The sequence below is a fragment of the Vibrio sp. 2304 genome (genome assembly GCF_033339475.1).
GTDB lineage: Bacteria > Pseudomonadota > Gammaproteobacteria > Enterobacterales > Vibrionaceae > Vibrio > Vibrio alginolyticus.
On the sequence record NZ_JAWOUQ010000004.1, the window covers coordinates 267,779 to 429,759 of the forward strand.

At 44.1% G+C, this 161,981-nt stretch carries 143 protein-coding genes, 4 tRNA genes and 1 other annotated feature (1 of these 148 cut by a window edge); of the genes, 91 read left to right on the forward strand and 56 right to left on the reverse strand.

The genetic code is table 11. The annotated features are described in order from the left end of the window. The 4 genes in view from R7P64_RS10655 to R7P64_RS10670 are tightly spaced (at most 22 nt apart) and all read left to right on the forward strand, a layout consistent with a single transcriptional unit that may run on beyond the window. Positions 1-800 carry the 3' portion of a TolC family protein gene (locus R7P64_RS10655; RefSeq protein ID WP_005385783.1) on the forward strand. 472 nt of this gene lie to the left of the window's left edge, so the window shows 800 of its 1,272 coding nt (coding positions 473-1,272); the start codon falls outside the window, past its left edge; its stop codon occupies positions 798-800. Beyond that, positions 797-2,011 carry an ABC transporter permease gene (locus tag R7P64_RS10660; protein ID WP_025623335.1) on the forward strand — a complete coding sequence of 405 codons (1,215 nt, stop codon included), beginning with the start codon at positions 797-799 and terminating at the stop codon, positions 2,009-2,011. Before R7P64_RS10655 ends, R7P64_RS10660 begins: the two co-directional genes overlap by 4 nt. Before the next feature lie 2 nt (positions 2,012-2,013). Then, positions 2,014-3,297, forward strand: coding sequence for an ABC transporter permease (locus tag R7P64_RS10665; RefSeq protein ID WP_005385781.1), 1,284 nt, complete (start codon positions 2,014-2,016; stop codon positions 3,295-3,297). A gap of 22 nt (positions 3,298-3,319) precedes the next feature. Continuing rightward, positions 3,320-4,024 carry an ABC transporter ATP-binding protein gene (locus R7P64_RS10670; RefSeq protein WP_318123488.1) on the forward strand — a complete coding sequence of 235 codons (705 nt, stop codon included), beginning with the start codon at positions 3,320-3,322 and terminating at the stop codon, positions 4,022-4,024. Positions 4,025-4,089: 65 nt separating this feature from the next. Here the strand turns inward: R7P64_RS10670 and R7P64_RS10675 are convergent, their stop codons facing one another. Both R7P64_RS10675 and R7P64_RS10680 read right to left on the reverse strand, forming a co-directional pair. Next, the gene (locus R7P64_RS10675) at positions 4,090-4,773 is read right to left on the reverse strand and encodes a topoisomerase I (RefSeq protein ID WP_130545126.1); all 684 of its coding nucleotides are present in this window, start codon (positions 4,771-4,773) and stop codon (positions 4,090-4,092) included. A 75-nt stretch (positions 4,774-4,848) separates the two neighbouring features. Beyond that, positions 4,849-5,766 (reverse strand): leukocidin family pore-forming toxin, encoded by a 918-nt coding sequence (locus R7P64_RS10680; RefSeq protein ID WP_005376731.1) that lies wholly within the window; start codon positions 5,764-5,766, stop codon positions 4,849-4,851. Between the two features lie 1,099 nt (positions 5,767-6,865). On the opposite strand from R7P64_RS10680, the gene R7P64_RS10685 reads away from it, so the two are divergent. Together R7P64_RS10685 and R7P64_RS10690 are read left to right on the forward strand one after the other, a co-directional pair. After that, on the forward strand, positions 6,866-7,840 hold the full coding sequence (locus R7P64_RS10685) for a DUF1852 domain-containing protein (RefSeq protein WP_005376733.1): 975 nt from the start codon (positions 6,866-6,868) through the stop codon (positions 7,838-7,840). A 30-nt stretch (positions 7,841-7,870) separates the two neighbouring features. Next, positions 7,871-8,899, forward strand: coding sequence for a methionine synthase (locus R7P64_RS10690; protein WP_031780992.1), 1,029 nt, complete (start codon positions 7,871-7,873; stop codon positions 8,897-8,899). Between the two features lie 815 nt (positions 8,900-9,714). Here the strand turns inward: R7P64_RS10690 and R7P64_RS10695 are convergent. Then, positions 9,715-10,734 carry a DUF2955 domain-containing protein gene (locus R7P64_RS10695; RefSeq protein WP_005389391.1) on the reverse strand — a complete coding sequence of 340 codons (1,020 nt, stop codon included), beginning with the start codon at positions 10,732-10,734 and terminating at the stop codon, positions 9,715-9,717. A 9-nt stretch (positions 10,735-10,743) separates the two neighbouring features. Continuing rightward, positions 10,744-11,808, reverse strand: coding sequence for an HlyD family secretion protein (locus R7P64_RS10700; RefSeq protein WP_031781331.1), 1,065 nt, complete (start codon positions 11,806-11,808; stop codon positions 10,744-10,746). A 99-nt stretch (positions 11,809-11,907) separates the two neighbouring features. Between R7P64_RS10700 and R7P64_RS10705 the strand changes: the two genes are divergently transcribed. Then, positions 11,908-12,768 carry a LysR family transcriptional regulator gene (locus tag R7P64_RS10705; protein WP_154205168.1) on the forward strand — a complete coding sequence of 287 codons (861 nt, stop codon included), beginning with the start codon at positions 11,908-11,910 and terminating at the stop codon, positions 12,766-12,768. Between the two features lie 150 nt (positions 12,769-12,918). Then, positions 12,919-13,461, forward strand: a complete 543-nt coding sequence (locus R7P64_RS10710) for a hydrolase (protein WP_005457944.1) — start codon at positions 12,919-12,921, stop codon at positions 13,459-13,461. 39 nt (positions 13,462-13,500) lie between these two features. On the opposite strand, the gene R7P64_RS10715 is transcribed toward R7P64_RS10710, so the two are convergent. From R7P64_RS10715 to R7P64_RS10725, 3 genes are all read right to left on the reverse strand, one after another. Then, a complete protein-coding gene (locus R7P64_RS10715) occupies positions 13,501-14,397 on the reverse strand; it encodes a 1-aminocyclopropane-1-carboxylate deaminase/D-cysteine desulfhydrase (RefSeq protein WP_318123534.1) in 897 nt (298 codons plus the stop codon). Between the two features lie 109 nt (positions 14,398-14,506). Next, on the reverse strand, positions 14,507-15,793 hold the full coding sequence (locus tag R7P64_RS10720) for a HAMP domain-containing sensor histidine kinase (protein WP_318123491.1): 1,287 nt from the start codon (positions 15,791-15,793) through the stop codon (positions 14,507-14,509). Beyond that, positions 15,790-16,467 (reverse strand): response regulator transcription factor, encoded by a 678-nt coding sequence (locus tag R7P64_RS10725; RefSeq protein ID WP_005389368.1) that lies wholly within the window; start codon positions 16,465-16,467, stop codon positions 15,790-15,792. Before R7P64_RS10725 ends, R7P64_RS10720 begins: the two co-directional genes overlap by 4 nt. A gap of 152 nt (positions 16,468-16,619) precedes the next feature. Between R7P64_RS10725 and R7P64_RS10730 the strand changes: the two genes are divergently transcribed. Genes R7P64_RS10730 through R7P64_RS10740 form a run of 3 tightly spaced genes read left to right on the forward strand, consistent with a single transcriptional unit; the run spans position 16,620 to position 19,490 of the window. Then, positions 16,620-17,660, forward strand: coding sequence for a glycosyltransferase family 2 protein (locus R7P64_RS10730; protein WP_318123494.1), 1,041 nt, complete (start codon positions 16,620-16,622; stop codon positions 17,658-17,660). Between the two features lie 2 nt (positions 17,661-17,662). Continuing rightward, positions 17,663-19,069 (forward strand): glycosyltransferase family 39 protein, encoded by a 1,407-nt coding sequence (locus R7P64_RS10735; protein WP_318123496.1) that lies wholly within the window; start codon positions 17,663-17,665, stop codon positions 19,067-19,069. Between the two features lie 4 nt (positions 19,070-19,073). Then, entirely contained in the window at positions 19,074-19,490 is a 417-nt protein-coding gene (locus R7P64_RS10740; RefSeq protein WP_318123499.1) for a GtrA family protein, read from the forward strand. A gap of 133 nt (positions 19,491-19,623) precedes the next feature. Here R7P64_RS10740 and R7P64_RS10745 read toward each other — a convergent pair whose 3' ends face one another. From R7P64_RS10745 to R7P64_RS10755, 3 genes are all read right to left on the reverse strand, one after another. Further along, positions 19,624-20,568 (reverse strand): hypothetical protein, encoded by a 945-nt coding sequence (locus R7P64_RS10745; protein ID WP_054574767.1) that lies wholly within the window; start codon positions 20,566-20,568, stop codon positions 19,624-19,626. A 3-nt stretch (positions 20,569-20,571) separates the two neighbouring features. Beyond that, positions 20,572-24,069 (reverse strand): T6SS effector BTH_I2691 family protein, encoded by a 3,498-nt coding sequence (locus R7P64_RS10750; RefSeq protein ID WP_318123501.1) that lies wholly within the window; start codon positions 24,067-24,069, stop codon positions 20,572-20,574. A gap of 262 nt (positions 24,070-24,331) precedes the next feature. Beyond that, positions 24,332-26,665, reverse strand: coding sequence for a YgiQ family radical SAM protein (locus R7P64_RS10755; RefSeq protein ID WP_262644383.1), 2,334 nt, complete (start codon positions 26,663-26,665; stop codon positions 24,332-24,334). 425 nt (positions 26,666-27,090) lie between these two features. Here R7P64_RS10755 and R7P64_RS10760 point away from each other — a divergent pair, with 425 nt between their 5' ends. The 3 genes from R7P64_RS10760 (at position 27,091) to R7P64_RS10770 (ending at position 30,697) form a co-directional block, all read left to right on the forward strand. Further along, positions 27,091-29,547, forward strand: a complete 2,457-nt coding sequence (locus R7P64_RS10760; RefSeq protein WP_206225590.1) for an EAL domain-containing protein — start codon at positions 27,091-27,093, stop codon at positions 29,545-29,547. Between the two features lie 86 nt (positions 29,548-29,633). Further along, positions 29,634-30,344: a hypothetical protein gene (locus R7P64_RS10765; RefSeq protein WP_005376761.1), complete on the forward strand. Its 711-nt coding sequence runs from the start codon at positions 29,634-29,636 to the stop codon at positions 30,342-30,344. 152 nt (positions 30,345-30,496) lie between these two features. Then, a complete protein-coding gene (locus tag R7P64_RS10770) occupies positions 30,497-30,697 on the forward strand; it encodes a DUF4250 domain-containing protein (RefSeq protein ID WP_005376762.1) in 201 nt (66 codons plus the stop codon). 21 nt (positions 30,698-30,718) lie between these two features. Here the strand turns inward: R7P64_RS10770 and metR are convergent, their stop codons facing one another. Further along, positions 30,719-31,630, reverse strand: a complete 912-nt coding sequence (gene metR, locus R7P64_RS10775; RefSeq protein WP_005376763.1) for an HTH-type transcriptional regulator MetR — start codon at positions 31,628-31,630, stop codon at positions 30,719-30,721. 281 nt (positions 31,631-31,911) lie between these two features. Between metR and metE the strand changes: the two genes are divergently transcribed. Further along, positions 31,912-34,194 carry a 5-methyltetrahydropteroyltriglutamate--homocysteine S-methyltransferase gene (metE, locus tag R7P64_RS10780; protein ID WP_318123504.1) on the forward strand — a complete coding sequence of 761 codons (2,283 nt, stop codon included), beginning with the start codon at positions 31,912-31,914 and terminating at the stop codon, positions 34,192-34,194. A gap of 133 nt (positions 34,195-34,327) precedes the next feature. Here metE and R7P64_RS10785 read toward each other — a convergent pair whose 3' ends face one another. The 8 genes from R7P64_RS10785 to R7P64_RS10820 all read right to left on the reverse strand — a co-directional run bounded on the left by R7P64_RS10785 (position 34,328) and on the right by R7P64_RS10820 (position 42,007). After that, positions 34,328-34,720 (reverse strand): GspS/AspS pilotin family protein, encoded by a 393-nt coding sequence (locus R7P64_RS10785; protein WP_005386726.1) that lies wholly within the window; start codon positions 34,718-34,720, stop codon positions 34,328-34,330. 3 nt (positions 34,721-34,723) lie between these two features. Next, positions 34,724-35,020: a YciI family protein gene (locus R7P64_RS10790; protein WP_005376766.1), complete on the reverse strand. Its 297-nt coding sequence runs from the start codon at positions 35,018-35,020 to the stop codon at positions 34,724-34,726. Positions 35,021-35,135: 115 nt separating this feature from the next. Next, a complete protein-coding gene (yciA, locus tag R7P64_RS10795; RefSeq protein ID WP_005376768.1) occupies positions 35,136-35,531 on the reverse strand; it encodes an acyl-CoA thioester hydrolase YciA in 396 nt (131 codons plus the stop codon). 225 nt (positions 35,532-35,756) lie between these two features. Next, entirely contained in the window at positions 35,757-36,320 is a 564-nt protein-coding gene (locus R7P64_RS10800; RefSeq protein ID WP_149192439.1) for a septation protein A, read from the reverse strand. Between the two features lie 199 nt (positions 36,321-36,519). Next, the gene (locus tag R7P64_RS10805) at positions 36,520-36,762 is read right to left on the reverse strand and encodes a hypothetical protein (protein WP_005376770.1); all 243 of its coding nucleotides are present in this window, start codon (positions 36,760-36,762) and stop codon (positions 36,520-36,522) included. A 111-nt stretch (positions 36,763-36,873) separates the two neighbouring features. Then, complete coding sequence (locus tag R7P64_RS10810) at positions 36,874-39,414, reverse strand: hybrid sensor histidine kinase/response regulator (RefSeq protein ID WP_318123506.1); 2,541 nt, start codon at positions 39,412-39,414, stop codon at positions 36,874-36,876. Next, entirely contained in the window at positions 39,407-40,591 is a 1,185-nt protein-coding gene (locus R7P64_RS10815) for an acyl-homoserine-lactone synthase (protein WP_318123508.1), read from the reverse strand. Before R7P64_RS10815 ends, R7P64_RS10810 begins: the two co-directional genes overlap by 8 nt. Before the next feature lie 156 nt (positions 40,592-40,747). Next, positions 40,748-42,007 (reverse strand): dicarboxylate/amino acid:cation symporter, encoded by a 1,260-nt coding sequence (locus tag R7P64_RS10820; RefSeq protein ID WP_005376774.1) that lies wholly within the window; start codon positions 42,005-42,007, stop codon positions 40,748-40,750. A 543-nt stretch (positions 42,008-42,550) separates the two neighbouring features. Between R7P64_RS10820 and R7P64_RS10825 the strand changes: the two genes are divergently transcribed. Continuing rightward, positions 42,551-44,092 (forward strand): long-chain-fatty-acid--CoA ligase, encoded by a 1,542-nt coding sequence (locus tag R7P64_RS10825; protein WP_053304278.1) that lies wholly within the window; start codon positions 42,551-42,553, stop codon positions 44,090-44,092. A 126-nt stretch (positions 44,093-44,218) separates the two neighbouring features. On the opposite strand, the gene R7P64_RS10830 is transcribed toward R7P64_RS10825, so the two are convergent. The 8 genes from R7P64_RS10830 to R7P64_RS10865 form a co-directional block, all read right to left on the reverse strand. Continuing rightward, positions 44,219-44,914, reverse strand: a complete 696-nt coding sequence (locus R7P64_RS10830; RefSeq protein WP_005376777.1) for a Crp/Fnr family transcriptional regulator — start codon at positions 44,912-44,914, stop codon at positions 44,219-44,221. 196 nt (positions 44,915-45,110) lie between these two features. Then, positions 45,111-45,917, reverse strand: a complete 807-nt coding sequence (gene trpA / locus R7P64_RS10835) for a tryptophan synthase subunit alpha (protein ID WP_130545111.1) — start codon at positions 45,915-45,917, stop codon at positions 45,111-45,113. Further along, entirely contained in the window at positions 45,917-47,107 is a 1,191-nt protein-coding gene (trpB, locus tag R7P64_RS10840; protein ID WP_151514973.1) for a tryptophan synthase subunit beta, read from the reverse strand. The genes trpA and trpB overlap by 1 nt, the downstream gene beginning before the upstream one ends. A 64-nt stretch (positions 47,108-47,171) precedes the next feature. Then, positions 47,172-48,611, reverse strand: a complete 1,440-nt coding sequence (gene trpCF / locus R7P64_RS10845) for a bifunctional indole-3-glycerol-phosphate synthase TrpC/phosphoribosylanthranilate isomerase TrpF (protein WP_238969974.1) — start codon at positions 48,609-48,611, stop codon at positions 47,172-47,174. A gap of 13 nt (positions 48,612-48,624) precedes the next feature. Continuing rightward, positions 48,625-49,635 (reverse strand): anthranilate phosphoribosyltransferase, encoded by a 1,011-nt coding sequence (gene trpD / locus R7P64_RS10850; RefSeq protein ID WP_213960494.1) that lies wholly within the window; start codon positions 49,633-49,635, stop codon positions 48,625-48,627. 37 nt (positions 49,636-49,672) lie between these two features. Further along, complete coding sequence (locus R7P64_RS10855; RefSeq protein ID WP_213960495.1) at positions 49,673-50,281, reverse strand: aminodeoxychorismate/anthranilate synthase component II; 609 nt, start codon at positions 50,279-50,281, stop codon at positions 49,673-49,675. 16 nt (positions 50,282-50,297) lie between these two features. Next, on the reverse strand, positions 50,298-51,863 hold the full coding sequence (locus tag R7P64_RS10860; RefSeq protein ID WP_318123510.1) for an anthranilate synthase component 1: 1,566 nt from the start codon (positions 51,861-51,863) through the stop codon (positions 50,298-50,300). 126 nt (positions 51,864-51,989) lie between these two features. Next, positions 51,990-52,093: a sequence feature (Trp leader region), on the reverse strand. Next, entirely contained in the window at positions 52,040-52,165 is a 126-nt protein-coding gene (locus tag R7P64_RS10865; RefSeq protein ID WP_005376787.1) for a trp operon leader peptide, read from the reverse strand. (Overlaps the previous feature by 54 nt.) 95 nt (positions 52,166-52,260) lie before the next feature. On the opposite strand from R7P64_RS10865, the gene rnm reads away from it, so the two are divergent. Next, positions 52,261-53,118, forward strand: coding sequence for an RNase RNM (rnm, locus tag R7P64_RS10870; RefSeq protein WP_005386777.1), 858 nt, complete (start codon positions 52,261-52,263; stop codon positions 53,116-53,118). Between the two features lie 59 nt (positions 53,119-53,177). Beyond that, positions 53,178-53,798 carry an L-threonylcarbamoyladenylate synthase gene (locus R7P64_RS10875; RefSeq protein WP_005376791.1) on the forward strand — a complete coding sequence of 207 codons (621 nt, stop codon included), beginning with the start codon at positions 53,178-53,180 and terminating at the stop codon, positions 53,796-53,798. A gap of 91 nt (positions 53,799-53,889) precedes the next feature. Here the strand turns inward: R7P64_RS10875 and R7P64_RS10880 are convergent, their stop codons facing one another. Next, complete coding sequence (locus tag R7P64_RS10880; RefSeq protein ID WP_031781065.1) at positions 53,890-54,600, reverse strand: calcium-binding protein; 711 nt, start codon at positions 54,598-54,600, stop codon at positions 53,890-53,892. Positions 54,601-55,165: 565 nt separating this feature from the next. Between R7P64_RS10880 and rluB the strand changes: the two genes are divergently transcribed. Beyond that, entirely contained in the window at positions 55,166-56,104 is a 939-nt protein-coding gene (rluB, locus tag R7P64_RS10885; RefSeq protein WP_005376798.1) for a 23S rRNA pseudouridine(2605) synthase RluB, read from the forward strand. 186 nt (positions 56,105-56,290) lie between these two features. Here rluB and R7P64_RS10890 read toward each other — a convergent pair whose 3' ends face one another. Beyond that, complete coding sequence (locus R7P64_RS10890) at positions 56,291-56,611, reverse strand: HI1450 family dsDNA-mimic protein (RefSeq protein WP_005376800.1); 321 nt, start codon at positions 56,609-56,611, stop codon at positions 56,291-56,293. Positions 56,612-56,613: 2 nt separating this feature from the next. Continuing rightward, complete coding sequence (yeiP, locus tag R7P64_RS10895; protein WP_005376801.1) at positions 56,614-57,180, reverse strand: elongation factor P-like protein YeiP; 567 nt, start codon at positions 57,178-57,180, stop codon at positions 56,614-56,616. A 194-nt stretch (positions 57,181-57,374) separates the two neighbouring features. On the opposite strand from yeiP, the gene R7P64_RS10900 reads away from it, so the two are divergent. Next, complete coding sequence (locus R7P64_RS10900) at positions 57,375-58,142, forward strand: hypothetical protein (RefSeq protein WP_005386779.1); 768 nt, start codon at positions 57,375-57,377, stop codon at positions 58,140-58,142. Here the strand turns inward: R7P64_RS10900 and R7P64_RS10905 are convergent. Beyond that, entirely contained in the window at positions 58,139-60,502 is a 2,364-nt protein-coding gene (locus R7P64_RS10905; RefSeq protein WP_150919067.1) for a DNA polymerase II, read from the reverse strand. The two genes, R7P64_RS10900 and R7P64_RS10905, sit on opposite strands and share 4 nt — an antisense overlap. Before the next feature lie 427 nt (positions 60,503-60,929). Here R7P64_RS10905 and uvrY point away from each other — a divergent pair, with 427 nt between their 5' ends. The 10 genes from uvrY to nspC all read left to right on the forward strand — a co-directional run bounded on the left by uvrY (position 60,930) and on the right by nspC (position 71,188). Next, on the forward strand, positions 60,930-61,574 hold the full coding sequence (uvrY, locus tag R7P64_RS10910; protein ID WP_206972367.1) for a UvrY/SirA/GacA family response regulator transcription factor: 645 nt from the start codon (positions 60,930-60,932) through the stop codon (positions 61,572-61,574). A 1-nt stretch (position 61,575) separates the two neighbouring features. Further along, complete coding sequence (gene uvrC, locus R7P64_RS10915) at positions 61,576-63,408, forward strand: excinuclease ABC subunit UvrC (RefSeq protein ID WP_318123512.1); 1,833 nt, start codon at positions 61,576-61,578, stop codon at positions 63,406-63,408. Positions 63,409-63,454: 46 nt separating this feature from the next. After that, the gene (gene pgsA / locus R7P64_RS10920) at positions 63,455-64,012 is read left to right on the forward strand and encodes a CDP-diacylglycerol--glycerol-3-phosphate 3-phosphatidyltransferase (RefSeq protein ID WP_005394805.1); all 558 of its coding nucleotides are present in this window, start codon (positions 63,455-63,457) and stop codon (positions 64,010-64,012) included. Between the two features lie 462 nt (positions 64,013-64,474). Continuing rightward, positions 64,475-64,548 (forward strand) — tRNA-Cys (locus R7P64_RS10925). A 37-nt stretch (positions 64,549-64,585) separates the two neighbouring features. Further along, positions 64,586-64,661 (forward strand) — tRNA-Gly (locus tag R7P64_RS10930). A 77-nt stretch (positions 64,662-64,738) separates the two neighbouring features. Beyond that, positions 64,739-64,825: transfer RNA gene (locus R7P64_RS10935), tRNA-Leu, on the forward strand. 13 nt (positions 64,826-64,838) lie between these two features. Next, positions 64,839-64,914: transfer RNA gene (locus tag R7P64_RS10940), tRNA-Gly, on the forward strand. Positions 64,915-65,811: 897 nt separating this feature from the next. Continuing rightward, a complete protein-coding gene (locus R7P64_RS10945) occupies positions 65,812-68,688 on the forward strand; it encodes a pyridoxal phosphate-dependent class III aminotransferase (protein WP_318118785.1) in 2,877 nt (958 codons plus the stop codon). 18 nt (positions 68,689-68,706) lie between these two features. Continuing rightward, positions 68,707-69,951 carry a carboxynorspermidine synthase gene (locus tag R7P64_RS10950; RefSeq protein ID WP_012841628.1) on the forward strand — a complete coding sequence of 415 codons (1,245 nt, stop codon included), beginning with the start codon at positions 68,707-68,709 and terminating at the stop codon, positions 69,949-69,951. Positions 69,952-70,054: 103 nt separating this feature from the next. Next, the gene (gene nspC, locus R7P64_RS10955) at positions 70,055-71,188 is read left to right on the forward strand and encodes a carboxynorspermidine decarboxylase (protein WP_005386789.1); all 1,134 of its coding nucleotides are present in this window, start codon (positions 70,055-70,057) and stop codon (positions 71,186-71,188) included. Positions 71,189-71,265: 77 nt separating this feature from the next. Here nspC and R7P64_RS10960 read toward each other — a convergent pair whose 3' ends face one another. Together R7P64_RS10960 and R7P64_RS10965 are read right to left on the reverse strand one after the other, a co-directional pair. Then, the gene (locus R7P64_RS10960) at positions 71,266-71,778 is read right to left on the reverse strand and encodes a glycine cleavage system protein R (RefSeq protein ID WP_047103274.1); all 513 of its coding nucleotides are present in this window, start codon (positions 71,776-71,778) and stop codon (positions 71,266-71,268) included. A 221-nt stretch (positions 71,779-71,999) separates the two neighbouring features. After that, on the reverse strand, positions 72,000-72,902 hold the full coding sequence (locus tag R7P64_RS10965) for a DUF3943 domain-containing protein (protein ID WP_149191771.1): 903 nt from the start codon (positions 72,900-72,902) through the stop codon (positions 72,000-72,002). A gap of 191 nt (positions 72,903-73,093) precedes the next feature. Between R7P64_RS10965 and R7P64_RS10970 the strand changes: the two genes are divergently transcribed. Then, on the forward strand, positions 73,094-74,326 hold the full coding sequence (locus tag R7P64_RS10970; RefSeq protein ID WP_031781067.1) for a CinA family nicotinamide mononucleotide deamidase-related protein: 1,233 nt from the start codon (positions 73,094-73,096) through the stop codon (positions 74,324-74,326). A 96-nt stretch (positions 74,327-74,422) separates the two neighbouring features. Here the strand turns inward: R7P64_RS10970 and yfaE are convergent, their stop codons facing one another. From yfaE to ubiG, 4 genes are all read right to left on the reverse strand, one after another. After that, positions 74,423-74,704 carry a class I ribonucleotide reductase maintenance protein YfaE gene (gene yfaE, locus R7P64_RS10975; protein ID WP_005376817.1) on the reverse strand — a complete coding sequence of 94 codons (282 nt, stop codon included), beginning with the start codon at positions 74,702-74,704 and terminating at the stop codon, positions 74,423-74,425. Further along, positions 74,704-75,837 carry a class Ia ribonucleoside-diphosphate reductase subunit beta gene (gene nrdB, locus R7P64_RS10980; RefSeq protein WP_005376818.1) on the reverse strand — a complete coding sequence of 378 codons (1,134 nt, stop codon included), beginning with the start codon at positions 75,835-75,837 and terminating at the stop codon, positions 74,704-74,706. Before nrdB ends, yfaE begins: the two co-directional genes overlap by 1 nt. 83 nt (positions 75,838-75,920) lie before the next feature. Further along, the gene (gene nrdA, locus R7P64_RS10985; protein WP_005376819.1) at positions 75,921-78,203 is read right to left on the reverse strand and encodes a class 1a ribonucleoside-diphosphate reductase subunit alpha; all 2,283 of its coding nucleotides are present in this window, start codon (positions 78,201-78,203) and stop codon (positions 75,921-75,923) included. A 501-nt stretch (positions 78,204-78,704) separates the two neighbouring features. Then, a complete protein-coding gene (gene ubiG, locus R7P64_RS10990) occupies positions 78,705-79,412 on the reverse strand; it encodes a bifunctional 2-polyprenyl-6-hydroxyphenol methylase/3-demethylubiquinol 3-O-methyltransferase UbiG (RefSeq protein ID WP_054577035.1) in 708 nt (235 codons plus the stop codon). A 475-nt stretch (positions 79,413-79,887) separates the two neighbouring features. Here ubiG and gyrA point away from each other — a divergent pair, with 475 nt between their 5' ends. The 3 genes from gyrA to R7P64_RS11005 all read left to right on the forward strand — a co-directional run bounded on the left by gyrA (position 79,888) and on the right by R7P64_RS11005 (position 83,952). After that, complete coding sequence (gene gyrA / locus R7P64_RS10995; RefSeq protein ID WP_213973232.1) at positions 79,888-82,608, forward strand: DNA topoisomerase (ATP-hydrolyzing) subunit A; 2,721 nt, start codon at positions 79,888-79,890, stop codon at positions 82,606-82,608. Positions 82,609-82,731: 123 nt separating this feature from the next. Further along, a complete protein-coding gene (locus R7P64_RS11000; RefSeq protein WP_213973231.1) occupies positions 82,732-83,355 on the forward strand; it encodes a tetratricopeptide repeat protein in 624 nt (207 codons plus the stop codon). Between the two features lie 42 nt (positions 83,356-83,397). Beyond that, positions 83,398-83,952: a hypothetical protein gene (locus R7P64_RS11005; protein WP_213868127.1), complete on the forward strand. Its 555-nt coding sequence runs from the start codon at positions 83,398-83,400 to the stop codon at positions 83,950-83,952. Positions 83,953-84,057: 105 nt separating this feature from the next. Here the strand turns inward: R7P64_RS11005 and nrfA are convergent, their stop codons facing one another. Further along, complete coding sequence (gene nrfA, locus R7P64_RS11010; protein WP_158156655.1) at positions 84,058-85,485, reverse strand: ammonia-forming nitrite reductase cytochrome c552 subunit; 1,428 nt, start codon at positions 85,483-85,485, stop codon at positions 84,058-84,060. A 450-nt stretch (positions 85,486-85,935) separates the two neighbouring features. Here nrfA and nrfB point away from each other — a divergent pair, with 450 nt between their 5' ends. The 15 genes from nrfB (at position 85,936) to R7P64_RS11085 (ending at position 100,430) form a co-directional block, all read left to right on the forward strand. Next, positions 85,936-86,538 carry a cytochrome c nitrite reductase pentaheme subunit gene (gene nrfB / locus R7P64_RS11015; RefSeq protein WP_009706898.1) on the forward strand — a complete coding sequence of 201 codons (603 nt, stop codon included), beginning with the start codon at positions 85,936-85,938 and terminating at the stop codon, positions 86,536-86,538. Between the two features lies 1 nt (position 86,539). Next, the gene (gene nrfC, locus R7P64_RS11020) at positions 86,540-87,226 is read left to right on the forward strand and encodes a cytochrome c nitrite reductase Fe-S protein (RefSeq protein WP_308386754.1); all 687 of its coding nucleotides are present in this window, start codon (positions 86,540-86,542) and stop codon (positions 87,224-87,226) included. Continuing rightward, the gene (gene nrfD / locus R7P64_RS11025) at positions 87,223-88,194 is read left to right on the forward strand and encodes a cytochrome c nitrite reductase subunit NrfD (RefSeq protein ID WP_318118789.1); all 972 of its coding nucleotides are present in this window, start codon (positions 87,223-87,225) and stop codon (positions 88,192-88,194) included. Before nrfC ends, nrfD begins: the two co-directional genes overlap by 4 nt. 9 nt (positions 88,195-88,203) lie before the next feature. Continuing rightward, entirely contained in the window at positions 88,204-90,111 is a 1,908-nt protein-coding gene (locus R7P64_RS11030; RefSeq protein WP_318118790.1) for a heme lyase CcmF/NrfE family subunit, read from the forward strand. After that, complete coding sequence (locus R7P64_RS11035; RefSeq protein WP_005376839.1) at positions 90,089-90,622, forward strand: DsbE family thiol:disulfide interchange protein; 534 nt, start codon at positions 90,089-90,091, stop codon at positions 90,620-90,622. Before R7P64_RS11030 ends, R7P64_RS11035 begins: the two co-directional genes overlap by 23 nt. Continuing rightward, the gene (gene nrfF, locus R7P64_RS11040; protein ID WP_053306573.1) at positions 90,609-91,019 is read left to right on the forward strand and encodes a heme lyase NrfEFG subunit NrfF; all 411 of its coding nucleotides are present in this window, start codon (positions 90,609-90,611) and stop codon (positions 91,017-91,019) included. Before R7P64_RS11035 ends, nrfF begins: the two co-directional genes overlap by 14 nt. Positions 91,020-91,165: 146 nt before the next feature. Next, positions 91,166-91,342: a hypothetical protein gene (locus R7P64_RS11045; protein WP_020480909.1), complete on the forward strand. Its 177-nt coding sequence runs from the start codon at positions 91,166-91,168 to the stop codon at positions 91,340-91,342. A gap of 271 nt (positions 91,343-91,613) precedes the next feature. Next, positions 91,614-92,210, forward strand: a complete 597-nt coding sequence (locus R7P64_RS11050; protein WP_025767283.1) for a GTP cyclohydrolase II — start codon at positions 91,614-91,616, stop codon at positions 92,208-92,210. Between the two features lie 174 nt (positions 92,211-92,384). Then, positions 92,385-93,647, forward strand: a complete 1,263-nt coding sequence (locus R7P64_RS11055) for an imelysin family protein (protein ID WP_318118792.1) — start codon at positions 92,385-92,387, stop codon at positions 93,645-93,647. Positions 93,648-93,739: 92 nt separating this feature from the next. Continuing rightward, positions 93,740-95,122: a di-heme oxidoredictase family protein gene (locus R7P64_RS11060; protein ID WP_318123516.1), complete on the forward strand. Its 1,383-nt coding sequence runs from the start codon at positions 93,740-93,742 to the stop codon at positions 95,120-95,122. 10 nt (positions 95,123-95,132) lie between these two features. After that, entirely contained in the window at positions 95,133-96,170 is a 1,038-nt protein-coding gene (locus R7P64_RS11065; RefSeq protein ID WP_213911110.1) for an imelysin family protein, read from the forward strand. After that, positions 96,151-97,233 (forward strand): DUF1513 domain-containing protein, encoded by a 1,083-nt coding sequence (locus R7P64_RS11070; RefSeq protein ID WP_262646852.1) that lies wholly within the window; start codon positions 96,151-96,153, stop codon positions 97,231-97,233. Before R7P64_RS11065 ends, R7P64_RS11070 begins: the two co-directional genes overlap by 20 nt. Positions 97,234-97,386: 153 nt before the next feature. Continuing rightward, the gene (locus R7P64_RS11075) at positions 97,387-98,928 is read left to right on the forward strand and encodes a L,D-transpeptidase family protein (protein WP_005376852.1); all 1,542 of its coding nucleotides are present in this window, start codon (positions 97,387-97,389) and stop codon (positions 98,926-98,928) included. A 166-nt stretch (positions 98,929-99,094) separates the two neighbouring features. Next, the gene (locus R7P64_RS11080) at positions 99,095-99,643 is read left to right on the forward strand and encodes a DUF882 domain-containing protein (protein ID WP_017820459.1); all 549 of its coding nucleotides are present in this window, start codon (positions 99,095-99,097) and stop codon (positions 99,641-99,643) included. 130 nt (positions 99,644-99,773) lie between these two features. Then, entirely contained in the window at positions 99,774-100,430 is a 657-nt protein-coding gene (locus tag R7P64_RS11085) for an MBL fold metallo-hydrolase (protein ID WP_005376855.1), read from the forward strand. Between the two features lie 18 nt (positions 100,431-100,448). Here the strand turns inward: R7P64_RS11085 and R7P64_RS11090 are convergent, their stop codons facing one another. Next, positions 100,449-101,114: a DUF2982 domain-containing protein gene (locus tag R7P64_RS11090; protein ID WP_005376857.1), complete on the reverse strand. Its 666-nt coding sequence runs from the start codon at positions 101,112-101,114 to the stop codon at positions 100,449-100,451. A 273-nt stretch (positions 101,115-101,387) separates the two neighbouring features. Between R7P64_RS11090 and R7P64_RS11095 the strand changes: the two genes are divergently transcribed. From R7P64_RS11095 to R7P64_RS11120, 6 genes are all read left to right on the forward strand, one after another. Beyond that, entirely contained in the window at positions 101,388-101,792 is a 405-nt protein-coding gene (locus R7P64_RS11095; RefSeq protein WP_005376863.1) for a hypothetical protein, read from the forward strand. Between the two features lie 414 nt (positions 101,793-102,206). Continuing rightward, a complete protein-coding gene (locus tag R7P64_RS11100) occupies positions 102,207-103,298 on the forward strand; it encodes a TRAP transporter substrate-binding protein (RefSeq protein ID WP_308386752.1) in 1,092 nt (363 codons plus the stop codon). Positions 103,299-103,413: 115 nt separating this feature from the next. Then, positions 103,414-103,953 (forward strand): TRAP transporter small permease subunit, encoded by a 540-nt coding sequence (locus R7P64_RS11105; RefSeq protein WP_053306570.1) that lies wholly within the window; start codon positions 103,414-103,416, stop codon positions 103,951-103,953. 12 nt (positions 103,954-103,965) lie between these two features. Then, entirely contained in the window at positions 103,966-105,252 is a 1,287-nt protein-coding gene (locus tag R7P64_RS11110; protein ID WP_005376871.1) for a TRAP transporter large permease, read from the forward strand. Positions 105,253-105,403: 151 nt separating this feature from the next. Then, complete coding sequence (locus tag R7P64_RS11115; RefSeq protein ID WP_315956416.1) at positions 105,404-106,759, forward strand: cache domain-containing protein; 1,356 nt, start codon at positions 105,404-105,406, stop codon at positions 106,757-106,759. Next, entirely contained in the window at positions 106,752-107,390 is a 639-nt protein-coding gene (locus R7P64_RS11120; RefSeq protein WP_005376875.1) for a response regulator, read from the forward strand. Before R7P64_RS11115 ends, R7P64_RS11120 begins: the two co-directional genes overlap by 8 nt. Before the next feature lie 40 nt (positions 107,391-107,430). On the opposite strand, the gene R7P64_RS11125 is transcribed toward R7P64_RS11120, so the two are convergent. Next, the gene (locus tag R7P64_RS11125) at positions 107,431-107,907 is read right to left on the reverse strand and encodes a MarR family winged helix-turn-helix transcriptional regulator (RefSeq protein WP_005376877.1); all 477 of its coding nucleotides are present in this window, start codon (positions 107,905-107,907) and stop codon (positions 107,431-107,433) included. Positions 107,908-108,294: 387 nt separating this feature from the next. Here R7P64_RS11125 and R7P64_RS11130 point away from each other — a divergent pair, with 387 nt between their 5' ends. Together R7P64_RS11130 and R7P64_RS11135 are read left to right on the forward strand one after the other, a co-directional pair. Beyond that, a complete protein-coding gene (locus R7P64_RS11130; protein ID WP_005394723.1) occupies positions 108,295-109,866 on the forward strand; it encodes a BCCT family transporter in 1,572 nt (523 codons plus the stop codon). Between the two features lie 231 nt (positions 109,867-110,097). Then, positions 110,098-111,981, forward strand: a complete 1,884-nt coding sequence (locus R7P64_RS11135) for a methyl-accepting chemotaxis protein (RefSeq protein WP_005376880.1) — start codon at positions 110,098-110,100, stop codon at positions 111,979-111,981. A 72-nt stretch (positions 111,982-112,053) separates the two neighbouring features. On the opposite strand, the gene R7P64_RS11140 is transcribed toward R7P64_RS11135, so the two are convergent. Continuing rightward, positions 112,054-112,773, reverse strand: a complete 720-nt coding sequence (locus R7P64_RS11140; RefSeq protein WP_005376881.1) for a 3'-5' exonuclease — start codon at positions 112,771-112,773, stop codon at positions 112,054-112,056. A gap of 8 nt (positions 112,774-112,781) precedes the next feature. Beyond that, on the reverse strand, positions 112,782-114,671 hold the full coding sequence (locus R7P64_RS11145) for a DUF294 nucleotidyltransferase-like domain-containing protein (RefSeq protein ID WP_033905640.1): 1,890 nt from the start codon (positions 114,669-114,671) through the stop codon (positions 112,782-112,784). Between the two features lie 314 nt (positions 114,672-114,985). Here R7P64_RS11145 and R7P64_RS11150 point away from each other — a divergent pair, with 314 nt between their 5' ends. Then, the gene (locus R7P64_RS11150) at positions 114,986-115,627 is read left to right on the forward strand and encodes an outer membrane beta-barrel protein (RefSeq protein ID WP_042522781.1); all 642 of its coding nucleotides are present in this window, start codon (positions 114,986-114,988) and stop codon (positions 115,625-115,627) included. Between the two features lie 89 nt (positions 115,628-115,716). On the opposite strand, the gene R7P64_RS11155 is transcribed toward R7P64_RS11150, so the two are convergent. The 3 genes from R7P64_RS11155 to R7P64_RS11165 form a co-directional block, all read right to left on the reverse strand. Beyond that, positions 115,717-116,907, reverse strand: a complete 1,191-nt coding sequence (locus R7P64_RS11155; protein WP_017636105.1) for an amino acid aminotransferase — start codon at positions 116,905-116,907, stop codon at positions 115,717-115,719. A 332-nt stretch (positions 116,908-117,239) separates the two neighbouring features. Continuing rightward, positions 117,240-117,539, reverse strand: a complete 300-nt coding sequence (locus R7P64_RS11160) for a hypothetical protein (RefSeq protein WP_005376885.1) — start codon at positions 117,537-117,539, stop codon at positions 117,240-117,242. A 245-nt stretch (positions 117,540-117,784) separates the two neighbouring features. Continuing rightward, complete coding sequence (locus R7P64_RS11165; RefSeq protein WP_017636104.1) at positions 117,785-118,015, reverse strand: hypothetical protein; 231 nt, start codon at positions 118,013-118,015, stop codon at positions 117,785-117,787. 259 nt (positions 118,016-118,274) lie between these two features. Between R7P64_RS11165 and R7P64_RS11170 the strand changes: the two genes are divergently transcribed. Both R7P64_RS11170 and R7P64_RS11175 read left to right on the forward strand, forming a co-directional pair. After that, positions 118,275-119,666: a PLP-dependent aminotransferase family protein gene (locus R7P64_RS11170; protein ID WP_171344301.1), complete on the forward strand. Its 1,392-nt coding sequence runs from the start codon at positions 118,275-118,277 to the stop codon at positions 119,664-119,666. A gap of 98 nt (positions 119,667-119,764) precedes the next feature. Beyond that, entirely contained in the window at positions 119,765-119,989 is a 225-nt protein-coding gene (locus R7P64_RS11175; RefSeq protein ID WP_017636102.1) for a hypothetical protein, read from the forward strand. A 91-nt stretch (positions 119,990-120,080) separates the two neighbouring features. On the opposite strand, the gene asnS is transcribed toward R7P64_RS11175, so the two are convergent. Beyond that, on the reverse strand, positions 120,081-121,481 hold the full coding sequence (gene asnS / locus R7P64_RS11180) for an asparagine--tRNA ligase (RefSeq protein ID WP_017636101.1): 1,401 nt from the start codon (positions 121,479-121,481) through the stop codon (positions 120,081-120,083). Positions 121,482-121,670: 189 nt separating this feature from the next. Beyond that, on the reverse strand, positions 121,671-123,296 hold the full coding sequence (locus tag R7P64_RS11185; protein WP_042522778.1) for a methyl-accepting chemotaxis protein: 1,626 nt from the start codon (positions 123,294-123,296) through the stop codon (positions 121,671-121,673). A gap of 293 nt (positions 123,297-123,589) precedes the next feature. Here R7P64_RS11185 and queD point away from each other — a divergent pair, with 293 nt between their 5' ends. Then, positions 123,590-123,952 (forward strand): 6-carboxytetrahydropterin synthase QueD, encoded by a 363-nt coding sequence (gene queD, locus R7P64_RS11190; protein WP_054577701.1) that lies wholly within the window; start codon positions 123,590-123,592, stop codon positions 123,950-123,952. A gap of 89 nt (positions 123,953-124,041) precedes the next feature. On the opposite strand, the gene R7P64_RS11195 is transcribed toward queD, so the two are convergent. From R7P64_RS11195 to R7P64_RS11215, 5 genes are all read right to left on the reverse strand, one after another. After that, positions 124,042-124,509: a GNAT family N-acetyltransferase gene (locus tag R7P64_RS11195; protein WP_025767296.1), complete on the reverse strand. Its 468-nt coding sequence runs from the start codon at positions 124,507-124,509 to the stop codon at positions 124,042-124,044. 94 nt (positions 124,510-124,603) lie between these two features. After that, positions 124,604-126,319, reverse strand: a complete 1,716-nt coding sequence (locus R7P64_RS11200; RefSeq protein ID WP_054577702.1) for an EAL domain-containing protein — start codon at positions 126,317-126,319, stop codon at positions 124,604-124,606. 211 nt (positions 126,320-126,530) lie between these two features. Next, on the reverse strand, positions 126,531-127,892 hold the full coding sequence (locus tag R7P64_RS11205) for an L-serine ammonia-lyase (RefSeq protein WP_005376899.1): 1,362 nt from the start codon (positions 127,890-127,892) through the stop codon (positions 126,531-126,533). A 97-nt stretch (positions 127,893-127,989) separates the two neighbouring features. Continuing rightward, entirely contained in the window at positions 127,990-129,243 is a 1,254-nt protein-coding gene (locus R7P64_RS11210; RefSeq protein WP_005388284.1) for an aromatic amino acid transport family protein, read from the reverse strand. Between the two features lie 345 nt (positions 129,244-129,588). After that, positions 129,589-130,188, reverse strand: a complete 600-nt coding sequence (locus tag R7P64_RS11215) for a CoA pyrophosphatase (protein ID WP_005376901.1) — start codon at positions 130,186-130,188, stop codon at positions 129,589-129,591. A gap of 231 nt (positions 130,189-130,419) precedes the next feature. Between R7P64_RS11215 and R7P64_RS11220 the strand changes: the two genes are divergently transcribed. Both R7P64_RS11220 and R7P64_RS11225 read left to right on the forward strand, forming a co-directional pair. Further along, positions 130,420-130,959 (forward strand): heme NO-binding domain-containing protein, encoded by a 540-nt coding sequence (locus R7P64_RS11220; protein ID WP_005388282.1) that lies wholly within the window; start codon positions 130,420-130,422, stop codon positions 130,957-130,959. Positions 130,960-130,966: 7 nt separating this feature from the next. Further along, the gene (locus R7P64_RS11225) at positions 130,967-132,667 is read left to right on the forward strand and encodes an ATP-binding protein (RefSeq protein ID WP_005376903.1); all 1,701 of its coding nucleotides are present in this window, start codon (positions 130,967-130,969) and stop codon (positions 132,665-132,667) included. A 365-nt stretch (positions 132,668-133,032) separates the two neighbouring features. On the opposite strand, the gene pabB is transcribed toward R7P64_RS11225, so the two are convergent. Continuing rightward, positions 133,033-134,397 (reverse strand): aminodeoxychorismate synthase component I, encoded by a 1,365-nt coding sequence (gene pabB, locus R7P64_RS11230; protein ID WP_318123519.1) that lies wholly within the window; start codon positions 134,395-134,397, stop codon positions 133,033-133,035. 270 nt (positions 134,398-134,667) lie between these two features. Between pabB and R7P64_RS11235 the strand changes: the two genes are divergently transcribed. From R7P64_RS11235 to R7P64_RS11270, 8 genes are all read left to right on the forward strand, one after another. Further along, complete coding sequence (locus R7P64_RS11235; protein WP_005376905.1) at positions 134,668-136,185, forward strand: fumarate hydratase; 1,518 nt, start codon at positions 134,668-134,670, stop codon at positions 136,183-136,185. Between the two features lie 174 nt (positions 136,186-136,359). Beyond that, positions 136,360-136,545, forward strand: a complete 186-nt coding sequence (locus R7P64_RS11240; protein WP_005376906.1) for a hypothetical protein — start codon at positions 136,360-136,362, stop codon at positions 136,543-136,545. Positions 136,546-136,800: 255 nt separating this feature from the next. After that, a complete protein-coding gene (locus tag R7P64_RS11245) occupies positions 136,801-138,177 on the forward strand; it encodes a YcjX family protein (protein WP_104979480.1) in 1,377 nt (458 codons plus the stop codon). Further along, positions 138,174-139,214: a YcjF family protein gene (locus tag R7P64_RS11250; protein WP_005388274.1), complete on the forward strand. Its 1,041-nt coding sequence runs from the start codon at positions 138,174-138,176 to the stop codon at positions 139,212-139,214. The genes R7P64_RS11245 and R7P64_RS11250 overlap by 4 nt, the downstream gene beginning before the upstream one ends. A 100-nt stretch (positions 139,215-139,314) precedes the next feature. Beyond that, entirely contained in the window at positions 139,315-140,859 is a 1,545-nt protein-coding gene (gene tyrR / locus R7P64_RS11255) for a transcriptional regulator TyrR (protein WP_318123521.1), read from the forward strand. 36 nt (positions 140,860-140,895) lie between these two features. Beyond that, on the forward strand, positions 140,896-141,480 hold the full coding sequence (gene rimJ / locus R7P64_RS11260) for a ribosomal protein S5-alanine N-acetyltransferase (protein WP_005376916.1): 585 nt from the start codon (positions 140,896-140,898) through the stop codon (positions 141,478-141,480). A 1-nt stretch (position 141,481) separates the two neighbouring features. Beyond that, positions 141,482-142,069, forward strand: coding sequence for an HD domain-containing protein (locus tag R7P64_RS11265; protein WP_005376917.1), 588 nt, complete (start codon positions 141,482-141,484; stop codon positions 142,067-142,069). 13 nt (positions 142,070-142,082) lie between these two features. Beyond that, positions 142,083-142,556, forward strand: coding sequence for a DUF2947 domain-containing protein (locus R7P64_RS11270; protein ID WP_064354115.1), 474 nt, complete (start codon positions 142,083-142,085; stop codon positions 142,554-142,556). 43 nt (positions 142,557-142,599) lie between these two features. Here R7P64_RS11270 and R7P64_RS11275 read toward each other — a convergent pair whose 3' ends face one another. Then, positions 142,600-143,562, reverse strand: a complete 963-nt coding sequence (locus R7P64_RS11275; RefSeq protein WP_318123523.1) for an integron integrase — start codon at positions 143,560-143,562, stop codon at positions 142,600-142,602. A 235-nt stretch (positions 143,563-143,797) separates the two neighbouring features. On the opposite strand from R7P64_RS11275, the gene R7P64_RS11280 reads away from it, so the two are divergent. The 14 genes from R7P64_RS11280 to R7P64_RS11360 all read left to right on the forward strand — a co-directional run bounded on the left by R7P64_RS11280 (position 143,798) and on the right by R7P64_RS11360 (position 154,345). Next, positions 143,798-144,433 (forward strand): AbiV family abortive infection protein, encoded by a 636-nt coding sequence (locus R7P64_RS11280; protein ID WP_318123524.1) that lies wholly within the window; start codon positions 143,798-143,800, stop codon positions 144,431-144,433. Between the two features lie 140 nt (positions 144,434-144,573). Beyond that, the gene (locus tag R7P64_RS11290; RefSeq protein WP_140318142.1) at positions 144,574-145,287 is read left to right on the forward strand and encodes a hypothetical protein; all 714 of its coding nucleotides are present in this window, start codon (positions 144,574-144,576) and stop codon (positions 145,285-145,287) included. Between the two features lie 166 nt (positions 145,288-145,453). Beyond that, positions 145,454-146,251, forward strand: coding sequence for a hypothetical protein (locus R7P64_RS11295; RefSeq protein WP_318123528.1), 798 nt, complete (start codon positions 145,454-145,456; stop codon positions 146,249-146,251). Between the two features lie 147 nt (positions 146,252-146,398). Next, entirely contained in the window at positions 146,399-147,049 is a 651-nt protein-coding gene (locus R7P64_RS11300; protein WP_262598270.1) for a hypothetical protein, read from the forward strand. Positions 147,050-147,166: 117 nt separating this feature from the next. Continuing rightward, positions 147,167-147,856 carry a hypothetical protein gene (locus R7P64_RS11305; RefSeq protein WP_047726054.1) on the forward strand — a complete coding sequence of 230 codons (690 nt, stop codon included), beginning with the start codon at positions 147,167-147,169 and terminating at the stop codon, positions 147,854-147,856. 136 nt (positions 147,857-147,992) lie between these two features. Further along, the gene (locus R7P64_RS11310; RefSeq protein WP_318119294.1) at positions 147,993-148,361 is read left to right on the forward strand and encodes a VOC family protein; all 369 of its coding nucleotides are present in this window, start codon (positions 147,993-147,995) and stop codon (positions 148,359-148,361) included. 149 nt (positions 148,362-148,510) lie between these two features. After that, positions 148,511-149,092, forward strand: coding sequence for a hypothetical protein (locus R7P64_RS11315; protein ID WP_318119295.1), 582 nt, complete (start codon positions 148,511-148,513; stop codon positions 149,090-149,092). A 138-nt stretch (positions 149,093-149,230) separates the two neighbouring features. Further along, a complete protein-coding gene (locus tag R7P64_RS11320) occupies positions 149,231-149,446 on the forward strand; it encodes a hypothetical protein (protein ID WP_047517973.1) in 216 nt (71 codons plus the stop codon). 275 nt (positions 149,447-149,721) lie between these two features. Continuing rightward, complete coding sequence (locus R7P64_RS11330; RefSeq protein ID WP_318119296.1) at positions 149,722-150,126, forward strand: hypothetical protein; 405 nt, start codon at positions 149,722-149,724, stop codon at positions 150,124-150,126. Positions 150,127-150,821: 695 nt separating this feature from the next. After that, positions 150,822-151,289 carry a cold shock domain-containing protein gene (locus tag R7P64_RS11335; RefSeq protein WP_038899037.1) on the forward strand — a complete coding sequence of 156 codons (468 nt, stop codon included), beginning with the start codon at positions 150,822-150,824 and terminating at the stop codon, positions 151,287-151,289. 221 nt (positions 151,290-151,510) lie between these two features. Continuing rightward, positions 151,511-152,425: a hypothetical protein gene (locus tag R7P64_RS11340; RefSeq protein ID WP_213892759.1), complete on the forward strand. Its 915-nt coding sequence runs from the start codon at positions 151,511-151,513 to the stop codon at positions 152,423-152,425. 163 nt (positions 152,426-152,588) lie between these two features. After that, complete coding sequence (locus tag R7P64_RS11350) at positions 152,589-153,071, forward strand: MazG-related protein (protein ID WP_318119297.1); 483 nt, start codon at positions 152,589-152,591, stop codon at positions 153,069-153,071. Between the two features lie 139 nt (positions 153,072-153,210). Beyond that, positions 153,211-153,636, forward strand: coding sequence for a GNAT family N-acetyltransferase (locus R7P64_RS11355; RefSeq protein ID WP_318119298.1), 426 nt, complete (start codon positions 153,211-153,213; stop codon positions 153,634-153,636). 139 nt (positions 153,637-153,775) lie between these two features. Beyond that, positions 153,776-154,345, forward strand: coding sequence for a hypothetical protein (locus tag R7P64_RS11360; protein ID WP_318119299.1), 570 nt, complete (start codon positions 153,776-153,778; stop codon positions 154,343-154,345). Positions 154,346-155,577: 1,232 nt separating this feature from the next. Here the strand turns inward: R7P64_RS11360 and R7P64_RS11365 are convergent. Then, on the reverse strand, positions 155,578-155,856 hold the full coding sequence (locus R7P64_RS11365) for a type II toxin-antitoxin system mRNA interferase toxin, RelE/StbE family (protein ID WP_005398411.1): 279 nt from the start codon (positions 155,854-155,856) through the stop codon (positions 155,578-155,580). Further along, positions 155,853-156,137 (reverse strand): type II toxin-antitoxin system RelB/DinJ family antitoxin, encoded by a 285-nt coding sequence (locus tag R7P64_RS11370; RefSeq protein ID WP_005398409.1) that lies wholly within the window; start codon positions 156,135-156,137, stop codon positions 155,853-155,855. Before R7P64_RS11370 ends, R7P64_RS11365 begins: the two co-directional genes overlap by 4 nt. A 200-nt stretch (positions 156,138-156,337) precedes the next feature. Between R7P64_RS11370 and R7P64_RS11375 the strand changes: the two genes are divergently transcribed. The 6 genes from R7P64_RS11375 (at position 156,338) to R7P64_RS11400 (ending at position 161,306) form a co-directional block, all read left to right on the forward strand. After that, positions 156,338-156,832 (forward strand): GNAT family N-acetyltransferase, encoded by a 495-nt coding sequence (locus R7P64_RS11375; protein WP_086485342.1) that lies wholly within the window; start codon positions 156,338-156,340, stop codon positions 156,830-156,832. 138 nt (positions 156,833-156,970) lie between these two features. Next, positions 156,971-157,744 (forward strand): phosphotransferase, encoded by a 774-nt coding sequence (locus R7P64_RS11380; RefSeq protein ID WP_213973592.1) that lies wholly within the window; start codon positions 156,971-156,973, stop codon positions 157,742-157,744. A gap of 105 nt (positions 157,745-157,849) precedes the next feature. Further along, positions 157,850-158,635: an FRG domain-containing protein gene (locus tag R7P64_RS11385; RefSeq protein WP_239939308.1), complete on the forward strand. Its 786-nt coding sequence runs from the start codon at positions 157,850-157,852 to the stop codon at positions 158,633-158,635. Positions 158,636-158,802: 167 nt separating this feature from the next. Next, a complete protein-coding gene (locus R7P64_RS11390; RefSeq protein ID WP_021485044.1) occupies positions 158,803-159,750 on the forward strand; it encodes a hypothetical protein in 948 nt (315 codons plus the stop codon). A 112-nt stretch (positions 159,751-159,862) separates the two neighbouring features. Continuing rightward, complete coding sequence (locus R7P64_RS11395; RefSeq protein WP_213887003.1) at positions 159,863-160,822, forward strand: phosphotransferase; 960 nt, start codon at positions 159,863-159,865, stop codon at positions 160,820-160,822. Between the two features lie 148 nt (positions 160,823-160,970). Then, on the forward strand, positions 160,971-161,306 hold the full coding sequence (locus R7P64_RS11400) for a hypothetical protein (protein WP_193289429.1): 336 nt from the start codon (positions 160,971-160,973) through the stop codon (positions 161,304-161,306). The last annotated feature ends 675 nt before the right edge of the window (positions 161,307-161,981 follow it).

Consider the following 161,981-nt stretch of genomic DNA (forward strand, 5'->3'; position numbering starts at 1 on the left):
AGAAACGCTATCGAGCAGGCAAAGTGAAGTCGGTTGATGTTGAAGAGATGCGAGCGAATCAAGTCTCTGAGCAAGCAAGTATCCTCAATGCAAAAGCCGATCTCGAAGTGAAAAAAGCAGAGCTTGCGGCGTTAATCAATCAAATGCCGGAGAGTGTCGACCAAATTCGAACGGATTCTTTGATTCAGCCACCGATGCTGGTGGACTCTCAGGAGCAATGGCTAAAGCTGGCGAAAGACAGTAGTCCAGAGCTGTTGGTGGCGGCGCAGATGGTGAAAGCGAGCGAGTTCGCGAAAGATTCAGCTAAAGGTGGATACTACCCAACCGTCAAAGGCAGTGTGGGCTACAGCGATGGTGATAGTCGTTCAAACGGCGAGTTTAACGCTGGGATTAGTTTGAGTTTGCCGATTGACCTCAATGGTGCAGTGCGAGCGAAAGTGGACGAAGCATCGTTGAACATTTTAAGTGCCAAGCAAGATATGCGTAGAGTGGAAATTGATATTCAGAAACGAGTTATTCAGCAGTTTACGCAGGTCGATATCAACTGGAATCAAGTTTTGATAGCGAACGAGCTGGTTGAGTCGCGCGCCAGAGTGTTGCAAAGCAAAGAGAAACTTTACGACGCTGGCCTGCTTGAAGTGTCGGAAGTTATCAGCGCACACAACAGCTTGTTTGAGGCGAAAAACAGTCTGCAAACCAACTTGTACAGCTACTGGCGCAAGAGAATCGGCTTACTGCAAACCGCAGGGAAACTCGATGACGATACCATGGCGTTGATCTCTCGAGCTTTTCATTCATGAGCAGTCTATTGCAACAAACTTGGCAAACGTTGATGGCGCACCGCATGAAGAGCGTGCTGGCCATTATCGCGATTGCTTGGGGCGTGATCTCTGTGGTGGTGTTAATCGCACTTGGCGAAGGCTTTTATCGCCATCAGACCCAGTCGTTTTCATTTATGATCAACAATGTGCAAGTGGTGTTTCCGTCGAGTACCAGTAAACCGTGGCAAGGGTTACCTTCAAGACGACAAATTGATATTCCACAAGAAAAAGTCGACATGATCAAACAGTCAGGCTTCGTGCAACAGGCGTCAAGCGTTTACGCCAAATGGGATGCGAATATCACCAATCTCAAAGGACAGAACTTATCGAGTACGGTCAGCGGTATTGATACGTCTTACTTTCCTTTAATACAACGCAAGCTGCAATCCGGTTCGAGAAACCTGTCACCAAGTGATATGAAAAACCACACTCGCGTGGCAGTGTTAGGCGATCAAATTGCGCAAATGGGCGGAATCCAAATCGGGGATAGGCTCAAAGTCAACGGCATTCCGTTTTTGGTGATTGGGATAACCGTTGGTGAGGACACTGGCATTTCATTCGGCGATAGCCGCACGGTTTTCATTCCTCAAACAACGTACCGCGATTTGTGGGATGCGAAACCTTGGATGGTATTGATGAAGCCGAGAGACGGGATGGATGCACCGTCGTTTCGACAAAATATCGTGAACTTTTTCGCCAAGCAGCTTCATTTTGACCCAAGTGATAAAGATGCGGTCGAATTACCCGATTTTAGTGAAGGTGCGGCGGTCATCAGTGGAATTTTGCGTGGCATTCAGATTTTTCTCGGAGCGAGCGGCGCGATGACCATGGCGGTCGGTGCGCTTGGCGTTGCCAACATCATGTTTTTATCTGTCACGGAGCGCACGCGTGAAATCGGTGTGCGTTTGGCGATCGGGGCGACTCAAAAATCCATACTCAGTCAGTTTATTCTTGAAGGGCTTATTTTGGTAGCCGTGGGCACGGCATTAGGTCTGATGTTTTCGTATGCAGTGGTATCTGTCCTAAGCAGCATGGCATTACCGGAATGGATTGGTTTGCCTGTGATCACGCCAGATTCCATTGCTTGGTCTTTACTTGTGACGCTTATCTTGGCATTGATGGCATCGTATTTCCCAGCAAGGCGAGCATCGCGTCTCACGCCAGTCATTGCTTTGAGTGCGAGGGCTTAGTCATGTTGTTACCGATGAGACAAATTTTCCAAGAAATGGCCGCAGAAAAGCTGAGATTGGGTTTGACCATTCTGGCAGTCGCGTGGGCGACCCTCTGTATCGCTGCTATGTTGGCGGTAGGTGAGGGCATTCGTCAGGGCGTATTGAAAACCGCACAAAATGGTAACGGCAACTTGATCTATTTGACCGGAGGGATGGCCACCGTCGACCACGGTGCTTTTCACCAAGGCAAGTTTCTGACATTAAAAATGGACGATTCAGAGGTCGTTCGAGCGTTACCCGATGTAAAAAGCGTTGCGCCAACTGCGAAGTGGAAAGAGCGCATCACCGTTGGTGACAGAAGCTCGTGGCAAGAACCGTTAGCGGTCACGAGCGAGTTTCAATCCATGACCAATTTGGTGCCGATGGCGGGGGGGCGATGGTTAAATCCACTCGATCAAAAAGAGACGCGCAAAGTCGTTGTACTGGGTTATGAACTGGCAGCCGACTTATTCAACCCGAATGAGGACTTTAGTTGGTTTGCGACAGTCACATTGCAAGTCAACCCTGTGGGGCAAAAGGTAAAAATCGGCAATGAGGAGTTCACCGTTGTGGGCGTATTGGAGAAAAACAGCGCTCAAATAGAACTGGGGGATCTTATCAACTATTCCAGCTTTGTGCCGTTAGCGACGTGGAAGCGATTTCATGTCAACGGTGAAATTGGTGGCATCAATGTGCAACCACAAGCCGATGTAGACCGAGAAGCCTTAGCAAAGACGATCAGGCAAGTGATTGCCCGTAAGCACGGGGCAAGTGTCAGTGATGAACAGGTCGTCCAAGTCGATGATATGTTCCTTAAACAAAAGAGTATGCAGCAGTTTCTGATAGGTTTGCAGAGTTTTCTTGGCATTATCGGCTTCGTGACGTTAGCTGTTGCTGGCGTTGGCATCGCCAATGTGATGTACGCCACCGTAAAGCGATCTACGCGTGATATCGGCGTGCGCATGGCAGTCGGTGCAACCCCAACGGCCATTCGCATGCACTATTTAGTGCAGTCTTTATTGACAATGATGATGGGAGGCGCGCTTGGGTTAGCCGTGACGTACGCGCTGGTGTCTGCCATCAGTGGCATTCCTTTAGAGGGCAATGCCTTTTATGAACAACTGGGTAAACCTGTCCCGGAGTTGTCGTGGGTCGTTGTCGCGATAATCATCCTCACCTTAGTGATAATTGGTGTGGCATCTGCATGGTTACCTGCAAACCGAGCCGCAAAAGTCAGCCCGTTGGAGGCGCTACAAAGTGAATAACAACAATAACTCTGGAGAGAACATGTCGAACAAGCCGCTTGTTGAGCTGACCAACATCTGCAAATACTACTCAAGCGGGGAGACGGAAGTTCGCGCGCTAGACGGCGTTGACTTAACCATTAATCAAGGCGAGTTTCTTTCGATTCTTGGCCCGTCCGGTTCGGGTAAGTCAACGTTGATGAACATGCTCGGCTGTTTAGATAAGCCCACCGATGGCGAGTACCAACTTGGCGGCCAAAACGTCGCAAGTTTAAGTGCGAATGAGCTGGCTGGCATTCGTAACCAAAAGATTGGATTTGTCTTCCAAAGCTTTAACTTATTGGAATATGCGACGGCGCTTGATAACGTGACGCTGCCGTTGGTTTACTCTGGTATCAAAGCCAAAGAACGTCGCCAGCGCGCATCTAAATTGCTAGAGCAAGTCGGGCTAGGGGATCGTTTAGACCATAAACCAAACCAGCTTTCTGGTGGTCAAAAGCAGAGAGTCGCGATTGCAAGAGCCTTGGTCAACGATCCGCAAATCATCTTAGCAGATGAACCAACGGGTGCATTGGATTCAAAATCCGGCGCAGAGATTGAAGCCTTGTTCAACCAACTCCACGCCGAAGGTAGAACGCTGATCATCGTGACGCACGATAACGCTCTGGCAGAGCGCACTAAACGCATCATCACCATCAAAGACGGCAAGGTGATTTCGGATAGGGTGCCGGTAAGTAGGGAGAAATGAGCTTTTCTTAATTGAGAACTGAGTTTTAAGGGAAATAGCGATACAGAGGCTATCTCCCTTTACTTTTATTCGCGATGTTCGTTTTGTCTCTCTTTTATCAAGTCATGCTTTTGTTCTTTAAGTAGAGTGATTGCGAGCTTAGTGTCCTCAATCAATTTACTGTTATCGTTGAGATCTTTGCTCTTCAAAGGCAAAACTAGATAATGAATGCTGCCATCTGCATTCTGTACTCCGGTAGCGATGATGACATCACCTTCAGACGCCGTACCAAAATACTCTGATACGACTTTGGTTTCGCTGACACCGTAGCTATCCAAATAGGATGACTCCGTATTGTCAAACAAGATAGGAACCCCTTGCTTAGCTAATGTTCGCAATTGTTTTTGCTTTTGCTCGTCGAATGGATAGTCGGTCGTACTGATGTAACTTACCTGTTCAGCTTCAATAAAATCGTACAGTTCATTGCTCAGTTCATTTAATGGGGCAGATATCCAAGGTGTAGCTGGAATGACGTCGGAAGTATCATCATTGCCACTTTGTGGTGTTGGAGTGGTAACCACCTTTTGAGCAGCATTGCTCTCAGGAGGCGTTACACTTATTGTCGCAGCGTCTTCTGTCTTGATTTGCTCGTCAAGGCTTGCAACAGGTTCGGTCTGGGCATTCTTGTTATTTGAATTAATCAGAAATATGGCGAGTACTGCACCAAGTGCTAGCGCCGATCCAGTCAAGAGTTTTTTGTTACTTGTCATGTGTCATGTCTTACCGTTTATTTCATTAGTAAATACGGCGGCCACTTATTTATTCCGTGGCCGCAGGCTAATAAGTTAGTGGTAGAGATCGTCATTCCAAGAGATAGTTACGGCTCGGCTAGTCTCTGTCCATTGACTGCTATCACGATTTTTCTTCCAGGTATTTTCTGGAGTGGTATACCAACTACACCAGTCGCGACCAAAGTAGTAATTGGTTTTTCGCCAACCAGCAACCAGCTTGACCTCTGATGTATCTAGGCCATCTTGAATGTCATTTTTTCTATATACGACGCCGACTTGTGGTTTAAAGTCTGAACGCATAACGACAGGTAACTCATTGTAATCAATCAAATTACCCATGTCACAACTGGTCCAACGATACAATAACCAGTCTTTAGCTGGCGTATTATGGCGGATAGTCTTGTTTTCAATTAACCAATTAATGCTTTCGTTAGCTTGGTTAAAATCGGCAACCGTTTGAAACTCTGGCTGGTCGTACGTTACACGGTTGCTCCAGGAGATTCCCCCACTAATATTTGGAGAAGTAGAAGCACTGAATCCAAGGTTAAAATCTAGCGACTCACTGACAGATGCCGTTGCAATGGTGTTTTCGGGAGCATGGCTCATGTGGCGTAAAGGGGCGCCATTTAAATAGCTCAGTGCTAGCTTAAAAGCCGTTGGAACGGTGTAACGGTAATCTCCCCCAGTGGCAAAACCATAGATTTGTTCTTTGTTTGGAACATTAGTCATGTCGAAGCCAGAACCGCCATTTAGGATCAACTTGGCTTCTTTAGCGCCATTTGGTAGTAAAGATTGGTTCCAGACATTTTCTAAAGAATAAATTAAGCGGATTTTTTTCGAGCGTGCATCACCATCATCAAGCTGAAGCAACGTCGAAGTGTAAGATTTTAATGTATCTTCAGCATGTGCTGGTGCTAAAGAACCAAGTAAAGCGAGTGCGATAATACTCGCGGAAAGATGCTGTTTTTCCATTATTGTTTCCTATTAGTCAGCCCATAAAGACTTTTGTTTTAAACTGTCTTGATGGGCACTTTATAATTATGGACAGGTTATAAATTCAAGCTCAATAAATGAGCGGTGAAATAGTGCATCTTGTTTTTTATTAAAAAAAGAAAAAGGATAGATTCGTGGGATTAATGTCTCATAGTTTTTAAATTCACCACTCAACTATAATAAATAAGAATTTGGTTATTAAGTCTTGTCTTTTTAAGTTATTGCTTAATTTTAATTTTCTAATGTTATATTGAGCTTTTTTATTGATAAAAGTGAATTTTATAAATGTTAGCCATGTTATTTTTAGGGTTTTTGTTATACCAAACTAAGTAAAGTATCGTTATGTGGTTATCTCGGGTTTATGGTTTTAATTCAAATTAAAACAGTGGCTTATGTTTTTTTTGTTGTTGTTTTTTAGAGCTTAATGTAATAGTTGAGTGATAAAGTCCGTCAATGAAGTTGCCATGTTCGTGTATGAAGTTATATGTGCTTTACAGCAGGAAATTAAACTTTACGTTTAAGATGGTAAAGATAGAAAAAGAAATAAATAAGATAATTAAATAATCATGTTTCCGAGAATATAAATGTAACGTACTTCTAATTAAACGAATGCTTGAATAAACGATGGAGTGTGAAAAGTAATATTTAAGTTACGCTGTCCTATATTCCAGTTGGTGCCTTGTTCATACAATGCGTTTTCTCGGCTTAAACTGGTTTACGTACTGCTAATCTCTTATCCGTTTCTTAATTACACATATTGGCAATATGCTCGCCAAGTTACGTGTATTGGTGTCAATGAAAAACAGTATCTACGATAGCTCTCTCAGGGTTGGAACTGCCACTATGAATTTCCTTCATGTTCAATGTGAAACAATACCAATATTACTCAACTCGTGAAGCAAGTATAAAAAAAGGACTGCTCTGGTGTTAGGCACTGCGACGGTCGTTTTTTGTACGAACCGTTCGTCGTAAGTGCTGTGCAACCTAACGATTGGGAAAACCAAAAAACAAAAAATGTCCCCATGCACAGAGTTAGGAAAAGTCTGCTTTATCTAAGGAAATAGGATACCAACTCACGATGAATAACGATTTCACATTTGCTATCAAAAGCATTCGCTTTGATGAGAATTACCAACCATCAGACAACACGCGAATCACTACCAACTTTGCTAATCTGGCTCGCGGAAACTACCGCCGAGAGAATCTGCGCAATGCGCTCCGAATGATCGACAATCGTTTTAATGCGTTGGCATATTGGGATAACGCGCAAGGTGACCGCTACTCCGTTGAACTTGAAATCATCTCCGTTGATATGGATATCCAAGGTAGTGGAGAAGCCTTCCCATCGATTGAAGTGCTCAAAACTAACATTGTTGACCACAACACTAACGAGCGTATCGAAGGCATTGTGGGCAACAACTTCTCTTCATACGTGCGTGATTACGACTTTAGCGTTTTGCTGTTGGACCACAACAAAAACCAGCCACAGTTCAGTATCCCAGCGAACTTCGGTGATTTGCATGGCAAACTGTTCAAAGCTTTCGTTAATTCTGAGTCTTACAAACAGCATTTCAAAAAGCTGCCAGTGATTTGTCTGAGCGTATCGGACAACAAGGTATATCGACGCACCGAAAACCAACATCCTGTTTTGGGCTTTGAATATCAGCCGAACGAATCTTCGTTGACGGAGCAGTACTTCAAAAAGATGGGCTTACAGGTGCGCTACTTTATGCCGCCAAACAGTGTTGCACCATTGGCATTCTACTTCTTCGGTGACTTGTTGAACGATTATTCAAACCTAGAGCTTATCAGTACGATTAGCACGATGGAGACATTCCAGAAGATTTACCGACCTGAGATTTACAATGCCAACGCGGTTGCCGGTAATTGCTACCAGCCAAACTTAAAAAACCTAGACCACTCGCTAACTCAAATCGTTTACGACCGAGAAGAGCGCAGCCAACTGGCGATTGAACAAGGGAAATTTGCCGAGGAGCATTTCATCAAACCTTATCAATCTGTGCTTGAACAATGGTCTGCAAGCTGCGCGTAATCGATAACGAGAATCTAGAAAGGAATGACGATGAAAACACTATTACCGACTTCAACGGCTGGCAGCTTACCGAAACCTTCTTGGTTGGCCGAACCAGAAAAACTTTGGTCACCGTGGAAACTGCAAGGTGAAGAACTGATTGATGGCAAACGCGATGCGCTACGTGTCGCTTTGCAAGAACAAGAACTGGCAGGCGTTGATATCGTAAGTGATGGCGAGCAAACTCGGCAACATTTTGTGACGACCTTTATTGAGCATTTAAGCGGCGTAGATTTTGAAAACCGCAAAACGGTGACCATTCGCAACCGTTATGAAGCAAGTGTTCCGACTGTGGTTGGCCCAGTAAGCCGCACAAAGCCCGTGTTTGTTGAAGATGCCAAGTTCTTGCGTCAGCAAACTAAGCAACCTATCAAGTGGGCGCTGCCAGGCCCTATGACGATGATCGACACACTTTATGATGATCATTACGGTAGCCGTGAAAAGCTGGCTTGGGAATTTGCAAAGATCCTCAACCAAGAAGCGAAAGAGCTTGAAGCGGCAGGTGTCGATATCATTCAATTCGATGAACCTGCGTTCAATGTGTTCTTCGATGATGTGAACGAGTGGGGCATTGCATGTTTAGAGCGTGCGATTGAAGGGCTGAAATGTGAAACGGCGGTGCATATCTGCTATGGCTACGGCATCAAAGCGAACACAGATTGGAAGCAAACGCTAGGCACTGAATGGCGACAATATGAAGAAGTATTCCCTAAATTGCAGCAGTCAAATATCGATATTATCTCGCTTGAGTGTCATAACTCACGAGTGCCTATTGAGTTACTTGAGTTGATTCGCGGTAAGAAGGTGATGGTTGGTGCGATTGACGTCGCTACCAACGAAATTGAAACGCCAGAAGAAGTAGCGAACACATTGCGAGAGGCGTTGAAGTACGTTGATGCCGACAAGCTTTACCCATGTACCAACTGTGGTATGGCACCTTTGTCTCGTGAAGTATCGACCGCTAAGCTCAATGCGTTAAGTGCGGGTGCGGAGATCATTCGTAAAGAGTTGGTGGGTTGATATTAATACTTAGGCTCCGCACCATGAACTAAAATTAGGGTCAATCTAGCGAGTTTAAACGAGACTAGGAATCTGATTACAGCTCGCTAGGAAATGACGATAACTTTCGCACTTCAAAGCACTCGGTGGGTAGATCCTGAATCACGCTCGTCCCTCGCTGTTCAGGATGACGGATGTTGGGAGATATGTTACTCACATACCCAACTATTTGGCTTGTATTCAAATTTGGGTTATTCCAGCGAGTCTAGACGAGACTAGGAATCTGATTACAACTCGCTGGGAAATAGCGATAACTTTCGCACTTCAAAGCACTCGGTGGGGAGCTCCTGAATCACGCTCGTCCCTCGCTGTTCAGGATGACGGATGTTGGAAGATACATTGCTCGCCATCCACCAGGTATTAGAGCAGCTCCAAGGTAGGGTCATTCCAGCGAGTCTAGACGAGACTAGGAATCGGGTTACAGCTCGCTAGGAAATAGCGATAACTCTCGCACTTCAAAGCACTCGGTGGGTAGATCCTGAATCACGCTCGTCCCTCGCTGTTCTGGATGACGGATGTTGGAAGATACATCGCTCGCCACAACCCTAGGTATTGGATCTGCTCCAAGGCAGGGTCATTCCAGCGAGTCTAGACGAGACTAGGAATCTACTAACAACTCACTGGAAAATGGCGATAACCTTAGAACTTCACAGCACTCGGTGAGCAGATCATGAATCACGCTCGTTCCTCGATGTTCAGGGTGACCGTTTTAAATAAAAATGCCGCTCACAGTAAAGTGAGCGGCATACATTTCCCGCTTCCAGCCTCGGCCAGATTTAATTCAACTCCACGTTCTTAATCTCAGGATGCTTTAGCAACATCACACGAATCCAGTGATGCACCACCCACATCACCATCGCGGTGAGCAGAACCGCAACGAAAATCGAGCTGAAACGGTACAAGATCGAAAAGAACGCGTCTTTTTGTTCTGGCACCAATGAAGTCGTCAGCGGAACCGATAGGGCAGACATGGCAGAAAACGCGATAGCCGCTTTAATTTGCCCCTTGGTGAGCCACAAGCAGAATGGCCCCATCGCAATGGTAAAGGCGAGCCAAAAGAGTAGCCCATGCCCATACCAACTGCCCAATATCAGCTGAACAGCCATCCCTGCGATGCAGCCTAGTGCGGTGCCGATGATGCGAATTTTTGCCATGGCGAGCGAGCCCGCTAAAGTCATTGGGGTTAGGATGATCAAAATGGAAGCTTGTGCGGATAGCGAGTCATATAAGTCTGCTACTTGGAATACGATAAATGCCGCCATCGCCACTACCCAACCCATGGCAACTTGGCTGATGTAGTCAATATCGCTTTTTACGGGGGTCGATATCTCAATGTGTTCGGCGGAGGATTTTGGCTCAGGGAACAACCAATACGCGAATGCGCAAACAAAAATATTGCTGAACGCCATCACCCACATGTTGACATTGAACTCTTCAATATCCATGAAGTTATAGCTGGCAAAATTCAACACAATTGAACCCACTAACAGCCCCATGTAACCAAACAAATAGGTTTTCTGGTTCATCATTGCAATGCACTTGAACAGCATCATGATTCCGACGGCTACGGTCATTAATGTTGGATGAAACTGCAAGTATTCCAGCAAAAATGTGGCTTGTATGGTTGTCCACACCGCAGAGAAAAACACGATCAATAAAGCCGAAAGATTAAAGTTGTCCATTCTGCCCAATATAAACAGCGGCATCATGATGGCAAAAAATCCGTAAGACCAACCGAAGATCATGCTTAGCGCGAGCCCTAAAGAGCAGCCGAACCAAATTCGTAAGGTTTTCATTGTCGCCGCCTAGTAAATGAAGTGGAACCAGCTTGCGAGGTGAATCTGTGCTTGCGCCATCCACTGCCAGAAAATGCTGTTGTCTGGGTACAAAACAATGGTAGCGCGAGAGCCGACAAACAGTGCTGGTGGTAACTCTTCGCTGCTGGTTAGGTTCACTCGTGTACGCTGCGCATCACGTACCCAGCGGTTGTTCACTTCCACTTTGGTTAGTGCGCCATTAGGCGTTTGTTGTGCGGCTGCTACACCGTAATCGCGGCTAGCTAAATCAAAGTCGTACACCGAACCTGGGTTGGCATCAAATGTAACCAAGGCGTGGAAAGTCTTGTCTACGTTCGCGACGGATTTTTCACGAAAATCAGCGGCTACCCAGAGTGATCCTGTTGGTACAAATGTCAGCAATGGCATGTTGGTGTTTGCCATCGTGCCAACTTCTAGTTGCAGGTTGGTCACGACACCATCACTGGGAGCGAGTACCGCGGTATTTGCCAAATCAAGTTGCGCCTTTTCGATGCCGTTTTTGGCAATTCGAACGGCGGTGCTTTGACCTTTTTGATCGCCTAATTGCGCCTCAATGACTTTTAAGTTTTGTCGTTCCGCTTTAAGCGCTGCACGTGATACCTGATTTTGGGCAAAGGCATTATCGAGTGTCGATTGAGAGATGACTTTCTGCTTCGATAGTGTCAGTAAGCGGTTGTACTCGCGGTGTGCATTATCAAATGTCGCTTGTGCGCGGGCAATATTGGCAAGAGCGGCTTCGCGTTGAGAATACAGTGTTGCTTCTTTTTCATAGGCGGATTGCAGAGACAGCTCCGCCTGTTCAAGCGCTATCTTGTATTTACGATCATCAATCGTAAACAACACATCGCCTTTTTGAACGGACTGGTTATTCTCGATGAGAACGTCGGTCACTTTACCAGATACCTCGGGTGCGACTTGGACAACGTATCCTTGCACTCGTCCTTCGGTCGTTAAGGGGGCGTAGCGGTCAGCAATGATAATGTACAAAAATAGTACGATGAACAGGACAATCAAAGTTCGCATCCAGTGTTTGAATTTTTGGTCAGCCGTCATTACAAGTTCCGTTAAACATATTGGATAGCGGATTATAGAGAAGTCACTCACAATTCAGTAGAATGATAATACGAACATAAATGACCTAAAAATAGGACAATGAACGTTAGTTTTGATGATATTTATCTATTCACTCAGACGGTGGTTCACGGCGGTATAAGTGCAGCGGCAGAGGCGAATCAACTACAACGCTCAAAAGTGAGTCGTCGCCTGCAAGAATTAGAGAAATCGCTCGGGGTACAGCTTTTGATCCGCACAACACGCAGCATAGAGTTGACGGAGCACGGGAAACGCTTGTTTGAGTTGGTGGGGCAGCCTATTGACCATATTCAGCAAGGTTTAAATGCCATGAACGAATATCAACAAGAGCTGACGGGCAAGGTGCGTTTAGCCATTCCTTCCGCATTGATGAGCTCTGCCGCGTTTAACGCGATCATCACCGAGTACACAACGCGGTATCCGGAGATTTCGGTCGAGATTGAAAACTATCAAGAGAGTGTCGATCTCAAGCGTCAATCGTTTGATTTACAGCTTCTTCCGAGCGTGGTCAAAGTCACCGATGACAGCTATGTGCAGTTCAGTCTTTTGCCTTATCGTAGTCACTTTGTTGCGTCAAAAGCTTATCTAGAATCGCATCCTCCAGTAAAAACGGTGGAAGATCTTAAGCAGCATCGCCTTTTAACTAATCGTTACAATGCCGATTTGCTCGATTCAGATTTGCATGTCGCGTTGCGATCGGACGATCTCAACTTGCTGCGCTCGATGGCGATAGCAGGAAACGGCATCGCGTTTATTCCACAAATTCATTCCAAGCCTGCATTGCGAGATGGTTTGTTGGTCGAGGTGCTGCCTCAATTCGCGCATCCGAAGCAGCATCTTACTCTGATTTATCCCTCGGCCTTATTTCTGCCCAATAAAGTCAAAGCCTTGATTGAGCTAATTCGAGAGAAATTTAAATAGTCAGTTCAAACCACTCTTAACTAAGAGCAAATGTGTGAGCGAAGGTCATCTTTCTAGGTTTTAGTGCTCTAACATGAAAGGATTCTGATACATTAACTATTGCTCAACTTGTTGAGTATGGTTTGTGGTCGCACAAGATAGGAGATGGAAATGTTATCGAAAGGAAACACGGGCCTGATTGTGGTGGATGTTCAGGGCAAACTCGCTACATTAATGCATGAAAGTGACGCTCTGATTGAAAATATCACGAAACTGGTAAAGGGCGCCAAAGCACTAGATTTGCCTATTCTGTGGCTAGAACAGAATCCAGAAAGGTTGGGCCCAACCGCGGAGCCGATTCGTGAAGTGCTTGAAAGTACGCATTTACCTATTACCAAGTACACGTTTGATGGTTGCAAAGAGGCGACGTTTAAGGTCGCGGTGGAGAACGCGAAAGTTGATACCTGGTTGGTTTGCGGTATTGAATCCCACATTTGCGTCTATCAAACCGCGGTTTCTCTGCGTCAGTCCGGTTATCGCGTTGAATTAGTCACGGATTGTGTATCTTCCCGAACCGCTGCCAATAAAGCGCTTGCTCTTGCGAAGTTAACCGCAAACGGTGTGGTGCTCACTGGGTTAGAAATGTGTTTGTATGAAATGGTCGAAGATTGCCGAGCACCTGAATTCAAAGAAATTCTGGCGCTCATCAAATAGTGGAATCACTGTAATCAGCAACAACTTTATTTGAACACGCTATTCAAATTCTCGTTGATATCTTGGCAACATCGACTCGTTGCCAAGTAACCCGCCTTGGTGAATGTAAATCACCGTTTTATCTGTGTTCTCTTCGAACCAAGGTGTTAGGCATTGCCACATATACGGGTCGTATAACAGGTCAAATTCGAGGTCGGTTTGCTCAAAGAGTGCTTTCCATGTGATGTAATCTTCTTCGTACAAGCGACCAAAATGGTGTTTGTTGCGGATGGTTAAAATGGTTGGGTGGCTATTTTCACCGAGCTGGTTGAACTGCTCAGTTAAGTAATCTGCATCGCCTACGCAAGGGCAAGTTAGCACTTCAATGCCGTGTGGACTTAAATGTTTATGAAGATATAAAGACGTCGTGCCAGTGCCTGATGGCAGGGCGACCGCAAACTGCTCTTTACCTCTCAATCGCGTCCAATCAAGAATTTCTCGTGCTAACTGTTTGATGCCAGCTTCAGCGAGGTGGGAACGTCCACCTTCTGGAATAAGCAATGTCGATTCATCTAATCTTCGTACCTGGTGGATGTATTCACTAGGGTGGAGTTCGCTACCGATGTCTTGCATGGCGGTGATTTTCATACCCAAATCGAGAGCGCCGCGATAGTTTCCGATGGGGGAGCTTTTTAGCCAAGATGGAATGTGATGAACATAAAACTCAAATGCCCAACCTTTAATCTGGGCGAGAGCCGCTAGCGAGTACATGGCATTAGATTGAGCGGAGCCAAAGCTTATTAACGTGGTGATGTCGGGATTTTGCTCTTCCATTAACGTCATAAACTTACGTGCTTTGTTCCCAGAAAAGTGGGAGTGGAGCATGTCGTCACGTTTAAGGAAAAATTTGCGCCCATTAAAGCTATGTTGGGTGATAGGACTTTCTGAGAGTTTCATGTCGATGCTGACGGAATAAACCGTGTCACCTTTGCCATTTAAAAAGGGCGCGTAGTGTAACGCCATTAAACCCAGATAAAAAGTCTGGGTTTCAGTACATCCATTTCGGTTATTCCTGATGTTCTGTTGCGAGGTTAATTTTTGCCTCACAACCACCTTCTGGATGTGTACCAATCTTAAATTGCCAGCCATAGCGTTGGCACAAATCGTCCACAATCATCAAACCTAATCCGTGCCCATCAGAATGTGGAATGGTTGAAAAGCCTTCACCTTCATCGCGCACCGAAATGGTGTTTTCATCCATATTGATATGAATTGATCCCGAAGGTGTTGCGGCGATGCCGTTGCGAATCAGGTTGCCAAGAATAATGGTCAACACGGCATTGGTCGCGCGCGTTCTAGGGTTGCCGTCTATCTGTACATCAAAGCTGAGTGCTTTCTCATCCGCCTGAGCTTGGCTTTGGAAGATGATTTGTTTCAGCTCTTCTTCGGTGATACTGCGCACCGGTGAATCGTCTGCATTGCGTTCATAACGCACTAAGCCGAGTAGGGCATCCACCATGGTCGACATTTGCTGCGTCGCATCCTGAATTCGGTTCACTTGGCGGGTTTGGAAATCCGTGTTCGCACTTCTCGCCAGTAAGCTGCTTGAGCCTTTCATTACGGTTAACGGTGTACGCAGTTCATGGCTTGCGTATCGTGCAAAGGCTTGCTCACGCTTGATGACTTGGTTGATTTTGTGGCGGTACTCATTCAACTCATCCGCAAGGGTTTGGAACTCTTTGGCCGAGCCCTCAGGCACACTAAAAGTCTGCGTAGCATCGCCTTGGTGACGATCGAGTTGAGTTTTAAGCGCATTGACGGGTTCAATTAAGCGCTGTGATAAACGCAGCAGCAGGCTACCAAACAGAAACACCAGCACGGCGACAATGGACAACACCATAGCGACGACGAGAATGAATTCCTCTGAGGTGATCTCGATTTCATCAATCAAGGAAACCAGAATCACAGGATGTTCAACGCCTTTGTAGGTGTAAGTGCTCATGTAAACCATGCGCGAGTATTCACCGTCTTCTACTTCATCAAGAAAGTGCTTTTGACCAATCAGGTATTTTTGGTAGCGCTCGGCAACCAATGAGATGTCGTTGTAAGCGGTGGTGAGCAGGTCAAGCTGAATACTGCCTTGCTCTGGGTGGGACTGGAAATGTTCAATCGCTTCTTTTTTATCGACCATAATACGACGCTCGCCCACGCGGTCTTCAGACCAAAGCAGGGAGCCGGTAATCAACAAAAAGCAGAAGATGCCAATCACGACCGACACAAAAGAGAAAAACAGAGCGAGTCGCCCTGTCATACTTTGTGTGCTTTGCGTGCTGGCAAGTAAGCGATTGATCATGCACCTGTCTCCAAGCGGAAGCCAACTTTCGGCACGGTGATCAGCACATGTTGTTCAAATGGCTTATCAAGTTGGTTACGCAGTTGGTAAATGTGGCTGCGCAGAACATCGTTGTTCGGCTCGTTTTCTTGCCAAAGTTGGAAGGCGATTTCTTCACGTGTCACTACGTCTGGCGCGCTTTTCACAAGCATTTCCAGAATGGTGTAAGTTGTGGGGTTTAGCGCCAGCAGTTTATCTTGGCGGTAAGCTTTACGCGTTTTTTGGTCGATAGACACTTCACCGTATTCCAACTTACTCGATGCGACAGTGCCACGGTAACGGCGGATCAGGGCCATCATGCGCGCTTCAAGAATATCCAGATCGAAAGGCTTGGTCAGATAGTCATCAGCACCGTGTTGGAAGCCTTTGAGCATATCGTCACGGCTATCAAGCGCCGTCAGCATAAGCACTGGTGTGTTGTTGCCCGCGTCGCGAAGTTTATTACACATGGTCAGGCCATCCATGCGTGGCAGCATGAGGTCGAGCAAGATGATGTCGAAGGTGTTTTCCATCGCCAGTTTCAGGCCGAGCTCGCCGTTGTCTGCATAATCGAGTTCCATACCTGCACACTCAAAATAATCGAACAGCATGCCTGCGATTTCTCGATTATCTTCGACTAAAAGTACGCGTTTCATGTATTTCTCTCCAAGTGGGCAGGTGTTCGAAAATAACATTTCGTATTAACCGAACATTATTCACTAAGGACGTGAAAAAGATGTCAATAACATCTCTTTCACATTGATGTTTGTAGACTGGATTCATTCATCGGATTTAGTGGAAGAGTAGCATGTCAACCTTCAACATTCACGCTGTAACCTTTTCAAAGGTGAGCCAACACACTGAGCCTAAAACAGTTTTGTCTGTTGTGGTGCCATTCTTTAACGAGCAAGAAGTCTTGCCTGAATTTCATCGTCGTTTAGCCGCCGTTTTGGATGAAATGCCAGAACGCTGTGAAATCGTCTATGTCGACGACGGCAGCAAAGACGACAGCCTAATGATCGCGCAAAACTTTTCTCAATCTTCTAGCGATGTTCGTTGTATTGCATTAAGCCGTAACTTCGGCAAAGAGTCTGCCATGAGTGCGGGTCTAGAACACTGCCAAGGTGAAGCGGTGATCGTGATTGATGCTGACTTGCAAGACCCGCCGGAGTTGATTCCGCAAATGGTATCAAAATGGCGTGAGGGGTATGACGTGGTGAATATGCAGCGCAGCGAACGCCACGGTGAAACTTGGTTTAAACGCTTCTCGGCCGCTTGCTTTTACAAAGTGCTTAACGGCATGGCGAAATTGGATGTGCCTGAGAACGTGGGCGATTTCCGTCTACTGAGCGCAAAAGTGGTCAAACACATCAATGCGCTGCCAGAACGTAACCGATATATGAAAGGCATTTTTTCTTGGCCGGGTTTCAAGCAAGTGACGGTTCAGTTTGAGCGTGATGCTCGTTTTTGTGGTGAAACCAAATGGAACTACCTCAAGCTAATTGGCCTTGCAATGGACGGCATTACCTCGTTTTCCATTCGTCCTTTGCGCTTAGCGACACTTGCTGGTGCGTTAGTGGCGTTCAGTGCCTTTATCTATGGCGCATTCATAGTGATGAAAACCGTAGTGTTTGGTGAGCCTGTCACTGGCTACCCATCCATGATGGTCGTCCAACTTGCCTTGGGCGGTGTGCAACTGCTGTCGATTGGCCTTTTGGGTGAATACATTGGCCGCATTTTTGTCGAGACCAAGCAACGTCCTCTTTATCTTGTTCAGTCTGTTTACGAGCAGCCTGCAAAACATCAATCCATCCAAACCATGAAGTTTAAACTGGGAGAAACCGCGTAATCATGAGTATTAATAAAACCCATTTGTGGTTGTTGTTGGCGTTTGCTCTTTTACTCCGTCTTATTTCACTTGCCGCTTACCCTTTGATGGACACCACAGAAGCCCGCTACGGCGAAATGGCGCGCTTAATGGTGGAAACCGGCAATTGGCTAACCCCACAGTTTGATTACGGCGTGCCTTTTTGGGGGAAGCCACCCCTGTTCACGTGGATGAGTGCTTATGGCATTGAGCTGTTTGGATTGAATGAATTTGCAGTGCGCGCACCTCATTGGTTGGCGGGGGTTGCGACAATTGTTTTTGTTGCTTTCATGGCGCATCGCGCAGGCTTTAATGCTGTCATCGCAGCGTTGGTACTGGCGACGTGTGGCATCTTTTCAATTGCGGCGGGTGCGGTGATGACAGACATGGCACTGACGTTGGCAATGACGATGGCGATGGTTGGTTTTTACTATTGCTGGCTTGGCAAAGACAAACACAGCCGATTGTGGGGTTACCTCGGTTTCTTTGGCTTGGCTTGCGGGCTGTTAGCGAAAGGTCCAGTGGCGATCGTGATCATGGGCATCGCAGTATTTCCTTGGCTCGTGATTCAGCATGGTTTCTTTGGTGCCTTCAAAGCCTTGTGGCAGCGTTTTCCAATTGTGTCGGGGTTGGCGCTCATGCTGGCGATTGCTCTACCTTGGTACATCATGGCTGAAATGGCGACGCCTGGATTTATTGATTACTTCATTGTTGGCGAGCACTTTAAGCGTTTTGTTGTCAGCGGTTGGGAAGGGGATCTGTATGGTTCTGCTCATGATCAACCACGTGGGATGATCTGGGTATTCTGGCTACAGTCGGCTGCGCCTTGGTCAATTGTATTGCCTATCTTGGCGTGGAAACGTCGTAAGGTACTCAAAGCCATTGAAACCGATCATCAAGGTTTGTTTAGCTTCCTGATGTGTTGGCTGATTTCTCCAATGATCTTGTTCACCATGGCTGGGAATATTTTGCCTGCTTACGTGCTACCGGGTGTGCCTGCGTTGGGTATCTTGATTGCAATGCTGGTGGATAAACACGATTTCAAATGGTTGACCGGAACGGCAGCGGTGTTGCCAGCCCTGCTTATGATTGCGATGTTGGTTTTGAATATGGGCAAAGCAGATAGCCGCAGCGACCGCATAATCTTCGCGCAAATTAATGACAACGCTCCGGTCTTTTATATTGGTAAGCGCCCGTTCTCAGGCCAGTTCTATAGTCATGGTCAGGCGAAAAAGCTTGAAGATAAGAATGACTTAAACAATCTGAAGAAATTCCACCTGATTGGTAAATCGCAGCAAGTGGATAGCGTGATTCATGAAAATGCGTTGAGTTGTACCAACGAGTTCACAGCAAAATCGAAACGCTCACTCTACACCTGTGTGGTTGGATAACGGAATGCGCAAATTACCAAAATTTGCTTCGCTGGAAAGGTTTGCTTCGTTAACAAGGTTTGCTCTAGTAGGTGGTGTCGGCTTTATGGTCGACACCCTTATCTTTTCTGTGTTGTTCCATTGCTTTGGTCTGGAGTTGATGCTGGCTCGTGGGATAGCTTTTTTGTTTGCAGCAACCACGACTTGGCTTGGCAATCGCTGGCTGACTTTCTCTCAAGCAGAAAAAACCAACCCTTTCGCTCAATGGCAAAAGTTTATGGTGAGTGCTTGTATCAGTGCTTTGCCGAACTTTATTGTGTTCAAAGGCGTAGCGCTCGCGCTTGGAACGCAAGGGCTGATGGTCTATTTGGCTTTGATCTTAGGCATATTGGCAGGCATGGTGAGTAACTATTTACTCAGTGTAAAATGGGTGTTTAGTTGAGGATAGAAAGGTTCGGGCTTACTATCCTATCCTCGAGTTAAAAATTCGTTATTTGAACCAATTTTTCTTTTTGTACATCAGAGTAAACCTAAAGCTTTTCATGGGGGATGTAAAAAGGTAAATAAGCCAAGGTTTATACCTTGGCTGCCGTTAGTTCAGATTTTGATTGTTCGATTTCAGACTCGGTTTGCCACTTACCGTTGTAAAGGTATTCACGCTCAGGAAGCGGGGCATTTGACGCTCTTAAATCAAATACCTCATCGGCTTTATATTCTCTATTACAAACAGGAATGTTAAACAGTCTAGCTTCTGGCTTCGATTCAAACAGCTTTTTGTGGTCATCTACCTCTGTACAATCCAGCTTATATTCCGTAGCTAACTGATTTACCATCGATTCTAAGTCCGTTTCAGTTTTGAAAAATACGTAGCAATCAGATCTACTATGTGAACGGACAATAGTGTTGTGTTCCATATCGATATATTCACACTTATCCTGCTTAAAGTAGAACTGGATCACTTTGCGCTTTTTGTTGTAGTCGGCAAACAACCAATCTTCACGCTCTCCAATTCTCACTTCTGTTGGTTCATCGGGCTTGCGTTTTAACATACCAAATGAGAATAAAATAAGAGCGCCCGCTCCAGCTAACGCCATCGGGCCAACTACCGCTACCATCAAAACGCAAACTACCGCACCGATCCAGCCAACGGCTTGTGTGGCGGTATTCGCCCACTTAGGCATGTTGCGACGCTTCTTCATCACAAAGCCTTTGTCAGAAAAGATATAGTCATAGCGATAGTCGAGGCCAATCGTAAGATAAAAGATCCCGGCCATCATTACTGACAAGATAAGGCCAAAAAAGGTCACGACAAGCGTATCACTTGAGTGTGTCAAAAATACAATTACAAATAAGAAGCTCATAAATGGCAAAGCCGTTAACTTGTAATGGTAGCGAAATGGCTCTTCTACATCATACTTATGCCATGTTGTTAAATTGTCCCCTTTGAGAATCTCTTGCTCTTGTGCTTCTTGATAAACCGCCAATTCTTCTGGGGTGATATAAAACGGTGAATATGCCAAGGGTTACTCCTGAAAACCTAGTGTGCCAACAGCGGGGGTGAGTGTTTTTTTAATTATGTCTTGTTTGATATTGTCTGAAATAATGCCATAAGTTGCACTCTGTTTTATGCCGTTTTGGAACCAATACTCACGCTTAGCAGGGGCATCATCTTCCACATCGTAAGCTACTTGCATTGCAAGGTAATGATCTGCTTCTTCAATTGGCAAGGTTACTTTGTACACCAGTGATTCTTTGCTCGCTTGATCTTGAGTTTGTAGCGTGACTAAATCTGCGTTTTGATGCCACGAGCCTGACATCAAATCATCTTCTGTTGCCTTGCTGTTAGTTCTCAACGTAATACCATTCGTTGCAGCACGCCTTGGCAGTTGAATATGCACTTCCAAACCGATTAACTCACGATGTGTGTAACCTGGGTAAGCTTGTACTTTTTCAATAGGTTGATGGTATACCGTAGGCTGTTGAATAATAGATTGTAAGTCAAACAGCGCTTGCTGAACCAATGCTGAATTATGCTTCTCTCTTTCGGGTAAGCTCGAAGATTGGCTCCACTGAGTGCGAGTCGGGTGATAACCCCAAGGCAGTTTATCTAACCATTTTTGGAAATCATCTTGTTTCAGTTTATTCAACTTATAATTGATGGCTAGGTATGCAATCGTGAGAATAACCAGGCCGGCCGTTATAGGCCCGCCAAAGGATAAGTTTAATGCAAATTGTCCAGTTAACCCTCCGTATACTTGGAATATACCGACAGCTGACATTGCTGTTAATACTAGGGAATTTGCTACATGCAGATATTTTTCTTGACCATAAACTTTGTCAGCACTCTGCCAAGAACGGTAAGCCTCAATACCCGAAGCTAACGCACCTAAAGCCCCTGTGATTGCTAGCCATTTATTGAATACCTTTAGGTCATCAAGGTTTAAGTTTTTAAAGGTATCTTCGTTTCTATTCACTAACTTTTTTAAGACATTATATGAATGTGACCTTAACCTAGGTTCACCCTTCACTTTCTCCCATAACTTACCTGTACGAACACCTGTCCAAGCGTTGACTGTGTAAAATAACTTTTGCTGGATATCCAAAAATTCATCTGAGGACATTAACCCAGAGTCTTGGATACTACTCATGGCATCACCAAGCGCGATGCAGTTAAATACTAATGCCATAAAGCCTAGACCACCGGCATTCTCGAACAGTTTATTCAAATCATTGAGCTTATTCATCACGATCCGCGTTCTAAGCTCGATGGTTCTTTGAGGTAGATCATCAGGTAACTCAATGTACTGTGGGTACTCCAATGTAGCTACAGCGAGTGCCTTCTTAATTCTCTTTTTATTTTTTAAAGCTGTTGTGTATTTAGAGTCGGCTTTGCGGTTGTTTTTCTGGAAGTCAGCAATGACCGCATCGTTTTTCTTGAGCTCACTTGGGTAATCATTTACGCGTGTCTTCCATTTTTTAAAATCGCGAGCGTAGCTTTCATTTACAGTAACTGGCATATTGTGTGCCATATGTTCTGCAATAACGGCAAATAAATAATAGCTATGACGGTTCAGAGGTTTAGCGAAAACAGGCATCAGCGAAATTGATACTTGTGAGGTCATGCTAACACCAAACTCTACAACGCCTTTTGCAAGCGCACCTATTGCAGATTTAAAAATAATATCCAGCTCTTGGAAACCTTTGGCGATATCTTTGAGAAAGGCTGTTTCCGCAGTGTTTGGGTTGGAAACAAAGTCCATGATCTTAGAGTACATATTCACGCGGTTGCTGGTATCAGATATCTGGTCCATCAACTGATTATCAGGATCAGGGTTTTCTGAGACGATCGACTGTTCATCAAGCGCCTCTGTAATATTCTTCTCCATCACTTTAAATAAACTACGACTAAACCCAGAGGCATAGAGAGCAAGTAAACTGGTTGGTTTCTCCCATTGGCTTTCAGCCCATTGGCGGTCTTCTTCTTGTATCACCAAAGTAAATGACTCAACCGCTTGCTTGTGCAGTTGATACAAGCTGTACTGCGTGTCTTCGCTGTATAGGTCGAAGGTTCTTTCGAGATGATGCGGCGTTAAGGACTCCATTACTGCGATAAAGTCGCGTTTGACCGAAACCACTTGGGTTAGCATGTTTTCTTTTTGTTCTGACAGCTCTTGCATCTCGCTCAGCATTTGCTTCCAGTTGAGCTGCTGACGCCAGCGTTCAGTCGCTATCCATTGTTCGTATTTACCAAAACGGCTCGCAGAAATTCGATATTTGTCCTGTATCGCTTTAGCAATGTCACTTTGGGTATGTTGGTGTGATTCAATCGCTCCAGCGGAAAATTTAGCAGGATAGCCGGACTGAACTGAGCTTTTGTTCTGCTCTGCCAAATCAAGTTGGTGAGAGGAGTCATAATAGTCAGCCATGTCGGTATAAAACGACAGCTCTTCGCCGTTACGCTTAACGCTAGCTGGCATGTCTATCTCGTCACTTGCACCAAACATACACAGTTGCATGGCGGTCTGCATCAAGTTCCACTGGTTTGAAAACTGGTCAGTGAAAAGGCGGTAAGGGCTTGCGGCACCAACAAAATGCAGTGACATATCTTGAATGTCTGCGGCGTAATCTTTTATCGCGACGAAGTAGCCTGATTCTTCTTCTGGAATCGCAGAGGTTAAATCGCTTTCGACTGCGACAGGTTTAAAAACAGAACCATCTTCATCTGCTTTGGTGGCGATGCCAGAATCCGCAAAGCGACCATCATCGACGGCAGAAGATTCAATATCAGCGACTTGGGTTAACTTATCTATTGGTGCAATGTTGTGCTGATTCTCGTTTGAGGACAGAACAATGGTTTGCATGCGATCGATATGATTACTCGGATTGTTAAGTACGCGCATGAACGTGTGCCATGTCCAGCGGTGCTCAGAGAAGCAAATCGATAGTACGCTTCCGTTGACGTAAGTAAGGAAGGGCTTTGCATCTTGTGGTGTCCCACGCTGTTCTGATTTTGGGCTTTCCGATTCTCCCAACTTATAGAGCGTGAATTGCGTTCCTTTGATTTTGTATTCGTCTAAGCTTTTGTTGATTGCATCATAGACATACAGCCAACCGTCGCGCAGTTGACGCAGGGTGTAACCAACGGTATTGAGTTTGGCTGGGCCTTGGCCTTTCCATTCTTCAGGCAAACCAAAAGGTTGTGTCTCTTCTGTTTCTAGCTGATCGATGGCATAGCGGACTGGGATAAAGTGCGCAGGTGATGCTTCCGTTGCTTCCTTCTCAGTTTTTAAATTGAGAGGCTCTGGTTCAGACGGCGGTGGCGGATCGATTTTTTTTGTTTCTCCCTCCCAAAACATACTGCGCTCTGGGGGTGAGCCAGCAAGATCATCGGATTCCGTGGTTGGAACGATATTCAGCGATTTCAGTGTACCATCGCTTTCAAATGCCTGAACGGCCTCCTCATAGGTATAGCTGTTGTCATACCAGAACATAGAAGTTTTTGGGGGAAGTGGATTATTCATCGTTAGCCCATGTTTAAGAGTTTTATTCTATTACGCAAATATCGCACCAAAATAAAGCAATTAAAAATCAATGAGTTAGATTTTTATGGTTTTTCTTCAATCAAATAATTGTTTGTTTTTCCAATAAGTTGGTTGGTGTTTACCATTTTTTGTATTGATTGAATCAAAGTTTGAGTTGTGAGTGATGCCTCAATGAGCCGACAAAACAAAAGGGCTCCAGAGTTTACTCTGGAGCCCTTTCTAGTATTTAAGCTCTAAATAATTAGTGACGCTTTGGTTTACGTTGACCAGCTGGTTTGCCTTGTCCTTGCGGGCGACCTTGGCCTTGCGGCTTGCTACCTGCCGGGCGGTTTGCACCGTTGCCGCTAGGACGTTGGCCGTTGCTTGCAGGGCGTTGACCACCTGTAGCTTTGCCAGAACCGTTACGGTTACCAGATGGTTTACCATCTTTTGAACCGCCTTCAGAGCGTTTGTTCAAATGACCACCGAAGCCTGGTTGGTTTTTGGTATGTTTGGTTGCAAAGCGGTTTGCCCCGTGACGACCAGATTTACGACGTTGCGCAGGTGTTTGTGCTTCAATGTCTTCTGCAGGAACGAGACAGCCTTGTTTGTCACCAATCAAATGTTTTTTACCCATACTGACTAGGGCTTCACGGATCATTGGCCAGTTTGCTGGATCGTGATAACGCAACAGCGCTTTATGCAGGCGACGTTGACGTTCACCTTTTGCTACAGGTACATCTTCACGTTTTTTGTACTTCACGCGTTTCAGAGGGTTTGTCTCTGAGTAGTACATCGACGTTGCGTTACACATTGGCGAAGGGTAGAAGTTCTGTACTTGGTCACATTCGAAGTTGTTCTTTTTCAGCCACAGAGCAAGGTTCAGCATGTCTTCGTCTTCTGTGCCTGGGTGCGCAGAGATAAAATAAGGGATTAAGTACTGCTTCTTGCCTGCTTCTGCACTGTATTTCTCGAACATCTCTTTAAAGCGATCGTACGTACCCATGCCTGGCTTCATCATTAGATCAAGAGGACCTTTCTCTGTATGTTCCGGTGCAATCTTCAAGTAACCGCCCACGTGGTGAGTCACGAGCTCTTTCACGTATTCTGGTGATTCAATCGCAAGGTCGTAACGTACGCCAGATGCAACCATCACTTTCTTCACGCCTTCAACTTTACGCGCTTCGCGGTATAAATCGATCGTGTGTTTGTGGTCTGTGTTTAGCTTGTTACAGATGCCCGGGAATACACAAGAAGGACGACGACAGTTCGCTTCCGCTTTTGGATCTTTACAGCCCAGGCGGTACATGTTTGCAGTCGGGCCACCAAGATCGGAAATTGTGCCGGTAAAGCCTGGAACTTTGTCGCGAATTTCTTCAATCTCGTTGATGATAGACTCTTTCGAACGGTTTTGAATGATTCGACCTTCATGCTCGGTAATCGAACAGAAAGAACAGCCACCAAAGCAACCACGCATGATGTTTACAGACGTCTTGATCATGTCGTACGCAGGAATTTTTGCTTTCCCGTACATAGGGTGAGGGACACGCGCGTAAGGCAGGCCAAACACAAAGTCCATCTCTTCGGTCGTCAATGGAATTGGAGCTTGGTTTACCCAAAGTTCACGATCACCATGGCTTTGAAGTAACGCTCGACCAGAGTACGGGTTCGTTTCTAAATGCAGTACACGGCTTGCATGCGCATAAAGAATGCGATCGTTTCTTAGCTTTTCAAACGAAGGTAAACGGACCGCAGTCGTCGCAGCATCGTGGCGTGATGGGCGAATTGTGATTGGTTGTGCAACTGGCTCGTCTTTTTTAGTTTCACACTGAGTTTCTACTTCGTATGGGTTCTTTGGTACGAACGCTTCTTTACGAGGTTTTTCAATGCGAGAAGAATCAATAACCGTGTAGCCTTCTGGCGCCGCTGGCAAGTTCACGGCAGTACCACGAATATTGGTCATGGTGCTGATGTCTTCGCCGTTTGCGATGCGATGTGCTACTTCGACAAGTGCGCGCTCTGCGTTACCAAAAAGTAGGATGTCTGCTTTTGCATCAAACAGTACAGAACGGCGAACTTTATCTGACCAGTAATCGTAGTGTGCCACACGGCGTAGGCTAGCTTCGATACCACCTAAAACAATAGGTACTTCTTTGTATGCCTCACGACAACGTTGAGAGTAAACCAACGTTGCTCGGTCTGGGCGTTTACCACCTTCGTTATTCGGTGTGTACGCGTCATCGTGACGAAGCTTTTTATCCGCGGTGTAACGGTTGATCATGGAGTCCATGTTACCCGCAGTGATCCCGAAGAACAGATTTGGCTTACCAAGTTGCATGAACGCATCTTTATTTTGCCATTCTGGTTGAGCAATGATACCGACACGGAAACCTTGTGCTTCTAGCAGGCGGCCAATGATAGCCATACCAAAGCTTGGGTGATCCACATAAGCGTCACCGGTTACAATGATAATGTCACAGCTATCCCATCCTAGGGCATCCATTTCTTTGCGACTGGTCGGCAAGAAAGGTGCCGTACCAAAACACTCTGCCCAGTATTTTTTGTACTCATGAATAGGAGTGATGTTATTGGTCATATTTTGCTCTCTGTTCCAGGGAGCGCGAATTATAGCGATTTGATTATCAGGTATCTATAACAAACTCATCTATTCAAGCTTAGTTCATCGAGTTTTATTTGGTTTGTAAAAATATCAATGCTCTATCGGCGATTTTCTGTCTAATTTCACCTTGAAAGCCTCATGGTTATAGATCGGTTCATGAAAAATGTCGCAATCTTAATACAAAGCATAAGCAATGGTGTGCTTATATGGGGTAAAGCCTATAATCAAATTAGTGCATATTAAATGCAAAAGGCTGAGCTGCTCTGGAAATAGTTCTAAGTCGATAGGCTTATCGTTGACACAATCCATCTATAAAGAGGATCGGCAGGTCCCAACTGGAATGTCGCGAATTGACTGTGAATTTTGAGCCTTGGGCTAATTACAAAAAAAGGGGCTAGGGTATGAGTGAATCTACGACAACAGTGCATCCAAAAATGCAAACGACTTCCAGTCTAACTCCTGTTATAGAGTGGTCTTACGATATTGATACTCGCGAGTTCGAATGTGATCAGCAAGGAATGGCAAAGGCATTTGGGATAAGTACGCCAGTAACCAGCCTAAATAACTTGTTTGATCATATGCTGATGGGGCAACAAGAAACGCTAAAACAACGAATTCTAGAAGTGGAACTCTTTGGCGGACGGGGGCGGTTTTCTTGTTGCATGATGCTAAAAAACGTTAACTTAGTGCACGTTACTATTAGTTTTGAAAGGCTCAATAAGCGCATTATCCAAGGCACTATCATTCCACAATTAACAATCACTGGTTGCGAGGAGTTAGCGAAAATTCTCGAAACGATTTTTGATTTGCCAAATGTAGGCGTTTTAGTTGCCGATGAAGATACGCGCATCTTAGGTTGTAACCGTGCCTTTGAGTTACAAATGGGCTATCAAAACCGAGATCTGGTTGGGCTTAAAACTCATATATTCAGTACCTCTCACCATAGCCAAGCGTTTTATGATCAGCTGTGGCAGCAAATTAATGATGAAGGATGTTGGTGTGGTAACTTGCTGAGCAAAACAGCAAACGGTAGCAACCAAGCTCATCATCTTTGTATTTACCGACTTACGTTTCACTCTGGACGAATTCTTTATCTCGGATTTTCTACGGATATTTCTGCTTCGTTGTTGTGGATGAAAAATCGTTGTGAACAACAGCATGATTGGGCTGCCTTTTTACCGACGAGGAAAGAATTTGAACTCCAATTAGCTACCTTAGCGAATGAAAGCAGAAATAAAGAACTCAACATTGTTATGACACTAAGACCCAAGTTTTCGGAGAGATACTTGCTTGAACAGCAATTAGGTTTTGCAGATTTTATTATGCGAAGTCGCTACACCAGTATTGCGGGGCAGTTATCTCGGGATGTGTTTGTCGTATGCTTGCAGACCCCTCATTGTCAATGGTTGAGCCCGGTTCGTTTGATCCAAATTGCCATGAAAGGATTCTTTAATGAGCTTAGAAATGAAATGGGCACAAAAATGCATGCCACTATCGTTAAAGGCCAAACTGGTGTGTCAATCCTTGGTTATGATACGAACCGACCAAGACAAGCGCTAGCACATGCAGCGCAAGCGATGTTGTCCTCTATTTCCGGTGAAGGCAGCTATTTCAACTTTTACGACAGTGAACTTCACTCTGAATTAGTGAAGCGCCAACATCTCGAGGCGTTTTTGGAGGCGCAAATAGAGAGTGGGCTAGTGGACGTTTACTTTCAACCGATTATCGACGTTCAAACCGGAAGAGTGGTTAAGTTCGAGGCTCTCGCACGCTTCTATGATGAAAATGATGCGTATTGTACGCAAAAGATGATCGCTATTATTGAAGATCTAGAACTCATAGCGGCACTTGATGATGTGGTCTGCCAAGCTGCGTTGAAGCACTTTCCGCGCTTACAAGAAATTTATGGCGAGGAAGTGGGCGTGACCATCAATCGCTCCCTCAATACGAAATTGGATTCTCTTCAGATCCTTCAGCGGTCGCATGATTTGATTAAAGCCAGTGGTGTAGACCCTAAGCGAGTAACTATCGAGCTAACAGAAACCGCGTATTTTGAACAAGATGAGGAGCATACTCGAGCTCTAGAGGAAGTGCGGAAAGAGGGCATTGAGATCGCGATTGATGACTTCGGTACTGGGTATTCTTCTTTTTCTTATCTAGAAAAAGGGCAGTTTGATTTACTGAAAATAGACCGAAAATTCATCAAGAACATTCATAAAGGGAGCACCAGCTATAACATTGTGAAAATGGTCACCGAGCTTGCACAGCAAATGAATGTAAAAGTGGTTGCTGAAGGCGTGGAATCTAAGCAAGAACTTCAAGTATTGGCAGAAATCGGTGTCGATTACATGCAGGGCTTTCTATTTTCTGCTGCCGTGCCTGTCGATTTGATGGATAAAGCGGACAGTTATGAGCATCTGTTCTCTGACATCGCGGTTGAGTCTAAGCAAAGTGATGTGTTGCAATCTGTGAGCCATGAACAAGTCAGGTCTATGGACCCTGGAGAACCGCTCTCCTTGGCAGTGGAGTACATGAATTTGAATCCAAGCTCGCCTTTAGTTGTTCTCAATGAAAATCGTTGTGTTGGGTTAATTACGAAAGAGACGGTGAATTTACACCTAACGCCTTCGATGGGAACAGAGCGAGAAACTGAACGAGAAAGCCGAATTTGGAAACGTCCTGTTAATCAGATAATGAGCACCGAATTTGTGTTGGTTGATGAGGATTTACCTGTCTCTGTTATTCGAGAGTTGGTTAAAACCGGGATTCGTTTCCCTTGGGTACTGTGTAATACCAAAGAAGAGTACCGTGGAGTTTTAACGCAGGAAGACGCGTTGAAGTATCTTGCTTCTCTGTGAATAAAATTGTCTTACCGTTTTAGCTCATTTGGGGGCCGACTTTCGGTGGTTTGGCGATAGTTGATTTGATATTATCGCCCCCCAAAATGACTTTTGAGCGTGCATTCAACATGATTCAACAATTGCTGGTTACTTTCCCTCCGATGCTATTTGGCGCACAAGCGCTACTGACTTTGCTTCTAATCAAGGGCGATATTTGTCCTGGTCAGCGAGGACGTCTTCATAAAATGTTGCCTGCAGTAGCTGTATTGTGGCTCGCTGTTGCGTCACTTCGCATTGAAGCATTTATGATCGTGTTTGCTATTTTCTACTTCTATTCTCAGGTTCAAACCAAGAAAACGCGTGAAAAAGGGCCACTATGGGCGATGCATTTAGCGAATGGTTTGGCCTTTGCGTATGTGAGTATTCAAGTATTTGAGCAATCAAGCTGGCCAGCATCGATAGCGATGGCGCTAATGATATTTTTCCTTGGGGCGTCATTTTCTCAATTGCTGCTTACGATAGCTCGCAGCAGATTACAGGCATTTCACCGTATTTTACCAGTTACGGGCATTGTGTCTGGAATGCTATTAGTCATCGCAACGTTGTTTGCTTCTTACCAGTTAAATGAAGCCACACTAAACGCTGCGACACAGCCGATCTTGCTGTCTTTAGCTATGCTAATTTCTTCAATTATTGTGTGGTGTTGGCATATTTTTACGCATAAGAAACCAGAAAAGGTGCAACTGAGCGTTGCCTTGTTTCTAGCACTCGCGTCGATGACGAGCCTGCAAGGTTTATTCTCTCTCGCGGCTTAACCTCTATTCTAAAGACAAAGCTAGACAGCTTATATCCAAGTGCTTTCTTGGTGCTTGGGTATAAGGTGATCACGTTTTAGATCGCACTCACTTTAAATTCGCGTGATTACTACTACGCTTGTTTATATACCTTGTCGAAGAGGAGAGTCGCGATGGATTTAAGCAATGTAGGTAATCTGGACAGCACTATTTTGCTAGGTATCGTCAACGAAAAGCTACGTTTAGAGTGCGACAGTTTTGACGAGTTAGTATCAGTGTATGAGATGGATGTAGAGTCTGTAGTCGGCAAGCTTGATATGCTCGGTTATCAGTACGATCCATTGACTAACCAATTTAAAGCATATCAACGCTAAGCCTTTCATAACCCAAATCTTTTAAGCCACCTTGATTCCGTCAAGGTGGCTTTTACATTGTAGCCTCGCGGTTGCGAAAAAAGCTTGTAAGTAACGCTTTTCTTTCTCTGAGTGACGCGTTGCAGCAAACAAGCGACGCCATAAGCCTTGGCCGAAAGGTTTACTGGTAATAAGACCTTGGCGAGAAAATTCAGAAATCGCCCAATTGGGTAGTGCCGCCACCCCTAATCCAGCAGAGACCATCTGAACTAACATGAGAGTGTTGTCGGCTTGCTTCCATTTCGCAGGTTCTATTCCTGCTGGCTGAAGAAAGTGCTTTACGACGTCTAGCCTTTGTTTTTGAACCGGATAAGAGAGCATGGTTTGATCTGCGAGATCTTGCGGATCAATAATTTCTTTTTCCGCCAATGGGTGGTTGGTTGCGGTAATTAAACGCATTTCAAAGTCGAATAGAGGCTCGTAGTGGACTTCAGATCGAGGTTGGATATCGGAAGTAATAACGAGATCGAGTTCGCCTGCCAATAGAGCTGGGAGTGGTTCAAAGCCAAAACCAGAGGAAAAGTCCAATGTTACGCTAGGCCAAGCAAGTTGGTACTCCCTAAGTGCAGGCATTAGCCATTGGAAGCAAGAGTGACATTCAATGGCCATATGTAATCGGCCATTGACGTCCTCTTTCAAGCTCGCTAAATCATTTTCTGCTCTTGCGAGTTTCGGAAGGATATCTTCTGCAAGACGCAATAGGATTTCTCCCTCTGAAGTGAACTTCACCGGACGAGTCTTTCTCAGGAACAGTTGCCCTCCAATTCGCGCCTCCAAATCTTTGATCTGATGAGACAGTGCCGACTGAGTGAGATGTAAAGCGGTCGCTGTTGCCGTTAGAGAGCCAGTGTCTCGAAGCGAAGTGAGTGTCCGCAAATGTTTTAGCTCTATCATGAATTCCTTTCATCCTTTGTTGCTCGCTATGAACAGAATAGCAATCGTGTAAATAACTTAACGACAAAAAATGGATATGTAAACGTCTAGACGTCTATTTGTTGTTTTTATTTGCGAATCATGTCGCTTCATGATGAATTTTTTTAATAAACAAGTTGAATAAATGGACGTTGTTCTAATATCAGATGAGAGCGATAGTTTAGCCATCCAGACATCTTATTCTTTACCGAAAGATGCTCTGATCCAAACAAATTGAACAAAATTGAGAAAGGAATAGGGACATGGCGACAACGACTCACATATTAGGTTATCCACGCATCGGTGAAAAACGAGAATTAAAATTCGCTCAGGAAAAATACTGGCGCGGAGAAATTGATCAAGCAGAGCTTAAAAAGGTTGGAGCAGATCTGCGCGCTAAAAACTGGCAAACGCAAACAGATGCTGGCTTGAGTTTTGCCACCGCTGGCGACTTCGCTTGGTACGATCATGTACTGACGACCACGTTGCTATTGGGTCATGTGCCAAAGCGTCACGCTGATGGTTTCCCTAACCTGGATACGTTGTTCAAAGTGGGTCGCGGTCAATCTCAGGCGGGTTGCAGCTGTGCGGGCGCTGCGGCATCGGATATGACCAAATGGTTCAACACAAACTACCATTACATTGTCCCTGAATTCAGCAAGGACGATACGTTTGAAGTGAGCTGGCCGCAACTGTTTGAAGAAGTCAACGAAGCGCTTCAAGCTGGCCACCAAGTGAAGCCTGTTTTGCTTGGTCCAGTCAGTTACCTTTACTTGGGCAAAGAGGTCGAAGAAGGGTTTGACCGTTTAACCCTGCTACCACGCTTACTTACTGCTTACCAAGCTATTTTGGCAAAGCTAGCAAGTCAAGGTGTTGAGTGGGTTCAGATTGATGAGCCAATTTTGTCACTGGAGCTAGAAAGCAAATGGGCTGATTCGTTTAAGCTAGCCTACCAAGTGATTCGAAGCGATGTAAAAGTGCTGCTAACGACGTACTTTGACTCCGTAAGCGATACGCTAGGCAAAATTGTAGAGCTTCCGGTAGATGGTTTGCATATCGATTTATCTACCGTCCCTAAGCAGCTTGACGATGTGGTTGCCAAGTTACCGGAGGGGTGGGTGCTTTCTGCCGGCGTTGTGAATGGTCGTAACGTGTGGCGTTCAGATTTAAGTGCCCAACTCGAGCGTCTACAGCCAGTCAAAGAGAAACTGGGCGACAAACTTTGGGTTGCCAGTTCATGTTCTCTGCTACATAGCCCTGTTGATTTAGCACTGGAAACAGAACTGAGCGAAGAAGTAAAAAGTTGGTTTGCCTTTGCAAAACAAAAAGTGGCAGAAGTCGCCTTGCTTGGCCGAGCGCTCGATGGTGACCAAAATGCGATTCTCGCTTGTGATACCTATAGCCAGCCAATCAAAGCGCGCAAGACAGCAACACATGTGAATAAACCTCAAGTACAAGCGCGTTTAAACAACATTACCGCGTCACTTGCCGAGCGCAGCGCACCTTATGCAGAGCGTGCTGCGCATCAAGCTGAAGTATTGGGCTTGCCTTTGTTGCCAACAACGACAATCGGCTCTTTTCCTCAAACGGGTGAAATCCGGGTGCAGCGCAGCGCTTATCGTGCAGGTCAATTATCTGAGTCTGAATATATCCAAGCACTTAAAGGACATATTGCTGACGCAGTAAAACGTCAAGAGGCGCTCGACCTAGATGTGCTTGTTCACGGCGAAGCAGAGCGTAACGACATGGTGGAATACTTCGCTGAGAACTTGGCGGGTTTTCAAACGACCAAATTTGGTTGGGTACAGAGTTATGGCTCTCGCTGTGTGAAACCTGCCATTGTAGTTGCTGACATTGAACGTGAAAAACCGATCACGGTTGAATGGTCGACGTACGCCCAGTCGCTAACCCGCAAACAGATGAAAGGCATGTTGACTGGACCAGTAACGATTTTATGTTGGACGTTCCCACGTGAAGACATCACACGTCAAGAAATTGCGCAGCAACTTGCTTTGGCACTGCGTGATGAGGTGTCTGACCTGCAAGATGCAGGCATCAATATCATTCAAATTGATGAGCCAGCCATTCGAGAAGGTTTACCACTAAAAAAACGCGATCACAAAGCGTACTTAGAATGGGCCGTAAATGCCTTTAAGGTCTCTGCGGCAAGTGCAAAACCAGAAACTCAGATTCACACTCATATGTGTTACAGCGAGTTCAATGAAATCATTGATTCGGTTGCGGCACTCGATGCGGACGTCATTACCATTGAAACATCTCGCTCAAATATGGAACTGCTGAAAGCATTTGAAGAGTTCAATTACCCGAACGAAATTGGCCCTGGTGTTTATGACATTCACTCACCAAACATTCCTACGGAAGAATGGATTGAAGGTTTAATCAAGAAAGCGGCAGAAAAAATTCCGGCTCAACGTTTGTGGGTAAATCCTGATTGTGGGCTGAAAACACGAAACTGGAAGGAGACAGAAGCCGCATTGGCAAATCTGGTTTCAGCGGCGAAGAAGCTCCGTGCTGAGCTGGCGTAACACATCGTTGCAGCAAATAAAAACGGAGACTGTGATCTCCGTTTTTCTATTCTTAACTGTTAACTTTCGTTTTCAGATTATCCAATAATAGCGAATCATCGTCTCATGCCGAAAGCAACAAAAATTACTGTAGCTACTTCACCTGAGTACAAGTCTGTGCGGAAACCAACTCATCTGCCATCAACTGACCGCGAGAATTACGTACTTTAATACGATACATCAAGCCCATATCAATTTGCTTGCGAACTTCTGGGTTGCTGCAGTAGGTATAGATACTGGTATTCAGTACTTGATTTAACGGCTTTGCACCGAGTGCGCCATCGTTATAAATCATCATCATCTCTACAACATTTTTGTTGGATGAGACACGCATTATTTGCAGTGGACCGTACTCTAAAGGGAGGCCCGCTGACAAGACTCCTGCTCGGTTTGATGCCATAAGCTCAAGTTGGCGCTGATTATCATCGGTTGATGAACAGCCAGCCAGAGCACCAAATACCAAGAAAAGACACAGTAATTTTTTCATAAATTAAAACACTTTTTTGAACGGTTTCACGATTACATTATCGTAAACACCAGCCGCTACGTAAGGATCGGCTTCTGCCCACGCTTTAGCATCCTCTAGAGAGGCGAATTCAGCGATGACAGTTGAGCCCGTAAATCCAGCTTCACCAGGATTGTCAGAATCTATCGCAGGCATCGGACCAGCTGTAAGAAGGCGACCTTCGTCTTGTAGCTTTTGTAAGCGATCCAAGTGTTGTGGGCGAACGCTCATGCGTTTTTCCAACGAGTTCTCAACGTCCTGTGAAAAGATGACATACCACATAGCATAGTTCCTTAATTGGTAGGGTAAAGTGTTAATTTAACGCCTTTTTTGTGTCTCTCACAAGTGAACAACAGAAAATGTGAGATCCTTTCTAACTGTTAGCGTTGTAGGTTGACTAATTCTGAACCGGACGTGGTTTACCTTCACTGTCAATGGCTACGTAGTTGAAGGTCGCATCACAAACCATGAAGCGTTCGCCAACACCGTGAGCTTTGACGGGTTTGACCCATACTTCCAAATCGACACTCATGGATGTGCGGCCGATCTTAGTGCATTCGCCGTAGCAGCATACGACATCGCCCACACCAACAGGTTTTTTGAACGTAATGCTTGATACCGAAACGGTGACAACGCGACCACAAGAGATCTCTTTTGCCAGAATCGCGCCCGCTAAGTCGAGCTGAGACATTATCCAACCGCCAAAAATATCGCCATTGGCGTTTGTATCTGCAGGCATTGCAAGGGTACGAAGCAGCATTTGACCTTTCGGAGAGCTAATTTCTTGACTCATTGTGACATCCTAAATCTTAAAGGCGCTCAAACTAAGCGCCAACATAGTAAATACCTAGAACCAAAGGTCCTTAAAAAACCGCAGATACCGGACCAGAGAAAGTTGGTTTACAGCAGCAAGAATGGTCTGAAAACGGTACGTTGTTTGAGCGGTTTACTGATACATGGAGCAAAACAGCGACCCTAAGGTCGCTGTGAAGTCGAGGATTATAGCAAAACTGAGTTTTTAATCATCAGTGGACACATCGGATGAGTTATTTTTTTGTTCTTTTGGCATGTGTTTATAAATGTAAAAGCCAGTCACAATCATGTAGGCAAATGTCGCGATCAACATTCCAAATACTTTGAAGTTAACCCAAACATCCAACGGCAATTCGTAAGCAATATAAATATTTAGGCCAGCGAAGAATGAGAAGAAGCCAACCCAAGCCCAGTTAATCTTTGCCCAAACAGCGTCAGGTAACGTAATTTCCTTGCCTAGCATACCTTTGATGGCTGATTTTCCCAATGCGTGGCTCACTGCTAAGCCAATCGCCAGAATCGCGTAAATGATGGTGACTTTCCACTTTATAAAATTGTCGTCGTGGAAGAAAAGGGTCATGCCGCCGAAGATAGTGACGATAACGAATGTTATTAGTTGCATCTTTTCGACTTTCTTATACAGCGCGTAGGTGACGACAAGCTGAATGGCTGTTGCTACGATCAGTGCACCTGTCGCCACGTAGATGTCGTACAGCTTGTATAAAGCGAAGAAAATGATGAGTGGTATAAAGTCTAGGATCTGCTTCATGATGGCAAAATCTACCTAATTATTGAATTGAAGACAGTCTAACGGAATCTGACAAGATGTGAATACTGAGGAAGTTAAGGTAAGAATAGTAACGCTTAGTATATCGTATAGACCGCAAGATTCTTCCATGTCGAAACAGCATATGGAAGGAATAAAAATTGCCGCGATGAGGCGGCAATAAAGTTGAGAATTTTAAACCTTAAGCCACACGTTGATATTGGGAAATAAGCGTTTTTACATCTTCCAAATAGCCTTCCCGCAGTAAGTTATCGACCGTTGCTTCTAGCTCTTCGAGAGACATCGTGAAGCAAGTGGATTTACCAGTCATCAAGCTCAGATATTGATGATACTCTTCTTCTGTATAGTGGCCTAAGCGATCAAGTAACAGTGTTTTGATTCCATGATGAATCAAGCCGTAGTATGTATGTCGATGAAGTAACATGGCGATCTCCTTATCAAGCTCATACGCTACTCATTTGCAGCCTGCTTGACCTTCTGGATAATTCGATTTACTCCAATAATGCACATCTAGTGCCAATTCTATATTTGCAAATTAAAAAGTGTTGGAAGGTGCAAAAGTCTCGTTCTGTAACCATCTTTGGATGACGACTTGAAGTGCATTTAACGTGGTGGGCTTTTCGAGTCTGTCATCCATGAGTTTCGAAATTAGCTCCAACTCTCTAGCTCCAGACTCACCAGATAAGGCAATGATTGGAACGGAGGATGTGATTTGCTTAATCCGTTGGCTTGCGTCAAATCCATTCATTACCGGCATTTGGACATCCATAAGAACGAGATCAATCTTGTGAGAGTGGAATAGTTCTACCGCAGAGGCTCCATTATTTGCTTGTAAGCTGTTGACTCCCAATCTTTTTAAATACATCTGTACCAAGGTGCGTTGCACCTCTTTGTCATCTACAATGAGCACTGTTGGTGCATCTTTACATACTTGTACGTGTTGAGCTGAATGATTTTCAGAATGTGATGCAGTTGCTTTCCAGCTATCAAAGTCCGGTGCTCTTAATGTCTCTGGTTTTGGTGCGTTTGGTACGACTGGGAAATACAAGTAGAATTCTGTGAACTCGTTCAATTCAGACTGGCACTCTATTCGTCCTCCGAAGGAGCGCATAACACGTTGGCAATAGCCCAAACCTAAGCCACTGCCTCCGCTTTTTTGATACGAGAAAAAGTCATCAAATATCTTGTGTAAGATACTGCTATCTATACCTGGCCCACTATCTCGGAAGATCAGAATGTTTTCGTAAGCCCCCGTCTGGGTACGAATCTCAATTTGACTGTCGGGATAAGAATCAAAATAGTAGATAGCGTTACGAATCAAATTGAAAATGACAAAGTTAAACAGGGTCTCATTTAACTTCGCGACAAAATCGTGTGCCTGTGGCAGGTTAATTCTCTCTATTATTTGATCGTTTTCAAAACCATAACGGCTTACTGCTTGGTCGATGGCTTTATGTATGGAAGTGAGAGCTAAAGGCTCATGCTCTGGTGAACTGTCGCTAACTTCTCGTAAAATAATATCGATAAGTTGTCTACCGCGTTGTATAGCGGCTTCACCTTTATCAATTTCTCTTTTTAGCGTATCCAGTGAGGCGTTTGACTCTATATGCTGTTTTAAAGCTTCAAATTGTAATTGTACTTGAGCGAGAGGGTTACGCATTTCATGTGCAATGGAGTTAGCCAGCGCACGGCTTTGGCGTACCTTTCTATCGGCTTCAATGGTGCTCTGGATGCGAACTAATAACGTTTGCAGAGCTGAGATTTCTTCATTAGAAAACAGCTTATTATCTATTTTATGTGAAGAAATTAGTAAGTGAGTAACAGACTTTCCACGACCGAAGAGAGGCATAACGAGCGCAGTATTGCTTGAGCGCATGCGCTCGTAGAGCTTTCTCATCGACCCTTTAGAAGAGGAGGCATAATCAATTTCTTCAGACAACTCATCTAGCACGAGAACTGACTTGCTTGACGGCAGGTACTCTTCGTAAAACGTTTCTGTGTAATTGCTAGTGACTAGCTGTAGCTTGTTGTTTGGTATGTTAAGTAACGATGCCAACTGACGCATAGCATCATCTATTGAGCGTTTAAACTCTTCCTCTAACCCAAGGATTTGCTGAACGGGAGTGTGTCGTTTCCCATAAATAAAATACGAAGCGAAACGACTGACTCGCTTAAAAAGCAAGTGCCAAGTGATACCGATAAGCGCACATAAAGGTACCGCAACAAGCCATTGGTTATCTTCAGAGATAGGAATAAATATCGCCCCTAGCGGCAGAACAAAAATGGCGCAGACTAAGAGCGCGCTTACCGTTAAGTACGTGAGATATTTAGCGCTGTAGAAGCGAGAGGTAAGTAGGGCATAGCCCACAAACAACATTTCGCTGATTGAAAGTGCTGGTGGTAACCAAGTTAGGGAGAAGTCGCCAAGGAAATACGTCATTCCAAGGTGTATCACTGCCGTAGATAACATGAATACCAAAATGCCAGCGATCATATAGTTGCTTTTTGCTAGCGTGAGTTTGCTGCTGTTCGCGCGCATGGCAATCAAGTTAAGCAGCGTTAGTACCACGAAAGCTAGCAAACTAATGAAAAAATATGAGGTATGTGGGCCAAATTCAATGACGAACTGGCTTGGACCACTAATGGTGACATTTTCGACAGTAAGATTCGGCACTAAGTTGATGTACAGTGAATACGTTGCTAGTGTGACAAAGACGACTTTTTGCCAGACTTTGACCGCTGTTTTTTTAACATCTGCGGTTAACTGGCAAGAAAAATAGAATGCAAACGCAAAGGCGAAAAAAGACGCTAAGTTCGCTAACTTAGCCATAAAAATGCCACCAACAGAGCCTAATTCTGGCAATAAATCGGTATGGAAATAGGCGTTGCTGCTTATCCAAACAATGATACAGCTGGAATAAGCGATGTAAGGCGCGTGATGCGAGCCTAAGATTGATTCACTCTTCTGTTTTAGGCGATAGCAGTAATACAGTAGCCAAGCGAATACTATTAGTACAGTCGCGTACAATGCCATTGCTTTTGGGTAAAAGAGACCGTGCAAATGAACATCAAGCATGCTCATTCACCTTTTTATCCATTCTTTTTGTTCGTACGCAATGTTTGTAGTCGCGAAATTGTATGTCTTGAAATGCTTCAACCATCATACCTAAATTCCAGAAACCGCGGTATGTCTTGGTACCGTCACCGTTAATGTCGCGGTATCCTGAGTGAAAGTAGGCACTTAAATCAATAGATTGATAGAAATTTAACATAAACACTTGCTCAATAATGGTAAAGCCGAGCTTATAGCCTGCTTTATAGAGCTCGCTCATCATAGTTTTTTGCGCCAGATACAAAAAATACAGCTTTTGTTGAATGTTGCCTCCCACCGTAAGACGCAGTACTTCGCAAACCGCTTCAGTGTTCTTTACATGAGATTGAAACTGAGCATCAAACCCAACAAGAGTGTGCTCAGGAGTTAGAGCACGACACTCCAAAATACCCAGTTGATTGAGAACACTGTACCCATGATTAGGAAAGCAAAACTGCCATTGTTCGTTACTAAACTGTGGTGAGTAACTGAGCCAGTTATTTCGTTGATGCCAGCTTTGCACTAAAGCGGAGGAGACCAAGATTGGTGAAGATGACGATTTGAGCAAGAGCGCAAAGTGCTGCCCTTTTTGCGAGAGTGATAAAAGAGGCAAGATTTCAAACCATTGTTCAGTTTGGACGAAAAGCTCAAGATTACTCAGTGTGATCGCTTCGGAAATCGGCATTAACGCTGCATGATTTGGCAGCATTACCTCAAGATCGCAATCTGCGATATCTTCAATTAACACGCTAGTATAGCTGTGGTCGTCAAACGGAAGCGGAGTAGGAATCGCAGCTTCGTTTGAAGGATATTTTTGCTTGATTGCTTCGATCTCGCATTGACACCAGAAAACCATCCAATTCGGGTAACAATCTGCGGCAAGTTGTTCAAGTAAACGAATCTCTTTGGAGAAACCTGTCGGATACTGTTGCACTAGATCTCGATAATCCATTAACTCAAATAGTGCAGAAAGACTTTTTGATGCGTGTTTAGGAAAGAGAGATTTAAGCAGTTTTATTCGATACAGAGCAACCTGTTGAAAAAGAGCATCTCGTTTTTGTTTCGTTAGGGTAAGAATAACTGAGTCAACCAGTGCCTGCTGCTTTGATTCGATCGGCAAATTTGTTTTGGTGAGATATTCCAAAGATTGCTCAAGACTCATGATATAACCTAGCTCTAACGTTTTGTTATATTTTGTAATGGTTTATATCATTTTGAAAAATTTATGCCATCGGTTTCTATTTGTATAGTTACGTAATGCAAGAAAAGACAAAAAAACCGCTCATTATGAGCGGTTTTTGGTCTATTCAAGAAAGGGTTAGGCTTCTTGCTTTTTTAGCTCAGCTTCTGCCGTTTCTTCTTCAATTAGCGCATCAACGATAACTGCACATGCAGCATCACCTGTGATGTTCAGTGCTGTACGAATCATATCGAAAATACGGTCAAGAGCGAATAGCAGCGGTAGACCTTCAATTGGAATGCCAGCGGCAAGAAGCACGGCAACCACTAGGAAAGAAGGGCCAGGAACACCCGCTTGACCAACCGCACCCAATGTAGACGTTACGATAATTGCAATGTAAGCGCCCATGCCTAGATCGATATTGAACAGTTGAGCAAAGAAGATAGCGACCAAGCCATAGTAAATCGCATTACCTGACATGTTGATCGTTGCGCCTAGAGGCAGAACAAATGATGCAGTTGAATTTTTTACGCCCAGCTCTTTTTCACAGGTGTCCATTGTGACAGGCAGTGTTGCCATAGAAGACGCTGTTGAAAGCGCAACTGCTTGCGGTTTCTTCATTGAAGACAGGAATTTCTTCGCAGATGTCTTCGTGAAAACATGCACCATTGCTGGGTAAACAACGAAACCGAAGATTAGGATGGCAGCAACGTAAACAACGAACAGTTTGAATACCACCATTAGCGCACCAAAACCAAACGTACCGACTGCTTCTGCCATCAGACCAAATACACCGATAGGTGCAATGATCATTACTTTGTTGATCATCCAAACCATTGCGTCAACGATGCAGTTAACACCATTGATGATTGGTTCACGACGTTCTTTTGCTTGCTTAGAAATCGCAATACCAAAGAACATACAGAAAACGAGGATCTGTAGGATGTTTGCTTCATTTAGTGATTGGAAAACGTTGGTTGGGATCATACCAGTGATGGTTGCCCAGAAAGTAGGTAGTTCACCTTTTGAAGCGTATTCTGCTGAGAACATGCCTTCAACGCCAGAGACGTCGATACCCATGCCTGGTTGGAATACTTCACCCATAAATAGTGCAAGCGCAACGGCTAGGGCGGATGTTAAACCAAAATAACCTAGAGTGACGATGCCAACTTTACCTGCTGACTGGCTGTTCCCAAGACCAGCGGCGCCAGAAATCAAGGCTACAGCGACCAAAGGAATAACCAACATTTTGATTAAGTTGATAAAGATAGCACCTAAAGGAGCGAACACTGTCGCATCATGACCCATCATGGCACCAACGGCTGTGCCCACGATCATGGCGATTACGACTTGTACGCCAATGTTGTTTAGCAAACTCTTTTCTTTTAACACTTCCATAACCTCTGTGCTAATAAAATGTAAAATCCTAAAATTACCCACTAACCATAAATGGATTTACGGATAATTATCTCGCCTTGCTTTTTACACTTATCGTTTACAATTGGCAATATGCAGCAAGGTATTATTGATGGATTAATCGATATTTTATTGACGAACGATAAAGTTTTGTTCAATAGCAAACGTTTGCCATTGATTTTTCTTATAAGGGTCGCGCTTAGGATTGTCCAAGTTTATTTTTCTTTATTTGTTTTCTTTTTGTTAATTTTAACCGCTTTTGTATTTGATATTGCAGTCAGAGTTTTTAGTGACTTGGGTTGATATTTATAACAATTCATTTCTTTCAAGCTCACACTTTTATTAATTTACCTTCTGAAATGTTAATTGCTTTACATTCTTAGTCCTGATTGCGTTGTAAACATAATGTTAAATGATAATGACTGGTGAGACTCAAATGCTGACGATCCAGTGTTAGGGGTAACTTGCTTAGTTAATGCTCCTGAGCTGATTAGACGAGAAAGACAAGTAAGAGGTGAAGAGACTATGATGAATCTTGCTGCTGCGTTACAAAGAAATGCTGCGAGTAAACCAGATAAAACGGCGTTGATATGTGGCGCTGAAAAGATAAATTATGCGCAATTTGATGCGATCGCTGGCAAGATCGCAGCGTCTTTAATCAATAAAGGCGTAAAGCCAGGTGACCGCGTTGCGATTTCATGCCCAAACATTCCTTTTTTCGCGTTTGTTTATTATGCAATACAAAAAGCCGGCGCGGTTGCAGTCCCATTAAATGTGCTTTTGAAAGCGCGAGAAATTAAGTATCACTTAGAAGATTCAAAAGCGAAGTTTTATTTCTGCTTTGAAGGGACGAAAGAACTGCCAATGGCAAAAGAGGGTGTCAAAGCCTTTGAACAAGTCGATACATGCGAAGGCATAGTCGTACTGACTCAATCTCAAGATGAAAGCTATTGGAATGGTGTAATAACTCTCAATGCGTTTATAGCCGATGTCCAACCGTTGCCGGATTATATACCGCGTAATGCGGATGATACATGTGTGATTTTGTATACATCAGGGACGACAGGCTTACCAAAAGGCGCTGAACTGACTCAGCAGAACATCATAATGAACGCTCTGGTGGCACAAAACATTATGGGCAGCCAGGCCGATGATATTCACTTAGTAACTTTGCCTTTATTTCATACATTTGGTCAAACCGTCCACTTAAATGCTAGTGTTTTGGGCGGGGCAACATTGGTGTTAGTGCCTAGGTTTGAGCCTAAACATGTTCTTGAGCTGGTGGAAAAACATAGGGTGACGATATTTGCTGGTGTGCCAACGATGTACATCGGTCTGCTTCATGTGCAGCATCAATTTGATACCTCGTCATTGCGTGTTGCAGTAAGCGGTGGTGCGCCATTGCCAACCGAAATCTTTCGAACCTTTGAAGAAACATTTAATGTGCCGATCTTAGAAGGATACGGGTTGTCGGAGACAAGTCCTATTGCATGTTTTAATCATTTAGATCAGGAGCGTATACCAGGCTCGGTAGGTCAACCGGTTCAAGGCGTCGAAGTAAGAGTTATCGACATTGAAGGCAATGCACTACCGATAGGCGAAGAAGGTGAGATTGTTGTGCGTGGTCATAATGTTATGAAGGGATATCTTGACCGTCCAGAAGTTACTGAATCTGCGCTACAAAATGGTTGGTTCCATACTGGTGATGTGGGCCGCTTTGACAGTTCAGGTAATTTATTTATTGTCGATAGAATGAAAGATCTGATCATTCGAGGTGGATTTAATGTTTATCCCAGAGAAATTGAAGAAGTTTTCATGACTCATCCTGCAGTTTCAATGGTCGCGGTGATAGGGATTCCAAATGAAGAGTATGGCGAAGAGATAAAAGCTTACGTTGTACTTAAACCAAAAGAATACATTGACGCCGATTCATTACAAAAGTGGGGTAAAGAGCAATTAGCCTCGTTTAAATATCCTCGTTATGTCGAAATTCGTGAACACCTCCCGATGAGTGCGACAGGAAAGATTTTGAAACGTGAGTTGAAATCTGAATTGAATATAGCTTAGTCAATTCAATGGTTTTTGTGTCACAGCGCCACTTGCCTAAGCGCAAATGGTGTTGTGCTCTTGACCAATTAGATGCATAAGTTTTTTAGCTATCGTCAGACAATACTTACCGTTTGCTGAATGGATCTATTGCTCGAGTTCTTTAAAGTATTCTTCTAAGCGTTTCGGATTGGTAATGGTTACTGAGCCATAGTTTAGCTCTAGCATCCCGATACTTTCTAATCGTTTTAGTATCTTGTGTACGCTCTGACGAGTTAGCCCCATCATGTTAGCGATATGTTCTCTTGTTACCCTGACAACGCATGGTCGAGTATCGATCGCTTGATTAAGTTGGTATTCAGCAAGCAGCAGCAACCTTTTGGCGACTCGTTCTTCAATTCCTCTAATCGCGTCATCTTCGATAACAGAAATAGCAGACCACAAGCGGCGGCTAAGTAAGTCGAGTATAGTGGGGTAACTTTGAGGGTATTTGGCGAGTAATTGGCGAAATTTATCTCCAGGAAGCTCCATTACAGTCACGTCAGAATGAGCGGTCGCACCAAAAATACGAGGCATGCCGGGAGAAAAAACATTGTCTCCAAACCAACCACCAGCTTCGAAAATCATCAGTGTGACTTCTTTGCCTTTTGAACTAATTGAGTTCACTCTCACTGCACCTTGAGCTATGACCATAAGAGAAGATTGAAGCGCACCTTTATTGCAAATCAGTGCTTTTTCGTCGAAGCAGCGAACCTTAGTCATTTGCGCTGCTTCACTAAGCCCTTTATCTGGCAGCCCTGATAGTACAGGACATTTGGCTAGCAGTGTTTTGACTTCTTCCATGTAGCAACCTTACTGCACATTGCTTTATTGAGTTAGTTAAGTTACCCAAGCTTAACACTCTTTGAGTGCTCTGCTTGAGATAGATTTGGAAAGTGCGGGCGTTGAACAAAAAATGACGTGGTATAAACGCGATAGTAAGAAAACGCCCACTAAACATAATGTTAAGCGGGCGTTGTTGTGTCATATCAAACTGAAATTATTTTTGAGTGGCAGCTTTCATTGCAGAAACGAATTCACCTAGCTTGTCGAGCATAATTTGTGGCTGCTCAACGTTCGCTTCAATGATCTTCACGACAGCCGAACCGGAAATAGCCCCCGCCGCACCAGATTCTAGTGCTTGTTTCACCTGTGCTGGCTCTGAGATGCCAAAACCAAGTAGTGCTGGTGGCGCATCAAATTGGTTCAGTCTATCCAGCATATGACCTACAGGCATGTTTGCTTTGGTTTCTGCGCCAGTAACGCCTGCACGAGATAGTAGGTAAGTGTAGCCGCCACCTAACTCTGATACTTGCTTCAGTGTTTCGTCACTTGCCGTTGGTGGTGCGATGAAGATCGGGTGAATACCAAACTTCTCTGCAGCAGCAACGAACTCGGCACTTTCATTAGTTGGTACGTCTGCAATCAAAACAGAATCGATGCCTGCTTTTGCACAACGCTCATAGAAGTTTTCGATACCACGAGAGTAAACAAGGTTCGCGTACATCAGAAGACCAATAGGTAGCTCTGGGTACTTAGCTCGGATCTTACCAATTTGTTCGAAGCAGATATCCGGTGTTGCGCCTGAATCTAGCGCACGAATGTTAGCGCCTTGGATGGTCGGGCCATCCGCAAGAGGATCTGAAAATGGAATACCAAGTTCAAGTGCATCTGCGCCAGACTCGACCAGTGTTTCCATGATTTTGTAAGACTGCTCGGCGTTTGGATCGCAAACCGTTACGAACGGTACAAATGCGCCTTGGTTCTTTTCGTTTAGGCGCGTAAACATCTTCTCATAACGGCTCATTAGATTGCTCCTTTTTCTTCTAAGATGGTGTGTACGGTGAAGATGTCTTTGTCACCACGACCTGATAGGTTAACGACTAATAATTGTTCTTTCTCTGGGTTCTCACGAGCCATACGCAGTGCATGAGCCAGTGCGTGAGAAGATTCAAGAGCAGGGATGATGCCTTCATGGCGTGCAATCTCTTGGAATGCTTCTAGTGCTTCATCGTCTGTCACGTTGTCGTATTCAGCACGGCCAATTGCGTTTAGGTGTGCGTGTTGTGGGCCAACTGAAGGGAAATCAAGGCCAGCAGATACCGAGTAAGACTCTTCTACTTGACCGTTTGGATCTTGCATCAATGGCGCTTTCATACCGAAGAAGATGCCTGTTTTACCATGCTTAAGTGGGGCGCCGTGCTGGTCAGTATCGATACCTTTACCTGCTGGCTCAACACCAATTAGGCGAACGCTTTCTTCTTCGATGAAGTCAGCAAACATACCAATCGCGTTTGAACCACCGCCCACACATGCGATAACCGCATCAGGAAGACGACCTTCACGTGCCAAAATCTGATTCTTCGTTTCTTCACCAATCATGCGTTGGAAGTCACGCACGATGGTTGGGAATGGGTGAGGACCTGCCGCTGTACCTAGTAGGTAGTGCGCGTCTTCATAAGTTGCAGACCAGTCGCGCAGCGCTTCGTTACATGCATCTTTAAGTGTCGCTGAACCCGAGTGGACAGGAATGACTTCTGCGCCCATTAGCTTCATACGGAATACGTTCGGGCTTTGACGCTCAACGTCTTTTGCACCCATGTAAACGCGGCACTTAAGGCCAAGTAGTGCACACGCTAGTGCGGTTGCAACACCGTGTTGGCCTGCACCTGTTTCTGCGATGATTTCGTTTTTACCCATGCGTTTCGCAAGCAGCGCTTGACCTAACACTTGGTTGGTCTTGTGCGCGCCACCGTGAAGTAGGTCTTCACGTTTTAGGTACAGTTTGGTTTTCGTACCTTTGGTTAGGTTACGAGTTAGAGTCAAAGCCGTTGGACGGCCCGCATACTCTTGAAGAAGCGTCATGAATTCGCTGCGGAATTCTGGATCTTCTTGCGCGTCGATAAACGCTTGCTCTAGTTGCTCCAGTGCTGGAACTAGAATTTGCGGAACGTACTGACCGCCGTATTCGCCAAAGTAGGCATTCAGTTTTGCCATCGTTATATTCCTTCTCGTATTTTTCGCTACGAATAGCTTTAAATTTTTTAGCTGATATCCAGCTTTAGTAGTTGCGAATAGCGGTGAATGCCGCGAGCAACTTCTGTGAATCTTTTTTGCCTGGTGCGCTTTCTACACCAGAGTTTAAATCTAATCCCAAGCAACCTAATGTCGCTGCTTGTTGAGCATTTTCTGGCGACAGTCCGCCCGCTAGCATAATTTGACTTGGGTCGCCGATCAGTGACCAGTCGAACACTTGGCCGGTACCGCCGGTTTGAGTGCCAACTTGCGCATCTAATAGATGGCGGTCAATGTTGTCTGCTAGCAGTTCTGGCTTGGCATCAGTCACGCCGTAAGCTTTCCAAATTTCTACTGCTGCTGGCAGTTCGGCTTTTAGCTGCTTAACGTAAGCTTGGTCTTCTTGACCATGCAATTGCACCGCTTTTAAACCCAAAGAGGTCACGACAGAAGCAACAAAATCGATATCGTGATTTTGGAACACGCCTACGTAGTTAAGTGGAGCACCGCTAATGGTTAAGCGCGCACCTTCAAGGTCGACCGCACGCTTCGAATTCTCGACAAAAATCAGACCACCAAATACCGCACCAGCTTGGTACGCTTTCGCTGCGTCATCTGGGTGCGTTAAGCCACAGACTTTGTTTTCGCCTAACGTCACTTTACGTACTGCAAGTTCAAGGTTGTCTTCCGCCATCAGTGAACTACCAATCAAGAAGCCGTCTGTGTATTCCGCTAAATCACGAACTTGTTGATGTGTATAAATGCCAGATTCTGAGATTACTGTTGCGTTAGGAGCCAGTTCACGAATGGTCGGTGCCAGTTCTTTAGTACGATTCAAATCGGTACTTAGGTCGCGAAGGTTACGGTTATTAATGCCGATAACGCGTGCGCCTAGCTTAACTGCACGATGAAGCTCTTCTTCGTTGCTGACTTCGGTCAAGATACCCATGTTCAGGCTGTGTGCTGCTTCCTCTAGCGCTTTATACTCTTCGTCATTCAGGACAGAAAGCATCAGTAGCACGGCATCAGCACTGTAATGACGTGCTAGGTAAACTTGGTAGGTATCTACCATGAAGTCTTTGCACAGAACGGGTTGTTTGACTTGACCACGTACTTGAGGAAGAAAATCAAAGTTACCTTGGAAGTACTTCTCGTCTGTTAGGACTGAAATTGCATCTGCGTGGTTGTTGTAAACCGATGCAATGTAATCCAAGTCGAAGTGATCACGAATCAAACCTTTAGAAGGAGATGCCTTCTTACATTCGGTGATGAAGGCCGTCTTTTCGCCACTCAGAGCATCGTAGAAGCTGCGGTCCGATGGCTGCAAATCAGACTGAAATGTGCTTAGCGGTTGAGACACCTTACGGTCTGCTACCCACTGATATTTGTCGCGGACAATTTTCGCCAGTACTTCTGCCATTTCTGCTTCTTTCTTAGAAACGTGTTCAGACAGGTTGTCAGCTTGCTGAGTGTTGAAGTCAGTCATCTTCTTCAATTCCTTAAGCGTGTGCGGCAAGTTGTTGTACCAAATGGTACGCCTTGCCTGAATTCATTGCCTCAATCGCTTGTTGCGTGTTGGCTTTTAAATCTTCGTGGCCGAATAGACGCATTAGCAGAGCAACGTTCACTGCCACTGCGCCCAATTGTGCGTCTGTACCTTTACCCGTCAGAATGTTGGTAATGATCGCTTTGTTTTCTTCAGGGTCGCCACCTTTGATTGCTTCTAGTGGGTGCGCTTCTAGACCGAAGTCTGCAGGCGTTAATTTGTATTCTGTGATCTTACCGTCTTTGATTTCGGCAACGGTTGTTTCACCGTGAATTGCTACTTCGTCCAAACCACTGCCGTGTACTACAGCGGCGCGCTTCATACCCATTTGTAGCATGGTTTCTGCGATAGGACGAACCAGTTCTTCACTGTAAACGCCCATCAATTCGATGTTAGGACGAGCAGGGTTAATCAGTGGGCCAAGAATGTTAAAGATGGTGCGTGTTTTCATGGTTTGACGCACTGGCATCGCATGGCGCACACCACCGTGGTATTGAGGTGCAAATAGGAAAGCAACACCGATATCGTCTACCGCTTTGCGCGTATCTTCTGCGCTCATAGCTAGGTTGATACCAAATGAATCAAGAAGGTCAGAAGAACCCGATTTGCTTGAAACGCTGCGGTTACCGTGTTTCGCTACTTTTAGACCACATGCTGCAGCAACAAACGCCGCAGTGGTTGAAATGTTGATGGTGTTGTGACCGTCGCCGCCAGTACCTACGATATCCGCGAAATCATAATCTGGACGAGGGAATGGGTTTGCGTTTGCCAGCAGTGCTTTTGCCGCGCCTGCAATTTCGTCTGGCGTTTCGCCTTTGATTTTTAGTGCAGTCAGCGCTGACGCCATCAAAATTGGATTTAGTTCACCACGGATAATGATGTCGAATAGCTGTTGGCTCTCTTCCTGAGTAAGCGATTCTTGCTCGTACAGTTTGGTAATAATAGGGTTGATGATTGCTTCCATATTTCCTCTCCTAAATTTCTTATGTGCCAAGTGCTTTTTAAGCAGTGAGTGGGGTCGCTGAAGTTTGTTCTTCAAGTGCCCATTCAATGGCATTGGCCAACAGTGTTGCTCCGTAGGTCGTCATAATAGATTCCGGGTGGAACTGGAACCCGCAAACTTTATCTTCTTCATGTACAACAGACATTACCAAGTCATCCACTTCTGCTGTGATGGTTAGGCTCTCAGGAACCTTGGTCGCAACTAGCGAGTGGTAACGTGCAATTGCAAGTGGTGATGGTAGGTTTTGGTAAATCGCATGGTTTTGGTGCTCCATCATAGAGACCTTACCGTGAATGATTTCGCCCGCGCCATCAACGGTGCCGCCGTATGCCTCAACAATTGCTTGGTGACCAAGACAAATGCCGATCATCGGCACTTTGCCTTTCATGCGTTGGATAAGCTCAGGCATTGAGCCAGCCTCTGACGGTGCACCAGGGCCTGGTGATAGCAGGACCACTGGGTTTTCAAGCGCGTTTACCGCTTGTTCAATGGTTTCTGCTGGGATGTTGTTTCGGTAAATCTTGACTGAGTGACCTAGCGAGCGGAATTGATCCACAAGGTTGTAGGTGAACGAGTCAAAGTTGTCGATAAAAATGATATTAGCCATCTCTGAACCCTATTCCTTATTGTGACTTATGCGCTGCTTGGATAGCAGAGATTACCGCTTGTGCTTTGCCGCGCGTTTCGTCTGCTTCCGCTTGTGGATCAGAGTCGAACACCACGCCTGCACCAGCTTGAACTTGAGCAATGCCGTTTTCTACGTAAGCTGAGCGAATGACGATACACGTGTCGAGTGTGCCTTCACCAGTTAGGTAACCAACCGCACCGCCGTAGCTACCGCGACGTGCGCCTTCCACATCGCGAATCAACTGCATTGCGCGAATCTTTGGTGCACCAGTGAGCGTGCCCATGTTCATACACGCTTGGTATGCGTGCAGTGCGTCTAGGTCTTCACGCAGTTGACCAACCACGCGTGATACCAAGTGCATTACGTGGCTGTAACGGTCGACTTTTAGTAGGTCAGCTACGTGGCGAGTGCCTGCTTGTGCGATACGGGCAACGTCGTTACGTGCTAAGTCAACCAACATCATGTGTTCTGCGTTTTCTTTCATGTCTGTGCGCAGTTCAAGTTCGATGCGGCTGTCTAGGTCGAAATCGTTCTCTCCATTCGGGCGTTTACCACGGCGACGTGTGCCTGCAATTGGGTAGATTTCAATTTGGTTGGTATCGGTTTCATACTTAAGCGCGCTTTCTGGTGATGCGCCAAACAGAGTGAACAGCTCATCTTGCATGTAGAACATGTAAGGGCTTGGGTTACTTTGTTTCAGTTCTTTATAAGCCGCCAGTGGAGAAGGACAAGGTAGAGTGAATCTACGAGACGGTACAACTTGGAATACATCGCCTTTCACTACGAACTCTTTTAAGTCGCGAACGGTTTGGCAGAAGTCTGCATCAGACACGTTAGGTTCTACCGTTACATCTGTTATTTGCTCTGCACTCGGCAACAGTTTTGGCGCTGCACACTGAGCGCTGATTTCTGCAATACGAGTCTCTAACGCTGTTTTCTCTGAACCATCAACAAACAACGTCGCTTGAAGCTGGCAAGATTCCGTTTGATGGTCGACAACAAGTAGTGTTTCCGCGACGTAGAACACGTAATCTGGACACTGATTTGTTACTTCGGCATTACCAAGCGGCTCAAAGTTTGCGACTAAGTCGTAGGCAAACAGACCACCAAGGAAAATTGCGTGTTTGTCTTGCTGTGAAATATCAAAACTATGCTGAACCAAACGTAGCGCATCGAAAGAAGAGGCTTCACGTAGGCGAGAGTCTTCATCTAACGTGTCGCATGGCTGGTTAAACTGCAAAGTTAGCGTTTCGCCATCGAACTTGCTCTCAACGTCACCACGGATGTTCTGGTTTAGGTGAGACAGTAGGTTTTTACCGTTATTGGTCAAGGCGTGCATGCTAACGGTATGGCCGAAGCAAACAATGCGAACCGCTGAATCTACGATCAGCAGGGATTTTAAATTTTGCTTTGAATCGATCTCAGCAGATTCCAGCAATAGGCTGTCAGTTTTGTTCTCACATAGTGTGTGGAACAAGCGAGTCGGGTCTTGAGTATAAGGGACGGAAGCCGTTAGCACTTCAAGCTGTCCAAGTTTCTTAATTTCAATGGCCTTGTTCACAAGACCTCCTTGTAGCTGTTTAAATCTTCCTGCCGTACATAGTCGCATAAAGCAAACGTTCTCCCAATCTAGAGTTGGCTATATTCGATTAATGTTTAGGCAGTTGAATGTGAAATGAGCAACAAAACAAAAAAGCCCGCTTAAGTAGCGGGCTTTACAACGTTTGGTTCTATAAACTAGAAGTATACGTTTGCCCACCAAGAACTAGTCCAAGTGCGCCACCAAGCAAGATCTGATGAGTTTGCCTTATTAAGACAAACCGCAACTTTCGCTTTTTGGTTTTGGTTAAATTCTTGTAACATGGTGAACCTTAAATTACGTACTTTGTATTTGTGTACTAGTTAACTAGTGCGAGAGTAAAAAGTCAACCCCAAAACGGCATTAAAACGATAAAAATATGAGAATTGATTTACATAGTCACACCACTGCATCGGACGGTCGGTTAGAACCTAAAGATTTAGTGGAAAGGGCGCTGAGTTTTGATATCGAGGTTTTGGCGATCACTGATCACGATACGGTTGACGGTTTGGCGTTAGCTAAGCAATACGTTCAAGATAATAATTTGCCAATAAAAATCATCAATGGCATTGAGATATCGACCGTCTGGCAAAACAAAGACATTCATATTGTCGGCCTGAATATCGATCCGGAAAATGAACAATTATCTGCCCTTATAGAACAGCAGAAGCAGCATCGCATAACACGATCTGAGTTAATTGCAGAGCGACTACAAAAAGCAACTCGAGTAGGTGTGCTTGAAGAGGTAAGGCAAATCGCCGGTGATGCTCCAGTGACAAGAGCGCATTTCGCGAAATGGTTGGTAGATAATGGTTACGCAAAAACCATGCAAATGGTGTTTAAAAAATACCTAACGCGTAATAACCCAGGTTATGTACCACCGAATTGGTGTTCGATGAAGGATGCGGTTGATGCTATCCATGCGGCTGGTGGAATGGCGGTATTAGCGCATCCTGGTAGATATAAGTTGACAGCGAAGTGGATTAAGCGTCTTCTAGCAGCGTTTGTCGAAGCGGGTGGTGATGCGATGGAAGTTGCACAGCCACAGCAAGCGCAACAAGAAAGGCGCAACTTGGCTGATTATGCTATACAATACAAACTATTAGCCTCTCAAGGCAGTGATTTTCACTACCCATCACCGTGGATGGAGCTAGGAAGGAACCTATGGTTGCCTGCTGGCGTCGAACCAGTTTGGAAAGATTGGGGAATAGATCCTTCGTTGAATAATACTCAGTAATACGAAGTCGAGAACCCATAAAAATATAGAGCCGAGAGGCTCGATAATGAGGAATTACAATGAGCCAGTTTTTTTACGTTCACCCAGAAAACCCACAGGCTCGCTTGATTAATCAAGCAGTAGCAATCATTCGTAACGGCGGCGTTGTGGTTTACCCTACTGATTCAGGGTACGCACTTGGCTGTCAGTTGGAGAACAAACAAGCACTGGAACGAATCTGTCAGATTCGTCGTCTGGATGATAAGCATAACTTTACTTTACTGTGTCGTGATTTGTCGGAGCTTTCTCTCTATGCGCGAGTGGATAACTCTGCATTCCGACTGCTGAAAAATAACACACCAGGTCCTTACACCTTCATCTTCAAAGGCACAAAAGAAGTGCCGCGTCGTTTGATGAATGCAAAACGTAAGACCATCGGTATCCGTGTCCCAGACAATCAAATTGCCTTGGACTTGTTGGAAGCATTAGGTGAACCGATGATGTCTACGTCGTTGATTCTACCTGGCAGTGACGTAACAGAATCTGATCCAGAGGATATTCGCGATAAACTAGAACATGCGGTTGATGTGATTCTTAATGGCGGTTACCTAGGTGAACAACCTACGACTGTAATTGACTTTAGCGAAGGTGAACCTGTTGTAGTTCGTTTGGGATCAGGTGACCCTGCACCATTCGAATAGTAGACGCACCACCGCCAAACAAAATAGGAGGCATCGCGCCTCCTATTTTAGTTGTCATATCGAATATCTCATTGAACTTAACTGATTGAGGTTAAGCAAAATCGAAAATGTCGATACCATTTTGTTCTGCATAGTTGATGTATGCAGAGCTCACACCGTTTAGTGTCACTTCAACATTGTATTCATCACTTGAGAATATTGCCCAGCCACATTCATTGTAAGATAAAGTCAGATCATCCGCTGAATCCAAGAACGTATCTCGAATGCCATCGTTATCAGTGTCTCGGCCCATATCAAAGACAAGTTTGTCATGGAAAATATTAAAATCGACAATGTCGGCTTTGACATCAATATCGTTGGAAGATACAGGCTGATCAGGTACACCAATAGCAAGGCGGTTTGTAAGCACGAAGGTGTCGTCTCCACAGCCACCGCTCAGTACTGATTCACCATCACCAACAACGAGCGTGTCGTTACCCCAGCCACCACTCAAGTAGTTGTTGCCTGAATAATCAAAAATTGTGTCGTCGCCACAGCCACCAAAGAGTTTGTCGTTTCCTAATCCGCCGGATAGGAAGTCGTTTCCAAAGCCGCCAGAAACAAAGTCGTTACCTCGGCCACCAAGCAAGGTATCATCTCCCCAGCCACCGAAGACAATATCATTACCTCCGTATCCTACAAACTTATCATCACCACAGAAGCCGAAGAAAATATCGGTTGTTTCAGAGCCTTTTGTGCCTGTCATATCGTCATCTTGAGATGTCCCAAAAATCCAATTTAGGTCGAGATTTAGCATAGACATTGTTCTATTCCTTTTTGTCTGATTTATGCCAATCGCCGAGAGTGCAGAGCGAACCGAGTGAGTCAGAGTACACGATAGCATTAGTGTTATTTTTGATGTGAACTAATGACTTAAAGACAATTTTTGTCTTGTTACCCACGACCTTGCTTTGCTATGAGCGCTCATTGTCTGCGGTGATTGGTATTACTTAGCAGCAAACAGGGACGGCTTATTTTTCGTTGCTTTCTAGCAATACGAACAGTAAACACACCCCAAGTGGTTATTGTTGTAACCCTGACAATTTTATCAGGTACCGCGTGGTTAAAGTGGTTCAGGAAGACCGATATTAGTGGGATTCTCGTTGAGCAATGCCTGCATTAAGTAGTAAAAAAGTTGCAGAATAGGACAAATATTTCGGTCATTTTTGATGTGAATTTTGGTGTGGAGAATGGCGCCGATTTAGCTTACATTAACTAAGAAAGTTACGTATAATGTCCGACCGAAAAATCCCACTGAAATGGGTAAATAGCAAAATGCAGACCAATCCTGGTCTAGACGTCTGTGAAGACGACACATAGGTAGATAAATGAGCGAAAAGTTACAAAAAGTATTAGCACGTGCTGGTCACGGTTCTCGTCGTGAGATTGAATCGTTAATTAAATCTGGTCGCGTTAGCGTGAACGGTGTAGTCGCTAAGCTTGGTGAAAGACTTGAAGACGAGAGCAGCGTAGTTCGTATCGATGGTCACATTGTCTCTGCAAAGATTCAAGAAGAAGTGATTTGTCGTGTACTTGCGTACTACAAACCAGAGGGTGAACTGTGTACTCGTCACGATCCAGAAGGTCGTCGTACTGTTTTTGATCGTCTGCCAAAAATTCGTGGCTCTCGTTGGATTTCAGTTGGTCGTCTGGATGCGAACACTTCTGGTCTTCTACTTTTCACAACGGATGGTGAACTGGCGAACCGCTTAATGCACCCAAGCCGCCAAGTTGAACGTGAATACCTAGTACGTGTGTTCGGTGAAGTAACTGAACAGAAAGTTCGTAATCTAGTCAAAGGTGTTGAACTGGAAGACGGTTTAGCTCGCTTTGAAGATGTTGTTTACGCGGGTGGTGAAGGCATGAACCACACGTTTTACGTTGTTATCAACGAAGGTCGTAACCGCGAAGTTCGTCGACTATGGGAATCGCAAGAGTGTACCGTTAGCCGTCTGAAACGTGTTCGTTACGGCGACATCTTCTTAGACAAGAAACTGCCTCGTGGCGGTTGGATGGAGCTTGACCTGAAAGAAGTAAACTACTTGCGTGAGCTTGTAGAGCTTCGTCCAGAGAAAGAAACCATGCTTGATCTGAACAAAGACAACACGTCACGCAAACGTGAGCGTGCACGCAGCCAAAAAATTCGTCGCGCAGTTAAGCGCCATGAAGAGCGTGTTAACACGCCAAAAGGTCGCAGCAACAACCCTTCTCGTCGTAAGCCGAAGAAGACTGCTGGTGACCAAGGCGCACGCAACAAGCATCGTTAATCGATAGCAAAACATCAGAAAGGCTTGCCAATTCGGCAAGCCTTTTTCTTATCTGTTACATAACAAAAGGATCTAAAGCCTATATAGAGCAGGGTGCTTTGTATAAACAAATATCTCAGCTAGACGAAAACAACAGATAAAAAATACCAGCACTAGGCTGGTATCTTTGTTCATGATGAAGAAACGTTAATCGCGTTTCCAAAGCATATGGCAGAACTTATGTTCAGGGTCTCGGCTGATTAGCATACGAGCAAATACGTCATCAAGAACGTCATTTTCCTCATTTACTAGGCCGATACGAACCTCTGCATATACTTCTTTGTCGATCTCGAAGCCAACATGTTCAACCCAGTCATCACCAGTTTCAACAAGTTCTGCGGCACCACGATCTTCAAATTGCGCAGTAAACAGAATCACGTCAGCAGGCTCTAGGTTATCTGGAGCCATCTCAAGGAAAATGTCGTATGCTGCGTCGATGACGTCGTCGTAAGAAATCAAATCAGACATGCTTATGCTCGGCTCATGTATTTACGTTCAGCTGTGTTAATGATAACTCGGTCACCAGTTGCAATGTACTCAGGAACCTGGATGACAAGACCTGAAGCGAAGCGTGCTGGTTTAGTACGAGCAGATGCAGAAGCACCTTTGATTGAAGGGTCAGTTTCTTCAATCACTAGCTCAACAGAAGATGGTAGTTCAATACCCACTGCAGCACCGTTAACAAGGATAATGTGGATACCTTGTGTATCTTCGTTGATGAACAGCATGTCGTCTTCAACTTCATTGTGCTTGAATGTGTATTGTGAGTAGTCTTCGTTATCCATGAAGATGTGCTCATCGCCGTCAGCGTATGAGTACACAACTGCACGTTTGTTCATTTCTACCGTTTCAACAACGTCATCAGACTTGTAACGCTCATCTACACGTGCGCCCGTGTTTAGATCTGTACAACGCATTTTGTAGATTTTAGCGCCGCCACGACCGCCAGGAGTCGTTACTTCGATGTCTTTAACGAGAAGAGTTTTACCATTAGACTCGATTGCGAAGCCTTTTTTGATTTCACTTGCCTTTGGCATTGTATATTCCTATTCATACTTATTAAGCAAAACTCGGTGATTATAGCGCTAAGTTAGCCGCCTAGCATTAAAATTCATTGCAGAAATTTGTTGTTACTCCCATGACTAAACACCTGAATGGACTTGATTCAGTGAGTCGGCTAAGAGAACATATAGCCCAACTTCTTGAACCATCTGAGAACACGTTTTAAGTCATGTCTCTGCCTGTTATCGATCCTAAACAACCATTTCAACCAGAGTTTGCGCCTTTAATTAGGGAAGTCACCGCTTGTCTCAAAGGTGGACTGGGGCAAAACTTACACAGCGTTTATGTATACGGTAGTGTTGCTCGTAAAACAGCGATCGCAGGGAAGTCGAACTTAGACCTGGTTGTCGTTACTCAATCATCCTTTGAGCACAATCGCGCGACTTTGCTCAACACAATTAAGTGGCGTGCGCAGCAGAGTTACCCTCACGTTAATGGTGTATCGGTCCGTACAGCCTTAGTGAGCGAAGTAGCTAATTTAGATAGTATTTTCACTTGGGGCTTTATGCTTAAGCATTGCTGTGTCTGTGTTTATGGTGATGATCTAGCAGACTGTTTTGGTGATTACGTCCCAAGTTGGGAAATTGCTAAGCACTGGAATATGGATGTGGAAGATTGGATTACGGCTTATCGCAAAAAAATCGTACAAGCGAAGACGATAGAAGAGCAGGTGGCCGCCCAGCGCGTGATTGCTAAAAAGTTACTAAGAGCGTCATACTCTTTGGTGATGTATCGAGATAAACGTTGGTTTGATGACCCCGTAGAGTGTGGCAAGGTATTCTTAACTTATCATCCTGAAAAGCAGCTTGAGATCGAGCGGCTAGAAATTTTACTTTCTGGCCGGGGGATTCCCAAGCGTTCTGTTATCGGGCTAATTGATGCGTTTGGTGATTGGTTAGTCAAACAGTACCAGAAAACAGAGTTTCGTATCGGCTAAAACAACCCCATTTGTGGCGCTGAAAGCCTGTCAAAGTCCGTCCCAATGAAAGGGAGAATCGCATCTGCAACGGGTTTGAGTTGTTTATCAATGTAATGTTGATAATCAATCGGGCTATTGAGGTACTCATAAGGTTCAGGGCCGTTCACGGTAATAATGTATTCAATTCGTCCTTTGTTTTGATACTGTAATGGGCGGCCAAGCTTGGCATTTATCTCATCCGCTAAACGAGCTGCGCGCACTTGTGGCGGGACGTTCTTCTGATACTCATGCAGTTTTCTGCGCAGTCGCTTTTGATACACCAACTGTTCATCAAATTCACCGTTGTTAGTTTTCTCAACCATCTCTCGGACATAGTCGCTTGGATCTTCACCATGGAAAATCATGCTATAGAGTGTATTTTGAAATTTCTGAGCTAACGAGGTCCAGTCAGTTCGGGCACTTTCTAACCCTTTAAATACAATCCGTTCTTGCTCTCCTTCACCGATTAAACCCGCATAGCGCTTTTTCGAGCCAGTTTCTGCGCCACGAATCGTTGGCATAAGGAATCTGCGATAATGGGTTTCATACTCGATTTCCAACATAGATGTTAGGTTGTACTCAGAACGCAGGTGTTCTTGCCACCAAGAGTTGATGTAATCAACTAATTGATTTCCAACAGCGTCAGCTTCTACTTGACTGTATGGTCGATTCAACGACACGAATGTGGAATCCGTATCGCCGTAAATCACTTGATATCCTTGCTCCTCAATCAGCACCTTAGTTTGCTTCATGATTTCATGTCCGCGCATGGTAATACTAGAAGCTAACCGAGTATCAAAGAAACGACATCCCGATGAGCCCAGTACGCCATAAAAGGAGTTCATGATGATTTTGATTGCCTGAGAAAAAGCTTTTTCATTGTTCTTCTTTGCAACATCACGTGCTGCCCAAAGCTTTTCAATCATTTCTGGTAAAAAGTGTTTCGTACGATGGAACTGCCCACCGCGAAAGCCAGGTACAGCCTGATTTTCTTCTTTTCCAATATCGAGCAATAACCCTTCAACTAAACCCATAGGATCAATCAAGAAAGAGCGAATAATCGATGGATATAGACTCTTAAAATCCAATACTAAAACAGAATCATATAGGTTAGGGATGGAGTCCATCACGTAACCGCCTGGGCTAGCAATCCAATTTTCAGGGTGTAGGTTCGGAGCAACGTAGCCTGCTCGGTGTATCTGAGGCATGTATAGGTTTGTGAATGCTGCAACCGAACCGCCGACACGATCCAGTTCGACACCAGTGAGACGAGAGCGCTCTATTGCAAAGTCAAGCAGGTGAGTGTGATTGAAAATCTTATTCACTAACACGCAGTCTTGTAAATTATATTTAGCCAGCGATGGTTTGTCGGAGCGGTACATACGATTGATCTCATCCATGCGGTCATGCACGTTGTGGATTTCTTTACCTTCCCCCAAGAGTTCTTGAGATACAGACTCTAATGACCAAGATCGAAAGTGGTAAGTAGCCGTTTTTAGCGTATCGATACCATCCATCACAACTCGCCCGGGAATGGAGATAAACCCTTGTTGGCTTTGAGATGAACTTCTAAAAAAGCTGGCTTGGTCTGCTCTGCCAAGCATTAGCTTCATGTTGTGCCATTCTGCTCGTTTGTGTAGCAGACGAAAGTCAAAATCAATGACATTCCAACCGACAATGACATCGGGGTCGAATTTTTTAAACCAATCGATGAGTGCTTCTAGAAGCGCTTTTTCATCCTTAGCCCATTGTATCGGTGTCTCCGAAGGTTCTGGTTCTCCGATCATGATAACGCGGGAATCCATGACGCTGTCTAATCCGATTGAGTAAAGAATGCCTTTCTCAGAGCATTCTAGATCTAACGAGACAACGTTTAACTTCGGCTCATATTGCCCCGCACGGCATTTTGCGCTCTGGACGCGTTGGTAGCCATTGGTGCGAGTCACATTGCCTGTAAACTCGATACTGCCTTTGATAAAACGCTCCATTAGGTAGCGATCGGCGAGGCGAATATCACTTTCATACGTAGTGATATCTTTTTGAGCGAATGTGTCTTTGAGTGCGAGAGCGTCTCTGGTTACATTGGTATAGCAGGCAGCAAGAGGCGTATGTTCAAAGGTTTTGAGATCCAAAAGGCGGATGTCGACGAATATGTTTTTTTCTCGTGCGAGTGTCTTTGCTTGCTCTGAGTGTTTCTGAGCGATGAAAAATACTGGCTTCTCACCATTAATAAGTAACTGAGTAGGACCTGCTTCTGTCGAAAGCCACAGCTCGATTTGAGTTTGACCTTTGATGTCTCGTGCCTGTCGAGTTAGCAGGAAGCCTTGTTGAATATTCAAATGTGAGAAACCTTAGAAAACTTGAAGAACGTTAGTTTAACACTAAGAACTGTAAAAATAACCAGTAAAGAAAGCGTCTCAAATTTTTGCTGGAATTAGTGATTACAAGTTAGTCTTTGGTGCAAGAGGGACAGTGTCATTTTAAGTTATAGCGTGTTTCTCTGGGCAATATGAAACCTAGTTACTTGATTTATTGTACTTAATGTTGTTAATTGTCTTTTCTTAGATTTCGGTTCTGCTCATCACGCTCTAAAATAATAGAGTGGTTTATGAATAAGTTCTTGCTAAAGTTTGCGTTTCAGCACATATTCATAGAAAGCAATTTTTTGTCGATTACGTTAGTATATAGGCAGTCATACTGATATCCACATTTAACAAATAATGGTTATGTGGGTGCAGAACCAATACAAAGTGTGGAGATACAAGTTTGATAAATGTTTTCCTTGTAGATGATCACGAGCTGGTTCGCACAGGGATACGACGTATTATTGAAGACGTCCGTGGAATGAACGTAGCAGGAGAAGCTGACAGCGGTGAAGATGCAGTAAAATGGTGTCGCAGTAATCATGCTGACGTCATTTTAATGGACATGAACATGCCAGGAATTGGCGGCTTGGAAGCCACTAAAAAAATTCTTCGCGTGAATCCTGATGTGAAAATCATCGTACTTACCGTTCATACAGAAAACCCGTTTCCAACCAAGGTGATGCAGGCAGGTGCGTCTGGTTATTTAACCAAAGGTGCTGGCCCTGACGAAATGGTGAATGCGATTCGTGTAGTTAATAGTGGGCAGCGTTACATCTCGCCAGAGATTGCGCAGCAGATGGCATTGAGTCAATTTTCTCCAGCCTCTGAGAACCCTTTTAAAGACTTATCCGAACGTGAATTGCAGATCATGCTTATGATCACCAAAGGCCAAAAGGTAACGGATATTTCTGAGCAACTTAATTTAAGTCCAAAGACAGTCAACAGCTATCGCTACCGACTCTTTAGTAAATTGGACATTAATGGTGACGTTGAGTTAACTCACTTAGCGATTCGCCACGGAATGCTGGACACCGAGACCCTTTAGCGTGAATCCTCCTTTCGATTCGGCTTCCTTTCTCAAGACAGTAACTCATCAGCCCGGCGTTTACAGAATGTACAACGCCGAAGCTGTTGTAATCTACGTAGGTAAAGCCAAAGACCTTAAAAAGCGCCTTTCAAGCTACTTTCGAAAAAAAGTAGACAGTGAGAAAACTCGCGCGCTTGTCAGTAATATCGCCAAAATAGACGTCACGGTGACTCACACTGAGACAGAAGCGCTGATCTTAGAGCATAACTACATCAAGCAGTATTTTCCGAAATACAATGTGTTGCTGCGAGATGATAAGTCTTACCCTTATATCTTTATTAGCGGTCATAAGCACCCACGGCTTTCTATCCACCGTGGCGCCAAGAAGCGCAAAGGTGAATATTTTGGCCCCTACCCAGATTCTGGTGCAGTAAGAGAAACATTGCATTTGCTGCAAAAGATATTTCCTGTGCGCCAGTGTGAAGACACTGTCTATTCCAACCGAACGCGCCCATGTTTGATGTACCAAATTGGTCGTTGTGCAGGACCATGCGTTAATACCATCATTTCTGATGAAGAATATGCAGAGTTGGTTGGCTTTGTGCGCATGTTTTTGCAAGGCAAAGATCAGCAAGTACTCAAACAGTTGATTGAGAAAATGGAAGTTGCCAGTCAGCAATTGCGCTTTGAAGATGCCGCTAAATTTCGCGATCAAATCCAAGCGATTAGGCGTGTTCAAGAGCAGCAGTACGTCTCAGAAGACAGCATGGATGATATGGATGTACTCGGGTTTGCTCAGGAGAATGGTATCGCGTGTATCCATATCCTGATGATACGCCAAGGCAAAGTGCTTGGTAGCCGTAGCCATTTTCCGAAAATCCCACAAAATACAAGCCAGCAGGAAGTGTTCGATAGTTTTCTGACTCAATACTATTTGAGCCATAACGAAGCACGTACAATTCCTTCTCGTATTATTTTGAATCAAGAGTTGGCAGAAGATATTGCGCCAATACAGAAAGCGTTAAGTGAAGTGGCAGGCCGTAAGGTTCATTTTCATACGTCGCCAACTGGCTCTCGAGCAAGGTATCTCAAGCTTTCGAACACGAATGCACTAACGGCGATTACCACCAAAATCAATCACAAGATGACGATTAATCAGCGTTTTCATGCGCTTCGCGAAACATTGGAGTTGGAGTCTATAGCTCGAATGGAGTGTTTTGATATCTCCCATACTATGGGGGAAAGTACGATTGCATCTTGTGTGGTGTTCAACAGTGAAGGACCCGTTAAACAGGAATACCGTCGTTACAATATCACAGGCATTACGGGTGGCGATGACTACGCAGCGATGGGTCAGGCATTAGAGCGCCGTTATTCGAAGCAATTGGACGTAGAGAAAATTCCCGACATCATCTTTATCGATGGCGGTAAAGGTCAGTTAAATCGTGCGCATGACATCATTTCGCAGTACTGGGGGGATTGGCCAAAGCGTCCTATCATGATTGGTATTGCAAAAGGCGTTACTCGCAAACCAGGTTTAGAAACGCTGATTACAGTCGATGGGGACGAGTTTCATTTACCAAGCGATGCTCCTGCGCTGCATCTTATCCAACATATTCGTGATGAAAGCCATAACCATGCTATAGCGGGGCACCGTGCTAAGCGAGGTAAAACCAGACGTACGAGTGCACTCGAAGGGATTGAGGGAATCGGCCCTAAACGACGTCAGGCGTTACTCAAGTACATGGGTGGGTTACAAGAACTTAAACGTGCAAGTGTCGAAGAAATCGCCAAAGTACCGGGAATAAGTCACTCTTTAGCAGAAATTATTTTCCAAGCATTGAAACAATAAGGAAAATCGCGCAACATTAAGCCGCAATGTGTAAGAGAATAATAAAATGCGTTTGAATATCCCGAACATTCTGTCTCTTCTTAGACTGTTCCTAATCCCTGTTTTTGTGGTTGTCTTTTATCTACCTTATTCATGGGCACCGTTTGCAGCAGCAATGGTGTTTTGGGTAGCGGGTTTTACTGACTGGCTTGACGGCATGTTGGCCCGTAAACTTGGCCAAACTTCTCGTTTTGGCGCGTTTATTGATCCTGTCGCTGATAAAGTGCTAGTGGCAACGGCATTGATTCTAATCACGGAACATTATCATTCAATTTGGGTGACCATTCCTGCGGTAACGATGATTGCGCGAGAAATCATTATCTCAGCATTGCGAGAATGGATGGCTGAAATCGGTAAGCGAGCAAGTGTTGCGGTATCTTGGGTTGGCAAAGTAAAAACTGTTTCGCAAATGTTCGCCTTATGGGTGTTGATATGGCGTTACGATGAATGGATGGTTTGGCTAGGCTTTGCGGCCTTGTATGTGGCAACTTTCTTGACATATTGGTCAATGATTCAATATTTGGCTGCTGCGAAAGACGATCTGTTGAATGAAGAGCACCATTAAATTCTGATGTTAGAAAGCAGGCTTAGTAGCCTGCTTTTTTGTATCTAAGGCAATCTACAGCATTTTTTGCTTCTCTCGCTTTTCAATGCTTGTTAACGGCCATGCTTGCAATTTGTATCTGGGGCTTTTGCTTCGATAGAGTTCCATTTGTGATCTAAGTCTTGTTTTTGTCCTTGGAGAGTCTTAGAGAGGCGAGTCTTCTGATTATTAATACTTCAATGCACGCAACGCACGGCCAGCAGTGTAAGGCGTAGCCAAAGTTTTATGATAAACAAGTGTATTTAAGCGATTTTTAGTATTAAAACTAAGCAATCCATCGTCTTTCGCACAAATTCTAGTCAAACGATTTAAAAAAATAAAAATAGTGTTGACTCGATCGCTCGAATCCGTAGAATGCATCCCGTACCCAAGAGAGCACGGCTCAAAAGGGTTGTGAAAAAGCTTAGCTTTATTCACAAATGAGGCGCCTTGGCAGAGTGGCTATGCAGCGGATTGCAAATCCGTGGACCTCGGTTCGACTCCGGGAGGCGCCTCCATTATTCTTTTGAGAGTGAATGGCTTTCGAGAATAAATGCGACACTAGCTCAGTTGGTAGAGCGCAACCTTGCCAAGGTTGAGGTCACGAGTTCGAACCTCGTGTGTCGCTCCAAGTTTTATTGATATGGCATTAGCGGTATCAGATGGTGTTTTACTTTTCTGTAAAGGCATCACAAAGAATATTTGTGTGCCCTGGTGGTGGAATTGGTAGACACAAGGGATTTAAAATCCCTCGACGTTCGCGTTGTGCCGGTTCAAGTCCGGCCCGGGGCACCATCTCATATTAAATGCGACACTAGCTCAGTTGGTAGAGCGCAACCTTGCCAAGGTTGAGGTCACGAGTTCGAACCTCGTGTGTCGCTCCAGATTTAAGGCCTAACATGAAAATGTTAGGCCTTTTTCGTATTTTTTGAAAATCTCAAACTTCTTTTCTGTCACAGGCTTCGTTAAGTAACGAACCCTTTGTCTCATTGACTCAAGTGATTGTTCATTCTGCCATTGCAAAGCATCTTAGCCATTCCTACTAGTCTATGTTTAAACCATCACTTGTGGAGAATAACTACTCTTGATCCAGGCAAAGCTGTGACGAGAATGCTATCTTTTTAAATGTTCCGGATATAGAAAGGAATGTTTTACGATTAAGCAGCACAACCTTAAACCTCTGTTAGATGAGGTGATGATATCTCAAGAATATTTGTTTAAATAACAGCTATTTGAGAGAAGCAGAAAAGCATAGCTCATGAATATGAACATGTGAGTTGCAATGGGGTATGTTTTGTTGTGATTTACATCACTGTTACTAATATGAAAAATCGTTGCCAGAAGATTTTATTTTGTGATAAATTCGCGCGCAATCTCGGAGCGTAATTAACAACGTTTGATCTCTGGGGGATACGCGTAGTGACCATTCAAGCTGATTGTGACACTGCGTAGGGTAGGTATCGGCAAAGCCTTTTGTCGATAGACGGGATACTAATGCTGTAAACGCGGCATATTAATGGGAAACCCAACATTGAAACCTTTGAATAAACACACACTAATCAGCTTCATACTGCCGAAATGTCCTGTTTTACAAAACGGGTGCATTACAGAACCTTGATTAATCCCTTTTACATATAAAGCCGCGAGTATCGTGGCGGATGATCTGTATTTGTCATTTATGCACTGACAAATGCGGAGGGGTATTCACACCTCCTGTAATTTCATTCTAATGATTATTAATACAGGATACAGAATTATTATAATTCAAGGGATTATGTAGTATGAGCACTGCCTTTGAAGTCGATAGCAATATCGCAAACATTTTTTCGTCTCAGGTTCCTATCGTTGAGGGAACGTATGACTTAACGCCAGATCAAGTATTGATTGATCAGGCTGAGCATGAATCTGAAGTACGTTCTTATCCACGTCGTTTGCCGATCGCAATTAAACAAGCCTTTGGGTGCTTGGTTGAAGATACGCGTGGACAGATCTTTCTAGACTGCCTTGCGGGGGCAGGCACTCTAGCTTTGGGGTATAACCATCCTGAAATAAACCAAGCGCTGAAAGAACAATTAGATTCAGGACTGCCATATCAGACGCTAGATATTGCAACATCAGCAAAAACGACGTTTATTCAATCCGTTAAGTCTTTTCTTCCTCAAGAGTTAAGCGAGAACAGCGTTATCCAATTTTGTGGCCCGTCTGGAGCTGATGCGGTTGAAGCTGCTATCAAGCTCGCGAAACAGACTACCGGTCGCAACACTATGTTTGCCTTCCGTGGCGCATACCATGGTATGACTAATGGTACGATGGGGATGATGGGTAACTTAGGCACGAAAGTTCGTCGAACTGGTTTGATGTCGGATGTGCACTTTATGCCTTTCCCATACAACCTGCGTTGTCCTTTTGGGCTTGGCGGTGATGAAGGTGCGAAAGCAAGTATTCGCTATATCGATCGTCTTTTAAACGATGATGAGTCAGGCATTATGAAGCCTGCCGCGATTATCGTGGAGCCAGTGCAAGGTGAGGGTGGTGTTGTTCCTGCGCCAGCATTCTGGCTACGAGAGTTACGTCGTATTTGTGATGAACACGGTATCTTACTGATCTTCGATGAGATCCAGTGTGGTGTTGGTAAAACTGGCTACAATTTCGCGTTCGAAGAGTCGGGCATTGTTCCAGATATTCTGTGTTTATCAAAAGCAATTGGTGGTGGCTTACCAATGTCGCTATTGGTTATCAACAAGCAACATGATACATGGAAGCCGGGCGAGCACACAGGTACATTTCGTGGTAACCAGCTAGCTATGGTCTCTGGTGCGAAAGCATTAGAAATTATCCAGCGTGATAATCTTGTTGAGCATGCCAATATTGCGGGTCAGTACTTGCGCTACGGCCTTGAAAGTATTCAAAAGCGTGTGAACTGTATCGCAGAGGTTCGTGGCAAAGGTTTGATGCTAGGCGTGGAGATTAAAAATCCAGACGGTGAGCTCAATAAATTTGGTGAACCTCAAGCGGATAGTGAACTCACACTTTCTATTCAACGCGCAGCACTCGAGCGTGGCTTGATCGTTGAGAAAGGTGGACGCGAAGGCGCAGTAATTCGTTTCCTTCCTCCTCTTATCATCTCGTTTGAGCAAATCGACTTTGCTTTACGTGTATTTGAAGACGCGATTTTAGCCGCTGGCGGTAGTCACATCGAAACTCAGCCACAAGATGAATGGAAGAAGCATTTCATCCACACTGGAGAGATGGGCAGCAATGAATTTGCTTCGGTGATGAATCACACTACTACGGCAATGAAGTCAGTGTTTGAACAAGTGACTGCACCGTATTCAGGTATGGATCCAAAAGCATTGGAAGCAGCGATTCGCGACGTTGATCTTGATAATGGAAATGCGCCTCTTAAAACCGTTATCGACGATGCTGCTGAGCTGGTCGCGAAAAACGCAATTTTTACTCAACATCCAGATTGTATTGCTCACCTACATACTCCACCGTTGATGCCAGCGATTGCGGCAGAGGCAATGATTGCGGCTTTGAACCAGTCGATGGACTCATGGGATCAAGCTTCATCAGCGACTTATGTTGAACAGAAAGTTGTGAACTGGCTATGCGATAAATATGAGTTAGGTGAAAAAGCGGACGGTATCTTCACGAGCGGCGGCACGCAAAGTAACCAAATGGGTTTGATGCTTGCGCGAGATTGGATTGCTGACAAACTCAGTGCACACTCAATTCAAAAGCTTGGCCTTCCTGAATACGCAGACAAGCTACGTATTGTATGTTCGAAAAAATCCCACTTCACGGTTCAAAAATCAGCGTCTTGGATGGGGTTGGGTGAAAAAGCGGTCATGACTGTCGATGCTAATGCCGATGGAACGATGGATGTCACTAAATTAGACGAAGTTCTCAATCAGGCCAAAGCAGAAGGTTTGATCCCATTTGCCATTGTTGGTACAGCGGGTACAACGGACCACGGTGCTATTGATGACTTAGACTTTATCGCCGATATGGCAGCGAGACATGACATGTGGATGCACGTCGACGGTGCATACGGTGGAGCTCTGATTCTAAGTAGCCAAAAAGCGCGTCTGAAAGGTTGTGAGCGTGCACATTCCATCAGCGTAGACTTCCATAAGCTGTTTTACCAAACCATCAGTTGTGGTGCGCTATTGGTAAATGACAAGTCTAACTTTAAATTCCTGCTTCACCATGCAGACTATTTGAACCGCGAACACGACGAACTACCGAACTTGGTGGATAAGTCTATTGCGACAACTAAGCGTTTTGATGCGCTCAAAGTGTTTATGACGATGCAAAGCGTAGGGCCAAAAGCCCTAGGCGATATGTATGATCATTTGCTTGAACAGACGCTTGAAGTGGCGGACATGATTCGAGATAACAAACACTTTGAGTTGTTGGCTGAACCATCACTATCTACGGTTCTGTTCCGCGCGACACATGAATCAGCGGATCTTGATGAACTGAACAAAACGTTGCGCTTAGAAGCGTTAACACGCGGTATCGCGGTATTGGGTGAAACCATTGTCGACGATAAAACTGCATTGAAATTTACGATTTTGAACCCGTGTCTGACGACGGCGGACTTTGAATCTTTGCTCTCAAAAATCAATACGCTAGCGGCAGAGCTAGTTTAACAAAGGTAACGGAAAACTATGGCAATTCTACAGATTGGTGCAGGCGGCGTTGGCTGGGTAGTTGCACATAAAGCAGCACAAAACAACGACGTTCTGGGTGATATCACAATCGCATCACGTACCGTAGGTAAGTGTGAGAAAATCATCGAATCGATTCAGAAGAAAAACAATCTGAAAGATTCAACTAAGAAATTAGAAGCGCGAGCGGTAAACGCGGACGACGTAGATTCTTTAGTTGCTTTAATTAAAGAAGTACAACCTGACTTAGTGATCAACGCAGGTCCTCCTTGGGTGAACATGTCTATTATGGAAGCATGTTACCAAGCTAAAGTGTCATACCTTGATACATCTGTTGCGGTTGATTTGTGCTCTGAAGGCCAACAAGTACCTCAAGCTTACGATTGGCAGTGGGGTTACCGTGAGAAGTTTGAAGAAGCGGGCATTACAGGTATTCTTGGTGCTGGTTTCGATCCGGGCGTAGTATCGGTGTTTGCCGCATACGCAGTGAAGCATCTGTTCGATGAAATCGATACTATCGACGTAATGGATGTAAACGCAGGCGACCACGGTAAGAAGTTCGCAACTAACTTTGATCCAGAAACGAACATGCTTGAGATTCAAGGCGATTCGTTCTACTGGGAAAACGGCGAGTGGAAACAAGTACCTTGTCACTCACGTATGCTTGAGTTTGAATTCCCGAATTGTGGTTCACACAAAGTGTACTCAATGGCGCACGACGAAGTTCGATCTATGCAAGAGTTCATCCCGGCGAAACGCATCGAATTCTGGATGGGCTTTGGTGACCGTTACCTAAACTACTTCAATGTGATGCGCGACATCGGTCTACTCAGCCCAGATCCACTAACGCTTCACGACGGTACGGTTGTTCAACCTTTGCACGTGCTAAAAGCACTACTACCAGATCCAACATCACTCGCGCCAGGCTACACTGGCCTAACGTGTATCGGTACTTGGGTTCAAGGTAAGAAAGATGGTAAAGAGCGCAGTGTATTTATTTACAACAACGCTGATCACGAAGTCGCATACGAAGATGTTGAACACCAAGCTATCTCATACACCACTGGCGTACCTGCGATCACTGCTGCTTTGCAGTTCTTCCGTGGCAAATGGGCAGACAAAGGCGTGTTCAACATGGAGCAGCTAGATCCTGACCCATTCCTAGAAACCATGCCATCTATTGGTCTAGATTGGCATGTTCAAGAACTGGAGCCAGGACAACCTGTTATCCATAAATTGAAGTAAGAATTTAGCGACTCTTATTTGTACGTTTAAGCCGATGCACTTGCGTCGGCTTTGTTCGATTTTATAGTGTCTTTGCTAAGGCGAAGGGACGTAAGGTATCAAAATGCAACAAAACGAACTAAAAACGCCATACTTCATGATCAATGAAGACAAGCTGATTGAGAATCTAGAGAAAGCAAAACAGCTAAAAGACATCTCTGGTGTGAAGCTTGTATTAGCACTGAAGTGCTTCTCAACATGGGGTGTATTCGACATCATCAAGCCTTACCTAGACGGAACAACAAGTTCTGGCCCGTTTGAAGTGAAGCTTGGCTACGAAACGTTCGGTGGTGAGACACACGCATACAGTGTGGGTTACAGCGAAGATGACGTTCGCGATGTGGCGGACATCTGTGACAAGATGATCTTTAACTCTCAGTCACAGCTAGCGGCTTATCGTCATATTGTCGAAGGTAAAGCATCGATTGGCTTGCGCCTAAACCCAGGTGTGAGCTATGCAGGGCAAGACTTAGCAAACCCAGCGCGTCAATTCTCTCGTCTTGGGGTTCAGGCTGATCACATCAAACCGGAAATTTTTGATGGTATTGATGGCGTAATGTTCCACATGAACTGTGAGAACAAAGACGTGGATGCGTTTATCGGCTTACTCGATGCTATTTCAGCTCAGTTTGGCGAGTACCTAGATAAGCTGGACTGGGTAAGCATGGGTGGCGGCGTGTTCTTCACATGGCCGGGGTACGATATCGAGAAGTTGGGGTTAGCACTTAAAGCGTTCTCAGAGAAACACGGCGTACAAATGTATTTAGAGCCGGGTGAAGCGATAATTACTAAGACCACTGATCTCGTTGTAACAGTGGTTGATATTGTAGAGAACGTAAAGAAGACGGCGATTGTCGATTCGGCCACAGAAGCTCACCGCTTAGATACGTTGATCTACAATGAGCCAGCGTCAATCCTTGAAGCATCTGAAAATGGTGAACATGAGTATGTGATCGGCTCGTGCTCTTGTTTGGCTGGTGACCAGTTCTGCGTGGCGAACTTCGAACAGCCTCTAGAGATAGGACAGCGTCTGCATATTCTAGATAGTGCCGGTTACACCATGGTGAAACTAAACTGGTTTAACGGTCTACGTATGCCGTCGGTCTACTGTGAACGCTCGAATGGTGACATTCAAAAACTGAATGAATTTGACTACTCTGATTTCAAACGTTCACTGTCTCAGTGGTCAGTGAAATAAAACGTATTGAGTATTAGAACGACAAAGAGCAGCTGAATTGCTGCTCTTTTTATTGGGGAAGCGTTAAAGGTATGCAGTTAGCTTTCTACAATTACACGAGTGTCTTCACTCAGAGATTCTAACTCATTGGCTATGTCTTCAATTTCTAGCTCGCTAGGTAGTTTTATCGCCATTTTAGCGCTGAATAAGCTAGAGCTTACCCCTCCGCCTCCAGCAATGAATACACGCTGACAATCCATATCTAAAATTGAGATACCTTGATTATCGAGAACGTGAGTAATTTCATTCACAATACCCGCTCTATCGTTGGCATCTAAACGAAGTTGGAAGATAGTGTCTTCACGATATGAATGAGGTTCAGAGTCGACGAACCTAACAACAAGAGTCTGACAAGAAGAGAACGCCTGTTTAACGATGTCGGCATTATCTCTTGGAAGCTCTACTTTGATGACACCTGCAACTTGGTCTTCGATAAAGTTTACTTTGCTGATCAGCCATTTCCCGCCGTTTTCGTGTGTGATTGCAGCGAGCTCTTTAATCGTGGCGGGTGACGCTTGTCCGACAAAATTAACAATAAATACGGTGTTCATAATGTCCCCTCCTGGAATCAAGGTTTGGACGCAGTACGAATAAACGTGCTACTTAAGTTATTGGAATAAATCCTTTTATTTAGTGTAGGTGCTAAGGGCAGGTAATGTTTGATGAAAGTCAATTTTTAACACTAATTCGTGATGGAAATAATTAAAATAATGTTCAGAGCACAAAAAAGCAGCCATCGTAAGGCTGCTTTTTACCGAGTATCAACTTAGGATTAGAACGTTACTTTTAACTCGACACCATAAAATTGACTGTCATAGTTTGCGCCTGCGTCCATGGCGAATTTTGCAACATCTTGGTTTCCAAACCAAGGTGATGAATTGAATTGTAGTTCTGCACTACCGCCCCATGCATCAGTTACCCAATAATGAATATGTCCAACAGGGTTTAAGAAGAAGAGCGAAACATCACCTGCGGTTTCAGAGCCCATAACTTCGCCGCCGTTGGCAATAATGTCTTGCTCAGCCGTTAACATCATTTCACCAACAACAGCACCAAAGAACGGTGTGATAAAAATATCCTGCCAAGATGGTACTTCTGCGAACGCCTCTACGCCATACTCCCAAAAGAACGTCGACATAGTTGCGGAGTACAAAAACGACTGAAATTCATTATAGCCAGCGTGACGTGCTGCCGTGTAGTAAACGCCGCCAAAATATGGGTGCATGATGTAGTTGAGGACATGTTCATCGCGATCCCAAACGGGGCCGTCAGAGACATTATCTTTCCACTTTTGCCCCAACTTACTCATGTCCCGGTCTTCTTCGTCCCATTTGGTGATACTTTCTGGAAGAAAAGTCATCATGCCTACGGTCGCGATACTGAGACCTAGAATGGTGTAGGTTTGACCCATCAGATAATCCCAGTCTTTATCTTGAGGGATGATGAGATGTTTAGGCTGAAGCCCTGCGTCAAGGTTTAGCGAATCATCATTATTCTGTTCATACATAACACCGCGATTTTGAGCCTCGAAGGTGTACAGAGTCGTCGTTTCGCAGTAACCTGACAAGCAATCAGGTGTGTAAGAAAACTCTGTATGACGGCTTAGGTCATAGCGACTTGCGTGCGCAAGCGCTGACGAAGCCAAGCAAAGGCCTGTTAGAGTCGTCTTGAACATGGATGATTTTGACACAAAGGTCTCCGAGTTAATGGTGTATGTTCGGGCTCGTAATTATCCCTCAAAACATCAATCATTTAAACACTTGACCCTTATTTAGTCCCAACAAACCTCGGCGAGATTTGTCCAAATAAAAAGAAAAATAAGCGCTATAACGAAAATAGGATTGTGCTTACGTTCAGGAGTCAGTTGTGAAAATAGCAATGCTTAGTACTGGTGAGGAAGTCCTCCACGGTGATATTGTTGATACTAATGCGGCATGGTTGTCTAGCCTGTTTTATCAACATGGATTTGGCTTAACAAAGCGCTCAACGGTTGGCGATAGCCTATCGAGTTTGGTTGAAGAGTTTTTAATGCTCAGCTTTAACAACGATGTGGTTATTGTTAATGGTGGTTTAGGCCCTACAACGGATGACATGAGTGCTGCCGCCGCCGTGAGAGCCGCCGATTGTAAACTGGTGCTATTCAAAGAGTGGTTGCAGCATCTAGAAAGTTTGTATGCTCGACGTGGCATCCCTATGCCGGACAGTAATTTAAAGCAAGCAATGCTGCCAGAAACGGCAGAGATATTGGACAACCCGATAGGCACTGCTTGCGGTTTCAAAATGCTGATTAATGATGCCATTTTTTATTTCACACCGGGTGTACCAAGTGAATTTAAGCTCATGGCAGAGACGCAAATTCTTCCCGATCTGAGAAGAGTGTTTCCCGATGTGCAAGGTTCATGTTGTAGCCGAATCTACACGTTTGGTCTGTCTGAATCCGGTATTTCAGATAAGCTAGATCAGCTAAAACTTCCTCAAGGCTATGAGCTAGGGTATCGCTCTTACTTGCCTTTTATTGAAGTGAAACTTTTTGGTCCTTCAGATCAGCTTGAACAGCGTTTGAAACTCGTACAGATAATTAATAAACACCTTGAGAGTAATACCGTTAGTATTGATTTGCCTATGGTTGAAAATGTCGGCCAGTTGTTGGTCGATAAAGGACTAACAGTGTCGACCTCCGAAAAAAGTAGCAGGGGATACTTAACGTACTGGCTAAACAGTGATGAAAACGCTGAAAAGCAACTAGGGCATGGTTGGGTACTACCGAGCCTGACTCAGGCGATGGGCAACAGCGGAGATCCATTAGCAGAAACGTTTGCTCTGGCTGGTGCTACGCGAGAGAAGTGTGGGACGGATTTATCACTCGTCACTGGCCATATTGAAGAGGGCGTTTTTTCCGTCGCTTTATCGACACCGTCAGGCGAGTGGGGAGCATTATATAAACTCTCGAAAAAGTATCAGCGCAATGATCAAGTTAAAGTGATCAGCACGGCAGCACTAGACTTGTTGCGTCGCTACCTAGAACGTAAACCGATGTTTGCGCATTATGCATTTTTAGAGAAAGTTAAAGAGATGCACCTCCCGAGCAGTGCTTTATAACCAAAGCTCTCTACAGTAGTCTGAGAGACAAAAAACAGAGACAAAAAAGCCAAGGTGATTACCTTGGCTTTTGCATTTTATACCGTCGAGTCAACGTTATGCGCGCTGCTTTTCTTTCATCGCGTAGTTAACGCCGCTAAGTGACAAATCTGATTTTGCTTTACAGATACAAGGTAATATTTCATCACTTTGTGTGTAAGCCATGGCAAAACCAACATACTCCACTTCACCAGACTCCAATTTGCAGCGACAGGCGCCGCAGTGCCCATCACGGCAGTTGTATTCTGGTAATAGGCCAGCTTGCTCCATTGTTTCCAAAATCGTATTGGAAGGGTTGGATTCAATGCTGATCAGTTTGTTGATTTTGAGTGTTGCCATTACAGCTCGAATCCTTCGAAGTCATCTGCGCGAACTTCATTGTCAATTTGACCCACAAGGTAAGAAGAGATTTCTGCTTCTTGAGGCGCAACTTGAACGTTATCTGAAGACAACCAAGCGTTAATCCATGGAATTGGGTTGGTTGTTGCTTCTGGATACGCTGCTGGTAGACCTACCGCTTGCATACGAATATTTGTGATGTATTCAACGTATTGGCTTAGGATGTCTTTGTTTAGACCGATCATAGAGCCATCTTTGAATAGATACTCTGCCCACTCTTTTTCTTGCTCAGCCGCTTCTTTGAATAGGTCAAAACAGTCCTGTTTTGCCTCTTCTGCGATTTGCATGAAAGTGAAGTCATCTTGACCGTTACGTAGCAGGTTGATCATGTGCTGCGTGCCGTTTAAGTGAAGTGCTTCGTCACGAGCGATCAGCTTGATGATTTTCGCGTTACCTTCCATTAGTTCGCGTTCTGCGAAAGCGAAAGAACATGCGAAACTTACGTAAAAACGAATAGCTTCTAATGCGTTAACAGACATCAGACAGATGTACAGCTTCTTCTTAAGATCGTACAGACTAACCTTAACCGTTTCACCGTTAAGGACATGCTCACCTTCACCGTAGCGATGGTAATCATTCGTCGCTTGAATCAAATCGTCGTAGTAGTGCGCGATGTCTTTTGCACGCTTCAGAATGTGCTCGTTCTCAACGATATCATCAAACACCACCGCAGGGTCGTTCACGATGTTACGAATAATGTGTGTGTAAGAACGAGAGTGAATCGTTTCAGAGAAAGACCAAGTCTCAATCCAAGTCTCTAGTTCTGGTAGAGACACAAGCGGCAGCAGTGCCACGTTAGGGCTGCGGCCTTGGATAGAGTCAAGAAGCGTTTGGTACTTCAAGTTAGAGATGAAGATGTGCTTCTCGTGATCTGGCAGTTTGTTGTAATCGATACGGTCGCTAGATACGTCTACTTCTTCTGGACGCCAGAAGAAAGAAAGTTGTTTCTCGATAAGTTTTTCGAAAATCTCAAACTTTTGTTGGTCGTAACGTGCAACGTTTACTGATTGACCTAGGAACATTGGTTCCTTCAATTGGTCATTCTTTTTTTGGTTAAAAGTACTGTAAGCCATAATGCCTCAATTCCTTTTAAACCTCCCCGTAAGGGGGAGGTTATCGATAGTCTGTCTTTACGGGTTCGCTAGGTACGGGAAGATTAAATCTTACAACCGCCGCCAGCACAATCGTCATCTTGTGGTTGAACAGCGTCTTTCTGTTCATCTTTCGCGCCATCACGAGTGTTGTGGTAGTAAAGCGTTTTCACACCAAACTTATACGCTGTTAGCAGGTCTTGAAGTAGTTTCTTCATTGGAACCTTGCCAGTCTCGTAACGTGACGGGTCGTAGTTAGTATTAGCAGAGATAGCTTGGTCAACAAACTTCTGCATAATACCCACAAGGTGTAGATAACCGTCGTTCGAACCGATATTCCAAAGCAGTTCATAGCTGTCTTTAAGTTCTGTGAACTCTGGTACAACTTGCTTCAGGATACCGTCTTTCGAAGCTTTTACTGAAACGTAACCACGTGGTGGCTCAATACCGTTAGTTGCGTTTGAAATCTGAGAAGAAGTCTCAGAAGGCATTAGTGCAGTCAGTGTTGAGTTACGTAGGCCGTGCTCCATAATTTCTTTACGTAGGCTGTCCCAGTCGTAGTGCAGCGCTTCGTCACAAATTAGATCGATATCTTTCTTATACGTATCAATCGGCAGTAAGCCTTTCGCGTAGTTCGTCTCGTCGAATGAAGGACACTTACCTTGCTCTTTCGCCAGTGCTACAGATGCTTTCAATAGGTAGTACTGCATTGCTTCGAACGTACGGTGAGTTAGGCCGTTCGCGCTACCGTCAGAGTATTTCACGCCATTCTTCGCTAAGTAGTAAGCAAAGTTAATCACACCAACACCTAGCGTACGACGGTTCATAGTCGATTTGTATGCCGCTGGTAGAGGGTAATCTTGGTAATCAAGCAGTGCATCTAACGCACGAACAACAAGATCGGATAGCTCTTCGAAATCATCTAGAGACTTGATAGCACCTAAGTTGAATGCAGAAAGCGTACACAGTGCGATCTCGCCTGAGTCATCTTCAACGTTAGTTAATGGTTTCGTTGGCAGTGCGATTTCTAAACATAGGTTCGACTGACGAACTGGAGCGACTTCAGAATCAAATGGGCTGTGAGTATTACAATGGTCCACGTTCTGGATGTAGATACGACCCGTTGATGCACGCTCTTGCATTAGCAGAGTGAACATTTCAATCGCTTTAACCGTTTCTTTCTTGATTGAAGGATCGTTCTCGTACTTCACGTATAGACGCTCAAACTCTTCTTGGTTTTCGAAGAATGCGTCGTACAGACCAGGTACATCAGATGGTGAGAATAGCGTAATATTGCCGCCTTCAACTAAACGTTGGTACATCAGTTTGTTTAACTGAACACCGTAGTCCATGTGACGAACACGGTTTTCTTCAACACCACGGTTGTTCTTAAGTACCATTAGTGAGCGTGCTTCACCGTGCCACATTGGGTAGAACACAGTAGCTGCGCCACCACGTACACCACCTTGTGAACAACATTTTACTGCTGTTTGGAAGTACTTGTAGAACGGAATACAACCAGTGTGGAATGCTTCACCACCGCGAATCTCTGAGCCTAATGCACGGATACGACCTGCGTTGATACCAATACCAGCGCGCTGAGATACATAACGAACAATTGAGCTTGCTGTTGCGTTAATAGAATCAAGACTGTCTCCACACTCGATCAGAACACATGAGCTGAACTGGCGAGTAGGGGTACGCACGCCAGACATAATTGGCGTAGGTAGAGAAATCTTAAATGTCGATGTCGCATCGTAGAAACGTTTGATGTAATCAAGACGTGTCGCTTTTGGATATTTCGCAAATAAGCACGCTGCTACAAGGATGTACAAGAACTGAGCACTTTCGTAAATTTGGCCCGTAACACGGTTCTGTACGAAGTACTTACCCTCTAGCTGCTTAACTGCCGCGTATGAGAAGTTTAGGTCGCGTTTATGGTCGAGGTACGCATCAAGTTCGTCGAGTTCTGCTTTTGTGTAGTCTTCTAGAATATGTTGATCGTACTTACCCATATCGACGAGGCGAGACACGTGATCATAAAGCGTTGGTGGCTCGTATTGGCCATACGCTTTTTTACGCAGATGGAATACCGCTAGGCGAGCCGCTAGGTATTGGTAATCCGGAGTCTCTTCAGAGATCAGGTCTGCCGCAGACTTGATGATTGTCTCGTGAATATCTGTCGTTGTGATGCCGTCGTAAAACTGGATGTGAGCGCGAAGTTCTACTTGAGAAACCGAAACATTATCTAGACCTTCTGCAGCCCAAGTGATAACGCGGTGGATTTTATCCAGATCGATACTTTCTTTACGGCCATCACGCTTGGTGACGGTAAGTTGTTGGTTCATTCTGCTTTATTTCCCTAAGAAAACTGATAAAAGCCGTATTTTTGTTTGTTTATGTGCAATATGAGTAAAGCTTGCGGCGGCTTTGTGATCAAAGTCTATCTATATATTGTCGCTTAAACACAACATATAGGGGTTCATTTGTTTGCGGGTTACAAGATAGTGCTATTACACTGATTTATCAAGGTACAGATCGGGGATGACTTGTGGATAACTGACAAAATGAAAAAAATCAGTAAGTGAACACTAACCGATGAGAAAAGGGCAGACTTGAATGGTTAAAAGTACGGTTTCGAGATCGGTTTAGAAATAACCGCATGCAAAAATATTTTCCTTGATCTTTGGCCGTTTTTATCTACGAAAAATGGCTTGGTCAAAATGGAATCTAGAGCACGAATTTTAGCCATAAAAAGACAAAAAAAGCGGCAACTTTGTGCTACCGCTTCCGATTCATTTTCTTTAAAAAATGTCAATCACAAAACTCATTTTTTAACTTAATAGCGTTCAGTATTTTTTAGTATGAACGATGTAGTTTACATCTACATTACGACCGAGTTTGTAGCTATCATTTAGAAGGTTGTAATGAAGCCCAGTAATGCCCATTTCCGTCAGGTCAGTTTGGTCTATCATCTTCATCATTTCGGCTGGCTTGATAAACTTATCGTGCTCATGAGTGCCTTCAGGAACAATCTTAAGAAGCTTCTCAGCACCGACAATAGCAAATAAGTACGACTTAATGTTTCGGTTCAAAGTTGAGAAAAACACGTGACCACCGGGTTTGACTAGCGCAGCACAAGAGCGGATAACGGAGAGAGGATCTGGAACGTGTTCAAGCATCTCCATACAAGTCACGACATCGTAAGTTCCTGCGTTTTCTATAGCGTGGTCTTCTATTGTGCTCTGAATGTAGGTCAGTTGAGTGCCTGTTTCTAATGCATGTAGTCGCGCGACTTCTAATGGTTCTTTACCCATATCAAGCCCCGTCACAATAGCGCCTTCTTTTGCCATGCTTTCAGCAAGAATGCCACCACCACAGCCGACATCAAGTGCTCGCTTGCCAAACAAGCCATTTGCTTTTTCAAGTACATAGTTCAAACGAAGTGGGTTAATTTGATGAAGCGGCTTAAACTCGCCTTCTAAATCCCACCATCGAGAAGCCATGTCCTCGAATTTCTTAATTTCACTTGGGTCGACGTTTTGTGCTTTAGTCATAATTGGTTTTATTGCATTCAATCTGAGTCCTTTAGAGGGCGCCAGTATACTCCAACGTTTTACACCCAAACAACCTCGATGTGCTTAGTTAAGGGACAATGACAGAGTTCACTGGCGCGGCAATCGAGACAGGTGCCTGTAATTTGTAAAGCGCTAACTATTGTTTTTGCTTCATCCTTGAACTGGTGCCAGTGACAATAACTCTAAAACCTGCATTTTCGCGTTGTGTGGTTAAAGGAATTTACCTCGCTTTTCCGCGTAAAGGGTCCGATTTTGCTCAATATTGACCGAAATATAACCACTAATCAGAAAGATATGGGATGAGTGTGCAAATTCTCGACATTTGATTCATAACCAAGCTCACAACCTGATAAAAGGAGAGGGAAAGTGATGCCGAAGTGATGAATTGTGTGTTATATTTTTGCACCTTACACGTATCGTAATTACGATCAGATAATAGAGGGATAATGGCTCTATGAGCGATTTAGCTAAAGAGATCACGCCCGTAAACATTGAAGATGAGCTTAGAGGTTCATACCTAGACTATGCGATGTCAGTCATCGTGGGTCGTGCTCTTCCAGATGTGCGTGATGGCCTAAAACCAGTACACCGCCGCGTTTTATTCGCGATGAACGTACTAGGCAACGATTGGAACAAACCATATAAAAAATCAGCCCGTGTTGTCGGCGACGTAATCGGTAAATATCACCCACACGGTGATAGTGCTGTGTACGACACAATCGTACGTATGGCTCAGCCGTTCTCGCTTCGTTACATGCTGGTCGATGGTCAAGGTAACTTTGGCTCGATCGATGGCGACTCTGCTGCGGCAATGCGTTACACCGAAGTTCGAATGGCAAAAATTGCCCATGAACTATTGGCTGACCTAGACAAAGAAACCGTAGACTACGTACCAAACTACGACGGTACTGAGCAGATCCCAGCGGTTCTTCCAACTAAAATTCCAAACCTATTGGTTAACGGTGCTTCTGGTATCGCAGTAGGTATGGCAACCAACATCCCGCCTCATAACCTTGGCGAAGTGATTGATGGCTGTCTTGCATACATCAATAATGAAGAAATCACTATTGATGAACTAATGGATTACATTCCTGGTCCTGATTTCCCAACGGCGGCGCTTATCAGCGGTCGTAAAGGCATTGTAGACGCGTACAAAACAGGTCGTGGCAAAATCTACATGCGTTCGAAAGCGGACATCGAAGTGGAGAAGAATGGTAAAGAGACCATTATCGTCACTGAAATTCCTTACCAGGTGAACAAAGCTCGCTTGATCGAAAAGATCGCTGAGCTAGTTAAAGATAAGAAAGTAGAAGGCATCAGTGCACTGCGCGACGAGTCAGATAAAGACGGTATGCGCATTGTTATTGAGTGTAAGCGCGATGCTGTGGGCGAAGTAGTTCTAAACAACCTTTACGCTCAGACTCAGCTGCAAACCACTTTCGGTATCAACATGGTGGCCCTAAACAATGGCCAGCCACAGCTATTCAACCTAAAAGATATGCTGAAGTGCTTCGTTGATCACCGTCGTGAAGTTGTGACACGTCGTACTATCTTCGAACTGCGTAAAGCGCGTGAACGTGCTCATATCCTTGAAGGTTTAGCTCTAGCGCTTGCTAACATTGATGAAATCATTGAGCTTATCCGTAAGGCACCTACACCGGCTGAAGCAAAAGCGGGTCTTATCGCTCGTGGTTGGGATTTAGGCAACGTTTCAGCAATGCTAGAGCGTGCTGGTACAGATGCTGCGCGCCCTGAATGGCTAGAGCCTGAATACGGTATTCGTGATGGTCAGTACTTCCTGACTGAGCAACAAGCACAAGCTATCCTAGATCTACGTTTACATAAACTAACAGGTCTAGAACACGAGAAGATTCTAGGCGAATACAAAACACTTCTAGAAGAAATCGCTGAACTCATGCATATCCTTGCGAGCACTGAGCGTTTGATGGAAGTTATCCGTGAGGAACTTGAAGCGGTTCGTGACGGCTTTGGTGACGCTCGTCGTACAGAAATCACAGCTGCGAGCCATGATATTGACATGGAAGAGCTGATCGCACGTGAAGACGTTGTTGTTACTCTATCTCACGGTGGTTACGTTAAGTACCAAGTACTGAGCGACTACGAGTCACAGCGCCGTGGTGGTAAAGGTAAGAGTGCGACTAAGATGAAAGATGAAGACCATATCGAGCGTCTTCTAGTGGCGAATACCCACGATAACATCTTGTGTTTCTCTACTCGTGGTAAGACATACCGCCTGAAAGTTTACCAATTGCCTCTAGCGAGCCGTACTGCGCGTGGTAAGCCAATTGTGAACATCCTTCCATTAGAAGAAGGTGAGCGCATTACCGCGATTCTGCGTGTTGATGAATTCTCTGAAGACAAATTCATCTTCATGGCAACAGGTGACGGTACGGTTAAGAAAACGCCGTTGAACCAGTTTGCAAACGTACGTTCAAACGGCCTAATCGCTGTGAACCTACGTGAAGACGATTCGTTAATCGGTGTGGATATCACTAACGGCGAAAACGAAATCATGCTGTTCTCTAAAGCGGGTAAAGTGGTTCGCTTTAAAGAAGCAGAAGAGATTCCAGTACTTGATGAAAATGGTAAACCAGTTCTTGATGAGAATGGTCAGCCAGAGATCAAGTTTAAAGGTGTTCGTCCTATGGGTCGTACCGCCTCTGGTGTTCGTGGTATGAAACTGGCTGAAAATGACCAAGTTGTATCACTTATTGTTCCTTCGCACGAAGGCGACATCCTAACGGTTACAGAAAACGGTTATGGTAAACGTACAGCACTTAGCGAGTACCCGACAAAAGGTCGTGGCACTCAAGGTGTAGTTTCTATCAAAGTTTCTGAGCGAAATGGCCCGGTAGTTGGTGCTATCCAGGTTGTTGAAGGTGATGAAATGATGATGATCACCGACGCTGGCACGTTAGTACGTACTCGTGTGGGTGAAGTTAGCCAGGTTGGTCGTAACACACAAGGTGTAACGCTTATCCGTACTGCGGAAGATGAATCAGTTGTTGGTTTGCAACGTATTGAAGAAGTTGATGATGAAGAGCTGCCTACTGATGAAGATGCAGAAGAGTTAGAGTCAACAGACGAAAATACGCAGCAAGACGCTTCAGAAGCTCCAGCTGCTGATGATGCAGAGGAAGGTAACGAAGAGTAATCTTACATCGTTATCCTGATATGAAAAGCCGAGCCTTAGTTGCTCGGCTTTTTTGTATCTGTATCAACGCATTTAAAGTAAGAAATGCGTACACTGACGTTATCTTTGTTTACAGGACGTGTTATGTCTGTTTGGTTTTTCGTTGCCATCTCTTTGATGGGCTTGTTCATCGTCCTCTTATCACTGAGTGCATCAAAAGTGAAACCTACCCAATGGTTCGGCTTTTGTCTGTTAGTGCTTGTCATAACCAGTGCAAGTTTCTTATTGCTGCATCAAACTCCGCCTAAACCAATACAAGCGGAAATGTCACGAATGATGACTGCTCGTGACATCATGAAAGAGATTCAAGACCAGTTGCGTGAAGATCCGAACAACGCTGAATTGTGGTTCCAACTCGGGCAGGGCTACCTGCTAGAGGGGGAATTTGATGGCGCGCTGATTTGTTTTGATTACGCGATCCAGCTGACTGAGCCAGTCAGTGCCACGCAACTTGCCGCAAAAGCGACGACCTTGTACTACATTCACCAGCAATCAATGACGCAAGAAGTTAGCTTGCTTTTGGAGCAAGCTTTGCAGATAGAACCGCACAATGAAGCCGCTTTGTCTTTGATCGCAAATGATCATTTTCTGTCATTCCGATTTCAGGAAGCGATTGATGCCTGGGTACTATTATTAGATTCTGATGATCCAAATTTAGATAGGGTGCAAATCATTAACTCTATTAACAAAGCAAAAGAGCTGTTGTAAGCGTACAATTTAACAAGCAATAGAGGGAAAGGTGGGCAACGAATGAAAAATAAAGCACTAAGCATATTGGTTTTGCTGTGCGGCTCTGTGCTGGCGGGTTGTAGCTCTTCCGATCATTCTGGCTCTTCCTCTACGGTTTATTATTCATCGGGTTACTACGACCCGTGGTGGTACGATCATGACGACTACTGGATTTATTACTATCCGGGCTGTTGCGATAACGACGATGAATACAAAGAGAAACTGGAAGAGTGGTGGAATGGTTTAGATGAAGACCAACAGCAATCCATCAAAGACAAAGTCGAAGATTGGAAAGACGATGATATGTCCGCCAATATCGATAACATGAAACGCCAACTCGACGATCATTGGCAATCACTGCCAGACGAGCAAAAGCAAGAGATTCAAACCAAGTGGGAGAATCGTCCGGAGCGTATTGAGCCAGCGGCTTTACAAGACAAAGCGGTAAAAGAAAAGGTTCAACAAAGAAAAGCACTGCCGGAAACGAAGATCCAGCGCCCAGTTGCTCGCCCAAATGTGCAGATGCCTAAAGCACGTCCAAATATTCAACCTAGACCTAGACTTCCTCGTCGCTAGTACATTCGATTTTTACTCTCGATAAAATCGAGGATGAAGAAATAAAGAAAAGGGGCGTTCAGTACGCCCCTTGTTGTATATATAGATTAACCTCTGCCAGTTAGACTAATACGTGGCTTCACGCTCAGCCGCTGCTTTATCCCATTCTGGTGCCACCGTTTCTAGGAAGTGTTTCTTATCTGCGTTCATCTTTTCCATATCCATGCCCAGTGCTTGTTGTGCTTTCGCTTTGGTCGAGATATCTGGAATTTGAACAGGATCAGTAATGCCTTTGGTTGCCAGTAAACGAACCAATTTGGTACGGGCGTCAGCAGCGCGATCAACTGCAGTACCTAGTACTTCAAGTGCTATCTCAGGAGCATGCATGTGGACACCGTGAGAAGCAATCGCGTAGTCCCAACGCCATTGTGCATGGCGAATATCTTGTAGGATAGGTTCCATCTCTGCTTCTGTTGCACCTGCTTTCCACGCTGCGCCTGCTTCAAAGTGTGCCGCTACGATTTGCTTCTCGGCGGTTAGCTTCATGTTCAGTACTTGCGCTTTGCGAGTCGAGACGATGCCTTGTAGCTGCTCTTTAGTTTGGGTATGGCATTGCGCACAGGTGTCTTCAAAACGATCAAATGGGTTACCCACTTTGTGGTCTGTGTACACCGTACCGTCTTCTTTGGTCACTTTAGGCATGTGGCAGTCCACACACACCACTTTGTTTTTACCATGAATACCCGCTCTCCAAGTTTCGAAACCCGGGTGTTGTGCTTTTAGCATCGGCGCTTTAGATACGGCATGCGTCCAATCTTTGAAATTCAACGCGTCGTAGTATTTCTCCATGTCATTAACGGTGGTGCCCATATCCCATGGGAATTTAACCGCTTTAGTTGGGCCGGTGAAGTAGTATTCAACGTGACATTGAGCGCAGACCGATGCTTGCTTATCTAGGCGAGACTGTTCATCAAAGTTTTTACCAATAGTATCAAAAGCACGCTCGACGTATGGGCGAGTCAGTGCTAGCGCAGGTTCGCCTTTCTTGAAGGCTTCAGAGCCTGTGTTGTGGCAATCGGAACAACCGATAGGGTTGACGATTTCTGAGCCTAAGCGTGCCCATTTACCTTCGAAATAACCATCTTCACCACGTTCATCAATCACGCGAGCAACGTCTGGGCTTTTACAGCTCCAGCACGCCATCGGCATAGGCCCGGACTTCTCGTCGGTTGGTGCGCCGGTACGTAAGGTTTGGCGAACATCATCAAGTGCGTAAAAGTGACCGCGCGCTTTGTTGTAGTCTTTCGCGAAGCCATAACCTGCCCACAGGATAACCATGTTTGGGTCTTCACTTAGAGCATCTTCAATGTGCTCACTTTCGGATGTTGCTTTCCAAGAATGGTATTGATCAGGGTGGTTCTGTTCAAAGACATCGTTACGAGGATCGATAAAATCCTTCTCTTCTGCCGCTAACGGAGCGTCAACCAAAAATAATTGGCTGGCGAATAAGGTCGCAACCGCAATAGGTGCGCTCATCCAGTGTTTTATGCTCACAGTGTTATCTCCATATTCGTTTTTATTAGCAGCGTTGTGAGGAGCTATTCCAAATAAGAACTGGAGATCTACGATTAATAATATTGCTTAATTGGATAGATGAAATAGTGAGTGAATCTTGTCTTGTTTTAGATCAATTTACACCAGTGATCTCAGTCATGTTTGAATTCATATACCTCTAAAGTGGTAGTTGTTAAGTCATTGTTCTGCAATGCTTTGGGTTTTTAACCTTTTTAAAAATAGGGTGATTTAGTTCGCTTTTTGAGCAGGCGTTTCTACCCCTTATGAATAATAGAGGTATTATAAATATAGGTTTAGCGTTGTGGCTTTCCGAGATAAGAATTGATGTCATTTGAAGATCTAAAAAATATCTTCAGAGGAAATTAATTGTCGCTCAAATAAATAATTGAGAATAGTTATCAATTATTATCGAGCTAAGGAAAGAACAATATGGGCAATATAAAATTGACCATAGAGACAATGCTGAAACTTCTCTTCGTCTTTGCCATCTATGGTTTCTCCATCGCCGCCCATGCGACTTCTTCAGAGCCGATTGAAGGTGCTCAAGCTGAGCGTCATCAAGTCGAGTTGATCCGTGACCGAGACTACAAGTGTCTGCAATGTCATAAGGATGCCAAAGAGACTCTGAACCTTTCGCATGACCCGCAAGCTCTACTCAGCCAAGGGAAGCAACTTAATTGCACCAATTGCCATAGCAACATTGGTCCCGACCATCGTGAGGGCGCGCCTGATGTAATTAAGTTTTCTGCCGCGCAATCGAAAGAGGTACACGACAAAGTGTTCCTTGATCCAAGCATGATTCTTAAAGCCAACAGCCAATGTGTGGATTGCCATGCACCGACACAACTGAGAGAAAGCCACTGGACGCACGATGTGCACGCCAAAAACCTCACTTGTTCAAATTGCCACGATGTACACGCAGCGAAAACCAAAGCGTTGTCGTACGACAGAAAACAACTGATCAAGCAGTGTGTGGATTGTCACTCTGAATTTGCCGTCGAACCTGAACTTGCCAAAGAAGAGGAGAGATAGCATGAAATGTTCGAGAAGAAACTTTTTAGCCGGCAGCGGCGCGTTGATTTTAACTACAGGCGTTGCAGGCACTTCCGTTGTTAGCTCCTCTCTTTATGCCAGCAACAGTGAACAAGCGAAACGCATGGGTATGGTTCATGATGAAAATGCCTGTATTGGCTGTACCGCCTGTACTGATGCTTGTCGCGAAGTAAATAAAGTCCCTGAAGGCGTGACGCGACTTAAAATTCATCGCAGTGAACCGATTGGCGAATTTCCAGATGTGGAATACCAGTTTACTCGCGAATCCTGTCAGCACTGTGATAACCCTCCATGTGTATACGTTTGTCCAACAGGCGCTGCATACAAAGATGAAGCGACCGGCATCGTGGATGTACACAAAGAGAAATGTGTCGGATGTGGTTATTGCCTTGCTGCTTGCCCTTACCAAGTGCGCTTCTTTAATCCAGTCGATCACTCTGCGGATAAATGTAACTTCTGCCGTGATACCAACCTGGCGCAAGGTAAGCAGCCAGCTTGCGTGGAATCTTGCCCAACAAAAGCACTCATCTTTGGTGATTTAAATGATCCAACTAGCGAGGCGAGCAAAGCTATCGAAAGCCATGTTGTCTATCGCGATAAATCGCACTTAGGTACCCAACCTAAACTGTACAAAATTCCGCATAGCAAAGGGGAGGTGTCATCATGAACGGCTTCGAAAGTGCATTCCACTTTGACTCGTTAGTCTGGGATTGGATCATCGCGATTTACTTATTCCTTGCTGGGATGTCAGCGGGTGCGGTGATGATTTCAATCTATTTGAAACGCAAAGTGATTGAAGGTGATCCCGCAAAAAACGGCATCATGAAAGCGATGGCTTGGCTCGCACCATTTGGCATCATTGCTGGGTTGGTAATTTTGATTTTCCATTTAACCAAGCCTTTAGAGTTTTGGAAGATCATGATCTACTACAACCCAACGTCTGTGATGTCGATGGGCGTGATCTTGTTCCAAGTGTACATGATCGTGTTGTTTGTTTGGATTGGCGTTATCTTCCGCCATCAAATCATCAGCTTCTGTGAAGGGAAGTTACCAAGCAAACTGCTGGATTTTGCCGATGGCATTTTGATTAAGGCGGGGAAAGCCAACAACGCAATTGAATTGTTCTTGGGCTTCTTAGCCATCGTGCTTGCAGCGTACACTGGCTTTCTATTGTCTGCGTTGAAGACTTACCCAATGCTAAACAATCCAGTACTGCCAATCTTGTTCCTGTTCTCTAGTTTGTCCTCGGGCGCAGCAGCATGCTTGATGTTCGGCATCTTGGTGTTTAAAGAGTCGACCTGCAGCCCAAGTGTGTCTTGGGTGCACGGATTTGAACGCCCAGTAGTGTTGTTTGAGTTGTTTGTCTTAGTGACCTTCTTTACTGGATTGATCTTCAGCGGTGGTCAGAACGAAGTCGCGGCTTGGAATGCAATTTCGAGTGGATTCTGGGCTCAATGGTTCTGGGTTGGCGTAGTGTTCATCGGCATGATTACGCCTTTGACTCTCAATTGGTTAACGCCTTCAGAAGTGCGCCACAAAGGCAGTTACGTTTTTGTGGTCACGACGTTGAGCTTGGTTGGCGTACTTATGCTACGTACTTTCATTCTCTATGCCGGTCAAATGACCATAGTGTAAGGGGGAAAAATGGAGGCTGAGCTAGGGTTCTTCTTACTGATATTGGTGGCTGTAACATCGACTTGTGCATCGTTGCTGCATTGGCTACGTCGTGCTATGGGTAAGAAGGCGACATTGCCGCATCAAGTCGCGATGTCCCACATCATTAGCTTAGCTTCCATCATTTGTTTAGCACTTCTGATCGTCTGCTTCGTGCAAGACAACTTCGCGTTGGAATATGTTGTTACGCATTCCAACAGTCAACTTCCCGTGGCGTTCAAAATTGCTGCCGCTTGGGGTGGGCACCAAGGCTCCATGTTGTTTTGGGTCGTCACCTTGAGTTTATGGGCGTCGTTTATTGCATTTAAGTCACCGCTCAACGCCCAATATACTTGTGACTGTTTAGGAATCATGAACGTTCTTATTGCGACATTTGCTTGGTTCACGTTAATGACCTCTAACCCGTTCGAGTATGCCCAAGTATTGGCGTCGGAAGGACGAGATCTAAACCCAATGTTGCAAGATGTTGGGCTTATCATTCATCCACCATTGCTTTATCTCGGTTATGTCGGTTACGCAGCAATATTAGCTTTTGCATTAGCAGCGCTATTGGGTAAACAACCGATGAGCGATTGGTATGTGGTTGCTCGAAGCGCAGCGTTTTTTGCATGGGGAACGCTCACGTTGGGTATCTTGGTGGGATCATGGTGGGCGTACAATGAGCTAGGGTGGGGCGGCTGGTGGTTTTGGGACCCTGTGGAGAACGCTTCTCTACTCCCTTGGCTTACTGGTACTGCTTTGTTGCACAGCGGTGTTGTCGCAACACGTAACAGAGGCGCAATTTGGAGCACCTATGCACTGGCGTTTGCTACGTTCAGCCTAAGCATTTTAGGGACATTCGTGGTGCGCTCTGGCGTGCTGACTTCAGTGCATGCTTTTGCGGTGGACCCAACTAAGGGTTTAGTGCTGCTTGGTGTATTGAGCTTGCTTATCATCATCACTTTTGGCGTATTGATTTTGCGAGGAGAACAACTCCCTCGTTTCAAACTTCAATCTCTAGCGAGCCAAGCTTACACTGCTTATATCGCCAAAGGGCTGCTGGTTATTGCGACTGCCATCGTTTTTCTTGGCACTTTTTATCCGATGGTTTATCAACTGCTCGGCTTAGGGAACATTTCGGTTGGCGCACCTTACTTTAATAGTCTGACCTTTCCATTAAGCATACTGGCTCTGATTGCCTTAGCATTCATGCCAGTGCTGAAATGGACAAAAGGCGCAGTTCCGAGTGGAAGCACTGATATCGCGATTAGTATTGCGTTATCTATAGTCTCTGGGATCGGGTTTATGTTCTCAGTGAACGTACTGCATTTCGAAGTATTGCTAACCATAATATTGGCTACTTGGGTGATTGTGGCGCATCTCGTTATGCTGTTTCGTTGTTCCAATAAGCGCAAACTCATGCCAATCGTGATGGCACATATCGGTTTTGCGCTGGCGGTGAGTGGAGCTGTATTCAACAGTCACTACTCATATGAACACAATTTACGTGTCGAACCCGGCAGTTCTCAACAAAGGGCGGGGATCACTATCGATTATCATGGTATCGAATGGCTGGTGGGGCCAAACTACACCGCGGAACAAGGACAGATCACCTTGCACTTGGAAGATGGCCGCATGCTCAATTTCAACCCGCAAAAGCGTCATTACCCTGTGCGAGTGATGAATATGACCGAGCCTGCGATTCGTTCACTATGGCATGGCGATTATTACGTGACATTGGGTGACAAAGTCGATACTCATGCTTATGCGATTAAAGTTCAGTACCGCGCAGGTATTTGGTGGATATGGTCTGGCGGGCTACTAGCTGTGTTTGGTGCGCTATTAACCGGCCTAAAGAAAAGGAGAGAGGCTATCAATGCGATCGAGAAATACGCTTAAACTCGCAGGTCTGTTTGTGGCTGTTGCCGTGTTTGCTGTAGTAACTGCGGTGGCTTTGTCTGAGCGACCACATGTTGAATTGTCCCCACAACGAAATTTAGATGCACCTAATTTTCGCTCTACTTCTCTGATCTCTGATGACATGGTTTCTGAGCAGTTGTTCAAAAGCGACGGATATAAATTATTGAATGTTTGGGCATCTTGGTGCGGAGTATGCAAACGAGAGCATGAAGAATTATTGCAGTTAGCAGAACTCGGTGTGCCTATTATTGGGCTGAATTATAGAGATCAAAAACAAGCCGCTCGTGAATATTTGAGCTCTAAACGAAATCCATATATTGAAGTAATTAGTGACCCTAATGGAAAGCTCGCTGTGGAGCTAGGTGTTATCGGAACGCCGGAAACTTACTTGATTGATCCAAATGGTCGTATATTGATCAAATATCGTGGAGAGCTAACGGCAGATAAATGGAACGATATATTTTCAGGATACTTGAATGTTTCGATTTAATAATCTTCTCCTCACTTTAATCCTATTTATACTATTTTCTCCTTTCACGAGAAGTGCGGATATAGAACAGAATGTTGATCTGTTTGAATTTCATTCCGTTGAAGTGCAACAGCGTGCAACCTCGTTAGCCAAGGCATTACGCTGCCCGCAGTGTCAAAACCAAAACCTTGTCGAGTCTAATGCACAAGCGGCTAAAGACCTGAGGTTGAAAGTGTATACGATGGCCAATGAAGGCAGCTCAGATCAAGAAATAAAGGACTATCTAGTTGCTCGTTATGGGAATATTGTTCTGTACCAACCACCATTAAATTATTCCACGGCGCTGTTGTGGATCTTTCCTGTGCTATTTTTGATCTTTTTTGTCTTATATTCGATCCGAATGGTGAAGCGTAATTAATGTGACCGTTATTCCACTATTAAAAATAAATTGTGCACTTAACAAGCAGAATGTTATCATTTTTCCGAATTTATGAAGTTTCCAGTATAAAGAAAATAAAAATTTTGAGCTGGATAAGTAATAAAAGAACGAAATAGGTGCACGCAGTGGATTCAGTTATATTACAACTTAAAAAAGACTTCTATTCGCAGATTCGTGCATTGCAATCACCGAACCTGCCTCAAGTTACTTCAACGCTCGCCGTGTTGACCGACGAGGAAATCCAAGAACTCGAAGCAGTTTGGATTGAACTCGCCGTTTGGAAGCGCAGTCAGACCCATTAAAAGATAGACCAAACGACCTTCTTGAAACCCCAGACAAAATTTGTCTGGGGTTTTTTATTGTAGTTTTTTTAAATTGTTATAATATAACAATTGTTCAGTTGGAGAGTGTTTCTCTTTTGCTGTCTTGAGTGGATAACTGCCCTCAATTGTGATCTCTATATTGCAAAATGCGGTATCAGTCCCCATAGTTGAAGAGCAACGAGTAAATCCCATGAATGCAATAACGAAAACGCATCAAGCGCATCAAGCAATAAATCGAGTGAGTATAGATATGGCGGAAGTACGTGCCAGAGTAGATTTTAAAGTCGGGGCAAAAAGTAACATTGATGCCGAAATTCTGTCTTTCCATGGTCTGAAGACAGACAAAGAGCATGTTGCTATTATCTTTAAACAAGCGGACCAAACTCAGGACATGCCTTTAGTTCGTATGCACTCTGAGTGTTTGACAGGCGATGTGTTTCACTCTTCACGCTGTGACTGTGGTGAGCAACTAGAAGAGACGATCAATCGCATGGGCGAGTCCGGTGGTATCATCTTGTATCTCCGTCAGGAAGGTCGTGGTATTGGTTTGTACAATAAGATCGATGCATACCGCTTACAAAGCCAAGGCATGAACACGTACGAAGCTAACAACCATTTGGGCTTTGATGATGACCTGCGTGATTTCACAGAAGCAGCACAAATGCTAGAAGCTTTAGGCGTGAATAAGATCCGCCTCGTGACGAACAACCCTAAGAAAATTCGTGAGTTATCTGAGTACGGAATTGAAATTGGCGAGGTTGTCAATACCTCTGCACATATCAAAGATGGCAACGAAAATTATCTGAAGGCAAAAGTCTCTCACGGAAAACATGACCTAAAGGTTTAATCCTAAAGATAAAACTGACAATAAAGTCTGTGAAAAACCTCATTTTTATGAGGTTTTTTTGTATCTGGAGTTGCAAATAAATTGTAAATTTGTATTATCTCGAGACTAAAGTGCAAATAAGAATAATTAGCACTACCAATACGATAATTGAAAAGCTCAACAAGGATGCTTCAGATGAATGCAAAAAAAGTTTTAGTCCAATCTATTGCTGCATCACTCCTCATTGCCAGTGGTTCTACCGTTGCTGCCACTGTAACTAAACAACAAGTAGTCGAACATTACGCGGACGTTGCCCATGCTGTGTTTGCTGATTCAGTAACAACAGCGAAGGCGCTTGACGTAAAAATCGACGAATTTCTAAAATCACCATCAGCGAAAAAGCTTGAAGAAGTAAAACAAGCTTGGCTAGATTCTCGCGTGCCTTACCAACAGTCTGAAGTTTTCCGTTTTGGTAACGCGATTGTTGACGATTGGGAAGGTCAGCTGAACGCATGGCCACTTGATGAAGGTCTGATTGACTACGTAGCAGCTGATTACCAATACGAATTGGGTAACGAGGGCGCGGCTGCCAACATCATCGCAAACACAAGTCTGCAGATTGGCGCTTCTAAACTGGACGTTTCAAAAATTACGCCAGAATTACTAGCAGATTTAAACGAAGTAGGCGGTTCTGAGGCAAACGTTGCATCAGGTTACCACGCGATTGAATTCTTGCTTTGGGGTCAAGACCTAAACGGCACTAACGCGGGTGCAGGTCAACGTGCTTACACTGATTTCGTTGTCGGTTCTGAGTGTACGAATGGTCATTGTGACCGTCGTGGTGAGTACCTAAAAGCAGCCGCTGATCTACTGGTTCAAGACCTTGAGTGGATGGAAAAGCAGTGGTCTGCTGAAGTGAAAGGTAACTACCGTGAAGAGCTACTAAACGAATCTGCTGATAATGGTCTTCGTAAGATGCTATTCGGCATGGGTTCTCTTTCTCTAGGTGAGCTAGCGGGTGAGCGCATGAAGGTGGCACTAGAAGCGAACTCAACTGAAGACGAGCACGATTGTTTCTCAGACAACACGCATAATTCTCACTACTACAATGAGCAAGGCATCTACAACGTTTACACAGGTACATACAAAAGTGTAAACGGCAAAGAGTTATCTGGTCCAAGTATTGCTGATCTTGTTGCTCAAAAAGATAAGAAAGCGGCGAGCGAAATTCAAAAACAGTTTGATACAACACTTAGCCAAGTTGGTGAGCTAGTGACTTCTGCAGAGAAGAACAACCAGCACTTTGACCAACTTATTGCAGCGGGTAACGCACAAGGCAACGCGCTAGTAAACGACACCATCATGTCGTTGGTAGCACAAACCGGTGCGATTGAGCGCGCGGCAAGCATTGTCGGCATCGACAGCCTAAGCCCTGATACTGCTGACCACGAGTTTTAATAAGAAAACCATAATAAATAAGGGCTCTTTGTGAGCCCTTTTGACGTTTGAGCTCGTTGTTATCACCCTTGTTGTCTATGTAGAGCAATGATATGAAGCCATACCTAATTTCTGCGCTAGCCGCGATCCTTTCTTCTTCTGCCATGGCTTATGATGTTAAGTCTGGTGGCAAAACCAGTGTTAAAAAAGACGGCGCGAATGCCTATTCTCTTCCTGCTGCTAACTTGCCAATGAGCAAACGCCTCGATTTTAGCGTCGGTAACAGCTTTTTCCGCAACCCTTGGGTACAAGCGCCAGCGTCAACAGACGCTCGTGATGGCTTAGGCCCGCTTTTTAACACCAATGGTTGTCAGAATTGTCACATCAAAGACGGTCGTGGTCATCCGCCAGAGAAAGATGATTTACATGCCGTGTCTATGTTAGTGCGCTTAAGCATTCCTGCGATGACGCCAGAACAAAAGAAAGCTTACATCAAAGATGGCGGCATACCTGAGCCGACTTATGGTGGCCAGCTTCAAGATTTCGCCCTGCAAGATCAAACGCCAGAAGGCAAAATCGAAATCACTTACACCGATGTCCCAGTGAAATTTAAAGACGGTACGACGGTGACGCTAAGAAAACCTCATTTGAACGTTACCGATCTGGGTTACGGCGATATGCACCCTGATACCGAGTTCTCAGCACGCGTGGCACCGCCAATGATCGGCCTTGGTTTGTTAGAGAGTATTCCCGACGAAACGCTACTTGCTTGGGCTGATGAACAAGATGCCGACAAAGACGGTATCTCAGGCAAAGTCAATAAGGTGTGGGATATTGAGAAGGACGACTTCTCGATTGGTCGTTTTGGCTGGAAAGCAGGACAACCGACGCTAATGCAGCAAAATGCAGCAGCATTTAATGGTGATGTGGGTCTTACGAGCCATTTATTCCCAAATGAAAACTGTACCTCGAAACAAAGCATTTGTGACGACATGCCAAATGGCGGCAAACCAGAAGTGAGTGAAAATATTCTCGACTTCGTAGAGTTTTACAGCCAGCACTTAGCTGTACCTATTCGCCGTAATGTCAATGATCCTAACGTGAAACTTGGTCAGCAAATCTTTGCTGCGTCTGGCTGTGAAAGCTGCCACAAGACCAGTGTTAAAACGGCGAAACGACCAGAGTTACCAGCGCTTTCTGAGCAGCTTATCCACCCATACACCGACATGCTTTTGCATGACATGGGTAAAGGCTTAGCCGATAACCGTCCGGAATACTTAGCAAACGGCCGTGAATGGCGAACGGCACCGCTATGGGGCATTGGTTATACCGAAGAAGTAAACGGACACACTTACTTTCTACATGATGGCCGCGCTCGTAACCTGATGGAAGCGGTGTTGTGGCACGGCGGCGAAGCTGAAACGGCGAAACAAAATGTTTTAGCTCTGAACAAAAAAGAACGTGATGCTCTCATTGCGTTTCTGAACTCTCTATAAGGAAGCAACCATGAAAAAAACACTGTTAGTGAGTGCGATTGCCGCAACGTTAAGTTTGGTTGGTTGCCAATCGACCATCGGTTCGAGCTCAGCCAAGCCTGAGAGTACAAGTCATATTTCTCAAAGCGTGTACGAGGTTGAGTTTCAATCAGCTCAGACGTTTTTAGCGCAAACCACAGAACTTGAACAGCGCTTCGCGGATTACTGCGCATCAGAGTCGAAAGATGATGCACAAGTAAAACAGCAATGGCATCAAACGATGCTTGCGTGGATGGCATTACAAGGTCAAGAACGTGGCCCTGCTACGGCGTTGGAGCAAAGCTGGAATGTTCAGTTTTGGCCAGATAAAAAGAACACCACTGGTCGTAAAATGTCTGTACTGACGAAATCTGATCAAGCTTGGAGTGCAGAAGATATCTCCACCCAAAGTGTCACCGTGCAAGGTTTAGGTGCATTGGAATGGCTGCTTTACGATAAAGCGTCGACCTTATCTAGCAACGGCAATACTTGTGCGACAGGCGTTTCGATTGCTGAAAACCTTGATGACAAAGCGCAGATCATCGCGGATTCTTGGGCAGAAAACCCTTGGAAATCGCTAGAGATGACAGAATGGGAATCTGAGTACATTTCACTGCTATCGAATCAGCTTGAATACAGCATGAAGAAGTTGAGCCGACCGCTAGCGAAGATTGGTAAGCCTCGCCCGTATTTCTCAGAATCGTGGCGTTCCGAGACCTCGCTTTCAAACTTAAAAGCCAACCTTCAAGGGATGGAAGCGTTGTACTTTGCTAACGGGAATGGTTTAGATGCGCTACTTAGAGAGCAAGGCCATGCAGATCTCGCAGACCGTGTCGTTCATCAGTTTGAAATGGCGTTAGAAACTTGGCCAGAAGATAAGAGCTTGTTTGCTGCACTACAAACAAAAGAAGGCTATCGCATGGTGCTCTCTCAATACAATAAGCTAGAGCAATTGAAGTACCTGATTCACGAAGAAGTGGCGATCGAGCTTGGCGTAGTTATAGGATTTAATGCAACCGATGGTGACTGATCAAACCCGCCGAACCTTGCTGAAAGCCGCTCTATTCGGGGCGGCTATACCTATGATGCCATTTGGTTGTGCTTCAACAAGCTCACGTGAACCTGCGTTGATCGGCTGTTCTATCATTGGTCGAGATAAATTCGCAGCGGTGGTGGCGGATGAGCATGGTATGCCGCTATCTTCATTGCCGATTCCTGAGCGTGGTCACGGTGTAGCAACCAACCAACAAGGCCACGCCGTAGTTTTTGGTCGTCGACCAGGTACTTTCTTCATGGTGTTTGATTATCGCTCAGAGCAGATGATCAAACTGCAACTAGCAACGCCAAATCGTCATTTTTACGGACATGGTGTTTACTCCCATGACGGCACGTTGCTATTTGCCACAGAAGGGGAGAGGGGGACAAGCCGCGGGATCATTGGTGTTTATGATGTGCAGAAGCAATATCAAAAGATTGATGAGTTAACGGGTTTTGGCCTTGGTCCTCATGAAGTGATCATGATGCCTGATGGTGTATTGGCGATTGGCGTCGGTGGCGTACACACTAACGGTCGTGAACCTCTCAATCTTGATAGCATGAAACCCAGCCTGAGTTACCTTTCACAGAAGGGTGAGCTACTGGATCAAGTGTCTTTACCGGATCATAAGTTGAGTATTCGCCATTTAGCTCATGATGGTGCGGAAACCGTGCTTTGTGGGCAGCAATATCGTGGTGAGCCGGACGAGTATCCAGCCTTGATCGCCATGCACACGCGTGGTGGTGAAATGCAAGATCTTCAAGCTGAGCCTGAAGAGTGGGCGCGTTTCAATCATTACGTTGCGAGTATTGCAGCAACCGATGAATGGATCTTAGCCACTTCGCCTCCGGGCAGTTGTTATGGTATATGGTCTAAATCTACGGGCAAATTGGTCGAGCTAAGTGCGTTACCAGATGCCTCTGGTGTTGTGGTCTATGGCGATGAGTTCCGAGTCAGCTCTGGGGCGGGAAAAGTGGTAGAGCAAAGGCCTGAAGAGTCAAAAAATACCTTCGCAAGCGGTGTGCAATGGGATAACCATTGGTCGAGAATTATCTAGAAAGATCATTGAGTAATTACTTATAGAGAGTTTTGTTGTCGTTTTCGGCATCAGATTCTTAATTTTAAACCTGCAAGCTGTGAGATATTTGCCATACTTTTTATTATGGCAAGTAGCGCAAGGATCATTTCAGTGTTTGCTAGGGTTTTAATCATGACGGCACTTCTGGTGCCGTTTTGCAGCTTTTCCACCGTCGTTTCTCTCGAAGCTTCAGCGCAAGTCGAGCAAGAGGGAGCGGTACAAAAGCTGTCTGTAGAAAAAATGATCCATTATCCAGAGGTGATTGATCAACTGTATCAAAGCACCAATTACCGTTTGAACTGGGAAAATGAAAGCGATATTGAGCAGTTTCTTTTTCAAGTAAACCTGGTTGCACTTGCGGATGTCACCGATGAATTCGAAAATCAACTTCACCGGATAAACCAAGTAAGGTGGCAGGGAGATAATCTCGACTTCGATTTAGTGATGACAGATTCACTCTTGATGTACCTTAGTTATCTTGAGCAACTCCCCGAAGAAGGGATTAATTGGCTATTTACAGACAAAGCCCATGTTACGTTACCCGCTCCTAGCATCGATACTTTATCGGTTCTGAGTAATGAGATTACGGTTGGCAAACTTGGTCAGTTTTTGGCAAGTCTCCGGTCTCCATTACAAACAGATGATGCTTTCTACTCCGCCTATTCTTCGCTATCGGAACATTCTCAGTACCAATATCCTGCCTATCAACAAACTGGGCTAGCACGTGTTGGCGATATATTAGAAAACAGACCCCTATTGATTGAGCGAATGGAGATCGTAGGCGTAGATGTTTCTTACTTGGATTTAGTCACTGAAGAATATGACGAACAATTAGAGCTTGCGATAAAAGAGTTCCAGCGTATTCATGGTTTGAAAGAAGATGGCGTTATCGGCCCGAATACCATTCGATGGATCAACTTTTCTCCTCAAGAGCGATTGCATCTGCTGGCGTTGAATTCTGAGCGTTCAAGAATTTGGTCGAAAGAAAGGGATAATGTTGTCTTTGTTAACGTGCCTGGATACGAAGTCACGTATTGGCATGACGGTCAACCCTTGTTTGAGTCTAAAGTTGTGGTAGGGAGAGCATCAAGAAAAACACCCATCATGTCGGTGGCATTGGATTCAGTTATTCTCAACCCAACTTGGAACGTGCCTTGGACTATCATGGTTAAAGACATTATTCCTAAAGTAAAACGTAATCCGATGTATTTGATTAACCATAACATTCAAATCATTCGGTCTTGGACTTCGAACGAAATTATTGACCCTACAACCATCAATTGGGCAACGGTGAATCCGAGAACATTTCCTTATCGTATGCGACAGGCGTCGGGCTTACAAAATGCACTGGGATTGTACAAGTTCAATATGCCTAACCCACAAGCTATTTATTTGCATGACACGCCAAGTAAGAACTTGTTTGAACAGGACAGACGCGCATTCAGCTCAGGATGTGTTCGTGTAGAACATGCAGACCAGTTAGCAGAACTTCTGTTCAAAACTCAGGGGTTGGAAGAACGTTTAGCGAAAAAGCGAGAAAGTTCTCGTCGGTCTAACACGTCAGTTCCTTTGGGAGAGCGCATTCAAGTACACATCATTTATCAAACAGCATGGTTGGAAGAGGGAACGCTTTACTACCGTGATGATATCTATAAGTACGATCACCGCAGTTGAAATTTTTAAGGAAAATTTACAAAACGAAGAATTCTCTTTTCGTTCAATAATTAAGCAATAATTACTGCATCTGAAAATCAAGATGGAGCGTTTTATGCATTTGACGTGACAAATGTGTTTGGTTAATGTCCACGACTTGTCTAGTTGTTGAGCACTGTATTTTGAAATGGTAAGTCGTAACTTTTCCCGCCGAGATTTCCTTAAAATGACCGCTGGTGGTGTGGTGTTGGCGTCTGCCCTGCCATCATTTTCTTGGGCTTCACTCCCTGACGAGCCACGTGCGCTGGCGATGAACAATCTTAATACTGGAGAGATCCTCGAAACATGCTATTTCGATGGAAAACGATACATTAATGATGAACTTCAAAGGCTGAATGAGTTTTGTCGAGACCATCGACGAAATGAGGTTCATCCCATGGATAGACGCTTGTTCGATCAAATAAGTCAAATTCAAAAGTTAATTGGTACAGAAGCAGAGGTGATCGTCATTTCAGGTTACCGTTCTCCTGCTACTAATGCCTCGCTGCGCAACGGGTCTTCTCGTGTAGCGAAAAAGAGCATGCACATGGAAGGAAAGGCGATTGATTTCCGTTTAGATGGCGTGAAGCTTTCAACGGTTCGAGATGCGGCATTAAGCCTAAAAGCCGGTGGTGTGGGTTATTATCCACGCAGTAACTTTGTTCATATCGATACGGGTGCTGTTCGTTCTTGGTAGTGCCAAGTTGAGACAGGGTTCCTCGTCTCAGAACGTCGCCTATTACCCATGGTACAAAGCTTGAAGTCGCTAGGGCTTAGTGTCATAGTTGCGGCAGTTTTCATGCAAATTTATTCGGTATAGGTTATCTATGGCTCTGAAATACCAAGTTGTTCCAGTAACATCTTTCTCTCAAAACTGTTCTATTGTCTGGTGTGACGAAACCATGAAAGGTATTGTGGTTGACCCAGGCGGCGATGAAAAGCAGCTCGCTATGCTTATCAAAGAGCTGGGTGTTGACGTGGTAAACCTAGTGCTAACACACGGCCACTTGGACCACGTAGGTGGCACGGAGCCGCTGTCTGCACTGCTTGGCGGTACAGAGATTGTTGGTCCTCACAAGGCAGATAACTTCTGGTTGCAAGGTTTGGAAGGTCAGAGCCAAATGTTTGGTTTCCCGCTGACAGAAGCGTTTGAACCGCACCAATGGCTAAATGAGGGTGACACTGTCACTTTCGGTAATCAAGTGCTGAACGTATTCCACACACCTGGTCATACACCTGGTCACGTTGTGCTTTACAGTGAAGAAGCGCGTTTAGCGTTTGTGGGTGACGTTTTGTTTAACGGTAGCATTGGTCGAACTGACTTCCCACAAGGTGATTTCAATACGTTGATTAGCTCTATCAAAGAGAAATTGTGGCCTTTAGGCAATGATGTCACGTTTGTCCCTGGTCACGGCCCTCAATCGACTTTCGGTCATGAGCGTAAAACTAACCCGTTCGTTGCTGACGAGATGCCGCTTTACTAAAAGTGCGTGTACTAAGCATTATTCTGGCTCGGCGGCAGCTAAGTATCGCCGAGTCAGTCCCACAAAATCCTCAGCCTCACGATCTAGATCACTTGCTGATATAAATAGATCGTAGCCGTAGAAACCTCTCTGATACTTCATCCGGTTGGCGAGCATCGCTAACAAACCTTTGTACTCAATCCCATCTCTGTTTATATACGGTTTAGGGTCAAGCACCATATCCTCAAACTTATCTTCACACTGATTTTGTTTCGCGCCTAAGTAAAGCAGTGCTCGCTGGCTGAGGAGAATTTCTGTCGCTATACGAGGGCAGATTGAATTTAAGTAGGGTGAGTAGTGTTTTAGACGAATACCGATCCAAGGTAGCGGTTGGTGCCACCCTTCCTGTTGGTAGCTACAAATACCGATTGACTCAATATTTCGCCATCGGACGACCCAACCTCCTTTAAAAAGGTGTTGCTGAAAGTGAGAAGCTGTCAGCGTAAAAGTGACTTGGCTTTTCTTAATCATCAAGATGGCGAAACCAACGATTGCAGACATCAAAATGACCGACAACATGGCTTGCTTCCATCCCGGAGAAATGGCAACCAAAAACAAAGTGATGAGTGCAACGAGCAACAAAAGTATTCTGTTGATAGGGGAGTCGGGTTTGAAATGTGAATTTGTTAGGTGCAGCGTTTCCATGCTTATAACCTCATCGAATACTTGTCCAAAAATAAGTGGGTAGCTTTATGTGCATTGATTTGCATTCAAAATAAAACAAACCTCTGTTTTTATACCCAGTATTCAATAAATCCGTTCATAAAATATCTGATTAAATAGTAGACGTTCTATGCTTTGAGCGCATTTTTCATCGCGTTTCGCCGCTAAAACCTACAAATTGCTTGTGAATTTTGGTATAAAACGCGCTTCAAATTTTCATCCCTGCTGAGATGCAGTGAACTGGAGAAATATTCAATGAGACTTGCTCATAAGCGTAAAGTGCAGATGAAACTGCAAAAACGCATTAAAGCGACAGTAGCAAACTTAGCTGCAGCACCTAAAGCAGTGAAGCCTGTTGCGGAAAAAGCAGTAGCACCTTCTGTTGCTGAAAAAGCTGTTGCGGAGAAAGTAGTAGCTGATAAAAAAGTAGCTGCAGTGAAAACAGTTGATGTTGCCCTTACTCCTAAGCAACAACAAGTATTAGACATCGTTATGGCGAATGCTGAAGGTATTAACCCTAAAGGCATCGGTCTAGCTGCAGGTCAAGAAGATACTAAAGCGGCATCATGGGCTACTGGCGCACTAAAGAAGCTTCTTGAAGAAAACCTAGTTCAAAAAGAGCAGTTAGCAGGTAACAAAGTTATCTACAAAGCAGTTTAATTACCGCTACCGTTCTAGATTGAATACCTCGGCCGATGCCGAGGTATTTTTTTATCTTGGTATTGGAAATAATGCATTAAGTACTGACTTTAACACTACCAATAAGTGGTTTGTCACATTTTCTTAAATACTATGTAAATTTTTTGGCAGAAAAATACGTAAGTATTGTCTTTTATTTTTATTCATAGATAAAAATATAATTTATTGATTTTGCTATTATTAGTCTTTTGTCATGACGGTTTTCCTACGTACTTGTACGTAATACCTTAGGCTAATGCCTTATTGATGAATTACTCGCTTCCGTGTTCATGCCCATTTCGCATTAGACAACATTGTTACATCTTTTATACCGAATACAGCCAATCCTAATGAAATGGATGACAACAATAACCTTGGTGATAAAGGACGTGAACGATGAGTCTAATCCAAAAATCTTTAAAACGAGTGCTCAAAACAACCGCTGTCGCTGCCGTGATGGCACTCGCAGCGACTTCTGTAAACGCTGCTGAAAAAGTCTATCGTTTAAAGCTTGCTGAAACTTGGGGGCCTAATTTCCCAATTTTTGGTGATACCACAAAAAACATGGCCAAAATGGCGGAAGAGATGTCCAACGGACGTTTGCAAATCCGCATTGATTCCGCAAACAAGCATAAAGCGCCTTTTGGGGTGTTTGATATGGTTAAGTCGGGTCAGTATGACATGGGTCACTCAGCGTCTTATTACTGGAAGGGTAAGGTTCCAAACACACTTTACTTCACTTCTATGCCCTTCGGTATGTTGCCAACTGAGCAGTATGCATGGTTTTACTACGGCGGTGGTATGGAGCTGATGGAAAAAGTGTACTCTCCACATAACTTGATGTCTTTCCCTGGCGGTAATACCGATACTCAGATGGGCGGGTGGTTCCAAAAAGAGATCAAGTCCGTCGAGGACTTACAGGGTTTGAAAATGCGTATCCCTGGGTTTGCTGGTGAGATTTTGGCTGAGTTAGGTGCCAAGCCAACGAATATCGCCCCTGGTGAGCTATATACTTCTCTAGAGCGTCGCACAATTGATGCCTTGGAATGGGTTGGTCCATCGCTGGATCTACGTATGGGCTTCCACAAAATCGCGCCTTACTACTACACAGGTTGGCATGAGCCAGCGACTGAGCTTCAGTTCCTCGTTAACAAGCGTACCTGGAATCGTCTACCTGATGATCTAAAAGCGATTTTGCAAGTAGCCATGAAAACGGCCGCTTACGATATGTACACGCAATCGAAACACGAAAGCGGCAAAAACTGGGCATCTATTAAGTCTGAATACCCAAATGTTGAAGTAAAAGATTTCCCACCTGAAGTAGTAACTGCGTTGCGAGAAGCAAACGATCGTTTGTTGAAAGAACATGCAGAAAAAGATGCTTTGGCGAAAGAGATTCAAGAGTCGCAAGCGAACTATATGAATCAAGTTCGACCATGGTCAGATATTTCGCACCGAGCGTACTTAAACAGTCAAGCTCAACAATAACGTTATGAAGCAGGCGATGCCGAGAGGTTTAGCCTGCTATCGAAGCCCAAGAAAACTTCATAATGAATGCTCCGCACCATAGCGGAGCGCATCTAAACGTTCCACGGAGTTCGGAATGAGAAGTCTTATTTATATTGAGCGATTATTTAACCGCTTTAGCGATTTTCTCGGATGGTTATCCAGCATCCTGTTTATTTTGTTGTTAGCAAACGTTGTGTACGACGTTGTCATGCGTTACGTGTTTAATGATGTGTCTATCGCATTCCAAGAAATGGAATGGCATCTATTCTCTGCCGTGTTCTTGCTTGGTGTGCCTTACGCAATTAAGTCCGGTGGCCATGTTCGCGTCGACATTTTTTATGAACGCTTATCTTACAAAGCACAATCCATCATCGACATCATAGGCACACTATTTTTCTTATTCCCTTTTTGCCTACTGGTAGCTTGGTTTGGTGTTGATTTCGCTAAGGAAAGTTACGCGTTAGGCGAGACGTCTGGTGACCCAGGTGGCTTACCATATCGTTGGATTATCAAAGCGATGATTCCGCTGTCATTTTTCTTTATGGCGGTGAGTGGTATTGGATTGTTACTTCATTCAATCAACAAAATTGTCAACCCTCATCTCATCTATGCCGGTAATAACGGTAAGTCGTAAAAGGAAGTCATTATGATCGGTATAGTGATGTTTTTTGTTGCGCTCTTTGCGCTTCTATTGGGATTTCCCGTTGCCTTTACTTTTGGTGGTATCGCGCTGATTTTTGGTGTTTGGGCTGAAGGCATCGAGATGTTTGCTTTTATGCCATATCGAATTCAGTCCATTATGGAAAATACGGTGCTAATGGCCGTACCGCTGTTCGTTTTTATGGGGCTAGTGCTACAGAAAACGAAGCTTGCTGAACAGCTACTAGAATCAATGGGGCGTTTGTTCGGTGGCGTTCGCGGTGGTATCGCTATTTCTACCGTGTTAGTTGGCGCATTGCTTGCGGCTTCAACGGGTGTGGTAGGCGCATCAGTTGTTGCGATGGGCTTAATATCTCTTCCTGTGATGCTCAAGTACAATTACGACAAAGGTTTAGCGTGTGGGACTATTTGTGCGTCTGGCACGTTGGGCCAAATTATCCCACCTTCTATCGTGTTGATCTTGTTGGGTGATGTACTTGGCGTACCGGTAGGGGACCTATTTCAAGCTGCGATCTGGCCCGGTATTACACTTGTTGGCGCCTATGTGATCTACATTCTCATCTACGCGAAGTTGAACCCTCAAGCCGCACAGGCGATAGAGCGCGATGAGTCGATCAGTCGTAAACAAGAAGTGCTCACCGCACTGAAAGCTGTATTGCCACCTTTAGCATTGATCATCGTGGTATTGGGCTCCATCTTTGCAGGGATTGCAACACCAACAGAGTCAGCGGCACTGGGTGGTGCAGGTGCGATTATTTTATCGCTATTGTATAAGCAGTTTAGTTGGTCGATGATTTATGATGCATCAAAAGAGACAGTTAAAGTAACCGCAATGGTCTTTGCGATCTTACTTGGTGCGACCGCCTTCTCAATGGCATTTACCTACACTGGTGGTGATTATTTAGTTGAAGAGTGGATGTTAGAACTGCCGGGTGAAAAGTGGGGATTCCTTATTATTACCATGGTGGTGATTCTGATTTTAGGTTTCTTTATCGACTTCGTTGAAATCTGTTTTATCATCGTGCCAATTATTGCGCCAGTTGCTGAATTGATGGGCATTAATATGACGTGGTTTGCGATTCTTATTGCGATGAACTTGCAGACGTCGTTCCTCACACCGCCATTTGGCTTTAGTTTGTTTTATCTAAAAGGTGTCGCTCCAGCAGGGGTTACTACGCGTGATATCTACAAAGGTGTGATGCCATTCATCGCGATTCAGATTGTTGTGTTGGCGTCTTTGCTGTTTTTCCCAGGTTTTTACGGTATGAGTTAATCACTCGATAATAAAGAGATTTTGTGAACTGAGAGTTTTTACCTTTTGAGACAAGTTGTTAAGCTGTTAATTATGTCTATGCAGACACAATCGATTCGTTTGTACTGCTAAGATAGTAAGCTGTAAAGGCAGCGTTTCATGGAGGGAAGGGATGCCTCTCAAAGCAAAGTTAATTCTGCTGACACTGATACCCGTGGTATTGGTGTCAGCGAGTATCAGCTGGATCTCTATCTATCAAACCAAGACCCTTGGCAAAAGGGAGGTGGAGATCTTTCATCAAAACCTGATCCAATCAAAAGAAGCGGCGCTGAAAGATACGGTCGACGTCGCTTTTGACTCCATTTCTTACATCTACAACGATCCGACTTTAGAAGAGAGTGTTGCCAAAACGCGTGTGAAAGCGATTTTAAATCGTTTGAGTTATGGGTCGGACGGCTATTTTTTTGCTTATGATAAATATGGTACCAACCTTGTACACCCAGTTCTTCCGGAGCTTGTCGGGGAAAACTTACTCTATCTTGAAGACGAAAATGGCGATCGCTTAATCGAAGCTCTATTGTATCAAGCGCAATCCGGTGGTGGATTTCATCAGTACCTGTGGCAAAAGCCATCTACGGGTGAAGTTGTCCCTAAGCTTAGTTACGCTGCATGGCTCGATAAGTGGGAATGGATGATAGGGACTGGGCTGTATATTGAGGATGTAAGCCGAGAAGTCGCCAATATGCGCGCGGCGGTGAACAAAAATATCGAAACGACATTTTTCTCAGTCGTCGTGATCTTAGCGGTGACCGTTGCTGTAATCATTGTTCTCACTCTGGCGATCAATCTGCACGAGCATCGCCTCGCTGATAAGAACCTGAAAGAATTGGCACATAAAACCGTGATGTTCCAAGAAGATGAGAAAAAGCATTTAGCGCGAGAGCTGCATGATGGAATCAATCAGTTGTTAGTCTCCAGTAAATGTCATTTAGACTTAATGAGTCATAGACTGGAAGACGAAAAACTCAAATCCCACTTAGATAAATCACAACTATCGCTCGTCACCGCGATAAATGAGGTGCGGCATATTTCTCATCAGCTCCGTCCAAGCGCCCTCGATGATATCGGTTTAGAAGCAGCACTGACGACCTTGCTACAGGATTTTCATTCCCATTCCGGGATTGATATCGAGAGCAATTTCGATACTCAGCAGCACAAACTGACTTCGGAAGTCGCAACGACGCTATATCGCGTCGCTCAGGAGTCTTTGAATAACATTGAAAAACATGCGCGAGCGAAAAAAGTAACGGTTACTTTGCAAAAAATGGGCAATATGCTGCAATTACTCATACGTGACGATGGGGTTGGATTTGTGGTTAACCATGCAGTGCACCAACAAGGGATTGGGTTAAGGAACATGCAAGAGCGTGTAGAGTTCATCGGTGGTGAATTTGAGCTAATGAGTGAGCTTGGCTTGGGAACAGAGATTACCGTGCTGCTTAATTTGGATGAAATAGTTTATGGATAAACCGATTAGTGTAGTGATTGTCGATGATCATCAAGTGGTGTTGGATGGCTTCATGGCTCGTTTGGAGTTAGAGCCTGACATCGAAGTGGTGGGTACAGCAAGTAATGGTTTGGAAGCGATAGAGGTCGCAAAGCACTTGCAACCGGATGTCATATTGATGGATATCAGCATGCCTATAATGAACGGTATTGAAGCGACTGGTGTAATTAAAGAAGCGCGCCCAGAGAGCAAAATACTTATGTTGACCATGCACGATAATCGCGAGTACATCATGAAGGTCATGCAAGCTGGTGCCGTAGGATATATGCTCAAGGAAATCTCGGCCGAGAAAATGGTGCAAGCAATAAAAACGGTGAACCAAGGCTCGACGTATTTCTGTGAATCCGTCACACAAACACTCTTTACCCAAGAAGTGGTGCCTGCCACGCAAAAAACGAATCCTCTCAGCCGCAGGGAAGAAGCGGTACTTAAATTAGTTGCTCAAGGAAACAGCAGCAAGAAAATCGCCACTTTACTCAATATTAGTTATCGAACGGTAGAGACGCATCGCCATAACATTAAGCACAAGTTGGACTTACATTCGACGGCAGAGTTAGCAAAATATGCGTTTGAAACTGGGTTGACTGAGTAGGAGAGTAGTGCCCGCAAAAAGCGAGCACGTGGGAGCGAAACTAATCGGCTTTGGTAATGCTACCAAGCTCTAGCATTGGAGCAACATCGATGTCCTCTGCATTCATCATCGTCGAGATGCGTTGAACGGAAGATAGTAGAAGGGATTGCTCCCATTCTTCCAATTTTTGGAATCGATTAATGAAGTGCTCTTGCAGCGGCGTTGGTGCTTGTTTTAAGGCTTCTTGGCCCTTGCTCGTAAGCACAGCATGCACTTTACGCTTGTCTTGAACACTGCGCTGACGCTCAACAAACTGGCCTCGTTCTAGTCTATCTAGAATGGTCGTTGCGGTCGCTTGGCTCATGTTAGTGTGGCTAGACAACTGTTTAATCGTCACGTTATCTAAGTCATTGATAGCGCGCATCAAAATCAACTGTGGAGCAGTCAATCCAGACTCTTTGCTCAGCTTTTTAGAATGTAAATCAATAGCGCGGATGATCTGACGAATCGAGACCAATACTTCTTCGTACTTTTCCAATTTATTCATCCAGTCTGTAGGGAACATTTATCGAGGCGACACTAACTTAAATGCGCCCTTATTTAAAGGGGGGAAATCAAAAATTACCTCTACAATTTTACGCCGTGTCCTCAATACCATTTTGTCGCGCCTTTTCGACAAAATAAGAAGAGCTAAAATTATTATAGCAATAAATGTTTGTGGTCTAACTATTGTAGTAGTGATTTGTTCTATCAAAGGCCGTAACCACACAGTGAAAAGTAAGTTATTGGATTTTTTAATAGCAAAAAGATAGACAAAAACGTGTCAAATGATAGGATCTTGCGCTTTCACGGAATGCAAAACGTATCGTGTTCGAAAGATTTTTTTGTTTGGTACGTAAAAACACTACAAAAATAGAGAGGAACGATGACAAAGGGTATAGATAAGTACAGTATCGATAGTACCGACTATACGGTAGGTCAGGACAACGTTCAAAAATGGGGTTTTGATGTTCATAACCCAGTTTTTGGTATTAGTGCAGGTTTAATTGCGCTGTTTCTTGTCGCTGCATTAGTTCTAGATGCACATACCGCAAAGACGGCACTTGATGGGCTGAAATGGAAAATTATTGGTTCATTCGATTGGTTGTTCATTATTGCAGGTAACATTTTCGTTATTTTCTGTTTGGCGCTTATCGTCTCACCAATGGGTAAGATTCGACTAGGTGGTAAAGACGCTGTTGCCGATTACTCGTTTATGTCATGGCTTGCAATGCTATTTGCAGCTGGTATGGGTATCGGTTTAATGTTCTGGAGTGTTGCAGAACCTGTCGCTTACTTCACCGGTTGGTATGAAACGCCACTTGGTGTTGAGGCAAATACACCAGAAGCCGCGAGATTGGCACTGGGTGCAACGATGTTCCACTGGGGCCTTCACCCATGGGCAATTTACGGTGTTGTAGCACTTTCTTTAGCATTCTTTGCCTACAACAAAGGTTTACCGCTATCTATGCGTTCGATCTTCTACCCACTTCTGGGTGATCGTGCATGGGGTTGGGCTGGCCACATTGTGGACATTCTGGCTGTGCTTGCGACTTTATTTGGTCTTGCTACATCCCTAGGTCTAGGTGCGCAGCAAGCAGCAAGTGGTATTCATCACGTATTTGGTGTTGAGCCAGGCCTAGGTCTGCAAATCGTCGTTATTACCGTGGTGACTTTACTTGCTGTTGTTTCAGTCGTACGCGGCATCGATGGTGGTGTTAAAGTCATTAGTAACATCAACATGGTTGTGGCGTTCTTGCTACTGATTCTTGTTGGTCTTATCGGTTGGGCGGCGAGCCTAGGTTCGATTCCAACCACACTTATGGCATATGTAGAGAATATCATCCCACTAAGTAACCCGTTTGGTCGTACGGACGAAGCTTGGTTCCAAGGCTGGACAGTGTTCTACTGGGCTTGGTGGATTTCATGGTCGCCATTCGTAGGCATGTTCATCGCGCGTGTTTCTCGTGGCCGTACCGTTCGCGAGTTCATCACAGCAGTTCTACTGGTTCCAACTGCGGTTACCGTTGTTTGGATGTCTGTATTTGGTGGCCTGGCGATCGAGCAAGTTGTTGATAAAGTAGGTGAGCTGGGCACAAATGGCTTGACTGACGTATCTCTCGCTATGTTCCAAATGTTTGATGTTCTTCCATTTGGTAGCATGCTTTCTATCATCGCTGTTGTGTTGGTACTTGTGTTCTTCATTACGTCTTCTGACTCTGGTTCACTTGTTATCGACAGTATCACGGCAGGTGGTAAAGTTGATGCACCTGTACTTCAACGTGTCTTCTGGGCATTCATGGAAGGTGCAATTGCGGTTGCTCTGCTATGGATTGGTGGCTCCGAGGCGGTTCAAGCTCTTCAGGCTGGTGCCATTTCTACAGCACTGCCATTTACCTTCATTCTGCTTGCAATGTGTGTGAGCTTATTGATGGGTATGAGAACAGAGCGTCAGTAATTCGGCATTTTATAAAACCGTTTGACTAACAATCAATCAAAAGGCCAGCAATTTGCTGGCTTTTTTTGTGCGGTTTTTATGACGCTCGAGACAAAAAAATGACACATGAAAGTTCATATTTTACAAAGAGTTAATGTGCTATTTTGTTTTTTAAAAATTAGTGAATAGTCGTAAAAAAGTGTGTAATATTCATGCACCTTAACTGTTCTCCCAACTCAAAAAACTATAAATATGAAATTATCATTAAAACAAAAGCTTATAGGCGCAAGCCTTTCTGCTGTTGTTGTGATGGCAACAGCACTTACTTGGTTGTCGGCTGGTCAATTATTTGATCAGACTCGTTCAGGTGTCTATTCACGTGCGCAAAGTCTTAGTACTACTGCGTCAGAGGGAATTTCTGATTGGGTCAATATCCGTAAAGATATTGCCACTGCGTTCAACGATTACTCGACCGAGCAAGACGTTGTTCCTTTCCTACAACAAGCTCGCAAGGCTGGTGGCTTCGATGACATCTTCCTTGGTACACCAAACGGTGATATGTACCGCTCTCATCCGGAGCGTAACCGTGCTGATTACGACCCTCGCACACGTCCTTGGTACAAGGATGCTGATGCCGCAGGTAAGCAAATCATCACAGCCGCATATCAAGACGCAATCACGAATGCACTACTTGTGACCATTGCTGAGCCAGTAATGAAAAATGGTCAGTTTGTTGGTGTTGTTGGTGCGGACGTACTGATCGATCAGCTTATCAGCGATGTAATTAACTTAGATGCAGGTGAAAACGCGCATGCGATGCTAATCGACATGAATGAAGGCACCTTCTTAGCGCATCCAGATAAAAGCTTGACGCTTAAGCCTATCACCAGTGTTCTAAAAGATTTTTCAGAAGAGGCAATTGAGCGTGCCGCCGATGAAGGTCGTATCGAAGATACGGTAATCAAAGGAAAAGAGAAGCTTTACTACTTCAATAAAGTTCCTGGTACGCATTGGATGTTTGCGATTGAAATGGATCGCGCAACAGAAGAAGCAGGTCATGCGGTATTGCTACGTGATCTATTGTTCACTGCTGTGGCGATCACGATTGTGGTTATTCTTGCAGTTTCTTGGCTAGTTGGCTTCTTGTTCCGTGACTTGAACCGCGTATCAAATGCACTGGAAGAAATTGCATCTGGCGAAGGTGACTTAACGCAACGCCTAGAACCACGCAGTGATGATGAAGTAGGTAAACTGGCGGAAAACTTCAACCGTTTTGTTGGCAACATGCACACAATGGTTACTAAGCTTAGCCACGTATCTTCTGCGCTTTCAGAGCAAGCACGCACGACAGCACAGCAAGCTGAGGAGCGTAGTCAGCGTATCTCTTACCAGCAAGATGAAATCAACATGGTGGCGACGGCCGTGAACGAAATGGCAGCAGCGACACAAGAAATTGCAGGTAATGCTGATAGCACGGCAAGTAACTCAGAAGAAGCGGTTCAAGCTTGTTCACACGGTTCAAGCCAAGTAACTCAAACGCAAGGCTCTATTCAGAACTTAGCGCAAGAAGTTCAAGTTGCTACTGATGTGATTCAAGAGCTAGAAGCACACGGAAATAGCATCAATACGATTCTATCAACGATTCAAGGCATTGCAGAGCAAACGAACCTACTTGCACTTAACGCGGCGATCGAAGCGGCACGTGCAGGTGAGCAAGGCCGTGGTTTTGCTGTGGTTGCAGATGAAGTCCGCGTATTGAGCCAGCGTACTCATGCTTCAACGCAAGAGATTCAAGAAACTATCGAGATGCTACAAGGCACAACGGCCAAAGCGGTCGGTATTATGGGTGACAGTCGTCGTCTAGCTGATACCAGTGTTGACGATGCCAATGCGGCTGCAGCGAGCTTGACGCAAATCCACACTGCTGTTGAGCGTATCAGTGATATGGCAACGCAGATTGCTTCAGCAGCAGAAGAGCAAGCATCGGTAACCACTGAGATCACTCGTAACACTGAAGGTATTCGTGACGTGTCTAACGAGTTGTCAGTCGAAGCTCATCAAGCAGCAGAACAAGCTGCTCACCTGTCTGAGCTATCACACGAACTTGAACAAGAGATTCAACGCTTTAAGCTGTAATCTTGTCTCAAGCTAAGCAAAAAAAAGGAGCCATCTGGCTCCTTTTTTGATCGCTATTAAGCGTGAAGTATATTACAGCCAGAACTCACTGATGGGTTGCTCTTCACTGTAATGATGGGCGATTTGCGCTTGCAGTAGCTCTGCGGTAGCAATTGCATCGGTTAATGCATGGTGAGGCGTATAGTCTGGCAGCCCATAACGGCGTCGAGATTGCGCTAGCCGAACCGATTCTGGTTTTTTCCCTTTTAAACGCTCCCAGAGAGAGCCTGAACGTTTCTGTTGAATCGTTTCTTCAAGGTGCAGCGTATCTAAAACAGGAAACTCAATACCTTCCCCTAAACGGCTTTTGAGCGCTTTATCCAGAAACTCTCTCTCGATACGACGGTAATGAACAACAATGATTTTCCCGCTTAAGCATGGTAGCAGCTCGCTTAAGATATCGCCTAAGTCAGGTGCATCGATCAATTCGCTGTGAGTAATACCGTGTATAATGACTGAATCTTCATCGAGTGCACGCTGTGGACGTACCTTCCAATGACGCGAGTTACGTAGGAAAATTCGCTTCAGGTTAAACGGCACCAAACCAATAGTAATGATGTCATGTTTTTCAGGATTCAAACCCGTCGTTTCGAAATCTAACGCCACGAACTCCACCTCAGATAACGGTGTTTCTGGAGCAGGCGGCTTGTTGCTATAAAACGCAATTAAATTCTCATCCTTCGCCATCTCCAGCTTTTGTTCAAACTTCGTTGGCCACTGAATGGTTGGCTTCTGAAAGAGCTTTTTAATCATGCTAAACCTCACTTAAAGCTCTTGTTCGCTTGGTAGCGGAACTTAAGGAAATTTTGACCATTGCTTAGGATCTGGAATGCATCCTTTAGGTTGCGACGTTCAAACTCAGAGAGGTTTTCCGGTTCGATATTGTTATCAGGCTCAATGCCTAGTTCCACATCCGTCGCTTGGTGACGAATACGTACCATGGAAATAAATTCTAACGCGTCTTTTAAGTCTTGTGCTCGACCTTTTGGCAAAATGCCAGCATCAATAATGTCGTCAAGACGCTCAAACGAGTTCTGTGCTCGTGAACCAACCGCCAGAGAGTGAACGCGAATTAAGTCGACCAGAGGAGCAGTACCGCGACGTTTGAGGTTGATGGAGTTGTTGTGTCTGCCATCTTTTTCCATCACGAAGTCTTTAAAGAAGCCCAGAGGTGGTGTTCTGTTTAGTGCGTTACGAGCCAAACACGCTAAGAAGCGGTTGTTCTTTCGAGCGCGACGAACAATAAAGCTAGTTAACTGTTCTGCCCATTTTAAGCGGCCATAGACGCCATCCAAGTCGAAAAAGATGGAGGCGTTGAGTAGTGCTTTCGGGTTCGGGTTATCAATCCAGTCAGCAAAACACTCTTCCCACTCTGAACGAGTCATGCGCCATAGTGGGTTGGTTGCCATAATATCACCTGTGCAATATTTGTAGCCACAGGCATCTAACCCATCGCTGACGTATTTTGCTAGGGCTTCGAAGTATTTACCATGTTTCTCTTCTTGATAAGTCTCATCTAGAATGATGGCGTTATCTTGGTCAGTCACCAACAGTTGCTCATCTCGCCCCATTGAGCCAAGTGCAAGGAAACAATAAGGAATTGGCGGTGGACCAAGCTCTTCTTCTGCCATTTCTAGCAGACGCTGTTTGAAGCTTCGGCCAATGACCGACATCGCGCTACCCACCATGTGAGAGTTGGCATCTTCATTGACCAGACGCACGAAGCTGCTTTTCACTTCTTCGGCAACAACTGCTAAATCTTCGATAGTCTGTTGTTGGAAAATACTACTCACCAACAACAACGAATTCTGAGATTCATAACGAACAATGTCGGTTGTTTCGATAATACCGATTGGTAATTGGTTTTTTACCACTGGTAGGTGATGTACGTTGTAACGCAGCATCGTTAACATTGCTTCATAGATGTAAGCGTTGTGGTCAAGAGACATGACCTCCGTGGTCATCACACTGGACACATCGTCCTGTGGGGACAAACCTTCAGCTAACACACGGGTACACAAGTCACGGTCAGTAATGATACCAAGTACTGGGGACTGTGGATCGTCTTCGTCACGAACGAAATCTGGGTCGACGATAAGTAAAGCCGATACGTTGTCATTCGCCATTTGCTGCGCGGCTTGCTGGATTGTCTGACCACGATCAATCGTATGAGCATCGCCAGTCAGCAAGGTTTTCACTTTCGACGTCGTCAGGTCATTGGCGTCTTTGTTTTCTGAAATGGCTTGGCGTAAACGAGCGCTATTTTCAACTTCAACAAAATCCGCAAAGGAATCAAAGTTATCGTAAATTTCTTGGAAAATGTCACCAGGAATACAGTAGAGCAGGGTATCCTCAATGGCTTTTACCGGAAAGCGGACTTTGTTATTGGTGAGCATGCCCATCTGGCCAAATAGGTCACCTTCGTCAAGGCGATTATACAGCTCACCTTTGCGTCGATAAACTTCAACAACACCGCTTCGCACCACGTATAAATCTTGGATATAGTCTCCAAAATGGATGATGGGGGTATCTTCTCGGTAGTACGAGATTTCGACACTCTCTGTCACCTTGTTTAGTGTTTCTTCAGGGAGTTCATTGAACGGGGGATACTTGGCGAGAAAGTTGTAAATCTCGAGAAGTTCTGCATCCATCGAAGGCGCCTTTTAGTTCGCAAATAATAAAGTAATCTTAACTTAGTTTTAAAACAGAGTCTTATCTGAACCGCGATTTTCGTGCTCAGTCATAAGATTCTGACATATCGCACGATAAGGGAGCTTCATTTTTACTACTATATGGTCACCTCAATTGAAAAAGACGTCGTCGATATGTTTTCTTCGTGATGACTGATTAGCTCTTTGGCTGTTTCAGATCGTTATCACGTCTTTAGATTAAGCTATTCTTCTTGAGCCAAGTAGCTCAGGCGATGGAATACAGTGTTTAGATAATTCTCATGAAAGGAAGTCGAATGGTGAGAAATTTATTGCTTGTTTCTTTAGCTGCTTTGCCGGCGATATCAAGCGCAGCGGTCATGCACCAAGCAGAAAAATTTGGGTACGAACACATTCATTTGGATGTTGGTGCCGGAACGACAAACGAAGAATGGTTAGATAACTCTAATGCGACCACAGTTGGACTCGGTGGTAACTATTTGTTTACTGAGAACTGGTTGTTTAATGTTGATTACTCAGCGCAGTTTTTCCATCCGGATGATTTTACTCTTCGCATTGACCGCCTTTTGTTTGGTGGTGGTTACCGTTATGGAGTTACAGAGCAATTCGATATCTACGGGCTATATGGAATAGGCGCAATCAAAGCGAAAGCGACGGACGACAAAACGGATAATACGTTGTCTTCCGATAGCGAATTGATTCAAGCTGTAACTGTTGGGGTGAATTACTTGCTCAGTGAAAAGCTTATTGCGACAGCTGAAGTGGAGTTGAACCGTAGTGATATCGTTGATGAGAACAATTTTAAGATCGGTCTTAACTACCAATGGCATAAAGTCATCGGCACTGGTCTTTTTTATCAGTTTAGAGATACTGATTACAGCGGTGAAAGCTCAGATTACGTCAATGAAGTAGGGCTGAGTTTGAAGTTTGTCTACTAGATCGGACGGGTTCGTTTTTGGCGTTAAGTTAAAACAAAAAAGGTCAGCTTATGCTGACCTTTCCTTTTAATAAAGTATGCGACAGTCGATTATAAAACCGCTGCAATGCCTTTACACAGAGGGCCCATATTTGACTTCGTCATACCAGCAACACTGATTCGGCCAGAACCGACAATGTAAATACCGAACTCTTCTTTAAGGCGGTTAACTTGCTCTTTAGAAAGACCAGAGAAAGAGAACATACCATTTTGACGTTCGATGAAACTAAAGTCTGCGTCCACACCCTCTGCTTTTAGTGTCGCTACAAACAGTTCACGCATTTCTTGAATGCGGTCACGCATTTCTGCTACTTCAGCTTCCCATTCCGCACGCATTTCGGCGTTGCCAAGAATGTGAGTCACGACAGCGCTGCCGTGTGCAGGTGGGTTAGAGTAGATAGAGCGAATAATGGCTTTAACTTGAGAAAAAGCGGTTGTTGCGACTTCTTCTGACTCAGCTACTAACGTGAAGGCACCTACGCGTTCATTGTATAGGCCAAAGTTTTTCGAGAAAGAGCTCGCGACTAGGATTTCTTTGTTGTATTTAGCAAAAGTACGAAGACCTGCAGCATCTTCTTCCACACCTTTAGCAAAGCCTTGGTAGGCGAAGTCGAACAGAGGAAGCAATTTCTTCTCTGCGACAAGTTTCGCCAATGTTTCCCATTCTTCAGCCGTAGGATCGATCCCTGTAGGGTTGTGACAGCAGCCGTGTAGAAGCACGATGTCGCCTTCAGATGCAGATTGCAGATCATTTAGCATCGCATCGAAGTCTTTGTCTTTTGTTTCAGCATTGTAGTAGCTGTATTGTGCCGTTTCGATACCAGCAGCAGTAAATACGCCGTTGTGGTTCGCCCATGTTGGGTTGCTGATCCAGATCTTTACATCGCCTAGTTGACGTTTAATAAACTCGCCGGCAACACGTAGTGCACCAGTACCACCCGGAGCTTGAGCTGTTTTAGCGCGTTTTTCGTTTACAATTTCTGCATCAGAGCCGAAAAGCAGTTTTTGCACTGCAATGCCGTACTCTGCTGTGCCTTCGATGGTTAGGTAAGATTTGGTTTTTTCAGTTTCAACAAGTGCTGCTTCAGCTTTCTTTACTGTCGCAAGAACGGGAGTTTCGCCTTGCTCGTTTTTGTAAATACCTACGCCAAGGTTAATTTTGTCTGCGCGAGCATCTTTTTTAAACTCTTCAGTAAGGCCAAGAATAGGGTCAGCCGGAGCGGCAACTACTTTTTCAAACATAATCTTCATCCATGTTAATCGAAGGGGTGTGCTAACATTTATACCTTTCAGCAATATTGGTTACAACCGTTACTGAAAAGAAAACCTAAAAAAGTTGCGATTTGAAACAGAATTCTAACATAACTAAAGTTTTTGCCATGAAAACGTTTGGTAGGCACAGAGTTTGAAGGGCATTTATGCCATGGTTGGAGAAGTTTTGCACACATCCCAATCGTTTCAATTCAGTGCTTTGCGTTAACGCGTTTATAATTGTCTAGTGAGGATTTGTTGAGACAAAAACGCCCCACCAAAGGTGGAGCGTTTACTGTTAGAAGTATGGATATCGGTTGGGATTATTTCTTCAGATTGATTTCCGACTCAACCGCATTGGTTTCGATGTCAGGGTTAGAAGAAAGTTTTTCAGTCGCCCAGTCGTTCATATGCTTTAAGATCGCTTTTAATGCGTGCTTTTCGGTTGGTACTTCTGTCTTTTCAACTTCAAGTTTTTGCTTCGGATGCGTACCCGTCGCATCTTCCGCAACGTGTAGCCAATCTGGGTGCCAGTAATAAGGTTGGCCGGAAGGAGAGCTCCAAGAATGTACGCCGTTGGATTCACCTTTGTATTTAATATCTTCTTCGTTGTATTTCGCCATTATTGTTTTCTCTCATAATCCATGAGTTGAGGTGTGCATCACCATTACTATTTAAATGTAACAGATGTAATGAAAATTAATGTGATAACAATCGACTTATTTTGCCCTTTGAACGCTATAGAAGATGCGTACTTCTCATTCAGGAGAATTTACTATTTGGCAGGTTTTAGCTTTATTTGTGTTTAAAGCATACGACGATGGATTCGCCTACCTAATGCTATTCTTGAACGGTGATAGAGCCTAAACTACTCGTCATTCAAGTGTTTGAGAATCGCCGCTTTTGCATGCTCTTCTGTCGCTGTTTCTCCATCAGGGACTTCAAGGTCAGCCTTTTTGTGTTCACCCAAAGCATCTTCAGCGATATGCAGCCAATCAGGATGCCAATAATAAGGGGTGGTACTGCCAGGATGGTCCCAACTATGTACACCTTTATGTTTTCCGCGATACGAGAGATCGTCCATTGTAAAAACTTTCATCGCTTCCTCCTGATTTAAAGACCGTAGCTCGAAGTGAGTTTAACGAACTCAGTCCAACGTAAAACCTTGGCTTTTAGATATTGCAAAGATGTGAGGCAATATGTGTGTAACAGTCAAAGTATGGGATATAAACGCTCACTTCGTGGCTGAAATATCTATTGATAAGCTTGATAAATTACGTTGCTAAATTGAATACTCCCATATCAGAATGCTGGCGCGAAGTATGCTATGGTGCGGCTGTAAGTGAAATGAGGGAAACATGAACCGATACCGTCAACTGGCTGAGCTGTTCAAAACGCAGATTCAGCAAAATACATGGAGAGCAGGGGAAAAGCTGCCATCAGTGCGTGTAACAAGCCGAAACCATTCTGTCAGCGCAGGTACGGTATTACAAGCTTATCAGCTGCTCGAAGCACAAGGTTGGGTCGCAGCGAAACCTCAGTCTGGATACTTTGTGACTGCGGAGTTGGACCGCTTCGAACCGAGTTCTCCAGCCACTTCCGTTTATCGCTCTAGCATCAACGATGAACTTTACGACTACCTCAAAAATCAGGCCTCACCGAATGCGGTGAAGTTTGGCTCCGCGTTTCCAGACCCTGCATTGTTCCCATTAGAAGCGCTAAACCGCAACCTAGCCAGCTCAGGCAGGAAGATGGGGGCAGAGACGTTATTGGATAACTTGCCGCCGGGCTGTGAGTCTCTACGCCGTTTGATTGCTCAACGGTACATCCAACAAGGTATGGTGTTTACCCATGATGATATTGTCGTTACTTCTGGCGCATTAGAAGCGTTGAATTTGAGCCTTCAGGCCGTGACCCAGCCTGGAGATACTGTTGTAGTTGAATCACCGACGTTTTATGGCGCACTTCAAGCGATTGAACGTTTAGGTCTAAAGGCGATAGAAATAACGGTGGATCCGTTAACTGGACATTCAGTGGATCAAATTGAAGCGACTTTTGCCGGCAATGATGTTCGCGCATGTTGGTTAATGACTAACTTTCACAATCCAACAGGAACTTTATTAAGTGACGGGCAGAAGCAACGTATCGTCGAACTGGCTGACAAATACGATGTGTACTTGATCGAAGATGATGTGTATTCAGAGCTTTATTTTTCTGAAAAAAAGCCAAGCTCACTTAAAGCTTTTGATACACAAGAGCGCGTGTTGCATTGTGGATCATTTTCAAAAAGCCTTTGCCCTGGCTATAGGCTGGGCTGGGTGGTAAACAAACGCTTCAATGAGCAACTTCAAAAGCTGCAACTTATCTCGACGTTGTCAGGCAGTGCACCAATCCAGCAGGGTATCGCGCATTACTTGCAAAACGATAGTTATGATAGCCATCTTAGAAAACTGCGAAAGAATCTTGAGCAGCGGCAATTGGCGTTTATTGAACTGGTTGATAAGTACTTTCCCCAATCGATTCGTTACACGCAACCGGAAGGCGGCTATTTTCTTTGGATAGAACTGCCGAAAACAAAGTGCGGAAAAGCGATTTATCAGAAGTTATTGGAAGCGAACATCACTGTAGCATTTGGTCAGTTGTTTTCTGTCGCTCCAAATTATGAGAACTACCTGAGGCTTAATACATCGTTACCTGTAAATGATGAATTAGAACAAGCCGTGAAGACGGTCGGAGAATTACTTCATTAGCCAACTGTTTACCTGTTTTTTGCTCAAACTGTATCAGTGGACGATACCGAAGCTGTGTTTCAATCATGGGCAGACAACCATTTAGGTTAGGAGCCGTAATGAAAAAGCAGTTGGTAAAGCATGAACTTAGGTTGATGGGTGTTGCTATTTTTAGCGCATTTTTGTTGGTTTTTGCACACTTGATATTGGCGAAATCTTTTTCTCATATGGTTTGGACGGAATACACTGCTGCCGTTATCCCATTTGTGATGTTTGGCTTGTGTGTGGTTGGAGTAAAATACGCAGCGCGAGCAGATGAGGATGACGACGAAAATAACAACTAGAGTGCATACATCGGTTGCTAGAAAATCATTCGTACAAAATAAAAGACCTCCACATGGGAGGTCTTTTTAATTCCATATCACTAAAAAGTGATTAGAAGTTCGCAGAGCGAGGAGTACGTGGGAATGGGATCACGTCACGAACGTTGCCCATACCAGTTACGTAAGATACTAGGCGCTCGAAGCCCAGACCGAAGCCTGCGTGTGGCACTGTACCGTATTTACGTAGGTCGCGGTACCAGCTCATATGTTCAGGATCGATACCCACTTCACGCATACGTGCATCTAGAATGTCTAGGCGCTCTTCACGCTGAGAACCACCGATGATTTCGCCGATGCCCGGTGCTAGAACGTCCATCGCTGCAACTGTTTTACCGTCATCGTTAGCACGCATGTAGAATGCTTTAATGTCTTTCGGGTAGTTCTTAACGATTACAGGTGCTTTGAAGTGTTCTTCAGCAAGGAAACGCTCGTGCTCAGAAGACATATCGATACCCCATTCAACTGGGAATTCGAACTCACGACCTGAATCAAGAAGGATCTGGATTGCGTCAGTGTAGTCAACTTGCGCGAAGTCAGAAGAAACGAACTGCTCTAGACGAGTGATTGCTTCTTTGTCGATGCGTTGAGCGAAGAACTCAAGGTCATCGCGACACTCTGCAAGCACTGCTTTAAACACGTACTTGAGCATGTCTTCAGCCAGTTTCGCTACATCATCCAGTTCTGCGAACGCAACTTCAGGCTCAACCATCCAGAATTCTGCTAGGTGGCGGCTTGTGTTTGAGTTTTCAGCACGGAAAGTAGGGCCGAAAGTGTAAACTTTGCTTAGCGCACAAGCGTAAGCTTCTGCGTTTAGCTGACCAGATACGGTTAGGAACGTCTCTTTACCGAAGAAGTCTTCGTTGTAGTCCACTTTACCAGCGTCAGTGCGAGGAAGGTTTTCCATGTCTAGCGTAGATACGCGGAACATTTCACCAGCGCCTTCAGCATCTGAAGCCGTGATCAACGGCGCAGATACCCAGAAGTAACCTTGCTCGTGGTAGAAGCGGTGGATTGCTTGAGATAGGCAGTTACGTACACGTGCTACTGCACCGATTACGTTTGTGCGCGGACGTAGGTGCGCAACTTCACGTAGGTACTCGATTGAGTGACGAGTTTTTGCCATTGGGTAAGTTTCAGCATCTTCAACCCAACCAACCACTTTAACGTCAGTGGCAGCAAGTTCGAAGTCTTGACCCTTTGCAGGAGATTCAACAATCTTACCAGTTACTTCAACAGAGCAGCCAGTCGTTAGCTTTAATACTTCGTCTTCGTAATTATTAAGATTATTTGGGACCACGGCCTGAATCGGGTCGAAACAAGAGCCGTCATATATGGCAAGGAAAGAGATTCCAGCTTTGGAATCACGACGTGAACGGATCCAGCCACGAACAGTCACTTCGCTGTCTACTGCTAGCTGACCTTTCAATACGTCTGATACAGGCGCGTAAGTCATGTTTTCAATATTCTCCATTGAGGTAAAAATTCAACTCAACGCTTACTTAAAGTACTTGTCTAATAACATTTTTGTTCAAAAAACAAGCTAAGCGCTGAGTTGGGTAGCATTTTACAGATTCAACGAGACATATTACCTGTCAATTCGCTCGCATCAACCTTTATATTCGTTTTGATGGGGAGAATCTCTCTATTTATTCACTCTTTTGTGCTCTGAAAGTGTGAATTGGTTTAGTAATTGCTCTAAACGTTCGGATAGATGCTCTAAATCAACACTAATATCACGCGTGTGCGATGCTGATTGCGATGTGTCGTTAGCATGCAGTGTGATCACATCTATTTTAGATTGAATATGCTGACTTACATCAGATGTGGTTTGCGTCTGGTTTTGGATATCTTCTGCATGTCTGAGCACTTGGCGCATTTCGTCAACAACGTTATGCATTGTGGCTGATAGTGCCTCGACATCGACAGAGCGTTGATGAGCAAACTGGCAGACGGTATCAACAGAAGTTAATGACTCTTCACTTCCTTGCTGGAATTGAGAAATGATATGTTCAATATTACCAGTGGCCTCAGCCGTCCTAGAAGCCAGGTTACGCACTTCTTCCGCGACGACCGCAAAACCGCGCCCTTGCTCTCCGGCACGGGCGGCTTCAATAGCAGCATTCAACGCGAGCAGATTGGTTTGTTCTGCAATACCCTTAATAACCACAAGAATGGACGACACTTCTTCGGTTCTTTGGTTTAGAGAGCTGATTTTTTCCCGTACGGTATCAATGTTACTTACTAGTTGTTTGATGTCTTCACTTACATTGTGTGCTTGGCTTGCACTATGAGTGGCGACATCAACGGTGTGATTGACCAAAACAGTAGCGTTGTTAGTCGAGTCCTCAACAGCAGTTTGTTGCTGCAGCATATCGGTGATATTGCTTTGTACTTCGCTGGTCTCTAGCTGTTGGTTATTGGCCGCTTTATCTGTGGACTGCGCGACAGCAGTTAGTTTACTCGCGGAGTCGGCAAGTGAGTGAGAGGTGTCTTGCACACGTTCTAAGCTTTCGGAGACCGTGTCCATGAATGAATTGATGGCTGTAGAAAGTTGGCCCACTTCATCCTGTTGGTGATGCATCAGTCGTTGAGATAGATCTTTACTATGGCTCACATTCGACATGAATTTCGACGTTCTTTGAATTGGTCGTACAATGATTTTCTGAATCAAACTCATCGTTATGATGAAGCCCACAAATGCGATTACGGCCATTATTCCCATCGCAAACATTGCCTGTTTACTGATCATTGAATTGACATGATTCATGTTGTATTCCAAGCGAATCGCGCCCAACACTTCTCCTGCTGGTGCAACGTGGCAAGAAACGCAGTTGGTGCCACGGTAATTTTCGCTCGATTTCATTGGTAGTGCGACTACTAACCCTTTGCCCCAATCGGCTGAGATTGGTTCAATCACCAGTTCACCATTCAACGCTCGTTGATCAATATCATCGACAGGCTGCTGGTTTTGTTGCCCAGGTCCGTAAAGTTTGGTCACAGTATCAGCTCGCAACACGCGAACTGCTTCAATGCCTTCTTGGGCCAGGGCCTTTTGACGTAAGGTTTCTTTTTGCGACATGGTGCCCGTAAGCATCATCATATTTAGGCTATCGAAATAATTACTAGCCTTATCATGGAGTTGTTCACTAAGAACATCATTGATTAAGGTTTTTTGTTGATGGTATTGGTAAGCCGTAGAGGCAGCTAGAACGCAGCTGAAGACAGCAATTAACGCCAGTAAGAGCTTAAAAGTGATAGTTGAGCGCATAAATTTATAAGTGTAATTGGAACGAACTGCACAATATTAATGTGCACAAATGCGCACTGCGAACAACGAAATGAATGATTGTGACCCCACACATGTTGGGGATATGTAATTGTGATGTGAGTGCTGTGTAATCAAATGTTTGGCGCGTGACAGAAATACGGCGCTTTGGTGTGAGTGATAGCAAAGAGGCCGGGAACCAGCGGAAGTTTTTGCTACGCTTGTATGGGGTAACGCTTGTCTCTTGGCAGCGAATTCCTTAGTATTGCCTGTCTTTTTAAAGCCTGAGAATCAAGATGAAAACAGAATTATACAAAGAGTTTATGTTCGAAGCAGCACACCATTTGCCACACGTACCAGAAGGTCACAAGTGTGGTCGTTTGCACGGACACTCTTTCCTTGTTCGTCTTTATGTAGAAGGTGAAGTTGATCCACATACAGGTTGGGTAGTGGATTTTGCAGAGATCAAAGCTGCATTTAAACCAATTTACAATCGCTTAGACCATTACTACCTAAACGACATTGAAGGGTTAGAGAACCCGACTAGCGAAGTGTTAGCAAAATGGATTTGGCAGCAGCTTAAGCCAAGCTTACCACAGCTAAGTAAAGTAGAAATCAAAGAAACGTGCACAGCGGGTTGTATTTACAAAGGCGAATAAGTCACTTTCTATTGAGCATTAAACAAAGGCAAGCGAGAAGCTTGCCTTTGTTGTATCTGAATGGCCCAATTTTGATTATGCTTCACCAGCTAGCTTAATGGGTGTCGTAGAATCCATTCTTTTTCATTATCACCCAATGTTGTTTCCTCTGTATTAATGAATCCGCACGCATCAAGAAAACTGATAGCGTATTGCTGACTTTGTGGGACAGTGGCGCAAAGAGAGGTGCTTTTAGGGTTAATGGTATACGCATAAAGGAACAGTTTACGCAATGCCTCACTCCCAACCCTTTGACGTTGAAAACGTTGATCAATCATCAAGTATTTAAGCTCCAGTTCGTATCGTTTAGCAAACGGCGCATGTTGGGAGAAACCTTTATCGATAACAAGATAGCCTACTAATAGGTCATCAGAATAAATCGTAAAGAACGCCTCTGACTTACTACGTTTTTGATAAGCCATTTCAAACGGCGTAAAAAATCCTTTTTGCTCTTCTTGCACATCCAATTGCATCAAACTTGAAAAATCTTTCAGTTTGGTGGGTTTAATCGCAATCATCGCTCAATCACAAATTGGCGGCATACCTTTATGCCACCACGAGTTTTTATAGAGTATTAAATCTATTTTAAGTAACTAACCGAGTGAAGAAAAGCTAGCAATGAAGAGGGTAATAATAACCTTGGTGAATGTATGCGCCCAATGTTGTGAGTAAGTGAGCACTGTCTGCCGTTTCTACGCCTTCAACAATGACCGTGCAGCGATACGTATTGCCCATAGCAATTAACTGACGCAAGGTTTCTATCTTTTTATCATCAGTTTTTAGGCCAATAACAAATTCTCGGTCGATTTTGAGGTAGTCCGGATTCAGCTTGCTGATAAGCGCCACATTATTATTACCGGTGCCAAAGTCATCAATACTGATTTTACAATCCAGAGCTTTTAGTTTCGCGACATTGCCATAAATCTCAGAGGTATAGTACATCGATGCATTTTCTGTGATTTCGATTGTCAGCAAACGGCAATCCCGATTAGATAGCTCTCTATATAGGATTGAAAAGTTACGCCCTCGCAGCAAAGAAGGACAAACGTTAATGCTGATAGGGATGGGCAACGCTTTTTGTTTGGTGTAGATGGAATCAATCACCAGTAAGGTATGAGTTAGCAGCAATCCATTGCGGATCAGTGTTTCAATAAACCGTTGCGTATTTTTTACCTTAAACCGGGAGAGGGCTTCGTAGTGCACAATCTTTTGTGCCGAAGTGTTATAAATCGGTTCCAGTTTTATTTTGAATTGTCGAATTGCGCACAAGTAAGCCATAAAGGCTTGTAGGGAGCGGTGACGCAGTATAATGAGAAAAAGTAAGCTCAGTAGAATGATACTTTGAAACGGTCCAGAGATGTAATACACCTCTTTATAGCCACTATTCTTTACGTGATAATTGAAGAAGCGTTCATTGGTGTTACCAATCTCTAACGATGTTCCGGTATTCGTTGATAGCTTCATACCGGAAAGAAAAAAACGTGAAATATGATTTTCAACATTGTCGGATAAGTTAATGTTTTTAACACGAACCAAAACAGTTGCGTTATTTAAGTCAAATGATTGGGTAGTGTAATTGCTATTGTTACTCCACTCTTCAAACGCTTTTTTGCTGACAGGGACAACGGTTTCTGGAGTGACTAAGCATCGAATATTGAAACGATCTAGCATCATGCTCGATTCCACCAACTTCACATTATCAAATAGTGACTTCAGTTCGCTTTCATTAGCAAAGCAACTCCTGCGGGAAAGGTTCTCTGCAATTTCGAAGGCGTTATCCAGATAATTATGTTTAACGATGCTGTTTATCGCGTAGTAACAGATAGCAAAGAAAATGATCGCAGTGATCAACACAACCCACATTGCTTCTGAATAGATCTTTTTATTACGCAGGCAAATACGAAGCGCTTTGCGAAGACTATTGGTTGTGTATTGATTGATCTTCTGTTGATGTTCGATGCCATTCTGATGGTTGTTTTGCATAGTAAAAGGGATGAAGTATCCGGTCCGGTGAATGTTTTCGATAATGTTTTTGTTAGTGGTTAAATGTTCTTCCGTGAGCTTGCGAAATTTCTTTCTTAGAGCGGCCACCGCGTTTTTAAAGCCATTTTCAGGCAGTGTCATTTTGTATTGTTGAGTGATTTTGCTTTCTATTAACCGCTGACTAATCGGCGTATTTAAACTGCCGTATGTGGCGATAGTTGACAGAATGGCGTACTCATTTGGGTTGACAGGAATGGAGTGGTGGAGTGACTGATTGAGCTCTAGAGATATTTCGTTTTCGGACAAGCAAACGCAGATTTGGTTTCCAATTTCAAACCTAATCATGTGTTGATGTGCTCCAAGTTTAATTTTTGGCTACGTTATCAATAAAGCTAGGGAAGAGATGTGATTTTTTACTGAGATATCCATAATATTTGGATATATTCAACGTTTTAGGTTTTTTTTACTTGTCCTGATAACGCATTCTCCTGGGTTTTTGGGGTATAAAAAAACCCGAGCATAAACTCGGGTTTTGATTGGTATTCAGAAAGGCGTGTTAGCAAATCACTTTGATTGCTAGACCACCTTGAGATGTTTCGCGGTATTTCGCGTTCATGTCTTTACCTGTTTCTAGCATGGTTTCGATAACCTTATCTAGAGAAACAGTTGGAGCTGAAGAGCGACGTAGTGCCATGCGAGTAGAGTTGATTGCTTTTACTGCCGCAATACCGTTACGCTCGATACATGGAACCTGAACCTGACCTGCAACTGGGTCACACGTTAGACCTAAGTTGTGCTCCATCGCGATTTCTGCTGCCATACATACTTGCTCTGGGCTACCACCCATAAGCTCAGCAAGGCCTGCTGCTGCCATAGAACATGCCACGCCAACTTCACCCTGACAACCAACCTCTGCACCAGAGATAGACGCGTTGCGCTTGTAAAGACCACCGATTGCGCCAGAAGCCGCAAAGTAACGGATGTAATCTTTTTCAGTCACAGTTTGGATGAACTTATCGTAGTAAGCCAGTACCGCAGGGATGATGCCACACGCACCGTTTGTTGGTGCTGTAACAACGCGGCCACCTGCTGCGTTCTCTTCGTTTACTGCGAAAGCAAACATGTTTACCCAATCAACAACAGACATTGGGTCGTTTGTTGTCTTTTCTGAAGTAAGTAGCTGCTGGCGAAGTGCTGCTGCACGGCGAGGCACGCGTAGTGGACCAGGCAAAATACCTTCTTCATTCATACCGCGATCCATACACTCGCGCATTGTGCGCCAGATGTTCGCGAAATAAGTACGAGTTTCTTCATCTGAATGAAGCGCATGCTCATTCTTCATGGTTAGTGCGCTGATGGACAATCCACTTTCATGGCATTGGTTAACCAGTTCCTCTGCCGTTGTAAACGGGTAAGGTACTTTTACTGGGTTCTCAGCTTCTTTACCGAAATTTTCTTCATCAACGATGAAACCACCGCCGATAGAGTAGTAAGTTTTTGAGTACGCTTTTTCGTCATCAATCCAAGCGTGGATCTGCATGCCGTTTTCGTGTAGCTCTAGGTTTGTTTTGTGGAAGTTCATTCCACCTTCACGTGGGAACGATACTGTGTGACAGTGCATGCCAACAGGAAGGCGTTCAGTTTCTTCTACACGAGCGATAAAGCCCGGGATAGAATCGATATCAACTTTCTCAGGAGTGTTGCCTGCAAGACCCATGATGATAGCAATATCTGTGTGGTGACCTTTCCCTGTCAGTGATAGTGATCCATAAACGTCAACGGTGATTTTAGTGATGTCGCGCAGTTTTCCCATTGCACGAAGATCATCAATAAACTCTTTACCCGCTTTCATTGGGCCTACAGTGTGTGAGCTTGAAGGTCCAACACCGATTTTATAGATATCAAAAACACTAATCATATCGATTACCTCAGAAGAAAGCCTCCCAAGGGGAGTTGGGAGGCTTAATTTTATCGTTATATTTTTGGATTAATCATACTGCACTGGGCAGAGATGATTAAAGAGCGCCGTAGATTACAGAACTAATTGCAGCAAGACCACAGATTGCTGTGAAAATTTGCACAGGTGCTGAAGTTTTGTACTTAGCCATCGCAGGAACTTTTTGCATTGCGAAGATTGGCATCAAGAATAGGATTGCCGCAATCATCGGTGCACCCATTGTTTCAATCATACCTAGGATGCTTGGGTTAACGATAGCAACGATCCAAGTTGTGATTACAATGAAGATTAGAGACATCTTCTCGATCTTGCTTACTGGTGATTTTGAACGAGATTTCACTAGACCAACTAGACCTTCGTGCGCACCTAAGAAGTGGCCAAAGTAGCTAGAGGTGATCGCTGCGAAAGCAACCAATGGACCCATGTAAGAGATCAGTGGAGATTCATGCACGTTTGCTAAGTAAGAAAGAACAGAGATGTTTTGCTCTTGCGCTGTTGCTAGTTGCTCTGGAGACAGAGAAAGTACAACAGAGAAAACGAAGAACATAACAAAGCCCATCAGCATCATTGCTGCGCCACCAGTGATAGCGTCAGTTTTCTTAACTGCGTCATCACCATATACACGACGTTGCTCTTTAGAGAACTGAGAAATGATTGGGCTGTGGTTGAAAGAGAACACAATAACAGGGATTGCTAGCCAAACGATAGCTGGCATTGCACCCCAGTCAGGTGACACTTCCATCATTGAAGTGTTCCAACCAGGAATTAGGTATACAGACAGTGCTAGTAGGATGAACACGAGAGGGTAAACCATTGCTGAAGTTGCTTTCAGCATAAGCTCTTTACCGAATACTACGCCTGCTGTCATTGCAGCAATAAGTGCACCAGAAAGTAGCCAGCGAGGAATAGATTCCATGCCCATTTGGTTAACTAGGAAAGAGTCAACTGTGTTTGTGATACCAACACCGTAGATAAGTACGATTGGGTAGATAGCGAAGAAGTAAGCGAACGTAATAAGGTTTGCGCCAGTCTTACCAAAGTGCTCTTCTACTGTGTCGGTGATGTCCGCTTCAGGGTTTTTCGCAGAAAGAACGAAACGAGCTAAAGATTTGTGTGCGAACCAAGTCATTGGTGCTGCGATTAGGGCTAGGATTACTAATGGCCAAAAGCCACCTGCACCTGCTTTAATAGGAAGGAACAGTACACCTGCACCTACTGCCGTACCAAAAAGGGACAGACACCAGGTAAAGTCTTTGTAAGAAAACTTACTAGACGATTGTGCGGTAGAAACCGCAGAAGTAGTTGTATTCATTTTTTAGTTACTCATTTTGGGAACAGGAAATAAGTCGGGAGTAATTTTGCAAGATTTTACACTAGGAAAATTAGATCTAAATCATTTATTGCTTACGCTTATTGAATGATATGTCAAAAACCTGCTTTTTATCACGAAAATGATGTGCTACTCGTGATTTCTGCTAATGAGTAAAATTAGAAAAACTTATCAATAGGGCTGTTTGTATAAATTTATTTCACCGCAAGCGTTTGCGGTGAAAATGGAAAATTAATCTAATGTGAATGAATGTTTATGAAGCAACGTTTTATTAATATTGATGCGCATAATGATCGCGCCTATAAAAGCACCGATATCAACAACTGTTTAATGTGAAATAATATGTTTTTGCATTGATTCGATAATTTGTGCCGTCATGCCCCAGATGAAATGCTGTCTATATGGGATAGCAAATACACGATGACTGCTTCTTTTTAGGTCAAATTTGGTGCTATACAATTTTTTGGGGTTCAGAATATGGTTGGCAGGAACCTCAAAAACTGACTCTACTTCATTTGGGTCAATATGCGTTTTATATTCCGGAGAAACAAAAGCCAAAAAAGGTGTCACATTAAATTGACTAATCGTTGGTAGTGTAGGCAGTTGACCAAACACATGAATATGCTCATCTTCTATCCCAACTTCTTCTTTGGTTTCCCTTAAAGCGGTATTCACGAGCTGAATATCTTCCTGCTCATATTTGCCACCGGGAAAGCTGATTTGTCCCGGATGATGGCGTAAGTGGGCTGCACGCTTAGTCAGAATGACTTGTAACCCGTCATCGCGTTCCACAAAACCGATTAAGACTGCCGCATCTCTCAGGGACTTTTCTTTCATCCATTTCAGTCGTGCAAGGGACTCTTTGTGGTAGCCCGTTGGAAGCCGAAATTGAAAGTTCTGTAGTAAATGAGTTTTGTCGATAACCAAACTGAGTCCTTATTTATCGTGCCTAACCATTATTTATTATACTCAAAGACGGCAAAGCGTATGGCGTTATCGTTACTGGTTACCAAATAAAACATTCGCATTAAAGCACTCGCCAGCACTTTCCCTCTTTGTGTTGTGTGTCTCACTCTGCTTGAACATATTAATTTGAAACTTATAAGGTTATACACCATTCTTTATTTTAGGACGTCACTATAGGGCAAGCATTGGCCAATGAAAGGGATTATTTTCACCGAGTTCATGGAGTTAGTAGAAGAGAAATTCGGTCTTGATGTGTTAGACCAAGTTCTCGATCTTTCTAACGATGAAGGTGTTTACACCGCTGTTGGTAGTTACGATCACAAAGACTTGGTTAAGTTGATCGTGAATCTCAGTAAAGTATCTGGTGTTCCCCCCGAGCAACTGCAAGAAGTGTTTGGAGAGTGCGTCTTTTTGAATTTACTTCGCTCCATTCCTAGTCACGCCAGTTTGCAACAGTGTGAAACGACGTTTCAATTTGTTCGCCATGTTGAAGACTTTATTCATGTCGAAGTTAAGAAGCTCTATCCTGATGCTAACCCTCCGCAATTTGATTTCATTAGTGAAAACCAATCCCAATTGGTATTTGACTACCACAGCGCAAGATGTATGTCTCACGTATGCTTAGGGTTGATAAAAGGTTGTGCTGCACATTTTGGTGAGGTAGTTCATATCAAACATCAAAATCAGTCAGAAGATGGTAGCAAAGTACGTTTTTGGTTAGAGGCTCAATAAGAACGATATGACGGGAAGTTCCTCATTAGAAAGGAAACTCAAACGAGAAGTTGCATCAAGAAAAGCAGCTGAGCAGCTGTTGGAACAGAAAAGCTTAGAGTTATATGAATCCAACCAGCAACTCAGTGTTGCATTGAAAAAGCTAGAGCTGAAATCTAAAAAGGATCTTCGTAAGTTTGAGTTTGAAGAGCAAATTGATGCCACGTTGATTAAGTTCGGTCGTACTTTTTTATCGAGCACGTTCGATGAAGCAATGATAGCGAGCTTTATTGAGCAGCTCACTTCTAACTCGATCATTTCTGCGGCTTACTTGTTTCTTGACGCTACAAAGCTGAGCTCATTGCGTCGTCATCACTTTGGTCACTTACAGCTTCGTCATAACAACGAGATTTTCACCACTCCTAATTGGCAGGGAGAGAATTTGCATTTGCCAGTTATCATTGATGGAGAAACGGTTGGGGAGTTGATTTTCTCTGTGTTGCAAGATCAAATCGATCAGTCTTTTATTTCCAAACAGATGGAGCTCGTGTCTGACTTAGTTCATGGTGTTATTGGTCGACACTTAAGTTTAGAGCGAGAGGTCGAGCTGAGAAAGCGGGCTGAGGAATCAGAAAAAGCGACGAAGGAGTTTGTCGCCATGATTAACCATGAGCTGCGAACTCCTCTCAATGGCGTATTGGGTAGTGCGGAGTTATTGAGTCGAACCCAATTAGAAGAAGAGCAGCGTCAATACTTGAGCAATCTGACTCAATCAGGGGACTTATTGAGAGTTATCATTAATGATCTTCTTGATTTCAGTAAGATGAATGCCGGTATGATGGAAATCATACATAAAGTCTTTGCCTGGGAGGAACTTGAAAAAGCCATCATGGGTGTATTTGCAGCTAAGGCTGCGGAAAAACGTATCCATTTCTCTATCGACAAAAAGCTGGGGATCCCGGAATTTTTAGTCGGTGACTTAGAGCGCATTACACAAATTTTGGTTAACTTGGTGGGAAACGCGATTAAGTTTACTCACTTGGGTGGCGTCGTGTTACGGGTGGAATGGCTTAACGGCACGGCTTATTTTGAGGTTGAAGACACTGGTATTGGCATCCCAATAAAAGCACAGCCGTCACTATTTGATCCATTTGTCCAAGTTGATCGCTCGGCGAAACGCAGCTTTGAAGGCTCAGGTTTAGGTCTCGCGATTTGTAAAAACCTTGTGGATTTGATGCAAGGTCAAATTAGCTTTGAAAGTGAAGAGCGCAAAGGGACAACTTTTAAAGTTGCTATTCCTCTTGAGGAAGGGCAAGCACAAGGCACAGCAGAGGGGGAATTGGTCACCATAGAGCGAAGCGATTTAGCAGGACGCTCAATATTAGTGGTTGATGACATCAGAATGAATCAAGTCATTGTTACTCAAATGCTGAAAAAACTCGACATTACACCTGATTTAAAAGCCAACGGCAAAGAAGCATTAGAAGCGGTGAAAAGTAAAGACTACGAACTGATATTCATGGACTGCCGAATGCCAGAAATGGATGGCTATGAGGCGACGATGTATCTGAGAGAGCGTGGCTTTACTCATCCTATTATTGCATTAACCGCTGGCACTACCATCGAAGAGCGTCAAAAGTGTATTGATTCAGGCATGGACGACATCCTCACTAAGCCGTACACCGCAACCGATATCGAACAGATTATGTGTAAGTGGCTTGAGCAGTAGACGCTGCCTCTTAAAAAGTATGTTTGTTGGCCAACGGCTAAAAGCTAAAGTACATGCAAATAAAACACACAAAAAAGCGCACCACACTGGATAATGCCGATCATTTAACGATGTTTTTTGGGTCATTCTAGCGAGCCTTGGCGAGACTAAGAATCTAGTAGCAGCACGCCGAGCGGATAATGAAACAAATTTGACCACAAAGTGCTTGAATAGAAGAACCTGTATCACGCTCTTTCGTCGCTGTGCAGGGTGATGAGATACAGAAATATGCCACTCGCTGTTAAATGAGCGGCATTATCCGTTCTGGAGGCGTTTTAGATTGTTTTCGTCACTAGCATTAAAGCGGCGTTGTGTGCTGTTGAAACCTACGATTGCAGCGCTGGCAAAATCTTTGAAAGCTTATCCAACGTTTCTTGATACTCAGAGGCGCAATCGCTATCTGCCACGACGCCGCCGCCAGCCCAAGCGTAAAGTTTGTTTTTTTCCGCTACAAGAGTTCGGATAGTAATGCTGGTGTCCATACGACCATGGCGTGAAATGTAGCCAATACTGCCGCAATACGCGCTGCGTCGATGCGGCTCCAGTTCTTCAATAATCTGCATTGCGCGAACTTTAGGTGCGCCCGTAATTGAACCGCCTGGAAAACACGCTCGCAGCAAATCCGCAGGAGCGTATTGTTCATCCAAATTTGCACGAATGGTGCTCACCAAATGATGCACGGCAGGGAAGCTTTCAATATCGAACAGCTTTGGAACGTGAACGCTACCCGGTGATGCAACTCGACCAATATCATTACGCAGCAAATCGACAATCATCAGGTTTTCTGCCTGATCTTTTTCCGCTGTCTGCAAGTCATGGGCATTAGCGTTATCTTGCTTTGGATCTTCGCTGCGTGGTCGAGTACCTTTGATTGGTTTCGTTTCAATGACGTGATCTTTGAGCTCTAAAAAGCGCTCTGGAGAGATACTCAAAATCGAAGACTCAGGCATACGGATAAACGCTGAGAATGGCGCTTGGTTGGCGGACTCCAATTTCAGATACGCTTGCCACTCGCTGCCTTGATACGGTGCGTTAAAGCGCTGCGCCAAATTGATCTGATAACAGTCACCGCTCAACAAGTATTCTTGCACCTTGTCAAAGCGAGTGGCGTAGCTCTCTTTCGTCATGTTTGACTGCCAATCACCAGACAAAGCGAAGTCAACGGTTTGTTCTGCTTTTTGCTCGTTTAACCATTGCCAAGCTTGCTCGATGTTCTGACCGACTAAGCATGCTTTTTTTAGGTGGTGGTCAACAACAACGGCCCATTCATACAGACCTACCGCCATATCCGGCGTGTTGAGGTCCTTTTCTGCCACTTCTGGCATCGTTTCTACGCGGCGACCTAAATCGTAACTGAAGTAACCGAGCGCACCGCCGACAAAAGGCAGATCCAATTCTTTATTTAACTCTACGTGAGGAAGCCACTGTTCTTGCAACTGATGAAGCAGCGCAAATGGGTCATCTTGAGTTGAATAGGCATTCGATGGCGTTTCAACTTGTGTGTTGTCGGCAGTGGTTTCTAACGTTGCAATTGGGTTGGAGACCAACACATCGAAGCGGCTATCGATATGCGTTTCTGATGCAGAACGCAGCAACATCGCCCAAGGCTGGTGTTGAATGCGAGAAAAAAGGTGAAGAGCAAACTCTGGTGCGTATTCCAACGCTTTAAAATCAATGAATTGATTGTCCATGTTGTTCATTTGTGTAATTTGTGACAAAGAGATCGTTCACTGCATGGCATGTCATGGGCAGCAAGAGTATCATATTCCTCTGTATAGCCAAACTCCCTCTATTCATAGGGTTTTGAGATGGTTTACAAGTAGGCAACTTCAGCATTTCGTGTGTCGATATCAGCCGTTCGACAATTGTTTATAAAAAACGAAGCTCAAAAGAGCAATAAGCTCAACAAACACGATTGAAGCTAAGCCAATAATGGAAGCATAACTATAACGAGGCATGTAATGACGGTAATACGCAAGCAGGATGTGATCAGCAGTGTCGCTGATGCGCTACAGTATATTTCTTACTACCACCCGCTAGACTTTGTTCAAGCTCTTGAAAAAGCCTATCACCGCGAAGAGAGTCAAGCCGCGAAAGACGCGATTGCTCAGATCCTAATTAACTCCCGAATGTCCGCAGAAGGTCACCGTCCAATTTGTCAGGATACTGGTATTGTGACGTGTTTCGTCAACATCGGTATGGGCGTGCAATGGGATTCGACCGACATGACGGTTCAGCAGATGGTAGATGAAGGTGTTCGACAAGCGTACACGAACCCTGATAACCCGTTGCGTGCGTCAGTACTTATGGACCCTGCTGGTAAACGTATTAATACCAAAGACAACACGCCTGCCGTCGTACATATCAACATGGTTCCGGGCGATAAAGTTGAAATTCAGATCGCTGCGAAGGGCGGCGGTAGCGAAAACAAAACTAAGATGGTGATGCTAAACCCATCTGACGATATTGCTGAGTGGGTAGAAAAAACGCTACCAACAATGGGGGCGGGCTGGTGTCCTCCTGGCATGCTTGGCATTGGTATCGGCGGTACGGCTGAAAAAGCAGCGGTATTGGCAAAAGAATCTCTAATGGAACACATCGATATTCAAGAGCTTATTGACCGTGGCCCACAAAACGCAGAAGAAGAGCTTCGTTTGGATATCTTCAATCGCGTGAACAAACTTGGTATCGGCGCGCAAGGCCTTGGCGGTTTGACGACTGTTGTCGACGTTAAAATCAAAACTGCGCCAACGCACGCGGCTTCTAAGCCTGTTTGTTTGATACCGAACTGTGCGGCGACTCGTCACGTGCACTTCACGCTTGATGGTAGCGGCCCAGCAGAGCTAACACCACCTAAACTAGAAGATTGGCCAGACATCACTTGGGAAGCGGGCGAAAATACGCGTCGCGTAAACTTAGATACAATTACTAAAGAAGAAGTACAAGAGTGGAAGACAGGCGAAACGGTTCTTCTATCAGGTAAAATTCTGACTGGTCGTGATGCTGCGCATAAACGTATTCAAGGCATGCTAGATAATGGCGAAGGTCTGCCTGAAGGCGTAGATCTCAACGGTAAGTTCATTTACTACGTAGGCCCTGTTGATGCAGTTGGTGATGAAGTCGTTGGTCCTGCTGGCCCAACAACATCAACGCGTATGGATAAATTCACCGATATGATGCTAGAAAAAACAGGCATCATGGGCATGATCGGTAAAGCTGAGCGTGGCCCTGCAACGGTTGAATCTATCAAGAATCACAAAGCGGTTTACCTAATGGCTGTCGGTGGCGCTGCGTACTTGGTGGCGAAAGCGATCAAGAAAGCTCGCGTTGTCGCATTTGAAGATTTAGGTATGGAAGCGATTTACGAATTTGAAGTTGAAGATATGCCAGTAACAGTGGCTGTCGACTCAAATGGTGTTAACGCGCACCAAATTGGTCCAGACACTTGGAAAGTGAAAATTCAAGAGATGGAAGCATAAGGCAAAGGGCAATCTTGCTGCGTCTCAGTAGAGAGAATGTGACAAGGTGCTGATTTACCTAGCAAACAATTGACAAAAGTGCAGCGAAACCTGCACTTTTTGTCTATATAATTAAGGATATAAACCTTTAGGCATAGCAATCAAACGTTATGCGAACAATAATTAGGAGACGGCATGCCTCGTTTTATTCAGATTCTACAAATTATTCTTGCTGTAGTGATAGGTGGCTTTGTTGGCTATGACTTGATTCTTCACGGTATCAGCATCTTTGATGAAAAGTACGTGACCATCACATGTGTGTTGTGGCTGATTTTAGAAATCGCTCTATTTGTTATCTATAAGTTGATCGAAGACGACTAGGCTTAAAGAAAGCGGGTTCCTGTTTAACATAGTAATCAGCGCATATAGAGTAACTAATGCTGTAGATTAAGTAAGCCTCTGAACCACTCAGGGGCTTTTCTTTTTTAACACAGCATTAAGCCGGATGTTTTGTTCATCTTTTATTAAGGTATATAAAGTTAAACTCAAAGAATTCGGGATAGAACAGTATTCATAGCTCGAAATTCGAAGTCGCTGACAACGTTGTTTTAAAGTGGAGTAAGATAAAGAAGCGTAATGAAGAGAATAAAGAAAGAAGTTAATGACTTTATCAACAGAGGTATGGACTCTAATGTTCGAATTGCTGTCACCGGACTTTCTCGTGCCGGTAAGACGGCATTCATCACGTCATTAGTGAATCAGCTTCTTCATACTGCAACCCATGACAATTTGCCTCTTTTGACTGTGGCTAGAGATAAGCGCCTTATTGGGGCGAAGCGTGAGCCTCAATCGAATATGATGGTGCCACGCTTTGCTTACGATGAGGCGATGAGTCAAATTCATGCGACTCCACCTCAGTGGCCAGTACCGACACGTGATGTGAGTGAGATTCGCTTAGCGCTCAAGTACAAACCAAATAAAACTACGAAAAAGCTGTTGAGTAAAACCGCAATTTTAAATGTTGATATTATCGACTATCCAGGAGAGTGGTTGCTCGACCTGCCTTTATTGGACATGGACTTTGCAACGTGGTCGCAAACTCAGTTTGATGCACTTAAAGGCCAGCGTGGCGATTTAGCCAAAGCTTGGCTTTCTGAACTGGAGAAAGTGGATCTCTTTGCAGAAGTGAATGAGAAACTACTTGAGAAAGTTGCACACATATACACAGAGTACCTTCATTCTTGTAAAGACGCTGGCCTTCATTGGGTTCAGCCTGGCCGCTTTGTATTACCTGGTGAGCTAGCAGGCGCGCCGGTGCTACAGTTTTTTCCGTGTCGTGCTGATTCGGAAAGCAAAGCGCCCAAGGGCAGTAACTTAGCGATGCTAGAAGCCCGTTTTCAGGAATACCAACAGAAAGTCGTGAAAGCGTTTTATAAGCATCATTTTGCGACCTTCGATCGCCAGATTGTACTGGTGGATTGTTTGCAGCCTCTCAATGCTGGTGATGAAGCGTTTTACGACATGCGCCAAGCGCTAGAACAGATCATGCATAGCTTCCGTTATGGTCGTAGTAGCTTTTTGCGTCGTTTGTTCTCACCAAAAATCGACAAAGTGTTGTTTGCTGCTACAAAAGCGGATCATATCACGCCCGATCAGCACCCAAATTTGGTGTCTCTGCTCCAACAAATGGTGCATCCAGCATGGCAAACGGCAGCCTACGAGAATATTGAGATGAGCTGCATGAGTATCGCTTCCATCCAAGCAACCACGACGGGGTTTATTTCCTCTGGAGATAAGACCATCCCGGCGTTACAAGGAACAACATTGGGTGGTGAGCCGATGACTATGTTTCCCGGAGAGGTGCCGAAAAAGCTACCAAATGCAGCTTATTGGCAAAACAACGGGTTTGATTTTACGTCGTTTCGTCCGATGCCCTCACCGAATGATGAGCCAGTGAAGCACATACGCTTAGACAAAGCACTGGATTACCTGATTGGAGATAAATTGAAATGAGTGAGTTGAAGCAAAAACAAGTTTTCTCTGAAAAGGTAATGGAAAAAGAGCAGCAATCGAATCAACCGGAGTTGACGGCGCAGCAAACATTCGGCGAAAAAGAAACATTTGTACCTGTTGAAGTTAAAGAAGCGCACCAGGAGACCGAACAGGAATTGCAACTCGAGCATGTCATTCGTCCAAAATCGGGCAGAAAATGGCTCGCGACTGGCGCATTTGCAACTTTTGCTGGTTTGGTTGGCTGGCAAGCGGTGGACTCGGTTATAACCGCAATTCAGGCTTCTGATTGGCTGGCCTTAAGCTGGACGGGGTTTATTGCTGCGATCGCTTCGCTTGGTTTAGGAGCTATGGGTAAAGAGCTTTGGAAACTGCGAAAACTACGAAATCATTTTAGTGTTCAAGAAGAAGCAGAAGCACTTGTTAATAGTGAGAGCGTTGGGAAAGGGAAAGCCTTTTGCGAAACCGTAGCAGAACAAAGTGGTGTGATGGCAGAGAATCCGGGCTTTGATCGTTGGCAGAACAGTATTAACCCTGCTCATAGTGACGCTGAAATTCTTGATATGTATGACTCGATGGTGGTGAGCCAACAAGACAAGTTGGCAACGAAAATCGTATCACAGCACGCAACCGAGTGTGCGGCCCTAGTCGCCGTGAGCCCTCTGGCTGCCGCTGATATGTTGCTGGTGGCTTGGCGAAATTTCAAAATGATCGACAACCTCTCCAAGGTATATGGGGTAGAGCTAGGTTATGCATCTCGCATCAAGTTACTAAGAGCGGTATTTGTCAATATGGCGGCGGCTGGTGCCAGTGAGCTCGCTATTGATGCCAGTATGGATTTGATGTCGATGGATCTTGCTGGCAAAGTTTCCGCTCGTGCGGGGCAGGGACTAGGTGTTGGTATTCTAACGGCACGTTTGGGCTTGAAAGCGATGACCTTATTGCGTCCACTACCCTGGTATCCTGACCGTCAGGTTAAGTTGGGCACCATACGCAAGGCAGTGGCGGCGAAAGTTGCATCAATTACGATGAAACCGTAACGAATATCAACTTTGATGGATAGGATTGCTTGACGCCATTCCAAGCATGATAGAAACTACTGTCAACTTTTCCTGACAGTTGTGAATTGGGATATTTTAAGTGCGTCTTGAAGTCTTATGTGAAGATCGACTCGGCTTGACCCGAGAACTGCTCGATATTTTAGCGTCTAAAAGCATCGACTTGCGTGGTATCGAAATCGATATTAGCGGTATTATCTATTTGAATTGCCCGGATATTGATTTTGATACGTTTAGTGAGCTGATGGCTGAAATCCGCCGTATTCCGGGGGTGAAAGACGTACGTAAAATCCAGTTTATGCCGATGGAGCGCCACAATACGGAGCTGCTCTCGTTAGTTGATAACTTGCCCGATCCGGTTTTTGCCATTGATCTTAAAGGTGCCGTAGACATGGCAAACATGTCTGCACTTTCATTGCTTGGCCTTCACAAGCAAGAAGTGATTGGTACTCAAATCGGTGCTTTGTTACCAAGTGTTCGTTTCTCTCGTTGGTCTGAAGGTGTTAATGGTCGAACGCGGGAAAACCTTGTGATTGATGGCTTGGACTATGTTCTAGAGTTGATGCCCGTTTATATCCGAGACGAAGCGCAAAACTCGACTCTAGCGAGTACTCTAATGACGATTCGCTCTAGTCAGCAAGTTACCAGAATTGAAGAAGCACTACCGCTGCATAATCCTCTGGGTTTTGAGCACTTTGTTGGTATATCGAACCGTCATAAAGCACTAATGAACCAAGCTAAGAAGCTGTCTGTGCTTGACCAACCATTGTTGATTGAGGGCGAAACGGGGACTGGTAAAGAAATGCTTGCTAAAGCTTGCCACAGCCGTTCTAGCCGCGCGAGCAAGCCATTCCTAGTTTTGAGTTGTGCTTCGATGCCTGACGATGTAGCAGAAACTGAACTTTTTGGTCATGCGCCGGGTTCATTCAATCATGAACAGGGCCACAAAGGCATCTTTGAGCAAGCAAATGGCGGGACGGTATTTCTTGATGAAATCGGTGAAATGAGCTCGCATCTTCAAATCAAGCTGTTACGTTTTCTACAAGATGGTAATTTCCGTCGTGTCGGTGCAGAAGATGAGATGCATGTCGATGTTCGTATCATCGCTTCAACAAAACATAACCTTGCCGAGCTTTCTGAAGCAGGAATGTTCCGTGAAGATTTGTATTATCGTCTCAACGTACTTACGCTCAGCATTCCTCCGTTACGCAAGCGCTCAAACGACGTTGCACCATTGCTTGAGTTGTTTGTGTCGAAACATGCTCAACAGCTTGGGATTGATAAGCCAGAGTTTGATGATGGTCTAGTTGATGCCCTTGCAAATTATCAGTGGCCAGGAAACATGCGCCAGCTGGATAACATGGTTCTTCGAGCGCTCACAGAAATGGATGGTGGTATACTAAACGCGGAGCACTTCAATTTACCTCAGCCTCAATCAGTCGGCGCTGGTAGTGCGACGCTTAACATCGATGGTTCATTGGATGAGATCATGCGTGACTATGAATCTCAGGTTCTGGAGCGTTTGTATCAGTCATTCCCATCAAGCCGCAAGCTTGCTAAGCGCTTAAATGTATCGCATACCTCAATCGCTAATAAACTGCGTGATTACGGTATCCGCAAGAATTAATCGAATTGAACGAAAAGACGGAATTAATCATTTGTAATGGAAGATAACAGCTCATCTATTGCCGTTCATAAGTTGGACGGTGACTTGCTTCTTCGTACCGCTGAAATCGGTGACGCAGATATGATTGCCGAATATTTTCAAGCGAACCGAGAATACCTGAAACCGTTTGAACCGAAACGTGAAGAAGCTTTTTTCTCAGTGAACGGTTGGTTGCAAAAGCTTATCAAGCTCAATGAGCTGCATCGAATGGGGTTGGGGTATTATTGCCTCTTGGTCAGAGCCTCTTCGGGTGAAATGCTAGGTACGATATCCTTTAGTAGTTTGAGTCGCTTCCCTTTTTATTCTTGTAACGTCGGATATTCTCTCGCTGAAAAAGCGCAAGGGCATGGTTATATGCGTCGTGGATTAACCATGGCTTGCGACTACATGTTTAATGTTCAGAAACTGCATCGTATTCAAGCTGGCTACATGCCTCACAATAAACGCAGTGAAGCTGTGCTAGAGCATGTAGGTTTCAACCGAGAAGGGTATGCAAAAGATTACCTTTTGATTAATGGTGAGTGGCAAGACCACGTTCTAACGTCGCTTATTAATCCGAATTGGCAGCCAGAAGGGCGATAGTATGGAACGATTGGAAAAGCAGTTAGCACTTGTAATCGAGCTCGATAAACTCAAAAGCATTTTGCGCCGAACTCGAGTTAAAAGTGCTGAAGGGCGCCTCGAAAATAGTGGTGAGCATAGTTGGCATGTCGCACTGATGGCAATATTGATGGAAGAGCATGCGAATGCACCTGTTGATATTTGCCGAGTGATGAAAATGTTATTGATACATGACGTAGTAGAGATCGACGCGGGCGATACCTTTGTTTATGATACTGCTGCGTCTCAAGAGCAAGCAGAAAAAGAAATTAGAGCTGCAGAGCGCTTGTTTGGTATGTTACCCAGCGATCAGGAGCAAGAGCTATTGGCGCTTTGGCATGAATTTGAAGCCGCGCAGACCGATGATGCTAAGTATGCAAAAGCACTCGATCGGTTAATTCCAATGCTCTTGAACTACCATAATAATGGTCAGAGTTGGAAGGAACATGGTGTCTCACGCGAACAAGCACTTACCATTAATAAACGAATTGAATTTGGCTCTGTTACCTTATGGGACAAAGCGAAAGAGTTGATTGAAGAAGCCACAGAGAAAGGTTGGCTGAAATCGTAATAAAGGAGACTGAATGTCTTATTTGCCTTTGGATGAATACCAAAGAAAATGGATTTTTACGCATCAGTCGATGCCTGTGCCAGAAGAAGATTTGGCTTTTATTAAGCCGATGAGCCAAGCCCGTTCAGCACAATTTTGGAAAGAAAATATCAGTGCTCAAAGCCCTGATATGGATAGACTTAGTTCCCAAGACTGGCCAATGAATGAGGCGAATTGGTCTGAAACTGTGGATTGGATGGCTGCCTGGGAGTCGGATGATCCTGACATGCTAGCGGAAGTTGAGGCACATATCGATTGGCAAGACGATGTGACCGTTTACTTTTGCTACGAGAAGTACAATGTCATCGAAACGAAATGGTCTATTTTTAAAAAGCACTGGAAGAACTTTCTCTTTTATGACGATGGTCCGATACTAATAGGACGTCGCCGTTCGCAAGCACTTTGGTTTGATTCAAAAGGCAATGTGAAACTCGGTGTTCGTCAATAACGAGTTATAAAGCAAAGCCACCTTTCGAGGTGGCTTTGTTTTTCTAAAGGCTGGATAATGGACTCAACACACCGCCAGCCCCGCGCTCGATAACGTGAGTATAGATTTGCGTGGTTTTTACATCAGTATGCCCTAATTGTTCCTGAACAGTTCTAATGTCTGCGCCAGATTCCAATAAGTGCGTGGCAAAACTGTGTCTTAGTGTGTGGCAAGTTACAGTTTTCTCAATGCTTGCGTCGCTTGCCGCGCGCTTTACTGCTCTTTGTATTGCGCTTTCATTGATATGATGCCTTCTGAGTTCACCAGTGTCTCGATCTGCGCTTAACTTTGTTGATGGAAACAAAAAGTGCCAGTTAAAATCTAGCTCCGCTTTTGGGTATTTACGTCGTAAACCTTCAGAGATGTATACGCCCGCATAACCAGGCATGTGCCTATCTTTAAAATAATAGTTTCTCGCTAAATTAACTTGAGCTTTGAGTGGTTCATGCAGTTCTTTGGCTAATGTGACTGTACGATTTTTACCTCCTTTTCCTTGCCAAACGCGAACTGCACCATAATCATAATCGATGTCTTGAACTCTTAAGCGTAAACATTCCATAACTCGAAGCCCGGAGCCGTAAAGCAGCTGAATATGGAGTCTATACCTCGGGTCGATATGCTGAACGAATCTTCGGATCTCTTCCCAGGTTAACACAACGGGAAGTTTCTTTTCGGTCAAAGATTTCTGAAATCTCATATCAAGTGATAGTGGGGTTTTGAAATAATCACGATATAAAAATGATATTGAGTTCAGCGCCAAAGCTTGCGTTTTTACCGCAACTTTTTCTTCTACCGCTAAGTAACTCAGAAATTGAATGACATCATCTTCTGCTAGTGTTGATGGGTGTGCAAGCTGGTGAAAAGTGATAAAGCGTTTTATCCAAAATAGATAACTTTCGATAGTTTTATTCGCATAATGACGAGTAAGCATGTGCTCTTTTACATTAAGTAAAAACTGACTTTTCATGATAAATTAACCTGTTTATTTATACAGCTCCGTTAATGTATCACCACTTTTTAAATTAGCGTGCTGTGCGCCGCCTAATTGCGCGCGCTACCACACATATTCATACTGTTTTTCTATTTGTTTCATATATATAAGTGCTACGATTGATAGCGCTTTTGATAAGAAAGAAGGCGGTAGCCTGCCAGAAAAACGGCAAATTGCCGTATAGAAAGCGTTAAATTCACGGAGGCAGAAAATGTCGCTAAATATCAATCAAATTGATGAGTACATGACAGCGTTAGTAACTAACGCAAGAGGGCTTATCCGAGAATCAGAGCTACTTTTTAAGAAAAAGGCGTATGCACGATCTTACACATTGTCTCATATAGCGAGAGAAGAATTAGCAAAATGCCAAATTCTATACGGAGCTGGTCGTAGATTGATTGCTGGGATTGACGTTGATTGGAAACAAACTATGAAACGTCTCAGAGATCATAAATCCAAATTGAACCAAGAAACCATAAACAATGCAGCATTGTGTTTTATTGGTGGAAATGAGCAGGTTTACAATGATGCAATGCAGTCAGTAAAGGCATCTTCAGACTTACGTAATGACTACAAAAACGATTCGTTATATGTAGGAGTGTCCACAGATGGCAGCATTTTGTGCCCAAACAATGTAATAGATCAGGCAAGGGCTCAACGCAATTTAGAATTAGCCCGTTTTGCGCTTACGGAAGAAGTTAACTTTCAAAGCAAGGTTGGGAAAATATCTAAAATGGATCCCAACAAATTGCCAGACATTTCTAAAGTGGATTCAATGACAAACGTCGAGTACAAAGCGGTACTAGAGCAGTTCGCTGATACTTTCCGGAACACGTCTAAAAAATGAATTTAACAAACTGTTTAAGAGTGATTCGCAACGCGTGGCATTTTTACTATGCGTTGTGTTTGGTGTTTAAGGTGGTATGCGGGAGCTTCAGTATTGCGTTGCTCACACCTTAACAGAGCGTTAGCTGAAACGGGGACATTATGATATTTACAAGTTCACAAAATGATGGTGAGCACGGAATTATCTATGATCGTGAATTAACGGGCTATTCCTATAAAGGAACACCAGTTGAATTATGGCTTAGCAGATATTCTGGATATGATACGTTTGATGAATATAGTGCTCAGATTGTTACTTGCGATGACAAATGTGAAGAACTAGCTGCAAGTGGTGATAGAAAGAGTCTTTATGCTGTCCTAAATTGGGCAAGAAAAACTCTAGATGGTCAACCTCACGTATTTGGGGAAACGGATTTAAGGCATAAAAAAGCATTGGCAGCAATTCACGGTGAAGGGGCAGAGCTATATATAGCGGGCTACCTTATGCTCGAGTTTGGTTATGTTGTTTCGCTAGCTAGTCCAAACATGCCTGGTTATGATCTGCTTGTCGTAAATCCCATTAATGGTAAGAGTTGTAAACTTCAAGTGAAATTTAGAACAAGTCATAACTCAACGTTTAAAATGAATGGATATGATTTCGACTTCCTCGTTGTAGTTGATAAACCTAAGCATACACACGTTACGGTTGATGCAGCTGACGGTAGTCAGGAGTTTCGAGCTGTTGCTAAGTTCAATACTTGGATAGTCAACCAAGGCACTGTGAAAAGTAATTGTGAGACTTTTGGTTATTTAAAGAATCCTCGAAAACAATCCTACTTTCATAACTGGCAGGAAGTTGTTGGTTTTCTCTCTTGATCGCTGAACTAGAATTTCAGCTAACAAACTGTTTAAGAGTGATTCGCAACGCGTGTCATTTTTACGATGCGTTGTGTTTAGTGATTAAGGTGGTATGCGGTAGCTTCAGTATTACGTTGCTCACACCTTAACAGGGCGTTATACGTTTTTTGAATAACGAGGAAAAATGAATAAAATATCGCTATTAGAAAATGCATACTCATTTCTAAACGAAGCTATTTTAAATCACAGGCGTAGTAAACGAGATCACCGCTGTGCGGCATTTGGTATTTTACATCTGATTCAATGCCTAGAGCTGATGATGAAGCACGTTTTGAGAAATGAACATCCAGTTTTGATTTATGAGAACGTTGATAATCCATCGAATACTGTTTCACTAAAACAATGCCTTACCAGATTGAAAAGTATTGCAAATATAAATATTGATGAAAAAGAAGAAAAAGTTATTAAGCGTGCTGTAGCGCAAAGGAATAAAATTGTTCACTTTGAATATGAGTTCAACCCATTTCATCAACATTCTGTTTTTGTCGAACTCTTCGAGTTTGTACATTACTTCCATGAAAAACATATCGGACTTGAACTACATGAGTTTATCGATGAGAAGCTCTGGCGAACAGAAGCAGAACTTTTATCGGAATTTAATAGCGAGTTTGTTATGTATAAGGGTAGGAAGCTACCAAATACTCTTCCATTGGAAATTGTAGTTGCGCAGAAATACAAAACTATTCGGACAAAGGCTAGTGGAGAATACAAGTATTATGCTCGTGAGCCATATGATGCTCTTTATTCTGAAGAGTGCCCAGACTGTGGCGTAGCTGCGGGAGAATATCATGTTGGTTACTGTGATATAGAAAGGTGTACTTGCTGTGGTCAGCAGCTACTGATGTGCCTTGTCTCTGACAAACGATGTAACGCAGAATACTGGATCCCAAGGAAAAAGGATGTCATCGAACCAAACGTATAACAAGCAATTTAAGAGGGATTCACAACGCTCGGCATTTTTGGTTCTACTTCAAATTTAGTGTTTATGGCACAATGTGTTAGGTTTGGGTGGAGGCGTTGTTCACCCCTTAATTGGGCGTTATGCAATATTATAATTTGGAGAAAAATAATGAGTGGAGCTGAGGTAGTAGGATTAGTAGCTTCTATTGTATCTTTAATCATAGGTGGGTTTGCAATTTGGTTGTCTGTGACGTTCTATAAAATGTCCACTAAAAGTTCCAAAGACTTAGAGCAAGCTTCTGCTAACATAGACTCTACAGTAAATAGGCTTGAAGTCTTATTCGATAAGCTTTATGCAGATACATTTAGCATGATGAAAGACACAGTAACAGATATGCGAAATCATGTTTGGAAGACGGCATCTACAGAAAGCTTGGATAGTCGGACAGAATTAGATGAAAGTTTTGTTCAACTCAAAGCTGAGTTAAACCAGCAAATAGAACAGTTGATTCTTAGTCAGGGCAAGGCGAACGAAAAAGTAGATAGTTTTGCTAAACAAGTAGAAGCTCTAGTTAGTGATACAATAGACAAATCAGCAATGAAAAAAGCGACAAAATCAGCTTTAGAGAAAGCCGACTTAGTTGTATCTGTATTAAAGCAACATGGTGGCCTCAATGAAGAACAACTTCAAAAGCTAACAGGTCTTTCTGAACTGGATTTGACTCACATCATATTTGAGCTGGGTGCTAAGAAAATAATTGAATGGGAAGAGGGACCAAGTAAATATAGTACTAGTTCAATCTTCACTGTCACAAAATAATGCATAACAAAGCATTTAAGAGTGATTCGCAACGCTTGGCAGTTTCGCTTCGCTCAAGTATAGCCAAGCGTCGCTCACACCTTAATGCGGCGTTAGGCATTAAATGGAGTTCGGTATATGCCAATAGATAAAATGACAATTCTTTATTTGGTGATAGCTTTTCTTTTTGGGTTACTGGTTAAGTCTTTTTTACCAAACTACGTTAAGAAGAAAGCTGAAAATTTGGCTACAAAAGAAGATATTAAGAATATCACTGAAAAGATTGAATTAGTAAAATCACAAGTTGAAATAAACACTGATGCCCATAAATCATATGTTAGTGAAAGGAAGTCAGCTTTGTTAAGGTTTTATGATGAAATATCGTCCTTTCATTATGAGCTAATGGCGGTGAATTTTGGAGATTTTCCTATGGATGGTGGTCAGTCTCTCTATGACTATCAAACTAACTATTACAAAGCCGTAGCTGAGATCCTAAAGTCATACCAACGCTTGGTGATTTATCTACCAAATGATTCAGCACTACTCCAACAAGCTAACGCATTGACAAATAACGTCATTGATTCTAGAAAAGTGCTCAAAGATAACTTTGGCTCTATTAAAGCTACAAGTATCAAAGAACAACAAGCATACGCCAGCATCCAAATTGATGGTAAGGAGCCCTATACTCAAGCTGTTAATGAGGCTGATATAGCAAATAACCATTATTGGTCGTTAATGAGACCGTTGGCTGAATCATACAGAGAGCTATATCAGAGTTATTTATCAAGCCTAAACAGTTTTCTGAAAGCGTCACAAATTAATGCCTAACAAACTGTTTAAGAGTGATTCGCAACGCGTGGCATTTTTACTATGCGTTGCGCTTAGTGTTTAAGGTGGTATGCGGGGGATTCGGTATTGCGTTGCTCACACCTTAACAGGGCGTTAGGGCGCAAGGAGTAAAACGATGATTCATCACATAGATCATATTGTTCTCACAGTCTCCGACATAGAAAAATCAGTGGACTTTTATAAACGGGTTTTGTGCATGGAAGAAGTAACTTTTGCCAATGGCCGTAAGGCTGTAACGTTCGGAAATCAAAAGATTAACTTTCAGCTTCTTGGCCAAGAACCGCGAAATGTAGCTAATGTTGGTTCAGGTGATGTTTGCTTAATTTCAGATTGGCCGTTGACATCAGTGGTAAACCATTTAGTCAAAGAAAATGTCAAAATCATTGAGGGTCCAGTTGAAAAATCAGGAGCTGTTGGCGCAATCCAATCGGTCTATTTTTTGGATCTTGATCAAAACTTAATAGAAGTCAGCGTGTATCAATAGGCTCTACGCCCTAACAAACTGTTCAAGAGGGATTCGCAACGCGTGGCATTTTTACTATGCGGTTGGTTTTAGTGATTATGGTGGTTTGCGGCGGCTTAGGTATTGCGTTGCTCACCCCTTAACAGGGCGTTATGTTCTAGGAGATGTACATGGATAATACTAGAGAATTTTGGCTTAAAGAACTTGAGCAAGCAAAACAGTCCGGGAATCAACAGCAAGTTGATAACTACAATTATCTTTTGTCGACGTACACTGATTCGTATTTTGACAACCTTACGCAGTTTTTTGACAAATTACCTAATGATGGTGACTTAATGCTGCTCGTTCTGAAAGGTCATTTACTCGTTGAGCAGCAAATTCGTAGCTACGTAAACAATCACTTCCCAAATCAAAAGGCACTCAAAGGAGTGTTTAAAGAAACATCTACAGTGATCAGCCTCGGTCGTGCGTACTGTGATGATAACTGTGAAGAGATGATGCAATTGTGGGATTGTTTTGCGAAGTTGAACAATATTCGAAATCATATGGCACACAATATCAACCATACTGGTTTAGAGCACAAAATAGAGGACTTCTTAGTCAAGTCTCAAAGATTTGTGTCTTTTTTACCGGATAGCGACAGTGTTTTCGATCGTATGCACAGCGCCATCAATGCTATTTACCAAAAAGCGTTATATCTTGCGACAGTACAAGAAAAGCAATATCAACACTTCGTTGAGTCACGAACATAACAAACTGTTTAAGAGTGATTCGCAACGCGTGGCATTTGTATCATGCGTTGGTTTTAGTGTTTAAGGTGGTATGCGGGAGCTTCGGTATTGCATTGCTCACACCTTAACAGGGCGTTATGTGTGTTGAGGAATTCCACCATGAAGTTAGAGAATAAACCCAAGTTTCCAATTTCAGTTACTTTTCTGGAAGATGGGGAAGTATGGGTACTTGATAATATTAACGAGCTTGGTTCAAACCTTGAGTGGTTCGACTCAAGTGACCCAGAAGAGGAAGCTTTGGTAAAGGATGCTGAGAATCGAGACGTTGTTCTTGTTGTAGAAAAACTTGAAGTGAAAGAGTTTAAGCTTGCTTAAAGCTGAATTATACAAGCTCCGATCGTCTTACAATAATGCAGGTAGTAGAGTCTGATAAACTAAAAGCCTTTAGCATTCGCGTTACCAAAGACCGGAATGGCAAGCGAAAATAACACACATAACAAACTGTTCAAGAGGGATTCGCAACGCGTGGCATTTTCACTATGCGTTGGTTTTGGTGTTTAAGGTGGTCTGCGGCGGGTTCGGTATTGCGTTGCTCACCCCTTAACAGGGCGTTATGTGTTTAGTCAAAATATGAAGAATAAGGTTTTTTCATGGTTAAAGTGGTATTGGTTTTAATTTTAGTTCTTCTAGTTTGGCTTGTTAGTCCTGTGATTTTAAATGATGGAATTTTTCCTCTATTAGATATCGATTCTTCTGACTCAAGTGGCCTATATACTGCGGTTGCTGCTCTCTTTTCTGCTCTAGCGTTTGCTGCATTATTAGTAACAGTTTGGTTTCAAAAACAGCAGCTCGACATTCAAAAAGCTGAACTCGAAAAAGCAAAAGAAGACAGTGAGAAGAATATTCAAATTGCTGCTTATACAGCGTTGTTAACCTACTATGCTAAGGGTTCCTACAATCCAGATGTTTGCGAGTTGACTCCTATGGATATAGCCAAAAAATTGAATAAGCTTCTTGGAAACCCTGACAGGTTAGAAGACGAAAAAAACACATAACAAGCAATTTAAGAGGGATTCACAACGCTTGGCATTTTTGCTTCTACTTCAAATTTAGTGTTTATGGCAAAATGCTTTAGGTTGGGTGGAGGCGTTGTTCACCCCTTAATTGGGCGTTAGTACGGGTTTGACATAAAAGGTCATAAGTTTTGGTGTTTATCTGTTTTGGTGCTCGTCTTTACACCTTTCAGTTAGTGCCTCTCACGTTCTTTCCGGTGGCACTATATGCATTGTGCTTGCTTTGACTTCACCGTTTACGGTTTCTAACTCTTACCCTATTTCTTTGGCGCTTCTTCTCTTTCGTGGTTTTTACTACGTCAGAATTGTCTTTCTTTGGTGCTGCCGTTAGAGTGCGAGGACCGAATCATTTTCTAATTTGAAGCCTGTGAAAGTAGAGCAGGTCAGTGCATTTTTCTTCTAGCCAACTCTCGTCTCTTAATCGAGTTTAAGTTTTGTAACTGCCCGTCTCACTTCAGTGTTCAAAGCCTTTCATATCATGCCACTTTTCAATATCTTGGAGCGCATAAATAGAAGTAGCGCATGTACTAACAAATTGCTTAAGAGTGATTCGTAACGCGTGGCATTTTTACTTTGCGGTGGCTTATGGTGATTAAGGCGCTGTGCGGTAGCTTTTGTATTGCGTTACTCACACCTTAGCAAGGCGTTATGCCGCTATATGAAAAACGGGAGAGGACATGAAAGGGGAAATTGTTCGCTGGGTTGATGAGCGCGGTTTTGGGTTCATAAATTCCAATGAACTGGATGGTGACATTTTTGTTCATGTATCCAAGTTCAAAAAAGGATACCGACGCCCTCGAATAGGGGACCAAGTAGAGTTTCAACTGGCAAGTGTTCAGCCTAAGTTAAGTGCGGAAAGTGCTCAGTTAGTCGGTGTCAAACCACAGAAAAGCAATTCTTTTTCAGTTGTATTATCAGCAGTTATCGTCGGTCTAATAGGCGCAGCCTTATATCTGTTTTATATAGAGCCTAAGCTAAACCCTGCATATGAAAATATGGGGTTTAGTTGCCAAGGTAAGACCTACTGTAGCGAAATGGCATCTTGTGACGAAGCAAAGTTTTATTTATCAAATTGTCCAAATGTTAAAATAGATGGCGACAATGATGGTACTCCTTGCGAGAGTCAGTTATGTGGTAGTTGGTAGGATCGGCATAACAAACTGTTTAAGAGTGATTCGCAACGCGTGGCATTTTTACTATGCGTTGGTTTTAGTGATTAAGGTGGTATGCGGCGGCTTTTGTATTGCGTTGCTCACACCTTAACAGGGCGTTATACGTAATCGCAAGTCTCAATAATTGTTATTTTTAATTCAACAAGTTGCTTATTGGTGGTAAGTTCTAATAACTTTAGTTTATGAGTGATGTTGTGATGGGCAACTATAGTATTACTTATGCGATTTATAACCCTAAATGGACTTACGGGATAGACGAAAGGCTCTTAAAAATAGGAGCTTCTGAAGTTACACCTGAAGAATACGAACAATACATGCATGGTTCCATCTTTTGCCCCAAGTGCTTTACTCCTTTATCTAGAAACCCTTCGAAAAAGAACGTGTCTAAAAATGCTAAAACAGCACACTTCCGACACCTCCCAAGCTTTAAGCACATTCCATGCGCGTATCACACTACTCAGCAAGATGGCTTTAATTATGTCAATGACGAATTGACAAGTGAGACAGAGGAAGATGGTCAGTTCAAACGCGTTAAAGAATGGGCAAAACTACCTCCTGAAGAGTATATGAAAGGTGATAAAAAAATCACTTATAATGGCATTAATCACGACCCAGAAGGTGAAATAACCGAAGAGGCGATCCCTCGCCACAATGGAAATAAGGTAAAGGTAGGTTCAAACATAGAAACAGTGCAATATATTTGCTGGAACTTAGATTCTTTGTTGAATGTCGGTTTTTCTTTGCCAGGCAAACAAGTTACCTTGCCGTTAAAGGACTTGCTGTACAATACGCAAATGTTGCGCAGAGATATCAGCGAGGAGCCGCAGCTCTTTTACGGTAAAATGAAAGGTTTTCACTACCAAACCTTTAGTAATCGTACAAAAATACAATGTCATGGTAGCAAGTTCATGTACATCTATACAAAAAATGAACTTGATGAACGTCGAAGTTTTGGTGCTGATAGTATAGGGCGTTACGTAATGTTTTTCGGCTCAGTTAAATGGGACGAAAGCAAAAAACCATATGTAATGTTAGATGAATGGGGCTCCTATGCTGTTGTACCGAGAAAGTTAGAGCCTTATCTAGAGAAAGTAACAAGCCACGTATAAAGATTACGTATAACAAACTGTTTAAGAGTGATTCGCAACGCGTGGCATTTTTACTATGCGTTGCGTTTAGTGTTTAAGGTGGTATGCGGCAGCATCGGTATTGCGTTGCTCACACCTTAACAGGGCGTTATGGCGCAGGGAAAAATTCAGCTAAGGGCACTAGATGAGTGATAAAGTTAAAGTAGCCTTGCAGTGGCTCAAAGAAACCTTGAATGCAGAGGATGTGGAGTATCAAATAGTCGGTGGCTTAGCGGCAACTATTCATGGTGGAAGTCGGGAAATCGCAGATATAGATCTTTATATTCGAAACTCAGATGCAGACAAAGTGTTAGCGCTCGTAGCTAAATACATATCCAAGCCGTTAACTCATTATGCCGAATACGGTTGGGATCTAGAGTATTTCCAGTTGGTTTACCAAAATCAAAAAATTGAAATCGGTTTATCTGAATATACGAAGATACAATCACATCAAGATGGCTCTTGGCACCAGCTTGAAATTTGCTTCTCAGAATCAGTTATTAAAAATTATCAAGGTATCGATCTACCAGTGATCCCAGTACATCGTTTAGTCGAATACAAGCGTATATTGGGCAGGAAAGTAGACCAAATTGACATACAAGAGCTAACGTTGAGTGCAGCGCCATAACAAAGCGTTTAAGACGGATTCACAACGCTTGGCATTCTCAGTTTGATTCGGCGTAAGTGTTTACGGCACAATGGTTTAGGTTAGGTGGTCGCGTTGTTCACCACTTAACGCGGCGTTATGAACTAGAAGGAAATTGTGAATGGAACAGTGTGTGGTAAGGGAGGCTATTGATAGCGATGCTCAAAGCATTAACAATGTATCTCAATACCTTGGTTATGCTGTTTTGTCCGACTCGGTGGCTTCAAAAAAATTGTCTGAACTCATCGAGTCTGAAAGCGATAAAGTATATGTAGCTGAGTTTGCGGGTAAAATTGTAGGTTGGGTTCATTTATATTTTGTCCGCCGCTTAGCATCAGACAATTACTTTGAAGTAGGTGGCTTGGTTGTACATCCAGATTACCGAAGGAAGGGCATCGGTAAGCTACTAATACAAAGTGCAGTGTCAGAGCAGCAGGGTAGAATACGGGTTCGTAGTAACCAACTTAGAGTAGAAGCGCACAAGTTTTACGAGCAACTAGGGTTTCACGGCAACAAGGTGCAGCGCGTGTTTGAAATCCGTTCATAACAAACAATTTAAGAGTGATTCAGCACGCTTGGCATTTTTGGTTTGGGTCTAGTTTAGTGTTTACGGTGTACTAGCTGAGTGCCGTGGTTGCGTGCTTCACACCTTAATTGGGCGTTATGTATTTTTGAGGAAACGTACATTGGATGTATTCAAGCAATTAAAAGAAGAAGTAAATCTCATCCATTTTAGATGGATTACTTATAGGCAAATCTATGCGCAAGGTCCAGAAGTTATTGAGCTACTAAATAGCAACGGAGGGTACTTTTTCTACATCACTCAACATTTATATTTGGATAATGTGTCTCTCGCATTTTCTAAGCTTACTGACCCTAATCGGCAATGTGGAAATGAAAATCTAAGTTTAAAGCAGTTAATAGTTATTGCGAATGACAGAAAAGACGTAGAGTTGGCGCAAGCATTAAAAGCTAAGTTTCAAGAGCTTTTTGATGCATGCCAAAAATTTAGAGTGCATCGCAACAAGCGAATAGCACACGCTGATTTAGCTCATGCCACAGGTAGCGCAGAAGAGCCGTTGCCTGGTATATCACGACAGTACGTAGAAGATGCTTTAACGTTGCTAAGAGACTTTATGAATGCTTATGAGCTGGGAACTAGCAATAGTCAAACAGGGTATCAGCATATACTTCTCAAGCCAGACTACGTTGGTGGTGTTCTTATTAAGGCTTTGGAGAAAGCAAAAAATACATAACAAGGCGTTTAAGACGGATTCACAACGCTTGGCGATTTCAATTCCAGTCAGGTTAAGTGTTTAAGGTACAATGGTTTAGGTTTGGTGGTTGCGTTGCTCACCACTTAACGCGGCGTTAGTACGGGTTTGACATCAAAGGTCATAAGTTTTGGTGTTTATCTGTTTTGGCGCTCGTCTTTACACCTTTCAGTTAGTGCCTCTCACGTTCTTTCCGGTGGCACTATATGCGGAGTTTTCGCTTTGACTTCACCGTTTACGGTTTCTAACTTTCGGGCTATTTCTTTGGTGTGGTTTCTTTGATGCTGGTAAATTTTCATCAACACTGAGTTTCTTTGGCGCTGTCGTTTAGTTCTAAAGCCCGTCTTTTTTGCTAATTTGAAAACGGCGGCAATAGGGCAGTTAAGCAAGTTTTTCTTCTAGCCAGCTTACGTTTTGAGATTGAGTTCTAGTTTGGCAGTTGTCCCTTTGGCTTCAGAGTTTTAAGCCAAAAGTTTCGTGTTATATTTCAATATCTTGGCGTGTGACAAAGGCTTTAAGGCAGCGTACTAACAAACAATTCAAGAGGGATTCGTAACGCGTGGCATTTTTACTATGCGTTAATTTTAGTGATTAAGGTGGTTTACGGCGGCTTTTGTATTGCGTTACTCACCCCTTAATTGGGCGTTAGTACGGGTTTGACACCAAAGGTCACAAGTTCTGGTGTTTATCTGTTTTGGCGCTCGAATTTACACCTTTCAGTTAGTGCCTTTCACGTTCTATCCGGTGGCACTATATGCGGAGTGTTCGCTTTGATTTCACCGTTTACGGTTTCTAACTCTTAGCCTATTTCTTTGGCGCTTCTTCATTTTCGTGGTGGCTTTTGAGAGAGCCTTGATTACTTTTGGTGTAGCTGTTCAAGTACGAGGAAAGAATCCTTTTCTAATTTGAAGCTAGTGAAAGTAGGGCAGTTCAGTGCGTTTTTCTTCTAGCCAACTTTCGTCTTTCAATCGGGGTAAAGTTTTGTAGCTGCCCGTCTCACTTCAGTGTTCAAAGCCTTTCATATTATGCCACTTTTCAATATCTTGGAGTGCATAAATAGAAGTAGCGCATGTACTAACAAATTGCTTAAGAGTGATTCGTAACGCGTGGCATTTTTACTATGCGGTGGCTTATGATGATTAAGGCGCTGTGCGGTAGCTTTTGTATTGCGTTACTCACACCTTAGCAAGGCGTTAGTTCCCCAGAGGAAGCAATCAATCCGTAGGGAATTTTTGTTTTTGGTGGAGTACACGCATAACTCGGATGATATCGCCCTCGACCCAGTAAGAGACAATCATCGAAATCTCAGGAATAATGAGCAATCGTCCGCGGATGCCATCTCGTTGTACACCCATTAAAGGTTGTTCAAGCAAGTTTTCTACTTTTGCTTCAATGAGGTTGTCAGTTTTCTCTGCCGCATCAGGGTTGAAGTCATAGAGAAACTCGAAGATTTTTTCACGATCATTAAGTGACTCTTCTTCCCATAAAATCATTGCTTACCTCGATTGCGGATTCTGGCTTTGCGCTCTTCCATTCGAGATTTAGCAGTTTGGTGCTCAACGAAAACGGACTTTCCTGAGTCAAACTTCTCAAATGCTAGGTTTACTTGTTCAGTTAGCCATGCATCGTGAGATAATGTTTTTCTTTGTTGTTCAGCAAGTTGCTCAGTAAGTTCACGGCATGCGTCACTCAGAGTGCGACCTTGGCTCTCAGCCATTTGTTGAGCTAGGCGTTTTGTTTCTTCATCAACACGAAATTGAATTCTAGTGTCCATGATGTATTCCTTTGTTTGTGTGTGTACAAATGTTAGCACTAGGTTTTGAGATGGGCAACTAACAAACAATTTAAGAGTGATTCGGCACGCGTGGCATTTTTACTATGCGTTGGTTTAAGTGATTAAGGTGGTATGCGGGAGCATCGTATTGCGTGCCTCACACCTTAATTGGGCGTTATGTGCTTTTGAGGAAAATTGACATGGAAGTAGTAGAAGCGAGTCCAGATTTAGCTCCAATATTAGCGAGTTACGCGAAAGAATGTTTGGAGTCGGGTATCCCTAAGTATTCCGGCGTTGATCAAGATCCTGAAGCTTATTTATCAGGTTTGGCTGAACGTTCTAAGGCAACTTCTGAATTACCAAACGGTTATTTACCCAGCACAACATATTATTGCGTATCTGGCTCTGAAATCTTAGGCGCTATTCGAATTCGTAAAGGTACTAATGCCAATGTAGAAAATGTCATTGGGCATGTTGGTTACGAAACTAGACCGTCAGCTCGTGGTAAAGGTATAGCCTCATTTCTCCTCGCTTGGGTGCGAGACCATGTTGTCACTGACTCAGTTATTGTTACTTGTTCAATTGACAATCCAGCGTCCCAAAAGGTTATCGAAAACTGTGGTGGTGAGTATCTTGGCAACCACACAAGTGAAACCGAGGGCACTGTAAGGCGCTACCGTTTAGCACGCACATAACAAAGCGTTCAAGAGGGATTCTCAACGCTTGGCAGTTTTGGTTCAAAGTTTAGCTTTTGTGATTATGGCACAATGGTTTAGGTAAGGTGGTGGCGTTGTTCACCCCTTAACGCGGCGTTAGTTGCACGAGGAGGTTTCGTGGAAGAATTATCAGGTGGAAGAGAATCAGCAATATATCGAGATGGTGAAGTTGTCTATCGTCCTCTTCAGCCGTGGAGTCCTACAATTCACTTTATTTTGAAACACCTCGAGCGAGAAAATGTAGCTGAATCTCCAAGATTTCTTGGTGTTAGCCAAGAACAGGAAGTCCTAAGTTTTGTTGTTGGTAATACTTATAACTACCCTCTAGTCGATGCAATTGCGACTGTGGATGCACTCACATCAGCAGGTAAGCTATTGCGTAAAATACATGACTCAACTGTGCCACTTTTGGAACAAGTAGATGTCAATGCTCACAAGTGGATGCTAGAGCCAAAAGAGCCTTTTGAAGTCATCTGCCATGGTGACTTTACCCCTTATAATGTTGCTCTATCCGAGAACACAGTTGTAGGTGTATTTGACTTTGATACTGCGCACCCTGCGCCAAGAATATGGGATTTAGCATATTCAGTTTATTGTTGGTCGCCTTTCAAAACTGACAGCAATGATAAGTTAGGCACAATCTCTGAGCAGGTAACTAGAGCTAAGTTGTTCTGTGATAGTTACGGTGCAACTACGTTAGAAAGAAATCAACTAGCGGACGCAATGATTGAGCGATTACGGGCTTTAGTTTTGTTCATGCGGAGAGAAGCTGAAAATGGTAATGAAACCTTTGCTGAAAACATAGAGCAAGGTCATCTTCAAGCTTATCTAAATGACATAAAATATATCACTGAAAATAAACAAAACATTCAGTGCGCATTGTGCAACTAACAAAGCATTTAAGAGTGATTCGCAACGCTTGGCAGTTTCGCTTCGCTCAAGTATAGCCAAGCGCCGCTCACACCTTAATGCGGCGTTATGTGATTGTAGGTAAGTATGAGTATTAAAGTAAAAATATCACCAGACTTTCGCAACTGGAAAGATGGTGTTGTTGAAATAGTTTTAAACGACTTTGAAGATTTTGAGTATGTAATCAGAGAGAAACTCTTAGATCATCCGTACATGGTTTACCGGGGTCATAGAAGTGCTGAATGGCCGCTAAGAACCACTATTGATCGGCTGTTTATTGAGCAGGTGGGAAGGTGCCCTACAACCGAAGAAGCGGAAAAACACTTGTTGGGATTTAAGTATGCCAGCCGTGGTCGATTACATAGTGATTGGGTACCTTCTGATGATAATTCTTGGTGGTCTCTTGGTCAGCACTTTGGCTTAGCCACGCCACTGCTGGACTGGACAGAGTCGCCTTATGTCGCTGCATATTTTAGCTTTTCTGAAAAAACAGAAGATTTCGAAAGTGCGCAGCGCATTATATATGCACTAGACCCAATTGAAGTCGATAAGAAAAACAAAGAATTAGATCCCGAGCAACGTTTAGAAGTTATTCGACCTTTAATAGATCAGAATCCAAGGCTGGTTAACCAGAGAGGGTTATTTACAAAGAACCCATTAGGCGTTGACGTGGAAAATTGGGTTTTGACTCACTTTAAAGGAACTGATGGTATCGGTGTTTTGATTAAAGTCGTAATTCCTGAAGAAGAAGGGCATCGAGAGAAGTTTCTAAGGTTATTGAACAGAAAAAATATAAACCCGTTAACACTTTTTCCTGACCTTACGGGCTCATCCCAGCAAGCTAATAATAATATTGTCATTGGTAACTATTAGCTTAAAAACAATCACATAACAAACTGTTTAAGAGTGATTCGCAACGCGTGGCATTTTTACTATGCGTTGCGTTTAGTGTTTAAGATGGTATGCGGAGGCTTCGGTATTGCGTTGCTCACACCTTAACAGGGCGTTATACAACATTCAGAATGAGGAGTACCAATCTTATGGCGAAGCCAGGGGATGATCTTGAAAAAATAGTGGAGTTAATAGAAAGATCTATTTCTCCATCTTCAGTTATTCGTCAGAATGTGTTGTTGCCAGTGTTGAATTCGCCAACAGGAAGAACTAGGCAATGTGACGTTGTCATTGAGAGTGGCCCTGAATTTCGTTGTAACGTAACAATAGTTGAGGTTCAAGACCGTAAGTCGCAAGTTAATATTGCTACCTTTAACGATTGGTTAACGAAGTTAGATGATGTCGGCGCTAACAGCTTAATTTGTATTTCGCGGAAAGAGTTCCCAGAAAGTGTAAAGGAAGTAGCAAGGTTTCAAGGTAATAGGGTTCTTCTGGTTAACCTAAAAGAAGAAACTCCAGAAACACTTCCACTGAACTTTTTGTCCTTTTATGTGGCATATGAAAACGTCAGTATTACCGGTATAGATGCTTTGAGTTGTTGCGTCGAGAAGGGCAGTGCTGATTTAGCATTACTAGATTCTCAAATCATGCACTCAAATGAAAAAATATGGTCTACAGACAAAGTCTCAAACATGTCTATAGTCGAATTACTATCTCCTTTAATCAAGGAGTTACATTATGACGCAAAAGGAATAGTAAAAGACGTGGCTTCTTTTACGTTTCAAAACGACAGACGCTTGGTTCTATATTGCAACATGAATGGCGAATATATCCGGGTTGGTTTAAATGTGGTTGTTCAATATGCTTACGATAATCACCTTCTTCCCATGACGGTATCTAGCTATGAACAGATTGATCACGGAGTATTGGCTTGGGTTTTCGAAATAGATCATGAAACAAGCCATGGCAAAATAAAAACTAAAGTCCCTGTAATTAAGCATGGTGACAATGCGTATGAAATGCTGGATGTTATCAACTCTACTGATTTCAACTCTCAGGTGACAATAAGAAGTCTAGAGCAAAAACCTGTTGTATAACAAAGCATTTAAGAGTGATTCGCAACGCTTGGCGCTTTCGCTTCGCTCAAGTATAGCCAAGCGCCGCTCACACCTTAATGCGGCGTTATGTACCTAAGGGGTAACTGGATTTATGAGTGATTTTGTTCGTAAGGTTGGTGAAAACTGGAGTCAGATTGGTGCTGGCGCTAGTATAAAACGTCAATCAGCTGGTGCGACGAATCATGTTTTTCGTATCCAATCCTCAGAGACTTATTATCTTAGAAAATATAGTGTTCGCAATGTTGCTAAGATCAAGTTAGAACATGAGCTGCTGAGAAAGTTATCGCAAAATTTGAATACTATAATTGCCCCTGTTTTGACGCGCGATCACCACTCCTTTTGTAAAATAGGTGATGAGTTTTATGCTCTATTTCCTGAAGCAAAAGGAACGTTAATCGAAAAAAGTGCTCTGTCTGCGTTTCATGCTTTTCAGTTGGGAAAAGCCCTTGCTGACCTGCATATTCAACTCGCTTCCGAGGTTGGAAACGACTTTCCAACAATTGAGCTTTCTTGGGATAAAAGTGCTTGGGTCGATAGACTACAAAAAATAGTCGCAGCTATTGAAACAAATAGTGAATTTGATATGAATAACTCGGTGCTACGAAGAGTAAAACAACAGCGTGATTATCTAGCTAGCTCAGAAGCTACGCACTCATATACCCCGTTAACAAGCAGGCAATTAATCCACGGCGACTTTCATCATTTCAATGTCTTTTTTGATTCTAATTGCACAGTAAGCGATGTGATCGACTGGGATTTAGTGCAAAACATGCCTCCAGGTTATGAGTTGGCGAGAGCATGCATGTATATGTTCGATTTGGAGCTTCATAGGTCATTAGCTTTATTAAAAGGCTATCTGTCTGTCAAGCCTCTATCCCGATTAGAGCTTAACGATGGAGCAAAGGCGTGGGCTGTTTACGCCGACCATTATGTGTGGGCTTTGGAGGAAGTATTTTTAAAAAATAATACAGCGGCACAGAAGTTCATACCTCAAAGGGACTTTATCCCTTTTATGGAGCAATGGCTCCAAATTGAAAGTGCCTTGTTTTGAGGCGGCACATAACAATCTGTTTAAGAGTGATTCGCAACGCGTGGCATTTTTACTATGCGTTGGTTTTAGTGTTTAAGGTGGTATGCGGTAGCATCGGTATTACGTTGCTCACACCTTAACAGGGCGTTATGTGCTTGGAGGAATTAATATGCAAAAGAAGCAAATTGTAAAATACATATTATTTTTCCTTGGTATTGGAATTGTTATAGCTATTGGCTTTGATCAGCTGTTTTTTCGAGGAAAGCTTATAGGGACTCATCACGGCGTGGTTCTATCTTCGTGGGATAACACAGATGCTCCTGGTAAAAGCCGAAGCATCCACATTTATAGAGCAGCTGTAAAGTTAGAGCATGGTGAGGTTGTACAGGTTATTTGCAAGTCGATCTGTATTGAGGGCAAGGTGGTTATTGTTGAACAGTACAAGCCATTGTTTGGCAGCTACAGCAACTATTACAGTTCATTATTGGCTCCGTCAAAAATGTAACTACACACATAACAAACTGTTCAAGAGGGATTCGCAACGCGTGGCATTTTTACTGTGCGTTGGTTTAAGTGATTAAGGTGGTATGCAGCGGCTTTGGTATTGCGTTGCTCACCCCTTAACAGGGCGTTAGTCGCCAGAAAAAGCTAGCAATCAAAATCATGTTTCTGAGCTTAAACTTTAGCAGCTGTTTGCTCGGTACACCGGTTAATCGTCGATCATCAGAGCTTAGTTCTAGCTGTTTTAAGTCTTAAGTGTTGTACCTGTCCTAGCGGTTGTTTTGTTCTTTGGTGCTTGCAGAGTAGGGCAATCAAGAGTCTGTTTTTGGTTGCAACTCCGCTCGGTGAGTTTATCGGTACGAAAGCCAATTTACTCGCTTAAATGACGTTTTCTCTGATGTTGTAAATTCCACGTGGTTTCAGTAACTTCGTTGAAAGTCCGCACTGTGAGATTAGCTTTCCAAAAGCGCCTTTTGGTGCTGTCAGTTCGTTTTCTGCGGCGTTGTTTTTTCCAAGTGGTTTCATTGAATAGCCGCTTTGAGACTACACCTGATTTAAGTGCATCAAAGCACATAAAGTTTGTTGTTCGCAAAGTTTAGTTTGGCTTAAAATTGTCGCTCGGTACCTCGCGACTAACAAACTGCTCAAGAGGGATTCGCAACGCGTGGCATTTTTACTA

Bases quoted from the DNA above. Each gene is read 5' to 3' on its own strand.
- R7P64_RS10660 (WP_025623335.1), top strand. From the start codon at position 797: ATGAGCAGTCTATTGCAACAAACTTGGCAAACGTTGATGGCGCACCGC.
- R7P64_RS10665 (WP_005385781.1), top strand. From the start codon at position 2,014: ATGTTGTTACCGATGAGACAAATTTTCCAAGAAATGGCCGCAGAAAAG.
- R7P64_RS10670 (WP_318123488.1), top strand. From the start codon at position 3,320: ATGTCGAACAAGCCGCTTGTTGAGCTGACCAACATCTGCAAATACTAC.
- R7P64_RS10675 (WP_130545126.1), bottom strand. From the start codon at position 4,773: ATGACAAGTAACAAAAAACTCTTGACTGGATCGGCGCTAGCACTTGGT.
- R7P64_RS10680 (WP_005376731.1), bottom strand. From the start codon at position 5,766: ATGGAAAAACAGCATCTTTCCGCGAGTATTATCGCACTCGCTTTACTT.
- R7P64_RS10685 (WP_005376733.1), top strand. From the start codon at position 6,866: ATGAATAACGATTTCACATTTGCTATCAAAAGCATTCGCTTTGATGAG.
- R7P64_RS10690 (WP_031780992.1), top strand. From the start codon at position 7,871: ATGAAAACACTATTACCGACTTCAACGGCTGGCAGCTTACCGAAACCT.
- R7P64_RS10695 (WP_005389391.1), bottom strand. From the start codon at position 10,734: ATGAAAACCTTACGAATTTGGTTCGGCTGCTCTTTAGGGCTCGCGCTA.
- R7P64_RS10700 (WP_031781331.1), bottom strand. From the start codon at position 11,808: ATGACGGCTGACCAAAAATTCAAACACTGGATGCGAACTTTGATTGTC.
- R7P64_RS10705 (WP_154205168.1), top strand. From the start codon at position 11,908: ATGAACGTTAGTTTTGATGATATTTATCTATTCACTCAGACGGTGGTT.
- R7P64_RS10710 (WP_005457944.1), top strand. From the start codon at position 12,919: ATGTTATCGAAAGGAAACACGGGCCTGATTGTGGTGGATGTTCAGGGC.
- R7P64_RS10715 (WP_318123534.1), bottom strand. From the start codon at position 14,397: ATGAAACTCTCAGAAAGTCCTATCACCCAACATAGCTTTAATGGGCGC.
- R7P64_RS10720 (WP_318123491.1), bottom strand. From the start codon at position 15,793: ATGATCAATCGCTTACTTGCCAGCACGCAAAGCACACAAAGTATGACA.
- R7P64_RS10725 (WP_005389368.1), bottom strand. From the start codon at position 16,467: ATGAAACGCGTACTTTTAGTCGAAGATAATCGAGAAATCGCAGGCATG.
- R7P64_RS10730 (WP_318123494.1), top strand. From the start codon at position 16,620: ATGTCAACCTTCAACATTCACGCTGTAACCTTTTCAAAGGTGAGCCAA.
- R7P64_RS10735 (WP_318123496.1), top strand. From the start codon at position 17,663: ATGAGTATTAATAAAACCCATTTGTGGTTGTTGTTGGCGTTTGCTCTT.
- R7P64_RS10740 (WP_318123499.1), top strand. From the start codon at position 19,074: ATGCGCAAATTACCAAAATTTGCTTCGCTGGAAAGGTTTGCTTCGTTA.
- R7P64_RS10750 (WP_318123501.1), bottom strand. From the start codon at position 24,069: ATGAATAATCCACTTCCCCCAAAAACTTCTATGTTCTGGTATGACAAC.
- R7P64_RS10755 (WP_262644383.1), bottom strand. From the start codon at position 26,665: ATGACCAATAACATCACTCCTATTCATGAGTACAAAAAATACTGGGCA.
- R7P64_RS10760 (WP_206225590.1), top strand. From the start codon at position 27,091: ATGAGTGAATCTACGACAACAGTGCATCCAAAAATGCAAACGACTTCC.
- R7P64_RS10765 (WP_005376761.1), top strand. From the start codon at position 29,634: ATGACTTTTGAGCGTGCATTCAACATGATTCAACAATTGCTGGTTACT.
- R7P64_RS10770 (WP_005376762.1), top strand. From the start codon at position 30,497: ATGGATTTAAGCAATGTAGGTAATCTGGACAGCACTATTTTGCTAGGT.
- metR (WP_005376763.1), bottom strand. From the start codon at position 31,630: ATGATAGAGCTAAAACATTTGCGGACACTCACTTCGCTTCGAGACACT.
- metE (WP_318123504.1), top strand. From the start codon at position 31,912: ATGGCGACAACGACTCACATATTAGGTTATCCACGCATCGGTGAAAAA.
- R7P64_RS10785 (WP_005386726.1), bottom strand. From the start codon at position 34,720: ATGAAAAAATTACTGTGTCTTTTCTTGGTATTTGGTGCTCTGGCTGGC.
- R7P64_RS10790 (WP_005376766.1), bottom strand. From the start codon at position 35,020: ATGTGGTATGTCATCTTTTCACAGGACGTTGAGAACTCGTTGGAAAAA.
- yciA (WP_005376768.1), bottom strand. From the start codon at position 35,531: ATGAGTCAAGAAATTAGCTCTCCGAAAGGTCAAATGCTGCTTCGTACC.
- R7P64_RS10800 (WP_149192439.1), bottom strand. From the start codon at position 36,320: ATGAAGCAGATCCTAGACTTTATACCACTCATCATTTTCTTCGCTTTA.
- R7P64_RS10805 (WP_005376770.1), bottom strand. From the start codon at position 36,762: ATGTTACTTCATCGACATACATACTACGGCTTGATTCATCATGGAATC.
- R7P64_RS10810 (WP_318123506.1), bottom strand. From the start codon at position 39,414: ATGCTTGATGTTCATTTGCACGGTCTCTTTTACCCAAAAGCAATGGCA.
- R7P64_RS10815 (WP_318123508.1), bottom strand. From the start codon at position 40,591: ATGAGTCTTGAGCAATCTTTGGAATATCTCACCAAAACAAATTTGCCG.
- R7P64_RS10820 (WP_005376774.1), bottom strand. From the start codon at position 42,007: ATGGAAGTGTTAAAAGAAAAGAGTTTGCTAAACAACATTGGCGTACAA.
- R7P64_RS10825 (WP_053304278.1), top strand. From the start codon at position 42,551: ATGATGAATCTTGCTGCTGCGTTACAAAGAAATGCTGCGAGTAAACCA.
- R7P64_RS10830 (WP_005376777.1), bottom strand. From the start codon at position 44,914: ATGGAAGAAGTCAAAACACTGCTAGCCAAATGTCCTGTACTATCAGGG.
- trpA (WP_130545111.1), bottom strand. From the start codon at position 45,917: ATGAGCCGTTATGAGAAGATGTTTACGCGCCTAAACGAAAAGAACCAA.
- trpB (WP_151514973.1), bottom strand. From the start codon at position 47,107: ATGGCAAAACTGAATGCCTACTTTGGCGAATACGGCGGTCAGTACGTT.
- trpCF (WP_238969974.1), bottom strand. From the start codon at position 48,611: ATGACTGACTTCAACACTCAGCAAGCTGACAACCTGTCTGAACACGTT.
- trpD (WP_213960494.1), bottom strand. From the start codon at position 49,635: ATGGAAGCAATCATCAACCCTATTATTACCAAACTGTACGAGCAAGAA.
- R7P64_RS10855 (WP_213960495.1), bottom strand. From the start codon at position 50,281: ATGGCTAATATCATTTTTATCGACAACTTTGACTCGTTCACCTACAAC.
- R7P64_RS10865 (WP_005376787.1), bottom strand. From the start codon at position 52,165: ATGTTACAAGAATTTAACCAAAACCAAAAAGCGAAAGTTGCGGTTTGT.
- rnm (WP_005386777.1), top strand. From the start codon at position 52,261: ATGAGAATTGATTTACATAGTCACACCACTGCATCGGACGGTCGGTTA.
- R7P64_RS10875 (WP_005376791.1), top strand. From the start codon at position 53,178: ATGAGCCAGTTTTTTTACGTTCACCCAGAAAACCCACAGGCTCGCTTG.
- R7P64_RS10880 (WP_031781065.1), bottom strand. From the start codon at position 54,600: ATGTCTATGCTAAATCTCGACCTAAATTGGATTTTTGGGACATCTCAA.
- rluB (WP_005376798.1), top strand. From the start codon at position 55,166: ATGAGCGAAAAGTTACAAAAAGTATTAGCACGTGCTGGTCACGGTTCT.
- R7P64_RS10890 (WP_005376800.1), bottom strand. From the start codon at position 56,611: ATGTCTGATTTGATTTCTTACGACGACGTCATCGACGCAGCATACGAC.
- yeiP (WP_005376801.1), bottom strand. From the start codon at position 57,180: ATGCCAAAGGCAAGTGAAATCAAAAAAGGCTTCGCAATCGAGTCTAAT.
- R7P64_RS10900 (WP_005386779.1), top strand. From the start codon at position 57,375: ATGTCTCTGCCTGTTATCGATCCTAAACAACCATTTCAACCAGAGTTT.
- pgsA (WP_005394805.1), top strand. From the start codon at position 63,455: ATGCGTTTGAATATCCCGAACATTCTGTCTCTTCTTAGACTGTTCCTA.
- R7P64_RS10945 (WP_318118785.1), top strand. From the start codon at position 65,812: ATGAGCACTGCCTTTGAAGTCGATAGCAATATCGCAAACATTTTTTCG.
- R7P64_RS10950 (WP_012841628.1), top strand. From the start codon at position 68,707: ATGGCAATTCTACAGATTGGTGCAGGCGGCGTTGGCTGGGTAGTTGCA.
- nspC (WP_005386789.1), top strand. From the start codon at position 70,055: ATGCAACAAAACGAACTAAAAACGCCATACTTCATGATCAATGAAGAC.
- R7P64_RS10960 (WP_047103274.1), bottom strand. From the start codon at position 71,778: ATGAACACCGTATTTATTGTTAATTTTGTCGGACAAGCGTCACCCGCC.
- R7P64_RS10965 (WP_149191771.1), bottom strand. From the start codon at position 72,902: ATGTTCAAGACGACTCTAACAGGCCTTTGCTTGGCTTCGTCAGCGCTT.
- yfaE (WP_005376817.1), bottom strand. From the start codon at position 74,704: ATGGCAACACTCAAAATCAACAAACTGATCAGCATTGAATCCAACCCT.
- nrdB (WP_005376818.1), bottom strand. From the start codon at position 75,837: ATGGCTTACAGTACTTTTAACCAAAAAAAGAATGACCAATTGAAGGAA.
- nrdA (WP_005376819.1), bottom strand. From the start codon at position 78,203: ATGAACCAACAACTTACCGTCACCAAGCGTGATGGCCGTAAAGAAAGT.
- ubiG (WP_054577035.1), bottom strand. From the start codon at position 79,412: ATGACTAAAGCACAAAACGTCGACCCAAGTGAAATTAAGAAATTCGAG.
- gyrA (WP_213973232.1), top strand. From the start codon at position 79,888: ATGAGCGATTTAGCTAAAGAGATCACGCCCGTAAACATTGAAGATGAG.
- R7P64_RS11000 (WP_213973231.1), top strand. From the start codon at position 82,732: ATGTCTGTTTGGTTTTTCGTTGCCATCTCTTTGATGGGCTTGTTCATC.
- R7P64_RS11005 (WP_213868127.1), top strand. From the start codon at position 83,398: ATGAAAAATAAAGCACTAAGCATATTGGTTTTGCTGTGCGGCTCTGTG.
- nrfB (WP_009706898.1), top strand. From the start codon at position 85,936: ATGGGCAATATAAAATTGACCATAGAGACAATGCTGAAACTTCTCTTC.
- nrfC (WP_308386754.1), top strand. From the start codon at position 86,540: ATGAAATGTTCGAGAAGAAACTTTTTAGCCGGCAGCGGCGCGTTGATT.
- nrfD (WP_318118789.1), top strand. From the start codon at position 87,223: ATGAACGGCTTCGAAAGTGCATTCCACTTTGACTCGTTAGTCTGGGAT.
- R7P64_RS11030 (WP_318118790.1), top strand. From the start codon at position 88,204: ATGGAGGCTGAGCTAGGGTTCTTCTTACTGATATTGGTGGCTGTAACA.
- R7P64_RS11035 (WP_005376839.1), top strand. From the start codon at position 90,089: ATGCGATCGAGAAATACGCTTAAACTCGCAGGTCTGTTTGTGGCTGTT.
- nrfF (WP_053306573.1), top strand. From the start codon at position 90,609: ATGTTTCGATTTAATAATCTTCTCCTCACTTTAATCCTATTTATACTA.
- R7P64_RS11050 (WP_025767283.1), top strand. From the start codon at position 91,614: ATGGCGGAAGTACGTGCCAGAGTAGATTTTAAAGTCGGGGCAAAAAGT.
- R7P64_RS11055 (WP_318118792.1), top strand. From the start codon at position 92,385: ATGAATGCAAAAAAAGTTTTAGTCCAATCTATTGCTGCATCACTCCTC.
- R7P64_RS11060 (WP_318123516.1), top strand. From the start codon at position 93,740: ATGAAGCCATACCTAATTTCTGCGCTAGCCGCGATCCTTTCTTCTTCT.
- R7P64_RS11065 (WP_213911110.1), top strand. From the start codon at position 95,133: ATGAAAAAAACACTGTTAGTGAGTGCGATTGCCGCAACGTTAAGTTTG.
- R7P64_RS11070 (WP_262646852.1), top strand. From the start codon at position 96,151: ATGCAACCGATGGTGACTGATCAAACCCGCCGAACCTTGCTGAAAGCC.
- R7P64_RS11075 (WP_005376852.1), top strand. From the start codon at position 97,387: ATGACGGCACTTCTGGTGCCGTTTTGCAGCTTTTCCACCGTCGTTTCT.
- R7P64_RS11080 (WP_017820459.1), top strand. From the start codon at position 99,095: ATGGTAAGTCGTAACTTTTCCCGCCGAGATTTCCTTAAAATGACCGCT.
- R7P64_RS11085 (WP_005376855.1), top strand. From the start codon at position 99,774: ATGGCTCTGAAATACCAAGTTGTTCCAGTAACATCTTTCTCTCAAAAC.
- R7P64_RS11090 (WP_005376857.1), bottom strand. From the start codon at position 101,114: ATGGAAACGCTGCACCTAACAAATTCACATTTCAAACCCGACTCCCCT.
- R7P64_RS11095 (WP_005376863.1), top strand. From the start codon at position 101,388: ATGAGACTTGCTCATAAGCGTAAAGTGCAGATGAAACTGCAAAAACGC.
- R7P64_RS11100 (WP_308386752.1), top strand. From the start codon at position 102,207: ATGAGTCTAATCCAAAAATCTTTAAAACGAGTGCTCAAAACAACCGCT.
- R7P64_RS11105 (WP_053306570.1), top strand. From the start codon at position 103,414: ATGAGAAGTCTTATTTATATTGAGCGATTATTTAACCGCTTTAGCGAT.
- R7P64_RS11110 (WP_005376871.1), top strand. From the start codon at position 103,966: ATGATCGGTATAGTGATGTTTTTTGTTGCGCTCTTTGCGCTTCTATTG.
- R7P64_RS11115 (WP_315956416.1), top strand. From the start codon at position 105,404: ATGCCTCTCAAAGCAAAGTTAATTCTGCTGACACTGATACCCGTGGTA.
- R7P64_RS11120 (WP_005376875.1), top strand. From the start codon at position 106,752: ATGGATAAACCGATTAGTGTAGTGATTGTCGATGATCATCAAGTGGTG.
- R7P64_RS11130 (WP_005394723.1), top strand. From the start codon at position 108,295: ATGACAAAGGGTATAGATAAGTACAGTATCGATAGTACCGACTATACG.
- R7P64_RS11135 (WP_005376880.1), top strand. From the start codon at position 110,098: ATGAAATTATCATTAAAACAAAAGCTTATAGGCGCAAGCCTTTCTGCT.
- R7P64_RS11140 (WP_005376881.1), bottom strand. From the start codon at position 112,773: ATGATTAAAAAGCTCTTTCAGAAGCCAACCATTCAGTGGCCAACGAAG.
- R7P64_RS11145 (WP_033905640.1), bottom strand. From the start codon at position 114,671: ATGGATGCAGAACTTCTCGAGATTTACAACTTTCTCGCCAAGTATCCC.
- R7P64_RS11150 (WP_042522781.1), top strand. From the start codon at position 114,986: ATGGTGAGAAATTTATTGCTTGTTTCTTTAGCTGCTTTGCCGGCGATA.
- R7P64_RS11155 (WP_017636105.1), bottom strand. From the start codon at position 116,907: ATGTTTGAAAAAGTAGTTGCCGCTCCGGCTGACCCTATTCTTGGCCTT.
- R7P64_RS11160 (WP_005376885.1), bottom strand. From the start codon at position 117,539: ATGGCGAAATACAACGAAGAAGATATTAAATACAAAGGTGAATCCAAC.
- R7P64_RS11165 (WP_017636104.1), bottom strand. From the start codon at position 118,015: ATGAAAGTTTTTACAATGGACGATCTCTCGTATCGCGGAAAACATAAA.
- R7P64_RS11170 (WP_171344301.1), top strand. From the start codon at position 118,275: ATGAACCGATACCGTCAACTGGCTGAGCTGTTCAAAACGCAGATTCAG.
- R7P64_RS11175 (WP_017636102.1), top strand. From the start codon at position 119,765: ATGAAAAAGCAGTTGGTAAAGCATGAACTTAGGTTGATGGGTGTTGCT.
- asnS (WP_017636101.1), bottom strand. From the start codon at position 121,481: ATGACTTACGCGCCTGTATCAGACGTATTGAAAGGTCAGCTAGCAGTA.
- R7P64_RS11185 (WP_042522778.1), bottom strand. From the start codon at position 123,296: ATGCGCTCAACTATCACTTTTAAGCTCTTACTGGCGTTAATTGCTGTC.
- queD (WP_054577701.1), top strand. From the start codon at position 123,590: ATGAAAACAGAATTATACAAAGAGTTTATGTTCGAAGCAGCACACCAT.
- R7P64_RS11195 (WP_025767296.1), bottom strand. From the start codon at position 124,509: ATGATTGCGATTAAACCCACCAAACTGAAAGATTTTTCAAGTTTGATG.
- R7P64_RS11200 (WP_054577702.1), bottom strand. From the start codon at position 126,319: ATGATTAGGTTTGAAATTGGAAACCAAATCTGCGTTTGCTTGTCCGAA.
- R7P64_RS11205 (WP_005376899.1), bottom strand. From the start codon at position 127,892: ATGATTAGTGTTTTTGATATCTATAAAATCGGTGTTGGACCTTCAAGC.
- R7P64_RS11210 (WP_005388284.1), bottom strand. From the start codon at position 129,243: ATGAATACAACTACTTCTGCGGTTTCTACCGCACAATCGTCTAGTAAG.
- R7P64_RS11220 (WP_005388282.1), top strand. From the start codon at position 130,420: ATGAAAGGGATTATTTTCACCGAGTTCATGGAGTTAGTAGAAGAGAAA.
- R7P64_RS11225 (WP_005376903.1), top strand. From the start codon at position 130,967: ATGACGGGAAGTTCCTCATTAGAAAGGAAACTCAAACGAGAAGTTGCA.
- pabB (WP_318123519.1), bottom strand. From the start codon at position 134,397: ATGGACAATCAATTCATTGATTTTAAAGCGTTGGAATACGCACCAGAG.
- R7P64_RS11235 (WP_005376905.1), top strand. From the start codon at position 134,668: ATGACGGTAATACGCAAGCAGGATGTGATCAGCAGTGTCGCTGATGCG.
- R7P64_RS11240 (WP_005376906.1), top strand. From the start codon at position 136,360: ATGCCTCGTTTTATTCAGATTCTACAAATTATTCTTGCTGTAGTGATA.
- R7P64_RS11245 (WP_104979480.1), top strand. From the start codon at position 136,801: ATGAAGAGAATAAAGAAAGAAGTTAATGACTTTATCAACAGAGGTATG.
- R7P64_RS11250 (WP_005388274.1), top strand. From the start codon at position 138,174: ATGAGTGAGTTGAAGCAAAAACAAGTTTTCTCTGAAAAGGTAATGGAA.
- rimJ (WP_005376916.1), top strand. From the start codon at position 140,896: ATGGAAGATAACAGCTCATCTATTGCCGTTCATAAGTTGGACGGTGAC.
- R7P64_RS11265 (WP_005376917.1), top strand. From the start codon at position 141,482: ATGGAACGATTGGAAAAGCAGTTAGCACTTGTAATCGAGCTCGATAAA.
- R7P64_RS11270 (WP_064354115.1), top strand. From the start codon at position 142,083: ATGTCTTATTTGCCTTTGGATGAATACCAAAGAAAATGGATTTTTACG.
- R7P64_RS11275 (WP_318123523.1), bottom strand. From the start codon at position 143,562: ATGAAAAGTCAGTTTTTACTTAATGTAAAAGAGCACATGCTTACTCGT.
- R7P64_RS11280 (WP_318123524.1), top strand. From the start codon at position 143,798: ATGTCGCTAAATATCAATCAAATTGATGAGTACATGACAGCGTTAGTA.
- R7P64_RS11290 (WP_140318142.1), top strand. From the start codon at position 144,574: ATGATATTTACAAGTTCACAAAATGATGGTGAGCACGGAATTATCTAT.
- R7P64_RS11295 (WP_318123528.1), top strand. From the start codon at position 145,454: ATGAATAAAATATCGCTATTAGAAAATGCATACTCATTTCTAAACGAA.
- R7P64_RS11300 (WP_262598270.1), top strand. From the start codon at position 146,399: ATGAGTGGAGCTGAGGTAGTAGGATTAGTAGCTTCTATTGTATCTTTA.
- R7P64_RS11305 (WP_047726054.1), top strand. From the start codon at position 147,167: ATGCCAATAGATAAAATGACAATTCTTTATTTGGTGATAGCTTTTCTT.
- R7P64_RS11310 (WP_318119294.1), top strand. From the start codon at position 147,993: ATGATTCATCACATAGATCATATTGTTCTCACAGTCTCCGACATAGAA.
- R7P64_RS11315 (WP_318119295.1), top strand. From the start codon at position 148,511: ATGGATAATACTAGAGAATTTTGGCTTAAAGAACTTGAGCAAGCAAAA.
- R7P64_RS11320 (WP_047517973.1), top strand. From the start codon at position 149,231: ATGAAGTTAGAGAATAAACCCAAGTTTCCAATTTCAGTTACTTTTCTG.
- R7P64_RS11330 (WP_318119296.1), top strand. From the start codon at position 149,722: ATGGTTAAAGTGGTATTGGTTTTAATTTTAGTTCTTCTAGTTTGGCTT.
- R7P64_RS11335 (WP_038899037.1), top strand. From the start codon at position 150,822: ATGAAAGGGGAAATTGTTCGCTGGGTTGATGAGCGCGGTTTTGGGTTC.
- R7P64_RS11350 (WP_318119297.1), top strand. From the start codon at position 152,589: ATGAGTGATAAAGTTAAAGTAGCCTTGCAGTGGCTCAAAGAAACCTTG.
- R7P64_RS11355 (WP_318119298.1), top strand. From the start codon at position 153,211: ATGGAACAGTGTGTGGTAAGGGAGGCTATTGATAGCGATGCTCAAAGC.
- R7P64_RS11365 (WP_005398411.1), bottom strand. From the start codon at position 155,856: ATGATTTTATGGGAAGAAGAGTCACTTAATGATCGTGAAAAAATCTTC.
- R7P64_RS11370 (WP_005398409.1), bottom strand. From the start codon at position 156,137: ATGGACACTAGAATTCAATTTCGTGTTGATGAAGAAACAAAACGCCTA.
- R7P64_RS11375 (WP_086485342.1), top strand. From the start codon at position 156,338: ATGGAAGTAGTAGAAGCGAGTCCAGATTTAGCTCCAATATTAGCGAGT.
- R7P64_RS11385 (WP_239939308.1), top strand. From the start codon at position 157,850: ATGAGTATTAAAGTAAAAATATCACCAGACTTTCGCAACTGGAAAGAT.
- R7P64_RS11390 (WP_021485044.1), top strand. From the start codon at position 158,803: ATGGCGAAGCCAGGGGATGATCTTGAAAAAATAGTGGAGTTAATAGAA.
- R7P64_RS11395 (WP_213887003.1), top strand. From the start codon at position 159,863: ATGAGTGATTTTGTTCGTAAGGTTGGTGAAAACTGGAGTCAGATTGGT.
- R7P64_RS11400 (WP_193289429.1), top strand. From the start codon at position 160,971: ATGCAAAAGAAGCAAATTGTAAAATACATATTATTTTTCCTTGGTATT.